Here is a 222,789-nt window from a genome sequence, read left to right as displayed (position 1 = left end):
TACCACCACTTACGACGGTGGAATACTTCACTTCACGTCGGCAGAAGGTGATCTCTACTACCACATGAATCCGAAGCCGCGCTTCTCACTTCATCGCAACATGGAGGAATAATAATGGACGAAAGAGTCTGTAGTATGATCGAAGAGTATAGTATCCCCCCGATTGGGGAATATCTGGATGGGTGGGGAAACTTCAAATCCAGCATGGACGCCCCGGAAGGGTGGTCGAAGATGATCGGAAACGTGGCCAGACTGGAACAAGCCTGCAATGGTCTAGGCATAGCATGGGCGCCCGTGGTCAAATATATAAAATGCTACCGTGGCTTTGACCAATACAAGATTGGTGTTGTCGTTAAGACCGAAAACAAGAGGCGCGTGTCAATAGTCGTTGACCTTCTGAATGAGGGGCGCCTTAAAGTCCGAAGCGGTGAACTAGTATCTACCGACGGCATGGTAACCGTCGTTCGGGTGAAAAAAAGCGACGTGGATAAGAAATAGGGCGGGATTCCCCCGCCCTTTTGCTTTGCGCTATGGGTTCCCGCCATGCCGAATAAATACCGGCATGACCACACCCACCACCAACACCACCGACCACTTAGCCATTGCCGCCACCATCGTTGCCGAGTTCGAGGGTTGCCGCCTCGAAGCCTACCGTTGTCCCGCTGGTGTGTGGACGATCGGCATAGGCACGACCCGCACCCCCGACGGCGCCCCGATCCGTCCCGGTATGCGCATCGATGCAGACACCGCCGAGGCATGGCTTAGGCACGACCTGGAAGCCTTCGACCGTGCCGTTGACCGTCTGGTTACCGTGGGGCTTACCGTCCACCAGCGTGCGGCGTTGGTGTCCTTCACCTACAACGTCGGTGTCACTGCCTTTGCAGGGTCCACCCTGTTGCGCAAGCTGAATGCCGGGGACTACCTCGGTGCGGCTGCCGAGTTCCCCCGATGGAACAGGGCAGGGGGGCGGGTGCTGGCAGGTTTGACCCGCCGCCGCGCCGCCGAGCGGGCGCTGTTCCTCACACCACCGGCCGCCTGACCGTCCCTTGACCTGGCCTTCGACTGTTTCACGGGGTTGTTTCACAGGGCGACCCCACGGGGCGGACCCCGGTCGCCGTGGGCGCGCACCATATATGGTATGCCGCGCCCTCCAAACCCCCACCAATGGTATGACAGACCTAGACCAAGGTCTAGGATGGCCTATGACCTGTGGCAGAAATGCCACACCCTGGGGTTGAATGGGTCCCTCTGGGAACCAACTAGAGCGGGTGGTGGCCTACCCCCCGAGTTCGCTAGGCAGTGATTCTTAAAATCGCCTAACTTTTATGCAGTGCGTTCGCATAAATAATGGCATGGACGACGCACATAAATTACCCGAAGACCTGATATCACAGGCGGAATTCGCCCGTATGCGCGGTGTAACTCGGGTCACAATCTGCAATCTCGTGAAGAAATACGGCGTGCCACGCTATGGAGCCGGGAAGATTTCGCTTGCCGAGGCAACGCGGATACTTAACGACAACCAGCAGCCCAACAAGCAGCGCATGGGGCAATCTTCCACTGACGATCCCGAAGACAAAGCCCCCGCATACAACACAAGCCGAGCCAAGCGCGAGCATTACAACGCGCTCAAAGCCGAAGCCGAATACGAAAAGCTTGTTGGCAATCTTGTTTCCAGAAAAGCCGTGGAAGACGCAGCCGCGCAACTCGGAAATCATTTGAGCAACCGCATCCGTGACTTTTCCTCTTCAATTGCCGATGCCCTCGCGCGCGAAAAGGACCCGAGAAAAATCAAATCCATGATTGACGAAAGACTTTTTGAATATATCAATGAAACAGCCGACCAACTGCGCAAGCTTTGATAACGCATCATCAATAATCGCGGCATTTTGCGCCGCAATGTCTTTCCCTGTCAGCACCACCGCCTTGGACTGGTGCAGCACGGAACTAACGCTGTGGGACGGCCCCAAGCGTGGTCAAACTTTCGTGCCGATGGCGTTTCAACGTGGGATTTTCGAGGCGTGGCAAGACCCAGAAATCCACACCATAGTAACGCAAAAGTGCGCCCAATCCGGTATTTCTACCATTATGTTTGCCCTGATGGCGTATTCTGCGAAGATTAACGGCAGACCGATGGTGCTTTATTTGCCCACGGATGGTAAAGCCGAGGAAACGGCGAAGGAAAAGCTTGCGCCGATGCTGGAAGCTAACCCGGTGGTCGGTGACCTGATTACAGATGACACGATCGGTATTAAGCATTTCGTCGGCGGTTACATGGCAGTCCTCGGCACCGAGAATGAAAACAATTTGTCAAGCCGCACGGTGCCATTTCTGTTCTTTGACGAAGTCGACAGAATGAAAAATGGTAAAGAGGGTTGCCCTATTGCCGTCGGCACCAAAAGAAGCCAGCAATACAAAGCCGAAAAGAAGCGTTTTATTTGCAGCACGCCGACGATTGCGGGACACAGCAAAGTCGAAACGCATTACGACCGTTCGGATAAGCGTCTGTGGCACGTGCCGTGCCCGGCATGCGGAACCTTTCAGCCGCTCGAATGGTCACAAGTTGGTTGGCAGCGGGACCCGCGAACCGGCGCCAGTTTACCGGGAACCGCCTATTACGGCTGCAAACACTGCGATGCACGGTGGAGCGATGCCGACCGCCTGGAAGTGATCGAACTTGGATACTGGCAAGCTACTGCGCCGAGCAACGGCACGGCTGGATTTCAAATTACTAGCCTTGCTTTACCGTATCTCACGCTCGAAGCAATGGCACGCGAATATATCGAAAGTAAGGGCGACTTCGCGGCGCGCCAAGCCTTTCATAATACTGTGCTTGGATTGCCATGGGCGCAAGCCGAGGAAGCCATAGATTCCGCCGGATTCCTCGACCGGCGCGACCCGTATTCGAATGATGCCCTACCCAATGACATAATCGTTGTCACGGCGGCGGGAGATATTCAGACTTCCGAAACAAATCCCCGTGTGGAAGTCGAAATAGTGGGGTGGGACCAAGCCGGGCGAAGCTGGTCACTCGACTATTTGATTATTCCCGGAAGTGTCGGCCAAGTCGAGACGTGGCAAGCCCTCGACGGTGTGTCAAGCACGAAGTTTAAGCGCGCCGATGGCGCACAACTTGGTATCGCAGCGTTCGCCCTGGACTGTTCCGACGGCAACGTTACCAACATCGTGGCTGCCGAATGCAAAAGGCGCCGGAATTGGTATGCAATAAAAGGCGTTGACGGCATCAGCAAACCCATTTGGGACAACCGCCCCGGCGCCGTCCGCAAGCAAGCCGACTTGACCTTTTGGCGCATCGGGACCGACGCGGCAAGAACCCGTCATGTCCAGTCTTTGCGCATAAAAGACCCGACTGCCCCCGGTTATTGCTTCTTCCCGAACCGCGAAATCTACGGCGAAGACTACTTTGCACAGTTGACCAACAAGCGCAAAGTCAACGTGCAAAATAAGCGTCGTTGGGACGTGGTAGACAAAGGCACAAGACACGAAGCATTTGACGTGCGCGTTTACAATATTGCTCTGTTCGAAATGATCCGCACGGAATACAGCCTTCCGCAGATTGCCCGCAACCTGTCGCAGGCGGTCGAGACTGCCAAAACGAACGAAAATACAGGCAAACCACAAAGTCGGATAAATAGTTTAAGCAAAACTTTTGGTGCCAGATAAATGAAAATTCAAGCCGGGGATAGTGTTTCCCATACGTTTACATACGCTGATTCGACGTTCACCGGATTGTGGGTGGCTGTTGGTCCGCAGCAGATCACCAAAACCGCAGATAATGGCGGTGCCTTCGCGTGGTCGGGTGCCGAAACCGCCGGATGGTCACCGGGGCTCTACCGTGTGCATGTCTTCGCCACGTCGGGTGCCGATCGATACCCGGTGGAGACCTTCGACCTGACCGTTGCCCCCGACCCCATGTTGCAGACCACCGCCACCGATCCCCGGACGCAAGCCGAGAAAGACCTTGCGGCGGTGCGGGCGGTGCTTTCCGGACAGGCTGCCGACGGCGTGGCGGAATACGAGATTGCGGGACGATCCCTGAAGAAAATCCCGATTGCCGACCTGCTGTTACTTGAGAAACGCCTTGCCGCTGAAGTCCGCCAAAAGAAGGGGCGCCAAATTGTCCAGACTGTGAAAGTGAACTATTATTGATGGGTCTTTTCGATATTTTCCGCCGAACCAAAAACGAGGCGCCGACCACCGAAGCAAAAAGACAAGTTGACAAACAGACGCAAGGGCGACTGCTCCCGTGGCTGGGCACGTCCAGCCGTCCGAGCTACCGCGAAAGCACCGCCACGCTGCGCCATGCCAGAGACGAAAGCCGCAACCTTGCGCAGAATAACGTCTATGCAAAGCGCGGTCTTCAGTTGCTCCGACAGGGTGTTGTCGGTCCGTCGGGTATCAGGCTCCAAGTGCAGGCACTTAATAATGCCGGAAAACTCGACACCGTGGATTCTGCGGCTGTTGAACGCGCTTGGTATACCTTCTCGAAAAAGGGCAATCTTACCGTCTGCGGACGCTGGTCACTTACCGACGTTCTCGGTGTGATTATCGAATCTGTTTGCGACCGCGAAGGTGAAATTCTCATTCGTCGGCACCGGGGACCGCATAATAAATTCGGGTATGCACTCCAGTTGATCGAACCTGATCACCTGGACGAAAACTATAACGGCGAACTCAACAACGGCAATATCATCCGCGCCGGTATTGAGACAAACCAATACGGTAAGCCCGTTGCCTACCATTTATTTGAAAGCCATCCCCGCGACACGACCGGCGGCGGTAAGCGTGTGCGCGTGCCTGCCGACGAAATTTGGCATTTGTATATCCCTCATAGACCCACAGACTTGCGCGGTAATCCGGGGCTTGCGTCGGCTGCATTTCGCGTCGGGATGCTGGAATCATTCGAAGAGGCCGCAGTAACCGCCGCCCGCAATGCCGCGCGCCGCGTCGAATACCTGAAGCAGCGCCATGCCGATGGGCTAGATACTGATACAGACGCCACGACGGACGCTGCTAAACTGGTAGATGACGAACTCGGCACAATGTGGCTGCTGCCGTCCGACCTTGACCACAGCTTCACGGACCCAAAACACCCTACGGCAAATTACGCCGAATTCGTAAAAGCGCAGTTGCGCGGTATCAGTATCTCGACCAATAACATCTATAACGACTTGGCAGGCGACATGGAAGGCGTGAACTATTCCGCGCTCCGTCATTTCCGCCTGCAACAGGTTGACTATTACCGCACGCTGCAACAGTGGTTGATTACTGACTTCCTCACACCGCTTTTCGAAGAGTGGTTGCCGCTTGCCTTGCTTTCGGGCGGTATCACGATCCCGCGCCCCGACGCCAGCGAATTTCCGCTCCCTTTTAAGCCGCAAAAATACAGTCGGCACAAGTGGATTCCACGTGGGTATGAGTGGGTCGACCCGCAGAAGCAAGTAACCGCCGAGATTCTGGCAATTAAAGCCGGGATCAAAACCCTGTCCGACGTGCTTGCAGAGCAAGGCAAAGACTTTGACGAACACGTGGCGCGACTTGCGGCGGAACGCGAAGTCTTGGCAGCAGCGGGAATTAGTATCGAGGGTATTACCGACGCATTGCTAATTAGCACGAATACAGATGCAAATGAATAAATAAAAGCATGGAAATTGAACACGACAAAACCGAACAGCGCAACTTCACGCTATCGGTAATCGAAAACCGGGCGGATAACGCCGACGAAACAGAAACCGACGTGGTCGAATTGGCTTTCTCTTCAGAAGAGCCATATCCCCGCAGTTTCGGCATGGAAATACTCGGGCACCGCACCGACGAAGTAGACCTTACTTGGCTCGCTTCCGGCGCCGCGCCCTTTTTAGTTGACCATGACGCCAGCATCGAAAATCAGGTTGGCGTGGTGGAAAGCGCGAGGGTCGACCCGGACGGTCGCGGCCGTGCCAAAGTCCGATTCGGACAATCGGAAAAGGCGCGCCAAATCCTCGCAGACATTCGCGGCGGTATTTTGCGCAATATTAGCGTCGGATACCAGATCACCGCGATGTCAAAGCAAGACGGCATGCGCGATGGACTGGACGTTTATCGTGTCAAATGGAAACCGCTTGAAATTTCATTGGTCGCTATCCCTGCTGATATGACTGTCGGTATTGGGCGTAGTGACGAAATACATAAAACTCCATTTATAGAGGTAAAATCGAATATGGAAAACGAAAACAAGACTGAAGCGGTTGCCGACGCGAAGCGTAACGAAATCGCTGATATTGCCAATCATTTCGGCGTTTCTGTCGAAGAGTTCCGCAAGTTCGTTGCCGCTCGCGAACAGGGCACCGCCAACGAAATCCGCTCCACCGCGAATATTGGTCTTTCGACCCGCGAAGCCCAGTCCTACAGCATTTCGCGCGCCCTGGAAGGTCTCGTAGACGCTTCGAAGCGTGGTTTTGAATGGGAGGTCTCCGCCGCAGCCGCTTCCGGCAAGGAAAATACTCGTGGCGGACTGGTGATCCCGATGGATGTTCTGTCTCGCACCATGTCAACCGCCGCGAATGCGGGCGGTGAATTCGTGCCGACCGTGCACGGTTCCCTCATCGACATGCTGTATGCAAACACTGTCATTAAGCGTCTTGGCGCGACCGTGTTCCCCGCTGTTGCTGGCACCAGCTTCCCGGTTATTACGTCGGGTGCGAACGTCGGTTTCGTGGGTGAACTCTCCACGACCGCCGCGTCGACCCCCGGCACCGATTCCCGCAAGACGCAGCTTCGCACCGTTGACGGCACCGTGAGGATTTCGCGTGCGCTCCTGAAGCAGTCCCGCCCGTCGCTGGATTCCTGGATTCAGTCCCATCTTGCTCGCGAAATTGCGGTCAAGATCGACCATACCGTAATCGAAGGTTCCGGCACTGGTGACGTTCCCGCCGGTTTGCTGAATAAGGCTGGTATCCCGGTTCATGCCATTGGCGCCAATGGCGGCGCGATTACTTGGGCTGACGTGGTTGCGCTGGAATCGATGGTTTCGCACGCGAACGCTGGTTTTGGCTCGCTCGGTTACCTGACCAACGCCAAGGTTGTGGGCGCGATGAAGACCACGCAGAAGGCGAGCGGGACGGGTATGATTTACGAAGGCGGCAACCTGAATGGTTACACCCTCGCTTCGACCAGCCTTGTCCCCGCCGACCTGACCAAGGGCACCGGGACCAATCTTTCCGCCATGGTCTTTGGCAACTTTGCCGACGTTTACCTTGCGGAATTCGGCAGCCTGGAAATCGTTGCGGACCCGTATACTGCCATGGGCACTCAGGAATATGTGTTCCGCGCCTTCTTCGACTGCGACTTTGTTTTCGCCCACGACGAAAGCTTTGCCGTTATCAAGGATATCATCGCGTAAACATTTGACCCGATGGGGGCGGGGCTTCGGTCCCGCCCTTTTTACTGACTAGGAAATACATATGGACAACGTGAAAATCATTTTTAAAACCGCTTGCGTCGTGGGGTATGGGCATCCCGACGCCGAACCCGGTTCCGTGGTGGAGCTACCGGCCGACCGTGCAGCCTTTTTCCTCGGACGTGGTCTTGCCGATCGCGCCCCGACCGTAGCCGAACCGTCCCCTACCGTGACGAACCGTCGTGAAAAGCCGAAGGTGACCCGCCGTGACTAACGACCGTCCCGCCACCGTCGAACTAGTTTTCGTGCGGGATGCGTGGTGGCGCGGGGTCTTTTACCCCGCCGGGGCGAAAGCCACCATGACCGCCGCCGTTGCCGAAAAGCTGGTGGAAGCCGGGTTGCTCGGTGCCCTGACGAACCCACCGCCGCCGCAGCGCCAGGGCAGGGGGCGCCGCAAATGATTTGGCAGGACGTAACCCCCTTCTTCCGGGACTTCGCATCCAGCGCCGTCCTAACCGACCTGTCGGCTGTGTCCTATACCGTCCTCGGCTTCCTGGATCGGGAAGCCCTGGAATACGCAACCGGTGACTATGGCAGTCGGGTGCGGTCGGAACGGGTGACGCTGTTGTGCCCTTCGGTCGGACTTCCAGCCGTAGCAAAGGGTTGGGGTGTTGCCGTGGAAGGTGTGACTTACAACGTGCTGGACGTGCGCAATAACGGCGAAGGCACGACCACCATTTATCTGGAAGACCTGTAAACAATGCCGCTCACTTATCGCGAAGCTATTATGCAAGCCCTTGTCGCCAAGCTGTCAGAACTCGGCGGGACTGTGATCCGCAATCCCGAAGACGTTTACGAAGGTCCGTATCCGGCATTTCTCGTTTACGACGGTGAACAGGATGCCGACAACTCGAACCACGGTCTAACACGGTATCGAATGACGGTTCCGGTAGAAATCATTGTGCAATCGTCGGCAACGGATATCGGCACCGCGTTGAACGCCAAATATGGCGAAGTGGTGGCGAAGCTTGCGGACGACCCGACACTAGGCGGTGTTGCCGTTGACCTTTTCGAGACTAGCACCACGAACCCCGATATTGACGAAACACGCGCCTCGAAGCGTGTGGGGACTATCGGCATTGCGTTTGCGGTCGATTACATGACCGAAACCGGTAATCCATTTGTCGGGTAAATATTGGGCGCCCGAATGCGCGTGGTTGATAAATAGTATTGCGATTCGCACGCAACTAATTTCCACACTAGCATAAGGGTAACCCGACATATGACTAAGTATATTCGCGCTAGAAACAGCGCCGTTTTGTTCAAACACGAAACTGTGGCAGGCGTAGATGCCGCGCCGACCGCCGCCGATTACATTCCGGGCGAAGACGTTTCGATTTCATTTGACGCCAACACTATCCAGACTAACGAGAATACCGGTTCGCTGGATTCCTCGGCTCCCATCATCGGCGGCATGCGCGCCACGGTGTCTTTCAGCGTCCTCATGCGTGGCACTGGGACCGCCGGGACCGCCCCGGTTTACGGTCGTGTCCTCGAAGTTTGCGGCATGCGTGAGACTGCCAACACCGACACCCCCGTTGCGGCTGTGCTCGCGACCGGTGGCACCACCACGACCGCCGCCCTGCCGACCGCCGATTTCGGCACCACCGCCAACGCCTGGAATGGCGCACCGCTCTTCGTTGACGCTGGTCTTACCTTTGTCAGCAACTATGCCGCAGACGGCACCGCTACCCTTGTCGAGACGCTTGGCACCGCCGTAACCACCACCAATAACGTGCAAATTCCGGCGCACGTGCTGTATAGCCCCTACTCGGGTGACGACATTCCGACCGGCACCCTACACCTTTACATGGATGGCACCAAGTATACGTTGACCGAATGCCGTGGCTCTTGGAGCGTGCGCATTGACGCTGCTGGTGTGGGTCGTATCTCTTTCGAAATCAACGGCATGTTCAACGGCAAGACTGACGCGGCTGTTCCGAATATTTCGTTTGACGCACCGACCCCGCCGACGTGGCGTGCTGGCAAGGCGCTGGTTGACCGTTCGGCTGCCGCTTGTTCGAGCCTGTCTTTGACCAGCGGAAACGAAGTCGTCAACCCGAACGATCCTAATGCTTCCGAAGGGTTTGCCGGTGCCATCATCACGTCCCGCAACATCACGGGTTCGATTGATCCCCTCGATACTCTGGTTGCAACTCGCGACGTTATGTCGGCTTTCCGCAATGGCGTTGCGCAGGTCGTGCATGCTCGCTTTGGCAGCACCGCCGGTAACCGCGTTGCAGTGACGATCCCCGCCGCCAAGTATACCAGCCTGAATCCGGGTGACCGCGAAGGACTCGTAACTGCCGAAACTGGTTTCTCCGCCGTGGGTATTGATAGCGGCGCCTACATCTGCATTTACTAATATCAGACAAACCATAAGGACAACCAAACAATATGGTAAAACTCGTTTCTACAAAAGAACTCGTAGACTACACGCCAGAGTATTACACGGAAACCGGGGCAGAGAATGCCCCGGTCTACCGCCTGAGAGTGCCGAATGTATTTGATAGAGCAAAAGTTAAGCGCGAACTTGCCACATTGGGCATTGCTGATCTTGGCTTCGGTGGTGTTGTAAAAGCGGCAAACGAAGGTATCGACCTTATCGCCGAAAATGCCCCGGAATTCGATGCCGAGAAAGCTAAGGCGGTGTTCGGTGAAGAACTCGGAAATATGTTAATTCCAGGCAAAGAAAAGAGCGCCGAGTTCGCAGATATCGAAGCCCTGTTGCAGGAATATCCGCCATACATGGATGCAGTGGCGGACTTCGGATATGCATGGGACGTGCTGCCTCTGGTCTTGGTCCGCATGTTCCTAGTGGAGTGCGCCGAACTCGGCGTTACGGCGAAAGTCGGCGGTGTGACGGATGCCGACCTTGCCAAGATTCCGGCAAATGATTTGACGGTTGTTGGCTTTTATGTCTGGGGTTTGCTCTTCGCCCGACCGGACGAAAAAAAAGACTAATGGCGGGTGTGATGGTGTCTCTATTACCAGCCATCGCATTCGATCCAGAAATTGCGGGTGACGGACCATGGGAAGCCGGGGGTGTCGTCTTTGACGCAAACCCCCGTGACCTAGTGGATTTTGAGGCAGCCGAAGTAGTAGCGGCATGGCGGAACACGGCTATTTGGTATTATCCCCCGATGGGCGGGGCGCCGCGAATTACCGGACACACGCCGCTGGAAGCCGGTGGGTATTACGAGCAACCTGCTGTTGTGCTCGATTACTTCTCTATTATGGACTCATTTGCTAACGCCATTATGGCAGAGGAAGCAAGCCGCAAATGAGTAAAGTTACTAACGAAATGTCTTGTAAGGAAGAGGTTTCGTTGATAGAAATTAGTTAAGAAGGACTAGCCGCACGTGTCAAACCAATGGTTCAACGCCGCAATACAGGGACGACTTAAGGAACAGATTGCGCGGGAACAAAAGCACGTGCGGGACTCCTTATGGGAAGCCACCCGCGAAGCAACACAAGCCGCGAAGACTGGTATCCGCCAAGCCACCACTTCCGCCGGACTTGGGCAACGGCTTGCTAATACGTGGCGGTCGAAGGAATACCAGAAAGACACCGCCGGTTTTATCTATACCAAGGCCAGCTATATTCTCGAAAGTTTCTTAGAAGCCCAGACAATCAAGGCAAAGAACGGTAAGAAATACCTTGCAATTCCTACCCAATTCGCGCCGAAGCGCGGTCGCAACGGCAAAAGACTGCGCCCCGCGAATTATCCCGGTGAACTAGCATTCGTCCCCGGAAAGCGCGGTAATACTGCCATGTTGGTGGACGTGCGCAAGTTCACGACAGGTAAAGACGGCAAGAGCGGTATTGGGAAGGCCAGAAAGACAAAGTCGGGTGCCTTCGGCAAGGGCACGGCAACTGTGTCAATATTCTTTCTCGTGAAGCAAATCCGCACCCGTAAGCGGGTCGACCTTTCGATGATTTCTAATAAATATCAATTAGAACTCATTAAAAAGGCCGTGCAAAAACTGAATGACCCGAACCGTTAACACCGCATTTCGACTTTCCCCGCAGGGACAGGAAAAAGTAATAGATGCCTTCCGCAAAGTCGGTGCAGAAGGCGAACGCGCATTCGACAAGGTAGATAAAGCCAGCCGCAAGCCTTCGCTCGGTTTGCGTGGTCTTGATTCGTCGGTGCAGGGGCTCACCGGCCGATTTGCGGGTCTCGGTGGGGCTGCCGCTGGCATCACTCGTGCCCTTGCCGCCCTTGGTCCCGCTGGCATGGCAGCCGCCGCCGCACTGGCATTGGTTGCCGCCGCCGCCATGCCAATCGCAAAAGCTGGTGACGAGATGGCGCGGTCATTCGGCAAGCTGGCAGCATCCACGGGCAGCATTGACCGCGCCCGACAAAGTATGGCCGACCTTTACGCCATTTCTCAAAGAACGGGTTCGGCACTCGACAGCAATATTTCCGCCTTTGTGCGCTACCAAGTCGCTGCAAGAGCCATCGGCGCAACCCGCAAGGAAGTGGCGGAACTAGTCGACGTAGTCCAGAAATTCGGCATCGTCGGCGGTAGCTCGACACAAGAGGCAACCAGCGGCGCAATCCAGCTTGGGCAGGCGTTGGCGTCCGGTCGGCTGCAAGGTGACGAACTCCGCAGCATTATGGAGAACATGCCGTTGCTTGCCGAGGCCATGGCGAAAGAATTGGGTGTTGGCGTCGGGCGGCTCAAAGAAATGGGTTCGGCTGGTGAACTAACGGCGGATCGTGTATTCCGCGCTATCCTTGCCAGCGCCGATGAAGCCAACGCGAAATTCGCGCAAATGCCGGTGACCATGGACCGTGCAATGCAGAATGTGCAGACGGCGTGGCAGGTATTCGGCGGTGAACTCGACAGCATTACGCATGCCTCGCAAACGATCGTCTGGATATTGCAGCAGGGTGTGAACCTGATTCAGGGACTGCGGGACGGGCTTACGACCACGACCGGGGAAGCCCTGGACGACTTACGCGCCCGCCGCGCCGCGTTGCTTGAAAAGAACAACCCGAACAATTCCGGCGGGTGGTTCGTCTATGAAAATCAGGCACGCAAGAGAGAAGTCGAAGAACTCGACAAAAAGATTGAGAGCCTGGAAGAGGTTCTGCGCAAAGAAAACCAGTTAGCGGCGCAGCGTTCGAAAAATGAAAAGGACGAAATAGCGGCAAATAAGGCAAAAGCCGACGCCGACCGTAAGGCAGCGGAAGACGCCGAAGTTCGAACCAAAGCCGAAAAAGAAGCGGCTGCCGAAGCAAAGCGAAAGGCAAAACAAGGCGCTAATGATAGTGCGGCTTATATCAAAGGCATAGAAGACCAGCTAAAAGCCCTGAAGGACGAACGCGAAGGCGTGATTATGTCCGCTCGCGAACGTGCCATTCATGAAGAAATAATCCGCGCCGAGAACCTTGCGCGAGACAAGAACCAGAAGCTTACCGCAGAGACTATCGAGCAAATCAAAGCGGAAGCTGGTGCGACGTGGGACGTAGTCGAAGCCAAAAAGAAAAGCAAAGAGCAGGACGAACGGGCAAAGCGTGCGGTTGAACAAGCCGAAGAAAAGCGCCTTGACGCCATTCGAGACGCCGAAAAAGAACGTCAACGCATCATCAATAAGACCACAGATGACGTAGTGGAATACGGCGCGGATATTTTTGGGTCTTGGTTGGACGGCGAGCGCGGGTCTTGGGTCAATTTCGCCCAAGATATCAAAAAGATCATGTTCCGCACCTTCGCGGAAATCGCGGCGAACGCCATTATTCGACCTGTTGCACAGCCGCTTGTTGCTTCCGCCATGGGGGGAATCACGGGCGCGGGTGGAACGTCGACCGGCGGCGGTGCTGGTCAACTGACCTACACTTCCGACCTGTCGTCGGTGTCTGGTTTGTCCAATCTTGCAACCAGCTTCGGGCAGTCTGAATCTTTATTGAATATCGGCAAGTCGATTGCCACGTCTGGATTTGGGCAGTCCATCGGACTGTCGACATTGACCGGTCCGGGCGCAGCGCAGACCCTCGGCGTGGCTGCGGTCCCCGGTGGCGTGTCGGCAGCCGCAACCCCCGTCATGTCCGGTGCAGGTTCGGCACTTGCCAACGGTCTTTCATATAGCCCGTGGGGCGTCATTGGCTCGCTCGGTGCCAACCTGTTGGGCCTCGGCGGCAACCCCATCGGCGGGACGATCGGTGGCACGCTCGGCAGTGTCGGTGGTGCTGCACTCGGCTCGGCACTGGCAGGCGGCGGAACCATCCTTGGAATGCAAGCCGGTGCCGTGCTGGGGCCGCTGGGCGCGGTCGCGGGTGCCTTTTTGGGCACCGTCCTCGGCGGAATGATCGGTGGCGGTAAGCCGCATCCGTCCGCGCACGCCTGGGGCAACATCGGTGCCGACGGTGGTCTTGTGGTGTCTGAAGCCAAGTCCAAACACATGGATACGGAACAAGTCCAGCAGTTGACAAAACAGTTGCTCGAACCGCTGACGACTGGTCTTTCGCAGCGTTACGGGTTGGACTTCACCCAAACCGACGTGGGTGTTGCGTTCGGTGACGACAGTTACGAACTGTTGTATCGCAATATCAACGAAATCAAGCGGTATAAATTCGATCCGAACGACGAAGCATCAGCACAAGCCGCGTTGGCGAATGTAACACGTGATCTGTTGTCGACTGCGGGTGGCGTGTCCGACGCCATGCGAAAAGTCATTTCGGGGCTTGACGGTGCAAGTGTTGCTGCCATCGATTCCGCGTTGGAATTCGCCAAGTTCTATGACGGTCTTGGACAGTCGGACGAAACCCTGTCGGACGCTGCCAAAGCGTTCGAAGGCATGTTGCGGAAGATGGACGAATATGCGGACCTTGCGCGCGAAAACGAATTGGACGTTGGCGCAGTCCTTGCGGAACGGGACAAGTCGATTACTGGTTACATTGACGGCGTATACAAGTCATTCGGCTTGGTCGGTGAAGAAACCAAGACCGTCGCCGACAGCGCGAAAGCGTTGGTTGATACCTTCCGGGATATGGGTGAAGTCCTCAGTAATGTCGGTCTAGATGCCAGTAAGGCAACGGACGCCATGACCGAAGGGCTTGCCAAGATGCGCGGTCAACTCGAAGAAAGCCTTATGTCTGAATACCTTGGGCTTGTTGCGCCACAGCTTGCCGAGATGTTCGAGCTAGAGACACAGTATCGGGCACGGCGTGCGGACCTGGAAGCCCTCGGCATGGACCTGACGCTTTTGGAGCGTTGGTATGAGGTTCGTGCGGCTGCAATCAACGGCGAGACCAGCGGGGCGCAGCGGGCAACGGAAGTGGCACGCCAGAACGCGCAGCAGTGGACCAGCATTGTCGAAAGTCTGCGCAATACACGCCTTGGCTTGACCGTCAACCCGGCGCTTTCACCAGCTACACCAGCCGAACGCCTTGCCGAGTTGCGCAGCCGTTGGACGGCGTTGCGGGCGCGGGCGATGGCTGGTGACCCGACGGCTGCGGGTGAACTGTCGGGCATCGGGCAACAGCTTTTGGAGGCATCGCGGGCATTCAACCACAGTGCCGAGGCATATCAATCCGACTATAACGACGTTGTCCGCACGCTCGAAACTGTCGAAAACTACGGTCGTTCGCAAATCTCGCTCGCGGAACAGCATATCGCTATTGCGAATACGCAAACCGGTTTGCTGTCGCAAATTGCTTCGACCGGGCTGAAAGGTCTTGGACTTACCGAAGACCTCATTGCGAAGATTGCCGACTTGACCACACACCGGGGTGGCTCGATCCCCGGCGGTATCGGTGGTGCAGCGGTCGGCAACGGTATCCCCGTCGTGGTTCCCGGAACGCCGTCGGGTGCCTCGGGCATGTTCACCCGCGAAGAGCTTTACCTGTCGAATAACCCCGACGTGATGGCGTGGGCACAAGACCTTGCTAATCAAAGCGGGTTGACGGGTGCGGCATACCGCGAAGAACTCAACAAGTGGGCAAGCCACCACTACACGAACCACGGTATTGGGGAAGGGCGCGCCTTTGCCGACGGTGGTTTCGCGTCGCCCGGTTTGGCGCTGGTTGGTGAATACGGACCCGAGATAGTGGACTTCCACAATCCCGGTCGCGTCTACACAAACCGCGAACTTGGCGAAGCCGTGCGCGGCGGCGGGGATACGTCGGCAGCGCTGGAATATGTCGGGCGCCAGCAATCCAGCAACACCGACCGATTGATTGCCGCCCTGGAACGCCGTGCGGCGCAGTCGGATGCCAAGATTGAACAGTTAACCCGTGAAGTGTCGCGCCTTGCGCAGGCTGCGACCCGAAAGACCGCATGACCAAACAGAAGACGTTTCTTGTTGAGTTGGAAGTTATTGCGCCGGATGGTGCCGTTTCCACGCTGTATTGTTCGACCGGTGTTGTCCGACCGTTTCCACCGTCGGACCCGCACCGCCCGAATCAAATCTATGATCCGCGCGTCTTAGAACCGGTCAACTATTCTACGGAAATATTCGCCGATTTGCAGTCGCAGACCGGCGCCATTGGTGTTGGTGTGTGTATTTTGTCGAATGCCGATGGTGCATTGAACTACTTGCGTGATTATGCGCTCGGCAGTGTGTCCGTCTATTGGGGCGAAATCGGCGCGGCATTTGCCGATTACACGCAAATTCTGTCGGGTCGGGCGGAAGGGGCTGCATTCGAAACCAGCTTGACAAACGCCGACCGCTACCGGTTCGGGCTGTGGGATGCCCGCCGGGTGCTCGATAAGCCATTGTCGGAAAACAAATACTCGGGCACGGGGCTATACGATGGCAGCACGACCGGGGTTACTGGGCAGACCAAGCCCTATGCCTTGGGCAAGGTGCGCGGGGTAGCGGCGCCGCAAGTCGGCTCCAATCTGGTCTACCAGTTGTCGGACGGTCCCATACTGTCGGTTGACGGTATCTTCGACCGAGGTGGTGACATGGGGTTGACCTTGGCCGGGGACTACTCGGGCACGGCTTTCGACAGTGCCACGCCATCCGCCACCCAATACGCCACCGACAAGGCGCGCGGTCTGGTCAAGCTTGGCACGTCACCGGGTGGCACCGTCACATTCGATTTCACGGCATCGACCGCCACGCCGTCGGCAGTCATTTCCGGTGCGCTGGTGCGCGCGGGGGTGCCGTCGGGGTCGGTGGGCGCCTCGGTGTCCGGATTGGCTTCCACGGCTTCCGTAGGCGTCTACACGCGCGGTGACACGGCAGGGACCACCGTCGAAACAGTTTGCCGGTCCGTCGGTGGAGCTGTGGTGCCCGATGCCTCGGGCACCTGGCAGGCGGTCTTGTTGGGCTTGCCGGTGGCTGGATCGTCGGTGGCAACGTTCACGGCATGGGACGTGGTGGAGCTATCGACCACCACCGGCTTCCCCGCCCCGGTGTGGCGTGTCGTCGTGCAATACGACCGCAACCACACCCCAATGGGGTCGAACGAGATTGCGCAAGCCTTGATCGGCACCGACCGGGCAGGGTGGTTGGATGCCGAGTGGCGGGAAGCCGTGGCGGAGAACACCACCACGCGGGACCGTTACCCGTCGGCTGCCGAAATCGTTTTGCCGACCGCTCTGACCGAAAAGGCAGATGCCGAGGCGTTGGCAGCGCAATTGCTGGCAATGCACGGTGTGCCTCGGCAATCCTACGAGATGACCGTTGAATTGACGGCGGGAAACCTCGGGATTCGGATGGGTGATACCGTCTATCTGGACTTGCCCGGCAAGTCGATTTCAAAGCATTTCGTCGTCACGTCTGTTGCCCCCACGACAGCGGGTCTCAACAAGATCACTTTCGGGCTGTGGGGATAAATACAGGTATGACAAAAGCTATTTGGTTCCTGGAAAATCTTGCGGTCGGTGGCACATTCAGCGGCGGTAATTGGACGCTGCCACTCGGGAATATGCTCGACACGAAGTTACGCGCCCGTCCTGCCAGATGCGCAAGTCTGGCTCTGGCAGATTCGCAATTCGTGCTTGACATGGGCGCGGCAAAGTGGGTGCGCGGTGTGATCATAGCCGCGCATACCCTGTCCATCGATGCAAAATACCGATTGACTTTCTCGGATACAGAAGATTTCGCGGCGCCCAATTTGGTGACTGAATGGACCGACGTATTCCCGACGATCTACACACCCGATCAACTGCGATGGGAAGATGAAAACTTCTGGCTTGGCAAGGCAAAGGTAAAGGATATCGACAGATACACCCGAAATTGCATTTGGCTCGACAGCGGTCTAGGCGTGACAGGACGATATCTGAAAGTCGAGATTGACGACGCGAACAACAGCAACGGCTATTTCGATATCGGATATCTGTATGTGGGGGCGGGTTTTCAGCCGAAGCAAAACTTTTCTTGGGGACGTGGCTTGAAGTTCTTGCCGCGCACTGTTCGCGACGAAACGCCAAGCGGAACCGAAGTCTTTGAACGTCGTCAGTCGCGTCGTGGGACGGAAATCGCGTTCGAAGTCTTGTCAAAGTCGGAAGCGATGCAGCTATTTGACCACATTACAGACCGCGATATCGCCGAACCCGTCTTTTTGATTCCCAATCCAGACGACGCAATCAACATGACCCGCGAAAGCTTTTTGTGCCGAATTACCGGTGACGTTGTGATTGAAGAGTATGCGTTGCGCCTGTGGCGGGTGCGTTTGACTTTGCATGAGTTGATCGGATGATTGACCCTTTACAGATAAATAGAAATACAAGCTTACTTTTTAGGACACAATGCCGACACAAACAGAAATAGACAATGCCTTAAACCGGTTGCCGCAATACAACAACGGCAGTAATGATTCCGTCGGTATTCCGCTTGGTGGTGGGTTTCATCCCGGCGGATTTATTTCCGCGCTCGGCGATGTTGCCACCATCGGCGCGGCGACGGGTGACAAATACACGCTTGTGGTGGACCTGCATTCGCAAACCATTACGCTGCGTGACACCGCGCAGACCGCCGCCACGACCGCCACGACGCAAGCCGACCGTGCGCAGACCGAGGCGGACCGTGCGCAGGCGCAAGCCGACCGTGCGACCGCCGAGGCAGACCGTGCGGAAGCCGCTGCCGCAAGCGTGGATGGCAGCACCGTTCCCGATCCTGCACCCGCAAATGCTGGCTTGGTGGCTCGATCCAATGGGGCCGTGGTCGAGTGGGACCACGTTCGCCCGGTGGTGGTGGATAGCGTGACCAGCAACACCACCCTGGAAGCCGGGCGCGCCTACCGCATCGTTGCACCTGACGCGGTGACCCTGACGTTGCCGCTGTTCCCGGCGGCGGGTGATTCCATCCGCATCCTCGACGGTGAAAGCATTTCCGAAACGGTCGCACACACGGTTGACCGCAACGGTAAGTCAATTATGGGACTTGCCGAGAACTTGATTTTGGACGTTGCCGGTATCGACGTAACGATCTGGTATAACGGCACTGAATGGAGACTATTTTGATATGAGCAATATTTCTGACTTTTTGCGTTCAACCGCTTCGGGGGATGTGATCCGCACTTTTACATCTGGTATCCACGGCGATGTGAAGGCGGGCGACGTGCTGGCAGCTAACAGGCTGTCGGGTGTTGTGGCTGCCGTTCCGCCCATCCAGGACATCGGGGAGACACCGACCGGCGCGCGGGTGCTGCCGTCCGCTGCTACCGTTGCGGCAACGAGCATGCCCTATTACGGCATGCTGTCGACGGGTGAACGGGTGTTCACGAACGGTAGTCTTTCGTCCACCGGTCGAATTCTCGTGGTGGACCCGACCGGCGCGGTTGTCGCGTCCGAAACTATCGGCGGCGGAACGGGGTATGGGCACATAGTCGTAGACGGTGACGAAATCGTTGTTATCGTCCACAACGGTTCCACGGCGTGTCTTGTCAAAGTATTCGACCGTAACTTGACGGTTCTTCGCTCTTCTGTAGTGACGACCGGGACAAACACGTCCCCCATGTCCGCTTCAGAAAGTTCGCAGATTGTCCCGTGCGCCGATGTATACGTTATCATCTGGCACAATTCATCGGCAAATACTACACAGTGGGCTTCCATCAACAAGACGACACTTGCCCTTGTGCAGTCTCCGACGACCTTCCTTTCTGGTGCTCCATCTTCGCACAACTGGACGATTGGTGTTCGCGTGGACGCGGGGTGGCTATACGCTTTGTCGTATCAGATTAGCTCGACTAGCTACGTTGCTGGTGTGTTTGTCAACTACACGACGGGCACACCGTATATTTCGGCTGGTGCGTCGAATTGTTACTTTTCGGGCAACGTCGGCACGACCGAAGGTCCGCCGGTTGGTGGCACGGTGAAACGCGCACTCATCAAACGCAACGGCACCGCTGCCCTGTTCCTTGGCAGCACGGGCACGTCGAATATATCTCAAGTCGCCGTTGCCGGGGATGCCGTTGCGCCCACCCTTACCATGTCGACGGCTGGTCACAACAGTAATGCGGGACTTTTCCACGAAGATGCGAACTACGTTTACTGCGTGGTCGCAGTAAGCGGAAGCATGTATGTCTATACATATTCGAAAGCAAATAACAGCAACCCGTCGCAAAGCAACCTCGGAAGCACCGTCTACATTGCGAACCCCGCACTTGGGGTGGCTTCCGGGAATGAAATCTTGGTTATGGATGCGCAGACCACCGCGACAATTGCAGCATCATTTAAGTTTACAATGGGCGGCAACGGCACCGCTACACTTTCTAGCCCTCTGCTGTCGGGCAACGTGCAGTTTCCTCGTGCCCTGTTCCTTCAGGGGCGGACGGCTATTGTCGTCTACGGTCGCGGCTGGCTGGGCTCCAGCACGGCGGCGCTGCGATACTTGACAATCAGCCTAGACACCATGTCGGAGACGTCCTCCGTGGAGTTGCTCACCGGGAACAACGATAGCAACACAGTATTTCCGTCCGAGGGGACTAACTGGATTGGCTCTTCGCTGGTCTTCGGCGGACCGATTGCCGCCACCGTCTACACCCCGAAGCATCCGTCGACTTCCGTTACCACACCGTTCCGCTTCCGCCCCGGCGGTATTGCTGCCGTGGGTGTGGCAAAGACCGATTCAGTTGGTGGTGCTGCCGATGTGCAGCTTGCCGGTTGGGCGGACCTGAATAGCAAATACGCCGGTTATTTCGGCAGTCTCGACCACACGTCCGCAGGCGGAAACAAGGTGTCGGTGTTTGGACGAAACGCCAAGATTGGAGAATAATCATGTATGATCTTGTAAAGCCGAATGGCGAAATCTTCGCGTCTTCCGAAACACCGTGGTTTCTGTCTGAAAGCATGTTCTGTTGGGACACAGAAGGTCGACGGGTCATGGATCATGACCGTGCCTTGTCGCAAGTCTATACTGGAGAAGGTGAACCCGAAGCATTCGTTGCGGGTTGGACGTTGCCAGCACCGGTATATCTGCCGTTGACCAAGTTGCAGTTCCTGGAACACTTGCAGTCGGCGGGTGGTATTACCGATGCACAGCTAGTCGAAGCAAAGGCGGCCCCCGCACTAGGTGCGCTTTGGCTGAAGCTAGACTATGCGTCCGACGTGCGCCGTGATTATCCGACCACGATCAACGGACTAGATGCACTGGTTGCCCTCGGCTATTTGACCGAGACTACCCGCGCCGCAGTATTGGACGGGTGGCCTACGTGACAGACCAAGGCAAAACCCTAATGGACGTTGCGGCGGTCGGTATTACGCTCGGCACAATTAGCCAGATACTCCCCGCAATCGCCGCAGTCGTCACCATCATTTGGACGGCTATTCGGATATATGAAACCGATACCGTGCAACGTTGGGTTGGGCGGAAGCAAAGTTAGTAACTAAATAAATCGCATATTTACAAGGTGTTATCATGGAACTATTACTTTTGCTTTGGGCGAATGCCGAAACGATTGTTGCCACGCTCGGCGGTATTGTAACCGTCGCGTCACTGGTCACTGCCAGCACCAAGACCCCCGATCCAACTACTTGGGTCGGCAAGGCGTATAAGGTTGTCGAAGTGTTGGGGCTGGTGATCGGTCGGGCGAAAGACGGTCGCTGAAAAGGTAAGCCCCGCCACCACGGTAGCCGACATGGTGACGGGGCTGTGCCTTGACCCCTGTGCGGGTAGGGCGGCGGGTCGAATCTATCGGCTTGCTTTTCGGGCTGCAACTATACTATTGGCAGGGTCCAACTTAACCGATCGCGTCGACTGCCATGCTCGACTATTCCAGCTTTGACGAAACCGTAAGACGCCAATGGGATTTGTCCGATTGGCTTGTCGATTTGCTCGGCGATGCTGCCGACATGACCGACGATCCCACCGAGGCAGACCGTTTCGAAGTGGCGGCGCAAGCGGTGACCGGATTGCACGTGGATCGGCTGGAAAGCCTCTGTGGTGACGCTCGGCGGGTCCGCAGTGGTGCGGGTGCCCTGGCAGCGGCAAGGCTCGTGTGCAGCGTCCTCGGCGTGGTGGGGTGACGATGGGGCGGCGCGGGCGCCGTTGCCGTTCGGTTACCGTTCCGCACCGTTGTTCCCCACCGTCGCGCCGACCGTATCGGGAGCCCTGGAAAAGAACAACCCCCACCGGGTGGGGTGGGGGCTGCTGTGGGTGGGGCCAGGGTGGTTAGGTGGCCGGGGAAGTCTTGCCGCCGCCGCCGCCCATCAACTCGGCGAAGCGGGCGCCCACAGTGTCGGCACCAGCCCGCATCATGCGTTCGCTGTTACGCTGATAGTATTTTTCTGTCGTGCGGGTGGTCGAATGTCCGACGTTGCCAGCCACCACATGCAGCGGGACCCCCGAATCAAGGGCAACGTTGATATAGGCACTCCGACCGTTGTAGGGCTTCAAGTCAAAGCCCGTATGCTTGGAAATGCGCTTGGCGAAGTAGAACAGGGCGGTAATGTAACCTGCCTTGTTTCGGTTGTGGGTGGACGGAAAGACCCATTCGCTTGCGATACCTCGGCTTGCGGCTTCTTCCCGCACCCGATCAATGATCGCCTTCGCAGCCGCAGAAAGGAAGATGTGGCGGGGCTTGCCGGTCTTCTTTACCGTCTTGTGCTGCATCTTTACAATCTTGTCGCCCTGGATTTCGGACCACCGGAGCGTCTGGATTTCTTTGGGTCGCGCCCCCGTCATGTAGACCAGTTGCAGGCACAGCAGCCCGATAGGATCGGCGGCGCCGCTGGCTAGTTCCTTCGCGAACCCTTCCATGATTGCCGCCCACTCGTGTTCTTCCCACGATACGGCGTAGCCGTCGGGGTGGTGGTCCCGAAGAAAATCCACGTTCGCGGTAACGCTGGTAGTCGGGTTAAAGTATCCGGCGGGCAATTCCATTCCGCTTACCGGGTCGGCAGCTTTGCGGAACGCGGCGGATAGAATGCTGACTAACATTCTTGCAGAACCGGGGCGGTGCTTGTAATTGTCTTCGATGAAATTTTTAATGACGTGTGGGGTCAAGTTCGCCACCGTCATGCTGTCATACTTCGCCCGGAACTCGCGCAACAGCTTGGTGAAATTGTGGTGCGTCTGCGGGTTCTTAACGGTGCCCATGTAGAATTCCAGCACGTCGCCGACCGTCCCCGCCTTTCGGGGGTCGGCAACCACAGAAGCGGGGTCGCGATTTTCGACCTTGCGCGCATAGTCCAGATGTTGCGCGGTCTTCAGTGCCTCGGCTCGGCTGACAAGCGGATATTGCCCAAGGTTGATCCGCTTCGGCACACTGCGGTTATAGCGGTAGCGGTAGACCCAGTATTTCCCGCCTGCATCGGTGACCTTCAGACACAAACCACAGCCCGAGTCGTCGGGATATTCGGTGGCACGTTGACCGGGCTTGGCTGTGAGTTTGCGAATAGCGGCGTCGGTAAGCTTCATTTTCGTGTGTCCCACGTTCAAATAGTTGATGGACTCAGGATAGCGAAGCGGGTTTCCCAAAAGCAAAATTCAAAACCACAACGGGCGCCGGTTCCTGTGATGCTTCCATGGTGCTACGACAGGCATAATCCGATGCTACCTGATGTGGTTTAACATAACTTCTGGCGTATCCCGCTCACGAAGCCACAATGCCGGTAAGTGAGGAAAATCAAGGGCTTGGTGGGTGGTGTGGCGTATCGCTTCATTGGGATTATACTTATGCGCCGCTATCGGAACGGCGCCTGAGATCCGCCGAAGGTCGAGGGTCCACGAACGAAAGGACGATACGTCCACCGGATGAGGGGCGCCCGGGCGAACGGGCGCCCCTTTCGTTCGCGGGGTGGCTTCGCGCGTATCTTCAAACGTGATAGATACTGAGCGAACAGCTTCGGGAGTGGGTCGTGCTCGACACGACGGAGGGGATCACGTTCGACATCAGCCAGGAGGCCCTCGACGCGCACGGACAGCCCTGCGCGGTGATCGACGCGACCGCGGCCGCCGTGATGCTGGGCCGCGCCTTTCGTGACGCCGACGGCCTGACCGACGATGCCGGCCTCGGGCTGGCGCCGGCCGTGCAGGCGGCTCTCGGCGAGGCTTTGGCCGCCGCCGCCCCCGCCACCCGCGTCATGCTCGACACCGACGCCGGCAAGCGCGTCTACGACCTGTTCCTGCTGCCGCCGGACCGCCGCGGCCACCGGCTCGTGCTCGCCTCCGACCGCACCATGGACAGCGGCCTGCGCAACGCCCTGACGGAAAGTCGCGCCCGCTACAAGGACCTGGTGGAAATTTCCAGCGAGCACGCCTGGGAGGTGGACGCCGACGGCGCCTTCAGCTTCGTGGCGCCGCAGGGTCTGCTCGGCTATGCGCCGCGCCGGGTCATCGGATTGCCGGCGGGCGAATTGCTCGACCCCGAGCGCCACACCGACCCCATCAATCCTTTCGCGACGCCGGTCCCCCTCGAAGGGCGCGACGTCTGGGTGCGTGCCGGCGACGGCAGCCTGTGCTGCCTGGAAGTGACGGCGGTGCCGCTGTTCGACGCCGACAACCGCTGGGCCGGCGCCCGCGGCGTCTGCCGCGACGTCACCGAACAGCGCCGCCGCGAGCAGGAAATGGCGGAGGCGCGGGCCCGCGAACGTGTGTTCGGCCGCATCGTCCGCCTGTTCCAGCGCGAGGTGAAGCCGGAGAACATGATCCGCGCCGCCGCCAGCGCCATCACCCACGGCATGGCCGCCACCGGCTGCCAGATCTTCGGCATCGCCGCCCCGCTCGCCAAGGTGGTGCAGCACCCGACCTTCCAGCAGGAAACCGCCTTCGGGCGCATCGGCTCCGACCGCGACGCCGACCGGCTGATCGCCGCCCTGGAAAGCGCCGGGCGCGACGCCGTCGTGGGGGATCTGGTGGGTGACCGCCACCTCATCGGCACGCTGTGCATGCACGGCGACCGCATCAACGGCGCCATCGTCGTGTGGCGCGAGGCCGACCGGCCCGACTTCGGCCAGGCCGAGCGGCGCCTGCTGGCGGGCATCGCCGGCACCGTCGGGGTGGCGCTGGAGCAGCTCTATTCCCACCGCGTGCTGGTGGAGGTGTCGCGCACCGACGGGCTGACCGGCCTGCTCAACCGTCGCGCCTTCTACGAGGACATGCAGCGCCGCGTACGCCGCCTCGCCCGCGGCGAGCGCAAGGCGGCGCTCATGTACGTCGACCTGGACAACTTCAAGGCGGTGAACGACACCTGGGGCCACGAGACCGGCGACAAGGTGCTGCGCGACGTCGCCGACCTGCTGCGGGCCAACACCCGCTCGACGGACATGGTGGCGCGGCTCGGCGGCGACGAGTTCGCCGTCTGGCTGGACGATGCCGACGAGACGGTGGCGGTGAAGCGCGCCGAAGTCTTCCTTGCCGCGTCGGCCATCCTGAAGCAGCATTCGGCGCGTCCCGACCTGCCGCTGATGCTGTCCATCGGCATCGCCGTCTACGACCCGGTGAACCGCGAGGACATGAACGAGTTCGTCAGCCGGGCCGACGGGGCCATGTACGCCATCAAGCGCAAGGGCAAGGGGTCCTACGCCGTGGCGCGGCAGCCGGGCCGGCGGGCGCCGTGAAGGAGAAGACCGTGAACAGCCTGTCCGCCCTGCAGGAGGGGTCCGACGCCGATCCCGCCGTCCTCGGTTACGAGGAGGCGCGGGCGCTGGCCGCCGATCCGCGGATGGAGGTGCGGCAGCGCGTGGCGGCGCTGTCCGTCGCCCCGCCGGAGGTGCTGTACTATCTGGCGCAGGATGCCGAGACGGCGGTGCGGCTGGCCGTGGCGGCCAATCCCGGCGCACCGGCCAAAGCCAACCTGCGGCTCGCCGACGACGCCGACGAAAGCGTGCGCGCCGCGCTCGCCGCCAAGGTGGCGGACCTGCAGCGGACCGGCCTCCTGCCGCCGGGGGCGCGGGCGGCCTCCATCACCTTCGATGTGCTCGACCGCCTGTCGCGCGACCGCCTGACCGCGGTGCGGGCCGCCGTCGCCGACGGCCTGAAGGACGTGACGGCGGTGGACCCGAGCCTGGTGCGGCGGCTGGCGCGCGACGTCGAGATCCTGGTGGCGGCGCCGATCCTGGAATTCTCGCCGATCCTCGACGACCAGGACCTGCTCGACATCATCCGCGAGAACGCCGTCGCCGGGGCGCTGGCCGCCATCGCGCGGCGCGCCTACGTCGGGGCGGAGGTGACGGAGGCCATCGTCGCCAGCGGCGATGCCCGCGCGGTCACGCACCTGCTCTACAACGCCGGCTCGCAGTTGCAGGAGCATACCCTCGACAGCCTCATCTCGTCGGCCGACCGCGAGCCGGACTGGCAGCTGCCCCTGGCCCGCCGCGCCGAACTGCCGGAGCCGTCGGTGCGGCGGCTGGCCGAGATGGTGGCCGACCATGTGCTCGCCCGCCTCATGGAGCGCGGCGACCTGACGCCGGAAGCGACCGAGCGCCTGCGCGAGGTGGTCAACAACCGCCTCGACCAGCGCCTGACCGACGGCCCCGGCGCCCTGCCGTCACCCTACGCCGCCGAGGCGGAGGAACGCTTCGCACCGCTGCTGGTGCGGGCGCGGGAGATGCAGGTGCGCGGCGAGCTCACCGAAGGCCAGCTCATGGTGTCGCTGCTCACCGATCACGTGGACGACTTGGTGGCCGGTCTCGCCGTGCTGGCCGATCAGCCGGTGCGGGTGGTGCTGGAGATCCTGGCCTCGCAGTCGCCGCGGGCGGTGGCGGCCCTGGCGCGGGCGGCGGGCGTGTCGGCGCGCTTCGGCCTGGAACTGCAGGTGAAGCTCGGCCGCATCGCCCACGAGGTGGCCCTCAAGCCGCTGCCCGACGGCGGCCACCCCGTCACCGAAACCGAGACGGCGTGGCAGATCGAGATGTACGCCGAGCGCTGACCGCTGCCGCCCGCTCAGGCGAAGGCGACCTGGGCGATGGGCGGCAGGTGGGCGTCCAGCCGCTCCCAGTGCGCGCCGCCGTCCTGCCCGAGCCACAGGTTGCCGGTGGTCGAGCCCATGGCGAGGCGCTCGCCGTCGGCGTCGACGTCGAGCCCGTGGCGGTACACCAGGTCGTAGCAATCCGCCGCCGGCAGGCCGCTGCCCAGCGCCTCGAAGGTGCGGCCGCCGTCGGTGGTGCGGGTGACCACCAGGCGGGCGTCCACCGGGATGCGGCATTCGTCCTTCACCGCCGGCACGAACCACGCCGTCTGCGCCTCGCGCGGGTGGGCCGCGACCGCGAAGCCGAAGGCGGAGGGCTGAACGGGATCGAGCCGGTCGAAGGTCTCGCCGCCGTCGGTCGAGCGGAAGATGCCGTTGTGGTGCTGGCACCACACCGTCTCCGGTGCGGCGGTGCAGGCGGCGAGGCGGTGCACGTCCTGCGCCACCAGTTCCTTCGCCAGGGCCGGCGGCATGTAATCGGCGTGCAGGCCGCTGCCGGTGAGCCGCCACGACGCGCCCGCGTCGGCGCTGCGCCAGACGCCACCGGTGGAGACGGCGACGGTGAGGCGGCGGGCGTCGCGCGGGTCGACCAGGACGGTATGCAGGCCGGGCAGGTCGTAGCCGCCGCCCTGCCAGTCCTTGCGCTCGGGCACCTGCCACAGGCTTTCCATCAGGCTCCAACTCTCGCCGCCGTCGGTGCTGCGGAACAGGGCGGCGGGCAGGGTGCCGGCGTAGAGGGTGCCGCCGCCGTCGCTCGCCAGCGTCCAGATCATGTCCACCGCCGGCGCCTCCTCCAGGCCGGCGGCGAAGGCGGGGGCGGCGAGTTCCCGCCAAGTCGCGCCGTCGTCGTCGGAGCGGTGCAGCTTCACCCCGAAGTGGCCGAGGCGCAGCGCCGCGAACAGCCGCCCCTCGGCGGCCAGCACGGCGGTGACGGCCTCGCCGGGGAAGGCGGGGCGGCTCAGGTGGCGGCGGCCGAGGCTCTCGCGCAGGGTGAACAGGCCCTTGCGGGTGGCGATGTGCAGGGTGGGCATCGGGGTCATCCTCCGGACAGGGCCTGGAAGACGAACAGCTCGTCGTCCGCGGCGATGGGGTCGGACAGGGTGGTGCGGTCGCTCACCGGCCGGTCGCCGACGTAGACGACCACGTGGCGGCGCAGGCGCCCCTGCTCGTCGACGATGTAGGACCGCAGGCGCGGGGTCTCGGCGAACACCGCCTCCAGCGCCTCGCGCACGGTGGCGGCGGCCACCGCCGCCGGCGGGCAGGCAACGTGGGTCTGCAGGTTGGCGGTGAAGGTGATGGTGGGCATGGCGGCGGTGCTCCCGGCGGGCTCCCTTTCCGCAACGACGAACGTGCGGGCGCGGCCCCGACATCGCGCGCCGAGAAAAAGTCACTCGCGCCGTGCGAGAAATCCTGGCGGCACCGCTTCTCTTGGCGGCCCGTGTGGGCTATTGTCCCCCACTGGGGAAAGGGACGGGACAGGATCCCGTGGCGACCCGGGCGGAACAAGCCCGGCGCGGTCCCTTGCCTGCGAGGGGTTGAGAGGGGAAAGACCGGATGACCACCATTCTCATCGTCGACGACAGCCGCGTCGCGCGCCTGTCGCTGCGCCGCCTGGTGCTGAAGCTGGTGCCCGATGCCGAAATCATCGAGGCGGCCTCGGCCGACGAGGCGGCGGCGGCAGTGGACGGCGTGTCCGTCGACCGCGCGCTCATCGACTTCAACATGCCCGGCCGCAACGGCCTGGAACTGGCCGAGCAGCTGGCGGCGGAACACGCCGAGATCCGCATGGCCATGGTGACGGCCAACATCCAGGACGCCGTCGCCGGCCGTGCCGAGGCGCTCGGCATGAGCTTCATCGCCAAGCCGCCGCGCGAGGAGGACATGCAGGGCTTCCTGCTCGGCGCCGGCCAGGGAGCGGCGTGATGGCTCCGGCGTGGCGCTTCACGGAAGACGAACAGGACGTCGTCACCGAGCTGATGAACATGGGCGTCGGCCGCGCCGCCGCCAGCTTCTCGCGGCTGGTGGACGACGAGGTGGTGCTGTCGGTGCCCCTGGTCCGGCTGGCCGACATGTCGGAGGCGGAAGCCGCCTTCGCCGCCAGCGTGCCCGAGGTGCTGGCCGGTGTGATGCAGAGCTTCGAGGGGCTCATCACCGGCTCCGCCGCCCTGCTGTTTCCCGGCGAGCGCAGCCTGGAGCTGGTGCGCGCGGTCATCGGCGAGGACATGCCGGCCGAGGAAATCTCCGAGCTGGAGCAGGAGACGCTGGCCGAGATCGGCAACATCATCCTGAACAGCTGCCTCGCCACCATCGCCAACGTGCTGAAGACCGAGCTGCACTCCAGCCTGCCCGAGCCCTATCACGCCGGGCGCGCCGGCCTGACGCGCCTGCTCGGGGGCAACGACAGCATCATCATGCTGGTGCAGATCGACTTCAGCCTGAAGTCGCGCAACCTGGAAGGCTACCTCGCCTTCGTCATCGACCTGCGCTCGGCGGAGGCGTTCCGCTCGGCCATCGCGGAGTACCTGGAGGAGCTGTCGGGCTGACATGGTGGGGGGGATGGACACGGGGGACGGGGTGCTCGACGCCCTGGACTGCGGTGTGGCGCTGCTCGACGACGCGTGCCGCATCGTCTTTTGGAACACCTGGCTGGCGCGCCGCAGCGGCATTTCCGGCGAGGACGCGCACGGCCGCACGCTGACCGACCTGTTCGGCGACGCCGCCGCGCCGGCCCTGGTCGAGGCCGTGCAGCAGGCGGCGGGGCAGGGCATGGCCTCGGTGCTGTCCAATCAGCTGCACCGCAGCGTGCTGCCGCTCACCCGCAGCAGCGACGGCGAGCCGTTGGAGCAGTCGGCCGCCGTGCGCCCGGTGCGCGGCAGCCGGCGCGGCGTGCTGCTGCAGATCAACGACGTCTCGGCGGTGGTGCGGCGCGAGCGGCACCTGCGCCAGACCCAGGCTGCGGTGCACCTGCGCAACCGCGCCATCGAGGCGTCGAGCCAGGGCATCCTCATCGTCGATGCGGCACAGCCCGACATGCCCATCATCTACACCAATCCCGCCTTCACCGAGATCACGGGTTTCACGCCCGACGAGGTGATGGGGCAGAACTGCCGCTTCCTGCAGGCCGGCGACAGCGACCAGCCGGGCCTCGCCGAGATCCGCGCCGCCATCGCCGAGCGCCGCGAGGGCATGGCCGTCATCCGCAACTTCCGCAAGGACGGCACGGCCTTCTGGAACGAACTGATGGTCGCGCCGGTATTCGACACCCGCGGCCAGTTGACCCACTACGTCGGCATCCAGCGCGACATCACCCTGCGCCGCGACGCCGAGGAAGCGCGTGACGCCGCCTTCGCCGAAGCGCGCGCCGCCAACGAACGGCTGCAGCGCGAGCAGGCCTTCACCAACGCCGTGTTGCGCACGGTCGGCGCCCTGGTGGCCGTGGTCGATCGCCGCGGCCGCATCGTGTCGTTCAACCGCGCCTGCGAGAAGGTGACTGGCCTCGCCGAGGCCGACGCGGTCGGCACCGGGCTCGGCGACCTGATCCCGGATGCCGCCGTCGCCTCGCGGTTCCGGCTCGACCAGCAGGGCGGACTGGCGGAGGGAAGCAGCGTCACCACCGGTCTGCGGGCCGCCAACGGCACCACCCGCATCGTGCGCTGGACGGTCACCACCCTGCGCGACCGCGAAGGGGTGGCGACCCACCTCATCTGCACCGGCATCGACGTCACCGAGCGCGACCGCGCCACCGCGCTCCTGCGGGCGGAGCGGGAGATCCTGGAGATGGTCGCCCGCGCCGATCCGCTGGCGGCCGTGGGCGACCGCATCTGCCGCGCCATCGAGGAGCAGATGCCCGGTCGTCGCGCCGCCATGCTGCGGCTGGTGGGCGATGCCCTGCATCATCTGGCGGCGCCGTCGCTGCCGGCCGACTACGTGACGGCCGCGGATGGTGTCGTCATCGGCGGCAACGTCGGGTCCTGCGGTCCGGCGGCCTTCACCGGCCATCCGGTGTTCAGCGCCGACGTGCAGACGGACGCCAACTGGATCGACTTCCGCGACGCCGCCGTCGCCGCCGGCTTCAGCGCCTGCTGGTCCATGCCGGTGCTGTCGCAGGCCGAAGGCGTGCTCGGCACCTTCGCGATCTACGGCGCGGAGCCGGGCCTGCCCGACGATGCCTCGGTGGAGGTCATGCAGCGGGCGGCGCGGCTGGCCGCCATCGCCATCGAACGCCACCAGTCGGCGGAACGCATCCGCCACCTGGCCCTCTACGACCAGTTGACGGGCCTCGCCAACCGCTCGCTGCTGTCCGACCGCCTGCAGGCGGCGCTGGTCTATTCCCGGCGGCACAAGACGGCGGTGGCGCTGCTGTTCATCGACCTCGACGGCTTCAAGCCCATCAACGACCGCTACGGCCACGACGCCGGCGACGCGGTGCTGGCCACCGTCGGGCGGCGGCTGAAGGCGGTGCTGCGCGAAGTCGACACGGCGGCCCGCATCGGCGGCGACGAGTTCGTGGTGCTGGCCGAGGAGGTCGCCACCCGCGCCGACGCCGAACGCATCGCCGACAAGATCCTCGCCGCCGTGCGCGATCCTGTCTCGTGGGAAGGAGAGGATCTGGCCGTCGGGGCGAGCATCGGTCTCGCGTTCCACCCCGACGACAGCAATACGGGTGACGGACTACTGACGATTGCCGACAACGCCATGTACGCGGCAAAGGCAGGCGGTAAGAACCGCTGGTCGTGGCGCCTTCCCGGGGGGTGAGGCTGAAAGAGTCGACCGAGCCGCAACTTCGGGCTTCTGTGTCTACGCCAAAAGGACTAAGGTACAGCCTACGGGAAAAGGGTACCGACCGATGGTCATGCAGACACGAGGCATGCCGGACCAGGATGACGGCGCGCCGGTCGACGAGACCGACGCGGCGATGCTGCGTGGTCAGGTGGCGGCATTGGGCGCGCGCGTGCGCGACCTGGAGCAGCAGGTCAGCGACCTGGAAATCGCCCTGTCGACGGCCGCCGAACACGGCGATGCCATCGAGGTCGAAATTTCGGCCATGAACGAGCAGCTCCACCGCGAGATCACCGAGCGCACCCGGGCGGAGCGCCGGTTGCAGACCCTGCTCGGGGCCCTGCGCCAGCAGCGCGACGACCTGGAAATCCTCGTCTCCACCATCACCGAGCATTCCGACGACATCGACGCCCAGTGGCTGCGCCGCTACAGCGAAATCGAGATCGTCTCGCGCACCGACGCCCTGACCGGCATCGCCAACCGCCGCCGCCTGTCGGAAGTGCTGGACAACGAGTGGCGCCGCGGCCTGCGCGGCGGCACGCCGGTGTCGGTGATCCTGCTCGACGTCGACCACTTCAAGGCCTTCAACGACACCTACGGCCATCAGGCGGGCGACGACTGCCTGGTGAAGCTGTGCGCCACCCTGCGCCACGCCTGCCGCCGCCCGACGGACCTCGCGGCCCGCTACGGCGGCGAGGAGTTCGCCCTGGTGCTGCCGGCGACCGGCATCGACGGCGCGCTGAAGGTGGTGGAGACCATCCGCCACGAACTCGCCGCCCAGGCCATTCCGCACCTCGCGTCGACGCATCGCGTGGTGACGGTGTCCATGGGCGTGGTGACCGAAGTGCCGTCTGCGGGCCGCGATCCCACCGCCCTGCTGGCCGATGCCGACCAGTTGCTCTATGCGGCCAAGCGCGCCGGCCGCAACACCTACCGATCGTCACGAGGATGAGCATGAACGAAACCATCGGGGCCTATTCGCCGGCCGAGGAGGACATGGCCGGCGAGACCCTCACCCTGCGCTTCTCCCCGAGTTCCGTGCCGCTGCAGCAGCGCTGGCGCAACAACGGGCTGTCGGCCGACTTCATGGCCGACTACGTCACCACCTTCCTGCCCGCCGACGGCGGCGACGCCATGCCGGAGGCGCAGCGCGACCAGATCCGCGGGGCGGTGAACTTCATCGCCAACGAACTGCTGGAAAACGCCATGAAGTACAGCGCCGAGGCGCTGTCGCATCCCATCTACATCCGCCTGCAGCTGGAGAACGCGCGGGTGGCCTTCTGGGAGACGAACACGGTGACGGCGGAGCAGGCGGTCGCCTTCCGCGCGTTCATCGACCGTCTCCTCGGTTCCGACCCCGACGAAATGTATGTCGAGCAGCTGGAAAAAAGCGCCGAAGGCGGCAGCGCGGGGCTGGGCTTTCTGACCATGATCAACGACTATCAGGCCGCGCTCGGCTGGCAGTTCGAGCCGGCGGTCGACGGGGCGGTCACGGTCACCACGCACGTCGCCGTCACGCTCTGAGGGGTTGCTCGGGAATGGATACCATCATAGACGGCGGCACTCACAAGGTCGCCTACGACCCGGCCACCAGGACCGCGCGCCTGGCGGGCGTCATGCGCCTGAACGGCATGGCCGAATACGCCCCCATCGCCGGCCTGCTCAGCCAATGCCTGACGAAGACGGACGTCCTGACGGTGGACGTGGCGGGGCTCGAGTTCCTCAACAGCTCGGGCATCGCGGTTCTCTCCAAGTTCGTCATCGAGGCGCGCAACAGCGGCACCGCACTGACCATCCGCGGCTCCAAGAGCATCGCCTGGCAGGGCAAGTCGCTGGCCAACCTGCAGCGCCTGATGCCGACGCTGATCATGGACATGCAATGACGTGAGCCAGACGCTGCCCCGCATCGGCCCTGCCACCGCCGCTTCGCCCGTCGTCGCGCCGGGGCGCCACACGTTCCGCAGTCTGACCCTGAAGCAGGCGGCGGTGACCCTGGTCATCGCCCTGCTGTTCGGCATTCTCGGCAGCGCGGTGGAGCTGGTGTTCGACTGGCGCAGCATGCGCGAGGAAGTGGCGGGGACCATGCGGCGGACGCTGGCCATGGTGGAGCCCTCCGCCGCCGAGGCCGCCTTCCAGCTCAATGACCGGCTGGCCGAGCAGGTGGCCCGCGGCCTCGCCGAGTATCCCGCCGTGGCGCAGGTGACGCTGATCGACGACATGGGCGGCGACCTCGCGACCTTCGCGCGCGGCACCGCCGATGCCGACGGCACGCTGGCCGATCGGCTGTTCGGCGACCTGTCCACCTGGACCCTGCCGCTGGTGCACGAGGGGCGACCGGTGGGCACGCTGGAGGTCGGCCTGACGGCGGAGGTGGCGGCGGAGCGCTTCTTCGAGCGTGCCACCACCAACGCGGCCATGGGCCTGTTGCGGGCCTTCGCCATCTGCGGCGTGGTGGTGCTCGCCTTCTACCTCATGATCACCCGGCCGCTGCTGCGCCTGTCGCAGCAGGTCATGGCGGTGGACCCGGCCAATCCCGGCGCCACCCCCGTGCCGCCGGCCGCCGGCCATCGCCACGACGAACTGGGCGGCCTGATCGACGGGCTGAACGGCCTGATGTCGGCCTTCCAGCGCGGCCTCGACCAGCGCGACAAGGCGGAAGGCGAACTCACGGCCCTGACACTGGAACTGGAGGCGCGCGTCGAGCAGCGCACGGCTGCGCTCGCCGCCGCCAAGCAGGAGATCGAGCAGCTCAACGGCCGCCTCGCCGCCGAGAACGTGCGCCTGGGGGCGGAGCTGGACGTGTCGCGAAAGATCCAGGGCATGCTGCTGCCCAAGCCCGAGGAACTGGCGGCGATCCGCGGGCTCGACCTCGCCACCTACATGCAGCCGGCCAGCGAGGTCGGCGGCGACTACTACGACATCCTGCAGTCGGGCGGCGACCGCGTGCGCATCGGCATCGGCGACGTCACCGGCCACGGCCTGGAAAGCGGCGTCGTCATGCTGATGACCCAGAGCGCCGTGCGCACCCTGGTCGCCAGCGACGAGCAGGACATGGGCCGCATGCTCGGCATACTGAACCGCACCATCTACGACAACGTCCAGCGCATGGGCAGCGACAAGAACCTGACGCTCGCGCTGCTCGACCACACCCCGCGCGAGGGCGGCGGGGGCAGCCTGCGCATCGGCGGCCAGCATGAGTCGGTCATCGTCGTGCGCGGTGACGGCTCGGTCGAACTGGTCGACACCACGTGGCTCGGCATGCCGCTCGGCCTCGTCGACACGGTGGAAGAGTTCGTCGGGGAGACAGAGGTGACCCTCGCGCCCGGCGACGGTGTCGTGCTCTACACCGACGGCATCACCGAGGCGGCCGACGCCTCCGACGCCCTCTACGGCCTGGACCGTCTGTGCCGGGTGGTATCGGACCACTGGGCGGAGCCGGCCGACCGCATCAAGCAGGCGGTGGTGGACGACGTCATGCGCCACATCGGCGGCCATGTCATCTACGACGACCTGACGCTCATCGTCCTGAAGCAGAAGTAGCGTTCACGGAGGGGGAAAGAGGACCATGCTGCGCCGCCGACTGCTCGCCGCCCTGTTCGCCCTCGGTCTCGGGTCCGCCGCCGTGGCTGGGGAGGCCGCCGCCGCCGACTACGTGATCGGTGTCGAGGAACTGAACTATTTCCCCGTCTACGGCGTGCGCGACGGCGCCTACGGCGGCGCGGCGCGCGAGATCTTCGACGCCTTCGCCGCCGACGCCGGCATCAGCTTCGCGTACCGGCCGCTGCCGGTGAACCGCCTCTACGCCGACCTGACGGGCGGCGGCATCGACTTCAAGTTCCCCGACAACCCAGCCTGGGCGCCCGGCGCCAAGGACGCGGCGACCGTGACCTACAGCGCCCCCGTCATCACCTATATCGACGGTGTCGTGGTCAAACCCGAGCGGGTGGGGCAGGGTGCCGACGCCGTGGTGGTGCTCGGTACCGTGACCGGCTTCACGCCCTTCTCGTGGCTCGACCGCATCGCCGCCGGCAAGCCCCGCCTGACCGAGAACGGCCAGATGGACGCCCTGCTGCGGCAGGTGCTGGCCGGCCGCATCGATGGCGCTTACGTCAGCGTCGCCGTCGCCAACCACCTGCTGGCGACCGACCTCGGCAAGCCCGGCGGGCTGGTGTTCGACCCCGGCCTACCGCACAGCCGCGACACCTATCGCCTGTCCACCACCCGCCATGCCGACCTGCTGGCGCGCTTCGACGCCTGGCTCGCCGACAATGCCGAGCGGGTGGCGGCGATCAAGACCCGGACGGGGGCGGAAGCCGGCCTGGAGTAAGCGGAAGGGGCCGGACGCGCATCCGGCCCTTTTTCCTGAACTGAAACAACATAAATAAAATGTTGAAACATAAAATTTGACATCTCAAAGGTGGGTCATTATATCGCCGGCTCCCTGACGTTCCGTGCGGCGCGCCGGCGTCTGGCGCGTTGATCGCGCATCGCCCGTGCCCAGAGTGGAGATTAGAGATGCAGCTTTCCCGCCTGCGCGGCCTCGTCGCCGCCGCCACCCTCGCCGCCGCCGGGCTCGGCCTCGGGGCCGGAGCCGCCGTCGCCCAGGACAAGAGCCTGCTCGACCAGATCAAGGAACGCGGCAGCATCCTCATCGGCGTGGAAGGCACCTACCCGCCGTTCAACTACACCGACGAGAAGGGCGAGCTGATCGGCTTCGAGGTCGACTTCGCCAAGGCCGTCGCCGAGGAGATGGGCGTGAAGGCCGAGTTCGTGCCGACCAAGTGGGACGGCATGCTGGCCGGCCTCGATTCCGAGCGCTTCGACGCCATCATGAACCAGGTGACCATCACGCCCGAGCGCGAGCAGAAGTACGACTTCACCCAGCCGTACACCGTGTCGGGCATCCAGATCATCACCACCAAGGACAAGGCCGACGAGCTGACCACGCCGCAGGCGCTGGAAGGCCAGGCGGTGGGTGTCGGCCTCGGCACCAACTACGAGGAATGGCTGCGCGAGAACGCCCCGGGCGCCGACGTCCGCACCTACGAGGGCAACGTCGCCTCGCTGCAGGACCTGCGCGTCGGCCGCCTCGACGCCCTGCTCAACGACCGCCTGATGGCCGGCTACCTGCTGCGCCAGTCGGACGGGTCGGTGGTCGCCGCAGGCGAGCCCTTCGCCAAGCAGCGCATGGGCATCGCCATCCGCAAGGGCAACCCGGAACTGCAGAAGGCGCTCAACGACGCCGTCGACTCCCTGCGGAAGAGCGGCGAACTGGCCGAGATCTCCAAGGAGTGGTTCGGCTCCGACGTGACGCAGTAAGCCGTCATGGACGGCGTGCTGGCATCCCTGGCCCAGGCGGCTCCCTTCCTGCTGAAGGGGGCCGTCTATACCGTCGGGCTGAGCGTGGGCGGCATGGCCTTCGGGCTGCTGCTGGGGTTCGGCATCGCGCTCATGCGGCTGTCGGGCCTGCGCCTGCTGCGCTGGCCGGCGCGCGTCTACGTGTCGTTCTTCCGCGGCACGCCGCTGCTCGTGCAGTTGTTCATCATCTATTACGCCCTGCCGCAGGTGGGCCTGCGCCTCGACCCCATCAGCTCGGCGCTCATCGGCTTTTCCCTGAACATGGCCGCCTATACGTCGGAAATCCTGCGCGGCGCCATCGCCTCCATCGACCGGGGCCAGTGGGAGGCCAGCTATTCCATCGGCATGACGCCGGGCCAGACCATGCGGCGCACGGTGCTGCCGCAGGCCGCCCGCGTCGCCCTGCCGGCGCTCGGCAACAGCTTCATCAGCCTGGTGAAGGACACCTCGCTCGCGGCCACCATCCAGGTGCCCGAGCTGTTCCGCCAGGCCCAGCTCATCACGGCGCGCACCTACGAGGTCTTCACCATGTATCTGGCCGCCGCGGCGCTTTACTGGGTGCTGTCGACCGGCCTGTCGTGGCTGCAGAACCGCATGGAAGCGCGCGCCGGCCGCCACGTGAGGACCTGACGCCATGGCCGCCATGATCGAGGCGACCGGCCTCACCAAGCGCTTCGGCCCGACCACCGTGCTCGACGGCGTCGACCTGACGGTGGAGAAGGGCGAGGTGGTCGCCGTCATCGGGCCGAGCGGCTCGGGCAAGACGACGCTGCTGCGCCTGCTCAACTGCCTGGAGGCGCCCGACGGCGGCACCATCCGGGTCGGGCCGGTGACGGTGGACGGCGCCAAGCCGCTCGCCCGCCAGAAGCAGGCGGTGCGGTCGCTGCGCCAGCACGTCGGCTTCGTGTTCCAGACCTTCAACCTGTTCCCGCACCGCACGGCGCTGGAGAACGTCATCGAAGGGCCGGTGATCGTGAAGGGCGTGGCGCGCGAGCAGGCGATCCAGGCCGGCCGCGCCGTGCTGGCCCAGGTGGGGCTGGCGGAGAAGGCCGACGCCTATCCGGCGCGGCTGTCGGGCGGCCAGCAGCAGCGCGTCGCCATCGCCCGCGCGCTCGCCATGGAGCCCGACGTGCTGCTGTTCGACGAACCGACCAGCGCCCTCGACCCCGAACTGGTGGGCGAGGTGCTGAGCGTCATCCGCGGCCTCGCTGCCGAGCACCGCACCATGGTCATCGTCACCCACGAAATGGCCTTCGCCCGCGACGTGGCCGACCGGGTGATCTTCATGGAAGGCGGCCGGATCGTCGAGCAAGGCCCGGCTAAAGCCTTCTTCGCTGCCCCGACGGAGGAGCGCAGCCGCCGCTTCCTCGCCCGCCTGCACGGCGAGCACTGACGGCCGCCCGTACCCGCCGCCATCGCGAGCGGCTGCGGCCCCCATCGCGAGACGGTGATGGGCGACGGCGGAGGGCGGGGATAGGATCACGGGGCTGGACGTGTCCCGTCGCTCCCGTCGTCCGTCGACAGTCGCCGTGAAGGATCTCCGCGCTTGGCCGCCTTCGACATCGTCACCATCCGCCTGTTCCTCGCCATCGCCCGCGCCGGCAGCATCGGCGAGGCGGCGCGGCGGGAGCACATCGCCGCCTCCGCCGTCAGCCGCCGCATCAGCGACCTGGAAGCGGCGCTGAAGGTCCAGCTGTTGCGCCGTGTGCCGCACGGCGTGGAACTGACCGCCGAGGGTCGCATGATGGCGGCGCACGGCGAACGGCTGCTCTCCGTCATCCAGGACATGACCCGCGACTTCCGCCCCTATGCCGAAGGCGAGCGCGGCGAGGTCTACCTCGCCGCCGTCACCTCGGCGTTGAATACGGGCGTGCCGGAAGCGCTGCGGACCTTCCGCGAGGCGCACCCCGAGGTGACGGTCCACGTCCAGGAACTCTACAGCCGCGAGGCGGTGGAGGCGGTGACGGAAGGCCGCGTCGACTTCGCGGTCGTCGCGGACACCGCCCATCGTGGGTCCCGCCTGCACGCCGTGCCCTTCTGCGAAGACCCGATCTGGGTGGTGACGCCCCTCGACCACCCGCTGCTCGCCGGCCGCAAGCCGGGCGAAGGCGTCTCCATCGCCGAGGCGGCGGGCTACGACGTCATTTCGCTGCACCAGGGTGGCGCCATCGACGAACTCATCAGCGCCGGCTGCCGCGAGGCGGGGGTGACGCTGTCGTCCGTCATCCACGTCAGCCGCTTCGGCTCGCTGCGCCGCATGGTGGAGGCGGGGCTCGGCATCGGGTTCCTGCGCCACAGCAGCATCGAGCGCTACCTCGAGGTCATGGCGATCCAGGCGGCACCCATCAGCGACGCCTGGGCCGCCCGCAGCCTCGACATCATCTCGACGGGCCGCGACCACATGCCGCCGGCGGCGCGCCGCCTGCACGACTTCCTGGCCGACCAGGGGAGGGGCGCATGAGCATGAGCAAGGCCTTGCAGCCGAAGCAGATCCTCCACGGGCTCGCCACCTTCGGGCTCGGCGGGGCGGGCGGGGCCGCGGCGGTCGCCGTCGCCATGCCGCTGCCGTGGCTCATGGGATCGTTGGCCCTGACGACGGCGGTTTCCATCGGCGGTGCCCGCCTCGCCAAGCTGACACGCACCCGCAGCGTGGTGCTGGCGATCCTCGGTGTCATGCTGGGCTCGGGCTTCGACGTCGCGGTGCTCGGCGAGATCTCCCACTGGGCGGCGAGCCTCGCCTTCATGCTGGCGCTGACGGGCGTCATGGCCGTCGTCTCGGTGTGGTACTGCCGCCGCGTTGCCGGCTACGACCTGACGACCTCGCTGTTCGCCGGCGTGCCGGGGGGCCTGAGTGTCATGAGCCAGCTGGCCGCTGCCACCGGCGGCGACGTGCGGGCCGTCGGCATGATGCACGCCCTGCGCCTGTGCGCCATCCTGCTGCTCACGCCGCCGGCGGTGCTGGCGAGCGGCGCCGTCATGCCGCCCGGCGGGTTCATCCCCGACGAACTGTTCGCCATGCCCTCGGCCCTCGACATGGCGGTGCTGACGGCGACGGGCGTCGGCGGCTGGCTGGGCGGCAAGCTGCTGCGCCTGCCCAACCCGAGCTTCATGGGGCCGCTGCTGCTGTCGGCGGTGGTCCACCTGGGCGGCTGGAGCGCGGCGAGCCCGCCCGCCTTCCTGGTGGTCGCCGCGCAGATCGTCATCGGTGCCGCCATCGGTGCGCGTTTTCAAGGGGTTACCCTGCGGGTCCTGGGGCAGTACATGAAGGCGGCGGCGGGTCTGGTCGTGCTGCTGCTGGTGCTGTCCGGCCTCGCGGCCTGGGGCGCCCATCTGGTGCTCGGCATCGACATGCTGGCGGCCCTGCTGAGCTACCTGCCGGGCGGCGCGCCGGAACTGGGCCTGCTGGCGCTGACCCTCGGCATCGACCCGGCCTTCGTGGCGGCGCACCACCTGGTGCGGCTGGCGGTAGTGGTGGTGGCGGTACCCTTCATCGCCCAGCGTCTGGTGGCGCGTCCTGCCGCGGTGCCGGCGCCGGGGGAATGAGGGCCTCGGCGCGCGGCAGCGTGGCGGTCACCCGCAGGCCGCCGCCGGGACGCTCCGACAATTCCAGCTCGCCGCCGTGATGCAGCACCACGTCGCGGCAGATGGGCAGCCCGAGCCCGAAGCCGGTGCGCTCCGTCCCGCCGCCGTCGGCGCCGCGGCGGAAGCGCGTGAGGGCGTCGGCGATCCGCTCCGGCGGGATGCCCGGCCCGTCGTCCTCCACCACCAGCCGCACCGTCGCGGCCTCGCTGCCGACACGGAGGGTCGCGGTGCCGGGGGCGGCATAGCGGGCGGCGTTGTCGATGAGGTTGAGCAGCACCTCGCGCAGCAGCACCGGCGAGCCCGCCACCACGGCCGGTTCCGTTCCTTCCGTTTCCAGCGCCAGTTCCAGGCCGACGCGCAGCGCCTGCGGTGCCCGTTCGCGCGTCACCTCGGCGGCGAGGGCGGCGAGGTCCACGGGCACGAAGCCCTCGTGGGCCGCCCGCGCCTCGTCCATGCGGGCGAGCAGCAACAGCTGGCCGATCAACCGCTCGGCATCGCGGGCCGCCCGCTCGGCCCGTTCCAGCGGCAGGCGAGCCTCCGGCGGCAGCGGCTGGCGCAGGGCGAGGGCGAGGTTGCCGTGGACGATGGACAGGGGCGTGCGCATCTGGTGGCCGAGGGTGCCGGTGAACTGCCGCAGCCCGTCGAGCGCCGTGCGCAGGCGGTCGAGGAAAGCGTTGATGGCCTCCACCAACCCGGCGGCCTCGCGCGGGGTGTCGTGGGCGATGGGGCGCAGGTCGTCGGGGCTGCGGCGATTGACGGCGGCGCCAAGGCTCGCCAGCGGCTTCAGGCCGCGCCCGACGCCGAACCACACCAGCCCCGCCAGCACCAGCGCCAGCGCCGCCAGCCGGGTGCCGAGCTGCACCAGCGTGGCGCGGGCGATCTCCTCGCGGCCTTGTGTCGTTTCCGCCACCACCACCGTGTAGCCGATGGACTGCCCGGCGTCGGAAGCCGCCCCGGCGACGGCGGCGGCGCGCACCGGTGCGCCCTGGTAGGCGGTGTCGTAGAATACCGGGTTGCCGTGGATGACGGGCGCCTTGTCCGGCAGCGGCAGGTCCTGGTAGCCGGTCACCAGCTCGCCGTCGCGCGCCCGTACCAGATAGAAGACGCGGTTGTCGCCGACCGAGGTGAGCATCTCCAGCGCCACGTAGGGCACGTCGACCTCCAGGCTGCCGCCGCCCTCGGCGATGGTGACGCGGTCGGAGATGGATAGCGCCGAGCCCGCCAGCGTGCGGTCGGCCACCCGCGTCGCCAGCCGCAGCGCCTGATAATAGCCCTCGGCGGCGATGAGCGCGCCCAGGCCGAGCAGCGGCACCAGCAGCCAGACCAGCAGGTTGCGCCGGAGCGACGGCAGCCGGCGCCCGCTCATGGCGCTTCCAGCATGTAGCCGAGGCCGCGCAGGCTGCGGATGCGCAGGCCCGCCGGCTCCAGCTTGCGGCGCAGGCGGCTCATGTAGAGTTCGACGGCGCTTTCGGTTAGCGGCTCGTCGAGGCTGGAGATGCCGTCGGCCAGTTCGCGCTTGCTCACCACCCGCTCGCCGCGCACCACCAGGGCTTCCAGCAGGTCCAACTCGCGCCGCGGCAGGTCCAGCGGCTCGCCGTGCAGGGTGGCGCGGCGGCGGCCGACGTCGAAGGCGAGCGGACCGACGGTGACGATGCCGCCTTGCGCCCCGATGCGGCGGCGCAGGAGGGCACGCACGCGGGCTTCCAGCTCGGCGACATCGAAGGGCTTGGTGAGGTAGTCGTCGGCGCCGAGGTCGAGCCCCTTCACCCGGTCGTCCAGCGCGCCGCGGGCGGTGAGCACCAGCACGGCCGTCTGGTCGCGGCGGTGGCGCAGGCGCTTCAGCACCTCCAGCCCGTCGAGGCCGGGCAGGCCGAGGTCGAGCACCACCAGGTCGAAATCCTCGGCAGCCAGCACGGCGTCGGCGCCGTCGCCGTCTTCCACGGTGTCGACCGCATGGCCGAGGCCGCGCAGCAGCTGTTCCAGCGTCGCGGCCAGTTCGGGATTGTCCTCGACGACGAGAATGCGCATGGCTCGGCGGGTTCGCGGCGAAGTTTCGGCTTGCCTGGCAGGGGCGGCTGTCCATCATATGGCACATGCCAGCGCCCCTCGCCAGAATCCTGCTGCTCCTGACGGTCCTGCTGCTCGGCACCGTCACGACCGCCGACGCCCGCGCCGCCAGCCGCTCCTATCCCGCCCTGCAGCCGGGGGCGGAGGGGGTGAGCCTCGACCTCGTCATCTACGGCACCACCGACACGGCGCTGTTCACGCCGGTGATCGCGGCCTTCCAGCAGAGCCGGCCGGCCGTTTCCGTGGTCTATCACGAGCTGCAGTCGGAAGAGATCGACGACCGCCTGCGCGCCGAGACGGCGGCCGGCGGCCCGACCGCCGATTTCGTGCTGTCGTCGGCCATGGATCTGCAGTTCAAGCTCGCCAACGACGGCTTCGCGCAGGCGGTCGACGTGCCGTCCGCCGATGCCCTGCCGCCCTGGGCGGTGTGGCGCGACACCGCCTTCGGCCTGACCTTCGAGCCGGCGGTGATGGTCTACCACCGCCCGAGCTTCGCCGACCGCTCGCCGCCGCAGTCGCGCGCCGACCTGCGCCGCCTGCTGGACGAGGAGCCCGAGCTGATGGCCGGGCGCATCGGCACCTACGACATCGAGCGCAGCGGCGTCGGCTTCCTCATGCTCGCCCGCGACGCCGAGATCGACGACGGGATCTGGTCGCTGGTCTCGCTCATGGGGCGGGCGGGCGTGAAGCTCTACACCGACTCGGCCGCCGTCATCGACAAAACGGCGCAGGGGCGGCTCGCCGTCGGCTACAACGTGCTCGGCTCCTACGCCGCCGCCATGGCGGCCGACCGGCCCGACCTCGGCATCGTGGTGCCGCAGGACTACACGGTGGTGCTGTCGCGCGTCGGGCTGGTGCCGCGGGCGGCGCGGACGCCGGAGGCGGGGCGCCTGTTCCTCGATTTCCTCGCCTCGCAGGCGGGGCAGACGGTGCTGGCCGACCAGGTGAACCTCAACGCCCTGCACCCGGGCGTCACGGGCGACAACACCATGAGCGCGCTGCTCACCCGCAGCCGCACCGACATCCGCCCCATCCGCGTCGGCGCCGGGCTGCTGGTCTACCGCGACCAGAGCAAGCGCCGCCGCCTGCTCGACCGCTGGCGCGAGGCGCTGGTGGTGCAGTGACAGGCTGGTGACAGCTTCGCGGCTTACCGTCCTCCCAGCGCGAGTCCACATGGCCCCCATGCCGAAACAAGAAGGCTCGCAGCCGGGAGGTGACCGGTTCCGTTCGCGCAGGGTTCCCTAGGCGCGACACCTCCCGCACCCGCCGCCGTCCCATGGGGGAAGGCGGCCTGCACCCACCCATTCCGTCGGGAGGAATGTTCCGCATGTCTCTGATGTCCATCACCCGCCGCTCCCTCGCCGCCGCCGTCCTGGCGGCCGCCGTGCCGCTGTCCGCCGCGCAGGCCTTCGAGGTCGGCAACCCCGAGTGCATCGCGCCGGCCGCCCCGGGCGGCGGCTGGGACTTCACCTGCCGCCAGGCCGGCAAGGCCATGTACGACCTGAAGCTCGTGCCGTCGCCCATGCAGGTCACCAACATGACCGGCGGTTCGGGCGGTGTGGCCTATGCCAACGTCGTCGCCAAGCGCGCCTCCGACAAGAACCTGATCGTCGCCGCCTCGTCCTCCACCTCGGCCCGTCTCGCCCAGGGCGCCTACCCGGGCATGAACAAGGACCAGGTGAAGTGGCTCGGCTCCATCGGCGCCGACTACGGCATCATCGCCGTCGCCAAGGACAGCCCGGTCGAGACCCTGCCGCAGTTGATCGAGAAGCTGAAGGCCGATCCCGCCTCGGTCGCCGTCGCCGGCGGCTCGGCGGTCGGCGGCTGGGACCACCTGAAGGTCCTGAACGCCGCCCGCAAGGCCGGCGTCGAGAACCTGCGCCAGATCAAGTACGTGCCCTTCGAGGGCGGCGGCGAGGCCATCACGCAGCTGCTCGGCGGCCACGTCCAGGCCTTTACCGGCGACATCTCCGAGGCCAAGGGCTTCGTCGATTCCGGCGACATCAAGATCCTCGCCGTGCTGGCGCCGGAGCGTCTGCCGGGCGAGTTCGGCAAGTTCCCGACCGCGCGCGAGCAGGGCATCGACGCCATCGGCGCCAACTGGCGCGGGTTCTACGGCCCCGGCGACATGCCGAAGGAAGCCTACGACTACTGGGTGTCCACCATCGACTCGCTCTACAAATCCGACGAATGGCAGCAGATCATGGCCGCCAACGGCCTGATGCCGCTCGACCTGCAGGGTGACGAGTTCGCCGCCTTCGTCGCCGAGCAGATCAAGGACACCGAGGAACTCTCGCGGGAAATCGGTCTGATCAAATGACCAGCGATCGCATCTTCGGAGGCGTCGGGCTCGCGCTCGCCGCCTTCTTCATCTGGCAGGCGACGCAGATCGAGCTGGGGTTCAGCAGCGATCCGCTCGGCCCGCGGAGCTTCCCGATCATCATCGGCGGCGTCATGGCGCTGGCCTGCATCTACCCGCTGGTGAAGCCCGATCCCGAAGCCGACTGGCCGGCCCTCGGCCGGCTGCTGGAGATCGCGCTGGCGGTCGCCGTGCTGATCGCCTACGCCCTGGCGCTGCCGGTCGTCGGCTTCGTGCTGGCGACCGCGGTCGCCGCCGGCATCCTGTCGTGGCGGCTGGGCAGCCGCCCCACGGGGGCCGCGCTCGCGGGTGTCGGGATCTCGGTCGGCATCTACGTCGTCTTCCACCTCGTGCTCGGGCTGTCGCTGGCGCGCGGCCCCTGGGGGTTCTGACCCATGGACGCTCTCGCATCCCTCATGGACGGCTTCGCCGTCGCCCTGACGTGGCAGAACCTGGGTCTGGCGCTGCTCGGCTGCTTCCTCGGCACCATCATCGGCGCCATGCCCGGCCTCGGCCCGTCCAACGGCGTGGCGATCCTCATTCCGGTGGCCTTCACGCTGGGACTGCCGGCGACGCCCGCCATCATCCTGCTGACCAGCGTCTACTACGGCGCCATGTACGGCGGCCGCATCTCGTCGATCCTGCTCAACATCCCCGGTGACGAACCGGCGATGATGACGACGCTCGACGGTTATCCCATGGCGAGGCAGGGCAAGGCCGGCGAGGCGCTGGCGCTTTCGGGCGTCGCGTCCTTCGTCGGTGCCTTCTTCGCCACCTGGGGTCTCGTGTTCCTGGCGCCGCTGCTGGTCAAGGTCGCGCTGCTGTTCGGCCCGGCGGAATACTTCGCGCTGTTCCTGCTGGCCTTCGCGACGCTCGGCGGCATCGCCAGCCGCAACCAGGCGAAGGCGGCCATCGCCGCCGCCATCGGCCTCGGCATCGCCATGATCGGCGTCGACGGGCAGACGGGCGTGCCGCGCTTCACCTTCGACAACGTCCACCTGTTCGACGGCATCGACTTCCTGGTCGCCATCGTCGGCCTGTTCGCCCTCTCGGAGGTGTTCATCTTCCTCGAGCACCGCGGGGAAGGCGAGGGCGCCGGCAAGGCGAAGACGGACCTCGGTCGCATCACCGTGCCGCTGAAGACGCTGAAGGAGACCTCGGGCACCATGACCCGCGGCACCATCATCGGCTTCATCGCCGGCGTGCTGCCCGGCGCGGGCGCCTCGCTCGGGTCGTTCGTCGCCTATACGCTGGAAAAGCGCTTCGTCGACCGCAAGGGCACCTTCGGCAAGGGCGACCCGCGCGGCGTCGCAGCGCCGGAAGCCGGCAACAACGCCGCCGCCGGCGGTGCGCTGGTGCCCATGCTGGCGCTCGGCGTGCCGGGGTCGGGCACCACGGCGGTGCTGCTGGCGATGCTGCTGGCGCTCAACATCACTCCCGGCCCGCTGCTGTTCCAGAGCAACCCGGACGTGGTGTGGGGCCTGATCGCCGCGCTGTTCATCGGCAACATCATGCTGCTGGCGCTGAACATCCCCATGGTGGGCGTGTTCGTCCGCGTGCTGCAGGTGCCGCCGCGCATCCTGATGCCCGCGGTCGCCATGATCTCGGCCGTCGGCATCTACGGCATCTCGGGGTCGAGCTTCGACCTGCTGGTCATGGTGGGCTTCGGCGTGCTCGGCTGGGTGCTGCGCAAGCTGGACGTGCCGCTGGTGCCGATCATCCTCGGCGTGCTGCTCGGCAACATGATGGAAGCCAACCTGCGCCGCGCGCTGACCATCTCCAACGGCGACTGGAGCATCCTGTGGAGCAGCCCGCTCACCATCGGGCTGTGGTTCGTCGCCATCGTCGGCTTCGTGCTGCCCATGGTCGCCGGACGCTTCTTCCGCGTCTCGCGCCACCACACGGCGGCCGAGGAGGGTGCCGATCCGGACTGACGGCAGACTGTCCGGAGCGGCCCGGCAGGCCCCTCTCCCCGCCGGGAGAGGGGCCTGCGCCTTTGTGGAGAAGAAAGCCGCTTCAGAGGGCGGCGGCGGTACGGGCAAGGTCCGTGAGGCGCGCCCAGTCTCCGGCCGCCACGGCGTCGCGCGGGGCGAGCCAGGTGCCGCCGACGCACAGCACGTTGGGCAGGCGCAGATAGTCCGCCGCGTTGTCGGGCTTGACGCCGCCGGTCGGGCAGAAGCGGGCCTGCGGGAACGGCCCGCCGAAGGCCGCCACCGCCGCCGGGCCGCCGATTGTGGCGGCGGGGAAGGCCTTGAAGTGGGTGAGGCCGGCTTCGAGGCCGCGCATGACCTCGCTCGCCGTGGCGACGCCCGGCAGGAAGGGCAGGCCGTCGTCGCGCGTCGCCGCCAGCAGGGCGTCGGTGGCGCCGGGCGAGATGGCGAAGCGGGCGCCGGCGGCGCGGGCGGCGGCGAGGTCGCGGGCGGACAGTACCGTCCCGGCGCCCACCACCGCCTCGGGTACCTCGGCGGCGATGCGGCGGATGCTCTCCATGGCGGCATCGGTGCGCAGGGTGATCTCCAGCACCGGCAGGCCGCCTGCGGTGAGGGCGCGGGCGAGCGGCACGGCGTGCGCCGCATCCTCGATCACCAGCACGGGAATGACGCGGGCGCGGCCCAGGATGTCGGCGATGGTCTCGGTCATGGCGTGTCTCCCGGTCGGTGCAGGCGGGCGAGGATGAGAACCCCGGCGAGGGTGGCCTCGGCGGCGGGCACGGCGGTGGCGGCGGTGCCGCGCTCCGCCAGGGCCCGGCCGTAGCGGTCGGCGAGGGCGTCGGCCCCCACCAGCAGCACCCCGTCGGCCGGCAGGTAGCCGAGCGCCGTCGCGCCCTTCAGTTCCTCGCCGATGACGAGGCCGGAGAGGAACGACGGCACCGCCTCCGGCGCGAGGCCGCGGTAGAGGCGGCGGGTGCGCGCGGCGAAGGCATGGGCGAGCAGGCCGGCGTCGGACCGCCCCGCCTCCGCCTGCCCTTGCGCGAAGGCGGCGTCGTCCACGGGGGAAGCGTCGGCGCTCACCCCCTGGCCGAGCAGCGTATGGCCGAGCAGGGCGCCGTAGACCTCGCCGGTCATGAAGGTGGTGAAGTCGGTCAGCACGCCGTCGCGCACCCGCGCCCACTTGGAATGGGTGCCGGGCAGGCACAGCACGCCGTCGCGGCGGCCGCTGCGGGCCATAGCGCCCAGGATCTGGACTTCCTCGCCGCGCATGACGTCGACGCGGTCGGGGTCGGCCTCGTCCACCCGCACGCCGGGCAGCAGCCATGCGCCGTCGAGCCCCGGCGCCGACACCATGTGCGCCGCCAGATCCTCCGGCCGCAGGGGCAGGGCGGGCTGCGGGGCCGGTGTCCAGCCGGTGGGGGCGCCGACCATGCCGGCCAGATAGACCGGCGGCGGCGAGTCGCCCTGCCGCCAGGGCGCCAGACGCTCCGCGCAGTAGTCGCGGAAAGAGGTGCCGGACAGTTCCTTCATGCCGCGGCCGTCGGGCAGGGTGTCGCGCACCGCGCCTGTCTCCCGGTCCACCAGCCAGGCCCGGAAGGACGTGGTGCCCCAGTCGACGACGATCAGGTCGGTCATGGCGCGATCCGCCGCCACTCGGCGCACAGGGCGCGGGCCGCCTCCTCGATGAGCGCCGGCTCGCGGCCGGGCGCGAAGAGGTTGGAGCCGAAGCCGAAGCCGGCGGCCCCGGTGGCGCGCCACTCGGCCATGGTGCCGACGTCCATGCCGCCGACCGGCAGCAGCGGCGTGCCCTTGGGCAGCACGGCGCGCAAATCCTTCAGATAGGCCGCCCCCATGCGCGAGGCGGGAAAGATCTTCAGCCCCCGGGCGCCGGCCTTGAGGGCCGTGAAGCATTCCGACGGCGTCAGGCAGCCGGGCAGCGGGATGAGGCCGCTGTCCGCCGCCGTCGCAATGACGTCGGCGTCGGTGTTCGGCGTGACCAAGAGGCTGGCGCCGGTCTCCGCCAGCCGCCGCGCGTCGGCCGGCGTGAGGACGGTGCCGGCCCCCACCAGCACCTCGGGCGGGCAGTGGGCGACCAGCCGCTCGATGCTGGTGAAGGCGTCGGGGGAGTTGAGCGGCACCTCGATGAGGCGGAAGCCGCCGGCCATGAGGGCGTCGGCCACCGGCAGCACCGTGTCGGGCGTCACCCCGCGCAGGATGGCGACCAGCGGCACGGCCGCCATGGCGTCTTCAAAGCGATCGATGGTCGACACGAGGGTCAGTCCTTCCACGAGTGGAGCGCGCGTTGGTCGACGATGCGCGGCACCACGCCGCGCGAGGCATCCGACACCAGATCCATGACGTTGCAGGCGGCGATGTCGTGGCGGCGGTGCTCCATGCGGGCCATGCGCTCGGCATGCAGGCGGCGGCGGTCGGGGTCGTCGAAGGGGTTCGCCACCTCCTCCCGGCCGTCCAGGAAGGCGGCGCGGTCGAGCAGGTCGATGCGGCGGTCCGTCAGCTTGAGGCGCAGCAGGTCGCCGTTGCGCAGATAGCCGATGCCGCCGCCGTCGAAGGCTTCCGGCGTCACATGGCCGATGCAGGCGCCCTTGGTGACGCCCGAATAGCGGCCGTCGGTCATGAGGATGGACGACGCCTCCAGCACCCGGTGATGGCGCAGGTTCTGGCTCGGCGCGAACATCTCGGGCATGCCGTAAGCCATGGGGCCCTGGCCGGCGATGAGGAAGGCGAAGGACAGGCGGTGCGCCTCCAGCAGCGCCCGGAAGTCGGCCGCCGCCGCGTCCGCCCCGCCGCCGTTGCGGGTGACGACGGCGCGGATGAGGGCCTCGTCCACGCCTTCGGTGGCCCGCAGGCGGTCGAGCAGGTCGCGGGCGGCGAAGTCGTCGTTGCAGACGTGCTCGTTCTCGTAGAACCGCACGACGAAGACGTGGTCGTCGAAGTGGGCGTACTGCTCGTCGGACATGCCCGATACCTTGACGACGCAGGTGTCGAAGAAGCTGCCCGACAGCACCTCCACGCCCGAGATCTTGCGCACCGGCGCCGTGCGGATCACCGCCGCCTCACCGAGGCTCGGGTCGACCGGGCTGGTCAGGCCGGCGGTGCGGTCGCGCCAGGTGGTGCCGGTGACGGTCGGGGCCTCCAGGTCCATGGGGATGCCGAGGTCGCTCAACACCCGGTAGAGGCTTTCCATGCCGCGGTGCTGCCCAGCCATGAACTGCTGCGCCAGCACGAAGGTGTCGCGGTTCTCGGTCAGGCTGTGGGCGAAGACCTCTGGCACCGGCGTGGCGTCGCGGATGGCGCGGTAGTCGTCGATGGTCACGTCGAAGCCGGCGTGGCGCATGATGCACGGCAGGTGCAGCAGCATGTTGGCGGACGAGCCGGTGGCGTTGTGGATGCGCACCACGTTGGCGAAGTTGGCCTTCAGCAGATTGCAGACGCTGAATTCGGGCTTGTTGAGCAGGGCGAACAGGCCGTCCACGCCCTGCGCCACCACCTGGTCGCCCGGCAGGCTGGTCAGCAGCTCCAGCTCCGGCGGCGTCAGGCCGAAGGCGGCGAGCATGGTGCGCGAGGAGTTGCCGGTGCCGTTGAAGGCGCAGATGCCACCGTGGCTGTCACAGGTGTGCTCGGCCAGCGCGTTCAGCAGGCGGCGTTCCGTGTCCAGGTCGATGAGGTCGAGGTTGCGGGCGCGCTTGAGCTGCCCGGCGAAGGCCTCGTCCGAGGAACATTGCAGGATGTACTTGAGGTTGCCCTCGATGTCCTCGGCCAGTTCGCCGTGGCCGGCATCGCGGGCGGTGCGGGCGAGCGCCTCCAGCTCGGTGCGGGTCTCGGTCGGGATCTTGCCGCCCTTCAGGACGTGCTCGGGCGCGAAGATGGCCCATACGGGCGCCTGGTCGCCGCGATGGCGGCGGGCGACCTCGGCGGCGGCGAGGCCCGAGAGGATGGCGCTCGGGCTCTTGTCGCAGCCGGCCATGACATAGGCGGCGTGGTAGCTGTGGCCCTCGAAGTTGATGTTCACCGCGCGCGCCGTGTCGTTGCGCGACGCCAGGCTGTAGCTCTGGCCGATGTTGTTCTGCGCCGTGCCGTCGCAGATGACGGGGATGGAGAAGGTGAAGGGCACGCCGCCGTTCTGCCACACCCGCGCCGCCGCCATGAGCATGTGGGCGCGGTCGAGCAGGTGGGCCGGGTGGTCCGGCGAGCCGGCGATGAGGGCGATGCGCGGCCGGTTGGCCACCAGCCGCTGCACCACTTCCTTCACCGTCACGCCCGGCAGCTCCGCCAGCAGGCTCGACGGCGGCAGTTCCTTGCGCGCGTCCTCCAGCAGGCGGACGACGGTGATGGGCTCGTTGGCGAGCCCCTGGATGCAGTCGCGGTAGGGGTTCGCGGCTTCGGCGATGACGATGGGTTCGTTGTGGCCTCGTTGGTCTTCTACCATTCGGCGATACTCCCGTCCTCGTGGCGCCACACCGGGTTCCGCCAGCGGTGTCCCTCGCGGGCGCGCTCGGCGACGAAGTCCTCGTTGATCTCGACGCCGAGGCCGGGGCCGGTCGGGATGGCCGTGTAGCCGTCCACGATGGCCAGCGGCGCCGGGTCGACCAGATAGTCGAGCACGTCGTTGCCGGTGTTGTAATGGATGCCCATGCTCTGCTCCTGAATGAACGCATTGTGCGACACGGCGTCCAGGTGCAGCGACACCGCCAGCGTCAGCGGGCCGAGCGGGCAGTGCGGGGCGAGCGCCACGTCGAAGGTTTCGGCGAGCGTCGCGATCTTGCGGCCTTCGGTCAGGCCGCCGCAGTGGGAGAGGTCGGGCTGCACGATGTCGACGCAGCGCGCCTCCAGCACCGGGCGGAAGTCGTAACGGCTGAACAGCCGCTCGCCGGTGGCGATGGGGTAGCCGAGGCCGCCGGTGATCTGCGGCAGGCAGTGCAGGTGCTCGGGCAGCACCGGCTCTTCCACGAACAGCGGGTGATAGGGCTCCAGCTCGCGCAGCAGGGCCTTGGCCATGGGGCGGTGGACGCGGCCGTGGAAGTCGATGGCGATGCCGACGTCGGGGCCGACCGCGGCGCGCGCCTCGGCGACGCGGGCGACGGCCTCGTCGATCTTGCGGTGGCTGTCGACGATCTGCATTTCCGGCGTGCCGTTCATCTTGAAGGCGGTGAAGCCCTTGGCCACCACCTCCTTCGCCTGGCGGCCGATGTCGGCCGGGCGGTCGCCGCCGAGCCAGCAGTACATGCGCATGCGGTCGCGCACCCGGCCGCCCAGCAGCTCGTGCACCGGCACGCCGAGCGCCTTGCCCTTGATGTCCCACAGCGCCTGGTCGATGCCGGCGATGGCGCTCATGAGGATCGGCCCGCCGCGGTAGAAGCCGCCGCGGTAGAGGGTCTGCCAGATGTCCTCGATGCGGCGCGGGTCCTTGCCGATCAGGTAGTCGGAGAACTCCTGCACCGCCGCTTCGACGGTGGCGGCGCGGCCCTCGATGACCGGCTCGCCCCAGCCGCTGACGCCGGCGTCGGTCTCGATCTTGAGGAACAGCCAGCGCGGCGGCACCTGCCAGGTGGTGAGCTTGGTGATCTTCATTCTTCAGCGCTCCTAGTCGAGCATCCACATGGCGACGGGCGGATAGAACAGGATGAGGGCCAGCACGATCAGCTGCAGCACGATGAAGGGCGCCACCGACCCGTAGATGTGCTTGAGCGTGATGGAGGCCGGCGCGACGCCCTTCAGGTAGAAGGCGGCGGGGCCGAAGGGCGGGCTCAGGAAGCTCACCTGCATGTTCACGGCGAACAGGATGCCGAACCAGATGGGGTCATAGCCGAGCTTCACGGCGATGGGCACGAAGATGGGCAGGGCCAGCATGGCGATGCCGATCCAGTCCAGGAACAGGCCGAGCACCAGCAGGATCAGCATCATCACCATGATGATGACCACCGGCGGCGCATCGATGCCGAGGATGGTGTTGGACACGAAGGCGTTGCCGCCCATCAGGTTGTAGACGCCGACCAGTGCCGCGGCCCCGATGCCGATCCAGATGATCATGCCGCAGGTGTTGATGGTCTGCACGACCGCCTGGTGCACCAGCTTCAAAGTCAGCTCGCGGCGCACGATGGTGGCGGCGAACACGCCCAGCACGCCCATGGCCGCCGCTTCCGTCACCGACGCGATGCCGCCGTAGATGGTGCCGAGCACCAGGAAGGCGATCATGCCCGGCAGCACCATGGCCTGGATGGCCTTGAGCTTCTCGGAGAACGGCAGGTGCGCCTCTTCCTCCGACAGCGGCGGGCCGAGGGCGGGGTTGCGGATGGTGCGGAACAGCACGTAGCCGATGTAGGAGAACATCAGCAGCGCCGCAGGGGTGATGGCGGCGGTGAACAGGTCGGCGATGGAGACGGATGCGATCAGGCCGTAGATGATGAGCACGATGGACGGCGGCATCATGGTGCCGAGCGACCCGCCGGCGCACACGACGCCGATGGAGATGTTGCGGTCGTAGCCGAGGCGCAGCATCTGCGGCAGCGCGAGGATGCCGAGCAGCACGATCTCGCCGCCGATGATGCCCGACATGGCGGCCAGGAAGAAGGCCACCACCAGGGTCTGCACGGCGACGCCGCCGGGCACGCGCCCGGCCAGGATGCGCATGCCGTTGAACAGGTCGCGCGCGATGCCCGATCGGTCGAGCAGGCTCGCCATGAAGACGAACATGGGCACGGCGACCAGCGAATACTCGGTGATGAAGCCGTAGACGCGGCTGGTCACCAGCGGCAGGGCCATGGGGCCGAACCAGCCGAAGGTGAAGAACAGGGCGACGAGGCCGGTGACGAAGGCGAGCGGCAGGCCGGTGAGCAGCAGCAGGAAGATGCTGCCGACCATGGCATAGGTGCCCCACTCGATGCCCATGGACGAAAGGCCGATGTTCCACATGGCGTCAGCCCTCCTTGCGCGGGCGGTCGCCCGCCGTCGCGGCGGCGGGGGCGGCGTTGGCGTCGGCGTCGTCGTAGCCCTTGCCGCGCAGGGCGTGGATCAGGTGGAACACCGTCTGCACCAGCATGATGACGACCGAAACCAGGATGATGGTCTTGATGAAGGCCGGGAACGGCGGGTTCCACGAGGTGCCCGAGCGTTCGAGCTGCAGCACGCCGGTCGGCGCATGGGTCGCCTTGTAGAACATCACCCAGGCGGCATAGGACATGCCGGCCAGGAACACGAAGGTGATGACCGAGTTGAGCGCGTCCAGCCAGCGGCGCGTCTTCGGCGACACCCAGTCGTACAGGAGGCGCACCCGGATGTGCTTGTCGCGGGCGAGCGCGATGGGGCCGCCGAGGGCGAAGATGACGGCGATGAGGAAGACCGTCGTCTCGTGCACCCACGACGTCGGGTTGTTGAACAGGTAGCGGGCGCCCACTTCGTAGACGCTGATGACGGCGCCGACGAGAACCAGCCAAGCGACCACCTTGCCGCCCTCGTCGACGGCGGCGTCGAGGGCGTTGCGGATGTGGCCTTCCTGGCCGCTGCGGTCGACGGGCTGCTGCCCGGCGTCGGTGTTCGACAGCTCTTCGAGCGCGGAGCGGTCGGTGGGGCGGATGTTGCGGTCGATGGTCATGACGGTAGCCCTCGCTCGGCGCGCCGGGTGGTAGGAGCGGAAACGCGGACGGCGCGGGGCGGCTGCCGACGGCGCCGCCCCGCATCCCCCTCACGCGGCGAGGATCACATCAGGTTGCGTTCGGTGAGGAACGCGGTGACGGAATCGTAGACCTTCTGGGTCATCTCGTTCTTGGTCGCCCAGTTCTTCCACTCTTCCTTGGCGATGTTGCGGAACTTCTTCCGCTCTTCCGCCGGCAGGTCGATGATCTCGATGTCCGGGTTCTTGCGAGCTTCCTGCACCGCCTTGATGTCGTTCTTCTTCAGTTCGAGCACCATGGTATAGGCGAGGTCGTCGACGGAGGTTTCGAGGATCGCCTTCAGGTCGTCCGGCAGGCCGTCCCAGATCTGCTTGTTCATGGAAATGGCGACCATGGGCAGGCTGTGGAAGCCGGGGTAGTTGGGGTACTTGGCGAAGTCGTGCAGTCCCTGCGCCTGGTTGGTGGCGAAGACCGTGTAGTCGGCGGCGTCGATGACGCCCTTTTCCAGCGCGGTGTAGACTTCCGAGCCCGGCAGGTTCACCGGCGCGGCGCCGGCCTTGGAGAAGATGTCGTAGACCATGCCTTCCGGCGCGCGCAGCTTCAGACCCTTCAGGTCATCGACCGAGCGGATGGGCTTCTTGGACGGGAAGCTCTCGAGGCCGGTGGCGGCCGCGCCCACCAGCTGCACGCCGTAGGGGTTCACCAGCTCGTTGTACAGGGCCTCGCCGCCGCCGTGGTTCATGTACTCCAGGAATTCCAGCGGGTCGCCCCAGGCGCCGACCAGGTTGCCGAGCATGGAGAAGGCCGGGTTCATGCCCGAGAAATAGCTCGGGTCGGTCATGTGGCCCTGCAGGATGCCGGCGCCGACGGCTTCCAGAGTCTGGTTGTGCGGCACGACGGCGCCGGTCGGCAGGATCTCGATCTTGATGCGGCCGCCGGACATGGTCGCGACGTTGTCGGCCCACTGCTGCTTCAGCTTGTACTGCGGCTCGCCGGAGGTTTCCGAGGTCTGGAACTTCCACTCGTATTCGGCGGCCAGCGCGGCATTGCTGCCGACCGTCGACACGCCGACAGCGGTCGCGAGCGCGATGACGGCGACCGCTCCGGTCGTCCGCGGGGAGAGGGACTTGAGCATCATGATTCCTCCTGGTCCTTGCCTGTCGTGGCTCTGGTTTTTCTCTTTATGGGAACGGGCGCCGGCGCCGGGGCGCCGGGCGCGGCGGACTGGCCCTCCGGAAGCAACGCTTTCTTCCAGTGGGCGAGAACGGGATCGTCGGCCTCGCCGGCGTCCTGCAGGTGCAGGTCGAAGGCGGTGCGGGCCATGACGCTGCGGGCGGCCTCGAAGGCGTCGTCGGGCCGGCGCAGGCGGATGCACTCCATCAGGTGGCGGTGACGGCCGAGGCTGTCCTGCAGCTCCTCGGCGGTCTCGTTGGAGGTGCGCACCACCAGCATGATGGACGGGCGCAGGATATGGGCGAGCTGCGCCCACACGAGGTTGTGGGTGGCGCGGTAGATGGCGGCGTGGAATTCGACGTCGTAGTCGCTGAACGACTTGCCGGCGTCGTCCGTCGCGCCGGTACCGACGGCGCCCACCATGCGTTCCATTCCCTGGAACGCCTCTTCCATGGCCAGCAGGTCGCGGGCGGTGGCCTTGCGGGCGGCGACGGCGGAGATGAAGGGCTCGGTAGCGTGGCGGAACTCGAAGATCTCGGCCATGAACTGCGGATTGGGCGCGGCGTGCTGCGCCATCCAGCGGGTGACCAGCGGATCGAGGATGTTCCACTCGCGGTATTCCTCGACCACGGTGCCATGGCCCGAGATGCGCCGCACGATGCCGAGCGAGACCAAGATCTGCAGGCCCGACCGCACCGACGGCCGGCTCACCCCGAAGGTGTCGCACAGCTCCGTCTCCTTGGGCAGCAGGTCGCCCGGCGGATACCGCCCGGCGAACAGGTCCACGGCCAGACGCTCGGCGACCTGATTGCCGAGGTCTCTGGCGGTGGTGCCGGTGGGGGGCGGTGAGGCTGGCATCGGTTCGGTCTTTCAAGATGCGTTAATCTTTCATACACTATGTCAGACATACGAGCAAACACGTCTTACACTGCACTGCGAAAGTCAGTTTTGCACCGCAGCAAGAACAGACGGGCCAGCGCGAGGAAACAGCCATGACCGGACCGATCGTCGCCTTGGGCGAACCCTTGATGGAGCTGAACCAGACGCGCTCCGGCGGTGGCGAGTACGCGCCCGGCTTCGGCGGCGACACGTCCAATACGGTGGTGGCGGCGGCCCGCCAGGGGGCCGCGACGGCCTACGTCAGCGCCGTCGGCGCCGACACCTTCGGCGACTCGCTGCTCGCCCTGTGGCGGCGCGAGGGGGTGGACGTCAGCCATGTGCGGCGCGACCCGACGGCGCCGACGGGGATCTACTTCGTCTCCCACGGCGCCGACGGGCATCGGTTCTCCTATTACCGCGCCGGATCGGCGGCGAGTCGCCTCGGTCCCGCGGACCTGCCGCTCGACCTCATCCGGTCGGCGTCGGTGTTCCACGTCTCGGCCATCAGCCAGGCCATCTCCACCTCGGCCTGCGACGCCGTCTTCGCCGCGCTGGAGACGGCGCGGGAAGCCGGCGTGACCGTCTCCTACGACACCAACCTGCGCCTCGCCCTGTGGCCGCTGGCGCGGGCGCGGGCGGTGATCGACGGCGCGGTGGCGCTGGCCGACATCGTGCTGCCGGGCCTCGACGACGCCCGCCTGCTGACCGGCCTGGAGGCGCCGGAAGCCGTCTGCGACCACTACCTGTCGCGCGGCGCCCGCATGGTGGCGCTCACCATGGGCAGCGACGGCGTCATGGTGGCGACGCCGGACGACCGCCGCCGCCTGGCCGTACACCGCGTCACGGCGCTGGACGCGACCGGCGCCGGCGACACCTTCGACGGCGCGTTCCTGGCGCGCATCGTGGCCGGCGACGACCCGTTCGCCGCGGCCGCCTACGCCAACGTGGCGGCGGCGCTGTCGACCCGCGGCTACGGCGCGGTCGCACCCATCCCGACCGCCGCCGAAGTGCGCGAGGCCATGGCGGGCGCGGCCTCCGCCTGAGCGGACTTGACCGGCGTCAAGGCGGCGCGGGACGGCTGGGGCAGCATGGGCCGAGGCTCAAGAACCCCCGGTCCGTCATGTCCATCGACCTCGAACGCCTGTCCGACGCCGCCGTCACCGCCGCCGCCCTGCGGCGGCTGGCGCCGCTCGGCACCGTCCGCCCGGTCGCCCGCGGCACCGTGCTGGCCGCCGCCGGCGCGCCCGTCGAGGCGCTGCATCTGGTGCTGAGCGGGCGGTTCCTCTGCTCCGTGCCGCTCGCCGCCGAGGCCGTGCCGGTGGAGGAACTCATGCGCGGCGCCCTGATCGGCTTCCCCGACTGGGCCGCCGACGGGCACCACGCGGTCGCCGTCACCGCCGTCGCCGCCGGCGAGGTGGTGGTGATCGATCCCGCCCGCCTGCAAGACCTCGCCAGCCGCGACGCCGAGGTGGCGCTGCTGCTGGTGGCGCTGCTCTCCGTCGCGCTGCGCCGCTGCATCGGGGCGACCGAGGCCATGCGCCGCCGCACCGTGGTGCAGCGCACCGCCGCCTACCTGCTCGCCCTGCCGCCGGCCTCGCGCAACGGCTCGCTGGAGGTGCGCATCCCCATGGCCAAGAAGACCCTCGCCGCCCACCTCGGCATGACGCAGCAGAGCCTGAGCCGGGTGCTGCGCCTGCTGCGCCCGGCGGGGGTCAGCGTGCGCGGGCGGCTGGTCGCCATCGCCGATCCCGGTCGACTGTCGGCCCTGGTGGAGGGGGCGGCATGACCGCCGCCGCACCCGAGGTCGCCGAGACCCTCGCCGCCGCCGGCAGCGACCTCTTCATCCCCGCCGGCACGCTGCTGTTCGGCCAGGGTGATCCGGCTGACCGCTTCTTCCTGCTGCGCGAGGGCAGGGTGCGGCTGTTCGTCGGCGACTCGGGCGGCGGCGAAGCGCTGCTGCACGTCTTCGGCCCCGGCGACCTGTTCGGCCTGCCGGCCATGGTCGGCCTGCAGCGCTACCCGGTGAACGGCGAGGCGCTGACCGACTGCCATCTGGCGGTGGTCACCCGCGGCAACCTCATGGCCCTGCTGACCGCCGAGCCGCAGCGCCTGACCGCGCTCTTCGCCACCCTCGGCGCCCGCTGGCGGATCATGGCGCGGCGGCTGGCCGAGCTGAAGGCCCTGTCGCCGACCCAGCGTCTCTGCGCGTGGCTGGTGCAGGCGGCGGAGGCGGCGGTGCCGGAGGCCGCGGCGGCCGGCGGCGCCGTCGTCTTCACCCTGGACGTGCCGCACTACGTGGTGGCCGGTGCGGTCGGGCTCGCACCCGAGAACCTGTCACGAGCGTTCCAGCGCCTGAAGGTCCACGGCGTCCACGTGCGGCGGCGGGAGGTGCGCATCGACAACCTCGGCGCGCTTCGCACGCTCTGTCATGGCGCCGAAGGCGAAACCGAATTAGACTAAAGGCCGGAAACAGATCCTAAAGGCTGTTCATGCCCGTCGCCGACGCCGCGCAGATCCTTGCGCAGTCCCCCCTCTTCGCCCGGCTGCCGCAGTCCGAGCGCGACGCCATCGCCCGCCTGGCGGAGGTGCGTGCCTTCGCGCCGGGTGAACGGCTGATCGAGCGCGGGGCGCCGGCGGCGGCGCTCTATGCCGTGCGGTCGGGCTACGTGAAGGTCTTCCTGCCGGGCCGGGCCGCCCGCGACGAGCACGTCATCGACATCCACGGCCCCGGCACCCTCATCGGCGAGACGGCGGCGACCGGCGTCGGCGACTACACCGTCTCGGCGGTCGCCCTGGACACGGTGGAGGCGCTCGCCATTCCCGGCGAGGCGCTGAACGCCGCGCTCGCCCGCAACTACGACGTGGTGCTGACGGTCATGGGGGCGGTCACCGGATCGCTGCGCGGCCTGCTCAACCAGGTCACCGAGCTGAAGATGAAGTCGACGGCCCAGCGCCTCGCCATGTTCCTGGTGCAGCTGGCGCCGGTGCAGGAGGGGCGGGCGGAGATCGACCTGCCCTACAGCAAGCGCGTGGTGGCCGAGAAGCTCGGCATGACGCCGGAAACCCTGTCGCGCTCCATCGCCAAGCTGGCGCCCGTCGGCGTCACCTCGGGCGGGCGCGACCGCATCGTGGTGGCGGACATGGAGGCGCTGGCCGACTTCGCCGGCTTCCTGCCCGAGGAGGAGGATCTCTGACATGGCCGAGAACCGCCCCCTGACGCCCGCCGACCTGCGCGCCTTGCCGCACGCGCCGCTGTTCTCCCGCCTCGGCCATGCCGAGTTGGAGGCGGTGGCGCAGACCGGTTCGGTGCGGCGCTACGAGCACGCGAGCCTGCTGTTCTCCGCCGGTGACGAGGCCGACGCCTTCTACGCCGTCGCCGAGGGCGCCGTGCACCTGTTCGCCCTGACCCCCGAGGGCGACCAGAGCCTGGTGACCATCGTCGGCACCGGCGAGACCTTCGCCGAGGCCGCCCTGTTCGGCGCCGGGCGTTTCCCGGTGAATGCCGAGGTGCAAGGCGGCACGACGCTCATCCGCATCGACGGCCGGCTGTTCATGAAGGCCCTGCGCGAGAACCAGACGCTCGGCTTCCACATGCTCGACAGCCTGCTGGCGCGCCAGGTCTTTCTCATCCACGAGATCCACCACCTGAAGGCCCACAGCCCGAGCCAGCGCCTCGCCTCCTACCTGCTGTCGCTCATCGAGTCGGAGGCCTGGAAGGGCAGGGGGCGGCTGCCGGTGCGCAAGCAGCTCATCGCCAGCCGCATCGGCATCGAGCCGGAAAGCCTGTCGCGCGCCCTGCGGCGGCTGGTGGAGGCCGGCGTGCAGTGCGAGGGCGACGACGTCATCGTCGAGGACGAAGCCCTGCTGCGCGCCTATTGCGCGAGCTTCGGCGAGGCGGACATGACCGCCGGCTGAGGGGCTTTCGCACCGCCCTTGACCAAGCTCAAGGGCAGGCGGACCAAGGGGCGGCATGGTGTCGGCATGTTCCGACGAGGATGCCGATGATGACCCCCTCCACCCTCTCCCGTCCCGCCTGGGTCGCCGACGTCGACGCCGATCCGGCCGCCGAGATCGACGTCGGCCGGCTGCTCGCCCAGGGCGGCGATCCGCTGTCCACCCTCACCGGCACCGCCGCCACCGTGCCCGCCGGGCGCGGCATGGTGGTGGTGGCGCCCTTCGACCCCGTGCCGCTGCGCGACCTGCTGGCCGGCGACGGCTTCGAGAGCTTCGTCGAGCCGCTGGCCGACGGCCGCTTCCGGGTTCGCTTCTTCCGCGCCGGGGGCTGTGCCGCCGCCCGGTCGCCCGCGCCGCCGGCTCCGGCGGCCGAGCCGCCGCGCAAGTTCTGGATGGACGCCGACGGCCTGCACCTGGACGTGCGCGGCCTGCCGCCGCCGCGGCCCATGCTGGACGTGCTGGCCTTCCTCGACGGCGGCGCGCACAGCCAGCCGCTGACCGTCCACGTGCCGCAGTTCCCGGTCCACCTCGTCCCCGAACTGGAGGACCGTGGCTGGAGCTGGGACATCGTGGCGGACGAGCCCGGCCACGTGATCCTCCGCCTCGTGCCCGACGAGACCGCCTGATGTTGGTCGTGCCTCTGGCGGGGGCGGAGAAACGGCTGCTGCATCCGGCGGTGCCCATCGGCTTCTTCGGAACGGCCGTGACGGCGCACGTGGCGGCCTGGCTGCTGGCGGCGGTCTTCCCGGCCGAGGTGCTGGCGGCCGGTGGTCCCGGTCCCGGCCTCGCCGCCGTGCACGCCCTGACCCTCGGCGTGCTGGTGACGACGGCGGTGGGCGCCCTGCTGCAAATCCTGCCCGTGACCACCCAGCAGGACGCCCCGCGCACGCCGCTGGCGGCCCTGGTGCTCGCGCTGACGGCGGGCGGCGGCGTGGTGCTGGTGGCCGGTTTCGCCCTCTACTCGGTCCCCCTGCTGATCGCCGGTGCCGGCTCCGCGGTGCTTGGCCTCACCGGCTTTGCGGCGCTGCTGGTGCGGCTGCTGGTGAAGGGGCGCGCGGCCGGTCTGGTCGACACCCTGCCGGCGGTGGCGCTGGCGGCGGTGTGGCTGGCCGCATTGGCGGTTCTCGCCCTGCTGCTCGCCCACGACTACCGGGTGCCGCTGCTGCCCGACCACGCCGCCGCCGCCGTGGTGCATCTGGTGGTGGCCGCCTATGGGTTCATGGGGTTCCTGGTGATCGGCTTCAGCCATGTGCTCGTGCCCATGCTGGCCGTCGCCGAGCCGCCCAAGCCCGGCGCCGGTCGGCCCGCCCTGGTGCTGGCGACGGTCTCTCTGCTCGCCGCCGCCGGCGGCCTGCTGGGCGGCTTCGACCCGCTGGTGTGGGTCGGCCTCGCGGGCGGGCTGGTGGCGAGCGGCCTGCATGTCGCCCTCATGGTGAAGACGGTCGGCAAGCGCCTGCGCCGCAAGCTCGGCCCGTCCTTCGTGCTGGTGCGGCTGTCGTGGGTGCTGCTGCCGGCGTCGCTGGTGGCGGGCGGGCTCGCCTATGCCGGGCTGGTGCCGCCGGCGCTGTTCGCCGTGCTGTTGCTGCCGGGCTGGCTGCTCACCCTGCTGCTCGGCATCCTGCAACGCATCCTGCCCTTCCTCGCCTCCATGCATACCGTCCGCACCTGCGCCAAGCCGCTATCGGCCAAGACCCTGGAGTGGAGCCTGCCGATCCGCGTCGTCACCCTGTGCCATCCGGCGGCGCTGGGTCTGCTCACCGTCGCCGCCGCCTTCGACCTGCCGCTGCTCGCCCGCCTGGGCGGCGCCGTCGGTGCGGTCGGAGCCTGTGCCTTCGTCCTGTATGCCGCCACCGTCGGCCTGCGGGCCCGCCGCCATCGCACCTCCGTCGGGCCCAAGCAGCCCCGGCCGGTGCGCCCGGCCGCGCCGCCACCGCCGCCGTTCGCCGCCCCTCCCATGGAGTTCCGCACATGAGCACCTTCTTCGGCGCCACGCGCATCGGCGAGGCCCTGCACACCGAGCACCAGTCCACCCTGGCGGCCCTCGACGCCCTGGAGCGCCTGATCGACCGCCGCACCATGCCCGACGCCGCCGATCCGCAGGTGCGGCAGGTGCTGGAGACGGTCGCCCAGGCCCTGGAAGACGACGTCGCCCGCCACTTCGCCTTCGAGGAGGAGAACCTGTTCCCCCGCGTCGCGGCGGCCGGCGCCACCTTCATGGCCGACATGCTGGCCGGCGAGCACGAGGAGATCCGCCCGCTGGCCGGGCAGGTGCGCGACCTCTGCCGCGCCCACCTCGACGGGGGCCTGAGCGAGCCCGACTGGCGCCTGCTGCGCGACGTGGCGCAGGACCTCATCGAGCGCGAGACTTTCCACATCCAGAAGGAGGAAATGGGCCTGCTGGCGGCGCTGGCGCAGATCCTCGACCGCGACACCGACGTCGAGCTGGCGGCCCGCCACGCCGCCCTGACGACGGCCTGAGGAGGGCGCCATGCGAACGGTTCTGTCCTACGGCTTCCGCGTCTTCTTCCTGGCCTGCGCCGGTTGGGGGGTGACCGCCATGGCCCTGTGGCTGGTGTGGCTCGGGGTTCACCTGAACGGCGCCGACTTCGCCGTGATGACCATCGCCCTGCCGCCGTTCCAGTGGCACGCCCACGAGATGGTGTTCGGCTTCGGCCTCGCCGCCGTCGCCGGCTTCCTGCTGACGGCGGTGCCCAACTGGGTGGGCGGCAAGCCGATCCGCGGCGCGCCCCTCGGCCTGATCGCCGCGGCGTGGCTCGCCGGGCGGCTGGCGGTCGGCTTCTCGGCCTGGCTGCCGGCGGTGCTGGTGGTGGCGGTGGACGCCCTGTTCCCGCTGCTGCTGGCGGGGATGCTGGCGCGCCAGATCATCCCCGCCCGCCAGCCGCGCAACCTGGGCGTCGTGGTGGTGGTGAGCCTGCTCGGCACCCTGCAGGTGCTGTCGCTGGCCGATGCCCTGGCCCTGTTCGACAACCCCCTGGCCCAGGCGCCGGCGCGCATCGGCGTCGAGCTTCTGGTGCTGCTCATCGCCGTCATCGGCGGGCGCATCACGCCGGCCTTCACGCGCAACTGGCTGAACGCCCGCGGCCATGCCGTCTCCGTCGCCATGGGGACGTGGCTCGACCGCGCCGCCGTGGCGCTCACCGCCGCCGCCGTGCTGGCCGATGCCGCCGGGGCGCCCGACGCCTTGCGGGCGCCGCTGTTCGCCGCCGCCGGCGTCGCCCTGCTGGTGCGCCTGTCGCGCTGGCACGGCCGCCAGACGCTGGCCGAGCCGCTGCTCTGGGTGCTGCACCTCGGCTATGGCCTGGTCGCCGCCGGGTTCCTGCTCATGGCGGCCGCCGTGCTCGGCGTGCTGGTGGAGAGCACCGCGCTGCACCTGTGGACCATCGGCGCCGTCGGGGTGATGGTGGTCGGTGTCATGTCGCGCGTCGCCCTCGGCCATACCGGGCGGGCGCTCACGGCGTCGCGCACCACCGCCGTCGCCTATGGGCTGATGGTGCTGGCGGCCGTGGTGCGGGTGGCCGGGCCGGCCCTGTCGCCGGACCTCTATACCCCGGCGCTGCTGACGGCGGCGGGCCTGTGGATGGCGGCGCTGGTGCTCTTCCTGGCGGACTATGCGGCCATTCTGGCCTGCGAGCGGCGTGTGAGCGGACCTTGATCGCGGGCGTCCGCGGCGGATAAGGATCATCCTCCGTAACCGCCGCGAGCAGACCATGGTCCGCCCCCTGCCGGCGCGGCCGCTGCTGCTGGCCGCCGCCATCGTCCTCATCGCCCTCAACATGCGGCCGGCGCTGACTAGCGTCGGCCCCGTGCTGCCCGAGATCATGCGCGACGCCGGTCTGTCGGCCGGCGCCGCCAGTCTGCTGACGACGCTGCCGGTGGTCTGCCTCGGCCTGTTCGGGCCGCTGGCGCCGCTCGTCGCCCGCCGCTTCGGGACGGAGCGCGCCATCCTGCTGCTCATGCCGGTGCTGGCGGCCGGCGTGCTGCTGCGCTGGGAGGGGAGTGCTGCGGCCCTGTTCGCATCGGTGGTCGTCATCGGCGCCGCCATCGGCATCGTCAACGTGCTGGTGCCGAGCCTGCTGAAGCGCGACTTCCCCGACCGCGCGGTGCTGATGACCGGCGTCTACACCATGTCGCTGTGTGCCGGGGCCGCCGTGGCGGCGGGGGCGACGGCGCCCCTGGCGCTGGAGGCCGGCGCCGGCTGGCCCCTGGCGCTCGCCGCCTGGGCGGTGCCGGCGGTGCTGGCGGCGCTGCTGTGGTGGCCCATGATCCCGCGCCGCAGTGCCGGCGGTCCGCCCGTCCACATGCGGGTGAGCGGCCTGTGGCGTGATCCGCTGGCGTGGCAGGTGACGCTGTTCATGGGGCTGCAATCGTCGCTCGCCTACAGCGTGTTCGGCTGGCTCGCCCCCATCCTGCGCGACCGGGGGCTGTCCGCCGTGGATGCCGGGATCGTGGTGTCCGTCTCCATCCTCATCCAGGTGCCGGCGGCCCTGCTGGCGCCGGCCCTGGCCAAGCGGTGGCGGACCCAGCGCCCGGCCGTCGCCATCGCCATCGGCAGCGGCCTGATCGGCCTGCTCGGCTGCGTCTTCGCGCCGCTGTGGAGCGTGTGGGGCTTCGCCGCCTTCCTCGGCATCGGCCAGGGCGCGGCGTTCTCGCTGGCGCTGATCCTCATTGTGCTGCGCGCCGGCGACAGCCACGTCGCCGCCCACCTGTCGGGCATGGCGCAGGGCGTCGGCTACGTGCTGGCGGCGGGCGGGCCGCTGTTCGTCGGTCTGCTGCACGAATGGGCCGGCGGCTGGGGCGAGGTCGGCGTCCTGTTCACCGCCATCGCCCTCGGCGCCTTCGGCTTCGGCATGGGGGCGGCGCGGCCGCTGCACGTCGGCGCCACCAGCCGCCCCGCCCAGGCGGCTCAGGGGGCGAGCGCCGAGTAGTAGGCCGCCACCGCTCCGCGTTCCGCCGGCTCCAGGCGTTCGGCGATGCTGCGCATGATGTGGGCGAAGGGCGTGCCGCCGCGGGTGCCATTGGCGAAGGCGTCCAGTTGAACTGTGATGTAGTCGGCGTATTGCCCGGCGAGCGACGGGTAGACGGCGGCGCGCGGTGCCTCCTTCGGCCCGTGGCACTGCACGCAGGCGGGCACGCCGCGCTCGGGGATGCCGCGCGTCGCGATGCGTTCGCCGAGCGCCCGGTCGCCCGCCGCCGTCGCTTCCGCCGCACCCGCCGGCATGGCGGCGTAGTAGGCGGCGAGGCGCTGCAAGGCGGCGTCGTCCAGCATGGCCGCCACCGGCTCCATGAAGCCGCTGTGCCGCTCCCCCGCCGCATAGGCGCGTAGCGAGGCGAGCAGGTAGGGCTCCGTCTGCCCCGCCAGTTTGGGGAAGGCGCCGGCGCCGCGGCCGAGGCCCTCCGCCCCGTGGCAGCGGGCGCAGCTTTCCGCCACGACGGCGCCGATGGGGTCGTCGTGGCTGCGCAGGCGGTTGCCGCTGCCGGCGTCGCCCGCCGCCAGCGCGCGGTATTCGGCTTCGGACAGGTCGGGCAGGCGGCGCAGGAAGGCGACCATGGCCCACACCTCGTCCTCGCGGTGCAGGGCCGGCCAGGCCGGCATGGCGGTGAACTTGACGCCGTGCTTGACGATCCAGAACAGGTGCTCCGGCTCCCACGACGGGATATGGGGCGGCAGGTGGGGCGGCTTCGGCGTCATCTGGCGCACGACGACCGACGGCTGCGTCGTGGGCGTGCCATGACAGGGGGCGCAGCCGCTTTCGTAGTGGCCGGCGCCGCGCAGGACCAGGGCGCGGTCGTCGAGGCTCACGTCGGGCGGGATGGCGACGCCGAGGGATTGCGTCTTCACCGCCCGCCGCATGGCGAAGTGGAGGAACCAGTCGGTCACCGCCCAGTGGCCGGAACTGGCGGCGATGGGCGCGAAGCCGGCGGCGGCGAAGACGAAGCCGCCGATGCCGGCGGCGACGGCCGCGCCGGCGATCCAGGCGAGCGGGCGCTTCCACTTCATGGCGTGCTCTCCCCCCGCCGCAGCAGCCCGGCCAGCAGCCCAAGCCCGCCGATGGCATAGACGACGCCGCCGACCGCCAGCATGAGGATGCCGCCGATCTGCTGATCGGCCACCCCGGCGCAGGCGGCGTAGAGCGGCCGCGGCGCCAGCGCCAGCAGGGCGCCGAGCAGCGTCATGTGCATGGAGGTGAGCAGCAGCCCCGCCACACCGGCCGCCGCCCGCTCGTGCCGCCGCTCCACCCCGCCGCCGAGGGCCGCCAGCCACACCAGCAGCCCGACCGCCAGGAACGATGCTTGCTCCGCCGCCAGCCAGCCGAAGGAGGCGCGGGCGAGGTCGTGCAGGGCGGGCGCGTGCCAGCCCCACACCACCACCAGTTCCAGCACCGCCGCCGCCACCGGCGCGAACAGCCCCGGCAGCCGCCGCGCCGGGTCGAGCGGGCCGCCGGCGACGCCCAGCGCCAGCAGCGGCGCGGCGACGGCGACCACCGCCAGGTGCATGGTCATGTGGGCGGCGAAGCGCGTCAGCGACCACTCGGGCAGCGGGCCAAGCCAGGCGAAGCCCAGCACGGCGAGACCGGCGGTTACGGGCAGCGGGCGGGCGATCATCGGCAGCTCCCCGTGAACACGGCCGGCAGGGCGACGAGCAAGGTGGCGACGAAGCTGAGCGCCGCCAGCAGCACCGTTGCGAAGCCGAGGAAGCGATGGCGGTCGGCGGCGGTCGCGAAGTCGTGCGGCGCGGTGGCGTCGCCGTAGGAATGCCGCCGCCAGCCGGCCATGCCGACCAGGGCGATGATCGCCAGGGCGACGGCGGTGTATATCCCCACCAGCACCCGCGCATCGCCGAGCGGCCCGCCGTAGCCCGCCACCTTGGCGCACCACACGGCGCCGGTGACGTAGGACGCCAGGAAGTGCAGCGCCCACACCGTCGGCGCCAGCGGCAGGATCCACAGGCTGTCGCGGGCGCGCGGCGGCGGGTCGCGGGCGTCGTGGGGGAGGTCGAGGCGTTGCGGGTCGGCCATGGGCGTCCTCCATCCTCCTCAGGCGACCAGCGGGAAGCCGGCGAGGGTGGCCACCGTCACCAGCACCGTCACCGCCAGGAAGTGCCAGAACAGGGTGACGACGTGGATGTCGATGTCCCACTGCGGCGTCAGCTTGCCGGCGAAACCGCGGGCGATGCAGTAGAGCAGCATGACGACCCCGACCGCGGCATGGATGCCCACCCACAGCACCAGCACCCAGACGGTGGCGGGATAGACGTGCGCCGTCGGGTCGAGGCCGGTCACCGCCGGTCCCGTCGCCAGCGCCGCCGTGCCGGCGACGGTCAGCAGGCAGGCGAGGCCGAGGGCGGCGAAGAAGCTCTGGCGCCGGCCGCCGGCGTTCCACCGCCGCGCCAGCACCGTCAGCAGCCACGCCGCCAGGAACAGGCCGAGCGCCGTCAGCGGCCACGCTACCCCCGGTCCGGCGGCGGGATCGGGCGGGAAGTCTTCGTGGATGGTCCAGTAGAAGTAGTAGCCGAACACGAGGCCGGCGAAGGCGGTCATGTCGCCCATCATGGTGATGAACATGGCCCACCACCCGACCGACTGCGGCCCCGACTTGTAGAGCGGCAGGGTGGTGCCGAGGCCGACGTCCTTGGCGGGCTTCTCGGGGATGAGCGCGGTGCCCGTCCACAGCCACGTCAGAACCATGCCGAGCGCCAGCACACCGCTCAAGCCTGCCAGCCACCACCAGTGATAGGTGGAAAAGATGAACACGCCGCCGGTGCCGGCCGCCGCGCCCATGGTGAGGAAGGTGGGGCCGGGCACGCGCAGGCACTGGATCGGCTCGGCGTCGAGGATGCTGGTGACCAACGTCTCGCGCTTCAGTTCCTCGGCGTCCGGAAGGTAGAACCGGCCGGCGTCCACGTCGCGCACGAGGTTCGGCTGGTCCCACAGGGGATTGCGGCTCTCGATGACGGGGATGGAGCGCACGCCCCACGGCTTGTCGGGCATCTCCCCCAGCCATTCCAGCGTGCCGGCGTTCCACGGGTTGCGCGGGCTGTAGGGCTGCCGGCCTTTGGGGCGCAGCACGTCCCACAGGAACACGGCGAAGCCGGCGGCCAGGATGAAGGCACCGATGCTGGAGACCAGGTTCAGCACGTCGAAGCCGACGCCGCCTTCATAGGTGAACACCCGCCGCGGCATGCCGCGCAGGCCGGTCAGGTGCATGGGCAGGAAGGCGATGTTGAAGCCCGAGAACATGAGCCAGAAGGCGATGCGCCCCAGGCGGTCGGACAGCGTCTTGCCGCCGGCCAGCGGGTAGAAGTAGTAGAAGGCGCCCGTCACCGGGAACACCACGCCGCCGACCAGCACGTAATGGACGTGGGCGACGATGAAGTAGGTGTCGTGGACCTGGAAGTCGAAGGGCGCCAGCGCCACCATCACCCCGGTCAGCCCGCCGATGACGAAGATGGCGAGCGCGCCGGAGACGTAGAGCATGGGCGTCGAGGCGATCACCCGCCCGGCCAGCGCCGTCGCCACGAAGCAGAAGATCTGGATGCCGGTCGGGATGGCGACGGCCACCGAGGCCGCCGAAAAGAACCCGAGCGTCAGCCCCGGCAGGCCCGTGGTGTACATGTGGTGGACCCACAGGCCGAAGCTGATGAAGCCGGTGCCGACGGCGGCCAGCACGATCCACGAATACCCGACGATGGGGCGCCGGGCGAACACCGGCACCATGGTCGCCACCAGCGCGATGGCCGGCAGGAAGATGATGTAGACCTCCGGGTGGCCGAAGATCCAGAACAGGTGCTGCCACAGCAGCGGGTCGCCGCCGCGGTCGGGGTCGAAGAACGGCCAGTCGAAGGCGCGCTGCATCTCGAACAGCAGGTCGCCGGTGATGAGCGGCGGGAAGGCGAACAGGATCATCGCCGCCACCACCAGCAGATACCAGGCATAGAGCGGCATCAGGTTGATGCGCATGCCCGGCGGCCGGCACTTCAGAATGCCGACGATCAGCTCCACCGCCGCGGCGATGGACGCCACCTCGATGAAGCTGAGGCCGAGCAGCCAGATGTCCACCCCGACGCCGTCCTGGTATTCCGTCGTCAGCGGCGGGTACATGAACCAGCCGCCTTTCGGGGCCGCGTCGAACAGGATGGACCCGCACACGAAGACGCCGCCGATCAGGAAGCTCCAGAAGCCGTAGGCCGACAGGCGCGGGAAGGGCAGGTCGCGGGCGCCCAGCATCTCCGGCAGGATCATGATGGAGAAGGCTTCGAAGATCGGCACCGCGAACAGGAACATCATCACCGTGCCGTGCAGGGTGAAGACCTGGTTGTAGGTGTCGGCGTCGAGGAAGTCGTTGCCCGGCACCGCCAGCTGGGCGCGGATGAGCAGCCCGAGGATGCCGGCGAAGAAGAAGAAGGCGAAGGCGACCGTGGTGTACCACAGGCCGACCTCGGAATTGTTCACCGCCGACCAGTAGCGCCAGCCGGTGGGCGTCTTCCAGGCGGTCAGCAGGCGCTCGGCCTGGGCGGCGGCGCGGCGGGTCTCGGTGTCGTCGCTCATGTCAGGCCGTCCAGGTAGAGGGCGAGGGCGCGCAGGTCCGCCGCCGGCAGCATGCCGAAGGGGGGCATCTCGGCATCGGGCTTCACCTCGTGGGTGTCGCCGATCCAGCGGGCGAAGGCGGCGGGGTCGTTGGGCAGGATGCCGGCGCCGAGCGTCAGGCGGCCGCCGACGTGGGTGAGGTCCGGCCCGATGGTGCCGTCGGCCGGCGTGCCGCGCACCGCATGGCAGGCACCGCAGCCGAAGGCGAGGAACAGCTCCCGCCCCCGCGCGGCCTCGGGCGAGGCGGGGGCTTCGGCCGGGGCGGCCTGGGTGGCGAGCCAGTCGTCGAAGGCGGCCGGCTCCAAGACCTCCACCCCGAACTGCATGAGCGCGTGCGAGGTGCCGCAGTATTCGGCGCAGGCGCCGCGGAAGACGCCGGTGCGCGTCGGCTCCAGCGCCAGCTCGGTCACGCGGCCGGGGATCATGTCCATCTTGCCGCCGAGCGAGGGGATCCAGAACGAATGGATCACGTCGGGGCTGGTCAGGGTGAAGGCGGCCATCTGCCCGACCGGCAGGCGGATCTCGTTGGCGAGCGGGATGCGGCGGCCGTCGGGCGTGACGTAGGTGACGCGCCACCACCAGCGCAGACCTTCCACCTCCACCCGCACCGCCGCATCGCCGGTCGGCGGGCGCAGCACCGGCATCAGGCGCAGGCCCCATATCAGCAGGGCGGTGAGCACGACCGTCGGGAAGACGGCACCGGCGCCGATGATGAGCAGGCGGGCCCTGCGCACGTCGTGGCGGCCGGTGCCGAAGCGCGTGGCGTAGACGGCGAGGCCGATCACGACCACCCAGATCACCACCGCGCCGCCGAACATCCACCACCACAGGTCGGCGATGCGTTCCGCCCCCACGCCCGCCGGCGTGAGCGTCGACTGCGGCCCGTCGCAGGCGGCGAGGGCGAGGACGCCCGCGGCGGCCGTCAGGCGGCGGCCGTGCGTGAGGAAGGGGATGGGCAGTGCAGGCATCCAGTGCTTCCGCCGACGGACGACGAGCGGCCGGTGCCGGTACCCGCCTTCGTTGGCCGTCCTTGTGGGTCATCGCCTACAACGCGCGACCCGGCGGGCGGATGCTGCTACGGCTCTACCACCTCCGGCAGGAAGGCGTAAAGGTCGCCGAAGCCCCGGCGCGCCGTTTCCGCCAGCGCATCGGGCACTGCCGCCGCCGACAGCCACTCGCCCCAGGCGAAGTGGTCGGACTCGCCGACGACGGCATTGAAGCGATAGGGCGCGAGGCTCTCCAGCCGCTGCACGCAGGCGAGTGCCCGCGGCAGGGCCGGCGGCAGGTATTCGAAGGCGATGCGGGGGATGGGGCGGTTCAGGCCGGCCAGCACCGCGTCCTCCATCCCCTCCACGTCGATCTTGCAGAAGGCGGGCAGGCCGAAGCGGTCGATGAGGGCGTCGAGCGTGGTCTGCGGCACGGTTTCCCGGTGGTCCCATCGGACCATGGAGAACGTCTCGTCGCGCCCTACCTCGCCGATCCAGTCGGCGGCGCCGGTGGTGACGGTGGGATGGCGGCGGGAGACGTGCAGGGTCAGCGTGCCTTCCTGCGGCCCGACAGCGGCGCGCACCACCGTCACCCGGCGGCGCGGCCGGGTGAGCGACAGGAAGCCGTGGAACAGCCCCTGCGGCTCTACCGCCACCACCCGCACCCCGAGCCCCGCCAGGATGCGCGAGCGGTTGCCCACATGCGCGCCGATGTCGAAGGCGAGGTCGCCGCGCCGCATGAAGCCGCCGTAGAGCCGCCGCAGGCCGTCGGTCATGCCGGCATCGCCGTAGTAGATGCGCAAGGACCGGCCGAGGCCGGCGAGGGCGTCGAGGGACGGCATCATGGGCGGGTCTCCGCGCTGGGGATCGTCTGTCTCATGTGCGGTCCGCCGGCGCCTTTTCCAGTCGCAGGTCGGCGGCGACCGGCAGATGGTCCGACCCGACCGGCGGTCCGCTGCGGAAGTCGGTGACGGCGATGGGGCCACGCACCAGTACGTGGTCCAGCGGCACGCGGGCGAGGGCGGGCCGCAGCGGCCACGTCGCATGCCAGCCGAAGCCCGCCGCCGCCGGCCGCAGTCCGGCCGCGCGCAGCAGGGCGCGGGCATGCGGCGACCACAGCGAGGTGTTGAAGTCGCCGGCGACGATGGCCGGGCCGTCGATGCGCGCCAGGTGCCGGCCCAGGCGGTCCAGCTGGCGGTTGCGGGCGTGGCTGTCGCGGCCGTCGAAGGGTTCGGGCGAGGTGGGATGAACGCCGACCACGGTCACCGCCCGGCCGGCGATGGTCATGGTGGTGAGCAGGTAGGGCGGTCGGTCGGCGGTGCGCGGCGCCAGCCGTTCGTGGCGGATGGAGAAGCGGCTCAGGATCACCACCGGCCCGGCCGCCGCCGCCCAGGTGTCGGGGGCGGCCTGCGGATAGAGCGCGCCGAGCCTCGCCAGCGGCTCCCGCCAGCGCGCGCCGCGGGCATCCACCAGCACCACGATGTCCGGCCGCTTGTCGCGCACGGCGGCAACCACCGCCTCGGGCCGCGGGTTCTCGGCCAGCACGTTGGCAGCGAAGACGGTCAGCGGCAGGGCGTCGGCGGCGAGCGGTGGGTCGCCGCGCGGCAGCCAGAGGTCGCGCACCGCCCAGCCATGCACCGCCAGCACGACCACCAGCAGCACCGCCGCCGGCCGCGCCCCCGCCGCCATGGCGAGCAGCAGCAGGGCCAGCGCCGCCGCCAGGTATTGCAGGCGGAAGTGGGTCAGCAGGTCGAAGGGCCACCACAGGCGCGCCGCCAGCACCGCCAGCGTCACCGCCGCCAGTCCCGCCGCCAGAATGGTCACTGCCACCTTGAGAATGCCTGCCTCCTGTCCCCGTGTCTGGAGTCAACGCGCGGGCAGGGCGTCGGCGAGCACCGCTTCGGCAAGGGCGGGCAGGGCGGCGGCCACGGCGGGGGACAGCGGCGCACCGAGATCCCAGCGCTCGCCCTCCACCGCATGGACGATCAGCCGCGCCGGCATCCGGCCGAGCGCCCGGCCGGTGGCGATGGCCTCGTTCACCCCGAAGGCGTGGGAGGAACAGCGGAACAGGCGGGCGTCGAAGGGCGTGGCGCGGGCCGTGTCGATGCGGTGCAGCCGGCCAGGCGTGCCGGCGGCGCAGGCGGCGTCGACCACCACCACCAGCGGCCGCCCCTCCCACAGGGCGATGAGGCCGAGGCCCTCGCCGTGGTGCGGGCGCAGCTCCAGGCGGTCGGCCGGCAGCAGGTCGAGCACCGCGAGGCCGGCGGCGTCGTCGCCGCGCCACGGCTGGCCGATGCCGATGACGAGGGGGCGCGGGTCAGGGCTCACGGTGCACCTTCAGGCGCAGGAAGTGGGTGGCGCAGGAGATGCAGGGGTCGTAGTTGCGGATGGCCTGCTCGCAGCGCCATTTCAGGGCGTCGTCGTCGAGCGCCAGGCCGCGCTCCACCACCTGCCGCAGGTCTTCCTCGATGGTCGGTTGGTTCTGGGCGGTGGGCGGCACGATGCGCGCCTCCAGGATGCTGCCGTCGTCGGCGAGGCGGTAGCGGTGCCAGCACAGGCCGCGCGGCGCCTCCGTCGCCCCGACGCCGACGCCGGCGCGCGGCTCCACCGGCACGGCGGGCGGGTCGGGCGGCCGGTAGGCGTCGACCAGCCTTTGCGCCTCCAGCACCACCTGCAGCACCTCGGCGGCCCGCACGACGATGGAGCGGAACGGATTGCGCTCCACCGGCGCGACGCCCAGCGCCGCCGCCTCCGCCCGCACGTCGGGCAGCAGGCGGTCGCCGTTGATCGCCCAGCGGGCGAGCGGGCCGACCATGTAGGCGCGGCCGTCGCGGGTGCGGCCGTGCAGGGCGGTGGAATTGGGCTCCTGGTGTTCGTCGAACAGGTCGGGAAAGGCGGCGATGGGCGCGTCCAGCCCCTCCGACGACGCCAGCCTTCCGCCGGTGATGGCGTAGTCGCGGTCGTGGCGCAGGGCGACGAACAGATAGTCGCGCGTCAGGTCCGGCGGATCGAAGGCCGCCACCGTGCGCAGAAGCCGCCGCGCCGCCGCCGCCGCCCAGTCCAGTTCCGGCCGCAGGGCGAGCAGTTCGGCGCGCTTGGGCGCCGCGTAGAAGCCGCCGACCTTCAGGTTCACCGGATGCACCGCGCGCCCGCCCACCACCTCCAACAGGCGGTTGCCGAGCTTCTTGAGGCGCAGCGCCGTCTCCACCACCTCGGGGTGGGTCTTCGCCATCAGCAGGGCGTCGTCGAGGCCGAGGAAATCGGGCGCGTGCAGCATGGCGACGTGCAGCACGTGGCTTTCGATCCACTCGCCGCAATAGACCAGCCGGCGCAGGGCCTCGATCTCCGGCGACACCACCACGCCGAAGGCGTCCTCCATGGCCTGCGCCGCGCCCAGCTGATAGGCGATGGGGCAGATGCCGCAGATGCGCGAGGTGATGTCGGGGGCGTCGGAGTAGGGCCGGCCGCGCAGCAAGGCCTCGAAGAAGCGCGGCGGCTCGAAGATGCGGAAGTGCAGGGCGGTGACGCGCCCGTCGCGGACGGTGACGTCGAGCGCCCCCTCGCCCTCCACCCGGGCGAGGGCCTCAACCTTGATGCGGCGGGTCATGGCGGCGGGCCTCCTCGCGGAAGGGAGCGGCATCGGCGTTGTACAGGCGCAAGGCCAGGGTGATCTCCGCCGATGTCCGGCCGAGGGCGGCGTATTGCGCCGTCAGGGCCGGCAGGTTGGGCGTCTCCTTCGGACCGAAGCAGCCGTAGCAGCCGCGCCCGACCCGCGGACACAGGGCGCCGCAGCCGGCCTGGGTGACGGGGCCGAGGCAGGGCGTGCCGGCGGCGACGGTGACGCAGGGGTGCCCGGCCCGCTTGCACTCGGTGCAGACGGCGGTGCGCGGTAGGGCAGGGCGGCGGCCGGCGAGCAGGGCGCTCACCACCTCCAGCAGTTGGTGACGGTCCACCGGGCAGCCGCGCAGCTCCAGGTCGACCGGCACGTGGTCGGCGATGGCGGTGGAGGTGGCGAGGGTGGCGATGTGCTCCGGCCGGGGATAGACGGCGCGCACCCATTCGGCGGCGTCGGCCAGGTTCTTCAGGGCCTGGATGCCGCCGGCCGTGGCGCAGGCGCCGATGGCGACCAGCACCCGCGACTGCCGCCGAATGGTGCGAATGCGTGCGGCGTCGGCGGCGGTGGTGATGGAGCCTTCCACCAGCGACAGGTCGTAGGGGCCGGGGGCGGTGGCACGGGTGGCTTCCAGGAACACCGCTACCTGCACCGCATCGGCCAGCGCCAGCAGGTCGTCCTCCAGGTCGAGAAGCTGGAGCTGGCAGCCGTCGCAGCTCGAGAACTTCCACACGGCGAGCTTGGGGCGTCGGGTCATGGCGTCACACCTCCGCCAGCGGCAGCACGTCGCGCACCGCGCCGTAGTCGAACACCGGGCCGTCGCGGCAGACGAAGCGCCCCGCCCATTGGCAATGGCCGCAGACGCCGATGGCGCACTTCATGTTGCGCTCCATGGACAGCCACACGCGGTCGGGCGCCACGCCCTTGCGCACCAGGGCCTCGCAGGCGGCGCGCATCATCAGTTCCGGGCCGCAGACGAAGGCGGTGGCGGCGGCGGGGTCGAAGCCGCCGGCGGCGACGAGGCGCGTCACCATGCCGACCGGCCCGCTCCAGCCGCCGGTGGCGCGGTCGACGGTGACGGCGACGCCGGTGTCGAAGCGGCTGCGCCACGCCCGCACCTCCGTATGGAACAGGATGTCCTCGGGCGTGCGGGCGCCGTAGAGCACAAGTACCCGACCGAACCGCTGCCGCGCCGCGAGCACCGCCAGAACCAATGGCCGCACGGGCGCGAGGCCGAGCCCGCCGGCGACGATCACCACGTCGCGCCCCTCTGCCGTCACCACCGGCCACGCCCGGCCGAACGGGCCGCGCACACCCAGCGTTGCGCCGGCCTTCAGCCCCCACATGGCCCGCGTGACGCCGCCGACGGCGCGCGTGGTGTGGGTCAGCACCTCCGGCACCGCCGGATCGCCGCTGACGGAGATGGGCACCTCGCCCTGGCCGAAGGCATAGAGCATCATGAACTGCCCCGGCCGCCACGCTGGCGGCGCCGCGCCGTCCTCGGGCACCAGATCGAGGGTGAAGGTATCCGCCAGTTCCCGCCGCACCCGCGCGATGCGGAAGGGGCGCGGCACCATGGTTTCCGGCGCGGCGACGGTCATGACGGCGGTCCGTAGAGGTCGAGCATCTGCAACCGGGCGGCGTGCAGGCGGTCGGCCATGACGGCGACGAAGCGCGGCAGCAGGTGGAAGGCGATCTCGTGGTCGGCGGCGATCACCCGCCGCAGGCTGGGGGCGTCGAAGACCACCGCCTCCGTCGGTTCCGTGGCGGTGGCGGCGAAGCTCCAGCGGTAGGGCGGGATCAGCCACGACCAGCCGAGCACGTCGCCGCCGTGCAGGGTCTGCAGGGTGAGGAGGCCGCGGCCGGGGTCGGCGATCTGCACCGCCACCGTGCCCGACAGCAGGACGTGGAAGCGGTCGGCGCAGGCGCCTTCCTGCAGCAGGACGTCGCCGGGCTTGAAGGCGCGCGTGGTGGCGCAGGCGGCCATGGCGTCGCGCTGGGCCTCGCTCAGGCCGGCGAACAGCGGATGGTCGTGCAGCACGCGGCGGATGGCTTCGGTGTCGAGGGTGGGCGTCATGGCGCAGCCTCCCGTTCTTCGGCGGCCGCGAGGATCGCGGCTTCTTCCGTGATGTCGATGCCGACCGGGCACCACGCGATGCAGCGCCCGCAGCCGACGCAGCCCGAGGTGCCGAACTGGTCGTGCCAGGTCGACAGCTTGTGTGTGATCCAGTGGCGGTAGCGGGCGGCGGCGCTCTGCCGCACCGGGCCGCCGACGACGTAGGAGAAGTCGAGCGAGAAGCAGCCGTCCCACACCCGGCGCCGCTCGGCCGTGGCACCGTCCAGGCTGGTAGCGTCCTCCACCGTCGAGCAGAAGCAGGTGGGGCACTGGCTGGTGCAATTACCGCAGGTGAGGCAGCGGTCCGCCACCGCCTGCCAGCGGGGATGCTCCACCGCCCGCCGCAGCACGCCGGCGACGTCGGCCGGCAGGCGGCGGGTCTGGGCGGCGGCGGTGCGGGCGGCGATGGCGTCGCGGTCGGCGAAATCCCGGTCCTCGGCGGCCGTGAGCGGCAGGGCGGCGGCGATGGCCTCGCCCGCCGCGCTGCGGGCCTCCACCAGCAGGCCGCGCCCGGGAAGTTCGGACAGGGCGAGGTCGCAGGGGCCGGCGACGGCCGGGCCGGTGCCGAGGCTGGTGCAGAAGCAGGTGGCGGCGGCTTCGGCGCAGGTGACGGCGACCAGCAGCGTCGCCTGCCGGCGCGCCTGATAGAGCGCATCGCCCGCCATGGCCTCGTCCAGCCGCGCCACCGCCGCAAGATCGCACGGCAGCAGGCCGAGCAGGGCCTGAGGACGGGGGGCAGGCGGCGTCTCAGTGACCGCGAAGTCGTCGCCGTCGCGGCGGGCGCGGAACAGCAGGGTTTCCGGCGGGTGCAGAAAACGCTTCCACGGCAGCGCGGTCGGGCCGGTGGCGAAGCGCAAGGAGTCGGCGCGGCGGGTCAGGCGGTAGCGGCCGGGGGTCTGCTCGGCGGTCCAGCCGGCGGCGATGGCATCGGCGTTGGCGACCTCGGCCAGCGCCAGCACGCCGCCGTCCACCACCGGCGCGATCACCGCATGACCGCGGGCGCGCAGGGCGTCGACGAGCGCCTGGATGTCCTCGGCGGGCAGGAGGCCGCAGACGGAACCTCGCATGGTCCACCTCCGGATCGTGGGGGCGATCCTTCAAACCACAAGCAGTTTAGCACAATTCGCCGTGTCGGGCACTCACTCGGGCGCGCGGCGATTCCGCTGGAAGATCAGGGCGATGGCGAGCGGCCCGGCGAGCACCTGCAAGGCCTGGATCTCGCTGCCGAGTACCCAGGCGGTGGCGCCGCCGACCAGCGTCCAGACCGCCGGGACGACGGCCGCCAGCCAGCGGATGCGCCCGCGCACCAGGAGCAGCACGCCGAGGGTGAGCAGCGCCGTCGGGTCAGGCGCCGTGCCGGCCACCTCCGCCGCCGCGAGGCCATAGGCGCTGGTCAGCGCCAGCAGCGGCCACACCAGCAGGGCGACCAGCGCCAGCCCGAGGCCGATCCGGCCGGTCGCGTCCACGGGCGGGCCGATGTCCAGCCGCCGCCGCAGGCCGAGCCACGCCAGCACCAGCGCCTGCACCAGGAAGGCGCCGGCGTAGGTGGGCGCCATGAAGTTCAGTTCGGCGAAGCTGCCGAGGTGGAAGGTGATGCCGCTCCACGCCCAGCCGACGGCCAGGATCAGCGCCGCCGCCCGGCCGCCGCCGGGCCGCCACGCCAGCCCCACCACCGCCAGCCCGAGCAGCAGCGCCACCACCGGCGCCGGAAACCACGCCCCATTGTACTGGGCGACGAGGGAGGCGAGGACGTCGGCGTCGAAGGGCAGCATGGGCTCCTACAGGCTCTGCATATGGGCGATCATGCGGCGGCGCATGTCGGCGTCGGGCAGCGGGCCGCGCAGCACCTCCATGTTCTCGCGCATGTGGTCGACGCGCGTCGTGGCGGGGATGGCGCAGGTGATGGCGGGATGCGACACCACGAACTTGAGAAACACCTGGGCCCAGGTGCGGGCTCCGATCTCGGCCGCGAAGGGCGGCAGCGGCCGGCCTTCCACCATGCGGATCAACTGCTTCTGCCGGTAGGGCCGGTTGGCGATGACGGCGAGGCCGCGGTCCTGGGCCAGCGGCAGCAGGCGGTCCTCCGCCTCGCGGTCGAGGATGTTGTAGGTCAGCTGCACGAAATCCAGCGGCTGCGTCTCCATCAGCCGCTCCATGGCCTCGTGGCGGGCGCCGTGGGAGGTGGTGATGCCGATGTACCGCACCCGTTCGGCCGCCTTGTCGGCGATAAGGGTGGGCAGGTGCGTCTCCCAGTCCACCAGGTTGTGGACCTGCATGAGGTCGAACCGCGGCACGCCCCACAGGCGGCGGCTTGCCGCCATCTGCTCCGGCCCCTCCTCGCCGGGGAACTGGGTCCATACCTTGGTGGCGGAGAACAGGCCGGCGGTCTCCTCGGGCGGCAGGCGGTCCAGGCACCAGCCGACCACGTCCTCCGAACTGCCGTACATGGGCGAGCTGTCGACCATGCCGCCGCCCAGTCGGAAGAAGGTGCGCAGGACCTCCATCCGCTCGGCGCGCAGGGCTTCATTGGAGCCGACGTTGAAGGTGATCCAGGTGCCCATTCCTACGGCCGCTATTTCCTCGCCGGTGGACGGGATGGGGCGGCGCAGCAGAGGCGCGCCCTCTTGCGCCCGCGCAGACGGCAGCGGCAGGAAGGGCAGGGTGGCCGCGGCGGCGGCGGAGGTGAGCAGGGTGCGGCGGGTCAGGGCGGGCATGGCGCCTCCGGGCGGCTGACGGGACGGACGGCTCGCCCCTTCAAGTCGGTCCCGGCGGCCGCCGGGTCAACGCCCGGCGTAATCCAGCAGGTCGCGCGCCCGCTCCGCCAGGTCTGCCGAGGCCTCGCCGCGCCCGACGGCCCAGGCGAGCGCCAGCCCCACGGCATCGTCCAGCGCCTGGCCCGGTGTCAGACCGGCGCGGGCGCGCAGGCGCAACAGGTCGGGGTCGTCGGCGCGGGCCGGCGGCGGGAACAGGCCGGCGGCCTCCACCACGTGCGGCGGGCGGGGCAGGGGGCTCTCGTCGAACAGCATCTGCAGCCAGCCGCGCGCCAGATCGGCCGCCTCGCAGGCGACGGTGGCGCCGCCCAGGTCTTCCAGCAGGCGGGGCGCGATGCGGCGCGGTTCGCGGCCGTCTTCCTCCAGGCGTTCGGGCGTCAGGCCGTGGCGCGCGTCGTCCTCCGCCGCCCACGGCAGATCGTCCCATGCCGGTGCGGGGCGCACCAGCCACGCCTCGCCGGCCGACAGATCGGCGGCGGCCCAGGCGATCTCGACGGGATAGCCGTCCATGGCGGAGGCGGTGACGGCGAGGAAGAGGGTGGCAGGCGGCATGGCGGACCCCGCAAACGACACGGGCGCCGGCTGGTGTCAGCGGCGCCCGTATGTCGATCTGATCTGTGAGAGGAGATGGTGGGCGCAGTAGGGATTGAACCTACGACCCCACCCGTGTGAAGGGTGTGCTCTCCCGCTGAGCTATGCGCCCATCTCTCTCTGTCCCGCTCCGGGGCCGGTGCCTTGCGGCGGTGGCTCCGTCGTGGGAGCCGGTATGTACTAAGCCGGGCCCCACCCTGTCAAACACTTTTTTCAATGATCTCCAGAACCTGCTCGAAGCGGTCGATCAAGGCGTCGGCGCCGAACTCCTCCACCGGCCCGTGGGGGTAGCCGTAGGTGACGCAGACGCAAGTCACGCCCGCGCCCTTGGCGGCCAGCACGTCGTTCAGCCCGTCGCCGACCATGAGCGCGCGCCCCGCCGTCGCACCCAGCGCCTCCAGGCAGGCGCGCACCGGGGCCGGGTCGGGCTTGCGCTCGGGCGTCGAGCCGCCGCCGATCACCACGTGGAAGTACCGCGCAAGATCCAGCGCCTCCAGAAGGGCGACCGTGGCACGGTAGGGCTTGTTCGTGCATACCGCCATCGGATGTCCGCGCGCCGACAGATCGCGAAGCGTGCTTACGACGCCAGGGTAGGGTTGTGTTCCGTGCGCCGTTGCCCCCTCATAGATGGACACGAAGCGGCCGGTGAGCATGTCGAGATCGTCATCCGCCGCAGGCGCGCCGGTGGCGGCGAAGGCCCGCTCCACCAGCACGCGGGCGCCGTCGCCGACCATGCGGGCGACCTCGGGCTCGCTCAGGCGGCGGCGGTCTTCCTCCGCCAGCAGGCGGTTCAGGGCGAGCGTCAGGTCGGGCAGGCTGTGGACCAGCGTGCCGTCGAGGTCGAACAGAAGGGCGAGCAGAGGGGGATTTGCCATGGCGCGGTCCTGCAACACGGTGAAACAATGTTTGTTTTTGCGGATTCACGGGCCTGTGGCAGTGTCCGCTGCCGTTTGGTCTTCCCTTTCTAGCCTGCCTCGGAAGTCATGAGCAAAAGCAAAACCGCCGCCATCGTCCTCGCCGCCGGCATGGGCACGCGCATGAAGTCGGCCCTGCCCAAGGTGATGCATCCCGTCGCCGGCCGGCCCATGGTCAACCACCTGCTGGCCACCGTGCAGACGCTGGGCGTCGACCGCACCGTCGTGGTGGTCGGGCCGGACATGGACGGCCTGCGCCGCGCCGTCGCGCCGCATGCGACCGTGGAACAGACCGACCGCCTGGGCACCGCCCACGCCGTCGCCCAGGCCCGGCCGGAGCTGGACGGCTTCGACGGCGACGTGCTGGTCCTCTACGGCGACACGCCGCTCATTTCCGCCGAGACGCTCGCCCGTATGCTGGAGGCGCGCCGCGCCGTGCCGGCGCCGGCCGTGGTGGTGCTCGGCTTCCGCCCCGACCAGCCCGGCTCCTACGGCCGTCTGGTGATGGGCGGCGACGGCCTGGAGGCCATCGTCGAGGCCAAGGATGCGACGCCCGAGCAGCTGGCGATCCCGCTGTGCAATTCAGGCGTCATGTGCATCGACGGCGCCCGCCTGTTCGGCCTGCTGGACCGCGTCGGCAACGCCAATGCCAAGGGCGAATACTACCTGACCGACATCGTCGCGCTGGCCCGCGCCGACGGCCTGCCGTGCGCCGTGGTGGAAGGCGACGAGGCGGAGCTGCTCGGCGTCAACAGCCGCACCGAACTGGCGGTCGCCGAGGGCATCGTGCAGGCCCGCCTGCGTCGCGCCGCCACGGACGGCGGCGCCACCCTGACGGCGCCCGAGACGGTGTTCTTCAGCCACGACACCCGCCTCGGCCGCGACGTGAGCGTCGGCCCCTTCGTTACCTTCGGCCCCGGCGTCACCATCGGCGACGGCGTCGAGATCAAGGGCTTCTGCCACTTCGAGGACTGCACGGTGGGCGACGGCGTCATCCTCGGCCCCTACGCCCGCCTGCGGCCCGGGGCGGAGGTGCGCAACGGCGCCCACATCGGCAACTTCGTCGAGATCAAGAAGGCGGTGGTCGAGGACGGCGCCAAGGTCAACCACCTGACCTACATCGGCGACGCCCGGGTCGGCGCGGGCGCCAACATCGGCGCCGGCACCATCACCTGCAACTACGACGGCTTCCTGAAGCATCACACCGACATCGGGGCGGGCGCCTTCATCGGCTCCAACAGCGCCCTGGTGGCGCCGGTACGCATCGGCGACGGCGCCATCGTCGGCGCCGGGTCGGTGGTGACGCGGGACGTCGAAGCAAACGCCCTGACCGTCGCCCGCGGAGAGCAGGTCTCCCGCAACGGCTGGGCCATCCGGTTCCGCGAGCGCATGGCCGCGCTCAAGAACCAGCGCAAGAAGGAGGCGTGATCCATGTGCGGCATCGTCGGCATCATCGGGCGCAAGGACGTCGCGCCGCTGCTCATCGACGGCCTGCGCCGGCTGGAGTACCGCGGCTATGACTCGGCGGGCATCGCCACGCTGGTGAACGGCTCCATCGACCGCCGCCGCGCCGAGGGCAAGATCGCCAACCTGGACGCCCGCGTGCGCGAGCAGCCCATCGACGGCACCGTCGGCATCGGTCACACCCGCTGGGCCACCCACGGCCGCCCCAACGAGGCCAACGCCCACCCGCACGCCTCGGCGCGGGTGGCGGTGGTGCACAACGGCATCATCGAGAACTTCCAGGAGCTGAAGAAGGAGCTGCAGGATGCAGGCCGCGCCTTCGAAAGCGACACCGACACCGAAGTGGTCGTCCACCTGATCCACCACCACCTGGACCAGGGCCTGCCGCCGGTGGAAGCCGTGCAGCACAGCCTGAAGCGGCTGAACGGCGCCTTTGCGCTCGGCATCCTCATCGCCGGCCGCCACGACCTGCTCATCGGCGCCCGCATGGGCAGCCCGCTGGCGGTCGGCTACGGCGACGGCGAGATGTTCCTCGGCTCCGACGCGCTGGCGCTGGCGCCGCTCACCCAGCGCATCGCCTACCTGGACGAGGGCGACATGGTGGTCCTGACGCTGGAAGGCGCCACCTTCTACGACGCCGACGACCAGCCGGTGGCGCGCGAGGTGCGGCAGACGGCGCTGTCGGGCGCCCTTATCGGCAAGGGCGAGCACCGCCACTTCATGGCGAAGGAGATCTTCGAGCAGCCGCAGGTCATCGGCGACACCCTCAACGCCATGTACAACCCGGCGCAGGGCTCCATCACCCTGCCGGACCTGCCGTTCGACCTCGCCGCCGTGCCCAAGGTGACCATCGTCGCCTGCGGCACCAGCTATTACGCCGGGCTGGTCGCCAAGTACTGGATCGAGCGCCTGGCCCGCGTGCCGGTGGAGATCGACGTGGCGAGCGAGTTCCGCTACCGCCGCCCGGTGCTGGCCGACGGCGGCCTCGCCCTGTTCATCAGCCAGTCGGGCGAGACGGCCGACACGCTGGCCGCCCTGCGCCACTGCAAGGCGGAGGGGCAGCACACGGTCGCCATCGTCAACTCGCCGGAAAGCTCCATGGCGCGCGAGAGCGATGCCGTGCTGCAGACCCTGGCGGGGCCGGAGATCGGCGTCGCCTCCACCAAGGCCTTCACGACGCAGCTGACGGTGCTGGCCTGCTTCAGCATCGCGCTGGCGCGCGCAAAGGGCGCCATCGACCGCAAGGCCGAGCAGGCGCTGTCGGGCGCCCTGGCCGAAGTGCCCGGCCGCGCCGCCGAGGTGCTGGCCCACGACGAGCGCATCCGCGACATCGCCCAGTTCGTCGCCGATGCCCGCGACGTGCTGTATCTCGGCCGCGGCACGTCCTATGCCATCGCCCTGGAAGGGGCGCTGAAACTGAAGGAAATCAGCTACATCCACGCCGAAGGCTATGCGGCGGGTGAGATGAAGCACGGCCCCATCGCGCTCATCGACGAGACCGTGCCGGTCATCGTCATCGCCCCCGACGACGAGGACGAGCTGTTCGAGAAGACGGCCTCCAACGTGCAGGAGACGGTGGCGCGCGGCGGCAAGGTGGTGTTCTTCTCCGACGCCCACGGGGTGGAGCGCATGAGCGAAACGGCGCTCTACGCCATCCCCATGCCGACGGTGAACCCCTTCGTGGCGCCCATCCTCTACGCCATCCCGGTGCAGCTGCTGGCCTATCACACGGCGGTGCTGAAGGGCACCGACGTCGACCAGCCGCGCAACCTGGCGAAGAGTGTCACGGTGGAGTGACGGCAGGATTGCATAATTCTCCTGTAGTTATTACATTTTCTCCCTGCCAGAGGGGGAAGTTGACAGATGCCAATCCAATCGCTGCCTAGATCCGACGTCATTGAAGTGATGTTTGTACGTGTATGTGGTACGAGAGCCTATTTTGGCAATGAAGAAAGAACACCTGCAGTAGGAAGTCCCAGAAGGTACGAGTCCGTCTATGGGGATGGCACTGAGGTGGAGGTGTGGCTGGGGCATTATCCCTCTTTTCTTCCAGAATACATAGAATCGGCAGAAGCGAGCGCGTTGAGAGCGGTTCAAAGTTTTGTTGGAATTTCTGTCTCTGAGGGGGCGGCGGCAGCGGTAGCAGAGCAAGCGAAGCGTAGCGCACGTTATATCGAAAATCTTAGGTGGCCAATTGTTGTAATTTCTAGAGAAACCGTTCCTGCCGGAGCGTTTGAGATCGATGACAACTCACCTACTGGAATGCGTATTGGTGATATTGCGAAGTATATGGAGTATTTCGATGGTTTCCGGGGGAGGCAAAAGAGAATATCGTCACATATGCTCGTCCATGCAGCAACAAACTTAAAAGAAAATGTCATTAATAGTTTATTGCGGGACTACATTATTGTTGTTAGGAAAGGTTTTTCTGCTTTCAGTCCACCTAATGCGAATGTCTCGGTGAGCCATTCAAGCGGCTTCTTGGAAAAGTATGATGCTACAAAATGGCCGTCTGTTGACGCGTCATTGATCGGTAATCTTGACTTTATTAGTGATGCTGTTGATAAATACGTAGAAGCCATGGCTTGCAAAGATAATTGGAAGCGTTTCTTTTTGGCTTTTCATTGTATTGAAATAGCAACTGAAGTCTTGTACAATTTCTATAAACAAAAGTGGCTTCCAAGTTTATCCGCGAGTGATAAGGCCTGCTATTCAGACGTTTGCAAGTTTTTCAGAAAAAAACCGTCTATATCCATCAAGTTTTGTGCATGCCTGCTTTTACTGGCCCCTAAAGAATTCGACGATTATATGGGGAGATTTAAAAGGATCAAAGATGCCCGAAATTGCTTTGCACACGGTGACTTCAAGGGTGAGATTCATCTACCGGATGATGACGCACTTACGCTTGCGGCGAACTTTTTAGGTCTATACGTTGCAGGTAATACGTAGGAAATTGGAGCCGAGCGCGGTGGTGAACACCGGCGACGCCGGCGGCGAGCGCACCGCCGTGGTGCAGGAGCTCTGACCCCGGTCGCGGGGCAAGGCGTTTCGTCTTGGTGCCGCCATGTTTGGCCGCCACACTGATCCGAACCGTCACCGACGAGGACGACGCGCCGTGTTCCGTACGCTCATCGCCTTGCCCGCCGTTGCGCTCATCCTGGGCGTGGTCCTGATGGCCGCCGCCGCCCAGGCCGCCGACGAGGAAGCGCTCGCCGCCTGCGGCGAGTCCTTCGACGCTTGCTCCCTGCGCTGCGAGCAGTCCTATCCCGACGATGCCGCCGCCTCGGCCGGTTGCCAGGCCGCCTGTGCCGCCGACCGGGCGGTGTGCGAGGCCAAGGCGGGGTACGAGCAGGCCAAGCCCTGGGTGGCCGATCAGTTCCGCAAGATGCAGCGCTTCTTCGAAGGCTTCAGCGAGCAGGGGCGTGACGCCGAGCCGGCACCGGCCCCCACGCCTGCGCCGCAGCCGGACGCGCGTCCGACGCCCCTGATCCCGCCGGCGGAGGAGGGCGACGCGGTCAATCTTTAGACCCGTTCCAAGGTCCGGTTGCCGTCGGCCTCGGCTTGCGGCATGGTCATGCGCGTCCCACATGGGGCGCGCATTGTTTTTCCGGCTTTTCAGAGGGGCTCGACGCCATGGCGCAGTACGATTACGACCTCATCACCATCGGCGCGGGCTCGGGCGGCGTGCGGGCGACGCGGCTGGCCGGCGGCTGGGGCCACAAGGTCGCGATCGTCGAAAGCTCGCGCGTCGGCGGCACCTGCGTCATGCGCGGCTGCGTGCCCAAGAAGCTGCTGGTCTACGGGGCCCACTTCGCCGAGGACTTCGAGGACGCCAAGGGCTACGGCTGGACGCTCGGCGACGTCTCGTTCGACTGGCCGACGCTGGTCGGCAACAAGAACAAGGAACTGGACCGCCTGCAGGGCGTCTACGAGCGCATCCTGCGCGACAACAAGGTGGAGTTGCTGCGCGGCCGCGGCGTCATCGTCGACCCGCATACGGTGGAGGTCGACGGCCAGCGCCACACGGCGGAGAAGATCCTGATCGCCGTCGGCGGCTGGCCGACCCTGCCGGACATTCCGGGCATCGAGCACGCCGTCACCTCCAACGAGGCGCTGGACCTGCCCGACCTGCCCAAGCGCGTGACCATCGTCGGCGGCGGCTATATCGCGGTCGAGTTCGCCGGCATCTTCCACGCCCTCGGCAGCCAGGTGACGCAGGTCATCCGCAAGGAGATGATTCTGCGCGGCTTCGACGGCACCATCCGCGCCGCCCTGCAGGACGAACTGATCCGCCAGGGCATCGACCTACGCTGCGAGACCACCGTGCGCTCCATCGAGAAGACGCCCTCGGGCGCCTTCAACCTGCGCTTCGCCGGCGGCGACGAACACGAAACGGATCTGGTGATGTACGCCACCGGCCGCGCGCCGAACACCAAGGGCCTCGGGCTCGAAGAGGTGGGCGTCGAGATGCGCGAGAACGGCGCCATCGTGGTGGACGAGAACGCCCGCACCAGCGTCGACAGCATCTTCGCCATCGGCGACGTCACCGACCGCGTGAACCTGACGCCGGTCGCCATCAACGAGGGCCGTTGCTTCGCGGAAACCTTCTTCCACGACAACCCCATGACCATGGACTACACGAACATCGCCTCGGCGGTGTTCAGCCAGCCGCCGGTGGGGTCCGTCGGCATGAGCGAGGAAGAGGCGCGCCGCCGCGGCAAGGTGAAGATCTTCATCAGCCGCTTCCGGCCCATGAAGTACACGCTGTCTGGCCGCGAGGAACGCACGGTCATGAAGCTGATCGTGGATGCCGAGACCGACGTGGTGCTGGGCGCCCACATGGTCGGCGTCGATGCGCCGGAGATCGTCCAGGGCATCGCCATCGCGCTCAAGTGCGGCGCGACGAAGAAGCAGTTCGACGCCACGGTCGGCATCCATCCGACGGCGGCGGAGGAATTCGTCACCATGCGCGACCCCATCCCCGACCCGTCGCCCGAGCACACGGAGTAAGGACGACACCCGGGCCGGCCCGCCATAGGCCGGCCCGGATGGTTTTCGTCACCCCAGACGCCCGGCCTTGCGACGCTCGACCCCGAAGCCCGCCGTCACCTCGCGCTCCAGCAGGTCGAGGCAGTCCTCCAGCGGCAGGGTCGCCGTCGGCACCGTCAGGTCGGGCGCCTCGGGCGCCTCGTAGGGGGCCGAGACGCCGGTGAAGCCCGGCAGCTCGCCGGCGAAGGCGCGGCGGTAGAGGCCCTTGGGGTCGCGCCCGGCACAGACCTCCACCGAGGCATCGATGAAGACCTCGCGGAAGCCGTCGCCGACGATGGCGCGGGCGGCGTCGCGGTCGGCGCGGCGGGGCGAGATCAGGCTGACGATCGCCACCGTGCCGGCATCCGCGAACAGCTTGGCGGCTTCTGCCACCCGGCGGATGTTCTCCGACCGGTCGGCGTCGCTGAAGCCGAGGTCGCCGCACAGGCCGTGGCGCAGGTTGTCGCCGTCGAGCGTATAGACCTGCCAGCCGGCCTCGAACAGGCGGCGGCGCAGGGCCATGGCGAGCGTCGACTTGCCCGCCCCCGACAGGCCGGTGAGCCACAGCACGCCGCCGGTATGGCCGTTGCGGCGGTGGACCTCGGCCGGTTCCACCGACTGGGCGACGGCGGTGACGTTGGGGCTGGCCGCCGCCGCGCCCTCGATGACGAAGCCGCCGGCGACGCGATGGCCGCGCACCAGCACGCCGCGCCCGGTGAGCGGGTTGTCGGCGAAGGTGTCGAAGGCCATGGCGCCGTGGCTGCGCAGGATGACTTCCGCCACGTCGCCGCCGGCCACCTGCTCGGTGCCGGTGGTGCCGAGGCTGGCGACGTCGATCACCCGCACCACCTTGTCGACCACGGCGCCGTAACTGGCGGTGCCGAGGCGCACCGTCACCCGGTCGCCGGCCGCCAGCGGGTCGCGGTCGAGCCAGAACAGGCGCACGGCGATGCGGCTGCCGATATGCTGCGCCGCGCCGGGGTGGCCGGCGACGTGGCCGCGTTCCACGAACAGGTCGTCGTCGAGCGTGAGGGCGACCGACTGCCCGGCCCCGGCGGCGATGGGGGTGGAGCCGCGCCAGGTCTCGAATCCGGCGACGGAGGCTTCGCGCCCGGTCGGTTGGAAGCGCACCCGGTCGCCGACGCGCAGGCGCCCCGTCTCGATGCGGCCGACCAGGATGCGGCGGTCGCCGTCGCGGTAGACGTCCTGCACCGGGAAGCGCAGCGGCAGGTCCACCGGCTGCGGCCGCGGCGTCACCTGGTCCAGCGCCTCGGTCAGGGTCGGGCCCTGCCACCACGGCAGGTTGGCGCTGGTGCGCACCAGATTGTCGCCCTCGCGCGCCGACAGCGGCACGACGGCGAGCGGCTCGATGCCGATGCCGGCGAGGTAGCCCGACACGGCCTCGGCGGTCGCCCGGAAGCCGGCCTCGGCCCAGTCCAGGCGGTCCATCTTGTTGACCGCCACCACCACCTGCGCGACGCCCAGCAGCGACAGCAGGTAGGCGTGGCGGCGGGTCTGCTCCGACAGGCCCTGCACGGCGTCCACCACCAGCACGGCGGCATCGGCCGAGGCCGCACCCGTCACCATGTTGCGGAGGAATTCCTTGTGCCCCGGCGCGTCGATGATGACGTAGGGCCGCTTGCGGGTCTTCAGCCAGATGCGGGTGGTGTCGAGCGTGATGCCCTGGTCGCGTTCGATCTGCAGGGCGTCCATGACGAAGGACCACTCGAAGTCGACGCGGCGGCGGTCCGACTGGCCCTTCAGCTCGTCCAGCTTGCCGTCGGCCAGGGAGCCGGTCTCGTGCAGCAGGCGGCCGATGAGGGTGGACTTGCCGTGGTCGACGTGACCGACGATGACGATGGGCAGCGGCGGCACCGCGTCCTTGATGCGTGGCGACATGGTGGGGTGTCCTCGATCAGACCTGTGTCATGGCCGGGCTCGACCCGGCCATCCACGGCGCCACCGGCGGTGGTCGTGGGGTCGCGGCATCTGGCCGGCGGCGGGGGAGCCGTGGATGCCCGGATCACGTCCGGGCATGACAAGGAAAAGGAAAGGAGTGGTTACATATACCCCGACGCCCGCAGGCGTTCGAAGCTGTCCTCGGCCTCGTGGTCCATGGTGCGGCCGGCGCGTTCCGGCGCCTTGGTGGTTTCCAGTTCGGCGATGATGTCGGCGATGGTGGCGGCGTCGCTGTCGATGGGCAGAGTGATGCCCTCCTCGCCGAGCGAGCGGAAGCGCTTACCGTTGCGGGCGAAGTAGAGCGGCACCACCGGAATGCCCTCGCGCTGGATGTAGCGCCAGATGTCCACTTCCGTCCATTGCAGCAGCGGGTGGATGCGCACGTGCGTGCCGGGCGGGAAGTCGGTGTTGTAGTGGTCCCAGAACTCCGGCGGCTGGTCGCGGAAGTCCCACGCGCCGTCGTCGCCGCGTGGGCTGAAGACGCGCTCCTTGGCGCGGGTGGACTGCTCGTCGCGGCGGATGCCGGCGATGATGCCGTCGAAGGCGTAGCGTTCCAGCGCCTGCTTGAGGCCCAGGCTCTTGCGGGCGGCGAGGCGGCTGCCCGACGGCAGGGTGGGGTCGGTCTGCTCGATGGGCGGGCAGGCATCGGCGATGAGGTCGAGCTTCCACTCCTTGGTGAAGCGCTCGCGGAAGGCGTAGGTCTCGGGAAACTCGAGGCCGGTGTCCAGGTGCATCACCGGGAAGGGCACGCGGCCGAGGAAGGCCTTGCGCGCCAGCCAGATCATGACGTTGCTGTCCTTGCCGAGCGACCACAGCATGCCGAGCTTGGAAAAGCGGCTGTAGGCCTCGCGCAGGATGAAGATGCTCTGGCTTTCCAGGGCGTCGAGATGACTGCTCATGGTCAACGGGTCCTCGAGATGGCGGCGACGGCGCCGGGCAGGTGGATGCCGCACTCGGTCTTGCCGGCATTGTCGCGCCAGCGGCCGGCGCGGACGTCCTCGCCCGGGGCGACGCGGTCGGTGCAGGGCATGCAGCCGATGGAGAGGAAGCCGTCCTCCTCCAGCGGGTGACGGGGCAGGTCCCGCTCGGCGAAGGCGCGGTCGAGGTCGGCCCGGCTCCAGTCGGCGAGCGGGTTGATCTTGACGCGCGGGCCGTCGGCCTCGACGCGCGGCAGGGCGGCGCGGGTGGCGCCCTGGTAGCGCTTGCGGCCGCTGATCCAGGCGTCGAAGGGGGCCAGCGCCCGCGCCAGCGGCTCCACCTTGCGGACGTAGCAGCAGCGGTCGTGGTTCTGCGTCCACAGGATGCCGTCGGGATCGGCGGCGGCGACGGCGGCGGGGTCGGGGCGGATCACCCGCACGTCGGTCAGGCCGAGGCGGGAAACCAGCTTATCGCGGTAGCGCAGCGTCTCGCCGAACAGCTTGCCGGTATCGAGGAAGACCACCGGCAGGGCCGGGTCCACCTGCGCCACCAGATCGAGCAGCACGGCGGATTCGGCGCCGAAAGACGACACCAGGGCGATACGGCCGGCGAACGCCTGCGCCGCGGCGGCGATCAGGTCTTCGGTGGAGCCACCGCCGTGGCGCGCGGCGAAAAGGTCGGCGGGATGCTCGTCACGGAGCAGGGCGGATGTCTGGGCGGACATGGCAGGTGTCTCCGGATCACAGGGCGGCGGCGCGGGCGGCCGGGACGGCGGCAGCGACGACGCCGGCCGTCACTTCGCCGATGATGAGCAGGGCGGGACCGGCGATGCCGGCGGCGGCGACCGTGTCGCCGAGGGTGGCGAGGGTGGCGGGCAGCACCCGCTGGTCGGGCCGGGTGCCGTTCTCCACCACGGCGCAGGGCGTGGCGGCGGCGCGGCCGGCGGCGATGAGGCTGCGGGCGGTGTCGGCGGCGGTGCCGACGCCCATGTAGACGACGACGGTGTGATTGGCGGCGGCGAGGCAGCTCCAGTCGGGACCGCCGCCGTCGGCCTTGGCGTGGCCGGTGACGAAGGTCACCCCTTGCGCATGGTCGCGGTGGGTGAGCGGGATGCCGGTGGCGGCGGCGCAGCCGAAGGCGGCCGAGATGCCGGGCACCACCTCCACCGGCACGCCGGCGGCCAGCAGGTGCTCGCGTTCCTCGCCGCCACGGCCGAACAGGAAGGGATCGCCGCCCTTCAGGCGCACGACGCGGCGGCCGGCGCGGGCGTGGTCGATCATCAGGCGCTCGATCTCGGCCTGCGGCAGGGTGTGGCGGTCCTTGCGCTTGCCGACGTCGATGCGCAGGGCGTCGCGCCGCACGCATTCCAGGATCTCGGCCGAGACCAGGGCGTCGATCAGCACTACGTCGGCCTCCTGCATGGCGCGCAGGGCCTTGAAGGTGAGCAGGTCCGGATCGCCCGGCCCGACGCCCACCAGCTGCACCAGCCCCGGCCCGTCGGCGGCGGCCTCGGCACGGTTGAGGCGGTCGATGAGGGTGGAGCGGGCGCGCGCCTCGTCACCGCCCAGGAAGGCGGCGGCCACGGGGCCGGCGAACACCCACTCCCAGAACCGGCGGCGGGCGGCCTGCGGCAGGGTGCCCTTCACCGCCGGGCGGAAGCTGTCGGCGAAGCGGGCGAGCGCGCCCAGGCGGGCCGGCAACAGGCTTTCGATGCGGGCGCGGATGGACTTCGCCAGCACCGGCGCCGCGCCGCCCGAGCCGATGGCGACCACCACCGGGTCGCGGTCGACGATGGCGGGCATGAGGAAGGTGGACAGGTCCGGCCGGTCGACCACGTTCACCGGCACGCCCGCCGCCTGCGCCGCCGCCGCCACCGCCTCGTCCACTGGCGAGCCGGCGGCGGAGACGACGAACAGGCGGCCCTGCACGTCGGCGGCCGAGAAGGCGCGGCGGTGCAGGGTGACGGCGCCGACACACTGGGCGCAGAGATCGGCGCCCGGCGCCTCGGCGATCACGTCCACCGCGGCGGTGGTGCGGGCCACCAGGCGCAGCTTGCGGGCGGCTTCCTCGCCGCCGCCGACCACCAGGATGGAGCGGCCGGCCGTCGTCACGAACAGGGGGAACTGGTCCATGGGCTTGGCCCTCCTCGGGCGTGCAGGTCGGGGCGGATCAGAGGTCTTCGGGCGCCAGCGTCACCGACAGGCCGCTCAGCTCCGGGCGGAACAGGATCTGGCAGGACAGGCGCGAGGCCGGCTCCACCGACGGCGTGGTGTCGAGCATTTCGATCTCCTCGTCGGTCGGCGGGTGCAGCAGGTCCTGCCAGTCGGCGTCGACGTAGACGTGGCAGGTGGCGCAGGCGCAGGCTCCACCGCACTCCGCCTTGATGGGCAGGCCGTGGTCGCGGATGATCTCCATCACCCGCCAGCCTTCCAGCGCGTCGAGGACGTGGGTCTCGCCGGCGCGATCGGTCACCTGGATCTTCATGCCACGTTCAGCCGCTTCTGCAGGGTGGTGGAGGAGGTGGTGTACTGGAACCGCAGGCGTTCCTCGGGCCGCGCGTAGCGGAAGGCCTTCTGCGACGCCAGCGCCGCCTCGTGGAAGCCCGACAGGATGAGCTTCAGCTTGCCGGGGTAGGTGTTGATGTCGCCGATGGCGAAGATGCCGGGCCGGCTGGTCTCGTAGGCCTCGGTGTCCACCGGGATCAGGTTCTCGTTCAGGTTCAGGCCGAAGTCGGCGATGGGGCCGAGCTTCATGGTCAGGCCGTAGAACGGCAGCAGCGCATCCGCCGGCACGACGAAGGAGCCTTGCGCCGCGTTCTCCAGCCGCACGTCGGTCAGCCGCCCGTCGGCGCCTTCCAGGCCCGCCAGCTTGGCGATGTGCAGGCCGATCTCGCCGGCCGCCACGGCGTCGCGCAGGGCGGAGACGCTGTGCGGCTGGGCGCGGAAACCGTCGCGGTGGTGGACCAGCGTCACCGACTTCGCCTCGGTGCGCAGCGCCAGCGCCCAGTCGAGCGCGCTGTCGCCGCCGCCGGCGATGACCAGGTCCTTGCCGGCGAAGGTCTCGCGCTTGCGCACCGCATAGAACACCGACGTGCCCTCGAAGCCTTCGATGCCGGGCAGGGGCGGGCGCTTGGGCGTGAAGCTGCCGCCGCCGGCGGCGATGAAGACGACCGGCGCGGCCAGCTTGACGCCGCCGTCGGTCTCCACCAGCCAGCGGCCGTCGTCGAGCCGCGTCAGGCCCTCGACCAGCTGCTGGTGATGGAAGGTCGGCGCGAAGGGCTCGATCTGCTCCAGCAGGCGGTTCACCAGGTCCTGGCCGGTGATGACCGGCCACGCCGGGATGTCGTAGATGGGCTTTTCCGGGTACAGCTCGGCGCACTGGCCGCCCGGCTTGTCGAGCACGTCGATGACGTGGCAGCGCAGGTCGAGCAGACCCAGTTCGAACACCGCGAACAGGCCGACCGGGCCGGCGCCGATGATGACCACGTCGGTCTCGACGGCGTCGTGCGGGGCGGGGGGAAGGGCGTGGGTCACGGCTCTGTCTCCTTATTCCGCAGCGGCCGGGGCGGCCTCGGCGGCGGCCTTCAGGCGGTCGAGCCCGACGCGCAGGGCGAAGTCCCCGAACCCTTCACGTCCCTGGCGCTCGGCGGCCCACAGGCCGAACAGGCGGCCGAGGGTGGGCGGCACGGCGTCCTGCGGCACGCGCTCCAGCAGCTTGTCGTTGAGGCGGGTGCCCTCGACGGCGCCGCCGACGTAGATGGCGTAGTGGCCGGGGGTGCGGCCGACGAGGCCGATCTCCGCCGTCGACGGACGGGCGCAGCCGTTGGGGCAGCCGGTGATGCGCAAGCTCAGGCGCTCGGCGCCGAGGCCGCGGCTTGCCAGCTCGTCGTGGATGGCGGCGACGAAGGGATCGCGCACTCGCTCCGCTTCCGCCAGTGCCAAGCCGCAGGTGGGCAGGGCGGGGCAGGCCAGCGTGGTGAGGGCGAGCGGCGGCAGATCCTCGGCCAGCGCCACGCCGTGCGCCCGCAGGACGGCCTCGACGCGCGACCGGTCGTCGTCGGCGATGTTGGACAGCAGGATGTCCTGCTCGGGCGTCAGCACCGGGTCGATGGCGAACTGGGCGATCACCTCGCGCAGGGCGGTGCGCAGGCGGACCGTTTCCGTGTCCTTGATGCGGCCGCTGGAGACGGGCAGGCCGAGGTACCAGCGGCCGTCGCCCTGCGGGTGCCAGCCCATGTGGTCGGGCACCTGGAAGGCCGGCGTCGGGCGGGCATCTTCCAGCGGGGCGCCGAAGAAGCGGTCGAGTTCGGCCTTCACCCAGGTGGCACCCTTGTCCTCCACCACGTACTTGAGGCGGGCGCGCTTGCGGTCGTTGCGGTTGCCGTGCTCGCGGTGGACGGCGATGACCGCCTCGATGCCGCGGATCAGGTCGTCGGGGCCGACGAAGGCGATGGGCGTGGCGAGGCGCGGGAACGTGTCGGCCCGGTTGTGGGTCTGGCCGAGCCCGCCGCCGAGGGCGAGGTTGTAGCCCTGCAACTGGTCGCCGTCGAACAGGGCGATGACGGCGAGGTCGTTGGTCAGCACGTCGATGCTGTTGTCGGCCGGGGTGGCGAGGCCGATCTTGAACTTGCGCGGCAGGTAGGTGCGGCCGTAGACGGCGTCCTCTTCCTCTGCGCCGTCCTGGTCGAGCGGCAGCGGCTCGCCGTCCAGCCAGATCTCGTGATAGGCGCGCGATTTCCAGCCGAAGCGGGCGGAGACGGCCTTGGCGTCGGCCTCCAGGCGGCGGTGGACGGCGTCGGCGATGGGGGCGGGGTGGGTGACGACGTTGCGCACCACGTCGCCGCAGGCGCCTAGCGTCGTCAGCAGGGCGTCGTTGATGCCGCGCACGGTGGCCTTCAGGTCGCCCTTCACGATGCCGTGGAACTGGATGCCCTGGCGCGTGGTGATGCGCAGCGAGCCGTCGGCGTAGGGGTCCGCCAGCGCGTCGAGCGCCAGGTACTGCGCCGCCGTCAGCCGGCCGCCGGGGATCTTGGCGCGGACCATGAGCTGGTATTCCTTGCTCAGGCCCTGCTGCTTGCGCGCCGTCGCGGTGTCACGGTCGAACCCCTGGTAGGAGCCGTGGAACTTGAGGAGCTGGTAGGCTTCCTCGGAAAACGGCGCCGTGGTGTCGGCGAGCTCGGCGGCGAGGGTGCCGCGCAGGCCCCGGCTCTCGGCCTTCATGGCCTCGACGGCGGAGAGTTTGGTGCGTTCCTGGGCCATGGGACCTCCTTCGCGCAGGCAAAGTTCGGGTGTTCACGCCTGGTGGGCGTGTCGCGGGCAGTCGTCGGTCAGACCGTGAGCAAAGAAAAAACCGCCGCAGCTTGCAGCCGGGCGGTCTGGACCCGTCGCTTTAGCTGCATTTGTAGCGCGCCCGCAAGCTGATGCTCAAATCGGCGCGTCGTCAGAAACTACGGTGTTCCCGTGGGGGAGTCAACACCGTTAAACAACAAAAATGTGTGGTTAAATATTTTCCATACACAAACCTAGTGTAAATTATAGGTCCCGCCCCTGGATCACCTCGCCGCTGGGGCGCAGCAGGTACCACGATCCGCCGTGGGTGTGCAGGCTCTGGCCGTGGGTGTCGAAGGCCGGGCGCTCGTCGCGGAAGTAGCGGTAGAGCGGCCAGCCGTCGTAGGTGAGCTGGCGGGTGCCGTCGCGTCGTTCGGTGGTGCCGAGCAGGTCCGGATCGAGGCCGGCGCCGACCGTCGGCTCGCCCTCGCCGGCGAGCATGGGCGGCCACATCTCGGCGCAGGCGTCGTAGCAGTCGCTCACCGCCGGCCGCTCGGGGCCGCCCTGGATGTCCTCGGCGAAGGCGTAGAGCGGGCGGCCGGTGTCGGTGGCGACGAAGGCGTCGTATTCCTCGTTGTGGCCGACGGTCAGCGCGGGATCGGCGGCGCCCGCGGCGGCGGTGACGGTTCCGGCGGCGAGGACGAGGGCGGCGGCGACGATGGGGCGCATGAGCGGCTCCTGCGGCGGGTGTTCCGATCATCGGGAAAACGCCGGCGCGCAGGCGGCCGTTCGGCGGTGCGCCTCCCGCCGGTTCGGAGGGGGCGGGCGGGGCGGCGCCGTGGCATACTGCCGGTCGTTCGACCACCAACGACAGGAGACGTCGCCAATGCCCGGCCTCAGCCGCGACCAGATCACCGAGATGCAGCACAGCCTGTTCGCCCCGTGGGTGCAGGACCTCGCCCTGGTCGTCGAGTCGGTGGAGGCTGACCGCGCCGTGGTGCGGCTGCCCTTCAGCGACCGCCTGACCCGCATCGGCGGCACGGTGTGCGGCCAGGCCCTCATGGCGCTGGCGGATACGGCCATGGTGTTCCTGGTCTCCGGCGCCTTCGGCGAGTTCCGGCCCATGACGACGGTGAGCCAGACCACCAACTTCATGAAGGCCCTGTCCGGCCGCGACGTCATCGCCGAGGCCCGCCTTCTGCGCCTCGGTCGCACCATGGCCTTCGGCGACGTGTTCCTGCGCGCCGACGGCGACGAGGCGCCGGCCGTCCATGTCGCCAGCACCTACGCCATCCTGCCGCAGAAGGGGTGATGGCGGAGGCGCCGTCGGTGTAGGATGCAGCCGTCACCGTCGGCCGCTTCCGGACACCGCGCCATGTCGCCTTCCCTCCACATCACCGTCGCCGACCCGCGGGAGCCCGCCGTGGCCGCGCTCGTCCTGGAGTGGCTCGATCTCTCGGCCGCCCTGACGCCGGCGGCGGAAAGCCGCCATGCCTTCGCCGTCGACCGCCTGGCGGACCCGCGGGTGACCTTCTTCGCCGCCCGCGACGGCGACGCGGTGGTCGGCTGCGGCGCGCTCTACCGCCACGACGACCATCTGGGCGAGGTGAAGAGCATGTACGTGCGCCCGTCCGCCCGCGGGCGCGGCATCGCGCGGATGATCCTGGCGCGGGTGGAGGAGGCGGCGCGGGCGGCGGGGCTCCAAACGCTCAGCCTGGAGACCGGCGCGTCGTTCACGGCGGCGCTGACGCTCTATGAAAGTGCCGGCTTCGTGCGCTGCGGGCCGTTCGCCGCCTACCGGCCCGACCCGCTGTCGGCCTTCCTGACCAAGCCGCTCGCGGGCTGAGCGACGGTCGCCGAATGCCCTCATTCGCAGTGCGTGTTTCATGTCGTGAATGCGACACGCCGCCGCGATTGTCGTGAACCGCCCACCGGCACCGCAGCATAACATCTTTCCTATCAATGCCTTAGCGTCTGGCATCCCGCTTGCTTCCGTTCGGGCAGAGGTTTCCCCCACGGAGGATGATGCGATGCTCGACGTGACCTCGAACGCTGTGGATGCCATCCGCCGGGTGATCGGCAAGGGCGATACCGCCGCCCCCGCCGCCGGCCTGCGCATCATGGTCCAGGCCGGCGGCTGTGCCGGCTACCAGTACCGCATGGGCCTCGTCGCCGAGGCCGAGCAGGACGACACCGTCATCGACTTCGAGGACGTGAAGGTCTTCGTCGATGCCGGCTCGGCGCCGCTGCTGGCCGGCGCTCGGCTGGACTTCGTGGAGGACATCTCGGGCTCGGGCTTCGTGTTCGACAACCCGCAGGCCGCCGACAAGTGCAGCTGCGGCAAGTCCTTCGCCGCCTGACGCGCCGCCACTCTCCCGACTGCCCGGCCCCACGCCCGCCTACGCCCGCCCGCGACGACGCACCGAAAGACAGGAAGGTCCCCCGCCATGTGGAACTACACCGACAAGGTCAAGGAGCACTTCTTCGACCCCAAGAACGCCGGCGTGCTGGATGACGCCAACGGCGTCGGCGAGGTCGGCTCCATCTCCTGCGGCGATGCGCTGCGCCTGATGATCAAGGTCGACGACGCGACCGACATCATCACCGAGGCCAAGTTCCAGACCTTCGGCTGCGGCTCGGCCATCGCGTCGTCGTCGGCGCTGACGGAACTCATCATCGGCAAGACGGTGGATGCGGCGCTGGCCGTCACCAACCAGGACATCGCCGACTACCTGGGCGGCCTGCCGCCCGAGAAAATGCACTGCTCGGTCATGGGTGCCGAGGCCCTGCGGGCCGCCATCGCCAACTACAAGGGCGTCGAGCTGGAAGAGGACGACCACGAGGAAGGGGCGCTGCTCTGCAAGTGCTTCGGCATCGACTACGGCATGGTCGAGCGCGCCGTGAAGACCAACAAGCTCAACACCCTGGAGCAGGTGACGGCCTATACCAAGGCCGGCGGCAGCTGCAAGACGTGCCACGAGAAGATCGAGGAAGCCCTGGCCGAGATCAACGCCGCCATGGTCGCCGAGGGCACCATGGCCGCCGCCGAGGCCTTCGTGGTCGGTGCCGCGCCCAAGCCCAAGGCGCCGGCCAGCCCCATCGTGGTGAAGAAGCCCGCCACCGCCTCCGCGCCCGTGCAGATCAGCCCGCTCGCCGCGCAGGCGGAGAAGGCGCGCCCGGCCGGCCTCACCAACCTGCAGAAGATCACCCTGATCCAGAAGGCCATCGAGGAAATCCGCCCGCAACTGCAGCGCGACGGCGGCGACATCGAGCTGGTGGACGTGGACGGCGACACCGTCGTCGTGAAGCTCTCGGGCACCTGCGTCGGCTGCCAGATGAGCTCCATCACCATCCAGGGCGTGCAGGCGGCGGTGATGGAGAAGGTCGGACGGCCGCTCCGCGTCATCCCGCACACCGCCCTGGCGACCGCCTGAGCCGCCGCCATCCTCCCCGCGAGCCGAGAAAGGGACACGCCATGACCGCCGTGACCGCCGCGCCCAAGGGCATCTACCTCGACAACAACGCCACCACCCGCGTCGACCCCCGCGTGGTGGAGGCCATGCTGCCGTTCTTCACCGAGCAGTTCGGCAACCCGTCGTCCATCCACAGCTTCGGCGCCGATGTCGGCAAGGCCGTGCGCTGGGCCCGCGAGCAGGTGAAGGCGCTGCTGGGCGCCGAGCACGACAGCGAGATCGTGTTCACCTCGGGCGGCACGGAAAGCGACAACGCCGCCATCCTCTCGGCCCTGAAGACGCAGGTCGGCCGCGACGAGATCATCACCTCGGCGGTCGAGCACCCGGCCATCCTGGCCCTGTGCGAGTACCTGGCCAAGCACGAGGGCTACACCCTGCACGTCATCCCGGTGGACAGCCTCGGGCGGCTCGACATGGACGCCTACGCCAAGGCGCTGTCGGAGAAGACGGCCGTGGTGTCCTTCATGTGGGCCAACAACGAGACGGGCACCATCTTCCCCATCGCCCGACTGGCCGCCATGGCGAAGAAGGTCGGCGCCCTGTTCCACACCGACGCCGTGCAGGCGGTGGGCAAGATCCCGCTCGACCTGGCGCATACCGACGTCGACTTCCTGTCGCTGTCCGGCCACAAGCTGCACGGCCCGAAGGGCATCGGCGCGCTCTACGTCCGCCGCGGCACCCGCTTCCGCCCCATGATCCGCGGCGGCCACCAGGAGCGCGACCGCCGCGCCGGCACCGAGAACACCACCGGCATCGTCGGCCTCGGCAAGGCCTGCGAACTGGCGCTGGCGCACATGGAGGAGGAGAACACCCGCGTCCGGGCGCTGCGCGACAAGCTGGAGAAGGCCATCATCGGCCAGGTGTCGCACTGCTTCGTCACCGGCGACTGGGAAAACCGCCTGCCCAACACCTGCAACATCGCCTTCGAGTACATCGAGGGCGAGGCGATCCTGCTGTTCCTCAACCGCATGGGCATCGCCGCCTCGTCGGGCTCGGCCTGCACCTCGGGCTCGCTGGAGCCGAGCCACGTCATGCGCGCCATGAACGTGCCCTTCACCGCGGCCCACGGCGCCACCCGCTTCTCCCTGTCGCGCGAGACGACGGAGGCCGAGATCGACGCCACCATCGCCGCCGTGCCCGGCATCATCGAGAAGCTGCGCGGCCTGTCGCCCTTCTGGAACAAGGACACGGCCAAGGCGGAGAGCTTCCAGCCGGCCTACAGCTGACCCCGCCGTCGCCACTCCACCCCCGCATCGGGAGGGCACCGCCATGGCCTTCGGCCGCATCGTCATGAACGACACCACGTTGCGCGACGGCGAGCAGACCGCCGGCGTCGCCTTCACCAGCCTGGAACGCCTCGCCATCGCCACGGCGCTGGCCGAGGCCGGCGTGCCCGAGATGGAGATCGGCATCCCCGCCATGGGCGCCGAGGAGCAGGACGACATCCGTTCCATCGTCGCCCTGCGGCTGCCGCCGACGCCCATCGCGTGGTGCCGCATGCTCGACAGCGACCTGACGGCCGCCTACGCCTGCGGCGTGCCCATGGTGAACCTGTCGGTCAGCGTGTCCGACCAGCAGATCCGCAACAAGCTCGGCCGCGACCGCGCCTGGGTGCTGGAACAGGTGGACCGGATGGTGCGCCAGGCCGCCGACCTCGGCCTCGACGTCGCCGTCGGCGGCGAGGACAGCAGCCGCGCCGACCCGGACTTCGTGCTGCGGGTGATCGAGACGGCGGAAAAGGCCGGCGCCTGCCGCTACCGCTTCGCCGACACGCTCGGCATCATGGACCCGTTCTCCACCCGGGGCATCTTCCAGCGCCTGCGGGCGGCGACGGACATGCAGCTGGAGATCCACGCCCACGACGACCTCGGCCTCGCCACCGCCAATTCCCTGGCGGCGGTGCTCGGCGGGGCGACGCATGTCTCGACCACCGTCAACGGCCTCGGCGAGCGCGCCGGCAACGCGCCGCTGGAAGAGGTAGTCATGGCGCTGCATCACCTCTACCAGCGCCCCACCGGCGTGCAGCCGAAGGCGCTGCCGCTGGTGTCCGGCCTGGTGGCGCAGGCCTCGGGGCGGCCGGTGCCGGTGAACAAGTCCATCGTCGGCGAGGCCATCTTCACCCACGAAAGCGGCATCCACGTCGCCGGCCTGCTGCGCGACCCGGCCAACTACCAGGCCGTCGACCCGGCGGAACTGGGGCGCGAGCATCGCGTGGTGCTCGGCAAGCACTCGGGCCTCGCCGCCGTGCTCAACGCCTGCCAGCAGATCGGTCTGGCGGTGGAGGAAGCGCAGGGCCGCGCCATGCTCGCCCGCGTGCGCATCCACGCCGCCGAGACCAAGCGCCCGCCGACGACCGACGAACTGAAGCGCATCTTCCTCGACACCGTGCCCGTCGCCGAGGCCGCCGTCGACCTCCGCGGTGCCATGCCGGCCTCGCGGAGGACCAACTGATGGACGCCGCCGCCGCCATGCCCGACGCCGCCGCCGATCCGGCCGCCCGCACGCCCATGCCGGGCCTGCTCGCCCTGCTGCGCGAGGACGTCGACAGCGTGCTCGCCCGCGATCCGGCGGCGCGCGGCCGGCTGGAGGTGCTGTTCACCTATCCCGGTCTGCACGCGGTGATGATCCATCGCTTCGCCCACGGCCTGTGGCGGCGGCGCCTGCGCTTCATGGCGCGGCTGCTGGCCTTCCTCGGCCGCCTGTTCACCAACGTCGACATCCACCCCGGCGCCACCATCGGCCGGCGGTTCTTCGTCGACCACGGCGCCGGCGTGGTCATCGGCGAGACGGCGGAAATCGGCGACGACGTCACGCTCTACCAGGGCGTCACCCTGGGCGGCACGTCGCTCAGCAAGGGCAAGCGCCACCCGACGCTGGAAGACGGCGTGCTGGTGGGGGCGGGCGCCAAGATCCTCGGCGCCAACCGCGTCGGCAAGGGCGCCCGCGTCGGCGCCAATTCCGTGGTCATCGGCGACGTGCCGCCGGGCATGACCGTGGTCGGCATCCCCGGCCGCATCGTCCTGCCCGACGACGCCCGCCGGCCGCGCGTCGGCGGCATCGACCTCGACCACCACCTCATGCCCGACCCGGTCGGCAAGGCGCTCGCCTGCATGCTGGAGCGCATCACCGACCTGGAAGACAAGCTGGCGCAGGTGGCGCCGCACCTGCTGACCGACGACGCCGGCGCCTCGGCGGCGCTGCTCGCCCATGGCGACGACGCCGACCACCTGTGCGGCGACCCCTGCGACCGCGGCTGCATCGGCCGCGCGACCCTGCCCCTGTGATCCTGACCCCCACGGAGCCACGCCCATGACCACCTTCCTCGACGCCGTCTCGCGCCTGTCCTCGGCGGAGGAGTTCTTCGAGTACCTCGACGTGCCCTTCGACGACCGGGTGGTGCGCGTCAACCGCCTGCACATCCTCAAGCGCCTGCACGACTACCTGCGCCAGGAAGCGACCGAGGGCCTGGAGACCGAGGCCCTGCGCCAGGTCTACCGCCACTGCCTGGCGCGCGCCCATGCCGATTTCGTGACCAGCGACGCGGTGACCGAGAAGGTCTTCAAGGTGTTCCGCGACCGCGCCGGCAAGGCCTTCGTGGGCCTGGACGAGATCGAGGTGCTGTCGGTGCAGGGCTGACTGGCCCCCGCCGCATTAGGGGTTGCCCGTGCCGCCCGGATCGGGGACAACGGGCCTTCGACCCCTTTTGCACGGAGCATGTCCATGTCCCCCTCCCAGGTCCGCGCCTCGCACATCCTGCTGATGTACGCCGGCTCCATGCGCTCCAGCGCCAGCCGCAGCAAGGACGAAGCCAAGACCCAGATCGAGTCGCTCAAGGGCGAGATCGACGGCGGCGCCGACTTCGCCGAGCTGGCGCGCAAGCACTCGGACTGCCCGTCGGGCCAGGAAGGCGGTGACCTCGGCGCCTTCCCGCGCGGCGCCATGGTGCCGGAATTCGAAAAGGCCGCCTTCGCCCTGGAGCCGGGCCAGACCTCGGACGTGGTGGAGACGGCGTTCGGTTACCACCTGATCCAGCGCACGGCGTAAGCCGCCACAGCGCACGCCGTGGATGGCCGGGTCGGGCCCGGCTATGACGATTTCTGGCGTAGTTTCAAGGTATTGTCATGCCCGGCCATCGAGCCGGGCATCCACGGCGCCACACCGTCGGCGGCCGTGGAGACGACGGCACCAGCGGCTGCCGTTGTGCACGCCGTGGATGGCCGGGTCGAGCCCGGCCATGACAATTTTCTTAGATATTTCAATACCTTGTCATGCCCGGCCTTGAGCCGGGCATCCACGGCGCCACCGTCGGCCGCCGTGGAGACAGCGGCCCCAGCGGCTGCCGTAGTGCACGCCGTGGATGGCCGGGTCAGGCCCGGCCATGACAATTTCCTATTCAGAATCAGCTACTTGTCATGCCCGGCCTTGAGCCGGGCATCCACGGCTCCCCCGACGGCGGCCGTGGAGGGCGCGGCCCCAACGGCAGCCGTCCGTGCACGCCGTGGATGGCCGGGTCGAGCCCGGCCATGACAATTTCTAACAGCATATCAAGGCCTTGCCATACCCCCTCGCGGGCAGTCACCCCCTCACGCCACCCGATCCGGCGCCGGCTCCCCCCGGAACACGGCATCCAGGTTGTCCAGCGCCCGGAAGCCCATGGCGCAGCGGGTCTCCAGCGTCGCCGAGCCCAGGTGCGGCAGCAGGAAGGCGTTGGGCAGGGCCATGTAGCCCGGGTTCACCGCCGGCTCGCCGTCGAACACGTCGAGGCCCGCCGCCGCCACCCGGCCGCTCTTCAGGGCCGCGACGAGCGCCGCGTCGTCCACCACCGTCCCGCGCGCCGTGTTCACCACCACCGCCCCCTCGGGCAGCAGGGCGAGGCGGTCGGCGTTCAGGAAGTGGCGGTTCTCCGGCGAGCCCGGCATGTGCACCGACAGGAAGTCCGACACCCCCAGCAGATCCTCCGCCGTCGCGTGGTAGGTGAGGCCGAGCGCCGCTTCCTCCGCCGCGTCCAGGCGCGTGCGCTTGTGGTAGTGCAGGCGCATGCCGAAGGCTGCCGCCCGGCGTGCCACCGCCATGCCGATGCGCCCCATGCCGAGGATGCCGAGGCGCTTGCCGCCGGGGTGGATGCCGAGCAGCTGGGTCGGCGTCCAGCCGGTCCAGCCTCCCGCACGCAGCAGGCTTTCCGCCTCCCACGCCCGCCGCGCCGCGCCCAGCAGGCAGAGCAGGGCGATGTCGGCGGTCGCTTCCGTCAGCACGTCGGGCGTGTTGGTGACGATCAGGCCGCGGGCGCGGGCGGCGGCGACGTCGATGTGGTCGTAGCCGACCGAGAAGGTGGCGACCGCCCGCACCCGCGCCGGCAGGGCGGCGATCACCGCCGCCGTCAGCTTGTCGGTCGGCGTCACCAGCAGGGCGTCGGCGCCCGTCTCGGCGGCGCGGGCGACCAGCTCGTCGCCCGGCAGAGCGCGGTCGTCGGCATTGCGGTGGGCCGTCCAGTCGCGGGCGGCGCGGGTCTCCACCGGGTCGGGCAGGCGGCGGCTGAGCAGGAGAACCGGTTTGTCGGCCATGGGAAATCCCTTATAGTCGTCATTCATAAGCAGCCCCGCGCCGGCGGAGGCGGCACCTTCACGCACAGGAGGATAACGGACGATGGCGGTCGGAATCACCACCGGGAACAGCATCGGCTTCATCGGGCTCGGCATCATGGGCGCGTCCATGGCGCGCAACTGCATGAAGGCGGGCTACACCGTGCACGGCTACACCCGCACCAAGGCCCGCGCCGAGGCGGTGATCGCCGACGGTCTGGTGTGGCAGGACAGCCCGGCCGCCCTCGCCAAGGCCTGCGACGTGGTCATCACCATGGTCGGCTATCCGCAGGACGTGGAGGAAACCTATTTCGGCGACGCTGGCGTCATCTTCAACGCGCGGCCCGGCGCCTACCTGATCGACATGACCACCTCGTCGCCGTCGCTCGCCCAGCGCATCGCAGAGGAAGCCGAGGCGCGCGGCCTGCACGCCGTCGACGCCCCCGTCTCGGGCGGTGACGTCGGCGCACGGGAGGGGACGCTCGCCATCATGTGCGGCGGCCGGCAGGAGGATTTCGACGCCGTGCTGCCGGTGTTTCAGGCCATGGGCAAGAACATCGCCCTGCTCGGACCGGCCGGCGCCGGCCAGCACACCAAGATGGTCAACCAGATCGTCATCGCCGGCACCATCATGGGCGTCGCCGAGGCCATGAGCTACGCCGGCAAGGCGGGGCTCGACCGCAACAAGGTGCTCGACGTCATCGGTGCCGGCGCGGCGGGCGGCTTCCAGCTGAACGTGCTCGGCCGTCGCATGGCGCAGGGGGATTTCGCGCCGGGCTTCTTCGTGCACCATTTCCAGAAGGACATGGGCATCGCCAGTGCCGAGGCGGTGGACATGGGGCTCGACCTGCGGGCGCTGGAGCTGGCCGCCGACCAGTTCCGCCGCTACGTCGAGGAAAAGAACGGCCGCGAGCGCGGCACGCACGGGATACTGGAGCTCTACGACTGAGGCGGCCGCGCCGCGCGGCGGCGCGTCGGCCTGCGGGTGGGGCAGCGAGGGGGAAGGGATCATGGAGTTCTCGGGGGAATACCGCATTCCCGCGCCGCGTGACGCGGTGTGGCAGGCGCTCAACGACGTGGAGATCCTGAAGGCGTCCATCGACCAGCTGGAGACGCTGGAATGGACGGGCGCGACGGATCTGCGCACCACCGTCGCCGCCCGCGTCGGGCCGGTGACGCTGCGCCTGGCGGCCTCCATCGCCCTGTCGGAGGTGGAGCCGCCGCACAGCTACGTGCTCACGGGGCGCGGCGAAGGGGCCGGTGCCGGCTTCGGCGAGGCGGTGGTGCGGGTACGGCTGCACGACGAGGGGGCGGCGACGCGGCTCGCCTATACCTGCCGTGCCGATGTCGGCGGGCCGCTGGCGACCATGGGCGCCGGCCTCGTGAGGGGGGCAGCCGATACGGCGGCGGAGAACTTCTTCGAGGGATTCGCGAGCCGTCTCGTGGTCGCCATCGCGGCGCGTCAGGCGGCGGAAGCGGACGCCTTTGACCTGGAGGCGGAGCTGCGGGCGCTGGCCGGCCAGGACGGCGGCGAAGCGGCGGCCGGCGAGGGGGCGCCGTTCGCGTGGCGGGCGGCGGGCACCCGGCTGACCGATCGGCTGCGCGAACTGGACGGGCTGGATCTGCTGGCCCCGGCGCCGGCCCCGGCGGACGGCTGGCGCATTCCACTGGATGCGCGCACGCTCGTCATCGCGGGCGGGTGGGCGCTGATGCCGGTGATCCTGCTGCTGCTGTTCGCGGCGTAAAGAGGGCCGGCACGGCCACGGGGCAAGGAGGCGAGGGCGCCTGAGCGGCGCCCGCCCTCAATGCTTGTGACGGAAGACGATGCGCGCCTTCGTCAGGTCGTAGGGGGTCATCTCGACGTCGACCTTGTCGCCGACCGAGACGCGGATGCGGAACTTGCGCATCTTGCCGGCGGTGTGGGCCAGCACTTCGTGGTCGTTTTCAAGCTTCACGCGGAACATGGCGTTGGGCAGCTTTTCGACCACCGTACCGCCGAACTCGAGAACTTCTTCCTTGGACATGGCGTACTCCTTGTCGTGTCGTCGCCGGCCTGCGGCGAACTGCGGCGATGGGGCATGGCACCCTCGCGGCGCGCGGGCGGCGAACGACGTCGTCGCGACTGAAATCCGGAAACGAAAAAGGCTCCTGCGGCTGCTGGATACCGCCGCCGCGCGAGCACGAAGCCGGGTCCGGATCTGGAACCGGCGCCATCGCGGCGCCGGAAGCAGAGGGGCGGGCACGCGGCCAAAGCCCCTCGGGTTGCAGCTTATATAAAGAATGCGCCGGGCGCTGGCAAGTTGCGTGCCGCGTCGTGCCTGCGCATCAGCCCTGCGGACAGAGCGTTTCGGCCAGCCGGGCGAAGAACGAGGCGCCGGCCGTCAGGATCTCGTCGTTGAAGTCGTAGCGCGGGTTGTGGAGGCCGACGCAACCCAGCTCCGGGCTGCCCTCGCCATTGCCGATGAAGCCGTAGGCGCCCGGCTTCTCCTGCAGGAAGAAGCTGAAGTCCTCGGCGAACATGACCGGCGCCTGGGGCAGGGCCTTGTCCTCGCCGAGCGTTTCCGCCGCCACCCGGCGGGCGGCCTCGGCCTCGGCGGCGGAGTTGACGGTGGGCGGGTAGCCGTACTGGTAGTCGAGGCTCATGGTCACGCCGTGGGCGCTGGCGATGCCGTCCATGACGCGGCGGATGCTGGCGATGGTCTCCTCCCCCAGCGCCTTGTCGAAATAGCGCACGGTGCCGCCCAGGCGGGCGGTGTCGGGGATGACGTTGAAGGTGTCGCCGGCATGGAACTCGGTGACGGAGACGACCAGCGTCTCGTGCGGCGGGCAGACTCGGCTGACCAGCTGCTGCAGCGCCTGCACCAGCGCCGCGCCGGCGACCACCGGGTCGCGGCCGAGGTGCGGCGCGGCGGCATGGGCGCCCTTGCCCTGGACGGTGATGGTGAAGCGGTCGGCGGCGGCCATGACCGGCCCGGGGGACACGGCGATGGCCCCCGCCGGCAGGCCGGGCAGGTTGTGGACGCCGAACACGCTCTCCACCGGCCAGCGGTCGAACACGCCGTCCTCGATCATGGCGCGTGCCCCGGCGCGGCCTTCCTCGGCCGGCTGGAACAGGAACACCAGCGTGCCGGCGAAGCGCCGCGTCTCGGCCAGGTAGCGGGCGGCGCCGAGCAGCATGGCGGTGTGGCCGTCGTGGCCGCAGGCGTGCATGACGCCGTCGTGGCGCGAGCGGTGGGCGCGGTCGGGCACCGTCTCGGTGATGGGCAGGGCGTCCATGTCGGCGCGCAGGCCGATCATCGGGCCGTCGCCCTGGCGCAGCACGCCGACCACGCCGGTGCCGCCGATGCCCTCGACCACCTCGTCGAAGCCGAAGTCCCGCAGCCGATCCGCCACCACCTTGGCCGTCCGGTGTTCCTCGAAGGCGAGTTCCGGATGCATGTGGATGTCGTGGCGCCAGGCGACCAGATCGTCGCGGAAGCCGGCGATACGGTTGATGACGGGCATGCGGCAGGGACTCCTCGGTGTGGAACGGCGGCAGGCTGACACGGACAACGGCCCTTGCGAAGAGCCGCCGTGCGGGCCTAAGCATGGAGCCAAGATGGGACCGCGAGCGCGCGGCGGCAAGGAAGGAGCGTGCGGCGGCATGGCGCCAAAGGGCGAGACCACGGGTGAGCGCAGGGCGGCGGCGGCGGGGTTCGCCGCCTCGCCGTGGGGCGTGCTGGCGGCGACCACGGCCGTGCAGGCGCTCATCAGCATGGCGGCGCTGACGCCGCCCGTCTTCGCCGCCGTGGCGACCGCCGAGGTGGGCCTGCCGGCGACGCTGGTGGGCAGCTACACCTCCCTCGTCTATTTCGGCGCCATGGTCACCTCGCTGCTGTCGGGCTCGGTGGTCGGGCGGTTCGGCGCCATGCGGGTGAGCCAGGTGTGCCTGCTGCTGTGCGCCGGCGGTCTCGTGCTGCTGTCGGCCATGCAGGCGGGGGCGCTGGTGGCGCTGGCGGTGGTGGGGGCGCTGGTGGTCGGCTTCGGTTACGGCCCGGTGACGCCGGCGTCGAGCCACATCCTGGCGCGCTCCACCCCGCCCGAGCGGCGCGGGCTGGTGTTTTCCATCAAGCAGACTGGCGTGCCCATCGGCGGCATGCTCGCCGGCGCCCTGGTGCCGCCCCTGGTGCTGTGGAGCGACTGGCGCGGGGCGGCGCTGGCCGTCGCGGCGGCGGCGGCCGTGCTGGCGGTGGTGGTGCAGCCGACCCGGCCGTCGCTCGACGCCGACCGCGAGCCCGGCCGTTCCTTGCGCGCCGCCGGGTTGCTCGGGCCGCTGCGGCTCATCTGGCGGCACGGGCCGCTGCGGCTGATTTCCTGCGCCTCCTTCACCTTCGCCGCCATGCAGCTGAGCCTCGCGAGCTTCCTCGTCACCTATCTGGTGTCGGAGGTCGGGCTGTCGCTGGTGGACGCCGGCCTGGTGCTCGCCGTGGCGCAGGGGGCGGGGATCGTCGGGCGCGTGGCGTGGGGACTGCTGGCCGATGCCTGGTTCGGGCCGCGGGCCACGCTGGTCGGCCTCGCCGTGGTGATGGCGGCGGCGGCGCTGGTGGCGGGTTGGCTGTTCCCGGTGCTGCCGCTGTGGCTCATCGTCGTCACCTGCGCCCTGTTCGGCGCCACGGCCATCGGCTGGAACGGCGTCTTCCTGGCCGAAGTCGCCCACCTGGCGCCCGAGGGCCGGGCCGGCGAGGCGACCGGCGGCGCCCTGTTCTTCACCTTCGGCGGCGTGGTCTGCGGCCCGTCGCTGTTCGGCGTGGCGGTGGAGACCCTGCCGGGCGGCTACGGCGCCGCCTTCACGGTCTTCGCCGCCGCCGCGCTGGCCGGCGCGGTGCTGTCGCTGCTGGCGGCGCGGGCCCAGCGGGAGGAGACGCAGCCATGATCGTCCTGTTCACCGACTTCGGGCTCGCCGGCCCCTATACCGGCCAGATGAAGGCCGTGCTGGCGCGCGAGGCGCCGGGGGTGCCCGTGATCGACCTGTTCGCCGACGCACCGGCCTTCGACCCCAAGCTTTCGGCCTACCTGCTGGCCGCCTATGCGCCGTGGTTCCCGGCCGGGACGGTGTTCCTCTGCGTCGTCGACCCGGGCGTCGGGACGGAGCGCCCGGCGGTGGTGGTGGAGGCCGACGGCCGCTGGTTCGTCGGCCCCGGCAACGGCCTGTTCGAGCTGGTCCTGCGGCGGGCGGAGCGGGCGCGGGTCTGGCGCATCGCCTGGACGCCGTCCGACCTGTCGGCCAGCTTCCACGGCCGCGACCTCTTCGCGCCCATCGCCGCCGAGCTGGCGGTGCGGGGTCCGACGGAGCGTCTGGCACCGCTCTACCCCGCCGCCGTCCGTCGCCCGGATTGGCCCGACGACCTGCCGCAGGTGGTCTATGTGGACGTCTACGGCAATGCCATGACGGGGCTGCGCGCGACGGTGGTATCCCCGAGCATATCGCTCTTGGTCGCAGGCCGGCGCGTGTCGCCGGGCAGGACTTTCGGCGAGGTGCCGGAAGGAGAAGCCCTGTGGTATAAAAACTCGACTGGGCTGGTGGAGATTGCCGTCAACCGGGGCCGCGCGGCCGATACCTTGGGCTTAAGCCCCGGGACGGACGTCGCCCTGGGGTGAAGACGCCGTCCGGAGTACGCGTTGCACGTTATCCTGTTGCGCGTGTGGGACAAAACGTGGAAGCTGATGCGGTCGACGGGGGAAGCGACGGGCCGTACGGTGTCGAGAGGGGTAGAGTCTCAGATGGCATTCACCGTGAAGTTCTGGGGCGTGCGTGGCAGCATCGCGTGCCCTTCCCCCAATCACGTCGTGTACGGCGGCAACACGAGCTGCGTGGAAGTGATCGCGGGGGAGCGTCACATCATCCTCGATGCCGGCACGGGCATCCGCAATCTCGGTCAGCGGGTGATTCAGGAAGGCATCCAGTCGTCGGTGCTGCTGCTGACCCACACCCATTGGGACCACATCAACGGCTTCCCGTTCTTCGCGCCGCTGTTCCAGAAGAACCGCACCTTCGACATCTACGCCGGCCACCTCTACGACACCGGCGGGGTGCAGAGTGTGCTGGCCTCCAGCATGTCCAACCCCATGTTCCCGGTGCCGCTGGAAGCCCTGCAGGCGACGCTCCGCTTCCACGACTTCCGCGCCGGCGAGGACCTGGAACTCGGCCCCGACGTGCGGGTCCGCACGGTGCTGCTCAATCATCCCAACGGCGCCACCGGCTATCGCATCGAGTACGACGGCCGCGCCGTCTGCTACGTCACCGACACCGAACACGTGCCGGGTGAACTGGACGAGACGGTGCTCGGCCTGATCGCGGGTGCCGACCTGGTGATCTACGACTGCACCTACACCGACGCCGAGTACCCGTCGCACGTCGGCTGGGGCCACTCCACCTGGCAGCAGGGCGTGCGCCTGTGCCGCGAGGCGGCGGTGAAGCGGCTCGCCATCTTCCACCACGACCCGGACCACGACGACACCTTCATGGCCGAACTGGAAGACGAAGCCCGCCGCACGTGGGAGGCCACCTTCGTGGCCCGCGAGGGAATGCAGATCACCGTCGGGGCGTGAGGGCGCGTTCGCGGGCGACGTCCGCCACGGCAGGTGTGCGTGGTAAGTGGTTGACTTACAATTATAGCCTGTCATGGCCGGGCTCGACCCGGCTATCCACGGCGCCACCGGCGGCGGCCGTTTTATGCGCTTGTCTCCACGGCAGATGCAGTGCACGCCGTGGATGCCCGGCTCGGAGGCCGGGCATGACAAGTGGTTGAGATCTCCGCATAAATTGTCATGGCCGGACTTGACCCGGCCATCCACGGCGTCTCCGGCGGCGGCCGCTTTGGGTGCTTGTCTCCACGGCGGATGCAGTGCACGCCGTGGATGTCCGGCTCGGCGGCCGGGCATGACAAAACGCAGTGCTATCAGACCCTTACAACCTACTTCTCGTACAGCCCTTCCAGCGTCTCGCCGTAGGTCTGCCGGATGACGTGGCGGCGGATCTTCAGGGTCGGGGTCAGCATGCCGTTGTCCACCGAGAAGCCCTCCGGCGCGATGCAGAAGCGGCGGATCTTCTCGATGTTGGAGAGGTTGCGGTTGACCCGGCCGACCGCCGTGTCCAGCGCCGAGAGGAAGGCCGGATCGTCGTGCACCGTCGGATCGGCGGCGTCGCGGCCGTGCTTGGCGGCCCAGGTCTTCACCCAGTCGGGGTCGGGCACCAGCAGCGCCACCAGGTGCGGGCGGCGGTCGCCGTAGACCATGGCCTGGGCGATCTCGGCCTCCAGCGTCAGGAAGCCTTCCACCCGCTGAGGCGCGATGTTGTCGCCGCCCGAGTTGACGATGATGTCCTTCTTGCGGTCGGTGATGACGATGTTGCCCTCGGCGTCCAGATGGCCGATGTCGCCGGTGTGCAGCCAGCCGTCGGCGTCGATCACCCGCGCCGTCGCCGCGTCGTCCTGCCAATAGCCGCGCATGACCATGGGGCCGCGGGCGAGGATCTCGCCGTCCTGGCCGAACATCACCTCCACCCCGCGCAGCGGCGGGCCGACGCTCTCCAGCCGCACCTTGCCCGGCCGGTTGACGCTGATGACCGGCGCCGCTTCCGTCTGGCCATAGCCCTGCAGGATCGGTACCTTCAACGCCAGGAAGAACAGGCCGACGTCGTAGTTGAGCGGCGCGCCGCCCGACACCAGCGCCTTCAGGCGCCCGCCGAAGCGTTTGGCGATCTTGCGCCGCACCAGCAGGTCGAGCAGCCAGTTGGTCAGCTTCTGCACCGGGCCGAGGCGGCAGCCTTCCACCGTCTTGCCGCCGAGCTCCAGGGCCTTGAAGAACAGTTTCTTCTTCAGGCCTTCCTCACGCTCCATGACGCGCAGGATGCGCCCGCGCATGAACTCGTAGAGGCGCGGCACGGCGGTCGCGATGGTCGGGCGGACCTCCTGGAAATTGTCCGACAGCTTGTCGATGCCCTCGGCGTAGTAGATCTGGGCGCCGATGCTCATGGGGAAGAACTGGCCGGCCGAGTGCTCGTAGGAATGCGACAGCGGCAGGAACGACAGGAAGACCTCGTCGCCGAGCCCGAGGATCTTCAGCACGTCGAAGGCGCCCATGCAGTTGGCGAGCACGTTGCGATGGCTGAGCATCACCCCCTTGGGCGCGCCGCCGGTGCCGGAGGTGTAGATGATGCAGGCGACATCGTCGGCCTGCGCCGTCTGCCACTGGCCGGGGCGGGGCAGGGTGCGGCCGAGGTCCATCAGGCCGTCCCAGGTGATGGTCTCGACGCCGGGGTTCTGCGCCAGCGCCTGCTCGTCCATGGTGACGACCAGCGGCGCGATGCGGGCCTGCCCGGCAGCGCCGAACACCCGCTTGGCGAGCTGGCGCGTGGAGACGATCACCGCCTTCACCTCGGCATCGTTCATGACGTGCAGGTGGTCGGCGACCGTGTTGGTGGTATAGGCCGGCACGGTCATGGCGCCGACCACCATGGCGGCGACGTCGGCGATCAGCCACTCGGGCCTGTTCTCGGCGACGATCATGACGCGGTCGCCGGGGCCTATGCCTTGCGCGGCGAGGCCGGCGGCGACGGCGTCGACGCGGGCCGCCACCTCCCGCCACGACAGGGGGTGCCAGGTGCCCTCGTTCTTGCGCCACAGGAAGGGGCGCTCATCCAGCGCGCCGGCCTGTTCGTAGAACATCCTGGGCAGGGTGGTGGGCGTGTCGAAGTCGATGGCGCGGCCGCCGGTCGCAGTCACGTGTTTCCTCCGCTTGTGCGCCCCGTGTTCGGGCTCTTATACGTTAGATACGCTTATGGCAATTTTCTTGCTCACGTCGCAACAGTTACCCATATCGCGCTCGCCGATCCCAGCCTCCGAGGAGCCTCGTTCATGACCGATGCCGCCACCGCCACCGCCGCACCTGCGCAGGACCTGCCGGTGTGGGACCTGACCGACCTCTACCCCGGCCCGCAGTCGCCGGAACTGGAGGCCGATCTGGCGCGCGTCGGCACGGAGGCGCGGGCCTTCGAGGAACGCTTCGCCGGCCGCGTCGCGGCGCTGGACGGCGCCGCCTTCGGGGCCGCCGTGGCGGAGTACGAGCGCATCACCGAAACCCTCCACAAGGTCTACTCCTTCGCCCAGCTGCTTCACGCCTCCGACGTGGCGAATCCGGAAATCGGCCGCTTCTACCAGGACATCCAGGAGCGCGGCACGGACATCTCTTCCCACCTGATCTTCTTCACCCTCGAGATCAACCGCCTGGACGACGCCGACCTGAGCGCCAAGCTCGCCGACCCGGCGGCGGCGCGCTATGCGCCGTGGGTGCGCGACGTGCGTGCCTTCCGCGATCACCAGCTGTCCGACGACCTGGAGAAGATCCTGCACGACAAGGACGTCGCCGGCCGCAGCGCCTTCGTCCGCCTGTTCGACGAGACCATGGCCTCCCTGCGCTTCCAGGTCGACGGCGAGGAGCTGACCATCACCCAGGTCACCGACCGCCTGTCCAACCGCGATCCCGCCAAGCGCAAGGCGGCCGCCAAGGCCATGGGCAAGGTGCTGGGCGACAACAGCCGCCTGTTCGGCCTGGTCACCAACACGCTCGCCAAGGACAAGGAGATCGACGACCGCTGGCGCAAGTACGCCCGCCCCGTCTCCGCCCGCAACCTCGCCAACCAGGTGGAGGACGAGGTGGTCGACGCCCTGGTGACGGCGGTGAAGGACAGCTACGGCAGCCTCAGCCACCGCTACTACGCCATGAAGGCCAAGTGGATGGGGCAGGAGAAGCTGGACTACTGGGACCGCAACGCGCCGCTGCCCGACGACACCGACCGCGAGTATTCGTGGGACGAGGCCAAGGACATCGTGCTCGGCGCCTACGGCCGTTTCTCGCCGGAGCTGGCGGGCATCGGCAAGCGGTTCTTCGACAACGCCTGGATCGACGTGCCGGCGCGCGCCGGCAAGGCGTCGGGCGCCTTCGCCCACCCGACGGTGCCGAGCGCCCACCCCTACCTGCTGCTCAACTACCTCGGCCGCGGTCGCGACGTGATGACCCTGGCGCACGAGTTGGGCCACGGCTGCCACCAGATCCTGGCCGGCGAGCAGGGGCCGCTGCTGTCGGCGACGCCGCTGACGCTGGCCGAGACCGCCAGCGTGTTCGGCGAGATGATGACCTTCCGCGCCATGGTCGACGCCGAGGCCGACCCCAAGCGCCGCCGCGTCATGCTGGCGAGCAAGGTCGAGGACATGCTCAACACCGTTGTGCGCCAGATCGCCTTCCACGAGTTCGAGCGCCAGGTCCACGACGAGCGCCGCAAGGGCGAACTGTCGACCGAGCGGCTCGGCGAGATCTGGATGCAGGCGCAGACCGACAGCCTCGGCCCGGCATTCCGCTTCGATCCGGAATACGCCAACTACTGGGCCTATATCCCGCATTTCGTCCACTCGCCGTTCTACGTCTACGCCTATGCCTTCGGCGACTGCCTGGTGAACGCGCTCTACGCCGTCTACCTGGACGGCTTCGAGGGCTTCCAGGCCAAGTACCTGGAGCTGCTGCGCGCCGGCGGCACCAAGACGCACCGCGAGCTGCTGGCGCCCTTCGGCCTCGACGCCTCCGACCCCGAGTTCTGGAAGCGGGGCCTGTCGGTGGTGTCGGGCTTCATCGATGAACTGGAGGAGGTCTCCTGACCCCATGGCCGACATTCCGCAGGACCGCAGCGAGCGCCGCTTCGGCGGCCGTATCCGGCGCTATGCCGAGGTCGGCACGGCCGTCAGCGGCCTGGCCGCCCGGCTGGCCGGTGAACGCTTTCTCGGGCTGAAGATCGACAAGGCCCAGCACGCTTCGGAACTGCGGGCGGCGCTCGGCGGGCTGAAAGGCCCGCTCATGAAGGTGGCGCAGATCATGTCCACCATCCCCGAGGCGCTGCCCGAGGAATACACGCTGGAACTGGCCCAGTTGCAGGCCAATGCGCCGCACATGGGCTGGCCCTTCGTGAAGCGCCGCATGACGGCGGAACTCGGCCCCGACTGGCCGCGCCGCTTCGCCGATTTCGGGCACGAGGCGGCGGCCGCCGCCTCGCTCGGGCAGGTCCACAAGGCGACCCACCACGACGGCCGCCGCCTCGCCTGCAAGCTGCAGTACCCCGACATGGACTCGGTGGTGGAGGCGGACCTGCGGCAGTTGCGCATCATCATCGGCATCTACCGCCGCTACGACCGCGCCATCGACCCCTCCGACATCCACGCCGAGATCGCCGAACGCCTGCGCGAGGAACTGGACTACCGCCGCGAGGCCCGCAACATGCGGCTCTACGAGCTGATGCTGCGCGACGAGCCGGACATCCACGTCCCCGAGCCGGTCGACGACCTGTCGTCGCGCCGCCTGCTCACCATGACCTGGCTCGACGGCCGGCCGCTGCTGAAGGTGGCCGAGGAGGCCGACCAGGAGCGGCGCAACCGCATCGCCCAGAACATGTTCACGGCGTGGTATGTGCCGTTCTACCGATACGGCGTCATCCATGGCGACCCGCACCTCGGCAACTACACGGTCCGCGCCGACGACGGCATCAACCTGCTCGACTTCGGGGCGGTGCGGGTGTTCCGGCCGCCCTTCGTGAAAGGCGTCATCGACCTCTACCGCGCCATCCGCGACGACGACGAGGCGCTGGCGGTGGACGCCTACGAGACCTGGGGCTTCACCGACCTGTCCAAGGAGAAGATCGCCGTCCTCAACCAGTGGGCCGCCTTCGTCTACGCCCCGCTGCTGGAGGACAAGCCGCGCGCCATCGCCGAGACCAACTCGGGCGTCTACGGCCGCACGGTGGCGGAGAAGGTGCACGCCGACCTGCGCCGCCTGGGCGGGGTGCGGCCGCCGCGCGAGTTCGTGCTCATGGACCGGGCGGCCATCGGGCTCGGGTCGGTGTTCCTGCACCTGAAGGCGCACATCAACTGGTACCAGATCTTCCACCGCCTGATCGGCGACTTCGATGCCGAGGCCCTGGCCGAGCGGCAGAGAAAAGCCCTGGACAGCGTCGGCCTCACCGTGGCAGAGGACAAGGCGACCGTGCCCAAGGGCTGACGGTCGCCCGCCCTGCTTCCGTTCCATTGCCGTGTCTGGACATGCCGCCGATGCGCTCGCGTCTGCTCGCCGCCTCCGTTCTCGCCCTCGCCGTGGTGGGCCCCGCCGCCGTGGCCGTCGCCCAGCAGGCGACGCACCTCGACCTCGCCGCCGTCGTCAATGCCCGGCGCGACACCATGAAGGCCATGAAGGACGCCATGGGCGAACTGGCCGCCATGATCGAGGAAGGGCAGAACTTCGATGCCGCCCGCGTCGCCGATCTGGCGGCGCTCATCGAGCTGAACACCGAGAAGATCCCCCACCAGTTCCCCGACGGCAGCCTGATCCCCGGCTCGGAAGCCAAGGAAGCGCTGTGGGAGGAACGGGAGGAGTTCGAGAAGACGGCGGGCGAAGCGACCGTCGCCGCCAAGGCGCTGGCCGACCGCTCCGCCCTGGTGACCGAGCCGGCGGACCTGGAGCGCGCCTTCAAGGACGTCGCCATGTCCTGCCGCGCCTGCCACAAGGCGTACCGCAAGCCGTTCTGAGGCGGCAGGCGAGGGGGCGCCGGTCGGGCGCGCCCCCTTTTGCTTTACGCGCTCTCGCGGATGGGCGTGATGGCGATCTCGACGCGGCGGTTCTGCGCCCGGCCGGTCTCGGTGTCGTTGCTTGCGATCGGCTGCGCCTCGCCGGCGCCGATGGCTTCGATGCGGTCGCGGGCGACGCCCTGGGCCGTCAGTTCACGCATCACCGCATCGGCGCGGCGCAGCGACAGGTCGACATTGTAGTCGGCCTCGCCGGTGGAATCCGTGTGGCCGATGACGTCCACCGTGGTCTGCGGGTTCTGCGCCAGCGTCCGCCCCACCTGGGCCAGCGTGTTGCGCGCCTGCGGCGTCAGCTGGGCGCTGTCGGTGGCGAAGGTGACGTTGCTCGGGATGTTGACGACGATGCGCTCGCCGACCCGCTGCACCTCAGCGCCGGAGCCCTGCAGGTCCTGGCGCAGCTTCTCCTCCTGGGAGTCCATGTAGGCGCCGATGCCGGCCCCGGCGAGGCCGCCGATGGCCGCCCCGATGGCGCCACGCTGGGCGCGGTCCTTGCCGCCGTCACCGGTGGCCGCGCCGATGGCGCCGCCGCCGAGGGCACCGAGCAGGGCGCCGCCGCCGGTCTTGCCCATGCCGCCGCTGCCGTCCTGGGCGCAGGCGGAAAGGCCGACGGCGGCGGCGAGGGCGACGGTGGTGGCGGTGATACGGCGTGCCGGCATGGGCATCCTCCTCTTTCGATCGGACTGTCGCAGCATCTAACGATGCAGCGCCGCAGCCGTTGCCGGAACGATGGTCACCGCTGGGCGCGCAGCCGGCGCACCATGACCCCTTGCAGGCGCCCGTCGATGATGCCGAGACCGACGAAGATCAGCGCCATGCCGCCGATCGCGCCGGCCTCCAGCCGCTCGCCCAGGATCAGAACACCAAGCGCCAAGGCGCTGACGGGAATGAGGAATGTGACCAGCGCCACGTTGGTCGCTCCGGCCGACTGCAGGATGCGGAAGTAGAGCAGGTAGGCGAGCGCCGTCGACAGCAGCGCGAGGCCGATCACCGCCGCCACATGCACCGCCGCCGGATCGAACACCCACGGACGCTCCACCACCAGGGCCGTCGGGATGAGCAGGACCGACGAGCCGCACAGCATGCCCGCCGCCGCCACCTGCACCGGCAGGCCCTTGAAGCGGCGGCCCCAGATGCCGGCGCAGGCGTAGGAGACGCCGGCCGCCAGCACCGCCAGCATGCCCCACCCCGCCGCCGTCAGACCGCCGAGCGCCGCCGGTCCTATGAGCAGCACCACCCCGCCGAGCGCCACCACGACCCCGAGGGCCTTGGCCGGCGTCAGCTTCTCGTCGCGCGTCACCCCATGGGCGATGAGCACGGCGAAGACCGGCGTCATGGCGTTGAGGATGGCCGCGAGGCTGCTGTCGATGTGGGTCTGGCCCCAGAAGATGAGCGTGAAGGGGATGGCATTGTTGAGCAGCCCCATGACCAGGAAGGCGCCGAGCGCCGCCGCCTCGGTCGGCATGCGGTGCCCGCCGAGGCGCACCACCACCAGCAGCACGCCGGCAGCGAGGGAGACCCGGCAGGCGGCGGTGGTCATCGGGCCGATGGCGCCGACGGCGATCTTGGAGAAGAAAAAGGCGCCGCCCCACAGGAGCGACAGAAGGATCAACAGGCCCCAGTCGCGGCCGCTCATGCGCATGGTGGTCGTCTCCCTGGCAGGATCGAAGGCTGACACCGGACAGGGGCGCGGGAAAGGGCCGCTTCGATGCCTGCGGCCCGACCTGCCCGGGAACGGCTCCGATGATGCAGGGAGGATGGCGGCGCCTCTATCCGATGGCTGGCGGCGAAGCGATGCGGCGGCCGTGGAGCACGGAGCCGAGGCGGCTGCCGCCGGTGGCGCCGAGGATGGCCGGGTCGAGCCCGGACATGACAATTTTAGTTATATCTCAAAGACTTGCCATCACGGCCCGGCGGTCAGCCCGTGGCCGCCAGCTCCTCCTGCCCGGCGAGGCGCCAGACGCCCTTGCCGGCGTGCTTGGCCTCGTACATGGCGTGGTCGGCGGCGTCGAGGAGGGCGGGGGCGGCGACCGGGCGGTCGGTGCCGGGGGCGATGGCGATGCCGATGGAGGCGCCGATGGCCGCTTCGCCCACGCCCAGCTGGAACGGCGGGGCGAGGGCGCGCAGCACCTTGTCGGCGACCGTGGAGGCCGCCTCGGCGTCGGCGCTGCCGATGCTGACGATGACGAATTCGTCGCCGCCGATGCGGGCGACCGTGTCGCTTTCGCGCACGCACTTGCGCAACCGGCGGGCGACGCCCTGCAGCAGCATGTCGCCGGCCAGATGGCCCCAGGTGTCGTTCACCGGCTTGAAGCCGTCCAGGTCGATGAACAGCACCGCCAGCCCCCCGCCGTCGCGGGTGCTGCGGGCCAGCGCCTGGGTCAGGCGGTCCTGCATGAGGGCACGGTTGGGCAGGCCGGTCAGGGCGTCGTGGGTGGCGGAGTGCTGCAGTTGGGCCGTCGCCTCCTTCTCCGCCGTGATGTCGCTGAACACGCCGACGTAGTTGGTCACCGTGCCGTCGTCGTCGGAGATCTGCGAGATGGTCAGGCGCTGCACGTAGAGCACGCCGTCGGCCCGCCGGTTCCATACTTCGCCGCGCCAGTGGCCGGTGGCTTCCAGCGACTGCCACATGCGGCTGTAGAAGCCGTCGTCGTGGCGGCCCGACGACAGCACGGCCGGCGTCTGGCCGAGGATGTCCTCGGCGCCGTAGCCGGTGGTTTCCGAGAACGCCCGGTTGACGGCGACGATGCGCTGCCGGGCATCGGTGATGCACATGGCCTCCGCCGTCGTCTGGAACACCGCCTGGGTCAGCCGTTGCTCGCGTTCGCGGGCGCGGCGGGCGGCGATGTCGCGCAGGACCACCTGGGCGGCGTTGCGGCCGCCGAAGCGCACCGCCGCCAGCGAGGCTTCCACCTCCAGCAGGCGGCCGTCCAGGTCGGCGAGGCGGTATTCCTGCCCCTGCTGCTGCGGCGAAGCGCCGGCCAGCACGCCGGCCGCAACCGCCGCCAGGGCGCCGCCGCCGGGGCCGGCGAACAGGGTGGCGAGCGCCATGCCTTCCAGGTGCTGCCGGCGACTGCGGCCGAACAGGCGCAGGGCGCTGGGATTGGCGAAGACGACGCCGGTGTCGGCGACCAGCAGGATCGCGTCGGGCGACATTTCCACCAGCGCCCGGAAGCGTTCCTCGCTCTCGCGCACCTGGCGCTCGGCGGCGTGGCGTTCGACGGCGTGGCGCAGGGTGCGGGCGAGCAGGGCGGGGTCGGTGATGCCCTTGACCACGTAGTCCTGGCAGCCCTGCTGCACCGCCTGCACGCCGGTCTGCGGATCGCCGAGGCCGGTCATGACCACCACCGGCCGGTCGCCGGCCAGCCGAAGCACGCGGTCGACGGTGTCCAGCCCGCGCGAGTCGGGCAGACCGAGATCGGTCACCACCACATCCGGACAGCAGGCGTCGCAAAACTGTTCGGCCTCGGCGAGGCTGCGGGCCCACTCGATGGCGATGGCCTCGCCGCTCTCATTGGCGAGTTCTTCGAAGAGTCGCGCGTCCGTTGCGTTGTCTTCAATGAGCAGTAGTTTCAATATCGTGCCCCCGGGGGCGGCGGCCTCCCCTGCCGCAGCCTGCGCTTGTCCTGCGGCCCCACTATCCACAGGGTGAGGCCTTGCCGCAATATCCCGTTTGTATGACGGCGTCGCGCGGCTTCTATGGCGGATATCGCGCGGCTTCTATGGCGGATATGCTGTCGCCTTCCGCCGCCGCCGCGGCTAAGATGACGCGGGGTTGCCCGGGAAGGCGGTGTGGATACCGCCGCTCTCGCGGCAGCGACGGTGTGGGGGTTATGCTTATGGATAGGGGACTCGGAGCGGGCGCGTCGCCGGCCGGGGGCGAGCCGGTGCGTGAGGTCGTTCCGGCACGGCTGCGGTACGTGCTGTCGCTCGTCGTCCTCTGCGCGGCCTACGTCGGCAGTGCCGAACTCGGATTCGCCATGGCCTTCGTCGGTGGCAACGTTTCGGCGGTGTGGCTGCCTTCGGGCCTGGCCGTGGCGGCGCTGCTGATCGGCGGGGTCCGTCTCGCGCCGGCCGTCTGGCTGGGCGCCCTGGTGGCGACCGCCGCCACCGGTGCGCCGCTGTTCACCGCCGCGGGGATCGCCACCGGCAATACGCTCGAGTACCTGGCGGCCTATGCCTTGCTGCGGCGCATGGGCGGGCCGGCGCTCGCCTTCGAGCGGGTCGGCGACGTCATGGCCCTGGTGCTGGCCGCCGCCGTCACGCCCGCGCTGTCGGCGCTGACCGGCACGGCCGCCCTGTGCCTCGGCGGCGTCGCGCCGTGGCCGATGTACTGGGCCATCGTCGAGACCTGGTGGCTCGGCGATGCGGCGGGCATTCTGCTGATCACGCCGCTGGTCGTTTCGTGGGTGCGGACCTGGCCGCGCTACGGCACCCGCCGCCTGGGCGAGCTGGCGGTGATGGCGGTCGCGGCGGCGGCGGCGGCCACGGCCGTGTTCGGCGGCGGCCTGTGGGCCGGCACCGACGATCACGTCTCCGCCTACCTCATCTTTCCGTTCCTGGTGTGGGGTGCGTTGCGGCTGGGGGCCCGCGGGGCCACGGCGGCGATCCTGTGCGTCAACGTGCCGGCGGTGATCTTCACGGCCCACGGCATGGGCCTGTTCGCGCGCATCGAGATGACTCAGAGCCTGCTCCTGCTGCAGGCCTTCATGGCGGTCGCGGCGCTGACGGCGCTGGTCACCGCCGCCGCCGTCGCCGAGCGCAACGTCGCCCATGCGCGGGCGCGGTTGCTGTCGCATGCGGTGGAGCAGTCGGCGACGACGGTCATGATCACCGATCCCGACGGCCGCCTCACCTACGTCAACCGCGCCTTCACCGAACTGACCGGCCATCGGGCCCGCGACGTGATCGGCGCCAACCCGCGCTTCCTGAAGAGCGGCCATACGTCCGATGCCGAATACGAGGCGCTGTGGGCCGCCATCACCGCCGGGCACGTCTGGCGCGGCGAATTCCTCAACCGCAAGGCCGACGGCGGCACGCTGTGGGAGCAGGCGACCATCTCGCCGGTGCGCGACGAGGCCGGCCACATCACCCATTTCATCGGCACCAAGGAAGACATCACCGCCCGCAAGGCCGCCGAGGACGGCATGCGCCGCGCGCTCGCCAAGGTGGAGCGCGCCAAGTCGGAACTGGAGCGGGTGGCCTATGCCGTCACCCACACGCTGCAGGAGCCCCTGCGCGGCATCGGCGGCTTCACCCAGCTCATCGACCGCCGCTACGGCGACCGGCTGGACGACGAGGGCCGCGGCTACCTGCGGCGGGTGCTGCAGTCGACGGAACGCATGCAGCGTCTGTTCCGCGACCTCATGGACTATGCGCTCATCGATCAGGTGCCGGACCCCGACCGCAGCGTCGACCTGGCGGCGCTGGCGCGGCGGGTGGTGACCGAGTTGGCGGCGCAGAATAGGGTGACCGTCGAGCCCTTGCCGGTGGTGCAGGGCAATCCCGCCCAGTTGCGCCACCTGCTCACGCACCTCGTCGGCAACGGCCTGACCTATCACCCGCCGGACCGGCCGTCGCATGTGACCGTCTCGGCACGGCGCGAGGCCGACGGGTGGTGCCTGACCGTCGCCGACGACGGCCTCGGCATCGCGCCGCAGTACATCGACCGGCTGTTCAACCTGTTCGTCCGCCTGCACACCGAGCAGGAGTTCCCCGGCTCGGGCGTCGGGCTCGCGTATTGCCGTCGCGTGGCGGAGCGTCACGGCGGGTCCATCGACCTGGAGTCGGAGCCGGGGCAGGGCACCCGCATCCATGTGCGCCTGCCCTTCGATCCGCACGCCCCCGCCGACCTCGTTCCCGTCCCCGTCCCCGTCGCCGCCGAGGGAGTCCCGTCATGATCCCGACGCTCTCCCGCCGCGGCCTTCTGGCCGCTGTCCTGACGGCAGCGACGGCGGCGGTGCTGCCGGCCGCCGCCGACGAGGCCGGGCCGCGCCCGCTGCCGGTGACGCTGCCCCCGCTGCCGCCGGGTCCGCCGGTTCTCACGGTGGAGGGACCGTCCGGGCCGCGGAGCTTCACCCTGGCGCAACTGGAGGCGCTCGGCCTCTACGCCTTGACCGTCGACCTGGTGTGGGCGGACGAGGGCGGCACCTACCAGGGCGTCCTGCTGGCCGACGTGCTGGCGGCCGCGGGGCTCGCCGAGGTGCCCGCGGTGGACGTGGAGGGGCTCGACGGTTACCGCGCCACCATCCCGCACGACGACTGGCGGCGCTGGCCGGTGCTGATCGCCACCCGCCGCGACGGGGCCGCCATGGCGGTGCGCGACAAGGGGCCCTTGCGCATCCTCTACCCTTTGACGCCGGACGAGGTGCTCGCCTCGCCGAAAATGGATCTGCGCTGGGTGTGGATGATCGCCCGCATCGCGCCTGCTGCCGGAGGCCCGTCATGACCGGCGTTCCCAATCGCCTCCTGTTCCTCGCCGCGGCGGTGGTGCTGCTGACGCTGGCGGCGCTCGCCGGCGGCTATTCCACCATCGTCCTGACCGACATAGAGCAGGGCCTGCCGCGCCGCACCGAACTGGTGGCGCGCGAACTGGGCAAGCTCGACCGCGAAGTGGCGACCCTGGACCAGAGCCTGGCGCTGGTGGCGGCGACCGGCCGGCCCGAGGATGCGCGGGCGGCGCAGCGCATGGCCGACTTCGTCCATGCCCGCGTGGGCACGGCTTCCAGCCTCGTCGATACCGTCCCGGCGGCCGGTCCGTTCCGCCTCGCCCGGGTGGAGCATGCGCTGGCCCCGGTGGAGGCGGCCCTCGGCCCGGTGGCGGCCGGCGACGCACCGGCCGACGCAGCCGCGCGGGAGGCCGTGGCCGAGGCGCGACGCCATTTCGCCCCCATCGTGCGGCTGGTGCGCGACGAAACCGTCACGGCGGCGGAAACGGCCGCCGCCGCCATCAATCGGCAGGCCGAGAAGCTGCTCGGGTTCCGCGCGGCGGCGCAGGGGGTGCTGGCGGCGGGTACGCTGACCCTGCTGGTCGCCCTGGCACTGCTCTACCGCCAGCGGACGACGGCACTCGCCCTGCGCGACAGCCAGGATCGCTACCGCCGCCTGTTCGAGGGCAGCGCCGCCGTCATGCTGCTGGTGGATCCGGTGGCCCGGCGCCTGGTGGATGCCAACATGGCCGCCGCCCAGTTCTACGGCTGGCCGGTGGATTCCCTGCGCGGCCGGCCGCTCGGCGACATCGACCGTCTGTCGGAGGCCGAGCACCGGGCGGAACTCGACCGTGCCGCCGCCGAAGGGCGCAGCCACGTCTACGTGCGCCACGCCCGCGCCGACGGCTCGGAGTGCGACGTCGAGGTGCAGTCGGCCCCTATCGTGGTGGACGGCCGCGAGCTGCGCCTCTGCATCGTGCACGACATCTCGGTCCGCCGCTCCGCCGAGCGCAAGCTGTTCGAGACCGAGGCGCGCTACCGCATGGTGGTGGACGCCACGACGCAAGGCTTCTGGTTCGTCGCGCCGCACAGCGGCAACACCATCGACGTCAACGAGTCCCTGTGCGCCATCCTGGGGTATGCGCGAGAAGAGGTGCTCGGCCGCCCCATCACCGATTTCGCGGACGGCCCCGACCGGGCGATCCTGGCCGACAAGGTGGCGCACGCGCCGACCTCGCAGCACCGGGTCTACGAGGTCGGGCTGACCCGCAAGGACGGCAGCAAGGTGCTGACGCGCTTCAACGCCACCACGCTGCGCGACCCCGACGGCGCCATGCGCGGCTCCTACGCCTTCATCGAGGACATCACCGCCCAGCGCGCCTTCGAGCGCCGGCTGGCGGAGAGCGAAGGGATGCTGCGGTCCATCACCGCCAACATTCCCGGCGTCATCTACCAGTGGTACGAGCGCGCCGACGGCAGCCGCGGGTTCCACTGGGTCAGCCCGCGATCGCTGGAGATCCTCGGCATTCCGCAGAAGGAGCTGGAACGCGACTGGCGCCTCATCAACCTGCACCCCGAGGATGCCGAGCGGTGGGACACGACCATCCGCGAGGCGACGGCGGCGCAGACCGACTGGAGCTTCGAGGGCCGCCTGCTGCTCGCCGGTGGCCGCATCCTGTGGTGGCGCGGGCTCGCGCGGCCGGTGGCGGTGTCGCCGGAGGAGACGGTGTTCAACGGCATCATCCTCGACATCACCCGCCAGAAGGAACTGGAGGCGGAGCTGATGGAGAACCGCCGCCTGCTCAACCTCGCCCTGGAGGCGGGACGGGTGGGCGTGTGGGACTTCGACCTCGACACCGGCGCCCTGTGGTTCTCGCCGTCGTGGAAGGCCCAATTGGGCTACGCCGACGACGAGCTGGACAACTCGCTTGAGGCCTGGCGGTCGGTGATCTTCCCCGAAGACGGCGACGCGGCCCTGCGGCTGGTGGACGACTACATCGGTGGCCGCAAGCCCGACTTCGAGGCGCTGCAGCGCTTCCGCCACCGCGACGGGTCGACCGTCTACATCCGCACCCGCGCCCGGGCCGTGCGTGACGAGAAGACCGACCGGCCGATCCGCCTCATCGGCGCCCATGTGGACCTGACGCCGCAGATCGAGGCGCAGGACCAGCTCGCCCGTGCCAACCGCAACACCGCCCTGATCCTGGAAAGCACGGCCGACGGCCTGTTCGGCGTCGATCGTGGCGGTCGCATCACTTTCGTCAACGACGCCTGCAAGCGTCTGCTTGGCTTCACCGAGGCGGAGATGATCGGCGCCGAAGCGCATGCGCTCACCCACCACTCGCGGCCCGACGGCACCCCTTATCCCGCCGCGGAGTGTCCGGTGGCGGCGGTGCTGGCCGACGGACGGCGGCGGGAACAGCTGGACGATGCCCTGTGGCGCAAGGACGGCCGCCCGCTGCCGGTGGAAATGAGCGCCTCGCCCATGGTCGACGGCGGGGCGGTGGTGGGCGCCATCGTCAGTTTCCGCGACGTCGCCGAGCGGCAGAAGTACAAGGCGGAGCTGGAACGCTCCAACGCGGAGCTGGAGCAGTTCGCCTATGCCGCCTCGCACGACCTGCAGGAACCGCTGCGCGGCGTCACCAGCTACCTGAGCCTGCTGAAGCGCCGCCACGGCCCGGCCCTGCCGGAGGGGGCGGCGGCCTACCTGGATCAGGCCATGGAAAGCGCCCTGCGCATGAGCAACATGATCCGCGACCTGCTCACCTATTCGCGCGTCTCCACGCGCGGTCAGCAGATCGCCCCCACCGATGCCGGCGAGTGCGCCCGGGCGGCGCTCGCGAACCTGCGCATCAGCGTGGCCGAAGCCGGTGCCGAGGTGACGGTGGCCGAGGATCTGCCGTGGGTGCAGGCCGATGCCGGACAGCTGACCAGCCTGTTCCAGAACCTGCTCGGCAACGCCGTGAAGTACCGCGCCCCCGACCGGGCGCCGCGGGTGAGCGTGACGGTGGAACCGCTGCCCGGCGGGCGCTGGCGGTTCGCCGTGGCCGACAACGGCATCGGCGTCGACCCCGCCTACTTCGACCGTATCTTCCTGCCGTTCCAGCGGCTGCACGGCCACGACCAGTACGAGGGCACGGGCATCGGCCTCGCCGTCTGCCGCAAGGTGGTGGAGCGCCACGGCGGCACGCTGGCGGTGCGATCGATGCCGGGCGAGGGCTCGGTCTTCACCTTCGACCTGACGGCGGCACCGGCGGAGGATGCCGGCCAGGATGCGGCCACCGCCAGGGCGACCGCGCTGAACCCGGCGTGAGGCTCAGCCCTGTTCCTCGCCGGGGGCTTCGGCCCAGCGGTTGTGGGGCGGGCGATCGCGGTAGAAGTCGAGGATGGCCTGCCAGCCTTCCTCGGCGGTCTCGACGAAACGGATGATGTCGAGGTCGTGCGGCGAGATGGTGCCGGCCTCCACCAGGGCGTCGAGGTTCACCACCTTGCGCCACCAGCTTTCGCCGAACAGCAGCACCGGCATGGGCTCGATCTTGCGGTTTTGGATGAGGGTGAGCGCCTCGAACAGCTCGTCGAAGGTGCCGAACCCGCCGGGGAAGCAGGTCAGCGCCTCGGCCCGGATCAGGAAGTGCATCTTGCGCACGGCGAAGTAGTGGAAGTTGAACGACAGCTTGGGCGTGATGTAGAGGTTCGGCGCCTGTTCGTGCGGCAGCACGATGGACAGGCCGATGCTTTCCGCCCCCACGTCGTCGGCGCCGCGGTTGGCGGCTTCCATGATGCCGGGGCCGCCGCCGGTGACCACCACGTAGCGGCGGTTGCCTTCCGTCTGGCCGTGGCGCGACACCAGCCGGGCGAACTCGCGCGCCACGTCGTAGTAGCGGCTGGTGTCCAGGATGTTGCGGGCGATGGTCAAGGCCTGCTGCGCCGCCGCGTCGTCGGGGCGGTCGGCCGCCGCCGCCTCGGCCGCGTCCAGGCGCTGGCGGGCGACGGCCGGCTCGGGGATGCGGGCGGAGCCGAACACCACGATGGTGGAGGTGATGTTCTCTTCCTGCAGCAGCAGTTCCGGCTTCAGCAATTCCAGCTGCAGACGGATGGGCCGCATGTCGCGCTTGGTCAGGAAGTCGAGGTCGGTGAAGGCCAGCTGGTAGCTGGGCGACAGGGTCTGCGGCGTCTGATCGCGGGCGACGCTCTCCTCGTGCTGCCGCTTGTCTTCGGCGGCGGAGGGGAAGCGGCTGCGGCCTTCTCGCGACATGATGGCTCCTCGATGGGTGCTGGCTCTCGGGGGGCGCAGACGATAACGGCCGGCGCGCCGCTCGCCTAGGGGGCGCGCGCGCTTCCTGCGCCGAAAACGATCAGATCCCCTGGCCCGCCTCAACCTCACCGGTACGGCGCCACACTTCCTCCAGCAAAGCGTGCAGCGAGGGCTCCAGAACGCCGTGCGCCTCCAGTTCCTTCACCGTCTTGATGAGGTAGTCGCGGTTGAGCCCCGTGCGACCGACCGCCTCCATGATGATGGCGGCGGAGGCGCAGACGCCCAGCTCGCCGGCGTACTGGCGGTGCGACGGATCGGCGACGAAGGTATAGGCCTCGACAACCCGGCCGTCGCGCAACGAGACGGGCAGGGTGGCCTCGACGTAGGCGTAGCCGCAGAGTTCGCGTTCCCGCAGGTAGTCGCGCACCAGCTCCGCCTCGCCGCGCGCCACCCGGAAGGCGACGCCGGGGCACGAACCGCCGGGCGCGAGGCCGAGCACCAGGCCCGGCCGCTCGCGGGTGCCGCGGTAGTGGGTGGAGTAGATGCAGAAGCTGCGGTGATAGCCGTTCAGCACCGCCGGCTCGGCCGCCAGGGCGGAAAACCCCGGGTTCCACATGAGGGAGCCGTAGCCGAACACCCAGAAGTCGTCGTCGGAAGCGTGCGTCGTCGTCATGGCGCGCAGTATGGCGGACCCGCGCCCGGAACGCGAGGGCCTCGCAAGTGGCTCTTTCTCGGCGGGGCTGCTTCGGGTCATCATGCACGACCATGCATGACCTCTATGACGCTGCCGCCTACGATACCGCCCGCATGCCCGACAGCTGGTGGGCCGCTTCCGCCGGTGTGCCGCCCGACGACCTGCCGCTCGGCGGCGAGACGCAGACCGACGTCGCCGTCGTCGGCGGCGGCTTCACCGGCCTGTCCGCCGCCCTGCACCTCGCCCGCGACTTCGGCCAGGGCGTGACGGTGCTGGAGGCCGGGCCGCTCGGTTGGGGCGCCTCGGGCCGCAACGGCGGCTTCTGCTGCACCGGCGCCTCCAAGCTCGGGTGGGACGCCCTGGAGCGGCGCTTCGGCGCGACCGAGGCGAAGGCCTTCTTCCGCAGCCAGTGGGACGGCGTCGCCCTGGTGCGCGACCTGGCGGCGGCGGAAGGCATCGACGTGCAGCCCCAGGGCCGCGGCGAGATGATCCTCGCCCACAAGCCCGGCCGCATGAAGGAGCTGAAGGAAGAGCAGGCCGACCTCGCCCGCCGCTTCGGCATGGCGACGGAAGTGGTCGACACCGCCGAGCTGGCCCGCCGCGGCATGGCCGGACCGCAGTTCCACGGCGGGCTGTTCCTGCCCGGCGCCTTCGGCCTGCATCCCCTGCGCTGGGTCTACGGTCTGGTGGATGCGGCGCGGCGGCACGGCGCCATGGTGCACGGCCGCAGCCCGGTCCTGTCCATCGCCGAGGCGGAGGGCGGGCGGTTGTGCCTCAGCACGCCGCACGGCAGCGTCACGGCGCGGCGGGTGCTGATCGCCACCAACGGGTACACCCGCGACGGCCTGCACCCCGGCCTTTCCGGCCGTACCCTGCCGGTGCTGTCGAGCGTGCTGGTCACCCGCCCCCTGACGGCGGAGGAGCAGGCCGCCCAGGGCTGGACCAGCGACGATCTGGCGGCCGACACGCGCCGCCTGCTGCACTATTTCCGCCTGCTGCCCGACGGCCGCTTCCTGTTCGGCGGCCGCGGCGGCACCCGCGCCGGGGCCGGCAGCGAGCCCATGATGCGCCGCCTGGAGGCCGCCTTCCACGCCATGTTCCCGGCGTGGTCGCGGGTGGAGATCACCCACCGCTGGAACGGCTTCGTCTGCCTCGCGCTCGACCTGCACCCGCACCTTGCCGAGCTGCCGGACGACGACCGCATCACCTGCGCGCTCGCCTATCACGGCGCCGGCGTCTCCACCGCCACCTGGACCGGGCGGGCGGCGGCGGCGCGGCTGGCGGGGCGGCCGGAGCACTACGGACCGGTGCCGGGCTTCGTTCAGGTGCCGCCGCCGCGCTTCCCGCTGCCGTCTTTACGCCTGTGGGGCCTGCGGGCGGCCTATCTGCGCTATGGACTGGAGGACGAATGGCTGTGACGACCGTCTACCGCGACTTCGACCAGACGACCCTCGACGCCCAGTACCGCGCCCGCGATCAGGTGCCTGACTTCACGGTGTTCACCGACCAGTACCGCGCCCTGACCGAACAGGCCCAGGCCCGGCTGTCCTTCGAGACGGTCGCCTACGGCCCGACCGAGGCGGAGGTGATGGACGTCTATCCCGCCGGGCCGGGGGCGCCGGTCTTCGTCTACCTGCACGGCGGCTACTGGCGCATCATGGGCAAGCAGGACGCCGGCTTCATGGCCGAGGCCTTCGTCGCCCGCGGCGCCGCGGTGGTGGCGGTGAACTACGCCCTGTGCCCGGCGGTGAGCCTGGACGAGATCGTCCGCCAGTGCCGCGCCGCCGTCGCCTGGCTGTGGCGGGAGGGCGGGCGTCTCGGCATCGACCGGACCCGTATCTACTGCGGCGGCTCCTCGGCCGGCGGGCACCTGACGGGCATGCTGCTGGCCGGCGGCTGGCAGGCCGACCTCGGGGTGCCCGACGACGTGGTGAAAGGCGGCCTCGGCGCCTCCGGCCTCTACGACCTGGAGCCCCTGCGGCTGTCGGAAATCAACGGCTGGGTGGGGCTCGACGCGGCGGCGGCGGAGCGCAACAGCCCGCAGCACCACCTGCCGGCCGGGCGGCCGTCGCTGGTCCTCACGGTCGGCGGGCTGGAGCAGGACGAGTTCAAGCGCCAGACCGCCGACTACGCCGCTGCCTGCCGGGGCCACGGCATGGCGGTGGAAGAGGTGGCGGCGCCCGACCGCCACCACTTCGACGTCATCCTGGAGCTGGCGGACCCGCAGAGCCCGCTGGCACAGGCGGCATTCCGCCAGATGGGGCTGTGACGCGGCGCTCCAGCCGCGGGTAGAGGGCGGCGAGGCTCAGCCCGCGCAGTCCCATGAACACGGTGAAGGCTGCCCACAGGCCGTGATTGCCCCAGGCCGGCAGCAGCAGCGCGCTCAAGCCCAGGAAAGCGGCGAGGCACAGGATCATCATGTTGCGCAGCGGCCGGCTTTCGGTGGCGCCGAGGAAGATGCCGTCGAACTGGAAGCCCCACACCGCCACCAGCGGCAGCACCACCGCCCACAGCAGGTACTCCCCCGCCGCCGCCCGCACCTCCGGCAGGCCGGTGAGCACGGCGATCAGGCTCGGCCCGCCCAGCAGGAACAGCGCCGCCATGCCCGCCGACAGGGCGAGCGCGAGGCCGGTGGAGGCGGTCACGGCCTCGCGCAGGGCCGCCCGGTTCCGCGCACCGACGGCACCGCCGACCAGCGTCTCGGCTGCATGGGCGAAACCGTCCAGCCCGTAGGACGCGATGGTCAGGAAGGTCAGCAGCACGGCATTGGCGGCCAGCGTCACGTCGCCCGCCTCGGCCCCCTTGGCGGTGAACCAAGCGAAGGCGGAGATCAGGCACAGGGTGCGCACGAAGATGTCGCCGTTGATGCCGACCAGCTTTTTCAGCCGCACGGGATCCAGCAGCCGCGCCCGATCCCAGCCGCCGCCCGGCAGCGCTTTCAGGCTCGGCGCCATGAGCAGGAAGCCGACGGCCATGCCGGTGTACTCGGCGATGACGGTGGCGAGCGCCACGCCGTCCACGTCCATGCCGAGGCCGAGCACGAAGATCAGGTTCAGGCTTATGTTGAGGACGTTGGCGATAACCTGCTGCACGAGAACGGCTTTCGCTCGCCCCAGCCCCATCAGCCAGCCGATCTGCGCGAACTGCACTAGGGCCGCTGGCGCCGACCAGATGCGGATGGAGAAATAGGTGGCGGCGAGGCGTTCCACCTCGGCGCTGCCCTCCAGCAGGGCGAGCGCGGCGGTGCGGACCGGCGCCTGCACCGCCCACAGGCCGAGCGCCACCGTCACGCCGATGAGGAAGGCCCGCCCGAACACCGCCCGCGCCTCCGCCCCGTCGCCGGCGCCGATGGCCTGGGCGGTGGGGCCGGTGGTGCCCATGCGCAGGAAGCCGAAGCTCCAGTACAGGTAATCGAACACCAGCGCCCCGATGGCCACCGCCCCCAGGTAGGCCGGGCTGTCCAGGTGCCCCATGACCGCCGTGTCGACCATGCCGAGCAGCGGCACCGACAGGTTCGCCAGGATGACGGGCACGGCGAGGGCCCAGACGCGGGAGCGGGCGGTGCCCGGCGGGATCATCACGTCAGATCAGCCCCAGCTTGCGCAGCTCCGCCGCCATGTCCGGCGGTGGAGGCTCTTCGCCGGCGGCGCCGCGGGGCAGGTCGGGCGGGGCGGCGTCGGGCCCGAGGTAACGCCAGCCCTGGAAGGGCCGGTGGGGGTGGGGTTCCACCTCCACCAGGTCCTGGTCCAGCTCGATGGCGCAGAAGCCGCGGCCGTTCTCGTCAGTGCCCTCGTGCAGGGCGACGATGCGCTGGCGCGCCCGCACGATGCCCTTCATGACCCAATAGAGCGAGCCGCCGTCGAGCAACTCCTCCGCCCGTTTCGGCGTCATGCGGGTGACGTGGACGATGCGGCCCTGCGTCGCCAGGCGCCCGGCCTGCCACGCGCGCAGCAGGTCGGGGCTCTCGCAGCCGACGCAGAGCTTGATGAGGTGCAGCGACGCCGCCATCAATCCTGCTTCAGGATCTTGGCGACGCGGTTGCCGCGCAGGCGGAAGGCGTCGGGCATGCCGCGGCCGAGCAGCGGACGCAGGTACAGGCGGAAGGCGTCGGTGACGTCGGTGCCGTTTTCGGCGATGAACTCGTCGGGCATGACCTTGGTCTTGCCGGCGATGTCCTCCAGCGGCGTCAGGTGGTAGTCCACCGAATACCAGCCGGTGCGGTGGATGGTGACCGATCCGTCGCGGTCGCCGAACATGGCGTATTGCACCGCCTTCTCGCCCACCTCGCGGGCCTCGCGCTGGTCGACGTCGGAGACGCAGCCGACGAAGCTGCGCTGCAGGTAGCCGAGCGTGTCGCCGCGCACCCGCTTGATGCCGAGCTTGCGCTTGATGATTTCCACCAGCAGGTCGCCGAGCGCCCCGCCGCCCAGCTGCACGTTGCCGTGTGCGTCGTGCTCGATCTCCTTGGCGAGCTTGGTGGCGATGGGCACGCCGTCCTTGTCGGCGATGCCTTCCGACACGGCGATGACGCAGCGGCCGTAGCGTTCGTAGGTCGCCTTCACGTCGGCCAGGAAGCGGTCTTCGTCGAAGGCGCGCTCGGGGATGTAGACGAGGTGCGGGCCGTCGTCGGGGAACTTCTTGCCGAGCGCCGCGGCGGCGGTGAGGAAGCCGGCGTGGCGGCCCATGACGACGCCGATGTAGACGCCGGGCAGGGCGGCGTTGTCCAGGTTCGCGCCCATGAAGGCCTGCGCCACGAAGCGGGCGGCCGAGGGGAAGCCGGGGCAGTGGTCGGTGATGACCAGGTCGTTGTCGATGGTCTTCGGAATGTGGATGCAGCGCAGGCCGTAGGCCGCCTTCTTCGCTTCCTCGGCGACGATGCGCACCGTGTCGGAGCTGTCGTTGCCGCCGATGTAGAAGAAGTTGTCGATGCCGTGCGCCTGCAGGACCTTGAAGATCTCGCGGCAATAGGCGGCGTCGGGCTTGTCGCGGGTGGAGCCGAGCCCGGAAGACGGGGTTTCTCCCACCAGTTCCAGGTTGTGGGTGGTCTCCTGCGTCAGGTCGAGGAAATCCTCGTCGACGATGCCGCGCACCCCGTGCAGCGCGCCGTAGACCTTCTCCACGCTGCGGAACTTGCGGCTTTCGAGCACCGCGCCGACCAGCGACTGGTTGATGACGGCGGTGGGGCCGCCTCCCTGTGCGACGAGAACCTTGCCGGTCACGGAACGCTCCTGCGGTTGGGCCGCCGCGCCGCGGGACTCGGGCGCGCGCCGGCCGGTGTCTTCCAAGCGACTGTGAAGCGCAGCGACGGCCGCGAGTCAAGGGCGAGTCGCTGCATGGCTGCGGTCCATGGTGCGCCGGCCGCCGGTCCGAGTGCGGATGAATCTGCGATTTGTCGAAGGCTTATGGCGACGGTCCTATATCCATTGATTGTTCAGGGATTCCACGGGGTTGGCCACCGCCGTTCACGCCCGGGCAACAATCCGGTCACTGCTCCGTAACCTGTTGGACTTGTTACGAAAAACTTCATTTAAGTTCGGCTCGCAGGCAACTCATGGTGCCCCTCGACCGCTGTCGGTTTCGGCCTGGGGAGGGTCTGTCATGTCGTTCAGCAAGCTTGGTATCGGACCGAAGATCTGGTTGCCGGTGGGCCTTCTGGCCGCCGGGTTCCTGGGGCTCTGCGCCGTCGCGCTGGCCTTCATCCAGGATACGCTCATGGACGACCGCACCGACAAGGTACGCGGCATCGTCGAGTCCGTGCACAGCGTCTTCGCCGCCCAGCAGGCGCGCGTCGAGCGCGGCGAGATCGGCGTCGAGGCCGCCCGCGCCGAGGCCGATGCCATGGTGCGCGCCATGCGCTACGACGGCGACGAATACGTCTTCGTGTTCACGCTGGACGGGATCGCCGAGGTGGTGCCGCCGAAGCCCGAGCTGGAAGGCACGTCCATGATCGCCGCCACCGACGCCGAGGGCAAAGCCTTCGTCGCCGCCATGGTGGAGGTGGCGCGCAGCCGCGGCGAGGGCATCGTCGACTACCACTGGCCCATGGCCGGGCGCGACGAGCCGGTGGACAAGCTGTCCTACGTGAAGGCCTTCGCGCCGTGGGGCGTGTTCATCGGCACCGGCGTCTACCTGGACGACGTGGCGGTGGTGTTCCGCGATCGCGCGCTCACCTTCGCCGCCATCGCCGCCGTGCTGCTGGCCGCCGCCGGGGTGCTGGCGTGGCGCATCGTGCGCGACATCTCGCGCCCGACCATCGACCTCGCCCACCGCATGCACGACCTCGCCGACGGCCGCCTGGACGTCGCCGTGGTGGCGACCGACCGCGGCGACGAGATCGGCGAGATGGCCCGCGCCATGGACGTGTTCAAGCACAACATGCTGGAACGCCGCCGCCTGGAAGAGGAACAGAAGGCGGCCGAGGCGCGCGCCAAGGAAGAACGCCGCGCCCTCATGCACCGCCTCGCCGACGACTTCGAGCGGGCGGTGGGCGAGGTGGTGGCGTCGGTGTCCGATGCCGCCGCCGAACTGGAGGCGACGGCCACCGCCATGACCTCCACCGCCGAAGAGACCAGCCGCCAGTCCGGCGTGGTGGCCGGCGCGGCGGAGGAAGCGACGGCGAGCGTCGAGACCGTCGCCGCCGCCACCGAGGAACTGTCCGCCTCCATCGCCGACATCAGCCGCCGCGTCGGCGGCGCCTCCGCCGAGGCGCGGGCGGCGGTGGAGGAGGCGGAACGCTCCAACGAGATGGTGCTCGAACTGGCGCATGCGGCCGAGCGCATCGGCGAGGTGGTGGTACTCATCAACGACATCGCCAACCAGACCAACCTGCTGGCGCTCAATGCCACCATCGAGGCGGCGCGGGCCGGGGATGCCGGCAAGGGCTTCGCGGTGGTCGCCAACGAAGTGAAGACCCTGGCCAACCAGACGGCGCGGGCGACCGAAGACATCACCCAGCAGATCGCCGCCATCCAGGGCGCCACCAAGGGCACCGTGGCCGCCATTCAGGACATCGGCCGCACCATCGCCCGCATCAGCGACACGGCCGGCGCCATCGCCGTCGCCGTCGAGCAGCAGGGGGCCGCGACCCACGAAATCGCCCGCAACGTCGCCGCGGCGGCGCAGGGGGCGGGCGACGTCACCCACAACATCGCCGGCGTCAAGGACGCCGCCGGCGAGACGGGGGCCGCCGCCGCCCAGGTGCAGATGTCGGCCTCGACGCTGGCGCATCACTCGGCCCTGCTGCGCAAGGAACTGGACCATTTCCTCGGCGGCGTCCGCGCCGCCTGATCGCCCCGACGAACCGTCGTCGCTCTTCACCGGAGATACCGCCGTGACCAAGACGATGCTCGAGAACCTGTACCACGACGCGCTCGACCTCATGGAGCGCATGCGCGACTACGTCCGCCGCGACGCGCGCGCCGACCGCCTGGCGCTGCCGTGGAGCGGGCGCCTGGCGATGATCCAGACCAACCGCATCATCACCGTGCGACTCTGCCATGCGCTGCAGCTGATCCAGGCCCACCAGGCGCGCCTGCTCGGTGATCCCGACCTGGAGGCCGTGGTGCCGCCGCGCATCCGGCTGGCGCCGGTGCCGCTGGACGGCAGCCGCGAGGTGCTGCCGGCCCGCCTGGTGGCGCTGGCCGAGGCCGCCAACCACCTGTTCGAGCGCCTGCACGCCGTGCACATCGCCATCGTGCCGGGGGATGCCGGCGGCTTCGCCGATCTGCCGCAGACGATGGACGATGCCGCGGAGGGGGACCTGCGCGCCTACGCCTGACGCGCCGCACCCCCTCTCACGATGTCATGGAGGCCGCCGCTTGGGCGCCGTCCGACGGGGGCGGCGCCGAGCGCGCGGCCGTCGTGCCGTCGAAATCCTGGGTCCCCTGCGACAGCGCCCAGCAGGCCAGCCGCACCGACTTGGGGATCTGGATGGGCTTGCCGTCGCGCTCGCCCTTCTCGTAGTACTGCACGATGCGGTGCTTGAGCCCGAGCGCGGCCGCCGCTTCCTTCTGCGACAGGTTCAGCGATTTCCGCCAGTGCTTGAAGGCCTTGGGCGTCATGGCGTGCCTCCGCCGGAGCGACGATGGGGAGCAGTGTCCTGGATGCGACTCTACGGCGGCTTCGGCTCCGGCGCAACGCACAATGTGCGGCTTTCACTTGCGTCTTACGCACCATGTGCGTATAATCGGCAGCGTAGACACGAGGGCGATCGCCCCTGATCGGACGCCGCCCACCACCACGCAGGGGGAGGGTCGTGCCATGGGTGCCGAAATCATTCGACCGGTTCAATTTTCCGCCGACCCGCAAGTGGCCGGCCCGGTGCATCGCATGCGGCTGGCCAACGCCAATGCCGCCAACAGCTTCCACCACGTGCGCGAAGGCCTGGCCGCGGTCGCCGCCGCCAGCGAGGCCGACGAGACCCGCGCCGCCGCTCTGGCCTTCCTGGCCGACCGCCTGAGCATGCAGATGCGCCGCCTGATCGACGAGACGGGCCGCTTCGTGCAGGTTCTGCGCGCCGAGTAGCGCCGGCTCAACTTCCGTTTCCGCCCGACCACCTTTTCTCCGGCCCCGCCGCACCCCGCGCGGGGCCGCGGGCGTTTTCCCGCGTCGGAATCGTGAAATCATCCGCCCGGCGTAGGGCAGGGCTGGCATCGGCGCTAAGGGGATAGTAATCTCCCGCAGTGCAACATGCGCGAGGAGCCGCCGGCCGTGCAGGCCGGGCGGAGGGGAAGAGCATATCAGGAGGGCCTCGTGTCCTATTACGCGAACATGTACCAGGACAAGCTCTGCAGCGCGGCCGATGCGGCCAAGCTGGTGGAGGATCGCAAGAACCTCGTTCTCGGCATGGGCACGGCGATGCCGCCGGCCATCATGGCCGCCGTCGCCGAACGCGCCAAGAAGGGCGAGTTCACCCGCCTGCCGGTCTATTACATGCACGCCAGCGACGCGGCCGTGAAGACCCTGCTGGTGCCGGAACTGATGGACGTGGTGAAGCCGCATCCGCTGTTCATGTCGGCCTTCGACCGTGGGCTCGCCAAGAAGGGCTACGAGGTCGGCAAGGAATACATCCACTTCGTGCCCTGCGCCTTCCACCAGGCCGGCAAGCTGCTGACCGAGGAAATCGGCGCCGACTGCTTCGTGGTGCAGGTCTCGCCCATGGACCGCGCCGGTTACTTCTCGCTCGGCACCAGCCCGGACTACGGCGCGACCGTGGTGCGCAACTGCAAGCGGCTGATCGTCGAGGTCAACCGCAACATGCCGCGCACCTTCGGTGAATGCCTGCTGCACGTGTCGGAAGTGGACGCGGTAGTCGAGCACACCTCGCCGCTCATGGAAGCGCATTCCAAGGACGCCAGCGTCGAAGACGAGAAGATCGCCGCCTTCATCGCCGAGCAGATCCCCGACGGCGCCACCCTGCAGATGGGCATCGGCGGCGTTCCCAATTCGGTGATGTCCTTCCTGGCCAACCACAAGGACCTGGGCCTGCACTCCGAGCTGTTCAGCCCGGCCATGGTGGACCTCATCAAGAAGGGCGTGCTGAACGGCAAGCGCAAGAAGCTGTTCCCGTTCAAGCACGTCTATACCCTCGCGCTCGGCGACCGCGAGATGTTCGACTTCATGAACGACAACCCGTCCATCGTCGGCTATCCGGTGGCGTGGGTGAACAACCCGGCGGTCATCGCCAAGAACAACGACATGATCTCGGTCAACGGCGCCATCGAGGTGGACCTGACCGGCCAGATCGGGTCGGAGTTCGTCGCCGGCCACCAGTTCTCCGGCACCGGCGGCCAGCTGGACTTCGTGCGCGGCGCCTATGCGTCCAAGGGCGGCAAGTCCTTCATCGCCCTGCACGCCACCGCCAAGAGCGGCACCCTGTCGCGCATCGTGCCGCGCCTGTCGGGCCCGGTGACCGATCCGCGCATGGACACCCACAACGTGGTGACCGAGTTCGGCATTGCCAACCTGAAGGGCAAGTCCATGCAGGAGCGCGCCGAGCTGCTCATCGGCCTCGCCGCGCCCCAGTTCCGTGACGAACTGGTGATCGAGGCGAAGAAGCTGGGCCTGATGTAAGGCATTCCGCAGTCCGTCTCGGCACGGCGCCGGTTCCGCGAGGAACCGGCGCCGTCGTCGTTTTCGGCTCCTCTTTTCGCGCCGTAACACGGCCGCCACGAACTCTTCATCGCCCCGCCGTTGATCGGTTGCGACGACGGTCCTAGCGTTGCCCCGACTTCCGGTGGGGGATAGGGTCATGACGTTGCAGGCGGTCGGCACTCGACAGGCGGGACGGTCACTGCCGTCGCTGCAGGAGGCGGCGGCCCGGCTGCCCATCGGCCTGCGCATCGCGCTGCTGGCGGCGCTGGCGCTGCTCGCCTCCGCCGTCGCCGCCGGTGCCTATCTGGTGGGGCAGGGGCGGCTCGACACCGCCATCGCCGGCATGGAGAGCTATCGCCAGCTGTCGGTGGAGGCCTGGCGCATGGAACTGGCGCTCGGCCGCATGCAGCTGGACGAACGCGACTTCCTCGGCCGGCTCGACGCCGCCGCCGGCGACTCCTACCGCGCCCGCCTCGACGAGGTGGCGGCGGCGCTCGAAGCCATGGGCGCCCGCCCCGAGGCCGCCGGCATCGCCGCCACCGTGAGCGACCTGGCCGACCGCCTCGCCGAGGTGCGCCGCGGCTTCGTGGCCGTGGAGGCCTTGCGCCACGACCTCGGCATGACGCCGGACGAAGGCCTGTGGGGCCGGCTCGTCACCTCCACCCGGGCGGTGGAGGACGAACTGCGCCAGTGGCCGCAGATGGACAAGCTCGACAGCCGCCTGCAGCGCATGCGCCGGCACGAGCTGAACTTCCTGCTCACCGAGGACGAAGCGGAACTGGGCCTGCACCGCAAGGCCTTCAACGAGTTCGACTTCGGCTTGTTCGAGGCGCCGCTGGACCAGGAGACGCGCGGCCGCCTCGCCCGCCTCGCCACCGCCTACCGCAAGGATCTGGAGGCTTACGCCGCCGGCCGGCTGGACCTCGCCCGCCAGGTGGCGGCGCTCGACGGCCGGGTGAGCGACCTCAAGCCGTCGTTCGAGTCGGTCTTCGCCTTCGCCCGCGCCGGCATCGCCGACGCCCTGGCGGCGCAGAAGCGGGTGCGGCTGGAAACCACCTTGCTCATGGTCGGCACGGGCGGCGTCATCGTCGTCGTCTATCTGGTGGTCGCGGTGTTCCTGGTGCGCAGCATCACCCGCCCCATCTCCGCCATCGACGGCGCCATGCGGCGGCTGGCCGAGGGCGACAAGCAGGCGCCCATTCCCGGCACGGCGCGCGGCGACGAGATCGGCGGCATGGCGCGGGCGGTGGAAGTGTTCCGCGACGGCCTCATCCGCGCCGACCGCCTCGCCGCCGAGCAGGCCGCCGCCCAGGAGGCGCGCGAGCGGCGCCGGCAGACGGTGGAGGATGCCATCGCCCGCTTCGACGCCTCCATCAAGGACGTGCTGTCGACGCTCTCCATGGCCTGCGAGGAGATGCTGGCGACGGCGCGCGAGATGGAAGGCGCCTCGGCGGGCACCGAGCAGCGGGTGCAGGTGACCGTGCGCGCCGCCGCCGACGCCGACACCAACGTACGCGACGTCGCCGCCGCCGCCGACGACCTGGCCGCCGCCCTGCGCGGCATCGACGCCGACGTGGGCGAAAGCGCCCGCATCGCGCAGGAAGCCGTGCGCCGCGCCGAGGAGGCGGAGGGCATCATGCAGGCGCTGGGGCAGGCGGCGACGCGCATCGGCGAGGTGCTGGCCTTCATCGACGGTGTGGCGGCGCAGACCAACCTCCTCGCGCTCAACGCCACCATCGAGGCGGCGCGGGCCGGCGACGCCGGCAAGGGGTTCGCCGTGGTGGCCAGCGAAGTGAAGACCCTCGCCACCCAGACCAGCCGCGCGACGGAAGAGATCGCCGAGCAGATCGCCGCCGTGCAGGCCGAGACGCGGCAGGCGCAGGAGGCCATCGCCGCCATCGTGCGGGTCAACGGCGAGGCCGACGCCATCGCCCGGCGGGTGGCGGAGGCGGTGCGCACGCAGGGGCGGGCCATGGACGGCATCATGGACAACGTCCGTCGCGCCTCGGCCAGTTCCACCCTCGTCGGCGACACCGTGGGCGGCGTGCGCGCGAGTGCCGACGCCACCGGCAGCGCGGCGGGACGGGTCAGCGACGCCACCGAGCTGCTCACCCGGGAGTCGGCGGCCCTGCGGCAGGAGGTGGAAAGCTTTCTCGGCAGCATACGTGCGGCATGACAATCGACAGACGACGTTAGATTGATTGAAATCTGTCTAAGGGAGGATTGGTTTCGGTCGAAACCGGCACCGGGTCTGCTATAGTCGACTTTGCTTCCACTACTTGGAAGCGTTGGGGGGAACGGTCGACAGGCGCATGATGGTGCGAGGGATGTGGCAGCGGCTGGCGGTCGTCGGCGTCGGCGTCGCCTGCCTGCTGGTGACTCTGTTCGTCTGGCGCTACGCCGACGAAACGGGCCGCCGCATTACCGATCTGGAGTTCGAGCGCGGCGCCCGCCGAGCGGAACGGGCGGTGCTGGAGCGCATGCGCACGCTCGAGACCATGCTGCGTGCCGCCCAGGGCTTCGCCAGCGCCGGGCAGGTCGACGCGGCGACGTGGCACCAGTTCGTCGGCGCGCTGCGGCTCGGCGACGGGCGGGGCGGCGTCGAGGGCATCGCCTACTACACCGTGGACGAAGAGGGCGAGAGCGTCCGCATCGCCTTCATCGAACCGGCGCAGCGGCTGTCTCGCCTCATCGGCTACGACGTCATGGCCGATCCGGTGCACGCCGACGCCATGCGGCGGGCGGCGGCGGCCGGCGAGCCCATCCTCAGCGGCCGCATCGTGCCGCAACTGCGCCGCGCCACCGGCGACCGCGGCGCCGACATGATCTTCATCGCCCCCGTCTACGCCGGTGACGGCGTACCGCCGACCGTGGCCGAACGGCAGGCGGCGCTGCGCGGCTACGTCGGTCTCGGCTTGTGGATGCAGGATCTGTTCGGCACCGTATTGCAGGGCCTGCCGGGCAACCTGTCGGTGGTGGTGCGCGACGTCGCCGGCGGCACCGCCGAGGACGCGCTCGTCTACCGCTCCCGCGACGAGGCGGAGGTGGCGGACGGCGAACGGGCCTACCAGCGCGTTTCCATGCTCGCGGTCGGCGGCCGCGTCATGACGCTGGAGGTCGCCTTGCCGCCCACCCCGGCGGAGGAGCGGCTGGCGGTGCAGAGCCGCACCATCCTGGGTGCCGGTCTGGTCTTCAGCTTCGGCATGACGTTCGCCACCTGGCTCCTGGTCACCCGCCGCATGCGCGCCGAGGCCCTGGCGCGCCGCATGACCCTCGCCCTGCAGGACAGCGAGCAGCGCTATCGCAGCCTGTTCGAGCGCAACAAGGCGGTGGAACTGCTCATCGACCCCGGCGACGGCACCATCGTCGACGCCAACGCCGCCGCCGCCCGCTTCTACGGCTGGTCGGTGGACGAGCTGAAGCGCATGCGCATCTCCGACATCAACACCCTGCCGCCCGCCGCCGTGGCGGAGGAGATGGCGCGTGCCATGCGCGAGAGCCGCGATCATTTCGTGTTCCGCCATCGCCTCGCCACGGGGCAGGAACGCGACGTCGAGGTGCACTCCGGCCCGGTGATGGCCGGCGACCGGCAGTTGCTCTACTCCATCATCCACGACATCACCCGCCGCTGCGAGGCGGAGCGCAAGCTGCGCGACAGCGAGATCCGGTTCCGCTCGCTGTTCGAGCAGAGCCCCTGGGCGACCCTGGTGCTCGCCCCCGACGGCAGCGTCCTGCGCGCCAATGCGGCGTGGCAGACCATGTGGGGCGGTAGCGTCGAGTCCCTGCGCCACCGCAGCTACAACATGCTGCACGATCTGCAGCTGGAAACCACCGGCCTGCTCACCTACGTGCGGCAGGCCATCGCCGGCGAGTCGGTGGAGACGCCGGCCACGTATCTGGACCCGCGGCCGTTGGGCTTCGGCGGCACGCCCAAGTGGGTGCGCGGCTTCCTCTATCCCATCAAGGACGCCGCCGGCCACGTCACCGAGGTCATCGTCGTCAACGAGGACGTCAGCGCCCGCCTGCAGGCGGAGCAGGAACTGGACTACCGCCACCGCCTGCTGGCGACCCAGTTGCAGACCACGCCCGACGGCGTCGCCGTGGTGGACGCCGACTGGCGGGTGGAAAGCTGGAACCAGCGTTTCGTCGAGATGTGGGCGCTGCCGCCCGCCGTGGTGCAGGAAGGCGACGCCCGCGCCGCCTTGCGCCAGATGCGGGCCATGGTGGCAACGCCGCAGGTGTTCGAGCGGCGCATGGCGGAACTCATGGCTTCCGTCACGGAAACGGGCTGGGACGAGATCGCCCTGCGCGACGGCCGGGTGTTCGAGGTCTATTCCCGCGGCATCCCGGCCGAGACGGGGCAGGCGGCCCGGCGCGTCTGGTTCTACCGCGACATCACCGAGCGCAAGAACCTGGAAGCCCGCCTGCGTCGCGCCCTGGAGGAACAGGACGCCATCTTCAACTCGGCCGGCGAGGGCATCGCCTTCCTGCGCGGCGAGCGGTTCGTGCGCACCAACAAGCGCTTCGCGACCCTGTTCGGCTATACCGCCGAGGACCTGGAGCGGGTGCAGCCGAGCGCCCTGTTCGCCGATCCGCGCGGGTGGGAGGACTTCATGGCCGTGGCGCCGCGGCTCATCCGTGAAAGCGGCAGCTACGCCGGCGAGCACCGCATGCGGCGCAAGTCGGGCTCCACCTTCTGGTGCCGCCTGTCCGGCACCACCCTGGAACGCGACGTTCCGACGGGCGGCACCATCTGGGTGCTGGAGGACGTCACCCGCCGCCGCCTCGCCGACCGGCGCATGGCCCGCCTGCTGGCCGACCTGGAACGCTCCAACGCCGAACTGCAGCAATTCGCCTATGTCGCCAGCCACGACCTGCAGGAACCGCTGCGCATGGTGTCGAGCTATCTCGGCCTCATCGAGAAGCGCTATCGCGACCGCCTGGACGACTCGGCGCTGGAGTTCATCGGCTTCGCGGTCGACGGCGCCCACCGCATGCAGAACCTCATCAACGACCTGCTGGAGTACTCCCGCGTCGGCACCCGCGGCAAGCCGCTGGCCCCGACCGAGGCGCAGGCGGCGGTGGAGACGGCGCTCGACAACCTGCGGGTCGCCATTCAGGACGCCGGGGCGACGGTGGAGGTCGGTGTCCTGCCGTGCGTGCTGGCCGACGAGGGGCAGCTGGTGCGGCTGTTCCAGAACCTGGTGGGCAATGCGCTGAAGTACCACCGGCCGGACGTGGCGCCGGTGGTGCGGGTGGCGGCGGAACGGCTGGATGGCGGCTGGCGCTTCGCCGTGGCCGACAACGGCATCGGCATCGACCCGCAGTACTACGACCGCGTGTTCATGATCTTCCAGCGCCTGCACACCCGGCAGGAATATACCGGCACCGGCATCGGACTCGCCGTCTGCAAGAAGATCGTCGAGCGTCACCGGGGTCGCATCTGGGTCGAGTCGACGCCGGGACAGGGCAGTACCTTCTACTTCACGCTCATGGCCGCCGACGCCGCCCTCGATGATCGCGACGACGACGACGCCGATCTCGCGGCGGAGGAACCCCTGCCGCTGGCCTGAGCGGCCCTTGACCCGGCAGCGCACGGGGGCGTAAGGCGGTGGCTCGCCGCCTTACGCCCCGCGTCGCCCGTGCCGCAGAGGATTTCGTTCGTGATCGCCGATCCCTGGTTCTATGCCGCTGCCGTGCCCGCCGTGATGATCGCGGGCATCTCCAAGGGCGGGTTCGGCGGCGGGCTCGGGGTCGTCGCGGTGCCGCTCATGGCGCTGGTGGTGTCGCCGGTGCAGGCGGCGGCCATCATGCTGCCCATCCTGTGCGCCATGGACATCGTCAACGTCTGGACCTACCGCGGCCGCTGGGACCGGCGGAGCATGGCGCTGCTCATCCCCGCCGCGCTGGTCGGCATCGCCGTCGGCACCGCCAGCTTCCACCTGCTGAGCGCGGCCGCCATCCGCCTCATCATCGGCGCCGTGGCGCTCGGGTTCACGCTGAACTGGGTGGTGAAGCAGATCCGCCGCGCCGATCCGCCGCCGGCGGCGCACAGTGCGGGCAAAGGCGCCCTGTGGGGCGGCGTCGCCGGCTTCACCAGCTTCGTCGCCCATGCCGGCGGGCCGCCGCTCAACGTCTACCTGCTGCCGCTGCGGCTGGACAAGACGGTCTATCAGGCGACCACGGTCGGCTTCTTCACCGCCGTCAACTACGTGAAGCTGGTGCCCTACGCCTGGCTCGGCCAGCTCGACACCAGCAACCTGTCCACCGCCGCCGTGCTGGTGCCGCTGGCGCCGCTCGGCATCTGGCTCGGCGTGTGGCTGCACGACCGGGTGCGCGAGGACCTGTTCTACAAGGCCGTCTACCTGTTCCTCGCGCTCACCGGCGCCAAGCTGCTGTGGGACGGAGCCACCGGGCTGGTGGCCTGACGGCGGACCGTCCCCGTGACCCGGGTCACGGCGTCTGCGGCACCGTCGCGGCGAAGGCGGGCAGGGCGGCGCAGCGCCGCGCGAGGGCATCCAGCGCCGGCAGCTCGCCGTCGGCCAGCAGGCCCGGGCGGACGGCGCGGATGAAGTCGAGCGCCACCACGGCGCTGATGTCGGCCTGACCGATGCGATCGCCGACCAGCCAGCCGCCGGAAGCGGTGTCGGCCGCCTGTGCCGCGGCTTCCAGCTGGTCGAGCCCGCCGCGCACCTGCACGTCGGCGCGGGCGGCGCCCTCCGGCCACTGGACGTCGGCGGGGCGGCGGTTCAGTTCGTAGTAGGCGGTGACGCCCTTCTCCATGGCGCCGAGGGCGAAGGCGACCAGCCGGTTGACCGTGCGGCGCGCGGCCCCGGCGGCGGGCGTGAGTCGGCGGTCGGGGCCGGCCACCTCGTCCAGGTGATCGAGGATGGCCGAGGAGTCGACCAGGATTTCGCCGTCGTCCAGCACCAGCGCCGGCACGCGGGCGAGCGGGTTGTAGGCGCGGATTTCCTCGACCTGCGTCGCCGTCGCCAGCTCGCGCCGCTCGAACGGCATGTCCAGGAGGTGGAGACTTATGGCGACCCGGCGGGTGAAGGGCGACAGGTTGCGGCCGATCAGGATCACGGTGGTCTCCTCGGGTGGGGGGCTTGGACGGGCCGACACTATCCGAGCCGCAGCCTCCGGCAAAGGGCCGTTGCGGAGGGAGCCACGGGCGCGCTACACCGGTGGCATGAGCGAAGCACGACTGAAGAGCCGCCTGCGCGTGCAGGCCCTGATCCGCCAGAGCGAGGCCAACGACGTGCCGGCCATGGTGGTCCGCCGCGGCGATGCCGACGCCGGCGCCATCCTGGTGAAGGTGAACGCCTTCGCCGCCGGCTGCGTGGTGCTCGCCCAGGTGACGGACGGGCAGGGGCGGGCGCGCTGGATGCGCGGCACCGGGCCGAACCCGGTCGACGACGCGACGGCGGAAGCCTACATCGCCCGCCAGGCGAAGTACGACGAGGACCTGTGGGTGGTGGAACTGGAAAGCCGCGACGGCTGGCACCCCTTCACCGACGAGATGCTCGCCGAGTGACCGGGGGGGGCGGGCCACGCCGCGCGCGTCAGCCGGCCGCCGGCTTGCTCGCCGCCGGTTTGCGCTCCAGGAACGGCTTGTACTTCATGTCGTCGCCGAGGATGTGGCGGACCAGCCAGTCGGACAGGAAGTCGAACACCTTCATGTTGTCGAGCGCCCGTTCGTCGGCCTTGAACTTGTCCCGCAGGGCGTACACTTTGGCTTTCAGCGCCTCGTGCGCCTTGCGGTGGTCGTCGAGGCCCGGGTAGCGCGAGAGCTTCTGGAGGCGTTCCTCCACCTCGAAGTGGTACTCGGTGTAACTGATGAGATCGTCCAGGATGCGCCCGACGTCGGCCGTCGCCGCCCGGCCGCGGACGGCGGCGTGCAGGTCGTTGACGAAGCCCATGAGCTTGCGGTGGTCGGCGTCCAGTGCTTCGACGCCGACGCTCATCTTGTCGCTCCACGTCAGAAGCGGCGCCATTGGTTCCCCCCATCGTCGTCGTGACGAGCGCCTTTAATAGCACCGTCACGGCGGTCGGGTAAACGAAGAAGGAGGGGGCACCGGCGCTTGCTGCGCGATGTTCTGCGCAGCCTTGCGCGGATCGCGCGTCGGGGGTACAAACCATCGTCCAACGAAAGTTATGCCTGCGCCTTCCGTGCAGTCGGATGAATGTCCTCCCCCCTAGAAAGGGCGGTGGCGATCATGGGCATCTTTCATCCATCAAATGTTTCGATTTCAGAGCATTGGGTGTAAGATCCCCGCGAACTTGGTGAGGTTACCCATGCGCATCATCCTCGCGGACGACCATGAACTGGTCCGCGCCGGCATCAAGCCCTTCCTGGCAGGGCTCGCCGACGACATGGAGGTCGTCGAGTGCGGGGACCTTCCGGAAGCTCTCGATCTCGGTGCGCGGGCGCCGGTCGATCTGGTCATTCTCGACCTGTCGATGCCTGGGATGAACGGCGACGAGGGGCTGCGTTCGGCCCTCGCGGCCTTTCCGGGGACGCCCGTGGTGATGCTGTCGGCCTCGACCCAGCCCGCCGACATCCTGACGGCGGCCCGCACGGGGGCGGCCGGGTACCTGCCGAAGAACATGAGCGGCCCGGCCATGACCGCAGCGCTCAAGCTCATCCTGCTCGGCGAGCGCTTCTTCCCGGCCTGCGTCCTGCAATCGGTGGGGACACCGCTCGGTGACGGCGGATTCGCCGGCGGCGCGGCGCTGCGCCGACGCAATCCGCTGGAACTGCTCAGCGTCCGCGAACGCGAAATCCTGCGCCTGATGATCGAGGGCGGCACCAACAAGGAAATCGCCCGCCGCCTGACCGTGCAGGAAATCACGGTCAAGGTGCACCTGCGAAACATCTACCGCAAGCTGGGCGCCGCCAACCGCGCCCAGGCCGTGCGCATCGCCCTGGAGAACGGCTGGCGGTCCTGAGTTTCCGGGCGCCGCCGCCCTTCGACATTTCCATCACACATGAATGGTGCAGTGCAAAAAAGCCCTTTACAGAGGGCTTGCGCGCTGCCATATTGTGCATCGCAGCACCGGCGCAGATGCCCCGCTGCTGCATCTTGGACGTTTCCTCCCTAGACTTGGGCCGCGCTTCGTGCGCGGCCTTTTTTTGTCGTCAAATCAATCGGCTATGAAAAATCGCACGATCGTGTGAGGCGCTGGCGGCGCCCCGTCGTGCGTCCCGGTTCCTTGCTTTTGGCAGGCGCCGAAGCCTCCTTCGCAACCGCGAGATGGCGGGAGGGGCATGAGCCGGTCCTGATGACCGGCGGGGCGATCTGCTGCAGCGGACGGGGCCGAGAAACAGGGTTTCGCGGACTATCCTGTCCGGGAGAAGGAGACGGTGCCGCTTCGGGCGCTCACACCGGCAGGCGCAACTCCACCGGTACGTCGGCGACCTCGGCGCGCAGGGCCTCGATGAAGGCCTTCTCGGCGCGGTTCACCTTGGCCTGGGGGTTCCAGATGAGGTGGATGTGCACCGGTGCCACGCCCTCCGGCGGCGGCAGCTCCCACAGCTCGCCGTCGGCGACGTCGCGGGCGGCGATGTGCTCGGGCAGGGGGCCGATGCCGAGGCCGCAGACGATCATCCGCCGCACTTCCTCCAGGTTGGCCGAGGCGCCGACGATGCGCCCGGCGAAGCCCTCGCGCGCCCGGAACACGGCGAGCGGGGAGAGCGTGCCGTCGATCTGGTCGGTGGTGAAGGATACGAAATCCTCGCGCTGCAGGTCGGCCAGTTCCAGCCCCGTCTGCCCGAAGAAGCGATGCTCCCGCCCGCAGTAGAGGCGGTAGGTCTGGTGGATCAGCACCTCGCTGGCCAACCCCGGGATCGGCTCGCGCATGAGGCAGATGCCGAGCGTGCCGATCTTCTGTTGCAGGGCGACGTGGACCTCGGTCGACGGAATGACGTCGATGCGGAAGGTGACCTTGGGGTGGCGCTCGTGGAAGGCTTTCAGCACGCGATCGAGGATCACGGTTTGGATGCGGCTGGTCATGAGAATGCGGACATGGCCCGAGATTTCCTCGCGGATCTCGCGCACCAGAATGCCGAAGCGGCTGATGGTGCCGTAGATGTCGACGATCTCGCGATAGATGGTCTCGCCTGCCTCGGTGATGCGGAAGCGCCCCGGCCCGCGCTCCACCAACTGGCGGCCGAGCTGCGCCTCCAGCCGCTTGAGCGCCAGGCTGACCGCCGGCTGGGTGAGGAAGAGGCGGCCAGCGGCGGCGGTGATGCTGCCTTCCTGCACGATCACCATGAAGGTGCGCAACAGGTTCCAGTCCAGCTGGTTGCCGAGCTTGTCCAGGTCGCGCTGTTGGGTCATGGGGGCTCCGTTCGACAGTCTTCGCCATAAGTGGTGCTTGGGAGGAAAGGCGCCGGCCATGGCGAGGAACGCCTTGATTTCCCACGTAGTGGTAACGGAATGCCGCGAGACGCGACGTCACGCCGCCGGCTCGGCGGGATACCAGCATAAACCAGATTTATGTCGTTAATGAATATTCCATATTTGCGCACTGGGTCTTTGCAGCGCCTAATGAGGATGTCGCGACGGACGCAGGATCCCGAACCGTCGGCCCGCAACCGCAGGGCCCGCCGCCGCGGCCGGAGGTTTCACCAGGACGGCACGACCCGGCGCCCGCAGCGGCGCCCGCTCTGGCGTGCGTCCGCAACAGATGGGAGGCGAGCCGCATCATGGCCGCGACGCAGGACACCGTATCCCCCGCCGAATGGCAGACCCGTGTCGACCTGGCGGCGGCCTACCGGCTGTTCCACCTGCTCGGCATGACGGATCTCATCTACACCCACATGTCGGCGCGGGTGCCGGGCGAGGAAGGCCACTTCCTCATCAACCCCTACGGCCTGATGTTCCACGAGGTCACGGCCGGCAACCTCGTGAAGGTGACGCAGGAGGGCAAGCTCGCCCCCGGCGCCGAGGGCGAGGCCAATCCCGCCGGCTTCACCATCCATTCCGCCATCTACATGGCCCGGCCCGACGTCGGCTGCGCCATCCACCTGCACACCCACGCCGGCATGGCGGTGAGCGCGCAGGAAGAGGGGCTGCTGCCCATCACCCAGCACAGCTTGCGCTGGTACAACCGCATGGCCTATCACGCCTACGAGGGCATCGCCCTGGATCACGCCGAGCGCGAGCGGCTGGCCGCCGACCTCGGCAATCACCACTCCATGATCCTGCGCAACCACGGCCTGCTCACGGTCGGCGCCGACGTGCCCGAGGCGACGGTGCTCATGTACTACCTCGAGCAGAGCTGCCGCACCCAGATCGCCGCGCTGTCCGGCGGCCGTCCGCTGGTGACGCCGCCGGCCGAGGTCTGCGAACACACCGCCCGCCAGTACCAGGAGGCCTATCCGCGCGCCGGCGTGCTGGAATGGGCGCCCCTTCTCCGCTGGATCGACGCCCAGCCGGGCGGCGCCGGCTACGACGCCTGATCCACGGGCGCTTTCGACCACCAAAAAAAGTCCATCAACAGGGAAGGCCATCAGACACATGAGCAACCGACTCGCATTCCTGCGGCGGATCGCCGCTTCGGGCGCCGTCGCCGCGGCGCTGCTGGCGCCCGCCGCCGCGCTCCTCGCCGACGCCGGCCCCGCCGTGGCGCAGGAAAAGCCGCAGACCGGCGGCACGCTGAACGTCATCGTGCAGCCCGAGCCGCCGATCCTGGTGCTCGGCCTCAACCAGCAGGGGCCGACCCAGACGGTCGCCGGCAAGATCTACGAAGGCCTGCTGCGCTACGACCACGCCCTGAAGCCCATGCCGAGCCTGGCCGAGAGCTGGGAGGTGTCGGAAGACGGCCTGACCTATACCTTCAAGCTGCGCGACAACGTGACCTGGCACGACGGCAAGCCGTTCACCGCCAAGGACGTGGTGTTCACCACCACCAAGTTCCTGCCGGAGACGCACCCGCGCGCCCGCGCCAACTTCAGCCACGTGGAAAGCGTCACCGCCCCCGACGACCACACCGTGGTCTTCAAGCTGAAGCAGCCGTTCCCGGCCTTCATCAAGGCGTTCGAGGTGTCGTCGGCGCCCATGATGCCGGCCCACGTCTACGAAGGCACCGACTACAAGCAGAACGAGAAGAACGCCACGCCCATCGGCACCGGTCCCTTCAAGTTCGACCAGTGGGTGAAGGGCAGCCACATCCGCCTCGTGAAGAACGAGAACTACTATCTGGAGGGCAAGCCCTACCTGGACGCCATCTCCTTCCGCGTCATCCCCGACGCCGCCAGCCGCGCGCTGGCGCTGGAGACCGGCGAGGTGGACATCAGCCAGTTCAACGACGTCGAGCCCTTCGACGTGCCGCGCCTGAAGGCCCTGCCGCACCTCGACCTCACCACCAAGGGCTACGAGTTCGTGGCGCCGCTGTCGTGGATCGAGATCAACCACCGCGAGGCGCCGCTCGACAATCCCAAGTTCCGCCAGGCGCTGACCTACGCGCTGGATCGCGAGTTCATCCGCGACAAGATCTGGTTCGGCCTCGGCCGCGTCGCTTCCGGCCCCGTCAACTCGGTGACCACCGGGTTCGAGGCGGACAAGAAGACCTACGAGTACGATCCCGAGAAGGCCAAGGCCCTGCTCGACGAAATCGGCCTGAAGCCCAACGGCGACGGCGTGCGCGCCGAGATCAGCTTCACGCCCATGCCCTACGGCGAGACCTGGGCGCGCCTGGGTGAGTACATCAAGCAGTCGTGGAGCAAGATCGGCGTCAAGGTGAACCTGGAAAGCACCGACGTCGCCGGCTGGGTGCAGAAGGTCTCCAACTGGGACTACGACGCCACCAACAACTTCGTCTACCAGTACGGCGACCCGTCGCTGGGCGTGGCCCGCACCTACATCTCCGACAACATCCGCAAGGGCGTGATGTTCTCCAACACCATGGGCTATTCCAACGCCAAGGTGGACGACCTGTTCGCCAAGGCGGCGGTGGAGAACGATCCGGCGCAGCGCCAGCAGCAGCTGAGCGAAGTGCAGAAGATCCTCGTCGAGGACATGCCGGTGATCTGGCTGCTGGAGATGGAGTTCCCGACCTTCGTCAACAAGCGCGTCCACAACGCGGTGACGACGGCCATCGGCACCAGCGAGAACTTCGCCGACGTCTGGGTCGACAAGAAGAACTGACGGTTTTCACCGGCCGGGACGGCGCCGTCGCGCGTCGTCCCGCCGGGCGCCTCCGTCCCCCATCGCATTCCCTCATCCCAGCGAGAGAGCCTGAGCGCCCATGGCCGCCATCGCATCGTTCCTGGGAAGGCGGCTGTTCAAGGCCGTCTTCATCCTCTTCGCCATCGTGGTGATCAACTTCCTCCTGGTCCGCGCCGCGCCCGGCGACCCGGCCACGGTCATGGCCGGCGAAGCCGGCGCCGCCGACGAGCAGTTCGTCCAGCAGCTGCGCGAGCAGTTCGGCCTCGACCGGCCGCTGCACGAACAGCTCGGCATCTACCTCGCCGACGTGGCGACCGGCGACCTCGGTTATTCCTACCGCCAGCAGCGCCCGGTGTGGGACCTCATCGCCGAGCGCCTGCCGGCAACCCTGATCCTGACCGGTGCCGCCTTCGTCCTGGCGCTCGCCGCCGGCATCGGGCTCGGCACGCTGGCCGCCCAGAACGTCGGCCGGTGGTCGGACAGTGCCATCACGGTGCTCGCCCTGGTCAGTTACGCCACCCCCATCTTCTGGGTCGGCCTCATGCTGATCCTGCTGTTCTCGGTGCAGCTCGGCTGGCTGCCGGCCTTCGGCTACGAGACCATCGGCGCCGGCTATACGGGGTGGGAGCGCGTGACCGACATCGCCGCCCACATGGTGCTGCCGGTGCTGACGCTCGGCCTGTTCTACATGGCCGTCTATGCCCGCCTGACCCGCGCCTCCATCCTGGAAGTCCGCGACATGGACTTCGTGAAGACCGCCCGCGCCAAGGGCCTGGGGGAGACGCGCATCGTGCTCAAGCACGTGCTGCGCAACGCCATCCTGCCGGTCATCACCTTCGCCGGCATCCAGGCGGGGCATCTGGTCGGCGGCTCCATCCTCATCGAGACGGTGTTCGCCTGGCCCGGCATCGGCCGGCTCGCCTTCGACGCCGTGCTGCAGCGCGACTACCAGGTGCTGCTCGGCATCTTCTTCGTCACGTCGGTCCTGGTGATCGTCTTCAACATCCTCACCGACCTCGTCTACTCGCTGGTCGACCCGCGCATCGAGGTGGCCTGACATGAACCGCGATTTCTGGAAGGCCTTCGCCCGCAACCGCGGCGCCGTCGTCGGCCTCGCCATCATGGCGGCCGTCGTAATCTGCGCCCTGTTCGCCGACCTGATCTACCCCACCAGCCCGTGGGAGATGTCGACCATCCCGTTCCAGCCGCCGCTGTCGGAAGACGCGGTGCTCGGCTCCGACACGCTCGGGCGCGACATCGCCGCCGGCATCGTCCACGGGGCGCGGGTGTCGCTGCTCATCGGCCTGACGTCGACGGCGGTCGCCCTGCTCATCGGCGTGACGCTGGGCGCCGTTGCCGGCTTCCACGGCGGGCGCATCGACGACGCCATCATGCGCTTCACCGAACTGTTCCAGACCATCCCGAACTTCGTGCTGGCGGTGGTGCTGGTCGCCATCTTCACGCCGACCATCGCCAACATCGTCATCGCCATCGCCATCGTCAGCTGGCCGCCGCTGGCGCGCCTCGCCCGCGGCGAGTTCATGGCGCTGCGGTCGCGCGAATTCGTGCAGGCGGCGGTGACGACGGGGCAGGGGACCGGCACCATCATCTTCCGCCAGATCCTGCCCAACAGCCTGTCGCCGATCATCGTCTCGGCTTCGCTGATGGTGGCGACGGCGATCCTGCTGGAAAGCTCGCTCAGCTTCCTCGGCCTGGGTGATCCCAACGTCATGAGCTGGGGCTACATGATCGGCGCCGCCCGCACGGTGATCCGGCAGGCGTGGTGGATGAGCTTCTTCCCCGGCATCGCGATCCTGCTGACCGTGCTCGCGCTCAACCTGGTGGGTGAAGGGCTGAACGACGCCATGAACCCGAAACTGGCTCGCAAGGGGAGGGCATGATGTCCGACATCCTGCTCGACGTCCGCGACCTGACGGTCGCCCTGCCCGAAGGGGCGGAACGGCCCAATGCGGTGGAGGGCATCTCGCTCACCATCGGCAAGAACGAGATCCTCTGCGTGGTCGGCGAGTCCGGCTCCGGCAAGTCCATGACGGCCCACGCGGTCATGGGCCTGCTGCCCAAGCCCCACGTCAAGGTCACCGGCGGCCAGGCGCTCTATCGCGGCCGCGACATCCTGACCATGACCGAAGCCGAGCAGCGCAGCCTTCGCGGCGGCCGCATCGCCATGATCTTCCAGGAGCCCATGACGGCGCTCAACCCGCTGATGACCGTCGGCGACCAGATCGAGGAAAGCCTGAAGGCCCACTCCGACCTGGACAAGGCCGGCCGGCGGGCGCGCGTGGTGGAACTGCTGGCCGATGTCGGCCTGCCCGACCCCGAGCACCTGCGCCGCAGCTATCCGTTCCGCCTGTCGGGCGGCCAGCGGCAGCGCGTGATGATCGCCATGGCGCTGGCGCTGGAGCCCGACATCCTCATCGCCGACGAGCCGACCACGGCGCTCGACGTGACGACCCAGAAGCAGATCCTCGACCTGATCCGCACGTTGCAGGCGGAGAAGGAGATGGGCGTCATGTTCATCACCCACGACTTCGGCGTGGTGGCCGAGATCGCCACCCACGTCGCCGTCATGCAGCACGGCCGGTGCGTCGAGATCGGCACCGCCGAGCAGATGCTGAACGCCCCCAAGCACCCCTATACCCGCGACCTCATCGCCGCCGTGCCCCACTACATCGAGCACCGCGACGACTTCCTGAAGCAGGGCGAGGCGCTGCTGCAGGCCGACAAGGTGTGCAAGACCTTCCACCTGGGCGGCGGCTTCCTGCGCAAGGGGCGACAGATCGTCGCCGGGCGCGACATCACCCTGACCATCCACCCCGGCGAGACGGTCGGCGTGGTGGGCGAGAGCGGCTCGGGCAAGTCGACCCTCGGGCGCTGCATCGTCGGTCTGCACAAGGCCGACGGCGGCCGCATCCTCTACCAGGGGCAGGATCTGGTGGCGCTGGACCGCAAGCGGTTCCGGCCGTTCCGCAAGGACATCCAGATGATCTTCCAGGACCCTTACGCCTCGCTCAACCCGCGGCACAAGGTGGCCGACATCATCGCCCAGGGGCCGATCGCCTTCGGCGAGCCGCGCGCCAAGGCGCTGGACCGTGCGCGCGAGCTGCTGCGCCTGGTCGGGCTGCCGGAGCAGGCGGCGGAACGGTATCCGCACGAGTTTTCCGGCGGCCAGCGGCAGCGCATCTCCATCGCCCGCGCCCTGGCGCTGGAGCCCAAGCTCATCATCGCCGACGAGCCGGTGTCGGCGCTCGACGTCTCGGTGCAGACCCAGGTGCTGGACCTGCTGGACGAGATCCGCCATCGCCTCGGCCTGTCCATGCTGTTCATCACCCACGACCTGCGCGTCGCTGCCCAGGTGTGCGACACCATCGCCGTCATGCAGAAGGGCGTGATCGTCGAGATGAACACGGCGCGCGAGGTGTTCCAGAACCCGCAGCACCCCTATACCCGCACGCTGCTCGACGCCATTCCGGGCCGCGGGTGGGAGATCCCCGAGGACCTGCGGGCGCGCCGCCACGGCGGCACGCACGACGGGCGGGGGGCCGTGGCATGACCAAGGCTCCATCGCCCAAGGTCGCCATCGTCGGAGCCGGCGCCATCGGCAGCCTGCTGGCCGCCCGCCTGACCGCAACGCCCGCCGACCTGACCCTGGTCGCCCGCAGCGCCACGGCCGACGTCATCCGGCGGGACGGCATCACCATGATCTCGCCGCAGGGGCGGGTGTCGCGGGTGCCGGTCTCGGTCACCGACGACCCGCTGTCGGCTGGACGGCAGGACATCGTGTTCCTGTGCGTCAAGGCCCACGCCCTGACCGGCGCGCTCGACAGTCTCGGCGCCCTGATGGGGCCGGAGACGGTGGTGGTGCCCATGATCAACGGCATCCCCTGGTGGTACCCGCACGGTCAGCCGGAGCCGCTCGGCGGCTGTCGCCTCCGCTCGGTGGACCCGGACGGCCTGCTGGAGCGCGCCATCCCCGCCGACCGCGTCGTCGGCTCCGTCACCTGGGTGTCGGTGGAAGGCGAGGGGCCGGGGCGCATCCACCACCGCGACGACCAGCGCTTCATCTTCGGCGACCCGCTCGGGCGGCGCACGGCCGGGGTCGAGGCGGTGGTGGAGCTGTTCGGCCTCGCCGGCTTCCAGGCCCGCGGCAGCCTCGACATCCGCACCGACATCTGGACCAAGCTGTGGGGCAACCTCGCCTTCAACCCCTTGAGCGCGCTCACCGGCGCCACGCTCGGCGTGCTGTGCAGCGATCCGGGCACCCGTTCGGTCTCGGCGCAGCTCATGGCGGAGGCGAAGGCGGTGGCCGAAAAGCTCGGCGTCACCTTCACCACCACCATCGAGGCGCGCATCAGCATGGCCCAGGCGGTCGGCGACTACCGCACCAGCATGCTGCAGGACATGGAGGCCGGGCGCCGGCTGGAGGTGGACGCCATCGTCCGCTCCGTCGCCGAACTGGGCGCCCTGGTGGGCGTGCCGACGCCGACGGTGGAGACCGTCGCGGCCCTGGTCGAGATGAAGGCCCGCCAGCGCGGCGACGGCACCACCGTCCAGGCCGCCTGAGAGAGGAACACCAAGAGAATGTCCGACGCCCGTCCCATCGATGCCGCCCGCCTGTGGCGCATGCTCATGCAGATGGCCGAGATCGGCGCCACCGACAAGGGCGGCAGCCGCCGCCTCGCGCTCACCGACGAGGATGCCGCCGGCCGCGCCCTGCTGCGCCAGTGGGCCGAGGCCGCCGGCTGCTCGGTCGCCGTCGACGCCATCGGCTCCATGGTCATCCGCCGCCCCGGCCGGGATCCGCACCTGCCGCCCGTGGTCATGGGCAGCCACCTCGACACCCAGCCGACCGGCGGCCGCTTCGACGGCGTGTTCGGCGTGCTGGCCGGCATGGAAGTGCTGCAGAGCCTGAACGACAAGGGCATCGAGACCGCGCACCCGGTCGAGGTCGCCGTGTGGATGAACGAGGAAGGCGCCCGCTTCTCGCCGCCCATGATGGGCTCCGGCGTCTGGGCCGGCGTGTTCGGCGAGCAGGAGATCCTCGACAAGGTGGGCCAGGACGGCGCCCGCCTGGGCGATGAGCTGGAGCGCCTCGGCTGGCGTGGGCCGCTCGCCGCCGACCACCGCAGCCGCCCCTTCGCCGCCTATTTCGAGGCGCACATCGAGCAGGGGCCGATCCTGGAGCACGAGGGCGCGCAGATCGGCGTCGTCACCGGCGCGCAAGGGCAGCGGTGGTACGAAGTCACCATCACCGGCCAGGAAGCCCACGCCGGCCCGACGCCCATGCGCCTGCGCCGCGACGCCCTGGTGGCCGGTGCCCGCGTGGTCGACCGGGTCAACCGCATCGGCCTGGAAGGCGGCGAGGAAGCCTGCGCCACCGTCGGCATCCTCGACGTGCATCCGCACTCGCGCAACGTCATCCCCGGCCGGGTCTTCCTGACCGTCGACCTGCGCCACCCCGACGACGCCACGCTGGCCGGCTTCGACCGCCGCTTCCGCGACGAGACGCAGGCGCTGTGCGACGCCGCCGGCGTGACGGTGGAGATTTCCGAGTTCTGGCACTTCCCCTCCACCCCCTTCGCGCCTGAGCTGGTCCAGCGCGTGCGCGCGGCGGCGGAGGGCTTCGGCTACCGCTCCCGCGATATCGTCTCGGGCGCCGGGCACGATGCGGTCTATGTGGCGCGGGTGTGCCCGACGGCCATGGTCTTCATCCCCTGCGAAGACGGCATCAGCCACAACGAGGCGGAGAACATCCGCCCCGAAGACGCCGAGCGCGGCTGCGCCGTGCTGTTCGAGGCGGTGCGGCAGACCGCCGGCTAGCCTCCCGTTGCGTCGCAAGGCGACGCCGTAAGGTCCTGAACAAGAACAAAAGCCGGCGCTTTGCGGGGCGCCGGAACCCCTCGCCCTTTGCCCCGAGGAGACGCTCATGCTCTGCTTCCACCACCCGGACACCGCCCTGCATAAGCCGCCGCAGTTCCTGGTGCGCGGCCAGCCCAAGCCGGTGCCCGAAAAGCCCGAGCGGGTGGAGGCGGTGATGAGCGCCCTGCGCGCCCGCGGCGACCGCCTGGAACAGGCGCCCGACGCCGGCCCGGCGGCGCGCGCCGCCGTCCATACGCCGGAATACCTGGCCTTCCTGGAAACCGCGCACGCCCGCTGGGTGGCGCTGCCCGACAGCGCCTCGGCCGTCATCCCCAACGTCCACCGCGGGCCGGACATGACGTCATACCCGACGCACGTGGTGGGGCAGGCGGGCTTCCACATGAGCGACACCGCCTGCCCCATCGCCGAGGGGACCTGGGCGGCCACCAAGGCGGCCTCCGACTGCGCCGTCGCCGCCACGCGGGCGGTGGTGGCGGACGGCGAGCGGGCGGCCTATGCCCTCTGCCGGCCGCCGGGCCATCACGCCGGGCCGGACCTCGCCGGCGGCTTCTGCTACCTCAACCACGCCGCCATCGCGGCCGAGGAGGCGGTGCGCCTGCTGGCGAGCCAGGGCAAGCCGCCGCGGGTGGCGGTGTTCGACGTCGACGTCCACCACGGCAACGGCACCCAGGCCGTCTTCCGCGAGCGCGACGACGTGTTCTTCGTGTCCGTCCACGGCGATCCCAACGCCTTCTATCCCTTCATGGCCGGCCATGCGCACGAGCGCGGCACCGGGCGCGGCGAGGGCTATACCCTGAACCTGCCGCTGCCGCTCGGCACCGACGAGGACACGTTCCTGGCGACGGTCGACACGGCACTCGCCGCCATCGGCCGGTTCGCGCCGACCGTAGTGGTCCTGTCCCTCGGCTTCGACACGTTCAAGGATGATCCGCTCGCGGCCTTCGGTGTCACCACCCCCGGCTTCGGGCATCTGGGCCGGCGCATCGCCGCCACCGGCCTGCCCACCGTGCTGATCCAGGAAGGCGGCTATGCCGTCGATCACCTGGCGGCCAACCTGACCAGCTTCCTCGACGGCTTCGAGGACACCTTGCGGAGCACCACCCCGTGACCGAGACCGCCACCTCCACCACCCATGTCGACGCCGCCCGCACCCGGGTCACCGAATGGCGCTTCGCGCCGGGCGCCGAAACCGGCTTCCACACCCACGAATACGACTACGTCATCGTGCCCGTGACGGCGAGCCGTATGCGCCTGGAGCACCCCGACGGCTCCGTCACCCATGCCGACCTGGAGCCGGGCCGCAGCTACTTCCGCCAGGCGGGTGTGGCGCACAACGTCGTCAACGAAGGGCCGGGCGAACTGGTCTTCGTCGAGGTGGAATTCCTCGAACCCGCCGCGCGGTCGTGACGCCATGACCGCCCGCACCGCCGCCGCCGGCCTGCCCGCCACCGAGGCCGGCGGCACCGCGCTCAAGGTCCTGCTGATCCTCACCATCAGCCTGTTCTGGGGCGGCAACTGGCCGGCGGTGAAGACGGTGCTGTTCGAGATGCCGCCGCTGACGCTGCGCGCCATCGGCTTCGCCACCGGCGCCATCGGGCTTCTGGCCTGGGCTCGCTTCCGCGGCCTGCGCTTGCGCATCCCCATGGCCGAAGTGCCGTGGATGGCGGCGACGGGCATGTTGAACATCTTCGCCTTCAACATGTGCACGGTCTATGCCCAGCTCATGATGCCGACGTCGCGGGCGGCCATCATCGCCTTCACCATGCCGGTGTGGGCGACGCTGCTCGCCATCCCGCTGCTCGGCGAGCGGCCGGGCCTGCGCCAGGTGATCGGCCTCGCCCTCGGCATGTCGGGGCTGCTCGTGCTGCTGGGGCCGGAGGCGGTGCGCGGCGAGGCCGGGCCGCTGCTCGGGCCGGCGCTGGTGCTGGGGGCGGCGGTGTCCTGGGCGCTCGGTACGGTGCTGATGAAGCGGCGCGGCCTGTGGGTCGGCCACGCCGTGGTCGTCACCGGCTGGCAGTACGTGCTGGCCGCCGTGCCCATGGTGGTGCTGGCGGGCGTCCTGGACGGCCCGCCGCGCCCCGGCGAGTGGGGCCTGCGCACCTGGACGGCGCTCGGTTATCACCTGATCTTCTCCATCTGCATCGCGCAGATGATGTGGTTCCTCATCGTCAAGCGCCTGACCGTGGGGCAGGCCGCCGTCGCGACGCTTCTGGTGCCGGTGGTCGGCGTCTCCGGCTCGGTGCTGATCCTGGGGGATGCGCTGACGGTCCGCCTGGTGGCGGCCCTCGGGCTGGTGGTCTCGGCCGTCGCCTGCGTCATGATCCGCCGCCGTACGGCGCGCTGATGTGCCGCCGGCGCCGGCGGGTCTACAGGACCTCGCGCAGGGCGTCGGCCAGGCGGCCGGGGGTGACCGGCTTCTGGACCACCGGGCGCCGGCGTCCCTCGGGGGACGGGACGGGCGCGTCGGCATAGCCGGTGGCGAAGACCACCCCCACGCCGCGCGCCTCCAGCACGTCCGCCACCACGAGGCTCGACCGGCCGCCGAGGTTGAGGTCGAGGACGGCGGCGGCGAGATCCCGTTCCGTCGCAGCCAACGCGAGCGCCTCGTCCAGGGTCACGGCGGGGCCGACGGCGGCGTATCCGAGACTGCTCAGCAGGGCCGCGGTTTCCGTCGCGAGCAAGGCCTCGTCCTCCACCACCAGAATGCGCCGGCGGGCGTGCACCGCGAACGCCGGCTCCGACGCAGGGGCGGCGGCGGCGCCGGATTGGGCGAGCGCCGAGACGGCGCCGATGGCGGCGGGCGGCAGGACGAGGGTGCAGGTGAGGCCTGCCGTCTCCCACTGCATGTCGAGCGTTCCGCCGACCTGCCGGGCCGATCCGGCCATGACGGTCGACCCGACGCCGCGGCGGGCGGGCGGGCGCACCGGCGGGCCGCCGGCCTCGCGCCAGCAGAGGCGCAACCCGCCGTCCGGCCGCAGGGTCCAGTCGACGGTCAGGCGTCCTTCCGGCCCCGAGAGCGCGCCGTGTTTGACGGCGTTGGTCACCAGTTCGTGGAGGATCATGCTCACCGGCTGCACGGCCGACCCGACGATGGCGACCGCAGGGCCGTGGAGTTGGGTGCGGGCGCCGTCCGGTGCCTCGTAGGCTTTCAGTTCGTCGTCCAGCAGGTTGCGCAGTCCGACCGTGAGCCAGTGGTTCTCGGTCAGCCGGGTGTGGCAGCGGGCGATGGTCTGCACCCGGCCGCGCACGGCCTCCGCGAAGTCGTCCACCGTGTCGGCGCGCGTCAGCGTCATCACCGCCTGCACCACCGCCAGCGCGTTGCGGGCGCGGTGGTCGACCTCGCGCACCAGCAGGCGCTGGCGCTCCTCGGCGCGGCGGCGCTCGGTGATGTCGCGGATGGTCACCACCACCTGGCTGATGGCGCCGTGGGCGTCGCGCACCGGCACCGCGTTGTAGCTGCCGATGAACAAGAGGTCCCCGGTGGCGCGGCGGCGTGCCTCGATCTCCATGTCGGAGATGGTTTCGCCCCGCACGGCGCGGCTGAACGGCAGGCCTTGCGGTGGAATGTCCATACCGTTGGCGTCGCGCGTTTCGAAGTCCGTCACGAAACGGTCGAGCGACAGGCGGGCGTCGTCGACGCTCGCGAAGCCGTGCATGCGGGCGAAGGCGGGGTTGAGGTCGAGAACCCGGCCCGCGGCGTCGAGCGAGATGATGCCGTCCGCGACCCCTTCGAATGTCGCCCGCAGGCGGGCCTCGTTCTCGTGCAGGGCGCGCTCGGCGGTCTTCAGGTCGTGGATGTCGGTGGCCGAGCCGTACCAGCGCACCACCCGGCCCTGGGCGTCGCGCACGGGAACGCCGCGGCTGACGTGCCAGCGGAAGGTGCCGTCGGCACGCTCCACCCGGTGCTCCATGTCGTAGACCTCGCCGGTGGCAGTGGCGCGGGTCCAGGCCTCCAGCGTCGCGGCGGCGTCGTCGGGATGCACCACCGGCGCCCACTCCCAGGTACCGTCGGGCTTGTGGGTGAGGCCGGCGTATTCCTTGTAGCGAAAGTTGTAGAAGTCGACGATTCCCTCCGCCGTCGCCGACCACACCAACTGCGGCACGGCATTGGCGATGGATCGCAGCCATTCCGCACTGTTGCGCCAATCGGAGCCCGCCGGGGCGGACGGAGGAGGATCCTGTGTCATGCGGTCTTCGTCTCGCCCCTGCGATAGGTTTCAAGCTACCACGCCATACCCGCGGAATGCGAGCAGGGCGGATCGAAAGTACGTTTGCCGGGGCCCCGGCTATGCCGTAAGGCCATGGATTGTCATATGGAAGCCACCGGCGCGGCGTGGCACGATGCCGCCCCGCCCGACCCGTTCGGGTCGGGATTCCCCCTCCGAGGACGACCATGTCTCCGATGTTCGGCTCGCGGCCTGTCGGCGTACTGCTCGTGCTGGCGGCGCTGGTGGCGCTGCTGGACGGCGCCATGCTGGCGACGCGGTACGAGGTGGCGCGGCGGGACCGCGACCGGGCGCTGGCCGAGCAGGCGCGGCACCTGCGCGACAGCTTCCATCTGGTGATGGATCAGACCGAGCGGACCATGTTGTCCATCGCCACCCTGGTGGCCGGTGACCGCGAAGTGCAGTACCTGTTCCAGGCGGGCGTCGAGGCCGTTGCGGCCGAAGGCGGCGGCGCGGGCGGCCCGCTCACGGCGGAGATGCGGGCGGCGCTGCTCCAGAAGGTGGCGCCGGCCTGGATCGACATGCAGCACTGGTTCCACGTCCGCCAATTGCATTTCCATCTGGCGCCGGGCTCCACCAGTTTCCTGCGGGTGCATCAGCCGGACCGCTTCGGGGACGGGATGAACGCCGTTCGCCACACGGTGGTTGCCGCCAATGCCGAAGTGCGGCCGCAGGCCGGCTTCGAGACCGGTCGCATCTATTCCGGCCTGCGCGGCGTGGTGCCGGTGTTCGCGCGCGACGACCAGACCGGCGCGCAACGCCATATCGGCGCCCTCGAGGCCGGCACCTCCCTCGACATGGTGGTGGCGACGCTGGACCAGCGCCTCGACCACGGGGTCGCCGTGCTGCTCGACGGCGGGCACGTCGGCGACACCGTGTTCGACAGCTTCGCCGGTCCCATCCTGGCCAGCGCCATCGGCCGCTGCGGCTGCGTCGTCGAGGCGGCGTCGCGCCCGGGGGTCGAGGACGTGGTGGCGCGGGTTGTGGCCGCCAGCGGCCAGGATCTCAAGCGTGACGGCGTCCACCTGATCGAGACCGACGGCGGTGCGCTCGCCGTCACCCACATGCCGCTGCGCGACTTCGCCGGCCTGCGCGACGCGGCGCTGCCGCCCGTGGGGGCGGTGGTCTTCTGGCGCGATGCCTCGGCGCTGCAGGCGGCATTCCAGGCCGACCGGGCGCGCGAGGCCGTGGGCGCCGTCGTCGCCTATGGCGTCGTGATGCTCGCGGTGGTCGCCGCCTTCCGCTTCGGCAGCCGCCGCTTCCGCGACCAGCTGGCCCGCAAGACCGCCGAACTGGCACAGGCCGCCGCCCTGTTGTCCGCCAAGTCGGCGGAGCTGGAACGCTCCAACCGCGAGCTGGCCGACTTCGCCCACGTGGTCTCCCACGACCTGCAGGAGCCCTTGCGGTCGGTTTCGGGCTTTCTGACGCTGGCACGCCGCCGGATGCGCGGGCAGATGGATGCCGACACCGCCGGCTACGTCGACATGGCGGTGAATGGGTCGCAGCGGATGGCGCGCATGATCGCCGACCTGCTCGCCCTGTCGCGGGTCAATACCCAGGGCCGCGAGCCGGAACCGGTGGCGGGCGGCGACCTGATCGCCGAGGCACTCGGCAACCTCGCCATCGCGGTGGGCGAGGCGGGGGCGCGGGTGACCGTGGCCGACGGCGTGCCGGTGCTGCTCGGCGACCGCAGCCAGCTGGTGCGCCTGTTCCAGAACCTGATCGGCAACGCCCTGAAGTACCGCGACCCCGCCCGCCCGCCGGAGATCGCGGTGACCTGGCGGCCCGAGGCGGGGATGGCGTGCTTCTGCATCGACGACAACGGCGTCGGCGTGCCGGCCGGGCAGGCGGAGGCGATCTTCCTGCCGTTCCGCCGCCTGAACCCGGACGGCGCGGCCGCCGGCACCGGCATGGGCCTCGCCATCTGCCGTCGCATCGTCGCCCGCCACGGCGGCGTCATCACGGCGGTTCCCCTGGAAGCGGGCGGCACCCGCCTGACCTTCACCCTGCCCCTGGCCGCGGCGGCTGCGGCGGCCGCGGCGGTGGTCGAGCGCGAGGCCGCCTGAGCCATTCGCGGCCCGTGGCCCCGACGGCGGAGAATCCAGCCGAACCAAGCGCTTCGCGCGAAGCCCGCAGAATCGTCCTTACCGCTCGTTGCGTGGGATGCGCTTTACGGCTACCATCCTGCGGGGCTACCGGTATTCGTTAATGGGATTTCTGCGAGGCTGGGGATCAATGGTCTGGAACGACGAGCGGATCGAGCTTCTCAAGAGCCTTTGGGCCGAGGGGCTGACCACCGGTGAGATCGGCAAGCAACTGGGGGTATCGAAGAACGCGGTGGTCGGCAAGGCGCACCGCCTGGGCCTGAAGGGGCGTCCGTCGCCGATCAAGCGCACGAAGAAGCCCGCCAAGCCCGAGGCGCCGCCCAAGCAGGTGGAGCCGCCGCCGTCGCTGGTGGATCTCGCGGCCCATACCTGCCGTTGGCCCATCGGTGATCCCCGTGACGCCGACTTCCACTTCTGCGGCAAGCCGGCGTTGACGGGCAAGCCGTACTGCGGCGAACACGCCGCCATCGCCTACGTCACCTCGGGCAGCAAGTCGTCCTCTCGCGAGGAAGACGCGGCCTGAACCCGGGCCTCCCGCTCCGTCAGACCGGCAGCCGCCCGCCGTCCCAGCGGGCGGCCAACAGGCGTCCGCCCAGCAGGCCGGCGGCGCCCAGCACGGTCATCGCCAGGAAGGCCTGACCGCCGGCGGCTTCGAACAGCCGTCCCGACAGTCCCATCGCCAGCCCCATGCCGGCCCCCAGCGCCGCCGAGGAATAGATCGCCTGCGCCCGGCCCGAGTAGGCCGGCGGCACGGCGCGGGCGATGAAGTGCATGGCGCCCAGGTGCGTCGCGCCGAAGGTCAGGGCGTGCAGGCACTGCACCGGCGCCAGGATGACCGGGTCGACGGTCACCGCCATGACGCTCCACCGCACCACCCCGCCGAGCCCGCCGAGCAGCAGCAGCCGCGCCGGGCCGAGGCGGGCGACCAGCCGGTTGCCGACCAGGAACAGCACCACCTCGGCCACCACGCCGATGGCCCACAGGCCGCCGATCACGTCCTCCGACAGGCCGGCGGCCTGCCAGTGCAGGGTGGCGAAGCCGTAGTAGACGGCGTGGCTCGCCTGGATGACGGCGGCGGTGCCGAGGAACAGCAGGAAGGCCGGGTGGCGCAACAGCGGCGCGATGGCCGGCGCCGGCCCGTCCTCGCGGCGGGAGCGCGTGCGCACGTCGGGCAGCAGGGCGCAGGCGCCGATGGTGAGCGCGATGCCGCCGAGGATCGCCCACAGGATGACGTCTGTCGGCAGGTCGAGCAGCAGCCACCCGCCCGCCAGCGACCCGGCGATGAAGGTCAGCGAGCCCCACATGCGGATGCGGCCGTAGTCGAGCTTTCGCTCATAAACCGTTAGAAGCGTTATGTTTTCACCCAGCGGCATGAGGGCGGCGAAGGCCGCTGTGCTGACGATGCTGAGGGCCAGCAGCGCCGGGAAGCCCTCCGCCACCGCGAACAGCGCATAAGCCGTGAGCGCCACCGAGGCCAGGATCAGCATGGGGCCGCGGCGGCGGCCGTGGACGTCGACGGCGCGGCCGATGAGCGGGTTCGCCAGCACCTTGGCCCAGAACCCGACGGCGAGCAGCAGGCCGATCTGCGCCGGCGTCAGCGCCTGCGCCTCCAGCCACAGCGGCCAATAGGGCATCTGCACCCCCACCACCGAGAACAGCGCCGCATAATAGAGCGACAGCCGCAGGCCGGGAGGCAGGCGGGACCGGAGGGCGGAGGCAGCGGGATCCGTCATGGCGCGGCGGGGAACCGGGAGTGCGAAAGGCCGCATCCTGCGCAAGGCGGCCGCTCGTGGCAAGCGCGTGTTTCAGTTGTCCCCGTCAAGGGAAGGGGCTAGCATCCGCAACGCTTAGACCCCTACCAGCGCAAGGAAGTTTCCCGATGACCGCTTCCAGCCCGTACCTGAACGACCTGGACAAGAACGCGGCCAACCACGTGCCGCTCACCCCGATCCAGTTCCTGGAGCGCGCGGCGCAGGTGTGGCCGGATCGCGCCTCCGTCATCCACGGCGCGCGGCGCTACACCTGGAAGCAGACGGCGGACCGCTGCAAGCGCCTCGCCTCGGCGCTGGCGGCGCGTGGCATCGGCACCGGCGACACGGTCGCCGTCATGGCCGCCAACACGCCGGAACTGTACGAGTGCCACTTCGGCATTCCCATGGTCGGCGCGGTCATCAATGCGCTCAACATCCGCCTCGATGCCGAGGCGCTGGCCTTCATCCTGGAGCACGGCGAAGCCAAGCTGCTCATCACCGACCGCGAGTTCAGCCGCACCATGAAGGACGCGCTGGCCAAGCTCGGCCGGCAGATCCCGGTCATCGACATCGACGACCCGGAAGCCGGCGGCGTCGGCGAGCTGATCGGCGAGACGGACTACGAGGCCTTCCTCGCCGGCGGCGACCCGTCGTTCCAGTGGCGCTGGCCGGAGGACGAGTGGGAAGCGGTCGCCCTGAACTACACCTCGGGCACCACGGGCAACCCCAAGGGCGTCGTCTATCACCACCGCGGCGCCTATCTGAACGCCATGTCCAACGTGGTGACCTGGGGCATGCCCTACCACGCCACGTACCTGTGGACGCTGCCCATGTTCCACTGCAACGGCTGGTGCTTCCCGTGGACGCTGCCGATCATCGGCGGCACCAGCGTGTGCCTGCGGCGCGTTTCCGCCAAGACCATCTTCGACGCCATCGCCGACGAGAAGGTCACGCACTTCTGCGGCGCCCCCATCGTGCTCGGCTTCCTCATCAACGCCAAGGCCGCCGACAAGCGCGCCTTCGACCACACGGTCAACGTCATGACCGCCGCCGCCCCGCCGCCGGCCAGCGTGCTGGAGGCCATGCAGCGCGACGGCTTCAACGTCACCCACGTCTACGGCCTCACCGAGTCCTACGGCCCGGCGACGGTCTGCGTGTGGAAGGACGAGTGGCGCGAGCTGCCGGCCGACGAGCAGGCCCGCCTCAAGTCCCGCCAGGGCGTGCGCTACGTGGTGCAGGAAGGCCTTACGGTCATGAACCCGGAGACCATGGAGGAAACCCCGCCCGACGGCGAGACCATCGGCGAGGTGATGATGCGCGGCAACATCGTCATGAAGGGCTACCTCAAGAACCCCAAGGCGAGCGCCGAGGCCTTCGCCGGCGGCTGGTTCCACACCGGCGACCTCGGCGTCATGCACCCCGACGGCTACATCCAGCTGAAGGACCGCTCCAAGGACATCATCATCTCGGGCGGCGAGAACATCTCGTCCATCGAGGTGGAGGGCGTGCTGCACAAGCACCCGGCCGTGAACATGGCCGCCGTGGTCGCCAAGCCCGACGTCAAGTGGGGCGAGACGCCGCTCGCCTACGTGGAGCTGAAGGACGGGGCGAGCGTCGGCGCCGACGAGCTGATCGCCTTCTGCCGCGAGCACCTGGCGCACTACAAGTGCCCGCGCGAGGTGCAGTTCGTGGAACTGCCGAAGACCTCCACCGGCAAGATCCAGAAGTTCGTCCTGCGCGACATGGCCAAGAAGGCGGCCGGCGACGTGCCGCTGTAAGCCGGCGGCTCCAGGATCGCAAGACAGCGCCCGGCGGCGGGGGATGCCTCGCCGCCGGGTTTCCTTCTGGCGTCAGGTCAGGCGCGCCGGCCCCACCTGGGGCCGCGTGCGGCGCTCGAACTCGCGGCTGTCGAAGCGGGCGTCGCGGCCGAGCGGCATGCTGGAGGCGACGCGGAACAGGGCGGGGTGGATCTCCGCCCCGTCCGGCCCGCCCAGTTCGAACAGCGGCCGCGTCCAGGCGGCCGAGGCCATCAGGTCGATGAGGGCGAGCAGGCGGAAACACAGCGCGATGCCGTGGGTGGTGTCGAGCCCGACGGCGCGGTTGATGCCGGCCACCCAGACACGGGCGTCGACGTCCTCGAACAGCACCGTCATCTCGCCGCCAGGGCCGCGGAAGGTGACGCCGGCGGCGTCGGTCCAGTCGGCTTCCAGGCCCATCTCGGCGGCCACCGTGGCGGCGCTCCAGGCGCGCCTGAGGTCGCCGGGATGCACCGCCGGCAGGGCGTCCGGCGTCACCGGACTGTCGATGAGGATGCGGCTGCTCATTGCGCCGGCTGCAGACGGTCAATGGGCTCGACGTGGCAGGTCAGGTGCAACTCGCCGGCCGTGTTGGCGGCGGTGTTGAGGCAGCGATCCTCGGCGCCCGGCGGCACCGCCACGTCGAAGCGCACGACGTACTGCCCGCCGGCCAGGTCCGGCACGTGTTCGGCGCTCATGCGCACGATGTTGGCCTCGTACTGGCCGAACACTTCCGCCATGCGGGCGACCAGCCCGGGGCGGTCGCCGCCGCGCACGTAGACGCGGTGGGTGACGCGGCCCGACGGATCGGCCACCGGGTCGAGGCCGAAGGGCCGCACCTCGATGCGCGCGTCGGCGGCCTCGGGCAGGGCGGCGAGGGCGGCGCGGATCTCTTCGGCCGGGACGTCGTCCGGGGCTTCGCAGACGGCCGAGAACTCGGCGGCGGTGCCGAGCACGGCGAAGGTGGTGTCGCCCAGGTTGGCGCCCAGGTCGAACAGCCGCCCGGCGACGGCCGCCACCAGGCCCGTGCGGTCGGGGCAGAACAGGGTGACGAGAAGGTGTTGGCTCATGGCTGCGGCTTGCCCTTCCGGTGGTGGTCGCGTGGGGCCGGGGATTTCGGAAGAAACGCCCGGCGCCGGTCGGCGATCATGGCGCGGCGGCGGTGTCGCGTGCAAGGCCGGCGGCGGCATCGACCGAGTCGCGGTACCGCCGGCGCCGCCGCGGCGCGAATCTTAACGATTCTGAGGTTGACGGCTCGGTAACCAAGTCTAAACTAAAAGAGTAGACGTGTATCCGAAGGCACCCGCCCATGTCCGTCGCAGCCGCCAAGGTCGGAGCTCCGATTGCCAGCGCCTCCACCGCTCGCCTGCCGGCGACGGGGCGGTCGGCCTTCGCGGCCGAAGAAGCCATCCCCATCGGCGACGTGCTGGGCACCGCCGGCACCGGCCCGGACGAGCAGGGGGTGCGCGACGACGAGTGGGACGAGCACGGCCATCCGCAGTGGAATCAGCCGAAGGGGCGCCGCCCCATCATCGCGTCGCGCTTCGTCAACGTCCTCACCACCTACGACGTCGACCGCTTCCTGTTCCAGGTGCGCATGGTGGCCAACGACCCGCCGGTGTTCTTCCCCGTCGCCTCGGCGGCGCGGCGGTACGAGATCAATTACGTGGTGCTGCGCTACGGCTCGTCTTTGCACGGGCGGCATTACAACCACCTGCACTGACGCACGAGGCGGCCCCGGGGCCGCCTCGATCGCTTTCGGGGCCTACTTCTGCTGCCACTGGCCCGACGGCGTCATCACGAAGGTGCCGGCCGGCACCTTGCCGATGAGCTGCTGGCCGACCAGCTTCTGCACTTCCGTCACCGGCACGCCGCGCTGCTGGGCGATGCGGCGGTATTCCTCCATGCGCTCGGCGTTGATGCGCGCGACCAGGGCGTCGACCTCGCCGCCCGGCTGCACGGGCGCGACGAGACCGTCGAAGCGTTCGCCGACCAGCCCCTGGGCGCGGGCCTGATCCAGGTCCAGCGCCGCGGCGGGGGAGACGGCGGCGGCGGCGACCACCAGGCCCACCAGGGCGGCGGCGGCCGAACGGCGCAGGCGTGCGAGCATGGGGACGGCCTCCATCATCGTCGGGATCCGCATCAGAACAGATCCTTCCGTTCCTGCAGCAGGTCTTCCACGTCCTTCTCGACCTTGACGCGGACTTCCTGCTCGATCTTGACGTTCAGGTTGATGACGATCGGCTTGTCGGGGGCCTCGACCTTCACGGTCGGCTGGCAGGCCGCCAGCAGCAGCGCGACCGCGGCGAGGGCGGCCGGAGCGGCGGCGGAAGCGGTCGGCAGGACCGGTCGGCGGGGCAGGCGGATCATCGGGTACTCCGTGCGGCGGACGGCGGCGGAGCCTCCGCCGGTCCGTCCATGTCGCCTGAAAATAGTGGCAATGGCATGGCGCGCCTAGCCTTTTTCTCGGCAGCCCGCCTCATTGGCCGCCGGTGAACTCTTCCATGCGCGCGCGGATGCGGTCGGGAACGCGGTAGCCGGACAGTCCGGCCTGGATGGCCTTGGCCAACTCGCCGCTGACGCTCAGGTTGAACTCGACGGGATAGCCGTCATAGAACTCCGGGTTGGCGCCGGCGATGTGCAGCTTCACCGTCATCTGGCCGCTGGCGCGGCCGTCGACCGTGAGCGACAGGTCGTCGTAGCGGAAATCCTGCAGCGCCTGCAGCACCAGATCGACGCTCTGGCCGCCGCCCGACAACGCCGCCGGGACGTCGTCGGGGGCGTAGACCACCCGCTCCGGCCGGGTGCTGCGCAGCACCGCATTGTCGATGATGACGTCACCGCCGGCGAACCGCAGCGGCACCGTTCCGGCCAGCCGGCCGCGCGCCCGCAGGCCCTGGATGCCGGCCAGATCCACCAGGGGCGCGAGGCGCAGGTCCTCGACGTCGAGGAAGACCTCGCCGGCGTCCAGGCTGAGGGGGATGGCCGTCGGCCGCGCCCGGATGGTGCCGCCGGCGAGCGTCGCCTGGGCGCTGTCGAGCAGCAGGGTGTCGCGGGCGATCTCGAAGCTCGCCACGGCGTCGAGCAGCGGCAGGCCGGCGTCGATGGCGGCCACCGACACCTGCTGCCCCTTGGGCGTGCGCAAGGGGTCGAGGCCGGTCAGGTTCAGCACGCCGTTGATGCGCGTCAGGGTGACGAAACCCTGTGTTAGTCCAACGTCCTGCAGCAGCACCTTGAGGTCCGGCTTCAGGCCGCCGCCGTCCCACCGGATGGTGCCGTCGACGGCGACGGCGCCGGTCACGTCGTGGGCGAAGGTGCCGAGCAGGCCGTGCAGGTGCTCCGGCTTCAGGCCCTGCGGGTCGAACACCTGGCGCGGCACCCGCACGGTCGCCCGCCCGCTGCCGTCGGCGAGGGCGAGGCTGCCGCGGGCGGACGCGAGCAGGGTATTGCCGACGTCGCGCAGCTCCGCCGTCAGGGCGAGGCGGTCGGCCTCCGCCTCGGCCGGCGTCGCGGCCAGCTCCAGCCTGTAGGGCCGCAGCGGCGAACGGGCCGACAGCTCCGCCGTTTCCCCCGGCAGGGTGTCGAGCCGCCCCGTGAGGCGGGCGGTCGGTCCGGCCTCGGACAGGCCGGCCTCCAGCGTCACCGCCTGCAGGTCCGTTCCGGCCACCGACAGGCTGCCGTCGCGGCCGGTGACGGCGGCGACCGTCTGGGTCGCGCCGGTGCCGAAGGCGGCGGTGAGGGCGATCTCGGCGAAGGCGATGCGGGCCGGTCCCTGTGGCGTCTCGAAGGTGGCCGACGGCGCCTGCAGGCCGGCGGTGACGGCGGCGACGCGGCTGCCGTCGTCGGCGGTCTCCAGGCGCAGCAGCGGCCCGGCCGGCGGCAGCAGGGTGAGCGTCACCGGATCGCGGGCGGCGACGCCCTCGCCCAGGCGGAGCCCATCGAGGGTCACGGCTCCGCTGTCGGCGAAGAGGGCACCGGTGAGGTCGGGCTGGCCGCTCAGGCGCACGCGACCGGTGAAGGCGGCGCGGGCGGCCGAGGCGCCGGACACGGTCATGTCCTGCGCTTCCGCCGCGACGCTCGCCTCCGCCGTCAGGCCTTCGGGCGTCAGGCTGAGGCTGCCGTCTTCCAGCCGGCCGCTCACGGGGGAGCCGTCGAAAGTGACTCCGGCGACGGCGGCGGCGACGTCGCGCAGGGCCAGCGTCGGCAGCACCCCGTCGAGACGCACCGTGCCGCCGGCTGCGACGCGGGCTTCGGCGGCGCCGGCCGTGGCGGTCACGGCGAGCCGGTCGGACGACAGCACGAGGCCCGCCGGATCGCCGATGCCGCTGACGGTGAGGGCGGGCCCGGCCGTGGCGCCAGGGCCGGTCAGGTCCACCACCACCGGTTCGGCGGCGACGCCGTGCTCGGCCAGGGTCTGGCGAAGCGGCGGCGCGAGGTCCGCCAGGGTGACGCGGACGGGGGCGTCGGCGGCGATGGACAGCGTATCGGCGCCGAGGCGCAGGTCGGCCTGCACCGATCCGTCCACGGCCCCCGCGAGGCCCGGCGCGGCGAAGCTGTCGGCGGTAAGCTCCAGCCGCCCGGTTCCGGCCATGGGAACCGCACCGCCGCCGTCGGCGGTGCCGGTGAAGGTGGCGGTGCCGGTCAGGCCCGGAGCCGTCACCTCCGCCGTCAGGTCGAGGGCGGGGCCGGGCTCGGCACGATGGGCGGTGCCGGATAGGGTGGCGACGAGCTGCCCCTGCGGCAGGTCGATGGTGGCCGTGGCGCGGTCGAGGCGCAGCCGCTCCGCCGGCAGGTCGAACGGCGTCGTCTCCGCGCCCGCGTCGCCCCCTTCCAGCAGCGGGCCGAGCGGGCCGAAGTCGAGCCCTCCTTCTGCCGTCCAGCGACCGGTGACGGTAGCATCGGCGACGGTGATGGCCTCGATGCCGCCGGCGAGACTCCAGGCGACGTCGACGTCGCGCACCACCAGGACCCCGTCGCCCGCCTCCAGCCGCGCGAGATGGGCTCCGGACAGGCCGATGCGTGCAACCTCCGCCCGTGCGCCCGCCAGGCCGAGGGCGTCGAGGCGGGCGGCTATCAGGGCCTCCGCCGCCCGCGGCAGCGCCAGCCACGCGGCGACGCCGGCGCCGGCCAGCAGGACGGCGGCGATCAGGGCGAAGCGGCGGCGGCGGGACATGGGCGGCGGGAACCTCGGGCAGGGCAGGGACGCCGCGACGGCGGCCCCGGACCGGCAGGGTCGGGTGCGGCGGCGGCGGCGTCAAGCCTTCGCCGCTCTTCCCCGCGCCGGCCATGCGGTCTATGGTCAGGAAACCAACCGCGCGATCAACAGGTTCCGGGGTTCCCCATGAGGCGTATCGCCGCCGACACCTGCTTCGACGTGGCGCTCTGGCTGGTCGACCGGGCGCTGGACGACAACGAGTACCTGCAGCCGCAGAAGATGCACCGGCTCATGTACCTGGCGCAGGCCTACTACGCCGTGGCGACCCGCGGCCGCAAGATGATGCCGGCCACCTTCGTCGCCGACCCGTCGGGACCGATGGAGCCGACGCTCTACCGCGCCTTCGAGAACGGCCGCCCCTACGTCGAAACCCGCAAGCCGCCCGACGACGCCTGCCAGCTGCTCGACAGCATCTGGCGCAAGTTCGGCGCCCATTCGGCCGAGCATCTCTCCAAGCTGACCAAGGGCCACCCGCCCTACCGTGACGCCTTCGCCAGCGGCGGTGCGGGGGAGGAGATCACCCTGCAGGCCATGATGGACTACTACGGCCGCAAACCCGGCAGCGAACCGGCCGCCGCCAAGGGCCCCCTGCCGGGCGCCACGGCGCCGGAGGCCCCGGGCCTGACCGACGTCCTGCGCCCGCGCGTCATGCGCAGCCAGACCGGCAAGCCCGTCAGCGTGCAGAAATGGATGCCGCGCCCCATGGGCGACAAGCGGGAGGAGTAGGGCGGCCCCGCCGTCACTCCTTGAGCCGCGGGTACAGCACGTCCACGCGGCGTTCGCTGCCGACCTTGGCGTCGCCGCCGAAGGCGCCGAAGGCTTCGCCGGCGGAGCTGGAGACCAGGACCGAGCGGGGGACGCCGTAGCCGGCCAGCAGGTCGGCGACCACTTGGGCGCGCTTCAGGGCGATGCGCTTGTTGAACGCGGCGCTGCCCTGGCGGTCGGCCTGGCCGATGGCGCAGACCTTCACCTGATACTTGGCGTCGCGCGCGATGCGCTGCAGCTCGGCGCGGTGCTGCGGCTTCACGTCGGTCTTGCCGGTGTCGAAGTAGACGCTCACCACCGCCGCCTGGCCGGCGCGGGCGGCGCTGTCGCATTCGGCGTCCTGCGCCGCGGCCGGGGCGGCGACCGGCAGGATCAGGGCGGCGGCCACGGCGAGGGCGCGGCGGCGGGCGGTCGACATGGGGCGGGCCTCCTGTGGGTCATCCAGAGGCGCCGACCCTACCCCATTAGACTTAAGTCCTGCTACTTCTTTTTGTTCTTCATGCGTTCGCGCAAGGCGGCGCAGTGGTCGACATCGTCCACGCGCGGGCTGAACCAGACGATGTCGAAGGCGGCCGCGGCGGCCCCCTCGCGTCCCGTGACGTAGGCGGCGGGATCGACGACCCCGTCTTCCACCTCCAGCGGCGCGACAGTCAGCACCTGCTCCGGTGGGATGCCGAGGGCCGCCAGCCGCAGGGGCACGCCGCGATCCTCGCGGGCGTGGCCGTTGCCGGTGATGAGCAGGGCCGTGTCGGCGGCGGGATCGGCGAGGCCCCGGGACACGACGCGGGCCATCATGGCGTCGCGCGCCCGCTGCACCAGGGCCATGGGCGCCAGCATGGCCTCGGGCATGAGGTCGCAATGGCCGCGCCGGACGTCGTCGGCGAGGCCGTCGCGCACCACCGGCGCGTCTTCCGTGGCCAGCGCGAGGTCCGCCGCCAGTCCGGCCTCCAGCGCCGGCAGGCCCTCGCGGGCGAGCCGGCGCACCGTGTCCTGCGGCAGGTTGCCGGCCAGGATGGGCAGCCCGTGGGCCAACGCCGTGCCGGCCATGGGGGCGTAGAGCGGCCAGTCCGGCCAGCCCGTCTTCGCCCAGTCGAGGGCGTCGCCCAGCCCGGCGGCATCGGCGGGGCCGGCGGCGCGCCAGGCGTCGATGGCGGGCTGGTCGTCGGTCTCCATCATCTCGTAGACGACGGCGGGGCGGCGGCCGCCGACCACCAGGGCCTCGGCCAGCCACGCCTGCAGCGCGTGGTGGTCGGGGTTGTCGTGGCGCTCGCCGACGATGACCACCCGGCTGTCCAGCGCCCGGTCCACCACCTGGGCCGGCGTCAGGCGCTCGCCCGTCGCCGTGCTCCAGAACGAGCCGACCAGCGGATGATCCTGTGCCAGGGGCGAGGCCCAGGGCGCGGCCGGCGGCAGCGGCGGCGGCGCGGCGGCGGTCTGGGCGAGGGCGGCGGGCGCGGCGAGGACGGCGGCGGCGGACAGCAGCAGGGCGGCGAGGCGCAACGGGCGGACTCCCTGGCTCGGGGCGGAGGACATATCCCCTACATATGAAGGGCGAACGGCCGGGAAGCCAGCATTGCTTCCCGGCCGTCGCCGGACAGTCGACTCACCCGCGGGTGCGGGGCCTTAGTTGTACATGGTGCTCGGCAGCCACAGCGACAGCCACGGCCAGTAGGTGACCACCATGAGGCAGGCGATGAGGATCAGCAGCCACGGCAGGCAGGCGCGCACCACCCACAGGATGGGCTTGCCGGTGATGCCGGAGGCGACGAACAGGTTCAACCCGACCGGCGGCGTGATCATGCCGATCTCCATGTTCACCACCATGATGATGCCGAGATGGATGGGATCGATGCCGAGCTGCACGCCGATGGGCATGAGGATCGGCGCCATGATGAGCACGATGGCCGACGGCTCCATGAAGTTGCCGGCGATCAGCAGCAGGATGTTGCAGACGATCAGGAAGCCCCACCACGTCAGGCCCCAGTCGGTGATCATGGAGGCGAGCGTGTGCGGGATGCGTTCGGTGGTCAGCACGTGGGCGAACAGCATCGCGTTGGCGATGATGAACAGCAGCATGATGGAGACCTTGGCGGCGTCCATCACCACGCGGTGCATGTCCTTGTCGGTGGCCGACTTGGGCATGCCGATGAGGAAATGACCGAAGTTGCGCAGCGCGGCCTGGCCCAGGCTCTCGCCGTCCTTGCGCCACGGCACGTTCTTCAGCGGGCCGATGTCGCGGTAGAAGAACACCGCCACCAGGTAGGCGTAGACCGCCGACAGGGCCGCGGCTTCCGTCGGGCTGGCGATGCCGCCGTAGATGGAGCCGAGCACGATGACGATGAGCATGATGCCGCCGATGGCGTCGGCGAAGCTGATGCCCACCTCGCGCCAGCCGGGGAAGGCCTGGCGGGGCAGCTTCTTGATGGTGGCGAAGATGTAGATGGCGACCAGCAGCACCGCACCGATGCCGAGGCCCGGCAGCACGCCGGCCATGAACATGCGGGCGGCCGAGACTTCGGTCGCGGTCGCATAGACCAGCATGACGATGGACGGCGGGATCAGGATGCCGAGCGTGCCGGCGTTGGCGATGACGCCGGTGGCGAAGGGCAGGGGATAGCCCGCCTTCACCATGCCGCCGATGACGATGCCGCCGATGGCCGCGACCGTCGCCGGCGACGAGCCGGAGACGGCGGCGAAGATCATGCAGGCCACCACGGACGCCATGGCCATGCCGCCGCGGATGTGCGACGTGACGGACAGGGCGAAGCGGATGATGCGGCGCGCCACGCCGCCCGTCGACAGGAAGGCCGACGACAGGATGAAGAAGGGAATGGCGAGCAGGGTGTAGTGGCCCGACAGCGCCTCGAACAGCTTGAGCGACACCGACGCGATGCTGTCGTTGGAGAACAGCAGGATGGTCAGCGACGACGACAGGCCGAGCGCGACGGCGATCGGCATGCCCAGCAGCATGAAGCCGAACAGCGCGACGAACAGGAAGACGGAGGTCATTTGCGGTCGCCCTCCCGGTCCATGGCGAGTGCCTCGTGGATCTTGCCGCCGCCGGTCTCGTCGACTTCCTCGGCGATGCGCATGGCGTCCTTGGACTCGTCGTGGAAGCCGAAGCCGTGGGCCTCGCCCTTGATCAGCTGCACCAGCAGCAGGGCGAACCGCAGGCCGAACAGAATCACGCCGACGAACAGGATGGACGTGGCCAGCCAGCGCGGCACGTGCACGTCCTTGAGGTAGATGCCGATGCTGAACAGCTTGCTCAGATAGACCCAGGCGCCCCAGGCGATGATGCCGACATAGGCGAGGCAGCACAGCACCGCGACGATGGTCACGATGCGCTGCACCCGGCGCGAGAATATCCGCACCAGGGCATCGACGCCGATGTGGCCGCCGACCTTGAGGACGTAGGAAATTCCGAACAGCACCATCCAGGCGGACGCATACAGCGTGGCTTCCTGCGCCCACTTCAGGCCGCTGTTGAACACGAAACGCATGACGACCTCGAGGAACACGATCAAGGTCATCGAAACGAGGAGGATGGAGATGACCGCCTCCTCGAGGCGGTTGATGGTACGCGCCACCATGGTGGTGTCGTCCTGCCCAGGGGATGGAAGGATGGCGCCCGGGAGTGTCCGGCCCAGAACAAGGGCCGGACACCCCCGCCGACGCACGCGGCTTTACGGGAAAGGGAGGATCAGTTGATCGCGGCGGCCGCTTCGATCACGTCCTTGCCGATGTCACCCTCGAACTTCTCCCACACCGGCTTCATGGCTTCCTGCCACTTGGCCAGTTCCTCGTCGGTCAGCTGCAGGATTTCCGAGGTGCCGGCGGCCTTGATCTTGTCGCGGTCGGCCATGGCGATGTCGAGCGCCTTGTCGTTGCCGGCCTTGGTCGCCTGGGCGACGCAGTCGTCCAGCTGCGGGCGGACGTCGTCGGGCAGGCCGTTCCAGAACTCGGCCGAGGTCACCAGCAGGTAGTCGAGGACGCCGTGGTTGGTCTCGGTGATGTAGTCCTGCACCTCGTGGAACTTCTGGCTGTAGATGTTCGACCAGGGGTTCTCGGCGCCGTCGATGGCGTTGGTCTGCAGCAGGGTGAAGACTTCCGAGAACGGCTTCTTGATCGGCACGGCGCCGAGCTGCTCGAACTGGGCCTCCAGCACGTCGGACTGCTGGATGCGGAACTTCAGGCCGTTGGCGTCTTCCGGCACGCGCAGCGGCTTGTTGGCCGACATCTGCTTCATGCCGTTGTGCCAGTAGCCGAGGCCGAGCAGGCCCTTGTCGGCCATGGACTGCAGCAGTTCCTGGCCCTTGGGCGACTGCTGGAACTTGTCCACCTCGGCCAGGTCCTTGAACAGGAACGGCAGGTCGAACACCTGGAAGGCCTTGGTGTAGTCCTCGAACTTGGAAAGCGACGGGGCGGCCATGTGGACGTCGCCGAGCAGCATGGCTTCGAGCACGTTGTCGTCGTTGAACAGCTGGGAGTTCGGGTAGACCTCGACGACCACCTTGCCCGGCAGGGCGGCCTCGGCGCAGCGCTTGAACTCCAGCGCGGCGACGCCCTTGGGCGTCGTTTCGGCGACCACGTGGGAGAACTTGATGGTGATCGGGGCGGCCTGGGCCGTCGCGGCGGCGGTGACGAGACCGATGGCGGTCAGGGCAGAGCCGAGAAGCGCGGAAACACGCATGTACAGTTTCCTCCTGCAGGCATGTTCATTGTTGAACCCGTAGGCCCGGGTCTGTCGCGTCACCGGGCCGATCAGCCAATAGCAGGACGCATGCCAACCATGCGCGGAACGCGCGGCTCTGCAGCAAGTCTTTGATTTTCTTGTGTTCTACCCTTCCAAAATTGCCGCAGTGCAACAAATTGTGGCGGAAATCCGCCACCCTCGGCGGGTCCTATTCCGGGTTTTCGCCAAGGGCGAAGCTGGCACGGTCCAGGTCGTATTTCCGCAGCTTATCATACAAGGTCTTGCGCGGCACCCCGAGGTCGTGGGCGGCGCGGATCATGTCGCCGCGATTGTCGGCGAGCGAGCGGGCGATGAGTGCTTTCTCGAAGGCGGCGACCCGTTCGGGCAGGGAGACGCCGACGCCCCCCGCGACGCCCTCGCCGTCGCCGCCGCCGCCGGCATCGCCCGGCGCCACCGGCGCACGGCCGTCGAGCAGCACGAAGCGTTCGGCGGCATTGCGCAGCTCGCGCACGTTGCCGGGCCAGCGGTGCCCGATCAGCCGCGCCGCCAGGTCCGGCGGCAGCGGTGGTGCCTCGCGCCCGTAGCGGGCGGCGGCATCGAGGACGAAGTGGCGGAACAGCAGCACGATGTCGTCGCCGCGCGACCGCAGCGGCGGCAGCGACAGGGCCAGCACGTCCAGGCGGTAGTAGAGGTCTTCGCGGAACTCGCCGTCGTCGGCGGCCTTGCGCAGGTCCACCTTGGTCGCCGCCACCACCCGCAGGTCGAGGGGGATGGCGGTGTTGGAGCCCAGGCGCTCGATGCACCGCTCCTGCAGGGCGCGCAGCAGCCGCACCTGCAGGGCGAGGGGCATGCTCTCGATCTCGTCGAGGAACAGGGTACCGCCCGAGGCGTGCTCCAGCTTGCCGATGCGCCGCCCCGTGGCGCCGGTGAAGGAGCCGGCCTCGTGGCCGAACAGCTCGCTTTCGATCATCGCTTCCGGCATGGCGCCGCAGTTCAGCGGCACGAAGCGGCCGTTGCGGCGGTTGCTGGCCTCGTGGATGCAGCGGGCGACCACTTCCTTGCCGGTGCCGGTCTCGCCGGTGATGAGCACGTCGGCGTCCACCGCCGCCGCCGCCGCCACCATGCGCCGTACCTCGCGGATGGCCGGGCTCTGGCCGAGCAGGCGGCTCTCGATGACGTCGGCCGCCCCCAGCGCCCGGCGCAGGGCGCGGTTCTCCAGCACCAGGCGGCGCTTGTCCATGGCGCGGGCGACGGTGCCGGTCAGGCGCTCGGCGCGATAGGGCTTCTCGATGAAATCGTAGGCGCCGGCGCGCATGGCTTCCACCGCCATGGGCACGTCGCCGTGGCCGGTGATGAGCACCATGGGCAGGTCGCGGTCGAGCGCCGTGACATGGTCGAGCAGCGCGAGGCCGTCCTCGCCCGGCATGCGGACATCGCTGACGACGATGCCGGGGAAGTCCGGCCCGAGCGCCGCCCGCGCCTCCGCCACCGAGGAGCACAGCACCACGCGCCAGCCGGCGAGGTCGAGGGTCTGCTGGGCGGCGAGGCGGACGTCCGGCTCGTCGTCGACGAACAGGACGGTATCGGCGGCGGTATCAGACATGGGCGGCGGTTACCGTGGCGGCAGGGGGCGGGGAGGGCGAGGCGGCGGCATCGGCGCGCTTCAGGCGGACGGTGAAGAGGGCACCGCCCTCCGGGCGGTTTTCCGCCGTCAATGTCCCCCCGAAATCGTTCACGATGCCGTTGGAAATGGACAGGCCGAGGCCGATGCCCTCGCCCGGCCGCTTGCTGGAGAAGAACGGCTCGGCGAGGTGGGCGAGGCCCTCCTCCGTCAGGCCGGGGCCGGTGTCGGCGACGGTGACGCGGACCGTGTCGGCTTCCACGTGCAGACCGATGGTCACGCGCTTCAATGGGCTGTCTTCCAGCGCCTCGACGGCGTTGCGCAGCAGGTTGATGAACACCTGCTCCAGCCGCACCCGTTCCCCCAGCACGCAGAGGTCGGTGCCGGCGGCGCCGTTGACGATGGCGAGGTCGGGCAGGCGCGAGCCCACCTCCACCAGCTCGACGCTGGTGCGCAGCACGTCGTCCAGCCGCACCGGCGTCCGCTCCGCCCGCGTGCGGCTGGCGAAGCGCTTGAGGCGGCCGGAGATGTCGGCGACGCGGTCGATGAGGTCGCCGATGCGGCCGAGGTTCTGCTCCACCTCCGTCAACCGGTCGCGGGCGAGCAGGATGCGGGCGTTGTCGGCATAGGCGCGCATGGCGGTCAGGGGCTGGTTCAGCTCGTGGGTGACACCCGCCGCCAACTGGCCGATGGCGGCGAGGCGGCTCGCGTGCACCAGGTTGTCCTGCGCCTGCCGCAGGTCGGCCTGCACCCGCTCGCGCTCGACCATTTCGGCGGTGAGCTGGGCGTGCGCGTCTTCCAGTTCGGCGGTGCGCTGGCGCACGCGCTGTTCCAGTTGGTCGTTGGCGCGGCGCACGGCCTCTTCCTTGGCGGCGAGGGCGGCGGCGGTACGGCGCTCGGCTTCCATGCCGGCGCGCAGGCTCTGCAGCCGCACCCGCATGGCGGCCGCCACGGCGAAGGCCAGCGCCAGCAGCAGGGCGACCAGCGACACCGCCTTCACGACCTGGGCATCCACCGGCCGCAGGTCGGTGAGGATGTGCACCGTCCAGCCGGCCGCCGGCATGTGGGTGGACTGGTGGAGGTAGCGCTCGCCGCGGTCGGGCAGGGCCATGACGGTGGCCGTGCCGTGGTCGCTCGGCCGCTCGGTGATAGGCAGTTCCGTCACCCGCACGCCGGGATAGCGGCGCGAGGTGGCGATCTGCTCGCGCTCCGCCCGGCCGAGGGGGCGCAGGGCGTCGTAGAGCCAATCGGGGTCGCTGGAAATGAAGATCACGCCGTCGGGGTCGGTGACGACGATGCGGTCCTCCACATCCTCCCACAGGGTCTCGATCTCCGCCGGGTCCATCTTCACCACCACGGCGCCGGCGATGCCGCCGCGCAGCATGACCGGGCCGGCGAAGTAGTAGCCGCGCTGCAGCGACGTGGTGCCGAGGGCGAAGTAGCGGCCGATGCGGCCGGCCATGGCCTCCTGGAAGTAGGGGCGGAAGGCGAAGTTGCGGCCGACGAAGGAATACTCCGTCTGCCAGTTGGACGCCGCGACGGTCAGGCCGTCGGCATTCATGACGTAGATGTCGAGGGCGCCGGTGAACTCCGCCTCGTAGGCGAGGTGTTCGTTGGCGGCGGTCAGGGCGTCGGGATCGTCCTGGTCGGCCAGCACGCCGCGCACCTCGGGCATCTGGGCGAGCAGCTGCGGCAGCGTCTCGAACCGCGACAGGCGGCCGGCGAGGTTGCCGACATAGAGCTTGAGGATGCCCTCGCCCCGCGCCGCCAGTTGCTGTTCCGCCGCCGTGCGCGACCACAGGCCGACGACGGCCAGCAGCGCGACCGCGAGCACGATCACGCCGAGGAGGAGGAAGGTGGAGGTGCGGCGTCCCATGGCCCTGTCATCGCTCCGCCGGACGGCCCCCGATAATGGCCGTCCGGCGGGATTGGGGCAAGCTACACGTAGTAGACCAGCAGGTAGAGGAACAGCAGCACCATCACCGACAGCACGGCGGTGCTGGTCGCCCAGGTGCGGGCCAGGATGCCGCCGGCGCCGTGGCTGCGTTCCACCAGCCGCACGAACCGCCCGACGGCGCCCTTGCCACCGGCGAGCAGGCTGTTCCCGGCCCGCCCGCCGTGCAGCGAGAACTCGCGCGCCAGCATCATGCCGAAGCGGCGGAAGAACCAGTCGAAGTCAAGCGTGACGGTCTCGCGCGGGCGGGTGAACGGCACGGTCAGGAAAAACGCCGCGCCGGCGAACAGCAGCAGCTGCAACTGGTGCAGGACGTGGTAGTCGGTATAAGGCTTGTAGTCGACCGGGAAGGGCAGCAGCGCATAGAGCGGCTGCGGCCACAGGCCGATGGCGAGGCACAGCACCATCATCAGGCCCATGGCGGCCTTCATGCTCAGCGGCGGGTCCTTGGGCCGCAGGCCGCTGTCTGTGCCGAAGAACACGAACCACACGAAGCGCAGGCCGACGTAGACGATGGCGCCGGCCGAGGCGACCTCCAGCAGGAACCACACGGTCGCCATGTGCTCGCTGCCGGCGGCGTCGGTGATCATGGACTTGGTGACGAAGCCCGACGTCAGCGGGAAGGCGCAGATGGACACCGCGCCGATGACGGCGCCCAGCGTGGTGAACGGCATGGACCGCACGAGGCCGCCCAGTTCCGTGCACTTGCGCACGCCGCCGGTCTGATACAGCACGGCGCCGGCGCTCATGAGCAGCAGCGCCTTGTACAGGATATGGGCGAAGGCGTGCGCCGTGGCGCCGTTCAGCGCCGTCTCGGTGCCGATGCCGACGGCGGTGACCATGAAGCCGACCTGATTGACGATGGAGTACACCAGGATCCGCCGCATGTCGTTTTCCAGCAGCGCATAGATCACGCCGTAGAAGATCATGGCGAGGCCGATCCACAGCAGGATCTCGGTGCCCGGGTACATGCGGATGAGCACGTAGACCGACGTCTTGGTGGTGAAGGCCGACAGGAAGACTGCGCCCGACCACGACGAGGCGGGATAGCTGTCGGCCACCCAGCTCCACAGCGGCGGCGCACCGGCGTTGACCAGGATGCCGGCCAGCATCAGCCACGTGCCGGTGGTGGAGGGCAGGGCGCGCGTCACGTCGATGGCGCCCGTCTCCATGATGTGGGCGGTGATGCCCGCCATCAGCAGCACGCCGCCCAGCAGGTGGACGTAGAGGTAGCGCATGCCGGCGCGGTAGCTGCGGGCATCGCCGCCGCCCCATACGACGATGGCGGAGGCGACGGCCATCACCTCCCAGAACACGAACAGCGTCACCAGATCGCCGGCGAAGCAGACGCCGATGGAGCTGCCGGCATAGACGTAGGCGGCGGACAACTCGCGCGTGCTCTCCTGGCGCAGGCCGAACAGGCCGCCGCCGAAGGCCGCGATGGTAAAGACCAGGGCGAACAGTCGCGACAGCTTGTCGCCTTCGACGATCTCGAGCGTGTAGTCGAGGAAGGCGGCGGTCATCACCACGCCGTCGGGCACGGTCCACACCGCCCACAGGGTCAGCAGCGGCGCGACGATCAGGGCGACGGAGCGGGCCGGGCCGCGCAGGAAGGGCAGCAGCGCCCCGCCTAGGATGAGCAGCACGCCGGGCGGCAGCAGATCACTGATCATAATAGGTGTCCGTCCGCTTCAGGAACACGCCGATCACCTTGGCGACGACGACGAGGCCGAGGCCCGACAGCAGCCCGTACCAGGCATAGAAGGCGAAGGTGCCGTCGATGCCGAACTTGGGATGGCCGTGCACGAAGGGGTCGAGCGCCAGCAGCACCACCAGGGCGGCGACGCCGCCCAGCACCGCCCAGCGGGGCAGCCCCCCGGCGGAGCGGGTGCGCGACGGCGGGGTACGGTCGCTCATGGCGTGCCTCCGACGACTTGGCGGGCGAGGGCGAGCGGGCCTTCGGCGAGGAAGAACAGCGCGACGGTGCCGAACGCGGTCGCCGACAGGGCGAGCACGATGGGCAGCGGCGCCTCGCCGTGGTCGTGGTCGGGGCCGTGCCCGTGGCCGGCGTCGCTATGGTGGTTGCGCTTCTCCTTCTTGAAGAAGGCGGCGTAGACGATGGGCAGGAAGTAGGCGGCGTTCAGCAGCGTCGACAGGGTGATGACGCCGATGGCGAACCACGCCTGCCGGTCATAGGCGCCGAGCAGCATGTACCACTTGGAAATGAACCCGGCCGTCGGCGGCACGCCCACCATGGACAGCGCCCCGATGGCGAAGGCCGCCATGGTCCACGGCATGCGGCGCCCGATGCCGTCCAGCTCGCTCACCTTCTTCTTGTGCGCGGCGGTGTAGATGGAGCCGGCGGCGAAGAACAGGGTGATCTTGCCGAGCGCGTGGGCGGCGATGTGCAGGGTCGCGCCCATGATGGACAGCGGCGCCAGGATGGCGGCGGCCATGGTCACGTAGGACAGCTGGCTGACGGTGGAATAGGCCAGCCGGCGCTTCAGGTTGTCCTGCCGCAGGGCGATGAGCGAGGCGATGATGATGGACGCGCCCGAGGCGTAGAGCAGCCACTCGGCGCTCGGCGCATTGGCGAGCAGGTCGATGCCGAAGACGTAGACGATGACCTTCACCACCGTGAACACGCCCGCCTTCACCACGGCCACGGCGTGCAGCAGGGCCGACACCGGCGTCGGCGCCACCATGGCCGCCGGCAGCCAGCGGTGGATGGGCATGAGGGCGGCCTTGCCGATGCCGAACATGAACAGGAACAGCAGCAGGCCGATCTCCGGCCCCTCGATGGCGCCCGTCAGGATGCCGCCGGGGCGGAAGTCGGTGGTGCCGGTCAGCACCCAGGTCCACACGATGGCGGTCAGCAGCAGCGCGATGGACGTGGAGATGAGGATGCCGATGTAGGTGCGGCCGCCGCGCCGCGCCTCGGTGTTCTCGTTGTGCGTGACCAGCGGATAGGTCGACAGCGTCAGCGCCTCGTAGAACACGAACAGCGTGAACAGGTTGCCGGCGAACGCGATGCCCATGGCGGCGGCCAGCGAGATGGCGAAGCAGATGTAGAAGCGGGTCTGCTTGTGCTCGCGGTTGCCCCGCATGTAGCCGATGGAATAGATGCTGTTGATGATCCACAGGCCCGACGCCACGGCCGCGAACAGCATGCCGAGCGGCTCCACCGCGAAGGCGAAGGGCACGTCGGGCACCACCTCGAACAGCGTCACCGACGGACGGCCACCGGCCAGCACCTCGGGCAGCAGGCTCCACACCTGCCACATGAGCGCGCCGGCGGTGACCAGCGTCACGCCCTCGCGCACGTTGGGCTGGCGCCCGGCGAGCGCGATGCCGATGCCGCCGATGAGCGGCGTCGCCAGGATCCACAGAAGCGGGTTCATTGCACGCCTCCCGTGCCCAGGGCAGCGCCCAGGGCGGCGCGGGCGGCGGCTTCGGCTGCGGTCATGCTGAAGCTCGTGTCGATGCCGAACCAGATGTTGGCCGCCGCCATGCCGATCATGGGCAGCAGCAGCGACAGCGGCGCCTCGGTGGCGACCGGCGCGCCCTGCGGCCGCGGCCGCAGGTAGGCGGCTTCCACCACGCGCCAGACGTAGACGACGGCGAGCAGGCTCGACAGCACGATCAGCACGGCCAGCCACCAGCGGCCGTCCTGGAAGGCGGCGAGCATGAGGTACCACTTGGAAATGAAGCCGGCGGTCAGCGGCACGCCGATGAGCGACAGGCCGCCGACCACGAAGCAGGCCATGGTGATCGGCATCTGCCTGGCGATGCCTTGCATGTCCTGGATGTGGACCGAGCCGATGCGCAGGAACACCGCGCCCAGCGCCAGGAACAGGGCGGCCTTCATGAGGGCATGGTTGAACAGGTGCAGCAGGCCGGCGGTCATGCCGGCCACCGAGATCAGCGCGACACCGAGGACCATGTAGCCGATCTGCGCCACCGACGAATAGGCGAGGCTGCGCTTCAGGTCGCCCTGCCAGATGGCGACGGCGGAGCCCGAGAACATGGCGGCCAGGGCCAGCACCACCAGCACGTCGGCGACCGGGATGCCCTCGGTCATGTAGGGCGCGCCGAACACCGTGAAGAACACCCGGATCATCACGTAGAGGCCGACCTTGGTCGACGTCGACGCGAGGAAGGCCGTCACCACCGACGGCGCGTAGGTATAGGCGTCGGGCAGCCACTTGTGCATGGGGAACAGGGCCAGCTTCAGCGCCAGGCCGACGGTGAAGAAGGCGAGCGCCACTTCCAGCGTGCGGTAGCCGGCGGCCTGCGGCATCAGCCGCGCCAGGTCGTCCATGTTCAGCGTGCCGGTCAGCATGTAGACCATGCCGACGCCGATGACGTAGAAGGTCGCGCCGACGGTGCCGAGGATCAGGTAGTGGTAGGCCGCCGCCAGCGCCCGGCGCGACTTGCCCATGGCGATCATCGCGTAGCTCGACAGCGACGAAATCTCGAGGAACACGAAGACGTTGAAGGCGTCGCCGGTGATGACCATGCCGAGCAGGCCCGACAGGCACAGCAGGTAGGCGACGTAGAACAGGTAGATGCGCGGCGGGTCGATCTCGGCTTCCACCGAGCGCCGGGCATAGAGCAGCACGCTCGCGCCGATGCCGGAAATCAGCACCAGCATGAAGGTGGACAGGGCGTCGACCTTGTACTCGATGCCCCACGGCGGCTCCCAGCCGCCGATGGCGTAGGAGATCGGGCCGCCCGTCTGCACCTGCAGGAACAGGCCGACGGAGCAGGCGAAGGCGGCGATCGCCACCAGCGTGGCCCAGGCCCAGGCGAGGGTGGCGGGGCGCAGGGCGATGCCGATGGGCGCGGCGAGGAGCGGGATGACGACCTGCAGCGCGGCGAGGTTGGCGAGGATCACGAGTGCCCGCCCTCCACCTTGCCGGCGCCGTCGTCGTGCGCCGCGCGCTTGGCGCGCTCCACCTTGTCTTCCTCGGCGTCCAGGTCGATGATCTCGTCCTCTTCCACGGTGCCGTAGGTCTCCTTGATGCGGATGGCGAGCGCGAGGCCGAGCGCCGTGGTCGCCACGCCGACGACGATGGCGGTCAGGATCAGCACGTGCGGCAGCGGGTTGGTGTAGATGACGGCGGCCGAGCCCGGCGCGTCCTCGTTCACCAGGATGGGGGCGGTGCCGCCCTCCACCGTGCCGGCGCTGATGTAGAACAGGAAGACGCTGGTCTGGAAGATGTTCAGGCCGACCAGCTTCTTGACCAGATTGCCGCGGGCGATGACCACGTAGAAGCCGATCATCATCAAAACGATGAAGATCCAGTAGTTCCAGTGGTCGTAGAAGATGACGAGGGCGTCTTTCATTCTTTGCGCCCCGCGAACGTGAAGAACAGGACCATCATCACCGATGCCACCGTCAGGCCGACCCCGGCTTCGACCAGCAGGATGCCGTAGTGCTGGCCGTGCTGCGGATCGTGGGCCAGCAGGTCGTAATCGAGAAAGACGCCGCCCAGCAACATGGTCGCGACGCCGACGCCGCCGTAGAGCAGCACGCCGGCGGCCATCAGCAGGCGCAGCAGCCACATGGGCGCGACCTTGCGGGCGTTGTGGACGCCGTAGATCAGCGAATAGAGGATGAAGGCGACGGCGAAGATGACGCCGGCCTGGAAGCCGCCGCCGGGGCCGTAATCGCCGTGGAACTGGACGTAGAGCGCGAACAGCATGATCGGCGCGATGAGGAACTTCGCGCAGGCGCGCAGGATCGGATTGTATCTCATGACTCTTCCGCCTCGCGCTTGCGGGGCTCGGTCACCACCCGGCGCTGGCGGCGCGACCGGCCGAGCAGCAGCAGCACGCCTACCGCCGCGGTGAACACCACCGCCGTCTCGCCCAGCGTGTCGTAGCCGCGGTAGCTGGCGAGCACCGAGGTGACGATGTTCGGGATGCCGATCTCCTCGCCCGACAGCTCGATGTAGCGCTCGGTGACGCGGCTCACCTGGATGGGGCTCGTCGGGTCGCCGAAGCTCGGCATGTCGTAGGTGCCCCAGATCAGCGCGCCACCGGTCACCAGGACCACCGCGAAGGCGCCGAGGGCGTTGGACCGCCGCGCCGGCTTCTGGAAGCGGCCGGTGATCGCCAGCGTGCCGAGCATGAGGACGGTGGAGATGCCGGCGCCGACCGCGGCCTCGGTGAAGGCGACGTCGACCGCATCCAGGGTGGTGAAGATGGCGGCGGAGAGCAGGCTGTAGATGCCGCTCGTCATCACGACGCCGAACAGGTTGTGCATGCGCACCATGATGATGGCGGCCACCACCAGGAACGACAGCAGGGCGACGTCGACGATCTCGACCATGTCGATGTCGATCATTTGCCGGGCTCCGCGTCCTCGGTGAGCGGCATGTCCACCTCCTTCAGCTCCATCCCGCCGTCGGGCCGCGCCAGCAGCGGCTTGTGGCCCTGGGCGAGCGCCGCGGCCGACAGGGCGTGCGCCGCCACCGGGCTGGTGAACAGCAGGAACAGCAGGATGATGACCAGCTTGGCGCTGACCAGGGTGAAGCCGCCTTGGATCATAAGACCGCCGAGGATGCACATGGGCGCCATGGTGTCGGTCAGCGAGGCGGCGTGCATGCGGGTGTAGACGTCGGGCATGCGCAAGAGGCCGATGCCGCCGACGATGGCGAAAGCCGATCCGATCAGCAGCAGGGCCCAGCTCAGGCCGTCGAGGAGGAGGTCGAGGTCCATGGGTCTCCGCCTAGATGTCGCCGCGCTCGTCGGGATCGACGGTCGGAAGGTTGAAGCCCTGGTAGCGGAAGAACTTCATGACCGCGATCACGCCGATGAAGTTGATGAGCGCATAGGCGAGCGCGATGTCGCCCCACTCCGGCCGGCCGGTGAGGAAGCCGAACACGGCGATCAGCAGCACCGTCTTGGTGCCGATCATGTTGGCCGCGAGGATGCGGTCCCACACGCTCGGGCCCTTCCAGGCGCGCACCAGGGCGAGCGCCATGGTCACCAGGATGGCGGCGGTCGCGACGGCGAACATCATCGGACGAAGCCCTCCAGGCGGCTGACGCGGCGGTCCATGTCGCCGTCCTTCAGGCTTTCGGCACCGTCACGGGTGATGCCGTGGACCACGATCTCGTCCCCTTCCATGTGCACCGACAGGGTGCCGGGCGTGAGGGTGATCGAGTTGGCGTAGGTGACGCGGCCGACGTCGGTGCGCTGGGTCGCCTTCACGGTCACCATGGTCGGGCTGATGGGCAGGCCGGGGGACAGGATGATCTTGGCCACGCTCCAGTTGCTCTTGACGATTTCCCACACCAGCCAGGGAAAATACCCGAGGCCGCGCGGCGTCATGTGCAGCGGGAAGGACTCGTGGTCGATGGTGTCCATGCGGTGCATGATCCACACGATGAAGGCGCACGAGATCGCCCCCAGGCTCAGCAGCAAGGCCACGTAGTGGCCGGACAGCAGCAGCCAGAGGATGTACATCGAAAGCCCGAGGCCGGCGGCGTGAACCACGAGGAAACTCCGGAAAATGCGGCAGGCTGCACCCGGACGGGCGGGTGCCGGGATGGGCGAAAATAGAATCCTGGAACGCCTTCATCCAAGCGAAAAGATCCAAAAAATCGGAAAGCGCCGCGCAACGACCTGTCCTCGGGGTCGCGCGCGGCGCAATTCGGCTTCATCTGCAGCAGCGGCTGCGCACAGAGTCAGCGGATCGGCAACTCCACCGCGTAGGTGGAAAGCTCCGGCGCGGCGTCGATCATGCCCTGCGCCTTCAGGTAGGCAGCGAATCGCTCGTAGCGACCGCGGTCGAGGGCGGCGGGGGTCAGGTCGAAGCGGGGCAGGGTGTCGGCCCAGGCGCGCTTGTTCAGCTCGTCGTCGAGGTCCGGATAGGCCTTCACGAATAGCTGCCAGCTTTCGTCGGGGTGGTTGACGAGGTAGTGGGTGCCGCGCTCCACCGCCTCGACGAAGGGCCGCAGGCGGGCGTCGTCGAGCTTGCCGGCGTTGGCGAGCAGGATCAGCTCGTCGTAGGGCGGCACGCCGTGTTCCTCGGGGTAGAAGGCGACGCCGGTGCGGCCCTCGATGGCTAGCTGGTTGAGCTCGAAGTTGCGGAAGGCGCCGATCACGGCGTCCACCTGGCCCGACATGAGGGCCGGCGACAGGGCGAAGTTCACGTTCACCAGCTCGACATCCTTCAGCGTCAGGCCGGCGTCGGCGAGCATGGTACCGAGCAGCGCGTCCTCGAAGCCGCCGACCGAGAAGCCGACCTTCTTGCCCTTCAGGTCGCCGAGGCTGTCGATGCCGCTGTCGGACAGCGTGACCACCGAGTTGAGCGGCGTCGCCACCAGCGTGCCGATGCGCTTCAGCGGCAGGCCTTCGGCCGCCTGCAGGTGCAGCTGCGGCTGGTAGCCGACGGCGACGTCGGCCTTGCCGGCGGCCACCAGCTTGGGCGGGTCGTTGGGGTCGGCGGGGGCGATCAGCTCCACCTCCAGCCCGGCGTCGGCGAAGAAGCCCTTCTCCTTCGCCACCACCAGCGGGGCGTGGTCCGGGTTGACGAACCAGTCGAGCAGCACGGTCATCTTCTCGGCCGCCGCGGCGGGCGCGGCGAAGCCGAGGCCGGCGGCCGCGACGGCGGCGCAGGCGAGGCGGGCGAAAGGCGTCAACGGCATGCTATTCTCCGTTATCGAACAAAGCGTTACGGGGAGTTCTTCAGGCCTCGCGGTGGTCGTCGGGCACCCACGGCAGCAGACGCCGCAGGCCGTGATCGACCAGCGCGTAGAGGGCGACGGAAAAGGCCGCCAGCACCAGCAGGGCGGCGAACATGAGCGGCACCTGCATGCGGGCGTTGGCCTGCAGCATGAGGTAGCCGAGCCCGGCCGATGAGCCGACCCACTCGCCCACCACGGCGCCGATGGGCGCGACGGCGGTCGCCACCCGCAGGCCGGAGGCGAAGGCAGGTAAAGCGGCGGGCAGGCGGATGCGCAGCAGCACCGCCAGTCGTCCGCCGCCCATGACGCGGGCGAGGTCGAGCCAGCCGGGCTCGGTGCGGCGCAGACCGTCGAAGAAGGCGGCGGTCACCGGGAAGTAGATGATGAGCATGGCCATGGCGACCTTGCTGCCGAGGCCGTAGCCGAGCCACAGCACCAGCAGCGGCGCGATGGCGAAGACGGGGATCGCCTGGCTGACCACCAGCACCGGCATGAGCCAGCGACGCACCGGGCGGAACAGCGCCAGCAGCAACGCCGTGCCGCCGCCCAGCAGGCAGCCGAGCACGAGGCCGAGCAGGATCTCGACGATGGTGACGCCGGCATGGGGCGCGAGCGTGCTCCAGCGCGCCGCCAGGGTCTCCAGCGTCTGCCACGGCGACGGCAGCAGATAGCTCTGGCGGCCCATGAGGATGTAGGCGCCGTGCCACAGCAGCAGCACCATGGCGAGCGTCACCGGCGGGCGGAGGAAGCCGGGCATCACGCGGTCTCCGCCGCGGCGGCGGCCAGGCGGGCGAGCAGTTCCGCCTGCAGGTCGAGGATGCGGCGGTCGTCGATGCGGCGGGGCGCCGCGCCGGGCGGCTCCAGCGGAGCATCCAGGCGGGCGGGGCGGCCGGACAGCACGTGCACCCGGTCGCCGAGCCTGAGGGCCTCGAGCGGATCGTGGGTGACGAGCAGGACGGTGCGGCCGCGCAACAGCTCCGCCGCCAGCGCCTGCAGGCGCAGCCGGGCGACGGCGTCGAGGGCGGAGAAGGGCTCGTCCATGAGGATGACCGGGCGGTCCTCCATCAGCGTGCGGACCAGGGCGGCGCGCTGCCGCATGCCGCCGGACAGTTCCGCCGGGCGCTTGCCCGCCGCATCGCCGAGCCCGACGGCATCGAGCAGCGCCAGCGCGCGGCCGCGGTCGGCCGCCTCGCCGCGCAGGCGGGCGCCGAGGGTGACGTTGGCATAGACGGTGTGCCAGGGCAGCAGCAGGTCGGTCTGCGCCATGTAGGCGACCCGCCCGGTGAGCGGCTGCCCGTCGCTGCAGGTGACGCGGCTGTCGGCATGGGCCGGAGCGAGCCCGGCCACCAGCCGCAGAAGCGTCGACTTGCCGACGCCGCTCGGCCCGAGCAGGCAGGTCCACTGACCGGCCGGCATGGTGAAGTCCAGCGCGTCGAACAGCGCCCCGCCCTGCCATTCCAGGCGGGCGGCATGGACGGTGACGGCGGGAGCCGTGCCGGCAGGGGGAAGGTCGGGTCGGGAAAGGGGTCCGGTGCGGGACCCGAGATCGTCGGGCGTCATGGCCTGTTCACGCGTCCCTACGCCGGTGCTAACCGGATCAGGTTCCAGCCGATGCTAGGGGTCGTCTCCCGGGCCATGGAGACCTCTCAGCCGGATACGCCGGCTCCCCCCGGTGATGCGGCGACTATGACGGCGGCGAGGCGCGGGGTCAAGGGCGGCCGGGGGGCGGGGCAGGGGCGGCGAACGAAGAAACGCCGCCCAGGGTGCGGGGCGGCGTTTCTCCAGGTTCCGGCGCGGGCCCGAGGTGAACTAGGGGCTGACGGGCGGGCCGCGTCGTGACGGGTGCGGTGCCGAAGGGGGTGAGGCTTCGGCGCACCTTCAGGCTGCGTCGACAGACGGCCCCGTGCGGAGGTAGAAGGGGGCGCGCGACCTATCGACGATCTGGATTATAGCAAAACACCCCAGGACATGCCACAGTAAAGCGGTCGACACCGCGGTGACTTCGCCGGTCGCAAGTCAAATGCCCGGTGGAAGATTCGAATATTGTATAAATTTTGATGCAACGTCGTCCGCAGGAACCCGCATGCGTCGTCGCCTTCTTCCCCTCGCCCTCGCCGCCATGCTCGCCGCCGCCGCTCCGGCCGCCGCCGGTCAGCCCGAGCCGCAGTCGCTGCCGACCGAACCGGTGGTGGTGCTGACACACAAGGGGGCCGTCACCTTCACGGCCGAGGTCGCCGACGACCACGCCGAGCGGGCGATCGGACTGATGTTCCGCACGGACCTGGCGCCCCACCGCGGCATGCTGTTCGATTACAAGGAGCCGCAGGCGGCCTTCATGTGGATGAAGAACACGCTGATCCCGCTGGACATGCTGTTCATCGCCCCGGACGGCGTGATCCTGCACGTCGAGCGCAACGCCCAGCCGGGCGACCTGACGGCGCGCGGCACGCAGAAGAAGGTGCGGGGGGTTCTCGAGCTGCCGGCGGGCACGGCGGAAGAACTCGGCATCGTGCCCGGCATGATCGTCCAGCACCGCATCTTCGGCAATCCGCCGCCGCGCGGCGGGTGAGGGCGGCGGCTGATGTCCGCCGCCCTTCGACTCACTTCGCGAACAGCTGGCCCATGTCCTTGAAGGTCTTGAACTCCAGCGCGTTGCCGAAGGGGTCGTAGAAGAACATGGTGCCCTGCTCGCCGACCTGCCCCTTGAAGCGGATGTAGGGTTCGATGACGAACTTGACGCCGGCTTCCTTGATGCGGGCGGCGAGCGCTTCCCACTCGGCCCACGGCAGCACGACGCCGAAGTGCGGCACCGGCACGTCGTGGCCGTCCACCGGATTGTGGTGCTTGCGGCTCACCTCGCCGGCAGTGTGGGCGACGATCTGGTGGCCGTAGAGGCTGAAGTCGATCCACTCGTCGCTGGACCGGCCCTCGGGGCAGCCGAGGATCTCGCCATAGAAGCGGCGCGCCTCGGCGAGGTCGGTCACAGGGAAGGCGAGGTGGAACGGCGTGATGTCGCTCATGAGAGACGATCCTGCATTGGGGTTTCGCTTGCCCCTATTTGTACCGTCCGGTCCGACATCACGCCAAGAGCCACTATGAACGGCGCCGCCTTTACCAGCTGCGCACGCGGCCCGTGTCCAGGTGGACGAAGCCGCTCTTGGGGTAGTAGCCGACGCCGCCGCGCTGCAGGGCGATGCCCGCCTTGCGCACGTACTTCAGGCTGGTGCCGTCGAGCGCGATGTCGATGGCCATGCCCTGCATGTGCAGGCTCTTCTTGGCGACGCCGCCAGAGGCGGAGGCCAGCATGGCGTTGGTGCGCGGCGAGCGGTAGCCGGAAATGATGTTGAAGCGCCCCTTGGGATTGTCCACCGCGCGGGCCAGGTCCACCAGGATGTCGAAGAGGCTCGGATCCATGTCGTGGACATCGCCGGTGCGGTGGTCGCGGAGGACGGTGTTCAGTTCCTCCAGCGCGTCGGGCAGGTATCGGCCCTTTTCGCGGTACGTGACGTCGACGGTATCGCCGGTGTGGAGATTGTGGAAGCGAAGCCGTCCGGGGGCGGAGGGGATGCGGGGTACGGCGGCGGAAGCGGGTCCGGTGGCGCTGAAGACGGTGGCGGCGGCAGCGGCACCGAGAAGGCCCGTGAGCACGGCGCGGCGGCTCGGGGCCGGTCCGCCCTGCGGGGCGGCGGTCCGGGGTCGGAGCATCGTTTCCTCACTCTCTGTCTCTCACGAATCACGGAGCCGGCTCTTTCGTCGTCCGGCTTCCGTGGATCCACATGGTAGGTGTGACAGAGTCTTCCGATCAAGGAAACAATGTGGCCGGAATCTGCCTTTTTCGGTGTTTTTTTACTTGAGCCCGACATCCTGCCGCTTCAGCGCGATCAACCCCCGGCTGCCCTCCCGCAACCGTTGCGCCACTTCCGGGTCGAGTCCGTAGACGTCGCGGCGGAAATGGGCGGTGCCCAGCTCGTCCACCCAGGCACTGTGGTAGACGATGCGCACGTCCACGTTCCGCGGCAGTTTCATGGTCATGGTGCGCCCGGTGTCGAGCAGCCCGCGCAGGCGGTCGGCCTGGTCGCCGGCGACGAAGCCGAGCAGCGCGTCGTAGTCGCCGACGCGCACGCAGCCGTGGCTGTAGGCGCGGTGCGGCCGGTCGAATTTGCTCTTCGCCGGGGTGTCGTGCAGGTAGATGGCGAAATCGTTGTTGAGCGAGAACCGCACCCGGCCCAGCGCATTGCCCGGCCCCGCCCGCTCCACGAAGCGGTAGGGCATGTTGCGGCCATTGACGGCCAACCAGTCCACCGACCACGGGTCGACCACGGGCGCGCTGTGGCTCCAGCTGGCGAAGATGTCCATGTTCTGGCCGATGGTGTAGGCCGGATCGGCCCGCAGTTTGGGCAGGATCTCCTCGCGGGCGATGGAGTAGGGCACCGTCCACGTCGGGTTCAGCACCACGTCGTCCATGTAGTCGGTGAACAGCGGCGTGCGGTTGTCGTCGGTGCCGACCACCACCCGCATGTCGAGCGCCGGCGCGCCGTCGTCATAGGCCGTCAGGCGGTATTCCGGGACGTTCACCTCGATCACCTTGCCGGTGCGCGGCAGCGGCGGGTCCCACCGCAGGCGCTCCAGGTTGGCGACCACCTGGGTGATGCGCTCGTCGAGGGAGGTGTTGAGGGTCTTCACCGTGTCGCCGCCGAGGATGCCGTCCACCGTGATGCCGTGGCGGGCCTGGAAGCGCTTCAGCGCCGCCACCAGGGCGTCGTCGTGCACCGTCGGCGAGCGCTGCGCCTGCGCCGGGTCGAGGTCGCCGTGCAGCACGAGGGAGGCCTGCATCAGCGCCAGGCGCGGATCCCCGTCGCCCTCGCGCACGCTCGGGCCGGCGGGGATGACGGGCCAGCCGCCGGTCGCCGCCTTCTGCCGGCGCAGGTCCGCCAGCAGGCTCTTGAGGCGACCGTACGACGGATCGGCCGGCTGCAGGGCGGCGAGCGCCGCCGCCGGGTCGGGTGCCGCCAGCGCCTGGGCGAGCAGCCCCGCGGCCGTGGCTTCGCGCTGCGGCACGCCGTGGGGATAGCGGTGCCCGGGGCGCGACTCGGGCGCAATGCGGCCGCCGGTGACGTCGGCGACGTAGCGCAGCAGGGCGTCCGTCAGTGCCACGTCGAACTGGTCGGACGGCGCCGCCGTCAGCACCGCCGCCGGCGGCAGGGGCAGGTAGTCGGCCGGATCGAGCCCGTGGTCGGCCGCGGCCGCCAGCACCGCCAGCAAGGGCGCCGCTTCGGCCACCCAGGTCTCGCCGCTGTGCCACACCGGGGCGTCGAGCCGCGCCGAATAGAAGGCCCGCAGCGCCGGATCGACGCCGGTCAGGGCCAGGCTGACCACGCCCGAGTTGGGCGACACCAGCGGCGTCTCCATGGCCGGCACGGCGGGTGCGGCCGTCTGCGCGGCGGTGGTGTCGGCCGCGGCCGGCGCCACGGCCAGGGCTGCCAGCAGGGCGGCGAGCGAAACGGTCGGGATCGAAATCGAAAGCGGCATGACGCACCTTCCTGCGTTACGGGCAGGCACTAAACGATCGGGTGAGGCTGCCGTTCTCCGATTATGACAGAAACCGCGGCACAAAACACGTGAGACCAACGGGTTCCCTCAGCCGTTGAAGGACTGAGCGTCCCGCGCAGCTTATCCGGAAGTTCCCCGTGGCCGCACCAGTAGACACGCCGCTCGACGACCTGCCGCTGCCCGACTGGCGCGGTTGGATCGATGCCGCGCGCGACGGGCTGGAATGGGTGCAGCTCTATGTCTTCGTCGCGCCGGTGGCGGCCCAGACGGTGCTGGCCCTGCTGCTGTTCGGCCTCGCCACCCTGATCGCCCGGCGCCTGCGCCCCATCGCCCAGCGCTGGGTGGTGCGGCTGAAGACCATGCGGCCGTTGCAGCGGGTGGTGTGGACGCTGACCAAGGAACTGCGGCTGGTGATCTTCCTCGTCCTGGTGACGGTGGCAGGGCGGGCCCTCACCTTCTACGGCCCGTTGGACTATGCCCGGCTGCTCGGCATCCTGTCGAGCCTGCTGACCGCCTGGGTGGTCATCCGGGTCGCCACCTCGATCCTGCAGAACCGGCTCGCCCGCCGCACGGCGGCCCTGGTGGTGTGGAGCATCGCCGCGCTCGACATCACCAACCTCTACGAGCCGACGGTGAACGTGCTGGACGCCGTGGCGGTGCAGGTGGGATCGGTGCGGCTGTCGGCGCTGCTGGTGGTGCAGGGGGCGCTGTGGCTGGCGGCGCTGCTGTGGGGGGCGGCGCTGCTGGTGAAGGTCGCCGACCGCCGCATGCAGGCCGTGGCCGACATCAGCCCGTCCATCCGCGTGCTCATCGGCAAGCTGCTGCGCTTCACCCTCGTCGGGCTCGCGATCCTGCTGGCGCTCAACGCCATCGGCGTCGACATGACGGCGCTGGCGGTGTTCGGCGGTGGCCTCGGCCTCGGCATCGGCATCGGGCTGCAGCGGGTGGTCGCCAATCTGGTGTCCGGCGTGGTCCTGCTCATGGACCGCAGCGTGAAGCCCGGCGACGTGATCGAGGTGGAGGGCACCTTCGGCTGGGTGGATGCCATGCAGGCGCGCTTCGTGTCGCTCATCACGCGCGACCGCAAGGAGATCCTCATTCCCAACGAGGATTTCATCACCAACCGCGTCGTCAACTGGTCGCACAGCGACGACCTGGTGCGGCTGGAGGTGGAGTTCACCGTCAGCTACGACGCCGACCCGCATCTGGTGCGCGAGCTGGGCGTGCAGGCGGCCCGCAAGCCGCCGCGCGTGGTGGAAAAGCCGGTGCCCGTCTGCCACCTGGCGGAGTTCGGCGACAACGGCCTCGCCTTCGTGCTGCGCTTCTGGGTGTGCGATGCGCCCAACGGGGTGGTGAACGTAAAGGGGCAGGTGCTGCTCGCCCTGTGGGATCTGCTGAAGGAGCATGGGATCGGCATCCCCTACCCGCATCGCGACATAAAGATGCGCGAGCCCGTCACCGTGCGCATGGAACCGCCGCCGCCGCCCGCCGAGGCATAGCGAAAGCTCACCGCCGGCAGGTTTCGTCGGCCTTGCGGTGCGGGGGCGGTGCTGCTAATCGTCGCCCCCGACTGGAGCCCCGGCCGAACAACTGCCGTCGAGATCATGGACACCGCCTTCCTCGATCGCCTCGATGCCCGGCTCGCCGAGCTGGACGACGCGGGCCGCCGCCGCAGCCTGCGGCCGCTGCGCCCCGTGGACGGCGCCATGGCGGTGGAACGCGACGGGCGGCGGCTGGTCAACTTCTCCTCCAACGACTACCTGGGCCTCGCCTGCCACCCGGCGCTCATCGACCGCGCCGCCGCCTGGGCGGCCGAGTGGGGCGTGGGCGCGACGGCCTCGCGGCTGGTGTGCGGCTCCTTCGAGCTGCATGCCGTGCTGGAGGCAAAGCTGGCGGCCTTCAAGGGCACCGAGGCGGCGCTGATCCTCAATTCCGGCTTCCAGGCCAACGAGGCCGTGCTGAGTGCACTGCTGCTGCCCGAGGTGGCGGGCACCGCACCGCTGGTCTTCGCCGACCGCCTCGCGCACGCCAGCATGCACGAGGGGCTGAAGGCCGCCGGCGTGCGGCAGATCCGCTTCCGCCACAACGACTTGCAGCATCTGGCTGATCTTCTGGAGAAGCACGCCGGCGAGCCCGGTCCGCGCTTCATCGTGACCGAAACCGTGTTCAGCATGGACGGCGACCGCGCCGACCTGCCGGCCCTCTGCGATCTGGCGGAGCGCTTCGGCTGCTTCCTCTACGTCGACGAGGCCCACGCCACCGGCGTGCTGGGGCCGCAGGGGCGGGGGCTCGCCGCCGATCCGGCGGTGAAGGGGCGCATCGACCTGGTGATGGGCACCTTCGGCAAGGCGCTCGGCGGCTTCGGCGCCTATGTGGCGTGCTCGGCGCGGCTGCGCGACTGGCTGGTCAACCGCTGCGCCGGCTTCATCTATTCCACCGCCCTGCCGCCGCCCGTGCTGGGCGCCATCGACGCCGCCCTCGACCTGGTGCCGACCCTGGAGGCGGAGCGGGCGCGCCTTACCGCCCATGGCGGGCGGGTGCGGGCGGCGCTGGCGGACTACGGCATAGACACCGGCGCCTCGACCACGCAGATCGTCCCGGCGGTGCTGGGGGACGAGCGGGCGGCCCTGGCCGCCGCGGCGCGCCTGGAGGAGGCCGGCCTGCTCGCCGTCGCCATCCGCCCGCCGACCGTGCCGGCCGGCGGCAGCCGCCTGCGCCTCGCCCTTTCCGCCGCCCATACGGACGCCGGCATCGACCGCCTTCTGGAGGCGCTGGCACCATGACGTCGACGGTGCTGCTGGTGCACGGCTGGGGCTTCGACGCCGGCGTCTGGGACGCCGTGCGGCCGCGGCTCGACGGGCTGAGCGTGCGCGCCCTCGACCTCGGCTTCTTCGGTCCGCCGGACCTGGCGCTGCCGGCGGAGCCCGTGGATCTCGCCGTCGGCCATTCCATGGGCGTGCTGTGGCTGCTGACCGAGGGGCGGGGCCGCTGGCGGCGGCTGGCGTCCGTCAACGGCTTCCCGCGCTTCACGGCCGCCGCCGATTTCCCCGAAGGTACGCCGCCGCGCATGGTTCAGCGCATGGCCGCACGCCTTGCCGACGATCCCGCGGGAGTGCTCGACGCCTTCCGCGTCCGCTGCGGTGCCGGGCCGACGCAGCGCGCGCCCGATGCGGCGCGGCTGGCGTGGGGGCTCGATCTGCTGTCGACGGGCGACGGGCGGCCCGTTCCGGCCGACACGGCGGCGCTGGCGGGGGAGGCCGATCCCATCGTGCCGCTCGCCATGGCCCGCGCCGGCTTCTCGAACGTTCATGCGCTCGGCGGGGGTCATCTGCTGCCCCTGACCGACCCGGCGGCCGTCGCCGCCTTCATCCGGGAGGCCCTTCCATCCCATGAGTAGCTGGAAACAGCGGGTCGCGGCGCGCTTCGACGCCGCGGCCGGAACCTATGACGCCGCCGCCCGCGTCCAGCGGCTGGTGGCCGAGGATCTGGCGGTCCGCATCTCCGCCCTGCCGCTGCCGTCGCAGGCGCGCGTGCTGGAGGTCGGCTGCGGCACCGGCTTCCTGACCCAAAGCCTCGCCGACCGCCTGCCGGAGCCGCGCATCCTGGCGACCGACATCGCCCCGGGCATGGTGGAGGCCTGCGCCGCCCGCCGCCTGCCGGGCGTGTCGACGCACGTCATGGACGGCGAGCATCCCGACGCGCCGGCCGAGCGCTTCGACCTCGTCTGCACCAGCCTCGCCGCCCAGTGGTTCACCGACCTGGAGGGCGCGCTCGACCGCCTGTTCGCGTGCGTGCGCCCGGGCGGCTGGCTGGCGCTGGCGACCCTCGGCTGCGACACCTTCCGGGAATGGCACGACGCCTGCCGCGGCGCCGGCGTCTCGCCCTACCAGCGCCCGTATCCCGACGCCGACGACCTCGCCGACATGCTGGGTTCGGGCGCGACGGTGGAGGAGATGGCGCCGGTGATCGCCAGCCCGTCGGGCCACGGCTTCCTGCGCGACCTGAAGTCCATCGGCGCCCACACCCGCGCCGCCGACCAGGCGCCGCTGTCGGCCGGCGAGCTGCGCCGCGTGCTGCGCCACCTGGAACAGGCCGACGGGCAGGTCTACACGACCTATCACGTGCTCTTCGGAATGCGGCAGAAGGGGCTGTGATGAAAGGGATTTTCGTCACCGGGACCGATACCGACGTGGGCAAGACGGTGGCCTCGGCCGCGCTCGTTCGCGCCCTCGGCGCCGACTACTGGAAGCCCGTGCAGAGCGGCACCGACGACCTGCCGAAGGGGGATGCCGGCACCGTCGCCGCGCTGGCCGGCCTGACGCCCGACCGCATCGTGCCGACGGTCTTCTCCTACCGGGCGCCGCTCAGCCCCGATCAGGCGGCGGCGGAGGAAGGGGCGACCCTCGACCTCGCCGCCCTCACCCTGCCGCGGCGCGAGCGGCCGGTGGTGGTGGAGGGCGCCGGCGGCCTGCTGGTGCCGCTGACCGAGCGCGCGACCATGGCCGACCTCATGGCGCAGCTCGGCCTGCCGGTGGTGGTGGTGGCGCGCTCCGGCCTCGGCACCATCAACCACACCCTGCTGACCCTGGAGGCGCTCGCCCGCCGCGACCTCCGCTGCGCCGGCGTCGTCCTGATGGGTCCGCCCAACCCGCGCAACCGCGCCGCCATCGAACGCTACGGCGGCGCCGTCATCCTCGGCGAGCTGCCGCGCGTCGAGCCGCTGACGCCCGATGCCGTCGCCGAGTTTTCCCGCCTGCTGACCCTGGAGCCGCTGACCCGATGACCCGCGAGGAGCTTCTTCGCCTCGACCGTGCCCACGTCTGGCACCCCTTCACCCAGGCGCAGACGGCGCCCGAGCCACTGCCGGTGGTTTCGGCCAACGGCGCCGTGCTGGTGGAGGAGGGTGGCCGCGAGATCCTCGACCTCATCTCGTCGTGGTGGGTCAACCTACACGGCCATGCCCATCCCGCCATCGCCGACGCCATCGCCGATCAGGCGCGGCGGCTGGAGCAGGTGATCTTCGCCGGCTTCACCCACGAGCCGGCGGTGCGGCTGTCGGCGCGGCTGGCGCAGATCCTGCCCGGCGGGCTCGACAAGGTGTTCTTCTCCGACAACGGCTCGACGGCCGTGGAAGTGGCACTCAAGGCGGCGCTGCAGGTCTTCCGCAACCGCGGCGAGACGGACCGCACCCGCTTCCTCGCCTTCGACGGCGGCTATCACGGCGACACCGTCGGCGCCATGTCGGCCGGCGTCTCCAGCAAGTTCTTCGAGGCCTGGCAGGAGATGCTGTTCCCGGTGGACATCCTGCCGGTGCCGGCGACCTGGATGGGCGATGCCGAGGTGGAGGCACGCGAGGCCGAGGCCCTGGCCGCCCTCGACCGCCACCTGGAGGCCAATGGCCGCCACACGGCCGCCGCCATCGTCGAGCCGCTGGTGCAGGGCGCATCCGGCATGCGCATGCACCGGCCGGAGTTCCTGCGGGCGGTGGTGGAGCGCCTGCGGGCCCACGGCGTGCTGGTGATCTTCGACGAGGTGATGACCGGCTTCGGCCGCACCGGCGCCCTGTTCGCCTGCCTCGGCGCTGGCGTCGCGCCCGACTTCATCTGTCTGTCCAAGGGGCTGACGGCCGGCTTCCTGCCCATGTCGCTGACGGTGACCACCACCGCCATCCACGACGCCTTCCTGGGCGACAGCCTGGACCGCGCCTTCCTGCACGGCCATTCCTTCACCGCCAACCCCCTCGGCTGTGCGGCGGCGCTGGCGAGCCTCGACCTGCTGCTCGCCGACGACTGCACCCAGGCCCGCGCCCGCATCGAGGCCTTCCACCGCGCCGCCCTGGCCGACCTCGGCGGCCATCCGCTGGTGACGCGGCCGCGCGTGCAGGGCACCATCGCCGCCTTCGACGTGCCGGTGGCGGCGGGCGAGGGCGGCTACGCCTCCGCCGTCGGGCCGCGCCTGAAGGAGAGCTTCGCCCGCGACGGCCTGCTCATCCGTCCGCTCGGCAACGTGGTCTACCTGTTGCCGCCCTACTGCGTCACCGACGCCCAACTGACCCGCGCGTGGGAGGGTATCAGCCGTGCCCTCTCGTCCCTCTCCTGACCGACTTTCCCCCGGAGTCCGCCCGCATGACCGACGCCGCGACCCTTCCCCCCACCACCGACTCCTGCTGCGGGCCCGCGCCCGAAGCCAAGGGTGAGGCCAACGCCAGGCGGTGGAGCCGCGAGGGCATCCTCGCCCTGTTCGAGCTGCCGTTCATGGACCTGCTCGCCAAGGCGCACGAGGTCCACCGCCGCAACTTCGACCCCAACCGCATCCAGCTGTCGACGCTGCTGAACATCAAGACCGGCGGCTGCGCGGAAAACTGCAAGTACTGCTCGCAGTCGGCCGAGTTCTCCACCGGCGTCAAGGCCAGCAAGCTCATGCTGAAGCAGGAGATTCTGGACAAGGCCCAGGTCGCCAAGGACGCCGGTGCGGGCCGCTTCTGCATGGGCGCCGCCTGGCGCGAGCTGAAGGACCGCGACCTCGACGCCCTGTGCGACATCGTCTCCGACGTCAAGGGCATGGGCCTGCAGACCTGCATGACGCTCGGCATGCTGACGCCCACCCAGGCGGCGCGCCTGAAGGAGGCCGGCCTCGACTACTACAACCACAACCTCGACACCTCGCCCGAGTATTACGAGGAAGTGGTGACGACGCGCAGCTTCCAGGACCGCCTCGACACCCTGGCGACCGTGCGGGCGGCCGGCATGAACGTCTGCTCCGGCGGCATCATCGGCATGGGCGAGAGCCGCAGCGACCGCGCCGGCCTGCTGGAGGCGCTCGCCAACCTCGAGCCCTACCCCGAGAGCGTGCCCATCAACATGCTGGTGCCCATCGCCGGCACGCCGTTCGGCAATCAGAAGGCCCAGCTGGACGTGCTGGAGTGGGTGCGCACCATCGCCGTCGCCCGCATCTGCATGCCGAAGGCGCGCGTGCGCCTGTCGGCCGGCCGCAGCGGCCTGTCCGACGAGGCGCAGGCGCTCGCCTTCTTCGCCGGCGCCAACTCCATCTTCTACGGCGACCGTCTGCTTACGACGGAAAACCCGGAAGAAAACAAGGACTTGGCGCTGATGGAAAAGCTTGGAATGAAGGCCGACCGGCAGTAGCCTTCAAGAAGCATCGAAGAATACGGGGCACCCGATGCATCCACACCGGGTGCCCCGTGCGTATTTGAACATCACAACAAGAAACCGCCCGTTCGGATCGACCGAAACGTTACGAGGGATGACCATGACCAAGGCCGCTGCCGCGACGCCCGGTCACGGGACCGCGCTGAACGACTGCCACCGCGTGATGGATGCTCTGGGCCTGCGCCGGGCCCTCAAGGAGTTCCGGCCCCGCATCGTCGGGACCATACCGCTCGAGATCCACACCGCCGACAGCGACATCGACGTCGTCTGCGAGGTCCGCGACCTGGACGGCTTCGCCACCCTTCTGCACGGCACGTTCGGCCACCGCGAAGACTTTACCCTGTGGCGCCGCGCCGCCGACGCCGCGCGCGACGAGCCGGAAGCGGTGATCGCGCGCATGGAAACGTCGTGCTACCCCGTCGAGGTGTGGGGCCAGGACCGCCCCACGGTGCGCCAGACCGCCTACCGGCACTACGTCGTCCAGCGCCGCCTGCTGCGCCTGGGCGGCGAGCCCCTGCGCGAGGCGGTGCAGGCCCTGAAGGAGGACGGCGAGAAGACGGAACCCGCCTTCTGCCGTCTGCTCGGCCTGTCCGGCGACCCTTACCGGGCCCTGCTGGCCCTGGAAGACCAGCCCGACGCCGAACTCAGCCGCATGGTGAGCCTGCTCGAAGCCGCCTGAGGCGGCGGCCCGCGCCGCCACTCAGCCCTCGTCGTGCTTGTCACGATCCACGAACTTGTGGAAACGGCTCGGCTCGCCGCCGCCCTTGGTGGCTTCCTGGTAGAGGAAGGCCAGGTTGCGGTCGTCGAAGGTACGGAAGAACTCGTCCCACGGCACCTCTTCCAGCCCGCCGCGGTCGGCGTCCTCGGTGAATAGGATGCGCAGGATGCCGGCGTCCTTGCCGTGGTGGGTTTCCTCCACGGCGGCGGGCTTGCCGTTGCGGCTTTCCGCCCACTTCCGGATGGTCTCGTGGTCGGTGGTGACGTGGGAGTGGTAGTCCTTGCTCATGGCGCGTCTCCTCGAAGCGTGAGGTCGTGCCCGAGAAACGGCCCGATGCGGTCAGAGGATCGCATCGGCGGACGGGGTCGTATCCGCCATCTCGCGCAGCCAGTCCACGAAGACTGCCACCTTGGGCAGGTCGAAGGACGCCCGCGGCCCGACGACCCAGTAGGCGAAGTCGGCCCGGCGCACCTCGTCGAACAGCGGCACGAGCCGGCCGCTGCGCACGTCGTCTGCCACCAGCACCCCGCGGCCGAGGGCCACGCCGAGCCCGTCCTGCGCCGCCTGCATGGCCGCCGAGGCGTCGTCGAAGGCGAGCCCGCCCTCGGTGTCCACCTCGGGCAGGTCGTGCGCCAGCAGCCACGGGCGCCACTGGATCCACGGGTCGGGAACGCTGGTCACGAACTGGTGGATCAGGTCGGCGCGCCGCATGTCTGCCCACTGGCGCAGCGCCTGCGGACCGGTGGTGAGGCTCGGACTGGCGACCGGGAACACGACCTCGTCCAGCAGCCGCACCGCCTGCAGCCCCGCATACTCGCCCGAGCCGTAGCGCAGGCCGATGTCGGCCTCGCCTTCCGAGAAGCGGGCGTAGACGCTCGTCATGCTGAAGCGCAAGGAGACGCCGGGGTGCCGCCGCCGGAAGTCGCCGAGGCGCGGCAGCAGCCAGCGGCGCAGCAGCGACGGCAGCACGCTCACCGTCAGCACGCCGCGGGCCTCGCCGGCCGCCAGCGCCGCCGAGGCCCGCGCCAGGTGGTTGAACCCGAAGGTCAGTTGCGGCAGATAGGCCCGCCCGGCATCGGTGAGGCGGATGCCGCGCGGCAGGCGCTCGAACAGCGGCAGGCCGAGGTAGTCCTCCAGCCCCTTCACCTGATGGCTGACGGCGGCCGGCGTCACCGCCAGTTCCTCCGCCGCCGCCGTGAACGACCCGAGCCGTGCGGCCGCCTCGAAGGCGCGCAGGGCATTGAGCGGCGGCAGGCGGCGCACCATCGGTCGGCTCCGAGGCTAAGTTTTCCTTAGCCACCCTACGAGAAAGCCTCGTTTGCGCGCAAGCTGCGGCTGCGCCACCGTGGGGTCACGGACATCCTGATCCGATACGGAGACAAGACCATGACCACGCGGAACTGCACGGTTCCGGCCCGCCACGCGGCGGCCGGACCCGAACGGGAGAGCCTTGCCCGCCGGCCGGCCCTGGCGTCGGCGCTGCTGGTGCGACTGGCGGAATGGACCCACAGGGCGCGGGCGCGGGCGGAACTGCGCCGGCTGTCGGACCGCGCCCTGTCCGACATCGGCCTCAGCCGGTCGCATGTGGAGCGGGAGGCGGCGAAGCCCTTCTGGCGGCCGTGACGTGACGCTTGCGGCCGGCCGTCAGGGCTCGAGCCGCCGGCCCGGCGCCAGGGCGGCCAGCGCGATGAGGGCGGCGATGGCGACGGCACCGATGACGACGAAGTCGACCACCGCCGCCTTCCACGCCGCGTCCACTGCGGCGCGGTCGAAGGACACCACCGCATAGACCGGCCATTGCGGCAGTCGCTGGACCGTGACGATCGCGGTGTCGGTCTCCAGCGACTGACTCAGCCGCCCGCTCGCCAGGCTGGCGCGGACCTTCTCGCCCACGCGCTCCACGTCGGACAGCGGCTCGCCGGGTTCGCGGGCGAGGATGGTGCCGTCTTTCTGGCGCACCAGCTGCAGGGTCGGGTGGAACGGCAGCTGGAAGGTTTCGAGGAAGTCCTTGAAGTAGTCGGTCCGCAGCGACACGCCGATCACGCCGATCAGACTGCCGTCCGGTCCCTTCAGGCCGCGGCTGACGAAGAAGATCGGGCGGTTGCCGACCGTACCCCACAGCGGCCGGCTGACGATGCTCTCGGCCTGCGCCGGCGCATTGCTCACCAGGTGGGCGCGAAAGTAGTCGCGGTCGCGGGCGGAGAAGGACGGCGCGGGATGGGCGAGGGTGGTGAACCGCAGGTCGCCCGTGGTGTCGAACAGCGACGCCGCACTGACGTAGGGAAACCGCGCCACCGCGCGCGCCGACGCCTCCCACAGCTCGCGGTCGACGGCGATGGCGTCCCAGCCGCGGCCGCCGATGCGGCCGTCCAGGTCCACCGCCAGGTATTCCGCCATGTCGAACAGGCGGGCCGAGTTCTGCGACAACAGATTGGCGGCGATGAGGCCCTGCGAGCGGGCGCTCTGGAAGGTGGTCTCGCGGACGTACGAGACATGCCCGATCACGCCGAGCAGCACCACCCCGATGGCGAAGAGCGCGAGCCAGCGCTTGACGGCGTAGCGCGGGCTGTCGTCGGTGTCGAAAGAATAGATGGACCGCCCCCGATCCGCGCCGTCGGCCTTCCTGAAACGCAGCATCCTCATCCCCCGGTACAAGCCCCCCGGGGGCCGCCGCCGCGCGGACACGGCCCCCGTTCGGGAGCAAACGCACGAGGTATGGAGGAAGTCTCTGGTATGGCGGAAAAAATTTGGCGCGCCCTGCAGGAGGGGATACGCCGGAAGGAGAATCGTGCATTTTCAATGAGATAGCGCGTCAAGATAGGCACCCCATTGCCAAGAACTTTACCAAAGCAACAACGCTGGTCAACCGAATTTCCACCCCATCCACTGCCGCCCGTACCATGATCCTGCACGCGGTAGTAAGCCACCGCACGCGGCGAGACAAACACCCCATCGGTAAGGCCGGTGGGGTGTTTTGTTTGTAGAAGCGGGCGCTTCTGCCGTAGTGTGATTGGGCCTAAGAGCGTAGATTGCTTTCAGGCGGTTACTTCGGTAGCCGCTGAGAGTATGGCAGTAAAGCCGGGGTCTAATCAGCCCCGGCTTTATTTTGTGTAGAGACGGTGCGGTTATTATCCTACACGGGCTGCCAAATAGCAGGCGCACGCTCAGAGGAAGAGCATAACTAAGCCGGGGTCTAGTACACCCCGGCTTTACTATTTCTTCGCCCGTCGCAACTGCGCTGTGATCCGCTTGTCTGAAAGGATCATCGCCCGCCGCAAGCCCTCCTGCTCGCCGTGCTCATCGCGTAGCGCCTGCCATTCCTCGGGCGTGACCATCTGTGGCAGGGTGTAGATGACACTACGGGAGTGGAGCCACGCGCGGCGCAAGGCAACCTCGATGATGGACTCCAGCCTCCGCGCCTGCCGCTTGTCTTTGATGAGGGCGGTTTCGACGACGCACAGCGCGGAACCCCGGTGGGTGATCTCCTTCACCCTCACCGGCACAGACAGCAGCGTCCCATGCTCCTTTGCAGCTTTGACGGCGGCGCGGATCACGCGAACGCAGCGGCGCACGTAGGATGTCGCCTCGGGCATGGGGGCATCGCCCAATACCTGCCACGGCTGGTCCAGTACCGTGCGCCACATATCTACCCGCGACGTGTGGTAGTCGATGGAGCCTTTGGTGAACGACTTGACGTAGACCGCGCCGTCGCTGCGCCGGCCGAACATCTGGCCTACCGTGGTCACGCCTGCGAGCATGTCGTGGTAGCGCGGCACGTCACGATCAGCAGGCACAGAGCGGGCGACGCTGCGGCGATCCTGTGGGGTATCGGGGATGATGTCGGGAAATAGGCTCATGCCGTGATTATACCTTACGACAATGAAGCCAAAGAATAAGCCACGGCTATGCGGGGCTTATTATCACGATAGAGCATCAGATAGTAGACGCAGTGCATCATTATGCACCCGCTCTAGCGTGTGTGTGCCCTGGTGCAGCATGGCGTCGATTACCCGATGCGCCTTGGTGCCGGCAGCCTTGATCCGTCGCCCCTTGGACCGGATCGCCCGGCGCACCACTCGGTTAGGCGCCGCCGATGCCTCCGCCTCCAGATCCGCGAGGACGGACTCCATTGCCGCAGTGATCGCGGCTTTCAGGCTCGCGGCGGCGGCTTCAGCCTCGGCACGTTCCGCGCCCCGCTGGTCAGCGTCGTACATCATGCCGCCACCTCGCGGCGCGCAAGTTGGGCCTCGATACCACTGCGGCCGGGATAGTCGCCCAACACCTTCTCCTTCACACCGTCGCGGGTAATCTCCACGACGGTACAGGAACCGCCCACGGTCATCAGGAGGCGGTTATCGTGCGCGACCTTCTGCTGCACGAGCGCGACCCTGAAGAGACGTTCGTCGTCCAGGTCAGGCTTCACTAGATGCGCCACGTCGCCCAGGTCGGGGCGGAGGTAGGAGCCCGGCGTAAGATCGGTACGGGTCACGCTGCCATCTCCCGGAGCCCACAGCACGACCGCGCGCGCGGTGCCGTTCGCGTCTACCCCGGCAATGGTGGTCTCGAATCCCTTTCCGTCAGCACGTTCAAAGTCAGCGACCACGTAGGCCGTCTCAGCGAGTGCCACAGCCTCATCAAACGACCGCGCCGGCTTTAGGGCGCTCTCGATGTAGTCGCTAAAATGGACAAGACCACGACACGCAACCGCGACAGGTGCGTCTGGAAGTACATGGGTTTTGCTATCTACTAGGGCGGCGGGCTTTCCGGTGGATGCGTAGTATTGCACCGTATCCTGCTGAATGCGGACGCGATGGGGTTCAAGGTAAATGTTGCTGACGGTCATGCCACGGCCTCGTTAATCATGGTTTTGATCTTGGGATTAGCCTTCACGGCTTCGGGGAATTCGTCGGAATCTCGGCCGATAGTCTCGGATACACGGCGGATCTCGTCATTGAATCGCTCGTGCTCGCGGATCGCCTCGGCTGCCGCGTCCTTCTGGTCGCGCAGTGAGTCAGAGAGTCGCCGGTTTTCCTCGTAGAGCTTGCGGATCTCGGGGGCGGTTTCGGCGTACACGTCGCCCAGTCGGTCCCGCAGGTCGGCCTCGAAAAGAAGCTGCTCCGCCAGGTCTTTACGTCCGGCGATTTCCAGCCGCAGGGCCTCGTTCTGCGCCTCGAACGATGTCCGCATGTCGTCCGCCACCCCGAACAGATCGTTCAGGCGGTCGCGTTCCGTCTCGGCGGCCTTTCTCAGTTCGTCGGCCCACCGCTCGGATTCCTTAGTCGCCCTGGCCGTGCTGATAGTGGCGACGTCCAGCGCCGCCGCCGTCTGCGTCACAGCCTGGCCCGCCTTGACGGCCGCAAGCTCGGCCTTCTGTAGTTCGCTAAGCTGCGGCATCACGCCACCGACAGGCCCGCCCGCAGAGAGATCCACGCCGAAGCCCTCTAGCGTGCGTTTGCCGAGGCCGATAATGGAGCCGTCCACAATCGCCTTGCCGGCGGCCCCAAGGTCCATATCCGCGACGGACCGAATAAGGCCGACAAGCTCGTTAATCTCACGCGCAGCCTGGCCGGCGGCGGTGCCGATGAGGCCGAAGGTGAACTCGACGTTGCGCTGGAAAGTCGGATCAGCAATGACGCTGCGCATGTCGTCGATGGCATCGACTACCCGGCGGGTGCCGTCTTCCGCCTCGAACGCCGTGGCGATGGTGCGTTCCCATTCGTTGCGTAGCTGAGTGAGGGCGTCACTTGCCCGGCGGGTGGCTGAACCGAATTCCCGATCCAGGGCATCAGCCTGCGATTCCAGGGCAGCGATAACCCGCTCAGCCGTAAGTTGCCCCTCGCTGCCGAGGTTGCGAAGCTGGCCGACAGTGACGCCGAGACCGTCCGCGATTGCCTGCGCAAGTCGCGGTGTCTGTTCCAGCACGCTATTCAGTTCCTCGCCGCGCAGGGCGCCCGCGCCAAGGCCCTGCCCCAACTGGAACAGGGCCGCCTCAGCCGACTGCGCGGAGGCGCCGGAAATGGCGATGGCCTGATTCACGGACTCAGTGACAGCGACTAGCCGCTGCTGCGAGATGCCGAGGCTATCGGTGGAGCGGGCGAGGCGCGTGTAGAGGTCCGCCGTGGCGCCGTAGGTCGCATAGGTCTCTTGCGCGACAGCGAAAAGAGACCGTTGTGCCGTCTCTAATTCTGCTGTGCTCGCTGTGACCAGCTTCAGGCGGTTTTCGATGCCGGTATAGGCGTCTGCGACCCTCAGGAGGTCGCGCGCCATCATGCCTGCGCCCAGGCCGAGGAAGGCACCCTTGAGGGCGCTCGCGCCGCTCACGAGCGACCGGAAGGCGTCATCGCCTGTTCGCTTGGTGGCTTTGAGTCCGGTATCGAGTTCCCGCGCCTTGCGCTGGATGTCCTCGAAAGACCGCGTTACCTCCGCAGCGCCTTTCTTTGCTGCGGAGCCGTCGATTACGATTGCGACGCGATGTTCAGTCGCCATGGAACACCCCGAGGCTCTTGTCGGTGCCGCTGACGGCAGCAATGAAGATCTCGTCGTACGCGGTGCAGGCGCGCTTCAGCGCCTCGACCATGCCGGGGTACTGACAGACGAACGCGGCGACCGCCCCGGGGCTGAACGGATCGCTTACGTCCCAAGCCTTGATGCATCGCTTCACCAGGCGCTCAACGCCACTACGGACACGTTGCGGGGACGCGCCAGTAGGGAACAGCCGGTCTAGATCGATGGATCGAGAGGGGCGGATATCGAAGCCGATTGAAAACTCTTCTGTGTCAGAAGATAGATCAAAGTAAATCCACATTCGGGTATCTCCGGTTTCACAAAGCAAAGCCATTGTAAAGCCCGGAGAAAAGCCCAAAGAAATAGGGCGCCAGCCCTGCTAGCGCCCTATTCCCGGAGATGACCCACACCAAGGGACTCGTAACCCGTGATGCAGATTGATTATGCGAGACCTATCTGCCGGGCGACAATTCCCACGATGATGGGGATTACCGTCGCCATCCCGACCAGTCGCCACTTCCACGACTCTAGCGCCTCAACACGCGGCGCCAGGTCCGCAAGCTGCTCGGCATGGACAATCATGCGCTCATCGAGGCGCACGACCTTTTCCGTCAGCGCGGCGATCTTATCGACGGTGAGGCGGATGTGCCGCACGTCGGTTTCAAGGGCCGCAAGTCTCTCGTTGGATTCGGTCATGGCGTAGCGCCCCGCCGGTCGGGTTCGGCGGGGCTTGCTCCTTAGACGGGCTTCTTCACGCCCTGGATGCGGACCACGGAGCGCGGATGCCACAGCACGGCGGGATTCGCGAGCCAATCCACGCGGATGCGCTCGACCGGCTGGGTCTGCAGTTCGCCCAGGTCGCGAACCTCCATGCCGGCCGTCTCGATGCCGCCGAAGGCATCGTCGCCGAAGTTGATGAGGTACAGGCTACAGGTCTCGGTATCGACGCCCTGCGTCTCGTTGAACGGCAGGAGCGGCGCCACCCATTCGGCGTCGTCGATGTCGGAGATCGGGATGCCGGCGTAGCTCTGAAGCTGTCGGCCGAAGGCGTCGGAGATGGTCTCCGTAGCCTGCCCAGCGGCACGCATCAGGGCGTTGATCTTGCGGCGAATCGTGCGGTTCGCAAGGATCAGCGACGGACGGCCGAACACCTGGTCAATGGCTTCATCGAGCATCGCAAGCTCAAGCTGCGCGCCATCGGTGCCGGCTTCGAGAACCTGCCCCGCGTCGAGCTTGTTGTTGATGCCGTCCGGCTGCAGCGGGTTCGCCGTGTTGTCGCCGCGCAGCACGACATGGCTCATCGCCTGCGACATCGCCTTGACCGACATTTCAATCTGTCGGCTGCGGTCCTCAGCGGGGTTCGTGGAAGCCTTCAGCAGCGACTTCGGGATGTCAACGTCGTGACCCAGGATCCGAGTCCGCTCGGTGACTTCGACCACGGTGCCAGTGCCTTCGGCGTAGGCCGCGCCGTGGTCGTACCACCCCGCAGTAGGCAGGCTAGCCTCGCGGACGAAGGTGTAGGCGTTGCCGCCGATACGGCGGAACGGAATGCGCTCCAGAAGGGGAGAGTTCCGCGCGAACATTTCGATCACGGAGGACTGCAGCGGATCCTGGTGGGTCTTGGACCACTCGGTAAGGGTAAGTGCCATGATTATTTACCTCGGTAGGCAGCCGTCAGCCGTTCGCGCGGCGACATGCTGCTGAAATCGGGGGGCGTCGGCGTGCTCTCAGGCTTGCGGCCGACAGAAGGGACGGGGGCGGGCGCCGGAGCCGTATCGAAAATGCCGGTCTCGCGGGCCTCGAAATACCAAGCCGCCTGCTTTGCCGGTGAAAGCTCCTTCGGGATCAAGCCCTTCAGGTGCTCCGGCACGTTCGCAAGGACGCGCTCAGCCATGAACGCAAGCTGCTCCTCCATCTCGCGCCGCTTCTCGACCTGTTCGTCGAAGCGGTCGCGCGGAATGAACTTCTCGCGCTTCTCGCCGCCTTCCGCTGCGGCTTCAGTGGTCTCAGCGACTACCGCCTCGCTGTGAGCGTCGGAAGTATCGACGGGTACCGCGCCGTCGTTCGCGTGAACATCATTAGACATCAAACGAATTTCCCTGGTTGGAAATCATCGCGCTTTCTTCGCGCTTCTTTTGCAGGAGGCGGACCGCTTCTTTCCGGTCGCCGTTGAGGTCGGCGTTCTCCTGAAGGAGCACGTCAACCTCGTTCCACACGCCCAGCGCACGGCGCTTGACGGCAGCCTCAAGCCGTTCCGTCTCCGACAGGGCCGCGCCGGGGTCGGCGAAGTCCACGGTGAGGGTGGCGTTCTCAGGAATGGGGGCGTCGGGGCGATGGTAGTTCCATACGCGCTTGACGGTCTCGAAGACGCGCCGCTCGACAATCCGCCACAGTTCGAGCTGGTCCCTGCGGTGCTCTTCCAGCGTGGTCCGCTCGGCGACCTTGGACGCACCGGACTCGGCGGGGCGGTCAATCTCAAAGGCAGACGATGACAGGCCGTAGGTGATCCCGAGGAACTTCATCTCGGCTTCGATGACGGCCATCGCTTCAGCAATCGCGGACTCCGGCTTAACTATCTTGAAGTCGGCGTCTTTGCTCGGCAGCAGGAGGGCCTTGCCGACGCCCGGCATATCGAAGTGGAGATCATCCACCCCCGTCGCGACCGGCATTCCGTGGACGGCTATGTCCAGCGCCCGATGCACGTTCATAAGGGCGATGTTGATAGCCGTCTGCGAGCTAATCAGGTCGTCGCCGCCGGCCAGGAAGAAGCGGTCATTCGGCGCGTAATCGAAGCACGGCACCAGCGGCACCACCCCGTACGGGTTCGCCTGCTCTTGGATGACGGCGCCCCGCCAGTCGCGCAGCCGGTAGCGGTCGGCCGTCCAATGACTAAACTGCCGGTCCATCATCTGCGCCGCGTCGTGCGTGATGTAGACTTCAGCCGGGCGCCACGGGTTCGCCGCTCGTACGTCCAGCACGTTCGGCGTCACCACGCGCACATCAAGACCCTGCGCCTCATCGTCCCACAGGACGGAGACCATCGAGGTCTTCAGTAGCGATGTCATGCGGTTGGCGCGCTTGAGCATGAGATTGACGCCGGCCTCGGCATAAAAATCTGCTCGCACATCTCCTGGTCGGCGCCATCGAACGTCCGCAGCGGCCAATCCGCGTATGCGTGGCTGCGCTGGTCGACGATGTAGCGAACCAGATTAAAGAAGAAGTGCCGGAAGGACTCAGGGTGCGCCCACTGCCGCGCAATGATGCTGCGCAGTTCCTCGATCTGTTCGTCGTAATAGAACTTGATCCGCTTCTCTGCCTCGCGCTTACGGGCCGTAGAAGCGTTAATCATGTCGAGGAAGCCGTTGCGTTCTTCTTTGGCTTCGCGTGCCTTAGTGATAAGGGAAATCATGGCTAGCCTTGTTTCGAAACTAGCCATGATTATATGCGCCGGGTAACTGTACGCGAAAATATCAGCGATTAACTACCCTTACGCCGATATTCGTCACCTTTGTCCGGTAGAAGTCCAGGAGGGACAAGGGCGCGCAGCCGGCCCGCTCGACGTACTGGTCGTACATCAGGGCAAGCTCGGCGAAGGAGCGGCATTCCTTGGCGCACAGGGGGCGGACGGTGCCGCCGTGAAGGATGCAGGCGCTCGACATGACGGGCGCCGCGTGGCAACTGACGCCGTGTAGCTCGTAGCTGTTGAGGTCGACGTCCTGAAGCCGCCAGATAGCCCATGCGAGGGCTAGAACGTGGTCGTCATGCCCGCCGACCGGGTGGGAGAAGACGGGGACGCCACCCGCGACAAGCGCCATCTCGAAGACAGCCAACTCTTCAATCAGCGCCGTGAATGACGGGTGGACCTTGAGTCTGCCTTCAAAAGCGAGAGTGTAAAGCAACTTGCACGCGGCTGCCTTGTTGTTCTGGTTGACGCTGATAGTCTTGGAGTCGTAGTCCCGCGTCTGTGCCCAGTTGAATACGTCCTGCGCGTTGTAGACTTCGAATGCAGCCCGCTTGATCTTGTATTCGTGCTCATAGCGCAGGAAGTTGGCTTTGATCCCACCGCCGGTGCTGCCGTCAACGGCTGAGGAATCGACGACGTAGTAGCATTCGTCCTCTTCCTCGCGCACCTTCACGACGCAACTGGTCACGGTGGCGTCGCCGTGGCTGGAGTCACCCCACGCGCGGTCGAGTGCAGCGGCCGACATGAAGCCGCGGCCCGCCGTCAGTCCGTCGAGGTCGAGCGGGTAGGCGTCTGCCGTCATGCGTGCCATCACGTCGGGCCGGAACAGGGTATCCGACGACATCGCCCAGTTGTTGAGGTGCTGCTGTGCCCATTCCAGCGGCAGCATGGTCCGGGAACGGTGCTTAAGCGCTTGGAGGCTGATCCACTTGGGGCAGTTGGCGAATGCGTCGTCGTTGTTCGCGTAGTAGATGTGGGAGTAGTAGACGCCGCTCTCAGGGTCTTCGGCATCCTTGTATAGCTTATAGAGCGGGCTGGTTCGGCTGCCGACAGTAGAGTCGATCAGGACTAGCCCGCCTTCGGTGTCAATGGTCGCCGACGCTGCGGTGTCGAAAGCCTTGTTGTTCTTGGCCGCGTGGTACTCCGTAACCTGTGCCAGCGCGAACTTATACCCATACAAGGCCGTCGAGTTGTTCGCATAGGCGCAGATTTCATTCTTCGCCGGCTTGTAGGTGATTTTATCCGCCATGATGACGATAGAAGGGCTATCGCCGCTCATCATCGGCTGGAAGTACGGTGTCGCCTCCAAAATGCCGCGCACAGTCTCAAAGGCGACGCCGATAGCTTGCTTCTCGTTATTCCCGACCAGCGCCATCTTCTGATGCGTCCTAGTGAGAAAGCGCCACAGGATTATCAAGGCGGTTGCCACCGTCTTGCCGTGGCGTCTAGGCCAGCACAGGACGACGGTGGAGTATTTACCGCTCAGGGCCTCGGTGATCTCGGCGCGCTCGCGCTCGGAGAACTCGGCGACAACGGGCGGGCCGTCTTTCGACGGCACCATCGGTTTTACGTCGTCGATGAATTGGAAGAAGCCGGTGGCGCCGTTGCGCCATGCGGCAATCTTACCGCCCTTCGAGGCGCTGGATCGTTTCGCGGTGGGTTTCGTGGCAGGCTTTGAAGTGGTCACGGTATAGCTCTTCCAGTTGGGCGATCATCTCAATCAGGCGGGCGCGCATTTCGTCGGTCATGTCGAAAGCTCCAGGGGGTATTTCGCCTTCAGTTCGGCGATGGTGAGGGCTCGGTCGTAGGTCGCCATCCCTGACAGCGGGACGCCGTTCTTCCAAGCCCGGTAGCGGGTCGGACCAAGAACCTCCTTCTGGAAGTCCGCGTCGGTGGTGCGTAGCCAATCCTCGTACGTCGTGCCGGCGGGAACGCTCTGGATCCGCTTCGGCCGCTCCGACTTCGGGATGTCTTTGACGCTCCGGGTGCTCATCACGGCCGGCTGCGTCGGGGCAGGGGGCTCCGTCGTCACCTTGCCGCCGGTCAGTTCCGACATGCTGCGGGTAATGGGAACAAGTAGGGAACGGCAATTCGGGTGGAGGGGCGGTCGGACGCTGGCAAGCTCGGGCGAGTCTGCGGAGAACTCGCGGCCCGAAAGCGAGCGGCACGTCGGCGACACCCTGCCGTCGAGGGTGGCGAGGAATCTGAAGCCCTTGATAAGCGAAGCGTTGCGCTTGAAGGTCTCCATGTGGGTGCGCGTTGCCGCGTCCTGGAGGGCCGTACGCGCGAGCTTGCGGGCGCTGGTGCGCGACAGGTCGGCGACGGTCTCAAGGCGACGTGCGGCCTTCTCAATGCCTTCGCCGAGGGCTGCCGCGTCCCGTAGCTCATCGAGGACACGCTGCTCCGTCCGCTCGGCGAGTGCTGCGCCCCACTGCGCCCACGTCTTGCCCTGGTATGGCTCGGCGGTGAGGTTCGCCAGCATCTCCACGGGTACGGCGGTCCATGACACGCCAAGGCGCGCTGCCGCCGCTGCGGTGGCCGCTGGTGCGGTCTCGATGACTGCCGCCTGTGCCTCCGTCACGGTCTCCGACAGGCGCACAGCGAGGGCCGCACGGAGCGCCTGAAGCTCGCGGCGCACCTCCTGCAAGCGGTCGTAGGTGAAGGGCGCGTCGTCGCGGTTCCGCCGGCTGAGGTTGCCCGCTACCTGGTCAAGCACGCGCTCCACGTCACGGGCGATCCGGGCTGCCAGGTCTTGCGATAGGCCGTCTACGCGCAGGGCATAGCGCAGCAGGGCGTCCGCCATGGGGTCGGTGCTCATGCGCCGCCCCCGATCAGTTCGGCGGTGTGGGCGTCAATGCCGGGGCGGTCGCACTCGCCGGGCGTCACGTCACGGAGGCGCGCCGAAAGCCCCAGTTCCTTGAATATGCCGCGCAGGGCGTTGACCATGCGCACGTAGTCGTTCGCGCCTTCGCCGCCCTGCATCAGCGTGGCGCTACTGGAGTCGAGCGCGACCTTCAGGGCCGCCGCCTGTTTGATGAGGATCAACTCGGCGTAGGTGACTGCATCCCCGTACTGGCGTACTAGCTCGATGCATGTCTCCCGGTAGTTCTGCGCGAGCGCGGTCCTACCGTCAATCTTGGAGCCGTTGACGGTCAGAGGGTTCTTAGACGCAGATAGTAGAGCTTCCGCTAGAACCGTGCTGATATTGTTAGGGTACTGGGGGTTATCGACGTGCTTAGGCATAGGGTTCCTTGCGAATACCTAGGCCATATCACGGCCTATCTATGGGGTATTCGCAGTATGGCGGGTGCATACAGCTTGGAACCAATACGCTTTATTGGTGTGGCGTTTCGAGACTTCGGAGTCGCATAACCGCCGTTACGAATACCTTTTTCAAGTGTTCCGAAAGTCCCTGTCAGCGTTATGCGGAGAGCAAAAACATTCGCCCGTTTTTTACTATCTCTGAAGGCTCGCGCGGGCGCCTGTTTTACTTCCGCTGGTCTTGGCATGCTGTGGTTGTGGCTTTGGCTGGTAAAGCAAAAAGCGTGCCAGTTAAAGCCCGGACGCGGGGCGCGTTGGTCCTTTGATCGTAAGTCTTGAGCGACTGTATGACTTATGTTTTCTTTATACGATCCCGACAAATGCGGTAGGTTAATCGTGCGGAGCGTCCCAACGAGCCGCGACAAACTTACCCCCGGTGCAGTTCCCCGCGCCGCACCGGGGGGTTTTGTCAGCTTGGTTCGGCAAAAATGAAGCCCCCGCCGACACCTTAAGGCGACAGTGGTTCCACGGTTATGAGACAAAAAGCCCCGCCGGATCCGGTGGCGGGGCTTTCTGTCGGTCTGTAGGAGAGAAGGGAAAACCAATAGGCCGGTCGGGTGTCAGAAGCCCAACCACAAAGGATACGCCGGGGGCGGTGCAGGGGTTCCCGCCGCCGCAAAAAAAAAGAACCCCACCGCCTTGGGGGCGACGGTGGGGCCAGTGCGGGGGAAAGTAGGATGATGGAACGTGCATGCTATGCACACGTGGGCAACGCCTCTGGTTTTGGAGGGTTTGCGACCAAAGCCGCGTGTCCCACCTATTCCTTTAGGTAAGCGATTTGATCGGGGCGACGGCGGGTTGCGGCTTTGCAAGCGGGGCAAGGAGTTAAACGCGGGCGGATGAGGCAACGAAAAAGGCGGACCCTGCGGCCCGCCTCTCTCTGGTCAGTAGGTGATGAGCGCCTTCGGAGGCTTCGGCGCCTTCGCCTTCCGTCGCCGCTCCTGTTCCTTAACCAGCTTGTCAGCAGCCGCGAACACGTCGTCGGCAGTCGCCCAATCGTCGTTGGATGCGTGCCAAGCCTCCAGCACAGCCACGGTGCGCTCATCCAGCTTCATGGCCTCGATGCGCTCCATGGTGTCCAGGATCGCCACCGGGTCGCGCTGGTCGGTGCCGTGGTTGTAGGCGGCGAGGGTGACGACGTTCAGGACGCGGGCGGCAAGATCGGTTTTCATTGTAGTTCAATATCCTCTAGAGAATGGAAGGTCATTCTAGAGGTAGGGCAGGGCGGACAACAAAAAGCCGGGCGCTGTGGCCCGGCTTCGTGTCTTAGATCGCGTTGGCGTATCCGTGCTTCATGTGGACTGCCAGGATGTCCTTGTGGTGAGGCTCCATCTCGACATGATAGGCGTTGCCGCCGTCATGCACGAGGTAGAAGCGCATCCCATGCCAGAAGAACGTGATGCCGCGCTCCCCCTGGTCTCCCAGGAAGAAGGATCCATGGGTACCGTCCGGTTTGCGGATCAGTAGCCAATCCCCCGGCCCAAGGGGGTGCATCGCGTCCGTGACGTGGACGGGCAGGCCGTCTGTCATCTCGTTCACCACCACAGTTCCAACGGCAAGTTGCCCGACTTTAGTGTCTTCCATGTTGATCCCCCTCTTTAAGCATCGGGTTTATAGAAATCCCAGTCAGGATGATTCTCATCCATGACTTCGCCGTCCGGCCCATCATCCTCTTCCACTTCGGCGCCGTCGTCGTCGTTAGATTCCAGCGCGAGGTATGGGTGGTCGTGTATGGAAGCCTTTGGCCGCGAGTGCTGTAGCAGTTCCTCCAGGCAGTCGCGGCCCTCGCGTTCAGCCTCGGACATCCACGCCACCTCGCCGATTGCGTCCAGGCAGCTATAGAGTTGCCCGGACCAATGCATGATCTCCATCGCATCGGCCAAGCGGTGAATCTGCTCATCGCTGAGGTCGGTGGTGTGTCGTGACACGAGGTGCGCGTAGTGGATTAGGTGTAGCTGCCGCTTCATGTGCTGCTCGGCGCTGCACACGAGCATGGCGAGGCGTAGGATAGGGTTCTGCATCACGCGGCCTCCCCGCGAGCGAGGGAGATGTGGTCGCTTAACGTGGTCGTCCTCCGCCCGTCGCGGAACAGGACGCCGTAGAAGTCGCCGCTACGGTGCGTTACCACCGCTGGCGCGCGCTCGCCAACCACGTTCACAACGGCTCCGATCTCATTGGCGCATGTGGCGTTGCGGACGATGCAGACGCCATCCCACGGGTCCGTGGCCGGCGCATCCAAAATGGGTTCATCCTCAACCACCGGCGGGGCTTCTACTGGCTTCATAGCCGTTTCAGGCGTTGTGGGGGTGCTGCCAGAGTACAGCGTCTTCAGCCACGAGCCCGGATAGCCCGTAGCATCAGCGACGCGCGCCATGATCTGCTCGTGAGACACACCCTGCGAGATCGCCTTGCTGTACGCCTTCCATGCCCAGTCATCACGGCCCGCGTCGTCAGGGTAAACAGCGATGAACGCCTCGAAGAGATCACGACTAGCCTTCTTCGAGGCAAGGGACGACGCCCCGTTAGGGGCGGCGGCCTTTGCCGCCCTTTTCTTCAAGGCATGGGTCGGCGCCCCCCCAGGGGCGTCGGCCTGTGCCGCCCTTCGTTCCGTTTTCTCTTCCTCTTTCGTCAAACCGGCTTCATAGCCGGGTTCCTCAGAGGAATAGAAAGAGGAATCGGGTTGCATGTGCGCCACCGCAGAGGTCGCGTCTACGCCACTACCTAGTTGCGTGTCCGCTACTGCTGTGGTGGCGTCTGCGCTACCAGTGGCACACGCGCCACTAGTGGCGTCTACGCTACTACCCATATGGATTAGGTCGAAGTTCGGGGTGTAGCGATTGCTCGCCCGTCCGCCTTCGGCGCGCTCGATAGTAAGGTATCCTAGCTGCTCAAGAAGGTTGACGGCGCGAATGGCGCTAGTGCGGTCCATGTTGCCGTTCTTGGCGATGTAGCCATAGCCTGGCCAGGCATAGCCCTTGCCGGCGTTGTACCGCTCCAAAATCCAGTACATCGCAGCGATGTGGGTGCGAGACTTGCTGCCTCGGCTGTCATTAATCACCAGCCCAAGGAGTTGGTGCCGGTGAAGGAAGGAATCGGAAACCTCAGTGTTCATCAACCATGCTCTCAAAAAATGATCTGGCGACCATGTGGAGCAAGGCTTTCTGCGGCTTCATAGTTTGACACGACGGCCTCATGGCTCTATATTCGTGTCCAGGATTTAGATAGCCGCGTATGCCTTGCCTCCGGTCTCGTCGCCATACGAGACCGGATTTTTTTTATGCGTTCTGAGTCTTCAGCCACTCGCGGAACTCTGAGGGGCGGACCTTGAATCGCTTTCCTACCGGGCGGGCGACCGGGCATTCGCCCGCTTCGATCCGACGCAGTAGGGTCTGGTAGGAGTAAGGCGGCGGGAAGCGCCGCACGGCCTCTAGGATTGAAACTGGTTTTTCCACTTGCTTCGCCCGGAACAAATCTGATATCCCCCTGACTATACGGTGCCCTTGTGAGGAATGGGAAATTCCCACAGGTGCGCAACCGCCCACATATGGGTAGTCTAACCCTAAATGTCAAGGTTCGTTCCATCGAACCTTGCATTTTCTTGTGCATGGCTGATATGCAAAAACCCCGCACCTAATGGCGCGGGGTTTGCTGTTTGTGGCGAACCCGGCAGGACTCGAACCTGCAACCCACGACTTAGAAGGTCGTTGCTCTGATCCAACTGAGCTACGGGTCCAGAGAGGCGGGCAGGGCGCCCGCCGTAGTCACGCTGCGGTGGCTGCGTTGTTGTCCACCCACAGCCCGTCCGCCTCGTCCTGCATTGCGTCCTTAGCTTCGTCGAGGGCGGCTTGTGCGGCTGCGTACTCGCCCGCCAGGAACAGCGCCAGGGCTCTCTCCATGTGGGTGGCGACAACCTGCGTACCCGTCTGCGTCGGCATTCTCTCTACTCCGTTAGGTCGTTGGCGATGAACAAGTGATACGCCAATGGATCGCGCTATACCACAGAAAAACGGTCATATGGTCGTAAAGCATAGACAGTAAACTCTTACAACAAAACGCTTACGGAGTTAGGTTTTGCTTATGACGGTATTAGGGAATGTTTACGGGGCAGGTGATACGGTTCATGGCTTCGGCGAGGACTTCCAGCGGCATCTTTCCGTAGCGCCGTGCAACGCTGGTAGGTGCGTGTCCAGAGAGAACGTCCGAGACATGCTCATCCAGGTTCGCGGCTCGGCACATCGTCTTGAAGGTATGTCTAAAGCTATGCAGCGAGACTTCCGGCCGGCTGATCCCGATGTCGTCCAGCCACCTGTTGAATCGCTTGGATGCGGGGTCGCTGATCTGCGCCCGGCCTATGGGGATGCCGTTGAAGATGCGGCCCTTGCGGTTCTTTGCCCAGTCTACAAAGCCAAGATGGATCAGGAGGGGGTGAACCGGCAGGCGACGACGGCTGCTCTTGGTTTTGAGTGTTCGACCGCCCGACGTGGACACGTCTAGGAAGGGAATGCCGCCCTCCTCCTGCAAGTCTTCTGGACGCAGTTGGACAAGTTCGGATGCGCGGGTGCCGCTAAACAGGCTCAGCAAGATAAACCAGTAGTCGTCGCTCTTGTTCAACGGCGAGAAGGGCGCGGCGCTGAACATGGTGCGCAGTTCATCCTCCGAAAACGGCTCTCTATCGGTCTCGGATACCGGCGCACTAATCGTTATACCTGCCGTTGGAGACTCGTTCAGGTCGTGAAGGTTGATCGCGGTGTTGAAGAGAGACCGAACGAAGCTGAACAGTTTTTTCGCCGACACCCGGCTAACGCGCTCCACGTCTTGATCCCGATACTTTTCAATGAGGGTCGGGAAAGACAGGTCGCGGTCGCTGCCGGAAATGTGTTTCGGCTTTAGCAAGAGGGCATCGCGGAAGGCGCGGATGTGATTCCGCGTGTACTCCTTCACCGGGTGCACAGCGACATTGAACTTGACGAGCCAGCGACATTGTTGGTGACGACAGGGTCCGACCGGAGGGCGGGCGTAGCCCGGCCGTAGGTCGGACCCTGTCCGGCGCGGGTTTTGCCCTCGCCAGTGGCCGCGACGGCTGCCAAGGACATCCGGTCTTCAACCGCCAAGAAGATGACCGTGATGCCCGGCAGACCGATCACCGACCACCAAGCGAGGTTGTACATGACCCTGAGAAAATCGCATCGCCGGATTACGGCATCGGCCATGGCCGGCTTCAGCCCCAGCACGGGCGCGCGGCTGGAGACGGACCCGCGCCTGCCGTCGCAGAAGAA

Annotated in this window: 220 protein-coding genes, 2 tRNA genes, 3 pseudogenes and 2 riboswitches (1 of these 227 only partly in view); of the genes and pseudogenes, 113 read left to right on the top strand and 112 right to left on the bottom strand. The window is 68.7% G+C overall.

Annotated features, from left to right (window positions below):
• The 23 genes from CRP50_RS25155 to CRP50_RS25085 form a co-directional block, all read left to right on the top strand.
• A protein-coding gene (locus CRP50_RS25155) for a hypothetical protein (RefSeq protein ID WP_141415158.1) crosses the window boundary here: on the top strand, positions 1-112 show its 3' portion. 248 nt of this gene lie to the left of the window's left edge; only the last 112 of its 360 coding nucleotides appear in the window; the start codon falls outside the window, past its left edge; its stop codon occupies positions 110-112.
• Positions 113-135: 23 nt separating this feature from the next.
• On the top strand, positions 136-498 hold the full coding sequence (locus CRP50_RS25150) for a hypothetical protein (protein WP_141415157.1): 363 nt from the start codon (positions 136-138) through the stop codon (positions 496-498).
• Positions 499-562: 64 nt separating this feature from the next.
• Positions 563-1,039: a lysozyme gene (locus CRP50_RS14930; protein WP_097279978.1), complete on the top strand. Its 477-nt coding sequence runs from the start codon at positions 563-565 to the stop codon at positions 1,037-1,039.
• Between the two features lie 313 nt (positions 1,040-1,352).
• Positions 1,353-1,862 carry a hypothetical protein gene (locus tag CRP50_RS25145; protein ID WP_141415156.1) on the top strand — a complete coding sequence of 170 codons (510 nt, stop codon included), beginning with the start codon at positions 1,353-1,355 and terminating at the stop codon, positions 1,860-1,862.
• Positions 1,831-3,684 (top strand): terminase gpA endonuclease subunit, encoded by a 1,854-nt coding sequence (locus CRP50_RS14925; RefSeq protein WP_097279977.1) that lies wholly within the window; start codon positions 1,831-1,833, stop codon positions 3,682-3,684. The genes CRP50_RS25145 and CRP50_RS14925 overlap by 32 nt, the downstream gene beginning before the upstream one ends.
• A complete protein-coding gene (locus tag CRP50_RS25140) occupies positions 3,685-4,170 on the top strand; it encodes a hypothetical protein (RefSeq protein ID WP_141415155.1) in 486 nt (161 codons plus the stop codon).
• Positions 4,170-5,657, top strand: a complete 1,488-nt coding sequence (locus CRP50_RS14915; RefSeq protein WP_097279975.1) for a phage portal protein — start codon at positions 4,170-4,172, stop codon at positions 5,655-5,657. Before CRP50_RS25140 ends, CRP50_RS14915 begins: the two co-directional genes overlap by 1 nt.
• Positions 5,658-5,665: 8 nt before the next feature.
• A complete protein-coding gene (locus tag CRP50_RS14910) occupies positions 5,666-7,402 on the top strand; it encodes a phage major capsid protein (protein WP_097279974.1) in 1,737 nt (578 codons plus the stop codon).
• 61 nt (positions 7,403-7,463) lie between these two features.
• The gene (locus tag CRP50_RS25135; RefSeq protein WP_141415154.1) at positions 7,464-7,673 is read left to right on the top strand and encodes a hypothetical protein; all 210 of its coding nucleotides are present in this window, start codon (positions 7,464-7,466) and stop codon (positions 7,671-7,673) included.
• 183 nt (positions 7,674-7,856) lie between these two features.
• Positions 7,857-8,156: a hypothetical protein gene (locus CRP50_RS25130; RefSeq protein ID WP_141415153.1), complete on the top strand. Its 300-nt coding sequence runs from the start codon at positions 7,857-7,859 to the stop codon at positions 8,154-8,156.
• Between the two features lie 3 nt (positions 8,157-8,159).
• Entirely contained in the window at positions 8,160-8,591 is a 432-nt protein-coding gene (locus CRP50_RS25125) for a hypothetical protein (RefSeq protein WP_141415152.1), read from the top strand.
• A 90-nt stretch (positions 8,592-8,681) separates the two neighbouring features.
• Positions 8,682-9,824 (top strand): hypothetical protein, encoded by a 1,143-nt coding sequence (locus CRP50_RS25120; RefSeq protein ID WP_141415151.1) that lies wholly within the window; start codon positions 8,682-8,684, stop codon positions 9,822-9,824.
• Between the two features lie 32 nt (positions 9,825-9,856).
• Positions 9,857-10,423 carry a hypothetical protein gene (locus CRP50_RS25115; RefSeq protein WP_141415150.1) on the top strand — a complete coding sequence of 189 codons (567 nt, stop codon included), beginning with the start codon at positions 9,857-9,859 and terminating at the stop codon, positions 10,421-10,423.
• Positions 10,423-10,746: a hypothetical protein gene (locus tag CRP50_RS25110; RefSeq protein WP_141415149.1), complete on the top strand. Its 324-nt coding sequence runs from the start codon at positions 10,423-10,425 to the stop codon at positions 10,744-10,746. Before CRP50_RS25115 ends, CRP50_RS25110 begins: the two co-directional genes overlap by 1 nt.
• 75 nt (positions 10,747-10,821) lie before the next feature.
• Complete coding sequence (locus CRP50_RS25105) at positions 10,822-11,466, top strand: DUF6441 family protein (protein ID WP_141415148.1); 645 nt, start codon at positions 10,822-10,824, stop codon at positions 11,464-11,466.
• Positions 11,450-15,751: a tape measure protein gene (locus CRP50_RS14900; RefSeq protein WP_097279972.1), complete on the top strand. Its 4,302-nt coding sequence runs from the start codon at positions 11,450-11,452 to the stop codon at positions 15,749-15,751. Before CRP50_RS25105 ends, CRP50_RS14900 begins: the two co-directional genes overlap by 17 nt.
• Entirely contained in the window at positions 15,748-17,253 is a 1,506-nt protein-coding gene (locus CRP50_RS14895; RefSeq protein WP_141415147.1) for a hypothetical protein, read from the top strand. The genes CRP50_RS14900 and CRP50_RS14895 overlap by 4 nt, the downstream gene beginning before the upstream one ends.
• Positions 17,254-17,261: 8 nt before the next feature.
• Entirely contained in the window at positions 17,262-18,119 is an 858-nt protein-coding gene (locus CRP50_RS25100; protein ID WP_141415146.1) for a hypothetical protein, read from the top strand.
• A gap of 49 nt (positions 18,120-18,168) precedes the next feature.
• Positions 18,169-18,882 carry a hypothetical protein gene (locus CRP50_RS14885; protein ID WP_141415145.1) on the top strand — a complete coding sequence of 238 codons (714 nt, stop codon included), beginning with the start codon at positions 18,169-18,171 and terminating at the stop codon, positions 18,880-18,882.
• A 1-nt stretch (position 18,883) separates the two neighbouring features.
• Positions 18,884-20,635 carry a hypothetical protein gene (locus CRP50_RS25095; protein WP_141415144.1) on the top strand — a complete coding sequence of 584 codons (1,752 nt, stop codon included), beginning with the start codon at positions 18,884-18,886 and terminating at the stop codon, positions 20,633-20,635.
• A 2-nt stretch (positions 20,636-20,637) separates the two neighbouring features.
• Complete coding sequence (locus CRP50_RS25090) at positions 20,638-21,075, top strand: hypothetical protein (RefSeq protein ID WP_141415143.1); 438 nt, start codon at positions 20,638-20,640, stop codon at positions 21,073-21,075.
• A 202-nt stretch (positions 21,076-21,277) separates the two neighbouring features.
• A complete protein-coding gene (locus tag CRP50_RS14880) occupies positions 21,278-21,466 on the top strand; it encodes a hypothetical protein (protein ID WP_097279968.1) in 189 nt (62 codons plus the stop codon).
• 155 nt (positions 21,467-21,621) lie between these two features.
• Entirely contained in the window at positions 21,622-21,885 is a 264-nt protein-coding gene (locus CRP50_RS25085) for a hypothetical protein (RefSeq protein ID WP_141415142.1), read from the top strand.
• A 145-nt stretch (positions 21,886-22,030) separates the two neighbouring features.
• Here CRP50_RS25085 and CRP50_RS14875 read toward each other — a convergent pair whose 3' ends face one another.
• On the bottom strand, positions 22,031-23,278 hold the full coding sequence (locus CRP50_RS14875) for a tyrosine-type recombinase/integrase (protein WP_097279967.1): 1,248 nt from the start codon (positions 23,276-23,278) through the stop codon (positions 22,031-22,033).
• Between the two features lie 440 nt (positions 23,279-23,718).
• On the opposite strand from CRP50_RS14875, the gene CRP50_RS14870 reads away from it, so the two are divergent.
• Positions 23,719-25,419 carry a sensor domain-containing diguanylate cyclase gene (locus CRP50_RS14870; protein ID WP_097279966.1) on the top strand — a complete coding sequence of 567 codons (1,701 nt, stop codon included), beginning with the start codon at positions 23,719-23,721 and terminating at the stop codon, positions 25,417-25,419.
• A gap of 11 nt (positions 25,420-25,430) precedes the next feature.
• Entirely contained in the window at positions 25,431-26,729 is a 1,299-nt protein-coding gene (locus tag CRP50_RS14865) for a DUF2336 domain-containing protein (RefSeq protein ID WP_097279965.1), read from the top strand.
• A 14-nt stretch (positions 26,730-26,743) separates the two neighbouring features.
• Here CRP50_RS14865 and CRP50_RS14860 read toward each other — a convergent pair whose 3' ends face one another.
• Positions 26,744-27,799, bottom strand: a complete 1,056-nt coding sequence (locus CRP50_RS14860) for a WD40/YVTN/BNR-like repeat-containing protein (RefSeq protein ID WP_097279964.1) — start codon at positions 27,797-27,799, stop codon at positions 26,744-26,746.
• 5 nt (positions 27,800-27,804) lie between these two features.
• Complete coding sequence (locus tag CRP50_RS14855) at positions 27,805-28,074, bottom strand: MoaD/ThiS family protein (protein WP_097279963.1); 270 nt, start codon at positions 28,072-28,074, stop codon at positions 27,805-27,807.
• 248 nt (positions 28,075-28,322) lie between these two features.
• Here CRP50_RS14855 and CRP50_RS14850 point away from each other — a divergent pair, with 248 nt between their 5' ends.
• The 13 genes from CRP50_RS14850 to CRP50_RS14790 all read left to right on the top strand — a co-directional run bounded on the left by CRP50_RS14850 (position 28,323) and on the right by CRP50_RS14790 (position 40,448).
• Positions 28,323-28,691, top strand: a complete 369-nt coding sequence (locus tag CRP50_RS14850) for a response regulator transcription factor (RefSeq protein ID WP_097279962.1) — start codon at positions 28,323-28,325, stop codon at positions 28,689-28,691.
• The gene (locus CRP50_RS14845; protein ID WP_097279961.1) at positions 28,691-29,311 is read left to right on the top strand and encodes a chemotaxis protein CheX; all 621 of its coding nucleotides are present in this window, start codon (positions 28,691-28,693) and stop codon (positions 29,309-29,311) included. The genes CRP50_RS14850 and CRP50_RS14845 overlap by 1 nt, the downstream gene beginning before the upstream one ends.
• A 13-nt stretch (positions 29,312-29,324) precedes the next feature.
• On the top strand, positions 29,325-31,523 hold the full coding sequence (locus CRP50_RS14840) for a diguanylate cyclase domain-containing protein (RefSeq protein ID WP_176525189.1): 2,199 nt from the start codon (positions 29,325-29,327) through the stop codon (positions 31,521-31,523).
• Positions 31,524-31,635: 112 nt separating this feature from the next.
• Entirely contained in the window at positions 31,636-32,499 is an 864-nt protein-coding gene (locus tag CRP50_RS14835; RefSeq protein ID WP_176525188.1) for a GGDEF domain-containing protein, read from the top strand.
• A 2-nt stretch (positions 32,500-32,501) separates the two neighbouring features.
• On the top strand, positions 32,502-33,071 hold the full coding sequence (locus CRP50_RS14830; protein ID WP_097279958.1) for a DUF6272 family protein: 570 nt from the start codon (positions 32,502-32,504) through the stop codon (positions 33,069-33,071).
• A gap of 14 nt (positions 33,072-33,085) precedes the next feature.
• Positions 33,086-33,430, top strand: coding sequence for a slr1659 superfamily regulator (locus tag CRP50_RS14825; RefSeq protein WP_097279957.1), 345 nt, complete (start codon positions 33,086-33,088; stop codon positions 33,428-33,430).
• A gap of 1 nt (position 33,431) precedes the next feature.
• Complete coding sequence (locus tag CRP50_RS14820) at positions 33,432-35,087, top strand: PP2C family protein-serine/threonine phosphatase (protein ID WP_245913488.1); 1,656 nt, start codon at positions 33,432-33,434, stop codon at positions 35,085-35,087.
• 25 nt (positions 35,088-35,112) lie between these two features.
• Positions 35,113-35,874 carry a substrate-binding periplasmic protein gene (locus CRP50_RS14815; RefSeq protein WP_097279956.1) on the top strand — a complete coding sequence of 254 codons (762 nt, stop codon included), beginning with the start codon at positions 35,113-35,115 and terminating at the stop codon, positions 35,872-35,874.
• A 188-nt stretch (positions 35,875-36,062) separates the two neighbouring features.
• A complete protein-coding gene (tcyJ, locus tag CRP50_RS14810) occupies positions 36,063-36,866 on the top strand; it encodes a cystine ABC transporter substrate-binding protein (RefSeq protein WP_097279955.1) in 804 nt (267 codons plus the stop codon).
• Between the two features lie 6 nt (positions 36,867-36,872).
• Positions 36,873-37,535, top strand: a complete 663-nt coding sequence (tcyL, locus tag CRP50_RS14805) for a cystine ABC transporter permease (protein WP_097279954.1) — start codon at positions 36,873-36,875, stop codon at positions 37,533-37,535.
• 13 nt (positions 37,536-37,548) lie between these two features.
• Complete coding sequence (gene tcyN / locus CRP50_RS14800) at positions 37,549-38,298, top strand: L-cystine ABC transporter ATP-binding protein TcyN (RefSeq protein WP_097280117.1); 750 nt, start codon at positions 37,549-37,551, stop codon at positions 38,296-38,298.
• Positions 38,299-38,451: 153 nt separating this feature from the next.
• Entirely contained in the window at positions 38,452-39,366 is a 915-nt protein-coding gene (locus CRP50_RS14795) for a LysR family transcriptional regulator (RefSeq protein ID WP_097279953.1), read from the top strand.
• Entirely contained in the window at positions 39,363-40,448 is a 1,086-nt protein-coding gene (locus tag CRP50_RS14790) for an AbrB family transcriptional regulator (protein WP_097279952.1), read from the top strand. The genes CRP50_RS14795 and CRP50_RS14790 overlap by 4 nt, the downstream gene beginning before the upstream one ends.
• Here CRP50_RS14790 and CRP50_RS26540 read toward each other — a convergent pair.
• From CRP50_RS26540 to CRP50_RS14780, 3 genes and pseudogenes are all read right to left on the bottom strand, one after another.
• Complete coding sequence (locus CRP50_RS26540; RefSeq protein ID WP_416045212.1) at positions 40,393-40,941, bottom strand: sensor histidine kinase; 549 nt, start codon at positions 40,939-40,941, stop codon at positions 40,393-40,395. The two genes, CRP50_RS14790 and CRP50_RS26540, sit on opposite strands and share 56 nt — an antisense overlap.
• Before the next feature lie 3 nt (positions 40,942-40,944).
• A pseudogene (locus CRP50_RS26535) lies at positions 40,945-41,853 on the bottom strand (sensor histidine kinase); the annotation flags it as partial.
• Positions 41,850-42,515 carry a response regulator transcription factor gene (locus tag CRP50_RS14780; RefSeq protein ID WP_097279950.1) on the bottom strand — a complete coding sequence of 222 codons (666 nt, stop codon included), beginning with the start codon at positions 42,513-42,515 and terminating at the stop codon, positions 41,850-41,852. The gene CRP50_RS14780 and the pseudogene CRP50_RS26535, both read right to left, overlap by 4 nt.
• A 65-nt stretch (positions 42,516-42,580) precedes the next feature.
• Here CRP50_RS14780 and CRP50_RS14775 point away from each other — a divergent pair, with 65 nt between their 5' ends.
• The 4 genes from CRP50_RS14775 to CRP50_RS14760 all read left to right on the top strand — a co-directional run bounded on the left by CRP50_RS14775 (position 42,581) and on the right by CRP50_RS14760 (position 46,847).
• On the top strand, positions 42,581-43,678 hold the full coding sequence (locus tag CRP50_RS14775; protein ID WP_097279949.1) for an ABC transporter substrate-binding protein: 1,098 nt from the start codon (positions 42,581-42,583) through the stop codon (positions 43,676-43,678).
• A 203-nt stretch (positions 43,679-43,881) separates the two neighbouring features.
• Positions 43,882-44,874 carry a Bug family tripartite tricarboxylate transporter substrate binding protein gene (locus CRP50_RS14770; protein WP_097280116.1) on the top strand — a complete coding sequence of 331 codons (993 nt, stop codon included), beginning with the start codon at positions 43,882-43,884 and terminating at the stop codon, positions 44,872-44,874.
• Positions 44,871-45,305: a tripartite tricarboxylate transporter TctB family protein gene (locus CRP50_RS14765; protein WP_097279948.1), complete on the top strand. Its 435-nt coding sequence runs from the start codon at positions 44,871-44,873 to the stop codon at positions 45,303-45,305. Before CRP50_RS14770 ends, CRP50_RS14765 begins: the two co-directional genes overlap by 4 nt.
• A gap of 3 nt (positions 45,306-45,308) precedes the next feature.
• On the top strand, positions 45,309-46,847 hold the full coding sequence (locus CRP50_RS14760) for a tripartite tricarboxylate transporter permease (RefSeq protein WP_097279947.1): 1,539 nt from the start codon (positions 45,309-45,311) through the stop codon (positions 46,845-46,847).
• An 82-nt stretch (positions 46,848-46,929) separates the two neighbouring features.
• On the opposite strand, the gene eda is transcribed toward CRP50_RS14760, so the two are convergent.
• The 9 genes from eda to CRP50_RS14715 form a co-directional block, all read right to left on the bottom strand.
• The gene (gene eda / locus CRP50_RS14755; RefSeq protein ID WP_097279946.1) at positions 46,930-47,553 is read right to left on the bottom strand and encodes a bifunctional 4-hydroxy-2-oxoglutarate aldolase/2-dehydro-3-deoxy-phosphogluconate aldolase; all 624 of its coding nucleotides are present in this window, start codon (positions 47,551-47,553) and stop codon (positions 46,930-46,932) included.
• Positions 47,550-48,479, bottom strand: a complete 930-nt coding sequence (locus CRP50_RS14750) for a 2-dehydro-3-deoxygalactonokinase (RefSeq protein WP_097280115.1) — start codon at positions 48,477-48,479, stop codon at positions 47,550-47,552. Before CRP50_RS14750 ends, eda begins: the two co-directional genes overlap by 4 nt.
• Positions 48,476-49,114: a 2-dehydro-3-deoxy-6-phosphogalactonate aldolase gene (locus CRP50_RS14745; RefSeq protein ID WP_245913487.1), complete on the bottom strand. Its 639-nt coding sequence runs from the start codon at positions 49,112-49,114 to the stop codon at positions 48,476-48,478. Before CRP50_RS14745 ends, CRP50_RS14750 begins: the two co-directional genes overlap by 4 nt.
• Positions 49,115-49,119: 5 nt before the next feature.
• Positions 49,120-51,291, bottom strand: coding sequence for a dihydroxy-acid dehydratase (locus CRP50_RS14740; protein WP_097279945.1), 2,172 nt, complete (start codon positions 51,289-51,291; stop codon positions 49,120-49,122).
• Positions 51,285-52,433: a galactonate dehydratase gene (gene dgoD, locus CRP50_RS14735; protein WP_097279944.1), complete on the bottom strand. Its 1,149-nt coding sequence runs from the start codon at positions 52,431-52,433 to the stop codon at positions 51,285-51,287. Before dgoD ends, CRP50_RS14740 begins: the two co-directional genes overlap by 7 nt.
• Before the next feature lie 12 nt (positions 52,434-52,445).
• Positions 52,446-53,774: a TRAP transporter large permease gene (locus CRP50_RS14730; protein ID WP_176525187.1), complete on the bottom strand. Its 1,329-nt coding sequence runs from the start codon at positions 53,772-53,774 to the stop codon at positions 52,446-52,448.
• Between the two features lie 4 nt (positions 53,775-53,778).
• Positions 53,779-54,453 carry a TRAP transporter small permease subunit gene (locus CRP50_RS14725; protein ID WP_097279943.1) on the bottom strand — a complete coding sequence of 225 codons (675 nt, stop codon included), beginning with the start codon at positions 54,451-54,453 and terminating at the stop codon, positions 53,779-53,781.
• 104 nt (positions 54,454-54,557) lie between these two features.
• A complete protein-coding gene (locus CRP50_RS14720; protein WP_245913486.1) occupies positions 54,558-55,610 on the bottom strand; it encodes a TRAP transporter substrate-binding protein in 1,053 nt (350 codons plus the stop codon).
• Positions 55,607-56,503 carry a FadR/GntR family transcriptional regulator gene (locus tag CRP50_RS14715; protein WP_097279941.1) on the bottom strand — a complete coding sequence of 299 codons (897 nt, stop codon included), beginning with the start codon at positions 56,501-56,503 and terminating at the stop codon, positions 55,607-55,609. Before CRP50_RS14715 ends, CRP50_RS14720 begins: the two co-directional genes overlap by 4 nt.
• A 134-nt stretch (positions 56,504-56,637) precedes the next feature.
• Here CRP50_RS14715 and CRP50_RS14710 point away from each other — a divergent pair, with 134 nt between their 5' ends.
• The 10 genes from CRP50_RS14710 (at position 56,638) to CRP50_RS14665 (ending at position 65,424) form a co-directional block, all read left to right on the top strand.
• Positions 56,638-57,567: a sugar kinase gene (locus tag CRP50_RS14710; protein ID WP_097279940.1), complete on the top strand. Its 930-nt coding sequence runs from the start codon at positions 56,638-56,640 to the stop codon at positions 57,565-57,567.
• A 77-nt stretch (positions 57,568-57,644) separates the two neighbouring features.
• Positions 57,645-58,310, top strand: coding sequence for a Crp/Fnr family transcriptional regulator (locus CRP50_RS14705; protein WP_097279939.1), 666 nt, complete (start codon positions 57,645-57,647; stop codon positions 58,308-58,310).
• Complete coding sequence (locus CRP50_RS14700) at positions 58,307-58,984, top strand: Crp/Fnr family transcriptional regulator (RefSeq protein ID WP_097279938.1); 678 nt, start codon at positions 58,307-58,309, stop codon at positions 58,982-58,984. Before CRP50_RS14705 ends, CRP50_RS14700 begins: the two co-directional genes overlap by 4 nt.
• Before the next feature lie 29 nt (positions 58,985-59,013).
• Positions 59,014-59,718 carry a Crp/Fnr family transcriptional regulator gene (locus tag CRP50_RS14695; RefSeq protein WP_097279937.1) on the top strand — a complete coding sequence of 235 codons (705 nt, stop codon included), beginning with the start codon at positions 59,014-59,016 and terminating at the stop codon, positions 59,716-59,718.
• A gap of 1 nt (position 59,719) precedes the next feature.
• Entirely contained in the window at positions 59,720-60,439 is a 720-nt protein-coding gene (locus CRP50_RS14690; protein ID WP_097279936.1) for a Crp/Fnr family transcriptional regulator, read from the top strand.
• A gap of 86 nt (positions 60,440-60,525) precedes the next feature.
• A complete protein-coding gene (locus CRP50_RS14685) occupies positions 60,526-61,104 on the top strand; it encodes a DUF2249 domain-containing protein (RefSeq protein WP_176525186.1) in 579 nt (192 codons plus the stop codon).
• Positions 61,104-62,450: a hypothetical protein gene (locus CRP50_RS25080; RefSeq protein ID WP_097279934.1), complete on the top strand. Its 1,347-nt coding sequence runs from the start codon at positions 61,104-61,106 to the stop codon at positions 62,448-62,450. Before CRP50_RS14685 ends, CRP50_RS25080 begins: the two co-directional genes overlap by 1 nt.
• Positions 62,447-62,956: a hemerythrin domain-containing protein gene (locus tag CRP50_RS14675; protein ID WP_097279933.1), complete on the top strand. Its 510-nt coding sequence runs from the start codon at positions 62,447-62,449 to the stop codon at positions 62,954-62,956. Before CRP50_RS25080 ends, CRP50_RS14675 begins: the two co-directional genes overlap by 4 nt.
• A gap of 10 nt (positions 62,957-62,966) precedes the next feature.
• Positions 62,967-64,151: an NnrS family protein gene (locus CRP50_RS14670; protein ID WP_097279932.1), complete on the top strand. Its 1,185-nt coding sequence runs from the start codon at positions 62,967-62,969 to the stop codon at positions 64,149-64,151.
• Positions 64,152-64,206: 55 nt separating this feature from the next.
• Positions 64,207-65,424, top strand: coding sequence for a CynX/NimT family MFS transporter (locus tag CRP50_RS14665; protein WP_097279931.1), 1,218 nt, complete (start codon positions 64,207-64,209; stop codon positions 65,422-65,424).
• Here the strand turns inward: CRP50_RS14665 and CRP50_RS14660 are convergent.
• The 18 genes from CRP50_RS14660 to gph form a co-directional block, all read right to left on the bottom strand.
• A complete protein-coding gene (locus tag CRP50_RS14660) occupies positions 65,403-66,497 on the bottom strand; it encodes a c-type cytochrome (protein WP_097279930.1) in 1,095 nt (364 codons plus the stop codon). The two genes, CRP50_RS14665 and CRP50_RS14660, sit on opposite strands and share 22 nt — an antisense overlap.
• A complete protein-coding gene (locus CRP50_RS25610) occupies positions 66,494-67,102 on the bottom strand; it encodes a cytochrome c oxidase assembly protein (protein ID WP_176525185.1) in 609 nt (202 codons plus the stop codon). The genes CRP50_RS14660 and CRP50_RS25610 overlap by 4 nt, the downstream gene beginning before the upstream one ends.
• Positions 67,099-67,515, bottom strand: a complete 417-nt coding sequence (locus tag CRP50_RS25605; protein ID WP_217992056.1) for a hypothetical protein — start codon at positions 67,513-67,515, stop codon at positions 67,099-67,101. Before CRP50_RS25605 ends, CRP50_RS25610 begins: the two co-directional genes overlap by 4 nt.
• Before the next feature lie 18 nt (positions 67,516-67,533).
• A complete protein-coding gene (gene ctaD, locus CRP50_RS14650; RefSeq protein WP_097279928.1) occupies positions 67,534-70,044 on the bottom strand; it encodes a cytochrome c oxidase subunit I in 2,511 nt (836 codons plus the stop codon).
• Positions 70,041-71,051 (bottom strand): cytochrome c oxidase subunit II, encoded by a 1,011-nt coding sequence (coxB, locus tag CRP50_RS14645; protein ID WP_097279927.1) that lies wholly within the window; start codon positions 71,049-71,051, stop codon positions 70,041-70,043. Before coxB ends, ctaD begins: the two co-directional genes overlap by 4 nt.
• A gap of 107 nt (positions 71,052-71,158) precedes the next feature.
• Positions 71,159-71,914, bottom strand: coding sequence for an FkbM family methyltransferase (locus CRP50_RS14640; protein WP_097279926.1), 756 nt, complete (start codon positions 71,912-71,914; stop codon positions 71,159-71,161).
• Between the two features lie 31 nt (positions 71,915-71,945).
• Positions 71,946-72,899 (bottom strand): endonuclease/exonuclease/phosphatase family protein, encoded by a 954-nt coding sequence (locus tag CRP50_RS14635; RefSeq protein ID WP_141415140.1) that lies wholly within the window; start codon positions 72,897-72,899, stop codon positions 71,946-71,948.
• Positions 72,900-72,935: 36 nt separating this feature from the next.
• On the bottom strand, positions 72,936-73,397 hold the full coding sequence (locus CRP50_RS14630) for a hydrogenase maturation protease (RefSeq protein WP_097279924.1): 462 nt from the start codon (positions 73,395-73,397) through the stop codon (positions 72,936-72,938).
• Positions 73,387-74,676, bottom strand: a complete 1,290-nt coding sequence (locus CRP50_RS14625; protein WP_097279923.1) for a Ni/Fe hydrogenase subunit alpha — start codon at positions 74,674-74,676, stop codon at positions 73,387-73,389. The genes CRP50_RS14630 and CRP50_RS14625 overlap by 11 nt, the downstream gene beginning before the upstream one ends.
• A complete protein-coding gene (locus CRP50_RS14620; protein ID WP_097279922.1) occupies positions 74,654-75,439 on the bottom strand; it encodes an oxidoreductase in 786 nt (261 codons plus the stop codon). The genes CRP50_RS14625 and CRP50_RS14620 overlap by 23 nt, the downstream gene beginning before the upstream one ends.
• A gap of 4 nt (positions 75,440-75,443) precedes the next feature.
• Entirely contained in the window at positions 75,444-76,283 is an 840-nt protein-coding gene (locus tag CRP50_RS14615; RefSeq protein WP_097279921.1) for an FAD/NAD(P)-binding protein, read from the bottom strand.
• Positions 76,280-76,759 (bottom strand): cyclic nucleotide-binding domain-containing protein, encoded by a 480-nt coding sequence (locus tag CRP50_RS14610; protein ID WP_097279920.1) that lies wholly within the window; start codon positions 76,757-76,759, stop codon positions 76,280-76,282. Before CRP50_RS14610 ends, CRP50_RS14615 begins: the two co-directional genes overlap by 4 nt.
• Positions 76,756-77,865: a 4Fe-4S dicluster domain-containing protein gene (locus CRP50_RS14605; RefSeq protein WP_097279919.1), complete on the bottom strand. Its 1,110-nt coding sequence runs from the start codon at positions 77,863-77,865 to the stop codon at positions 76,756-76,758. Before CRP50_RS14605 ends, CRP50_RS14610 begins: the two co-directional genes overlap by 4 nt.
• Before the next feature lie 72 nt (positions 77,866-77,937).
• Positions 77,938-78,570 (bottom strand): DUF6064 family protein, encoded by a 633-nt coding sequence (locus tag CRP50_RS14600; protein WP_097279918.1) that lies wholly within the window; start codon positions 78,568-78,570, stop codon positions 77,938-77,940.
• Between the two features lie 6 nt (positions 78,571-78,576).
• Positions 78,577-79,512 carry an aldo/keto reductase gene (locus tag CRP50_RS14595; protein ID WP_097279917.1) on the bottom strand — a complete coding sequence of 312 codons (936 nt, stop codon included), beginning with the start codon at positions 79,510-79,512 and terminating at the stop codon, positions 78,577-78,579.
• Positions 79,513-79,578: 66 nt separating this feature from the next.
• On the bottom strand, positions 79,579-80,121 hold the full coding sequence (locus CRP50_RS14590; protein ID WP_097279916.1) for a hypothetical protein: 543 nt from the start codon (positions 80,119-80,121) through the stop codon (positions 79,579-79,581).
• 76 nt (positions 80,122-80,197) lie between these two features.
• Positions 80,198-80,272: transfer RNA gene (locus CRP50_RS14585), tRNA-Val, on the bottom strand.
• Between the two features lie 88 nt (positions 80,273-80,360).
• Positions 80,361-81,035, bottom strand: coding sequence for a phosphoglycolate phosphatase (gene gph / locus CRP50_RS14580; RefSeq protein WP_097279915.1), 675 nt, complete (start codon positions 81,033-81,035; stop codon positions 80,361-80,363).
• 108 nt (positions 81,036-81,143) lie between these two features.
• Here gph and glmU point away from each other — a divergent pair, with 108 nt between their 5' ends.
• The 5 genes from glmU to gor all read left to right on the top strand — a co-directional run bounded on the left by glmU (position 81,144) and on the right by gor (position 87,548).
• Complete coding sequence (gene glmU, locus CRP50_RS14575; protein WP_097279914.1) at positions 81,144-82,502, top strand: bifunctional UDP-N-acetylglucosamine diphosphorylase/glucosamine-1-phosphate N-acetyltransferase GlmU; 1,359 nt, start codon at positions 81,144-81,146, stop codon at positions 82,500-82,502.
• Between the two features lie 3 nt (positions 82,503-82,505).
• On the top strand, positions 82,506-84,335 hold the full coding sequence (glmS, locus tag CRP50_RS14570; protein WP_097279913.1) for a glutamine--fructose-6-phosphate transaminase (isomerizing): 1,830 nt from the start codon (positions 82,506-82,508) through the stop codon (positions 84,333-84,335).
• Positions 84,336-84,551: 216 nt separating this feature from the next.
• Positions 84,552-85,487 (top strand): hypothetical protein, encoded by a 936-nt coding sequence (locus tag CRP50_RS25075; protein ID WP_141415139.1) that lies wholly within the window; start codon positions 84,552-84,554, stop codon positions 85,485-85,487.
• A 166-nt stretch (positions 85,488-85,653) separates the two neighbouring features.
• Positions 85,654-86,064 (top strand): hypothetical protein, encoded by a 411-nt coding sequence (locus tag CRP50_RS14565; protein ID WP_097279912.1) that lies wholly within the window; start codon positions 85,654-85,656, stop codon positions 86,062-86,064.
• A 107-nt stretch (positions 86,065-86,171) separates the two neighbouring features.
• On the top strand, positions 86,172-87,548 hold the full coding sequence (gene gor, locus CRP50_RS14560; protein ID WP_097279911.1) for a glutathione-disulfide reductase: 1,377 nt from the start codon (positions 86,172-86,174) through the stop codon (positions 87,546-87,548).
• A gap of 48 nt (positions 87,549-87,596) precedes the next feature.
• Here the strand turns inward: gor and cysC are convergent, their stop codons facing one another.
• The 8 genes from cysC to CRP50_RS14520 form a co-directional block, all read right to left on the bottom strand.
• A complete protein-coding gene (cysC, locus tag CRP50_RS14555; RefSeq protein ID WP_097279910.1) occupies positions 87,597-89,465 on the bottom strand; it encodes an adenylyl-sulfate kinase in 1,869 nt (622 codons plus the stop codon).
• Positions 89,466-89,626: 161 nt separating this feature from the next.
• Positions 89,627-90,424: a sulfate adenylyltransferase subunit CysD gene (gene cysD / locus CRP50_RS14550; protein ID WP_097279909.1), complete on the bottom strand. Its 798-nt coding sequence runs from the start codon at positions 90,422-90,424 to the stop codon at positions 89,627-89,629.
• Positions 90,425-90,426: 2 nt separating this feature from the next.
• Positions 90,427-91,167 carry a phosphoadenylyl-sulfate reductase gene (locus CRP50_RS14545; protein ID WP_097279908.1) on the bottom strand — a complete coding sequence of 247 codons (741 nt, stop codon included), beginning with the start codon at positions 91,165-91,167 and terminating at the stop codon, positions 90,427-90,429.
• Positions 91,168-91,183: 16 nt separating this feature from the next.
• A complete protein-coding gene (gene cysG, locus CRP50_RS14540; RefSeq protein WP_097279907.1) occupies positions 91,184-92,575 on the bottom strand; it encodes a siroheme synthase CysG in 1,392 nt (463 codons plus the stop codon).
• 37 nt (positions 92,576-92,612) lie between these two features.
• Entirely contained in the window at positions 92,613-92,927 is a 315-nt protein-coding gene (locus CRP50_RS14535) for a 2Fe-2S iron-sulfur cluster-binding protein (protein ID WP_097279906.1), read from the bottom strand.
• Positions 92,924-93,976 carry an NAD(P)/FAD-dependent oxidoreductase gene (locus CRP50_RS14530; RefSeq protein ID WP_097279905.1) on the bottom strand — a complete coding sequence of 351 codons (1,053 nt, stop codon included), beginning with the start codon at positions 93,974-93,976 and terminating at the stop codon, positions 92,924-92,926. Before CRP50_RS14530 ends, CRP50_RS14535 begins: the two co-directional genes overlap by 4 nt.
• A 12-nt stretch (positions 93,977-93,988) precedes the next feature.
• Positions 93,989-95,701: an NADPH-dependent assimilatory sulfite reductase hemoprotein subunit gene (locus CRP50_RS14525; protein ID WP_097279904.1), complete on the bottom strand. Its 1,713-nt coding sequence runs from the start codon at positions 95,699-95,701 to the stop codon at positions 93,989-93,991.
• 110 nt (positions 95,702-95,811) lie between these two features.
• A riboswitch (SAM riboswitch) is annotated at positions 95,812-95,888 on the bottom strand.
• Positions 95,889-95,974: 86 nt separating this feature from the next.
• The gene (locus tag CRP50_RS14520; protein ID WP_097279903.1) at positions 95,975-96,439 is read right to left on the bottom strand and encodes a hypothetical protein; all 465 of its coding nucleotides are present in this window, start codon (positions 96,437-96,439) and stop codon (positions 95,975-95,977) included.
• Positions 96,440-96,596: 157 nt separating this feature from the next.
• On the opposite strand from CRP50_RS14520, the gene CRP50_RS14515 reads away from it, so the two are divergent.
• The 9 genes from CRP50_RS14515 to CRP50_RS14475 all read left to right on the top strand — a co-directional run bounded on the left by CRP50_RS14515 (position 96,597) and on the right by CRP50_RS14475 (position 103,227).
• Positions 96,597-97,022: a PaaI family thioesterase gene (locus CRP50_RS14515; protein ID WP_097279902.1), complete on the top strand. Its 426-nt coding sequence runs from the start codon at positions 96,597-96,599 to the stop codon at positions 97,020-97,022.
• A gap of 63 nt (positions 97,023-97,085) precedes the next feature.
• Positions 97,086-97,556 (top strand): GNAT family N-acetyltransferase, encoded by a 471-nt coding sequence (locus CRP50_RS14510; protein WP_176525184.1) that lies wholly within the window; start codon positions 97,086-97,088, stop codon positions 97,554-97,556.
• Between the two features lie 184 nt (positions 97,557-97,740).
• Entirely contained in the window at positions 97,741-98,070 is a 330-nt protein-coding gene (locus CRP50_RS14505) for a HesB/IscA family protein (protein WP_097279900.1), read from the top strand.
• An 87-nt stretch (positions 98,071-98,157) separates the two neighbouring features.
• Positions 98,158-99,144, top strand: a complete 987-nt coding sequence (nifU, locus tag CRP50_RS14500; protein WP_097279899.1) for a Fe-S cluster assembly protein NifU — start codon at positions 98,158-98,160, stop codon at positions 99,142-99,144.
• A 41-nt stretch (positions 99,145-99,185) separates the two neighbouring features.
• Positions 99,186-100,409, top strand: a complete 1,224-nt coding sequence (nifS, locus tag CRP50_RS14495; protein WP_097279898.1) for a cysteine desulfurase NifS — start codon at positions 99,186-99,188, stop codon at positions 100,407-100,409.
• Positions 100,410-100,452: 43 nt separating this feature from the next.
• A complete protein-coding gene (nifV, locus tag CRP50_RS14490) occupies positions 100,453-101,634 on the top strand; it encodes a homocitrate synthase (RefSeq protein WP_097279897.1) in 1,182 nt (393 codons plus the stop codon).
• A gap of 56 nt (positions 101,635-101,690) precedes the next feature.
• Complete coding sequence (gene cysE, locus CRP50_RS14485) at positions 101,691-102,467, top strand: serine O-acetyltransferase (RefSeq protein ID WP_217992058.1); 777 nt, start codon at positions 101,691-101,693, stop codon at positions 102,465-102,467.
• Between the two features lie 25 nt (positions 102,468-102,492).
• Positions 102,493-102,819 carry a nitrogenase-stabilizing/protective protein NifW gene (gene nifW, locus CRP50_RS14480; protein ID WP_097279896.1) on the top strand — a complete coding sequence of 109 codons (327 nt, stop codon included), beginning with the start codon at positions 102,493-102,495 and terminating at the stop codon, positions 102,817-102,819.
• 84 nt (positions 102,820-102,903) lie between these two features.
• On the top strand, positions 102,904-103,227 hold the full coding sequence (locus CRP50_RS14475; protein ID WP_097279895.1) for a peptidylprolyl isomerase: 324 nt from the start codon (positions 102,904-102,906) through the stop codon (positions 103,225-103,227).
• A 539-nt stretch (positions 103,228-103,766) separates the two neighbouring features.
• On the opposite strand, the gene CRP50_RS14470 is transcribed toward CRP50_RS14475, so the two are convergent.
• Positions 103,767-104,744, bottom strand: a complete 978-nt coding sequence (locus CRP50_RS14470) for a 2-hydroxyacid dehydrogenase (RefSeq protein WP_097279894.1) — start codon at positions 104,742-104,744, stop codon at positions 103,767-103,769.
• Between the two features lie 82 nt (positions 104,745-104,826).
• Here CRP50_RS14470 and CRP50_RS14465 point away from each other — a divergent pair, with 82 nt between their 5' ends.
• Together CRP50_RS14465 and CRP50_RS14460 are read left to right on the top strand one after the other, a co-directional pair.
• The gene (locus CRP50_RS14465; RefSeq protein WP_097279893.1) at positions 104,827-105,711 is read left to right on the top strand and encodes an NAD(P)-dependent oxidoreductase; all 885 of its coding nucleotides are present in this window, start codon (positions 104,827-104,829) and stop codon (positions 105,709-105,711) included.
• Between the two features lie 61 nt (positions 105,712-105,772).
• Complete coding sequence (locus tag CRP50_RS14460) at positions 105,773-106,507, top strand: CoxG family protein (protein ID WP_097279892.1); 735 nt, start codon at positions 105,773-105,775, stop codon at positions 106,505-106,507.
• A gap of 57 nt (positions 106,508-106,564) precedes the next feature.
• On the opposite strand, the gene infA is transcribed toward CRP50_RS14460, so the two are convergent.
• Positions 106,565-106,786 (bottom strand): translation initiation factor IF-1, encoded by a 222-nt coding sequence (gene infA, locus CRP50_RS14455; RefSeq protein ID WP_097279891.1) that lies wholly within the window; start codon positions 106,784-106,786, stop codon positions 106,565-106,567.
• A gap of 301 nt (positions 106,787-107,087) precedes the next feature.
• The gene (locus CRP50_RS14450) at positions 107,088-108,266 is read right to left on the bottom strand and encodes a M20 aminoacylase family protein (RefSeq protein ID WP_097279890.1); all 1,179 of its coding nucleotides are present in this window, start codon (positions 108,264-108,266) and stop codon (positions 107,088-107,090) included.
• Between the two features lie 139 nt (positions 108,267-108,405).
• Here CRP50_RS14450 and CRP50_RS14445 point away from each other — a divergent pair, with 139 nt between their 5' ends.
• The 3 genes from CRP50_RS14445 to CRP50_RS14435 all read left to right on the top strand — a co-directional run bounded on the left by CRP50_RS14445 (position 108,406) and on the right by CRP50_RS14435 (position 111,350).
• Positions 108,406-109,674, top strand: a complete 1,269-nt coding sequence (locus CRP50_RS14445) for an MFS transporter (protein ID WP_245913485.1) — start codon at positions 108,406-108,408, stop codon at positions 109,672-109,674.
• The gene (locus CRP50_RS14440) at positions 109,671-110,399 is read left to right on the top strand and encodes an S-adenosyl-l-methionine hydroxide adenosyltransferase family protein (protein ID WP_097279889.1); all 729 of its coding nucleotides are present in this window, start codon (positions 109,671-109,673) and stop codon (positions 110,397-110,399) included. The genes CRP50_RS14445 and CRP50_RS14440 overlap by 4 nt, the downstream gene beginning before the upstream one ends.
• Positions 110,400-110,522: 123 nt before the next feature.
• A complete protein-coding gene (locus CRP50_RS14435; RefSeq protein ID WP_097279888.1) occupies positions 110,523-111,350 on the top strand; it encodes an MBL fold metallo-hydrolase in 828 nt (275 codons plus the stop codon).
• A 365-nt stretch (positions 111,351-111,715) separates the two neighbouring features.
• On the opposite strand, the gene CRP50_RS14430 is transcribed toward CRP50_RS14435, so the two are convergent.
• Complete coding sequence (locus CRP50_RS14430) at positions 111,716-113,524, bottom strand: AMP-dependent synthetase/ligase (protein ID WP_097279887.1); 1,809 nt, start codon at positions 113,522-113,524, stop codon at positions 111,716-111,718.
• Positions 113,525-113,656: 132 nt separating this feature from the next.
• Between CRP50_RS14430 and CRP50_RS14425 the strand changes: the two genes are divergently transcribed.
• The 3 genes from CRP50_RS14425 to CRP50_RS14415 are packed head-to-tail and all read left to right on the top strand — an operon-like array spanning position 113,657 to position 117,364.
• Positions 113,657-115,450 (top strand): M3 family oligoendopeptidase, encoded by a 1,794-nt coding sequence (locus tag CRP50_RS14425; protein WP_097279886.1) that lies wholly within the window; start codon positions 113,657-113,659, stop codon positions 115,448-115,450.
• Between the two features lie 4 nt (positions 115,451-115,454).
• Positions 115,455-116,840, top strand: a complete 1,386-nt coding sequence (locus tag CRP50_RS14420) for an ABC1 kinase family protein (RefSeq protein WP_097279885.1) — start codon at positions 115,455-115,457, stop codon at positions 116,838-116,840.
• A gap of 50 nt (positions 116,841-116,890) precedes the next feature.
• Complete coding sequence (locus tag CRP50_RS14415) at positions 116,891-117,364, top strand: c-type cytochrome (protein WP_176525183.1); 474 nt, start codon at positions 116,891-116,893, stop codon at positions 117,362-117,364.
• A gap of 44 nt (positions 117,365-117,408) precedes the next feature.
• Here the strand turns inward: CRP50_RS14415 and CRP50_RS14410 are convergent, their stop codons facing one another.
• The 3 genes from CRP50_RS14410 to CRP50_RS14400 form a co-directional block, all read right to left on the bottom strand.
• Positions 117,409-118,077, bottom strand: a complete 669-nt coding sequence (locus CRP50_RS14410) for an OmpA family protein (protein ID WP_097279883.1) — start codon at positions 118,075-118,077, stop codon at positions 117,409-117,411.
• Between the two features lie 74 nt (positions 118,078-118,151).
• Complete coding sequence (locus tag CRP50_RS14405) at positions 118,152-119,060, bottom strand: DMT family transporter (protein ID WP_097279882.1); 909 nt, start codon at positions 119,058-119,060, stop codon at positions 118,152-118,154.
• Positions 119,061-119,335: 275 nt separating this feature from the next.
• Positions 119,336-121,063, bottom strand: a complete 1,728-nt coding sequence (locus CRP50_RS14400) for a diguanylate cyclase domain-containing protein (RefSeq protein WP_097279881.1) — start codon at positions 121,061-121,063, stop codon at positions 119,336-119,338.
• A gap of 242 nt (positions 121,064-121,305) precedes the next feature.
• On the opposite strand from CRP50_RS14400, the gene CRP50_RS14395 reads away from it, so the two are divergent.
• Genes CRP50_RS14395 through CRP50_RS14385 form a run of 3 tightly spaced genes read left to right on the top strand, consistent with a single transcriptional unit; the run spans position 121,306 to position 127,159 of the window.
• On the top strand, positions 121,306-123,318 hold the full coding sequence (locus CRP50_RS14395; RefSeq protein ID WP_176525181.1) for an MASE1 domain-containing protein: 2,013 nt from the start codon (positions 121,306-121,308) through the stop codon (positions 123,316-123,318).
• Positions 123,315-123,866 (top strand): molybdopterin-dependent oxidoreductase, encoded by a 552-nt coding sequence (locus tag CRP50_RS14390; RefSeq protein WP_097279879.1) that lies wholly within the window; start codon positions 123,315-123,317, stop codon positions 123,864-123,866. The genes CRP50_RS14395 and CRP50_RS14390 overlap by 4 nt, the downstream gene beginning before the upstream one ends.
• Positions 123,863-127,159, top strand: coding sequence for a PAS domain S-box protein (locus CRP50_RS14385; protein WP_097279878.1), 3,297 nt, complete (start codon positions 123,863-123,865; stop codon positions 127,157-127,159). Before CRP50_RS14390 ends, CRP50_RS14385 begins: the two co-directional genes overlap by 4 nt.
• Positions 127,160-127,162: 3 nt before the next feature.
• On the opposite strand, the gene CRP50_RS14380 is transcribed toward CRP50_RS14385, so the two are convergent.
• Positions 127,163-128,101 (bottom strand): LOG family protein, encoded by a 939-nt coding sequence (locus CRP50_RS14380; protein WP_097279877.1) that lies wholly within the window; start codon positions 128,099-128,101, stop codon positions 127,163-127,165.
• Between the two features lie 100 nt (positions 128,102-128,201).
• Complete coding sequence (locus tag CRP50_RS14375) at positions 128,202-128,774, bottom strand: gamma-glutamylcyclotransferase (RefSeq protein ID WP_097279876.1); 573 nt, start codon at positions 128,772-128,774, stop codon at positions 128,202-128,204.
• A 92-nt stretch (positions 128,775-128,866) separates the two neighbouring features.
• Here CRP50_RS14375 and CRP50_RS14370 point away from each other — a divergent pair, with 92 nt between their 5' ends.
• Together CRP50_RS14370 and CRP50_RS14365 are read left to right on the top strand one after the other, a co-directional pair.
• Positions 128,867-130,213 (top strand): NAD(P)/FAD-dependent oxidoreductase, encoded by a 1,347-nt coding sequence (locus tag CRP50_RS14370; RefSeq protein ID WP_217992055.1) that lies wholly within the window; start codon positions 128,867-128,869, stop codon positions 130,211-130,213.
• Positions 130,204-131,064 carry an alpha/beta hydrolase gene (locus CRP50_RS14365; protein ID WP_097279875.1) on the top strand — a complete coding sequence of 287 codons (861 nt, stop codon included), beginning with the start codon at positions 130,204-130,206 and terminating at the stop codon, positions 131,062-131,064. The genes CRP50_RS14370 and CRP50_RS14365 overlap by 10 nt, the downstream gene beginning before the upstream one ends.
• Here CRP50_RS14365 and CRP50_RS14360 read toward each other — a convergent pair.
• From CRP50_RS14360 to CRP50_RS14350, 3 genes are read right to left on the bottom strand one after another with little or no spacing between them, the layout of a single operon-like run.
• Positions 130,997-132,373, bottom strand: a complete 1,377-nt coding sequence (locus CRP50_RS14360) for an MATE family efflux transporter (protein ID WP_097279874.1) — start codon at positions 132,371-132,373, stop codon at positions 130,997-130,999. The genes CRP50_RS14365 and CRP50_RS14360 overlap by 68 nt on opposite strands.
• Positions 132,374-132,377: 4 nt before the next feature.
• Complete coding sequence (locus tag CRP50_RS14355; protein ID WP_097279873.1) at positions 132,378-132,803, bottom strand: DUF1489 family protein; 426 nt, start codon at positions 132,801-132,803, stop codon at positions 132,378-132,380.
• Positions 132,803-134,014 carry a 6-phosphofructokinase gene (locus tag CRP50_RS14350; RefSeq protein WP_097279872.1) on the bottom strand — a complete coding sequence of 404 codons (1,212 nt, stop codon included), beginning with the start codon at positions 134,012-134,014 and terminating at the stop codon, positions 132,803-132,805. Before CRP50_RS14350 ends, CRP50_RS14355 begins: the two co-directional genes overlap by 1 nt.
• A 502-nt stretch (positions 134,015-134,516) precedes the next feature.
• On the opposite strand from CRP50_RS14350, the pseudogene CRP50_RS14345 reads away from it, so the two are divergent.
• Positions 134,517-136,082: pseudogene (locus CRP50_RS14345) on the top strand (methyl-accepting chemotaxis protein); the annotation flags it as partial.
• 43 nt (positions 136,083-136,125) lie between these two features.
• Positions 136,126-136,572 (top strand): DUF1465 family protein, encoded by a 447-nt coding sequence (locus CRP50_RS14340; RefSeq protein WP_097279870.1) that lies wholly within the window; start codon positions 136,126-136,128, stop codon positions 136,570-136,572.
• Positions 136,573-136,588: 16 nt separating this feature from the next.
• Here the strand turns inward: CRP50_RS14340 and CRP50_RS14335 are convergent, their stop codons facing one another.
• Positions 136,589-136,855, bottom strand: a complete 267-nt coding sequence (locus CRP50_RS14335) for a helix-turn-helix domain-containing protein (RefSeq protein ID WP_097279869.1) — start codon at positions 136,853-136,855, stop codon at positions 136,589-136,591.
• A 199-nt stretch (positions 136,856-137,054) separates the two neighbouring features.
• On the opposite strand from CRP50_RS14335, the gene CRP50_RS14330 reads away from it, so the two are divergent.
• The 5 genes from CRP50_RS14330 (at position 137,055) to CRP50_RS14310 (ending at position 145,315) form a co-directional block, all read left to right on the top strand.
• On the top strand, positions 137,055-137,318 hold the full coding sequence (locus tag CRP50_RS14330; protein ID WP_097279868.1) for a hypothetical protein: 264 nt from the start codon (positions 137,055-137,057) through the stop codon (positions 137,316-137,318).
• Positions 137,319-137,546: 228 nt separating this feature from the next.
• Positions 137,547-138,866, top strand: a complete 1,320-nt coding sequence (locus CRP50_RS14325) for an acetyl-CoA hydrolase/transferase family protein (protein WP_097279867.1) — start codon at positions 137,547-137,549, stop codon at positions 138,864-138,866.
• Between the two features lie 178 nt (positions 138,867-139,044).
• Positions 139,045-141,063 carry a methyl-accepting chemotaxis protein gene (locus tag CRP50_RS14320; RefSeq protein WP_097279866.1) on the top strand — a complete coding sequence of 673 codons (2,019 nt, stop codon included), beginning with the start codon at positions 139,045-139,047 and terminating at the stop codon, positions 141,061-141,063.
• Between the two features lie 136 nt (positions 141,064-141,199).
• The gene (locus CRP50_RS26125) at positions 141,200-144,460 is read left to right on the top strand and encodes a PAS domain S-box protein (protein WP_097279865.1); all 3,261 of its coding nucleotides are present in this window, start codon (positions 141,200-141,202) and stop codon (positions 144,458-144,460) included.
• A gap of 90 nt (positions 144,461-144,550) precedes the next feature.
• Positions 144,551-145,315 carry a sulfite exporter TauE/SafE family protein gene (locus CRP50_RS14310; protein WP_097279864.1) on the top strand — a complete coding sequence of 255 codons (765 nt, stop codon included), beginning with the start codon at positions 144,551-144,553 and terminating at the stop codon, positions 145,313-145,315.
• A 25-nt stretch (positions 145,316-145,340) separates the two neighbouring features.
• Here the strand turns inward: CRP50_RS14310 and CRP50_RS14305 are convergent, their stop codons facing one another.
• The gene (locus CRP50_RS14305; protein WP_097279863.1) at positions 145,341-145,973 is read right to left on the bottom strand and encodes a glutathione S-transferase family protein; all 633 of its coding nucleotides are present in this window, start codon (positions 145,971-145,973) and stop codon (positions 145,341-145,343) included.
• Positions 145,974-146,079: 106 nt separating this feature from the next.
• On the opposite strand from CRP50_RS14305, the gene CRP50_RS14300 reads away from it, so the two are divergent.
• On the top strand, positions 146,080-146,424 hold the full coding sequence (locus CRP50_RS14300; RefSeq protein WP_097279862.1) for a DUF1491 family protein: 345 nt from the start codon (positions 146,080-146,082) through the stop codon (positions 146,422-146,424).
• 28 nt (positions 146,425-146,452) lie between these two features.
• Here the strand turns inward: CRP50_RS14300 and CRP50_RS14295 are convergent, their stop codons facing one another.
• A complete protein-coding gene (locus CRP50_RS14295; protein WP_097279861.1) occupies positions 146,453-146,884 on the bottom strand; it encodes a bacteriohemerythrin in 432 nt (143 codons plus the stop codon).
• 301 nt (positions 146,885-147,185) lie between these two features.
• Between CRP50_RS14295 and CRP50_RS14290 the strand changes: the two genes are divergently transcribed.
• The gene (locus CRP50_RS14290; protein ID WP_097279860.1) at positions 147,186-147,839 is read left to right on the top strand and encodes a response regulator; all 654 of its coding nucleotides are present in this window, start codon (positions 147,186-147,188) and stop codon (positions 147,837-147,839) included.
• Positions 147,840-148,270: 431 nt separating this feature from the next.
• Here CRP50_RS14290 and CRP50_RS14285 read toward each other — a convergent pair whose 3' ends face one another.
• Complete coding sequence (locus CRP50_RS14285; protein WP_097279859.1) at positions 148,271-149,230, bottom strand: LysR family transcriptional regulator; 960 nt, start codon at positions 149,228-149,230, stop codon at positions 148,271-148,273.
• Between the two features lie 368 nt (positions 149,231-149,598).
• Between CRP50_RS14285 and CRP50_RS14280 the strand changes: the two genes are divergently transcribed.
• From CRP50_RS14280 to CRP50_RS14235, 10 genes are all read left to right on the top strand, one after another.
• Positions 149,599-150,354, top strand: coding sequence for a class II aldolase/adducin family protein (locus CRP50_RS14280; RefSeq protein WP_097279858.1), 756 nt, complete (start codon positions 149,599-149,601; stop codon positions 150,352-150,354).
• Positions 150,355-150,412: 58 nt separating this feature from the next.
• Positions 150,413-152,041: an ABC transporter substrate-binding protein gene (locus tag CRP50_RS14275; RefSeq protein WP_097279857.1), complete on the top strand. Its 1,629-nt coding sequence runs from the start codon at positions 150,413-150,415 to the stop codon at positions 152,039-152,041.
• Between the two features lie 100 nt (positions 152,042-152,141).
• Positions 152,142-153,119: an ABC transporter permease gene (locus tag CRP50_RS14270; protein ID WP_176525180.1), complete on the top strand. Its 978-nt coding sequence runs from the start codon at positions 152,142-152,144 to the stop codon at positions 153,117-153,119.
• Between the two features lies 1 nt (position 153,120).
• The gene (locus CRP50_RS14265; RefSeq protein ID WP_097279856.1) at positions 153,121-153,963 is read left to right on the top strand and encodes an ABC transporter permease; all 843 of its coding nucleotides are present in this window, start codon (positions 153,121-153,123) and stop codon (positions 153,961-153,963) included.
• Positions 153,960-155,633: an ABC transporter ATP-binding protein gene (locus tag CRP50_RS14260; protein WP_416045211.1), complete on the top strand. Its 1,674-nt coding sequence runs from the start codon at positions 153,960-153,962 to the stop codon at positions 155,631-155,633. The genes CRP50_RS14265 and CRP50_RS14260 overlap by 4 nt, the downstream gene beginning before the upstream one ends.
• Positions 155,630-156,643: a ketopantoate reductase family protein gene (locus tag CRP50_RS14255; RefSeq protein WP_097279854.1), complete on the top strand. Its 1,014-nt coding sequence runs from the start codon at positions 155,630-155,632 to the stop codon at positions 156,641-156,643. Before CRP50_RS14260 ends, CRP50_RS14255 begins: the two co-directional genes overlap by 4 nt.
• Positions 156,644-156,661: 18 nt before the next feature.
• Positions 156,662-157,900, top strand: coding sequence for a Zn-dependent hydrolase (locus CRP50_RS14250; RefSeq protein ID WP_097279853.1), 1,239 nt, complete (start codon positions 156,662-156,664; stop codon positions 157,898-157,900).
• A gap of 106 nt (positions 157,901-158,006) precedes the next feature.
• A complete protein-coding gene (locus CRP50_RS14245) occupies positions 158,007-159,068 on the top strand; it encodes a histone deacetylase family protein (protein ID WP_097279852.1) in 1,062 nt (353 codons plus the stop codon).
• Entirely contained in the window at positions 159,065-159,367 is a 303-nt protein-coding gene (locus CRP50_RS14240) for a cupin domain-containing protein (protein WP_097279851.1), read from the top strand. The genes CRP50_RS14245 and CRP50_RS14240 overlap by 4 nt, the downstream gene beginning before the upstream one ends.
• A 4-nt stretch (positions 159,368-159,371) precedes the next feature.
• The gene (locus CRP50_RS14235) at positions 159,372-160,304 is read left to right on the top strand and encodes a DMT family transporter (protein ID WP_097279850.1); all 933 of its coding nucleotides are present in this window, start codon (positions 159,372-159,374) and stop codon (positions 160,302-160,304) included.
• Between the two features lie 22 nt (positions 160,305-160,326).
• Here the strand turns inward: CRP50_RS14235 and CRP50_RS14230 are convergent, their stop codons facing one another.
• Positions 160,327-162,147, bottom strand: a complete 1,821-nt coding sequence (locus tag CRP50_RS14230) for a PAS domain S-box protein (RefSeq protein WP_097279849.1) — start codon at positions 162,145-162,147, stop codon at positions 160,327-160,329.
• A gap of 206 nt (positions 162,148-162,353) precedes the next feature.
• Here CRP50_RS14230 and CRP50_RS14225 point away from each other — a divergent pair, with 206 nt between their 5' ends.
• Positions 162,354-164,252: a sensor histidine kinase gene (locus CRP50_RS14225; protein WP_097279848.1), complete on the top strand. Its 1,899-nt coding sequence runs from the start codon at positions 162,354-162,356 to the stop codon at positions 164,250-164,252.
• 169 nt (positions 164,253-164,421) lie between these two features.
• The gene (locus CRP50_RS14220) at positions 164,422-164,814 is read left to right on the top strand and encodes a GcrA family cell cycle regulator (protein WP_097279847.1); all 393 of its coding nucleotides are present in this window, start codon (positions 164,422-164,424) and stop codon (positions 164,812-164,814) included.
• A 19-nt stretch (positions 164,815-164,833) separates the two neighbouring features.
• Here CRP50_RS14220 and CRP50_RS14215 read toward each other — a convergent pair whose 3' ends face one another.
• A complete protein-coding gene (locus CRP50_RS14215) occupies positions 164,834-166,024 on the bottom strand; it encodes a 3-phenylpropionate MFS transporter (protein WP_176525179.1) in 1,191 nt (396 codons plus the stop codon).
• A 146-nt stretch (positions 166,025-166,170) separates the two neighbouring features.
• Here CRP50_RS14215 and CRP50_RS14210 point away from each other — a divergent pair, with 146 nt between their 5' ends.
• Complete coding sequence (locus CRP50_RS14210; protein ID WP_097279845.1) at positions 166,171-167,820, top strand: acyl-CoA synthetase; 1,650 nt, start codon at positions 166,171-166,173, stop codon at positions 167,818-167,820.
• A 72-nt stretch (positions 167,821-167,892) separates the two neighbouring features.
• Here CRP50_RS14210 and CRP50_RS14205 read toward each other — a convergent pair whose 3' ends face one another.
• A complete protein-coding gene (locus CRP50_RS14205) occupies positions 167,893-168,366 on the bottom strand; it encodes a hypothetical protein (protein ID WP_097279844.1) in 474 nt (157 codons plus the stop codon).
• Positions 168,363-168,908: a glycine cleavage system protein R gene (locus CRP50_RS14200; protein ID WP_097279843.1), complete on the bottom strand. Its 546-nt coding sequence runs from the start codon at positions 168,906-168,908 to the stop codon at positions 168,363-168,365. Before CRP50_RS14200 ends, CRP50_RS14205 begins: the two co-directional genes overlap by 4 nt.
• A gap of 239 nt (positions 168,909-169,147) precedes the next feature.
• Here CRP50_RS14200 and CRP50_RS14195 point away from each other — a divergent pair, with 239 nt between their 5' ends.
• A complete protein-coding gene (locus tag CRP50_RS14195; RefSeq protein ID WP_097279842.1) occupies positions 169,148-169,561 on the top strand; it encodes a hypothetical protein in 414 nt (137 codons plus the stop codon).
• Positions 169,562-169,603: 42 nt separating this feature from the next.
• On the opposite strand, the gene CRP50_RS14190 is transcribed toward CRP50_RS14195, so the two are convergent.
• The 3 genes from CRP50_RS14190 to CRP50_RS14180 all read right to left on the bottom strand — a co-directional run bounded on the left by CRP50_RS14190 (position 169,604) and on the right by CRP50_RS14180 (position 173,011).
• A complete protein-coding gene (locus CRP50_RS14190; RefSeq protein WP_217992054.1) occupies positions 169,604-169,981 on the bottom strand; it encodes a YdbL family protein in 378 nt (125 codons plus the stop codon).
• Entirely contained in the window at positions 169,981-170,208 is a 228-nt protein-coding gene (locus tag CRP50_RS14185; protein ID WP_176525178.1) for a YnbE family lipoprotein, read from the bottom strand. The genes CRP50_RS14190 and CRP50_RS14185 overlap by 1 nt, the downstream gene beginning before the upstream one ends.
• A 109-nt stretch (positions 170,209-170,317) precedes the next feature.
• Complete coding sequence (locus CRP50_RS14180) at positions 170,318-173,011, bottom strand: intermembrane phospholipid transport protein YdbH family protein (RefSeq protein WP_097279841.1); 2,694 nt, start codon at positions 173,009-173,011, stop codon at positions 170,318-170,320.
• Between the two features lie 168 nt (positions 173,012-173,179).
• Between CRP50_RS14180 and CRP50_RS14175 the strand changes: the two genes are divergently transcribed.
• Positions 173,180-173,779 (top strand): Panacea domain-containing protein, encoded by a 600-nt coding sequence (locus CRP50_RS14175; RefSeq protein WP_097279840.1) that lies wholly within the window; start codon positions 173,180-173,182, stop codon positions 173,777-173,779.
• A 13-nt stretch (positions 173,780-173,792) separates the two neighbouring features.
• Here the strand turns inward: CRP50_RS14175 and CRP50_RS14170 are convergent, their stop codons facing one another.
• The 20 genes and pseudogenes from CRP50_RS14170 to CRP50_RS14075 form a co-directional block, all read right to left on the bottom strand.
• The gene (locus tag CRP50_RS14170) at positions 173,793-174,236 is read right to left on the bottom strand and encodes an OmpA family protein (RefSeq protein ID WP_097279839.1); all 444 of its coding nucleotides are present in this window, start codon (positions 174,234-174,236) and stop codon (positions 173,793-173,795) included.
• Positions 174,237-174,298: 62 nt separating this feature from the next.
• Positions 174,299-175,318, bottom strand: a complete 1,020-nt coding sequence (locus CRP50_RS14165) for a ChaN family lipoprotein (protein WP_176525177.1) — start codon at positions 175,316-175,318, stop codon at positions 174,299-174,301.
• A gap of 123 nt (positions 175,319-175,441) precedes the next feature.
• The gene (locus tag CRP50_RS14160; protein WP_097279837.1) at positions 175,442-176,827 is read right to left on the bottom strand and encodes a TRAP transporter large permease; all 1,386 of its coding nucleotides are present in this window, start codon (positions 176,825-176,827) and stop codon (positions 175,442-175,444) included.
• Positions 176,824-177,411 (bottom strand): TRAP transporter small permease, encoded by a 588-nt coding sequence (locus CRP50_RS14155; protein WP_176525176.1) that lies wholly within the window; start codon positions 177,409-177,411, stop codon positions 176,824-176,826. The genes CRP50_RS14160 and CRP50_RS14155 overlap by 4 nt, the downstream gene beginning before the upstream one ends.
• A gap of 110 nt (positions 177,412-177,521) precedes the next feature.
• A complete protein-coding gene (locus CRP50_RS14150; protein WP_097279836.1) occupies positions 177,522-178,511 on the bottom strand; it encodes a TRAP transporter substrate-binding protein in 990 nt (329 codons plus the stop codon).
• A gap of 211 nt (positions 178,512-178,722) precedes the next feature.
• A complete protein-coding gene (locus tag CRP50_RS14145; RefSeq protein WP_097279835.1) occupies positions 178,723-180,117 on the bottom strand; it encodes a sigma-54-dependent transcriptional regulator in 1,395 nt (464 codons plus the stop codon).
• Positions 180,110-182,011: a sensor histidine kinase gene (locus CRP50_RS14140; protein WP_097279834.1), complete on the bottom strand. Its 1,902-nt coding sequence runs from the start codon at positions 182,009-182,011 to the stop codon at positions 180,110-180,112. The genes CRP50_RS14145 and CRP50_RS14140 overlap by 8 nt, the downstream gene beginning before the upstream one ends.
• Before the next feature lie 62 nt (positions 182,012-182,073).
• Positions 182,074-183,762 carry a Na(+)/H(+) antiporter subunit D gene (locus CRP50_RS14135; RefSeq protein WP_097279833.1) on the bottom strand — a complete coding sequence of 563 codons (1,689 nt, stop codon included), beginning with the start codon at positions 183,760-183,762 and terminating at the stop codon, positions 182,074-182,076.
• Entirely contained in the window at positions 183,752-184,006 is a 255-nt protein-coding gene (locus CRP50_RS14130; protein WP_097279832.1) for a hypothetical protein, read from the bottom strand. The genes CRP50_RS14135 and CRP50_RS14130 overlap by 11 nt, the downstream gene beginning before the upstream one ends.
• A complete protein-coding gene (locus CRP50_RS14125) occupies positions 184,003-185,490 on the bottom strand; it encodes a monovalent cation/H+ antiporter subunit D family protein (RefSeq protein ID WP_097279831.1) in 1,488 nt (495 codons plus the stop codon). Before CRP50_RS14125 ends, CRP50_RS14130 begins: the two co-directional genes overlap by 4 nt.
• Positions 185,487-186,986, bottom strand: coding sequence for a monovalent cation/H+ antiporter subunit D family protein (locus CRP50_RS14120; RefSeq protein ID WP_097279830.1), 1,500 nt, complete (start codon positions 186,984-186,986; stop codon positions 185,487-185,489). Before CRP50_RS14120 ends, CRP50_RS14125 begins: the two co-directional genes overlap by 4 nt.
• Positions 186,983-187,438, bottom strand: a complete 456-nt coding sequence (locus tag CRP50_RS14115; protein ID WP_097279829.1) for a cation:proton antiporter subunit C — start codon at positions 187,436-187,438, stop codon at positions 186,983-186,985. Before CRP50_RS14115 ends, CRP50_RS14120 begins: the two co-directional genes overlap by 4 nt.
• Positions 187,435-187,851 (bottom strand): Na(+)/H(+) antiporter subunit B, encoded by a 417-nt coding sequence (locus CRP50_RS14110; protein WP_097279828.1) that lies wholly within the window; start codon positions 187,849-187,851, stop codon positions 187,435-187,437. The genes CRP50_RS14115 and CRP50_RS14110 overlap by 4 nt, the downstream gene beginning before the upstream one ends.
• The gene (locus CRP50_RS14105; protein ID WP_097279827.1) at positions 187,848-188,441 is read right to left on the bottom strand and encodes a DUF4040 domain-containing protein; all 594 of its coding nucleotides are present in this window, start codon (positions 188,439-188,441) and stop codon (positions 187,848-187,850) included. Before CRP50_RS14105 ends, CRP50_RS14110 begins: the two co-directional genes overlap by 4 nt.
• Before the next feature lie 74 nt (positions 188,442-188,515).
• Positions 188,516-188,722 (bottom strand): annotated as a pseudogene (locus CRP50_RS26530) (cation:proton antiporter); the annotation flags it as partial.
• Between the two features lie 103 nt (positions 188,723-188,825).
• On the bottom strand, positions 188,826-189,119 hold the full coding sequence (locus CRP50_RS14095) for a monovalent cation/H+ antiporter complex subunit F (RefSeq protein WP_245913484.1): 294 nt from the start codon (positions 189,117-189,119) through the stop codon (positions 188,826-188,828).
• The gene (locus CRP50_RS14090) at positions 189,116-189,595 is read right to left on the bottom strand and encodes a Na+/H+ antiporter subunit E (RefSeq protein WP_217992053.1); all 480 of its coding nucleotides are present in this window, start codon (positions 189,593-189,595) and stop codon (positions 189,116-189,118) included. Before CRP50_RS14090 ends, CRP50_RS14095 begins: the two co-directional genes overlap by 4 nt.
• A 191-nt stretch (positions 189,596-189,786) precedes the next feature.
• A complete protein-coding gene (locus tag CRP50_RS14085) occupies positions 189,787-190,749 on the bottom strand; it encodes an ABC transporter substrate-binding protein (protein WP_097279825.1) in 963 nt (320 codons plus the stop codon).
• Positions 190,750-190,789: 40 nt separating this feature from the next.
• Positions 190,790-191,545, bottom strand: a complete 756-nt coding sequence (locus CRP50_RS14080) for an ABC transporter permease (RefSeq protein ID WP_097279824.1) — start codon at positions 191,543-191,545, stop codon at positions 190,790-190,792.
• Entirely contained in the window at positions 191,545-192,348 is an 804-nt protein-coding gene (locus CRP50_RS14075) for an ABC transporter ATP-binding protein (RefSeq protein ID WP_097279823.1), read from the bottom strand. The genes CRP50_RS14080 and CRP50_RS14075 overlap by 1 nt, the downstream gene beginning before the upstream one ends.
• A riboswitch (TPP riboswitch) is annotated at positions 192,345-192,468 on the bottom strand. It overlaps the preceding gene by 4 nt.
• Positions 192,469-192,871: 403 nt before the next feature.
• Here CRP50_RS14075 and CRP50_RS14070 point away from each other — a divergent pair.
• Positions 192,872-193,357, top strand: a complete 486-nt coding sequence (locus CRP50_RS14070; protein WP_097279822.1) for a DUF192 domain-containing protein — start codon at positions 192,872-192,874, stop codon at positions 193,355-193,357.
• A gap of 31 nt (positions 193,358-193,388) precedes the next feature.
• Here CRP50_RS14070 and CRP50_RS14065 read toward each other — a convergent pair whose 3' ends face one another.
• The 3 genes from CRP50_RS14065 to CRP50_RS14055 form a co-directional block, all read right to left on the bottom strand.
• Entirely contained in the window at positions 193,389-193,808 is a 420-nt protein-coding gene (locus CRP50_RS14065; protein ID WP_097279821.1) for a VOC family protein, read from the bottom strand.
• A 91-nt stretch (positions 193,809-193,899) separates the two neighbouring features.
• On the bottom strand, positions 193,900-194,493 hold the full coding sequence (locus tag CRP50_RS14060; RefSeq protein ID WP_097279820.1) for a DUF882 domain-containing protein: 594 nt from the start codon (positions 194,491-194,493) through the stop codon (positions 193,900-193,902).
• 141 nt (positions 194,494-194,634) lie between these two features.
• On the bottom strand, positions 194,635-196,317 hold the full coding sequence (locus tag CRP50_RS14055; protein ID WP_097279819.1) for a L,D-transpeptidase family protein: 1,683 nt from the start codon (positions 196,315-196,317) through the stop codon (positions 194,635-194,637).
• 158 nt (positions 196,318-196,475) lie between these two features.
• On the opposite strand from CRP50_RS14055, the gene CRP50_RS14050 reads away from it, so the two are divergent.
• The 8 genes from CRP50_RS14050 (at position 196,476) to CRP50_RS14020 (ending at position 204,186) form a co-directional block, all read left to right on the top strand.
• The gene (locus CRP50_RS14050) at positions 196,476-197,837 is read left to right on the top strand and encodes a mechanosensitive ion channel family protein (RefSeq protein ID WP_097279818.1); all 1,362 of its coding nucleotides are present in this window, start codon (positions 196,476-196,478) and stop codon (positions 197,835-197,837) included.
• Positions 197,838-197,885: 48 nt separating this feature from the next.
• The gene (gene bioF, locus CRP50_RS14045) at positions 197,886-199,121 is read left to right on the top strand and encodes an 8-amino-7-oxononanoate synthase (protein WP_416045210.1); all 1,236 of its coding nucleotides are present in this window, start codon (positions 197,886-197,888) and stop codon (positions 199,119-199,121) included.
• Entirely contained in the window at positions 199,118-199,735 is a 618-nt protein-coding gene (locus CRP50_RS14040; RefSeq protein ID WP_097279816.1) for an alpha/beta fold hydrolase, read from the top strand. The genes bioF and CRP50_RS14040 overlap by 4 nt, the downstream gene beginning before the upstream one ends.
• On the top strand, positions 199,728-200,492 hold the full coding sequence (locus CRP50_RS25600; protein ID WP_176525175.1) for a methyltransferase domain-containing protein: 765 nt from the start codon (positions 199,728-199,730) through the stop codon (positions 200,490-200,492). The genes CRP50_RS14040 and CRP50_RS25600 overlap by 8 nt, the downstream gene beginning before the upstream one ends.
• Positions 200,492-201,121 carry a dethiobiotin synthase gene (gene bioD / locus CRP50_RS25595; protein WP_176525174.1) on the top strand — a complete coding sequence of 210 codons (630 nt, stop codon included), beginning with the start codon at positions 200,492-200,494 and terminating at the stop codon, positions 201,119-201,121. The genes CRP50_RS25600 and bioD overlap by 1 nt, the downstream gene beginning before the upstream one ends.
• Complete coding sequence (gene bioA, locus CRP50_RS14030; protein WP_097279815.1) at positions 201,118-202,437, top strand: adenosylmethionine--8-amino-7-oxononanoate transaminase; 1,320 nt, start codon at positions 201,118-201,120, stop codon at positions 202,435-202,437. Before bioD ends, bioA begins: the two co-directional genes overlap by 4 nt.
• Before the next feature lie 26 nt (positions 202,438-202,463).
• Positions 202,464-203,483, top strand: a complete 1,020-nt coding sequence (bioB, locus tag CRP50_RS14025; protein WP_097279814.1) for a biotin synthase BioB — start codon at positions 202,464-202,466, stop codon at positions 203,481-203,483.
• A gap of 124 nt (positions 203,484-203,607) precedes the next feature.
• Positions 203,608-204,186, top strand: a complete 579-nt coding sequence (locus tag CRP50_RS14020; protein ID WP_176525173.1) for a DUF4269 domain-containing protein — start codon at positions 203,608-203,610, stop codon at positions 204,184-204,186.
• A 21-nt stretch (positions 204,187-204,207) separates the two neighbouring features.
• Here the strand turns inward: CRP50_RS14020 and CRP50_RS14015 are convergent, their stop codons facing one another.
• Together CRP50_RS14015 and gcvA are read right to left on the bottom strand one after the other, a co-directional pair.
• On the bottom strand, positions 204,208-204,513 hold the full coding sequence (locus CRP50_RS14015; protein WP_097279812.1) for a hypothetical protein: 306 nt from the start codon (positions 204,511-204,513) through the stop codon (positions 204,208-204,210).
• A gap of 51 nt (positions 204,514-204,564) precedes the next feature.
• Positions 204,565-205,491, bottom strand: coding sequence for a transcriptional regulator GcvA (gene gcvA / locus CRP50_RS14010; protein ID WP_097279811.1), 927 nt, complete (start codon positions 205,489-205,491; stop codon positions 204,565-204,567).
• Positions 205,492-205,611: 120 nt separating this feature from the next.
• Between gcvA and CRP50_RS14005 the strand changes: the two genes are divergently transcribed.
• Positions 205,612-205,848: a DUF1127 domain-containing protein gene (locus CRP50_RS14005; RefSeq protein ID WP_097279810.1), complete on the top strand. Its 237-nt coding sequence runs from the start codon at positions 205,612-205,614 to the stop codon at positions 205,846-205,848.
• Positions 205,849-205,869: 21 nt separating this feature from the next.
• Here the strand turns inward: CRP50_RS14005 and CRP50_RS14000 are convergent, their stop codons facing one another.
• The 23 genes from CRP50_RS14000 to CRP50_RS26520 all read right to left on the bottom strand — a co-directional run.
• Positions 205,870-206,862 (bottom strand): hypothetical protein, encoded by a 993-nt coding sequence (locus tag CRP50_RS14000; RefSeq protein ID WP_176525172.1) that lies wholly within the window; start codon positions 206,860-206,862, stop codon positions 205,870-205,872.
• A 575-nt stretch (positions 206,863-207,437) separates the two neighbouring features.
• Positions 207,438-208,082 (bottom strand): hypothetical protein, encoded by a 645-nt coding sequence (locus tag CRP50_RS13995; RefSeq protein WP_097279808.1) that lies wholly within the window; start codon positions 208,080-208,082, stop codon positions 207,438-207,440.
• 63 nt (positions 208,083-208,145) lie between these two features.
• Entirely contained in the window at positions 208,146-208,442 is a 297-nt protein-coding gene (locus CRP50_RS13990) for a hypothetical protein (RefSeq protein ID WP_097279807.1), read from the bottom strand.
• Positions 208,439-209,068 (bottom strand): hypothetical protein, encoded by a 630-nt coding sequence (locus CRP50_RS13985; protein WP_141415137.1) that lies wholly within the window; start codon positions 209,066-209,068, stop codon positions 208,439-208,441. Before CRP50_RS13985 ends, CRP50_RS13990 begins: the two co-directional genes overlap by 4 nt.
• Positions 209,065-210,711: a tape measure protein gene (locus CRP50_RS13980; protein ID WP_097279805.1), complete on the bottom strand. Its 1,647-nt coding sequence runs from the start codon at positions 210,709-210,711 to the stop codon at positions 209,065-209,067. The genes CRP50_RS13985 and CRP50_RS13980 overlap by 4 nt, the downstream gene beginning before the upstream one ends.
• Positions 210,701-211,030 carry a hypothetical protein gene (locus CRP50_RS13975; protein WP_097279804.1) on the bottom strand — a complete coding sequence of 110 codons (330 nt, stop codon included), beginning with the start codon at positions 211,028-211,030 and terminating at the stop codon, positions 210,701-210,703. Before CRP50_RS13975 ends, CRP50_RS13980 begins: the two co-directional genes overlap by 11 nt.
• Before the next feature lie 140 nt (positions 211,031-211,170).
• Positions 211,171-211,425: a hypothetical protein gene (locus CRP50_RS13970; protein WP_097279803.1), complete on the bottom strand. Its 255-nt coding sequence runs from the start codon at positions 211,423-211,425 to the stop codon at positions 211,171-211,173.
• 41 nt (positions 211,426-211,466) lie between these two features.
• Positions 211,467-212,378, bottom strand: coding sequence for a major capsid protein (locus tag CRP50_RS13965; protein WP_097279802.1), 912 nt, complete (start codon positions 212,376-212,378; stop codon positions 211,467-211,469).
• A gap of 2 nt (positions 212,379-212,380) precedes the next feature.
• The gene (locus CRP50_RS13960) at positions 212,381-212,815 is read right to left on the bottom strand and encodes a hypothetical protein (protein ID WP_097279801.1); all 435 of its coding nucleotides are present in this window, start codon (positions 212,813-212,815) and stop codon (positions 212,381-212,383) included.
• Positions 212,808-213,815: a hypothetical protein gene (locus CRP50_RS13955; RefSeq protein WP_097279800.1), complete on the bottom strand. Its 1,008-nt coding sequence runs from the start codon at positions 213,813-213,815 to the stop codon at positions 212,808-212,810. Before CRP50_RS13955 ends, CRP50_RS13960 begins: the two co-directional genes overlap by 8 nt.
• Positions 213,791-214,138: a hypothetical protein gene (locus CRP50_RS13950; RefSeq protein ID WP_141415136.1), complete on the bottom strand. Its 348-nt coding sequence runs from the start codon at positions 214,136-214,138 to the stop codon at positions 213,791-213,793. Before CRP50_RS13950 ends, CRP50_RS13955 begins: the two co-directional genes overlap by 25 nt.
• A gap of 61 nt (positions 214,139-214,199) precedes the next feature.
• Complete coding sequence (locus CRP50_RS13945) at positions 214,200-215,753, bottom strand: terminase large subunit domain-containing protein (RefSeq protein WP_097279798.1); 1,554 nt, start codon at positions 215,751-215,753, stop codon at positions 214,200-214,202.
• 61 nt (positions 215,754-215,814) lie between these two features.
• Positions 215,815-215,940 carry a hypothetical protein gene (locus CRP50_RS26525; protein WP_416045209.1) on the bottom strand — a complete coding sequence of 42 codons (126 nt, stop codon included), beginning with the start codon at positions 215,938-215,940 and terminating at the stop codon, positions 215,815-215,817.
• Positions 215,937-217,010 carry a minor capsid protein gene (locus CRP50_RS13940; protein WP_097279797.1) on the bottom strand — a complete coding sequence of 358 codons (1,074 nt, stop codon included), beginning with the start codon at positions 217,008-217,010 and terminating at the stop codon, positions 215,937-215,939. Before CRP50_RS13940 ends, CRP50_RS26525 begins: the two co-directional genes overlap by 4 nt.
• Positions 217,007-217,435 carry a hypothetical protein gene (locus tag CRP50_RS13935; RefSeq protein ID WP_097279796.1) on the bottom strand — a complete coding sequence of 143 codons (429 nt, stop codon included), beginning with the start codon at positions 217,433-217,435 and terminating at the stop codon, positions 217,007-217,009. The genes CRP50_RS13940 and CRP50_RS13935 overlap by 4 nt, the downstream gene beginning before the upstream one ends.
• A 962-nt stretch (positions 217,436-218,397) precedes the next feature.
• Positions 218,398-218,685 (bottom strand): hypothetical protein, encoded by a 288-nt coding sequence (locus tag CRP50_RS13930; RefSeq protein WP_097279795.1) that lies wholly within the window; start codon positions 218,683-218,685, stop codon positions 218,398-218,400.
• 94 nt (positions 218,686-218,779) lie between these two features.
• On the bottom strand, positions 218,780-219,097 hold the full coding sequence (locus CRP50_RS13925) for a hypothetical protein (RefSeq protein ID WP_097279794.1): 318 nt from the start codon (positions 219,095-219,097) through the stop codon (positions 218,780-218,782).
• A 14-nt stretch (positions 219,098-219,111) separates the two neighbouring features.
• A complete protein-coding gene (locus CRP50_RS13920; RefSeq protein ID WP_097279793.1) occupies positions 219,112-219,534 on the bottom strand; it encodes a hypothetical protein in 423 nt (140 codons plus the stop codon).
• Positions 219,534-220,625 (bottom strand): helix-turn-helix domain-containing protein, encoded by a 1,092-nt coding sequence (locus CRP50_RS13915; RefSeq protein ID WP_097279792.1) that lies wholly within the window; start codon positions 220,623-220,625, stop codon positions 219,534-219,536. Before CRP50_RS13915 ends, CRP50_RS13920 begins: the two co-directional genes overlap by 1 nt.
• A gap of 543 nt (positions 220,626-221,168) precedes the next feature.
• Positions 221,169-221,246, bottom strand: a tRNA-Arg gene (locus tag CRP50_RS13910).
• A 28-nt stretch (positions 221,247-221,274) separates the two neighbouring features.
• A complete protein-coding gene (locus CRP50_RS25590) occupies positions 221,275-221,448 on the bottom strand; it encodes a hypothetical protein (RefSeq protein ID WP_176525171.1) in 174 nt (57 codons plus the stop codon).
• A 151-nt stretch (positions 221,449-221,599) separates the two neighbouring features.
• A complete protein-coding gene (locus CRP50_RS13905) occupies positions 221,600-222,454 on the bottom strand; it encodes a site-specific integrase (protein WP_141415134.1) in 855 nt (284 codons plus the stop codon).
• Positions 222,451-222,789: hypothetical protein (locus CRP50_RS26520; RefSeq protein ID WP_217992052.1), on the bottom strand; the 339-nt coding region annotated here is incomplete at its 5' end. The genes CRP50_RS26520 and CRP50_RS13905, both read right to left, overlap by 4 nt.

The sequence above is a fragment of the Caenispirillum bisanense genome (genome assembly GCF_900230255.1).
GTDB lineage: Bacteria > Pseudomonadota > Alphaproteobacteria > Rhodospirillales > Rhodospirillaceae > Caenispirillum > Caenispirillum bisanense_A.
Note: the sequence above shows the minus strand (reverse complement) of the source record. Positions and strands in the feature narration are given on the sequence as shown.

What these genes read in the sequence shown, in the direction of transcription:
- CRP50_RS25605 (WP_217992056.1), bottom strand. Translation starts at nt 67,515, where the DNA reads ATGGCCGACCCGCAACGCCTCGACCTCCCCCACGACGCCCGCGACCCG.
- CRP50_RS14605 (WP_097279919.1), bottom strand. Translation starts at nt 77,865, where the DNA reads ATGCGAGGTTCCGTCTGCGGCCTCCTGCCCGCCGAGGACATCCAGGCG.
- CRP50_RS14140 (WP_097279834.1), bottom strand. Translation starts at nt 182,011, where the DNA reads ATGGGACGCCGCACCTCCACCTTCCTCCTCCTCGGCGTGATCGTGCTC.
- CRP50_RS14245 (WP_097279852.1), top strand. Translation starts at nt 158,007, where the DNA reads ATGCTCTGCTTCCACCACCCGGACACCGCCCTGCATAAGCCGCCGCAG.
- CRP50_RS14095 (WP_245913484.1), bottom strand. Translation starts at nt 189,119, where the DNA reads ATGATGTTCGCCGTCGCGACCGCCGCCATCCTGGTGACCATGGCGCTC.
- CRP50_RS14060 (WP_097279820.1), bottom strand. Translation starts at nt 194,493, where the DNA reads ATGCTCCGACCCCGGACCGCCGCCCCGCAGGGCGGACCGGCCCCGAGC.
- CRP50_RS14520 (WP_097279903.1), bottom strand. Translation starts at nt 96,439, where the DNA reads ATGCGCCCCATCGTCGCCGCCGCCCTCGTCCTCGCCGCCGGAACCGTC.
- CRP50_RS14130 (WP_097279832.1), bottom strand. Translation starts at nt 184,006, where the DNA reads ATGAGCGACCGTACCCCGCCGTCGCGCACCCGCTCCGCCGGGGGGCTG.
- CRP50_RS14125 (WP_097279831.1), bottom strand. Translation starts at nt 185,490, where the DNA reads ATGAACCCGCTTCTGTGGATCCTGGCGACGCCGCTCATCGGCGGCATC.
- CRP50_RS25590 (WP_176525171.1), bottom strand. Translation starts at nt 221,448, where the DNA reads ATGCCGACGCAGACGGGTACGCAGGTTGTCGCCACCCACATGGAGAGA.
- bioD (WP_176525174.1), top strand. Translation starts at nt 200,492, where the DNA reads ATGAAAGGGATTTTCGTCACCGGGACCGATACCGACGTGGGCAAGACG.
- cysC (WP_097279910.1), bottom strand. Translation starts at nt 89,465, where the DNA reads ATGTCGCCACGCATCAAGGACGCGGTGCCGCCGCTGCCCATCGTCATC.
- CRP50_RS14760 (WP_097279947.1), top strand. Translation starts at nt 45,309, where the DNA reads ATGGACGCTCTCGCATCCCTCATGGACGGCTTCGCCGTCGCCCTGACG.
- CRP50_RS26540 (WP_416045212.1), bottom strand. Translation starts at nt 40,941, where the DNA reads ATGGACGAGGCGCGGGCGGCCCACGAGGGCTTCGTGCCCGTGGACCTC.
- CRP50_RS14880 (WP_097279968.1), top strand. Translation starts at nt 21,278, where the DNA reads ATGGAACTATTACTTTTGCTTTGGGCGAATGCCGAAACGATTGTTGCC.
- CRP50_RS25095 (WP_141415144.1), top strand. Translation starts at nt 18,884, where the DNA reads ATGAGCAATATTTCTGACTTTTTGCGTTCAACCGCTTCGGGGGATGTG.
- CRP50_RS26525 (WP_416045209.1), bottom strand. Translation starts at nt 215,940, where the DNA reads ATGACCGACGAAATGCGCGCCCGCCTGATTGAGATGATCGCCCAACTG.
- CRP50_RS13980 (WP_097279805.1), bottom strand. Translation starts at nt 210,711, where the DNA reads ATGGCGACTGAACATCGCGTCGCAATCGTAATCGACGGCTCCGCAGCA.
- CRP50_RS14465 (WP_097279893.1), top strand. Translation starts at nt 104,827, where the DNA reads ATGGCGGTCGGAATCACCACCGGGAACAGCATCGGCTTCATCGGGCTC.
- CRP50_RS13990 (WP_097279807.1), bottom strand. Translation starts at nt 208,442, where the DNA reads ATGATGTACGACGCTGACCAGCGGGGCGCGGAACGTGCCGAGGCTGAA.
- CRP50_RS13930 (WP_097279795.1), bottom strand. Translation starts at nt 218,685, where the DNA reads ATGAAAACCGATCTTGCCGCCCGCGTCCTGAACGTCGTCACCCTCGCC.
- CRP50_RS13920 (WP_097279793.1), bottom strand. Translation starts at nt 219,534, where the DNA reads ATGCAGAACCCTATCCTACGCCTCGCCATGCTCGTGTGCAGCGCCGAG.
- CRP50_RS14615 (WP_097279921.1), bottom strand. Translation starts at nt 76,283, where the DNA reads ATGACCGTCGCCGCGCCGGAAACCATGGTGCCGCGCCCCTTCCGCATC.
- CRP50_RS25085 (WP_141415142.1), top strand. Translation starts at nt 21,622, where the DNA reads ATGCTCGACTATTCCAGCTTTGACGAAACCGTAAGACGCCAATGGGAT.
- cysD (WP_097279909.1), bottom strand. Translation starts at nt 90,424, where the DNA reads ATGAGCAGTCATCTCGACGCCCTGGAAAGCCAGAGCATCTTCATCCTG.
- CRP50_RS14000 (WP_176525172.1), bottom strand. Translation starts at nt 206,862, where the DNA reads ATGCTGCGTTTCAGGAAGGCCGACGGCGCGGATCGGGGGCGGTCCATC.
- CRP50_RS14105 (WP_097279827.1), bottom strand. Translation starts at nt 188,441, where the DNA reads ATGATCGACATCGACATGGTCGAGATCGTCGACGTCGCCCTGCTGTCG.
- CRP50_RS25125 (WP_141415152.1), top strand. Translation starts at nt 8,160, where the DNA reads ATGCCGCTCACTTATCGCGAAGCTATTATGCAAGCCCTTGTCGCCAAG.
- CRP50_RS14775 (WP_097279949.1), top strand. Translation starts at nt 42,581, where the DNA reads ATGCCAGCGCCCCTCGCCAGAATCCTGCTGCTCCTGACGGTCCTGCTG.
- CRP50_RS13915 (WP_097279792.1), bottom strand. Translation starts at nt 220,625, where the DNA reads ATGAACACTGAGGTTTCCGATTCCTTCCTTCACCGGCACCAACTCCTT.
- CRP50_RS14075 (WP_097279823.1), bottom strand. Translation starts at nt 192,348, where the DNA reads ATGACGCCCGACGATCTCGGGTCCCGCACCGGACCCCTTTCCCGACCC.
- nifW (WP_097279896.1), top strand. Translation starts at nt 102,493, where the DNA reads ATGACCACCTTCCTCGACGCCGTCTCGCGCCTGTCCTCGGCGGAGGAG.
- CRP50_RS14175 (WP_097279840.1), top strand. Translation starts at nt 173,180, where the DNA reads ATGAGGCGTATCGCCGCCGACACCTGCTTCGACGTGGCGCTCTGGCTG.
- CRP50_RS14855 (WP_097279963.1), bottom strand. Translation starts at nt 28,074, where the DNA reads ATGCCCACCATCACCTTCACCGCCAACCTGCAGACCCACGTTGCCTGC.
- CRP50_RS14625 (WP_097279923.1), bottom strand. Translation starts at nt 74,676, where the DNA reads ATGACCCGCCGCATCAAGGTTGAGGCCCTCGCCCGGGTGGAGGGCGAG.
- CRP50_RS14930 (WP_097279978.1), top strand. Translation starts at nt 563, where the DNA reads ATGACCACACCCACCACCAACACCACCGACCACTTAGCCATTGCCGCC.
- CRP50_RS14335 (WP_097279869.1), bottom strand. Translation starts at nt 136,855, where the DNA reads ATGACGCCCAAGGCCTTCAAGCACTGGCGGAAATCGCTGAACCTGTCG.
- eda (WP_097279946.1), bottom strand. Translation starts at nt 47,553, where the DNA reads ATGACCGAGACCATCGCCGACATCCTGGGCCGCGCCCGCGTCATTCCC.
- CRP50_RS14015 (WP_097279812.1), bottom strand. Translation starts at nt 204,513, where the DNA reads ATGAGCAAGGACTACCACTCCCACGTCACCACCGACCACGAGACCATC.
- CRP50_RS14815 (WP_097279956.1), top strand. Translation starts at nt 35,113, where the DNA reads ATGCTGCGCCGCCGACTGCTCGCCGCCCTGTTCGCCCTCGGTCTCGGG.
- CRP50_RS25110 (WP_141415149.1), top strand. Translation starts at nt 10,423, where the DNA reads ATGGCGGGTGTGATGGTGTCTCTATTACCAGCCATCGCATTCGATCCA.
- CRP50_RS14020 (WP_176525173.1), top strand. Translation starts at nt 203,608, where the DNA reads ATGACCAAGGCCGCTGCCGCGACGCCCGGTCACGGGACCGCGCTGAAC.
- CRP50_RS14665 (WP_097279931.1), top strand. Translation starts at nt 64,207, where the DNA reads ATGGTCCGCCCCCTGCCGGCGCGGCCGCTGCTGCTGGCCGCCGCCATC.
- CRP50_RS14515 (WP_097279902.1), top strand. Translation starts at nt 96,597, where the DNA reads ATGCCCGGCCTCAGCCGCGACCAGATCACCGAGATGCAGCACAGCCTG.
- CRP50_RS14700 (WP_097279938.1), top strand. Translation starts at nt 58,307, where the DNA reads ATGACCGCCGCCGCACCCGAGGTCGCCGAGACCCTCGCCGCCGCCGGC.
- CRP50_RS25080 (WP_097279934.1), top strand. Translation starts at nt 61,104, where the DNA reads ATGTTGGTCGTGCCTCTGGCGGGGGCGGAGAAACGGCTGCTGCATCCG.
- glmU (WP_097279914.1), top strand. Translation starts at nt 81,144, where the DNA reads ATGAGCAAAAGCAAAACCGCCGCCATCGTCCTCGCCGCCGGCATGGGC.
- CRP50_RS14720 (WP_245913486.1), bottom strand. Translation starts at nt 55,610, where the DNA reads ATGATGCTCAAGTCCCTCTCCCCGCGGACGACCGGAGCGGTCGCCGTC.
- CRP50_RS14230 (WP_097279849.1), bottom strand. Translation starts at nt 162,147, where the DNA reads ATGACACAGGATCCTCCTCCGTCCGCCCCGGCGGGCTCCGATTGGCGC.
- CRP50_RS14275 (WP_097279857.1), top strand. Translation starts at nt 150,413, where the DNA reads ATGAGCAACCGACTCGCATTCCTGCGGCGGATCGCCGCTTCGGGCGCC.
- CRP50_RS14250 (WP_097279853.1), top strand. Translation starts at nt 156,662, where the DNA reads ATGTCCGACGCCCGTCCCATCGATGCCGCCCGCCTGTGGCGCATGCTC.
- CRP50_RS14710 (WP_097279940.1), top strand. Translation starts at nt 56,638, where the DNA reads ATGACCGGACCGATCGTCGCCTTGGGCGAACCCTTGATGGAGCTGAAC.
- nifS (WP_097279898.1), top strand. Translation starts at nt 99,186, where the DNA reads ATGACCGCCGTGACCGCCGCGCCCAAGGGCATCTACCTCGACAACAAC.
- CRP50_RS14910 (WP_097279974.1), top strand. Translation starts at nt 5,666, where the DNA reads ATGGAAATTGAACACGACAAAACCGAACAGCGCAACTTCACGCTATCG.
- CRP50_RS14915 (WP_097279975.1), top strand. Translation starts at nt 4,170, where the DNA reads ATGGGTCTTTTCGATATTTTCCGCCGAACCAAAAACGAGGCGCCGACC.
- CRP50_RS14285 (WP_097279859.1), bottom strand. Translation starts at nt 149,230, where the DNA reads ATGACCCAACAGCGCGACCTGGACAAGCTCGGCAACCAGCTGGACTGG.
- CRP50_RS14280 (WP_097279858.1), top strand. Translation starts at nt 149,599, where the DNA reads ATGGCCGCGACGCAGGACACCGTATCCCCCGCCGAATGGCAGACCCGT.
- ctaD (WP_097279928.1), bottom strand. Translation starts at nt 70,044, where the DNA reads ATGAGCGACGACACCGAGACCCGCCGCGCCGCCGCCCAGGCCGAGCGC.
- CRP50_RS14475 (WP_097279895.1), top strand. Translation starts at nt 102,904, where the DNA reads ATGTCCCCCTCCCAGGTCCGCGCCTCGCACATCCTGCTGATGTACGCC.
- CRP50_RS13955 (WP_097279800.1), bottom strand. Translation starts at nt 213,815, where the DNA reads ATGCTCAAGCGCGCCAACCGCATGACATCGCTACTGAAGACCTCGATG.
- CRP50_RS14080 (WP_097279824.1), bottom strand. Translation starts at nt 191,545, where the DNA reads ATGCCCGGCTTCCTCCGCCCGCCGGTGACGCTCGCCATGGTGCTGCTG.
- CRP50_RS14675 (WP_097279933.1), top strand. Translation starts at nt 62,447, where the DNA reads ATGAGCACCTTCTTCGGCGCCACGCGCATCGGCGAGGCCCTGCACACC.
- infA (WP_097279891.1), bottom strand. Translation starts at nt 106,786, where the DNA reads ATGTCCAAGGAAGAAGTTCTCGAGTTCGGCGGTACGGTGGTCGAAAAG.
- CRP50_RS14825 (WP_097279957.1), top strand. Translation starts at nt 33,086, where the DNA reads ATGGATACCATCATAGACGGCGGCACTCACAAGGTCGCCTACGACCCG.
- CRP50_RS14740 (WP_097279945.1), bottom strand. Translation starts at nt 51,291, where the DNA reads ATGGTAGAAGACCAACGAGGCCACAACGAACCCATCGTCATCGCCGAA.
- CRP50_RS14070 (WP_097279822.1), top strand. Translation starts at nt 192,872, where the DNA reads ATGCGTCGTCGCCTTCTTCCCCTCGCCCTCGCCGCCATGCTCGCCGCC.
- CRP50_RS14925 (WP_097279977.1), top strand. Translation starts at nt 1,831, where the DNA reads ATGAAACAGCCGACCAACTGCGCAAGCTTTGATAACGCATCATCAATA.
- CRP50_RS14160 (WP_097279837.1), bottom strand. Translation starts at nt 176,827, where the DNA reads ATGACCTCCGTCTTCCTGTTCGTCGCGCTGTTCGGCTTCATGCTGCTG.
- CRP50_RS14445 (WP_245913485.1), top strand. Translation starts at nt 108,406, where the DNA reads ATGGCGCCAAAGGGCGAGACCACGGGTGAGCGCAGGGCGGCGGCGGCG.
- CRP50_RS14780 (WP_097279950.1), bottom strand. Translation starts at nt 42,515, where the DNA reads ATGCGCATTCTCGTCGTCGAGGACAATCCCGAACTGGCCGCGACGCTG.
- CRP50_RS14415 (WP_176525183.1), top strand. Translation starts at nt 116,891, where the DNA reads ATGCGCTCGCGTCTGCTCGCCGCCTCCGTTCTCGCCCTCGCCGTGGTG.
- CRP50_RS14205 (WP_097279844.1), bottom strand. Translation starts at nt 168,366, where the DNA reads ATGAGCAGCCGCATCCTCATCGACAGTCCGGTGACGCCGGACGCCCTG.
- CRP50_RS14835 (WP_176525188.1), top strand. Translation starts at nt 31,636, where the DNA reads ATGCCGGACCAGGATGACGGCGCGCCGGTCGACGAGACCGACGCGGCG.
- glmS (WP_097279913.1), top strand. Translation starts at nt 82,506, where the DNA reads ATGTGCGGCATCGTCGGCATCATCGGGCGCAAGGACGTCGCGCCGCTG.
- CRP50_RS25600 (WP_176525175.1), top strand. Translation starts at nt 199,728, where the DNA reads ATGAGTAGCTGGAAACAGCGGGTCGCGGCGCGCTTCGACGCCGCGGCC.
- CRP50_RS14195 (WP_097279842.1), top strand. Translation starts at nt 169,148, where the DNA reads ATGTCCGTCGCAGCCGCCAAGGTCGGAGCTCCGATTGCCAGCGCCTCC.
- gph (WP_097279915.1), bottom strand. Translation starts at nt 81,035, where the DNA reads ATGGCAAATCCCCCTCTGCTCGCCCTTCTGTTCGACCTCGACGGCACG.
- CRP50_RS13995 (WP_097279808.1), bottom strand. Translation starts at nt 208,082, where the DNA reads ATGAGCCTATTTCCCGACATCATCCCCGATACCCCACAGGATCGCCGC.
- CRP50_RS14730 (WP_176525187.1), bottom strand. Translation starts at nt 53,774, where the DNA reads ATGTGGAACATCGGCCTTTCGTCCATGGGCATCGAGTGGGGCACCTAT.
- CRP50_RS14895 (WP_141415147.1), top strand. Translation starts at nt 15,748, where the DNA reads ATGACCAAACAGAAGACGTTTCTTGTTGAGTTGGAAGTTATTGCGCCG.
- CRP50_RS14830 (WP_097279958.1), top strand. Translation starts at nt 32,502, where the DNA reads ATGAACGAAACCATCGGGGCCTATTCGCCGGCCGAGGAGGACATGGCC.
- CRP50_RS14595 (WP_097279917.1), bottom strand. Translation starts at nt 79,512, where the DNA reads ATGCCCGCCCTGACCCGCCGCACCCTGCTCACCTCCGCCGCCGCCGCG.
- CRP50_RS14255 (WP_097279854.1), top strand. Translation starts at nt 155,630, where the DNA reads ATGACCAAGGCTCCATCGCCCAAGGTCGCCATCGTCGGAGCCGGCGCC.
- CRP50_RS25115 (WP_141415150.1), top strand. Translation starts at nt 9,857, where the DNA reads ATGGTAAAACTCGTTTCTACAAAAGAACTCGTAGACTACACGCCAGAG.
- CRP50_RS14365 (WP_097279875.1), top strand. Translation starts at nt 130,204, where the DNA reads ATGGCTGTGACGACCGTCTACCGCGACTTCGACCAGACGACCCTCGAC.
- CRP50_RS14355 (WP_097279873.1), bottom strand. Translation starts at nt 132,803, where the DNA reads ATGGCGGCGTCGCTGCACCTCATCAAGCTCTGCGTCGGCTGCGAGAGC.
- CRP50_RS14610 (WP_097279920.1), bottom strand. Translation starts at nt 76,759, where the DNA reads ATGACGCCCACCCTCGACACCGAAGCCATCCGCCGCGTGCTGCACGAC.
- CRP50_RS14750 (WP_097280115.1), bottom strand. Translation starts at nt 48,479, where the DNA reads ATGACCGACCTGATCGTCGTCGACTGGGGCACCACGTCCTTCCGGGCC.
- CRP50_RS14425 (WP_097279886.1), top strand. Translation starts at nt 113,657, where the DNA reads ATGACCGATGCCGCCACCGCCACCGCCGCACCTGCGCAGGACCTGCCG.
- CRP50_RS14715 (WP_097279941.1), bottom strand. Translation starts at nt 56,503, where the DNA reads ATGCCAGCCTCACCGCCCCCCACCGGCACCACCGCCAGAGACCTCGGC.
- CRP50_RS14620 (WP_097279922.1), bottom strand. Translation starts at nt 75,439, where the DNA reads ATGACCCGACGCCCCAAGCTCGCCGTGTGGAAGTTCTCGAGCTGCGAC.
- CRP50_RS14115 (WP_097279829.1), bottom strand. Translation starts at nt 187,438, where the DNA reads ATGAAAGACGCCCTCGTCATCTTCTACGACCACTGGAACTACTGGATC.
- gor (WP_097279911.1), top strand. Translation starts at nt 86,172, where the DNA reads ATGGCGCAGTACGATTACGACCTCATCACCATCGGCGCGGGCTCGGGC.
- CRP50_RS14435 (WP_097279888.1), top strand. Translation starts at nt 110,523, where the DNA reads ATGGCATTCACCGTGAAGTTCTGGGGCGTGCGTGGCAGCATCGCGTGC.
- CRP50_RS14260 (WP_416045211.1), top strand. Translation starts at nt 153,960, where the DNA reads ATGATGTCCGACATCCTGCTCGACGTCCGCGACCTGACGGTCGCCCTG.
- CRP50_RS14330 (WP_097279868.1), top strand. Translation starts at nt 137,055, where the DNA reads ATGGGTGCCGAAATCATTCGACCGGTTCAATTTTCCGCCGACCCGCAA.
- tcyL (WP_097279954.1), top strand. Translation starts at nt 36,873, where the DNA reads ATGGACGGCGTGCTGGCATCCCTGGCCCAGGCGGCTCCCTTCCTGCTG.
- CRP50_RS14695 (WP_097279937.1), top strand. Translation starts at nt 59,014, where the DNA reads ATGCCCGTCGCCGACGCCGCGCAGATCCTTGCGCAGTCCCCCCTCTTC.
- CRP50_RS14270 (WP_176525180.1), top strand. Translation starts at nt 152,142, where the DNA reads ATGGCCGCCATCGCATCGTTCCTGGGAAGGCGGCTGTTCAAGGCCGTC.
- CRP50_RS14470 (WP_097279894.1), bottom strand. Translation starts at nt 104,744, where the DNA reads ATGGCCGACAAACCGGTTCTCCTGCTCAGCCGCCGCCTGCCCGACCCG.
- CRP50_RS14535 (WP_097279906.1), bottom strand. Translation starts at nt 92,927, where the DNA reads ATGAAGATCCAGGTGACCGATCGCGCCGGCGAGACCCACGTCCTCGAC.
- CRP50_RS14300 (WP_097279862.1), top strand. Translation starts at nt 146,080, where the DNA reads ATGAGCGAAGCACGACTGAAGAGCCGCCTGCGCGTGCAGGCCCTGATC.
- CRP50_RS14215 (WP_176525179.1), bottom strand. Translation starts at nt 166,024, where the DNA reads ATGACGGATCCCGCTGCCTCCGCCCTCCGGTCCCGCCTGCCTCCCGGC.
- CRP50_RS14850 (WP_097279962.1), top strand. Translation starts at nt 28,323, where the DNA reads ATGACCACCATTCTCATCGTCGACGACAGCCGCGTCGCGCGCCTGTCG.
- CRP50_RS14360 (WP_097279874.1), bottom strand. Translation starts at nt 132,373, where the DNA reads ATGATCCCGCCGGGCACCGCCCGCTCCCGCGTCTGGGCCCTCGCCGTG.
- dgoD (WP_097279944.1), bottom strand. Translation starts at nt 52,433, where the DNA reads ATGAAGATCACCAAGCTCACCACCTGGCAGGTGCCGCCGCGCTGGCTG.
- CRP50_RS14225 (WP_097279848.1), top strand. Translation starts at nt 162,354, where the DNA reads ATGTCTCCGATGTTCGGCTCGCGGCCTGTCGGCGTACTGCTCGTGCTG.
- cysE (WP_217992058.1), top strand. Translation starts at nt 101,691, where the DNA reads ATGCCGGGCCTGCTCGCCCTGCTGCGCGAGGACGTCGACAGCGTGCTC.
- CRP50_RS14685 (WP_176525186.1), top strand. Translation starts at nt 60,526, where the DNA reads ATGATGACCCCCTCCACCCTCTCCCGTCCCGCCTGGGTCGCCGACGTC.
- CRP50_RS14790 (WP_097279952.1), top strand. Translation starts at nt 39,363, where the DNA reads ATGAGCATGAGCAAGGCCTTGCAGCCGAAGCAGATCCTCCACGGGCTC.
- CRP50_RS14110 (WP_097279828.1), bottom strand. Translation starts at nt 187,851, where the DNA reads ATGAGATACAATCCGATCCTGCGCGCCTGCGCGAAGTTCCTCATCGCG.
- CRP50_RS14380 (WP_097279877.1), bottom strand. Translation starts at nt 128,101, where the DNA reads ATGTCGCGAGAAGGCCGCAGCCGCTTCCCCTCCGCCGCCGAAGACAAG.
- CRP50_RS14640 (WP_097279926.1), bottom strand. Translation starts at nt 71,914, where the DNA reads ATGATGCCGTCCCTCGACGCCCTCGCCGGCCTCGGCCGGTCCTTGCGC.
- CRP50_RS25150 (WP_141415157.1), top strand. Translation starts at nt 136, where the DNA reads ATGATCGAAGAGTATAGTATCCCCCCGATTGGGGAATATCTGGATGGG.
- tcyJ (WP_097279955.1), top strand. Translation starts at nt 36,063, where the DNA reads ATGCAGCTTTCCCGCCTGCGCGGCCTCGTCGCCGCCGCCACCCTCGCC.
- CRP50_RS14055 (WP_097279819.1), bottom strand. Translation starts at nt 196,317, where the DNA reads ATGCCGCTTTCGATTTCGATCCCGACCGTTTCGCTCGCCGCCCTGCTG.
- CRP50_RS14180 (WP_097279841.1), bottom strand. Translation starts at nt 173,011, where the DNA reads ATGTCCCGCCGCCGCCGCTTCGCCCTGATCGCCGCCGTCCTGCTGGCC.
- CRP50_RS14440 (WP_097279889.1), top strand. Translation starts at nt 109,671, where the DNA reads ATGATCGTCCTGTTCACCGACTTCGGGCTCGCCGGCCCCTATACCGGC.
- CRP50_RS14420 (WP_097279885.1), top strand. Translation starts at nt 115,455, where the DNA reads ATGGCCGACATTCCGCAGGACCGCAGCGAGCGCCGCTTCGGCGGCCGT.
- CRP50_RS14390 (WP_097279879.1), top strand. Translation starts at nt 123,315, where the DNA reads ATGATCCCGACGCTCTCCCGCCGCGGCCTTCTGGCCGCTGTCCTGACG.
- CRP50_RS14510 (WP_176525184.1), top strand. Translation starts at nt 97,086, where the DNA reads ATGTCGCCTTCCCTCCACATCACCGTCGCCGACCCGCGGGAGCCCGCC.
- CRP50_RS14155 (WP_176525176.1), bottom strand. Translation starts at nt 177,411, where the DNA reads ATGGTGGCGCGTACCATCAACCGCCTCGAGGAGGCGGTCATCTCCATC.
- CRP50_RS14690 (WP_097279936.1), top strand. Translation starts at nt 59,720, where the DNA reads ATGGCCGAGAACCGCCCCCTGACGCCCGCCGACCTGCGCGCCTTGCCG.
- CRP50_RS14370 (WP_217992055.1), top strand. Translation starts at nt 128,867, where the DNA reads ATGCATGACCTCTATGACGCTGCCGCCTACGATACCGCCCGCATGCCC.
- CRP50_RS14670 (WP_097279932.1), top strand. Translation starts at nt 62,967, where the DNA reads ATGCGAACGGTTCTGTCCTACGGCTTCCGCGTCTTCTTCCTGGCCTGC.
- CRP50_RS25130 (WP_141415153.1), top strand. Translation starts at nt 7,857, where the DNA reads ATGATTTGGCAGGACGTAACCCCCTTCTTCCGGGACTTCGCATCCAGC.
- CRP50_RS14600 (WP_097279918.1), bottom strand. Translation starts at nt 78,570, where the DNA reads ATGCTGCCCTTCGACGCCGACGTCCTCGCCTCCCTCGTCGCCCAGTAC.
- CRP50_RS13950 (WP_141415136.1), bottom strand. Translation starts at nt 214,138, where the DNA reads ATGATTTCCCTTATCACTAAGGCACGCGAAGCCAAAGAAGAACGCAAC.
- CRP50_RS14875 (WP_097279967.1), bottom strand. Translation starts at nt 23,278, where the DNA reads ATGAAGCTTACCGACGCCGCTATTCGCAAACTCACAGCCAAGCCCGGT.
- CRP50_RS25145 (WP_141415156.1), top strand. Translation starts at nt 1,353, where the DNA reads ATGGACGACGCACATAAATTACCCGAAGACCTGATATCACAGGCGGAA.
- CRP50_RS25120 (WP_141415151.1), top strand. Translation starts at nt 8,682, where the DNA reads ATGACTAAGTATATTCGCGCTAGAAACAGCGCCGTTTTGTTCAAACAC.
- CRP50_RS14660 (WP_097279930.1), bottom strand. Translation starts at nt 66,497, where the DNA reads ATGAAGTGGAAGCGCCCGCTCGCCTGGATCGCCGGCGCGGCCGTCGCC.
- CRP50_RS14320 (WP_097279866.1), top strand. Translation starts at nt 139,045, where the DNA reads ATGACGTTGCAGGCGGTCGGCACTCGACAGGCGGGACGGTCACTGCCG.
- CRP50_RS14375 (WP_097279876.1), bottom strand. Translation starts at nt 128,774, where the DNA reads ATGACGACGACGCACGCTTCCGACGACGACTTCTGGGTGTTCGGCTAC.
- CRP50_RS14705 (WP_097279939.1), top strand. Translation starts at nt 57,645, where the DNA reads ATGTCCATCGACCTCGAACGCCTGTCCGACGCCGCCGTCACCGCCGCC.
- CRP50_RS14065 (WP_097279821.1), bottom strand. Translation starts at nt 193,808, where the DNA reads ATGAGCGACATCACGCCGTTCCACCTCGCCTTCCCTGTGACCGACCTC.
- CRP50_RS14410 (WP_097279883.1), bottom strand. Translation starts at nt 118,077, where the DNA reads ATGCCGGCACGCCGTATCACCGCCACCACCGTCGCCCTCGCCGCCGCC.
- CRP50_RS25135 (WP_141415154.1), top strand. Translation starts at nt 7,464, where the DNA reads ATGGACAACGTGAAAATCATTTTTAAAACCGCTTGCGTCGTGGGGTAT.
- CRP50_RS14505 (WP_097279900.1), top strand. Translation starts at nt 97,741, where the DNA reads ATGCTCGACGTGACCTCGAACGCTGTGGATGCCATCCGCCGGGTGATC.
- CRP50_RS13960 (WP_097279801.1), bottom strand. Translation starts at nt 212,815, where the DNA reads ATGTCTAATGATGTTCACGCGAACGACGGCGCGGTACCCGTCGATACT.
- CRP50_RS14845 (WP_097279961.1), top strand. Translation starts at nt 28,691, where the DNA reads ATGGCTCCGGCGTGGCGCTTCACGGAAGACGAACAGGACGTCGTCACC.
- CRP50_RS14145 (WP_097279835.1), bottom strand. Translation starts at nt 180,117, where the DNA reads ATGTCTGATACCGCCGCCGATACCGTCCTGTTCGTCGACGACGAGCCG.
- CRP50_RS14185 (WP_176525178.1), bottom strand. Translation starts at nt 170,208, where the DNA reads ATGATCCGCCTGCCCCGCCGACCGGTCCTGCCGACCGCTTCCGCCGCC.
- CRP50_RS14290 (WP_097279860.1), top strand. Translation starts at nt 147,186, where the DNA reads ATGCGCATCATCCTCGCGGACGACCATGAACTGGTCCGCGCCGGCATC.
- CRP50_RS25090 (WP_141415143.1), top strand. Translation starts at nt 20,638, where the DNA reads ATGTATGATCTTGTAAAGCCGAATGGCGAAATCTTCGCGTCTTCCGAA.
- CRP50_RS14900 (WP_097279972.1), top strand. Translation starts at nt 11,450, where the DNA reads ATGACCCGAACCGTTAACACCGCATTTCGACTTTCCCCGCAGGGACAG.
- gcvA (WP_097279811.1), bottom strand. Translation starts at nt 205,491, where the DNA reads ATGGTGCGCCGCCTGCCGCCGCTCAATGCCCTGCGCGCCTTCGAGGCG.
- CRP50_RS13925 (WP_097279794.1), bottom strand. Translation starts at nt 219,097, where the DNA reads ATGGAAGACACTAAAGTCGGGCAACTTGCCGTTGGAACTGTGGTGGTG.
- CRP50_RS14200 (WP_097279843.1), bottom strand. Translation starts at nt 168,908, where the DNA reads ATGAGCCAACACCTTCTCGTCACCCTGTTCTGCCCCGACCGCACGGGC.
- CRP50_RS14840 (WP_176525189.1), top strand. Translation starts at nt 29,325, where the DNA reads ATGGACACGGGGGACGGGGTGCTCGACGCCCTGGACTGCGGTGTGGCG.
- CRP50_RS13935 (WP_097279796.1), bottom strand. Translation starts at nt 217,435, where the DNA reads ATGCCTAAGCACGTCGATAACCCCCAGTACCCTAACAATATCAGCACG.
- CRP50_RS14265 (WP_097279856.1), top strand. Translation starts at nt 153,121, where the DNA reads ATGAACCGCGATTTCTGGAAGGCCTTCGCCCGCAACCGCGGCGCCGTC.
- CRP50_RS14725 (WP_097279943.1), bottom strand. Translation starts at nt 54,453, where the DNA reads ATGACCATCGACCGCAACATCCGCCCCACCGACCGCTCCGCGCTCGAA.
- CRP50_RS14525 (WP_097279904.1), bottom strand. Translation starts at nt 95,701, where the DNA reads ATGGCCCAGGAACGCACCAAACTCTCCGCCGTCGAGGCCATGAAGGCC.
- CRP50_RS13965 (WP_097279802.1), bottom strand. Translation starts at nt 212,378, where the DNA reads ATGGCACTTACCCTTACCGAGTGGTCCAAGACCCACCAGGATCCGCTG.
- CRP50_RS14135 (WP_097279833.1), bottom strand. Translation starts at nt 183,762, where the DNA reads ATGATCAGTGATCTGCTGCCGCCCGGCGTGCTGCTCATCCTAGGCGGG.
- CRP50_RS14765 (WP_097279948.1), top strand. Translation starts at nt 44,871, where the DNA reads ATGACCAGCGATCGCATCTTCGGAGGCGTCGGGCTCGCGCTCGCCGCC.
- CRP50_RS25140 (WP_141415155.1), top strand. Translation starts at nt 3,685, where the DNA reads ATGAAAATTCAAGCCGGGGATAGTGTTTCCCATACGTTTACATACGCT.
- CRP50_RS14770 (WP_097280116.1), top strand. Translation starts at nt 43,882, where the DNA reads ATGTCTCTGATGTCCATCACCCGCCGCTCCCTCGCCGCCGCCGTCCTG.
- CRP50_RS13940 (WP_097279797.1), bottom strand. Translation starts at nt 217,010, where the DNA reads ATGAGCACCGACCCCATGGCGGACGCCCTGCTGCGCTATGCCCTGCGC.
- CRP50_RS14885 (WP_141415145.1), top strand. Translation starts at nt 18,169, where the DNA reads ATGCCGACACAAACAGAAATAGACAATGCCTTAAACCGGTTGCCGCAA.
- nifV (WP_097279897.1), top strand. Translation starts at nt 100,453, where the DNA reads ATGGCCTTCGGCCGCATCGTCATGAACGACACCACGTTGCGCGACGGC.
- bioA (WP_097279815.1), top strand. Translation starts at nt 201,118, where the DNA reads ATGACCCGCGAGGAGCTTCTTCGCCTCGACCGTGCCCACGTCTGGCAC.
- CRP50_RS14295 (WP_097279861.1), bottom strand. Translation starts at nt 146,884, where the DNA reads ATGGCGCCGCTTCTGACGTGGAGCGACAAGATGAGCGTCGGCGTCGAA.
- CRP50_RS13945 (WP_097279798.1), bottom strand. Translation starts at nt 215,753, where the DNA reads ATGGTGCCGTCGAAAGACGGCCCGCCCGTTGTCGCCGAGTTCTCCGAG.
- coxB (WP_097279927.1), bottom strand. Translation starts at nt 71,051, where the DNA reads ATGCCTGCACTGCCCATCCCCTTCCTCACGCACGGCCGCCGCCTGACG.
- CRP50_RS14170 (WP_097279839.1), bottom strand. Translation starts at nt 174,236, where the DNA reads ATGTCGACCGCCCGCCGCCGCGCCCTCGCCGTGGCCGCCGCCCTGATC.
- CRP50_RS14150 (WP_097279836.1), bottom strand. Translation starts at nt 178,511, where the DNA reads ATGCGTGTTTCCGCGCTTCTCGGCTCTGCCCTGACCGCCATCGGTCTC.
- CRP50_RS14590 (WP_097279916.1), bottom strand. Translation starts at nt 80,121, where the DNA reads ATGCCGCCTGCCACCCTCTTCCTCGCCGTCACCGCCTCCGCCATGGAC.
- CRP50_RS14210 (WP_097279845.1), top strand. Translation starts at nt 166,171, where the DNA reads ATGACCGCTTCCAGCCCGTACCTGAACGACCTGGACAAGAACGCGGCC.
- CRP50_RS14235 (WP_097279850.1), top strand. Translation starts at nt 159,372, where the DNA reads ATGACCGCCCGCACCGCCGCCGCCGGCCTGCCCGCCACCGAGGCCGGC.
- tcyN (WP_097280117.1), top strand. Translation starts at nt 37,549, where the DNA reads ATGATCGAGGCGACCGGCCTCACCAAGCGCTTCGGCCCGACCACCGTG.
- CRP50_RS13975 (WP_097279804.1), bottom strand. Translation starts at nt 211,030, where the DNA reads ATGTGGATTTACTTTGATCTATCTTCTGACACAGAAGAGTTTTCAATC.
- CRP50_RS13970 (WP_097279803.1), bottom strand. Translation starts at nt 211,425, where the DNA reads ATGACCGAATCCAACGAGAGACTTGCGGCCCTTGAAACCGACGTGCGG.
- CRP50_RS14220 (WP_097279847.1), top strand. Translation starts at nt 164,422, where the DNA reads ATGGTCTGGAACGACGAGCGGATCGAGCTTCTCAAGAGCCTTTGGGCC.
- CRP50_RS14450 (WP_097279890.1), bottom strand. Translation starts at nt 108,266, where the DNA reads ATGCCCGTCATCAACCGTATCGCCGGCTTCCGCGACGATCTGGTCGCC.
- nifU (WP_097279899.1), top strand. Translation starts at nt 98,158, where the DNA reads ATGTGGAACTACACCGACAAGGTCAAGGAGCACTTCTTCGACCCCAAG.
- CRP50_RS25100 (WP_141415146.1), top strand. Translation starts at nt 17,262, where the DNA reads ATGACAAAAGCTATTTGGTTCCTGGAAAATCTTGCGGTCGGTGGCACA.
- CRP50_RS14190 (WP_217992054.1), bottom strand. Translation starts at nt 169,981, where the DNA reads ATGCGGATCCCGACGATGATGGAGGCCGTCCCCATGCTCGCACGCCTG.
- CRP50_RS13985 (WP_141415137.1), bottom strand. Translation starts at nt 209,068, where the DNA reads ATGACCGTCAGCAACATTTACCTTGAACCCCATCGCGTCCGCATTCAG.
- bioB (WP_097279814.1), top strand. Translation starts at nt 202,464, where the DNA reads ATGACCGACGCCGCGACCCTTCCCCCCACCACCGACTCCTGCTGCGGG.
- CRP50_RS14405 (WP_097279882.1), bottom strand. Translation starts at nt 119,060, where the DNA reads ATGCGCATGAGCGGCCGCGACTGGGGCCTGTTGATCCTTCTGTCGCTC.
- cysG (WP_097279907.1), bottom strand. Translation starts at nt 92,575, where the DNA reads ATGGACCAGTTCCCCCTGTTCGTGACGACGGCCGGCCGCTCCATCCTG.
- CRP50_RS25610 (WP_176525185.1), bottom strand. Translation starts at nt 67,102, where the DNA reads ATGATCGCCCGCCCGCTGCCCGTAACCGCCGGTCTCGCCGTGCTGGGC.
- CRP50_RS26125 (WP_097279865.1), top strand. Translation starts at nt 141,200, where the DNA reads ATGATGGTGCGAGGGATGTGGCAGCGGCTGGCGGTCGTCGGCGTCGGC.
- CRP50_RS14860 (WP_097279964.1), bottom strand. Translation starts at nt 27,799, where the DNA reads ATGCCCACCCTGCACATCGCCACCCGCAAGGGCCTGTTCACCCTGCGC.
- CRP50_RS14005 (WP_097279810.1), top strand. Translation starts at nt 205,612, where the DNA reads ATGACCACGCGGAACTGCACGGTTCCGGCCCGCCACGCGGCGGCCGGA.
- CRP50_RS14040 (WP_097279816.1), top strand. Translation starts at nt 199,118, where the DNA reads ATGACGTCGACGGTGCTGCTGGTGCACGGCTGGGGCTTCGACGCCGGC.
- CRP50_RS14460 (WP_097279892.1), top strand. Translation starts at nt 105,773, where the DNA reads ATGGAGTTCTCGGGGGAATACCGCATTCCCGCGCCGCGTGACGCGGTG.
- CRP50_RS14085 (WP_097279825.1), bottom strand. Translation starts at nt 190,749, where the DNA reads ATGCCGTTGACGCCTTTCGCCCGCCTCGCCTGCGCCGCCGTCGCGGCC.
- CRP50_RS14385 (WP_097279878.1), top strand. Translation starts at nt 123,863, where the DNA reads ATGACCGGCGTTCCCAATCGCCTCCTGTTCCTCGCCGCGGCGGTGGTG.
- CRP50_RS14545 (WP_097279908.1), bottom strand. Translation starts at nt 91,167, where the DNA reads ATGTCCGCCCAGACATCCGCCCTGCTCCGTGACGAGCATCCCGCCGAC.